The 230,686-nt window shown below is 66.4% G+C and carries 190 protein-coding genes, 6 tRNA genes, 7 pseudogenes and 1 riboswitch (2 of these 204 running past the window's edge); of the genes and pseudogenes, 112 read left to right on the top strand and 91 right to left on the bottom strand.

Annotated features, from left to right (window positions below; genetic code table 11):
* On the top strand, positions 1-656 hold the 3' portion of the coding sequence (locus QJR12_RS03390; RefSeq protein WP_300576201.1) for a hypothetical protein. Its footprint begins 247 nt before the window's first position; 656 of the gene's 903 nt are visible here — the last part of the coding sequence; its start codon lies off the left edge, out of view; the stop codon is at positions 654-656.
* Positions 657-699: 43 nt separating this feature from the next.
* Here the strand turns inward: QJR12_RS03390 and QJR12_RS03385 are convergent, their stop codons facing one another.
* The 6 genes from QJR12_RS03385 to nirB all read right to left on the bottom strand — a co-directional run bounded on the left by QJR12_RS03385 (position 700) and on the right by nirB (position 8,052).
* Positions 700-1,056 carry a DUF732 domain-containing protein gene (locus QJR12_RS03385; protein ID WP_300576198.1) on the bottom strand — a complete coding sequence of 119 codons (357 nt, stop codon included), beginning with the start codon at positions 1,054-1,056 and terminating at the stop codon, positions 700-702.
* A gap of 366 nt (positions 1,057-1,422) precedes the next feature.
* Positions 1,423-2,793 (bottom strand): PPE family protein, encoded by a 1,371-nt coding sequence (locus tag QJR12_RS03380; protein ID WP_300576196.1) that lies wholly within the window; start codon positions 2,791-2,793, stop codon positions 1,423-1,425.
* An 11-nt stretch (positions 2,794-2,804) separates the two neighbouring features.
* Positions 2,805-3,104, bottom strand: a complete 300-nt coding sequence (locus tag QJR12_RS03375; protein WP_300576193.1) for a PE family protein — start codon at positions 3,102-3,104, stop codon at positions 2,805-2,807.
* An 84-nt stretch (positions 3,105-3,188) separates the two neighbouring features.
* On the bottom strand, positions 3,189-4,445 hold the full coding sequence (locus QJR12_RS03370) for a PPE family protein (protein WP_300576191.1): 1,257 nt from the start codon (positions 4,443-4,445) through the stop codon (positions 3,189-3,191).
* Positions 4,446-5,051: 606 nt separating this feature from the next.
* Positions 5,052-5,405 carry a nitrite reductase small subunit NirD gene (nirD, locus tag QJR12_RS03365; RefSeq protein WP_300576565.1) on the bottom strand — a complete coding sequence of 118 codons (354 nt, stop codon included), beginning with the start codon at positions 5,403-5,405 and terminating at the stop codon, positions 5,052-5,054.
* A gap of 55 nt (positions 5,406-5,460) precedes the next feature.
* A complete protein-coding gene (gene nirB, locus QJR12_RS03360; RefSeq protein ID WP_300576188.1) occupies positions 5,461-8,052 on the bottom strand; it encodes a nitrite reductase large subunit NirB in 2,592 nt (863 codons plus the stop codon).
* A 385-nt stretch (positions 8,053-8,437) separates the two neighbouring features.
* Between nirB and QJR12_RS03355 the strand changes: the two genes are divergently transcribed.
* From QJR12_RS03355 to QJR12_RS03345, 3 genes are read left to right on the top strand one after another with little or no spacing between them, the layout of a single operon-like run.
* A complete protein-coding gene (locus QJR12_RS03355; RefSeq protein WP_300576185.1) occupies positions 8,438-9,259 on the top strand; it encodes a hypothetical protein in 822 nt (273 codons plus the stop codon).
* 43 nt (positions 9,260-9,302) lie between these two features.
* Entirely contained in the window at positions 9,303-11,228 is a 1,926-nt protein-coding gene (locus tag QJR12_RS03350; protein WP_300576183.1) for a fumarate reductase/succinate dehydrogenase flavoprotein subunit, read from the top strand.
* A complete protein-coding gene (locus tag QJR12_RS03345) occupies positions 11,229-11,975 on the top strand; it encodes a succinate dehydrogenase/fumarate reductase iron-sulfur subunit (RefSeq protein WP_300576180.1) in 747 nt (248 codons plus the stop codon). It begins immediately after the preceding gene.
* A gap of 15 nt (positions 11,976-11,990) precedes the next feature.
* Here the strand turns inward: QJR12_RS03345 and QJR12_RS03340 are convergent, their stop codons facing one another.
* The gene (locus QJR12_RS03340; RefSeq protein WP_300576177.1) at positions 11,991-12,479 is read right to left on the bottom strand and encodes a flavin reductase family protein; all 489 of its coding nucleotides are present in this window, start codon (positions 12,477-12,479) and stop codon (positions 11,991-11,993) included.
* Between the two features lie 431 nt (positions 12,480-12,910).
* Here QJR12_RS03340 and QJR12_RS03335 point away from each other — a divergent pair, with 431 nt between their 5' ends.
* Positions 12,911-14,746 carry an acyl-CoA dehydrogenase gene (locus tag QJR12_RS03335; protein WP_300576562.1) on the top strand — a complete coding sequence of 612 codons (1,836 nt, stop codon included), beginning with the start codon at positions 12,911-12,913 and terminating at the stop codon, positions 14,744-14,746.
* A gap of 79 nt (positions 14,747-14,825) precedes the next feature.
* On the opposite strand, the gene QJR12_RS03330 is transcribed toward QJR12_RS03335, so the two are convergent.
* Entirely contained in the window at positions 14,826-16,160 is a 1,335-nt protein-coding gene (locus tag QJR12_RS03330; RefSeq protein WP_300576559.1) for an acetyl-CoA C-acetyltransferase, read from the bottom strand.
* Positions 16,161-16,322: 162 nt separating this feature from the next.
* Here QJR12_RS03330 and QJR12_RS03325 point away from each other — a divergent pair, with 162 nt between their 5' ends.
* Positions 16,323-17,687, top strand: a complete 1,365-nt coding sequence (locus QJR12_RS03325) for a 3-oxoacyl-ACP reductase (protein WP_300576174.1) — start codon at positions 16,323-16,325, stop codon at positions 17,685-17,687.
* A gap of 72 nt (positions 17,688-17,759) precedes the next feature.
* Complete coding sequence (locus QJR12_RS03320) at positions 17,760-18,602, top strand: MaoC/PaaZ C-terminal domain-containing protein (protein ID WP_300576556.1); 843 nt, start codon at positions 17,760-17,762, stop codon at positions 18,600-18,602.
* A gap of 48 nt (positions 18,603-18,650) precedes the next feature.
* Here QJR12_RS03320 and QJR12_RS03315 read toward each other — a convergent pair whose 3' ends face one another.
* From QJR12_RS03315 to QJR12_RS03305, 3 genes are all read right to left on the bottom strand, one after another.
* The gene (locus tag QJR12_RS03315; RefSeq protein WP_300576553.1) at positions 18,651-19,901 is read right to left on the bottom strand and encodes a chloride channel protein; all 1,251 of its coding nucleotides are present in this window, start codon (positions 19,899-19,901) and stop codon (positions 18,651-18,653) included.
* Between the two features lie 43 nt (positions 19,902-19,944).
* Entirely contained in the window at positions 19,945-20,586 is a 642-nt protein-coding gene (locus tag QJR12_RS03310) for a TetR/AcrR family transcriptional regulator (protein ID WP_300576171.1), read from the bottom strand.
* 109 nt (positions 20,587-20,695) lie between these two features.
* Positions 20,696-21,832 (bottom strand): glycoside hydrolase family 3 N-terminal domain-containing protein, encoded by a 1,137-nt coding sequence (locus QJR12_RS03305; protein ID WP_300576168.1) that lies wholly within the window; start codon positions 21,830-21,832, stop codon positions 20,696-20,698.
* A gap of 191 nt (positions 21,833-22,023) precedes the next feature.
* On the opposite strand from QJR12_RS03305, the gene QJR12_RS03300 reads away from it, so the two are divergent.
* The 6 genes from QJR12_RS03300 (at position 22,024) to QJR12_RS03275 (ending at position 31,339) form a co-directional block, all read left to right on the top strand.
* Positions 22,024-22,197, top strand: a complete 174-nt coding sequence (locus tag QJR12_RS03300; RefSeq protein ID WP_300576165.1) for a DUF2613 domain-containing protein — start codon at positions 22,024-22,026, stop codon at positions 22,195-22,197.
* A 121-nt stretch (positions 22,198-22,318) separates the two neighbouring features.
* Complete coding sequence (locus QJR12_RS03295; RefSeq protein ID WP_300576550.1) at positions 22,319-26,668, top strand: alpha-(1->3)-arabinofuranosyltransferase; 4,350 nt, start codon at positions 22,319-22,321, stop codon at positions 26,666-26,668.
* A 91-nt stretch (positions 26,669-26,759) separates the two neighbouring features.
* On the top strand, positions 26,760-28,208 hold the full coding sequence (locus tag QJR12_RS03290; RefSeq protein WP_300576162.1) for a lipase maturation factor family protein: 1,449 nt from the start codon (positions 26,760-26,762) through the stop codon (positions 28,206-28,208).
* A gap of 225 nt (positions 28,209-28,433) precedes the next feature.
* Complete coding sequence (locus tag QJR12_RS03285) at positions 28,434-29,468, top strand: extracellular solute-binding protein (RefSeq protein ID WP_300576159.1); 1,035 nt, start codon at positions 28,434-28,436, stop codon at positions 29,466-29,468.
* Entirely contained in the window at positions 29,452-30,288 is an 837-nt protein-coding gene (locus tag QJR12_RS03280; RefSeq protein WP_300576156.1) for an ABC transporter permease subunit, read from the top strand. The genes QJR12_RS03285 and QJR12_RS03280 overlap by 17 nt, the downstream gene beginning before the upstream one ends.
* Positions 30,263-31,339, top strand: a complete 1,077-nt coding sequence (locus tag QJR12_RS03275) for an ABC transporter ATP-binding protein (RefSeq protein ID WP_300576153.1) — start codon at positions 30,263-30,265, stop codon at positions 31,337-31,339. The genes QJR12_RS03280 and QJR12_RS03275 overlap by 26 nt, the downstream gene beginning before the upstream one ends.
* On the opposite strand, the gene QJR12_RS03270 is transcribed toward QJR12_RS03275, so the two are convergent.
* A complete protein-coding gene (locus QJR12_RS03270) occupies positions 31,303-32,586 on the bottom strand; it encodes a divalent metal cation transporter (RefSeq protein WP_300576548.1) in 1,284 nt (427 codons plus the stop codon). The two genes, QJR12_RS03275 and QJR12_RS03270, sit on opposite strands and share 37 nt — an antisense overlap.
* A 130-nt stretch (positions 32,587-32,716) precedes the next feature.
* Positions 32,717-34,378 carry an acetolactate synthase large subunit gene (locus QJR12_RS03265; protein WP_300576149.1) on the bottom strand — a complete coding sequence of 554 codons (1,662 nt, stop codon included), beginning with the start codon at positions 34,376-34,378 and terminating at the stop codon, positions 32,717-32,719.
* Positions 34,379-34,491: 113 nt separating this feature from the next.
* Here QJR12_RS03265 and QJR12_RS03260 point away from each other — a divergent pair, with 113 nt between their 5' ends.
* Entirely contained in the window at positions 34,492-35,865 is a 1,374-nt protein-coding gene (locus tag QJR12_RS03260; protein WP_300576146.1) for an NADP-dependent succinic semialdehyde dehydrogenase, read from the top strand.
* A 26-nt stretch (positions 35,866-35,891) separates the two neighbouring features.
* Here QJR12_RS03260 and QJR12_RS03255 read toward each other — a convergent pair whose 3' ends face one another.
* Positions 35,892-36,833, bottom strand: coding sequence for a R2-like ligand-binding oxidase (locus tag QJR12_RS03255; RefSeq protein WP_300576144.1), 942 nt, complete (start codon positions 36,831-36,833; stop codon positions 35,892-35,894).
* A 10-nt stretch (positions 36,834-36,843) separates the two neighbouring features.
* Positions 36,844-37,509, bottom strand: coding sequence for a TetR/AcrR family transcriptional regulator (locus tag QJR12_RS03250; RefSeq protein WP_300576142.1), 666 nt, complete (start codon positions 37,507-37,509; stop codon positions 36,844-36,846).
* 294 nt (positions 37,510-37,803) lie between these two features.
* On the opposite strand from QJR12_RS03250, the gene QJR12_RS03245 reads away from it, so the two are divergent.
* The gene (locus QJR12_RS03245; protein ID WP_300576140.1) at positions 37,804-38,778 is read left to right on the top strand and encodes a phosphotriesterase-related protein; all 975 of its coding nucleotides are present in this window, start codon (positions 37,804-37,806) and stop codon (positions 38,776-38,778) included.
* Positions 38,779-38,808: 30 nt separating this feature from the next.
* Here QJR12_RS03245 and QJR12_RS03240 read toward each other — a convergent pair whose 3' ends face one another.
* Positions 38,809-39,927 carry an acyltransferase gene (locus tag QJR12_RS03240; protein WP_300576545.1) on the bottom strand — a complete coding sequence of 373 codons (1,119 nt, stop codon included), beginning with the start codon at positions 39,925-39,927 and terminating at the stop codon, positions 38,809-38,811.
* A 156-nt stretch (positions 39,928-40,083) separates the two neighbouring features.
* Here QJR12_RS03240 and QJR12_RS03235 point away from each other — a divergent pair, with 156 nt between their 5' ends.
* From QJR12_RS03235 to QJR12_RS03225, 3 genes are all read left to right on the top strand, one after another.
* Positions 40,084-41,895: a transposase gene (locus tag QJR12_RS03235; RefSeq protein WP_300576137.1), complete on the top strand. Its 1,812-nt coding sequence runs from the start codon at positions 40,084-40,086 to the stop codon at positions 41,893-41,895.
* A 382-nt stretch (positions 41,896-42,277) separates the two neighbouring features.
* Positions 42,278-43,504, top strand: a complete 1,227-nt coding sequence (locus tag QJR12_RS03230) for a DUF3068 domain-containing protein (protein WP_300576134.1) — start codon at positions 42,278-42,280, stop codon at positions 43,502-43,504.
* Positions 43,505-43,513: 9 nt separating this feature from the next.
* A complete protein-coding gene (locus QJR12_RS03225; protein WP_300576131.1) occupies positions 43,514-45,280 on the top strand; it encodes a hypothetical protein in 1,767 nt (588 codons plus the stop codon).
* Here QJR12_RS03225 and QJR12_RS03220 read toward each other — a convergent pair.
* Positions 45,264-46,463 carry a glycosyltransferase family 4 protein gene (locus QJR12_RS03220; RefSeq protein WP_300576128.1) on the bottom strand — a complete coding sequence of 400 codons (1,200 nt, stop codon included), beginning with the start codon at positions 46,461-46,463 and terminating at the stop codon, positions 45,264-45,266. The two genes, QJR12_RS03225 and QJR12_RS03220, sit on opposite strands and share 17 nt — an antisense overlap.
* 130 nt (positions 46,464-46,593) lie before the next feature.
* Here QJR12_RS03220 and QJR12_RS03215 point away from each other — a divergent pair, with 130 nt between their 5' ends.
* Positions 46,594-47,379 (top strand): class I SAM-dependent methyltransferase, encoded by a 786-nt coding sequence (locus tag QJR12_RS03215; protein WP_300576125.1) that lies wholly within the window; start codon positions 46,594-46,596, stop codon positions 47,377-47,379.
* 23 nt (positions 47,380-47,402) lie between these two features.
* Here the strand turns inward: QJR12_RS03215 and QJR12_RS03210 are convergent, their stop codons facing one another.
* The 5 genes and pseudogenes from QJR12_RS03210 to QJR12_RS03190 all read right to left on the bottom strand — a co-directional run bounded on the left by QJR12_RS03210 (position 47,403) and on the right by QJR12_RS03190 (position 51,277).
* Positions 47,403-47,606, bottom strand: a complete 204-nt coding sequence (locus tag QJR12_RS03210; protein WP_300576122.1) for an alkyl sulfatase C-terminal domain-containing protein — start codon at positions 47,604-47,606, stop codon at positions 47,403-47,405.
* 31 nt (positions 47,607-47,637) lie between these two features.
* A pseudogene (locus QJR12_RS03205) lies at positions 47,638-47,919 on the bottom strand (MBL fold metallo-hydrolase); the annotation flags it as partial.
* 49 nt (positions 47,920-47,968) lie between these two features.
* The gene (locus QJR12_RS03200) at positions 47,969-49,468 is read right to left on the bottom strand and encodes a HAMP domain-containing sensor histidine kinase (protein ID WP_300576119.1); all 1,500 of its coding nucleotides are present in this window, start codon (positions 49,466-49,468) and stop codon (positions 47,969-47,971) included.
* Complete coding sequence (locus QJR12_RS03195) at positions 49,446-50,150, bottom strand: response regulator transcription factor (protein ID WP_300576542.1); 705 nt, start codon at positions 50,148-50,150, stop codon at positions 49,446-49,448. The genes QJR12_RS03200 and QJR12_RS03195 overlap by 23 nt, the downstream gene beginning before the upstream one ends.
* 176 nt (positions 50,151-50,326) lie before the next feature.
* Complete coding sequence (locus QJR12_RS03190) at positions 50,327-51,277, bottom strand: class I SAM-dependent methyltransferase (protein ID WP_300576117.1); 951 nt, start codon at positions 51,275-51,277, stop codon at positions 50,327-50,329.
* A 242-nt stretch (positions 51,278-51,519) separates the two neighbouring features.
* Between QJR12_RS03190 and QJR12_RS03185 the strand changes: the two genes are divergently transcribed.
* Positions 51,520-52,518 carry a phosphotransferase family protein gene (locus QJR12_RS03185; RefSeq protein ID WP_300576539.1) on the top strand — a complete coding sequence of 333 codons (999 nt, stop codon included), beginning with the start codon at positions 51,520-51,522 and terminating at the stop codon, positions 52,516-52,518.
* 82 nt (positions 52,519-52,600) lie between these two features.
* Here QJR12_RS03185 and QJR12_RS03180 read toward each other — a convergent pair whose 3' ends face one another.
* The 3 genes from QJR12_RS03180 to QJR12_RS03170 all read right to left on the bottom strand — a co-directional run bounded on the left by QJR12_RS03180 (position 52,601) and on the right by QJR12_RS03170 (position 54,460).
* Positions 52,601-54,097: a DUF4185 domain-containing protein gene (locus tag QJR12_RS03180; protein ID WP_300576115.1), complete on the bottom strand. Its 1,497-nt coding sequence runs from the start codon at positions 54,095-54,097 to the stop codon at positions 52,601-52,603.
* 182 nt (positions 54,098-54,279) lie between these two features.
* Positions 54,280-54,352: transfer RNA gene (locus QJR12_RS03175), tRNA-Arg, on the bottom strand.
* Between the two features lie 19 nt (positions 54,353-54,371).
* A tRNA-Ser gene (locus tag QJR12_RS03170) sits at positions 54,372-54,460 on the bottom strand.
* A gap of 142 nt (positions 54,461-54,602) precedes the next feature.
* Between QJR12_RS03170 and hisC the strand changes: the two genes are divergently transcribed.
* Positions 54,603-55,700, top strand: a complete 1,098-nt coding sequence (gene hisC / locus QJR12_RS03165; protein ID WP_300576112.1) for a histidinol-phosphate transaminase — start codon at positions 54,603-54,605, stop codon at positions 55,698-55,700.
* On the opposite strand, the gene QJR12_RS03160 is transcribed toward hisC, so the two are convergent.
* Positions 55,675-56,259, bottom strand: a complete 585-nt coding sequence (locus QJR12_RS03160) for a TIGR03086 family metal-binding protein (protein WP_300576110.1) — start codon at positions 56,257-56,259, stop codon at positions 55,675-55,677. The genes hisC and QJR12_RS03160 overlap by 26 nt on opposite strands.
* Positions 56,260-56,286: 27 nt before the next feature.
* Here QJR12_RS03160 and QJR12_RS03155 point away from each other — a divergent pair, with 27 nt between their 5' ends.
* The gene (locus QJR12_RS03155; protein ID WP_300576107.1) at positions 56,287-57,111 is read left to right on the top strand and encodes a crotonase/enoyl-CoA hydratase family protein; all 825 of its coding nucleotides are present in this window, start codon (positions 56,287-56,289) and stop codon (positions 57,109-57,111) included.
* Between the two features lie 47 nt (positions 57,112-57,158).
* A complete protein-coding gene (gene lipE / locus QJR12_RS03150) occupies positions 57,159-58,415 on the top strand; it encodes a lipase LipE (RefSeq protein WP_300576104.1) in 1,257 nt (418 codons plus the stop codon).
* A 66-nt stretch (positions 58,416-58,481) separates the two neighbouring features.
* Here lipE and QJR12_RS03145 read toward each other — a convergent pair.
* Positions 58,482-58,571 (bottom strand) — tRNA-Ser (locus QJR12_RS03145).
* Positions 58,572-58,697: 126 nt separating this feature from the next.
* Here QJR12_RS03145 and QJR12_RS03140 point away from each other — a divergent pair.
* Positions 58,698-59,681 (top strand): NAD(P)H-quinone oxidoreductase, encoded by a 984-nt coding sequence (locus QJR12_RS03140; RefSeq protein WP_300576101.1) that lies wholly within the window; start codon positions 58,698-58,700, stop codon positions 59,679-59,681.
* A gap of 58 nt (positions 59,682-59,739) precedes the next feature.
* Here the strand turns inward: QJR12_RS03140 and QJR12_RS03135 are convergent, their stop codons facing one another.
* Positions 59,740-60,936 (bottom strand): cysteine desulfurase-like protein, encoded by a 1,197-nt coding sequence (locus QJR12_RS03135; RefSeq protein WP_300576098.1) that lies wholly within the window; start codon positions 60,934-60,936, stop codon positions 59,740-59,742.
* A gap of 109 nt (positions 60,937-61,045) precedes the next feature.
* Between QJR12_RS03135 and QJR12_RS03130 the strand changes: the two genes are divergently transcribed.
* The 7 genes from QJR12_RS03130 to QJR12_RS03100 all read left to right on the top strand — a co-directional run bounded on the left by QJR12_RS03130 (position 61,046) and on the right by QJR12_RS03100 (position 71,898).
* Positions 61,046-63,019 carry a DUF6541 family protein gene (locus QJR12_RS03130; protein ID WP_300576095.1) on the top strand — a complete coding sequence of 658 codons (1,974 nt, stop codon included), beginning with the start codon at positions 61,046-61,048 and terminating at the stop codon, positions 63,017-63,019.
* A gap of 14 nt (positions 63,020-63,033) precedes the next feature.
* Positions 63,034-63,549 (top strand): bacterial proteasome activator family protein, encoded by a 516-nt coding sequence (locus tag QJR12_RS03125; protein WP_300576092.1) that lies wholly within the window; start codon positions 63,034-63,036, stop codon positions 63,547-63,549.
* A 19-nt stretch (positions 63,550-63,568) separates the two neighbouring features.
* Positions 63,569-64,399, top strand: a complete 831-nt coding sequence (locus tag QJR12_RS03120) for an ABC transporter ATP-binding protein (RefSeq protein ID WP_300576089.1) — start codon at positions 63,569-63,571, stop codon at positions 64,397-64,399.
* Positions 64,392-65,345: a glycosyltransferase family 2 protein gene (locus QJR12_RS03115; protein ID WP_300576086.1), complete on the top strand. Its 954-nt coding sequence runs from the start codon at positions 64,392-64,394 to the stop codon at positions 65,343-65,345. Before QJR12_RS03120 ends, QJR12_RS03115 begins: the two co-directional genes overlap by 8 nt.
* Positions 65,342-66,178, top strand: coding sequence for an ABC transporter permease (locus tag QJR12_RS03110; protein WP_300576083.1), 837 nt, complete (start codon positions 65,342-65,344; stop codon positions 66,176-66,178). Before QJR12_RS03115 ends, QJR12_RS03110 begins: the two co-directional genes overlap by 4 nt.
* Before the next feature lie 116 nt (positions 66,179-66,294).
* The gene (locus tag QJR12_RS03105; RefSeq protein ID WP_300576081.1) at positions 66,295-66,948 is read left to right on the top strand and encodes a methyltransferase domain-containing protein; all 654 of its coding nucleotides are present in this window, start codon (positions 66,295-66,297) and stop codon (positions 66,946-66,948) included.
* Between the two features lie 120 nt (positions 66,949-67,068).
* Entirely contained in the window at positions 67,069-71,898 is a 4,830-nt protein-coding gene (locus QJR12_RS03100) for a cation-translocating P-type ATPase (RefSeq protein WP_300576078.1), read from the top strand.
* On the opposite strand, the pseudogene QJR12_RS03095 reads toward QJR12_RS03100, so the two are convergent.
* Positions 71,887-72,066: pseudogene (locus tag QJR12_RS03095) on the bottom strand (acyl-CoA synthetase); the annotation flags it as partial. The gene QJR12_RS03100 and the pseudogene QJR12_RS03095 overlap by 12 nt on opposite strands.
* 307 nt (positions 72,067-72,373) lie before the next feature.
* On the opposite strand from QJR12_RS03095, the gene QJR12_RS03090 reads away from it, so the two are divergent.
* The 3 genes from QJR12_RS03090 (at position 72,374) to QJR12_RS03080 (ending at position 74,700) form a co-directional block, all read left to right on the top strand.
* Complete coding sequence (locus QJR12_RS03090; protein ID WP_300576076.1) at positions 72,374-73,471, top strand: phenazine antibiotic biosynthesis protein; 1,098 nt, start codon at positions 72,374-72,376, stop codon at positions 73,469-73,471.
* Between the two features lie 160 nt (positions 73,472-73,631).
* A complete protein-coding gene (locus QJR12_RS03085) occupies positions 73,632-74,381 on the top strand; it encodes a methyltransferase domain-containing protein (RefSeq protein WP_300576073.1) in 750 nt (249 codons plus the stop codon).
* A gap of 73 nt (positions 74,382-74,454) precedes the next feature.
* Entirely contained in the window at positions 74,455-74,700 is a 246-nt protein-coding gene (locus QJR12_RS03080; protein WP_300576070.1) for a hypothetical protein, read from the top strand.
* Between the two features lie 51 nt (positions 74,701-74,751).
* Here the strand turns inward: QJR12_RS03080 and QJR12_RS03075 are convergent, their stop codons facing one another.
* From QJR12_RS03075 to QJR12_RS03060, 4 genes are all read right to left on the bottom strand, one after another.
* A complete protein-coding gene (locus QJR12_RS03075; protein WP_300576068.1) occupies positions 74,752-76,158 on the bottom strand; it encodes an aldehyde dehydrogenase family protein in 1,407 nt (468 codons plus the stop codon).
* A 49-nt stretch (positions 76,159-76,207) separates the two neighbouring features.
* A complete protein-coding gene (locus QJR12_RS03070) occupies positions 76,208-76,948 on the bottom strand; it encodes a ParA family protein (RefSeq protein ID WP_300576065.1) in 741 nt (246 codons plus the stop codon).
* Positions 76,945-78,447, bottom strand: a complete 1,503-nt coding sequence (locus QJR12_RS03065) for a CHAD domain-containing protein (RefSeq protein WP_300576063.1) — start codon at positions 78,445-78,447, stop codon at positions 76,945-76,947. Before QJR12_RS03065 ends, QJR12_RS03070 begins: the two co-directional genes overlap by 4 nt.
* Before the next feature lie 156 nt (positions 78,448-78,603).
* Entirely contained in the window at positions 78,604-79,377 is a 774-nt protein-coding gene (locus tag QJR12_RS03060) for a DUF2127 domain-containing protein (RefSeq protein WP_300576060.1), read from the bottom strand.
* Positions 79,378-79,738: 361 nt separating this feature from the next.
* Positions 79,739-79,799: riboswitch (Fluoride riboswitch) on the top strand.
* Positions 79,800-79,877: 78 nt separating this feature from the next.
* On the opposite strand from QJR12_RS03060, the gene QJR12_RS03055 reads away from it, so the two are divergent.
* From QJR12_RS03055 to QJR12_RS03040, 4 genes are read left to right on the top strand one after another with little or no spacing between them, the layout of a single operon-like run.
* The gene (locus tag QJR12_RS03055; RefSeq protein ID WP_300576057.1) at positions 79,878-80,588 is read left to right on the top strand and encodes a PPE family protein; all 711 of its coding nucleotides are present in this window, start codon (positions 79,878-79,880) and stop codon (positions 80,586-80,588) included.
* Positions 80,589-80,600: 12 nt separating this feature from the next.
* Positions 80,601-80,999, top strand: a complete 399-nt coding sequence (gene crcB, locus QJR12_RS03050; RefSeq protein ID WP_300576054.1) for a fluoride efflux transporter CrcB — start codon at positions 80,601-80,603, stop codon at positions 80,997-80,999.
* Entirely contained in the window at positions 80,999-81,376 is a 378-nt protein-coding gene (gene crcB, locus QJR12_RS03045; RefSeq protein ID WP_300576051.1) for a fluoride efflux transporter CrcB, read from the top strand. The genes crcB (QJR12_RS03050) and crcB (QJR12_RS03045) overlap by 1 nt, the downstream gene beginning before the upstream one ends.
* Complete coding sequence (locus tag QJR12_RS03040; protein ID WP_300576048.1) at positions 81,373-82,476, top strand: DUF190 domain-containing protein; 1,104 nt, start codon at positions 81,373-81,375, stop codon at positions 82,474-82,476. The genes crcB (QJR12_RS03045) and QJR12_RS03040 overlap by 4 nt, the downstream gene beginning before the upstream one ends.
* 118 nt (positions 82,477-82,594) lie before the next feature.
* Here the strand turns inward: QJR12_RS03040 and QJR12_RS03035 are convergent.
* The 9 genes and pseudogenes from QJR12_RS03035 to QJR12_RS02995 form a co-directional block, all read right to left on the bottom strand.
* Positions 82,595-83,089, bottom strand: a pseudogene (locus tag QJR12_RS03035) (potassium transporter TrkA); the annotation flags it as partial.
* Between the two features lie 295 nt (positions 83,090-83,384).
* A complete protein-coding gene (dnaB, locus tag QJR12_RS03030; RefSeq protein WP_300576045.1) occupies positions 83,385-85,982 on the bottom strand; it encodes a replicative DNA helicase in 2,598 nt (865 codons plus the stop codon).
* 523 nt (positions 85,983-86,505) lie between these two features.
* Complete coding sequence (gene rplI / locus QJR12_RS03025; RefSeq protein WP_300576042.1) at positions 86,506-86,964, bottom strand: 50S ribosomal protein L9; 459 nt, start codon at positions 86,962-86,964, stop codon at positions 86,506-86,508.
* A 24-nt stretch (positions 86,965-86,988) separates the two neighbouring features.
* Positions 86,989-87,240: a 30S ribosomal protein S18 gene (gene rpsR / locus QJR12_RS03020; protein ID WP_300576039.1), complete on the bottom strand. Its 252-nt coding sequence runs from the start codon at positions 87,238-87,240 to the stop codon at positions 86,989-86,991.
* Between the two features lie 47 nt (positions 87,241-87,287).
* Positions 87,288-87,788: a single-stranded DNA-binding protein gene (locus QJR12_RS03015; protein WP_300576036.1), complete on the bottom strand. Its 501-nt coding sequence runs from the start codon at positions 87,786-87,788 to the stop codon at positions 87,288-87,290.
* A 155-nt stretch (positions 87,789-87,943) separates the two neighbouring features.
* The gene (gene rpsF / locus QJR12_RS03010; protein WP_300576033.1) at positions 87,944-88,234 is read right to left on the bottom strand and encodes a 30S ribosomal protein S6; all 291 of its coding nucleotides are present in this window, start codon (positions 88,232-88,234) and stop codon (positions 87,944-87,946) included.
* Positions 88,235-88,500: 266 nt separating this feature from the next.
* Entirely contained in the window at positions 88,501-90,105 is a 1,605-nt protein-coding gene (locus tag QJR12_RS03005; RefSeq protein WP_300576031.1) for a glycosyltransferase family 87 protein, read from the bottom strand.
* Positions 90,102-92,447 (bottom strand): transglycosylase domain-containing protein, encoded by a 2,346-nt coding sequence (locus tag QJR12_RS03000; protein ID WP_366526282.1) that lies wholly within the window; start codon positions 92,445-92,447, stop codon positions 90,102-90,104. Before QJR12_RS03000 ends, QJR12_RS03005 begins: the two co-directional genes overlap by 4 nt.
* Positions 92,448-92,580: 133 nt before the next feature.
* On the bottom strand, positions 92,581-93,006 hold the full coding sequence (locus QJR12_RS02995; protein WP_300576027.1) for a DUF5318 domain-containing protein: 426 nt from the start codon (positions 93,004-93,006) through the stop codon (positions 92,581-92,583).
* Between the two features lie 279 nt (positions 93,007-93,285).
* On the opposite strand from QJR12_RS02995, the gene QJR12_RS02990 reads away from it, so the two are divergent.
* Complete coding sequence (locus tag QJR12_RS02990) at positions 93,286-93,822, top strand: PadR family transcriptional regulator (protein ID WP_300576025.1); 537 nt, start codon at positions 93,286-93,288, stop codon at positions 93,820-93,822.
* 79 nt (positions 93,823-93,901) lie between these two features.
* Positions 93,902-94,996, top strand: coding sequence for an inositol-3-phosphate synthase (locus QJR12_RS02985; RefSeq protein WP_300576023.1), 1,095 nt, complete (start codon positions 93,902-93,904; stop codon positions 94,994-94,996).
* 103 nt (positions 94,997-95,099) lie between these two features.
* Here QJR12_RS02985 and QJR12_RS02980 read toward each other — a convergent pair whose 3' ends face one another.
* On the bottom strand, positions 95,100-97,472 hold the full coding sequence (locus tag QJR12_RS02980; RefSeq protein WP_300576022.1) for a phosphoketolase: 2,373 nt from the start codon (positions 97,470-97,472) through the stop codon (positions 95,100-95,102).
* Positions 97,473-97,682: 210 nt separating this feature from the next.
* On the opposite strand from QJR12_RS02980, the gene QJR12_RS02975 reads away from it, so the two are divergent.
* The gene (locus QJR12_RS02975) at positions 97,683-98,495 is read left to right on the top strand and encodes an LLM class F420-dependent oxidoreductase (RefSeq protein ID WP_300576020.1); all 813 of its coding nucleotides are present in this window, start codon (positions 97,683-97,685) and stop codon (positions 98,493-98,495) included.
* A 305-nt stretch (positions 98,496-98,800) separates the two neighbouring features.
* Here QJR12_RS02975 and QJR12_RS02970 read toward each other — a convergent pair whose 3' ends face one another.
* A complete protein-coding gene (locus QJR12_RS02970; RefSeq protein ID WP_300575550.1) occupies positions 98,801-99,898 on the bottom strand; it encodes an IS110 family transposase in 1,098 nt (365 codons plus the stop codon).
* Positions 99,899-100,096: 198 nt separating this feature from the next.
* Here QJR12_RS02970 and QJR12_RS02965 point away from each other — a divergent pair, with 198 nt between their 5' ends.
* From QJR12_RS02965 to QJR12_RS02950, 4 genes are read left to right on the top strand one after another with little or no spacing between them, the layout of a single operon-like run.
* The gene (locus QJR12_RS02965; RefSeq protein ID WP_300576018.1) at positions 100,097-101,893 is read left to right on the top strand and encodes an ABC transporter substrate-binding protein/permease; all 1,797 of its coding nucleotides are present in this window, start codon (positions 100,097-100,099) and stop codon (positions 101,891-101,893) included.
* Positions 101,890-102,639 (top strand): amino acid ABC transporter ATP-binding protein, encoded by a 750-nt coding sequence (locus QJR12_RS02960; protein ID WP_300576016.1) that lies wholly within the window; start codon positions 101,890-101,892, stop codon positions 102,637-102,639. The genes QJR12_RS02965 and QJR12_RS02960 overlap by 4 nt, the downstream gene beginning before the upstream one ends.
* Before the next feature lie 54 nt (positions 102,640-102,693).
* Positions 102,694-103,200, top strand: coding sequence for a MarR family transcriptional regulator (locus tag QJR12_RS02955; RefSeq protein ID WP_300576015.1), 507 nt, complete (start codon positions 102,694-102,696; stop codon positions 103,198-103,200).
* A 17-nt stretch (positions 103,201-103,217) separates the two neighbouring features.
* Positions 103,218-103,889, top strand: coding sequence for an SDR family oxidoreductase (locus tag QJR12_RS02950; protein ID WP_300576013.1), 672 nt, complete (start codon positions 103,218-103,220; stop codon positions 103,887-103,889).
* On the opposite strand, the gene leuS is transcribed toward QJR12_RS02950, so the two are convergent.
* On the bottom strand, positions 103,886-106,789 hold the full coding sequence (gene leuS / locus QJR12_RS02945; protein WP_300576011.1) for a leucine--tRNA ligase: 2,904 nt from the start codon (positions 106,787-106,789) through the stop codon (positions 103,886-103,888). The genes QJR12_RS02950 and leuS overlap by 4 nt on opposite strands.
* Before the next feature lie 175 nt (positions 106,790-106,964).
* Between leuS and QJR12_RS02940 the strand changes: the two genes are divergently transcribed.
* Complete coding sequence (locus QJR12_RS02940) at positions 106,965-107,822, top strand: LpqN/LpqT family lipoprotein (protein WP_300576010.1); 858 nt, start codon at positions 106,965-106,967, stop codon at positions 107,820-107,822.
* A gap of 86 nt (positions 107,823-107,908) precedes the next feature.
* Here the strand turns inward: QJR12_RS02940 and QJR12_RS02935 are convergent, their stop codons facing one another.
* Complete coding sequence (locus tag QJR12_RS02935) at positions 107,909-108,514, bottom strand: YqgE/AlgH family protein (protein ID WP_300576008.1); 606 nt, start codon at positions 108,512-108,514, stop codon at positions 107,909-107,911.
* Positions 108,515-108,628: 114 nt separating this feature from the next.
* On the opposite strand from QJR12_RS02935, the gene QJR12_RS02930 reads away from it, so the two are divergent.
* Positions 108,629-109,402: a TIGR03084 family metal-binding protein gene (locus QJR12_RS02930; protein WP_300576007.1), complete on the top strand. Its 774-nt coding sequence runs from the start codon at positions 108,629-108,631 to the stop codon at positions 109,400-109,402.
* A gap of 46 nt (positions 109,403-109,448) precedes the next feature.
* Here QJR12_RS02930 and QJR12_RS02925 read toward each other — a convergent pair whose 3' ends face one another.
* Both QJR12_RS02925 and QJR12_RS02920 read right to left on the bottom strand, forming a co-directional pair.
* Positions 109,449-109,967: a pullulanase gene (locus tag QJR12_RS02925; protein ID WP_300576005.1), complete on the bottom strand. Its 519-nt coding sequence runs from the start codon at positions 109,965-109,967 to the stop codon at positions 109,449-109,451.
* A gap of 24 nt (positions 109,968-109,991) precedes the next feature.
* Positions 109,992-111,434, bottom strand: coding sequence for a CCA tRNA nucleotidyltransferase (locus QJR12_RS02920; RefSeq protein WP_300576003.1), 1,443 nt, complete (start codon positions 111,432-111,434; stop codon positions 109,992-109,994).
* Positions 111,435-111,600: 166 nt separating this feature from the next.
* Here QJR12_RS02920 and QJR12_RS02915 point away from each other — a divergent pair, with 166 nt between their 5' ends.
* From QJR12_RS02915 to QJR12_RS02880, 8 genes are all read left to right on the top strand, one after another.
* Positions 111,601-112,350: an NUDIX hydrolase gene (locus QJR12_RS02915; RefSeq protein ID WP_300576000.1), complete on the top strand. Its 750-nt coding sequence runs from the start codon at positions 111,601-111,603 to the stop codon at positions 112,348-112,350.
* Positions 112,347-114,752 carry a hypothetical protein gene (locus QJR12_RS02910; protein ID WP_300575997.1) on the top strand — a complete coding sequence of 802 codons (2,406 nt, stop codon included), beginning with the start codon at positions 112,347-112,349 and terminating at the stop codon, positions 114,750-114,752. Before QJR12_RS02915 ends, QJR12_RS02910 begins: the two co-directional genes overlap by 4 nt.
* On the top strand, positions 114,749-118,384 hold the full coding sequence (murJ, locus tag QJR12_RS02905) for a murein biosynthesis integral membrane protein MurJ (RefSeq protein ID WP_300575994.1): 3,636 nt from the start codon (positions 114,749-114,751) through the stop codon (positions 118,382-118,384). Before QJR12_RS02910 ends, murJ begins: the two co-directional genes overlap by 4 nt.
* A gap of 78 nt (positions 118,385-118,462) precedes the next feature.
* Positions 118,463-118,999 (top strand): RNA polymerase sigma factor SigM, encoded by a 537-nt coding sequence (sigM, locus tag QJR12_RS02900; protein ID WP_300575991.1) that lies wholly within the window; start codon positions 118,463-118,465, stop codon positions 118,997-118,999.
* A 111-nt stretch (positions 119,000-119,110) separates the two neighbouring features.
* Positions 119,111-119,665 (top strand): hypothetical protein, encoded by a 555-nt coding sequence (locus QJR12_RS02895; protein ID WP_300575989.1) that lies wholly within the window; start codon positions 119,111-119,113, stop codon positions 119,663-119,665.
* Positions 119,666-119,747: 82 nt separating this feature from the next.
* The gene (trxB, locus tag QJR12_RS02890; RefSeq protein ID WP_300575987.1) at positions 119,748-120,770 is read left to right on the top strand and encodes a thioredoxin-disulfide reductase; all 1,023 of its coding nucleotides are present in this window, start codon (positions 119,748-119,750) and stop codon (positions 120,768-120,770) included.
* Positions 120,767-121,108, top strand: a complete 342-nt coding sequence (gene trxA / locus QJR12_RS02885; protein WP_300575986.1) for a thioredoxin — start codon at positions 120,767-120,769, stop codon at positions 121,106-121,108. Before trxB ends, trxA begins: the two co-directional genes overlap by 4 nt.
* A gap of 118 nt (positions 121,109-121,226) precedes the next feature.
* Positions 121,227-122,474, top strand: coding sequence for an N-acetylmuramoyl-L-alanine amidase (locus QJR12_RS02880; RefSeq protein WP_300575983.1), 1,248 nt, complete (start codon positions 121,227-121,229; stop codon positions 122,472-122,474).
* On the opposite strand, the gene QJR12_RS02875 is transcribed toward QJR12_RS02880, so the two are convergent.
* From QJR12_RS02875 to rpmH, 9 genes are all read right to left on the bottom strand, one after another.
* Complete coding sequence (locus tag QJR12_RS02875) at positions 122,409-123,161, bottom strand: acetyltransferase (protein WP_300575981.1); 753 nt, start codon at positions 123,159-123,161, stop codon at positions 122,409-122,411. The genes QJR12_RS02880 and QJR12_RS02875 overlap by 66 nt on opposite strands.
* A 334-nt stretch (positions 123,162-123,495) precedes the next feature.
* A complete protein-coding gene (locus tag QJR12_RS02870) occupies positions 123,496-124,476 on the bottom strand; it encodes a ParB/RepB/Spo0J family partition protein (RefSeq protein WP_300575978.1) in 981 nt (326 codons plus the stop codon).
* Positions 124,473-125,414: a ParA family protein gene (locus tag QJR12_RS02865; protein ID WP_300576537.1), complete on the bottom strand. Its 942-nt coding sequence runs from the start codon at positions 125,412-125,414 to the stop codon at positions 124,473-124,475. Before QJR12_RS02865 ends, QJR12_RS02870 begins: the two co-directional genes overlap by 4 nt.
* Before the next feature lie 86 nt (positions 125,415-125,500).
* A complete protein-coding gene (gene rsmG / locus QJR12_RS02860) occupies positions 125,501-126,190 on the bottom strand; it encodes a 16S rRNA (guanine(527)-N(7))-methyltransferase RsmG (RefSeq protein ID WP_300575975.1) in 690 nt (229 codons plus the stop codon).
* Between the two features lie 27 nt (positions 126,191-126,217).
* Entirely contained in the window at positions 126,218-126,736 is a 519-nt protein-coding gene (locus tag QJR12_RS02855; protein WP_300576535.1) for a R3H domain-containing nucleic acid-binding protein, read from the bottom strand.
* Between the two features lie 197 nt (positions 126,737-126,933).
* On the bottom strand, positions 126,934-128,067 hold the full coding sequence (gene yidC, locus QJR12_RS02850; RefSeq protein ID WP_300575972.1) for a membrane protein insertase YidC: 1,134 nt from the start codon (positions 128,065-128,067) through the stop codon (positions 126,934-126,936).
* Positions 128,051-128,374 carry a membrane protein insertion efficiency factor YidD gene (gene yidD / locus QJR12_RS02845; protein ID WP_300575969.1) on the bottom strand — a complete coding sequence of 108 codons (324 nt, stop codon included), beginning with the start codon at positions 128,372-128,374 and terminating at the stop codon, positions 128,051-128,053. The genes yidC and yidD overlap by 17 nt, the downstream gene beginning before the upstream one ends.
* A 5-nt stretch (positions 128,375-128,379) precedes the next feature.
* Positions 128,380-128,742 carry a ribonuclease P protein component gene (rnpA, locus tag QJR12_RS02840; protein WP_300575966.1) on the bottom strand — a complete coding sequence of 121 codons (363 nt, stop codon included), beginning with the start codon at positions 128,740-128,742 and terminating at the stop codon, positions 128,380-128,382.
* 21 nt (positions 128,743-128,763) lie between these two features.
* Positions 128,764-128,907, bottom strand: coding sequence for a 50S ribosomal protein L34 (gene rpmH / locus QJR12_RS02835; RefSeq protein ID WP_300575963.1), 144 nt, complete (start codon positions 128,905-128,907; stop codon positions 128,764-128,766).
* A 569-nt stretch (positions 128,908-129,476) separates the two neighbouring features.
* Between rpmH and dnaA the strand changes: the two genes are divergently transcribed.
* The 9 genes from dnaA to QJR12_RS02790 all read left to right on the top strand — a co-directional run bounded on the left by dnaA (position 129,477) and on the right by QJR12_RS02790 (position 141,843).
* Entirely contained in the window at positions 129,477-130,991 is a 1,515-nt protein-coding gene (gene dnaA / locus QJR12_RS02830) for a chromosomal replication initiator protein DnaA (RefSeq protein WP_300575960.1), read from the top strand.
* A 533-nt stretch (positions 130,992-131,524) separates the two neighbouring features.
* Positions 131,525-132,724, top strand: coding sequence for a DNA polymerase III subunit beta (dnaN, locus tag QJR12_RS02825; RefSeq protein WP_300575957.1), 1,200 nt, complete (start codon positions 131,525-131,527; stop codon positions 132,722-132,724).
* A gap of 194 nt (positions 132,725-132,918) precedes the next feature.
* Positions 132,919-134,058: a DNA replication/repair protein RecF gene (gene recF / locus QJR12_RS02820; RefSeq protein WP_300575954.1), complete on the top strand. Its 1,140-nt coding sequence runs from the start codon at positions 132,919-132,921 to the stop codon at positions 134,056-134,058.
* Positions 134,055-134,612, top strand: a complete 558-nt coding sequence (locus QJR12_RS02815; protein ID WP_300575952.1) for a DUF721 family protein — start codon at positions 134,055-134,057, stop codon at positions 134,610-134,612. Before recF ends, QJR12_RS02815 begins: the two co-directional genes overlap by 4 nt.
* Positions 134,613-134,841: 229 nt before the next feature.
* A complete protein-coding gene (gyrB, locus tag QJR12_RS02810) occupies positions 134,842-136,863 on the top strand; it encodes a DNA topoisomerase (ATP-hydrolyzing) subunit B (protein ID WP_300576533.1) in 2,022 nt (673 codons plus the stop codon).
* A gap of 62 nt (positions 136,864-136,925) precedes the next feature.
* Positions 136,926-140,522, top strand: coding sequence for an intein-containing DNA gyrase subunit A (gene gyrA / locus QJR12_RS02805; RefSeq protein ID WP_300575950.1), 3,597 nt, complete (start codon positions 136,926-136,928; stop codon positions 140,520-140,522).
* Positions 140,523-140,603: 81 nt separating this feature from the next.
* A complete protein-coding gene (locus tag QJR12_RS02800; protein WP_300575947.1) occupies positions 140,604-141,470 on the top strand; it encodes a DUF3566 domain-containing protein in 867 nt (288 codons plus the stop codon).
* 90 nt (positions 141,471-141,560) lie between these two features.
* Positions 141,561-141,634, top strand: a tRNA-Ile gene (locus QJR12_RS02795).
* 136 nt (positions 141,635-141,770) lie between these two features.
* Positions 141,771-141,843 (top strand) — tRNA-Ala (locus QJR12_RS02790).
* A gap of 82 nt (positions 141,844-141,925) precedes the next feature.
* Here QJR12_RS02790 and cwsA read toward each other — a convergent pair.
* Positions 141,926-142,351: a cell wall synthesis protein CwsA gene (gene cwsA / locus QJR12_RS02785; RefSeq protein ID WP_300575945.1), complete on the bottom strand. Its 426-nt coding sequence runs from the start codon at positions 142,349-142,351 to the stop codon at positions 141,926-141,928.
* 114 nt (positions 142,352-142,465) lie between these two features.
* Here cwsA and QJR12_RS02780 point away from each other — a divergent pair, with 114 nt between their 5' ends.
* A complete protein-coding gene (locus tag QJR12_RS02780) occupies positions 142,466-143,014 on the top strand; it encodes a peptidylprolyl isomerase (RefSeq protein WP_300576530.1) in 549 nt (182 codons plus the stop codon).
* Here the strand turns inward: QJR12_RS02780 and QJR12_RS02775 are convergent.
* Both QJR12_RS02775 and crgA read right to left on the bottom strand, forming a co-directional pair.
* Positions 143,011-143,448 carry a PH domain-containing protein gene (locus tag QJR12_RS02775; RefSeq protein WP_300575943.1) on the bottom strand — a complete coding sequence of 146 codons (438 nt, stop codon included), beginning with the start codon at positions 143,446-143,448 and terminating at the stop codon, positions 143,011-143,013. The genes QJR12_RS02780 and QJR12_RS02775 overlap by 4 nt on opposite strands.
* A 153-nt stretch (positions 143,449-143,601) precedes the next feature.
* Positions 143,602-143,883 (bottom strand): cell division protein CrgA, encoded by a 282-nt coding sequence (gene crgA / locus QJR12_RS02770; protein ID WP_300575941.1) that lies wholly within the window; start codon positions 143,881-143,883, stop codon positions 143,602-143,604.
* A gap of 213 nt (positions 143,884-144,096) precedes the next feature.
* Here crgA and QJR12_RS02765 point away from each other — a divergent pair, with 213 nt between their 5' ends.
* Positions 144,097-144,828: an aminodeoxychorismate/anthranilate synthase component II gene (locus tag QJR12_RS02765; protein WP_300575939.1), complete on the top strand. Its 732-nt coding sequence runs from the start codon at positions 144,097-144,099 to the stop codon at positions 144,826-144,828.
* Here the strand turns inward: QJR12_RS02765 and pknB are convergent.
* The 7 genes and pseudogenes from pknB to QJR12_RS02730 form a co-directional block, all read right to left on the bottom strand.
* A complete protein-coding gene (gene pknB / locus QJR12_RS02760) occupies positions 144,806-146,692 on the bottom strand; it encodes a Stk1 family PASTA domain-containing Ser/Thr kinase (protein WP_300575936.1) in 1,887 nt (628 codons plus the stop codon). The genes QJR12_RS02765 and pknB overlap by 23 nt on opposite strands.
* Complete coding sequence (locus QJR12_RS02755; protein ID WP_300575933.1) at positions 146,689-148,059, bottom strand: serine/threonine-protein kinase; 1,371 nt, start codon at positions 148,057-148,059, stop codon at positions 146,689-146,691. The genes pknB and QJR12_RS02755 overlap by 4 nt, the downstream gene beginning before the upstream one ends.
* Positions 148,056-149,531, bottom strand: a complete 1,476-nt coding sequence (pbpA, locus tag QJR12_RS02750; RefSeq protein ID WP_300575930.1) for a D,D-transpeptidase PbpA — start codon at positions 149,529-149,531, stop codon at positions 148,056-148,058. Before pbpA ends, QJR12_RS02755 begins: the two co-directional genes overlap by 4 nt.
* Entirely contained in the window at positions 149,528-150,937 is a 1,410-nt protein-coding gene (locus tag QJR12_RS02745; protein WP_300575927.1) for an FtsW/RodA/SpoVE family cell cycle protein, read from the bottom strand. Before QJR12_RS02745 ends, pbpA begins: the two co-directional genes overlap by 4 nt.
* On the bottom strand, positions 150,934-152,295 hold the full coding sequence (locus QJR12_RS02740; RefSeq protein WP_300575924.1) for a PP2C family serine/threonine-protein phosphatase: 1,362 nt from the start codon (positions 152,293-152,295) through the stop codon (positions 150,934-150,936). The genes QJR12_RS02745 and QJR12_RS02740 overlap by 4 nt, the downstream gene beginning before the upstream one ends.
* The gene (locus QJR12_RS02735; RefSeq protein ID WP_300575921.1) at positions 152,292-152,759 is read right to left on the bottom strand and encodes an FHA domain-containing protein; all 468 of its coding nucleotides are present in this window, start codon (positions 152,757-152,759) and stop codon (positions 152,292-152,294) included. The genes QJR12_RS02740 and QJR12_RS02735 overlap by 4 nt, the downstream gene beginning before the upstream one ends.
* A 128-nt stretch (positions 152,760-152,887) precedes the next feature.
* Positions 152,888-154,368 (bottom strand): annotated as a pseudogene (locus QJR12_RS02730) (DUF3662 and FHA domain-containing protein).
* A gap of 255 nt (positions 154,369-154,623) precedes the next feature.
* Between QJR12_RS02730 and QJR12_RS02725 the strand changes: the two are divergent.
* Positions 154,624-154,706, top strand: a tRNA-Leu gene (locus QJR12_RS02725).
* 54 nt (positions 154,707-154,760) lie between these two features.
* On the opposite strand, the gene QJR12_RS02720 is transcribed toward QJR12_RS02725, so the two are convergent.
* Entirely contained in the window at positions 154,761-155,177 is a 417-nt protein-coding gene (locus QJR12_RS02720) for a WhiB family transcriptional regulator (protein ID WP_300575919.1), read from the bottom strand.
* Positions 155,178-155,323: 146 nt separating this feature from the next.
* Between QJR12_RS02720 and QJR12_RS02715 the strand changes: the two genes are divergently transcribed.
* The 6 genes from QJR12_RS02715 to QJR12_RS02690 all read left to right on the top strand — a co-directional run bounded on the left by QJR12_RS02715 (position 155,324) and on the right by QJR12_RS02690 (position 159,515).
* Positions 155,324-156,118, top strand: coding sequence for a helix-turn-helix transcriptional regulator (locus tag QJR12_RS02715; RefSeq protein WP_300575916.1), 795 nt, complete (start codon positions 155,324-155,326; stop codon positions 156,116-156,118).
* The gene (locus QJR12_RS02710; protein ID WP_300575913.1) at positions 156,115-156,954 is read left to right on the top strand and encodes a C40 family peptidase; all 840 of its coding nucleotides are present in this window, start codon (positions 156,115-156,117) and stop codon (positions 156,952-156,954) included. Before QJR12_RS02715 ends, QJR12_RS02710 begins: the two co-directional genes overlap by 4 nt.
* 43 nt (positions 156,955-156,997) lie before the next feature.
* Positions 156,998-157,363 (top strand): DUF4226 domain-containing protein, encoded by a 366-nt coding sequence (locus QJR12_RS02705; protein ID WP_300575910.1) that lies wholly within the window; start codon positions 156,998-157,000, stop codon positions 157,361-157,363.
* A gap of 239 nt (positions 157,364-157,602) precedes the next feature.
* Entirely contained in the window at positions 157,603-158,784 is a 1,182-nt protein-coding gene (locus QJR12_RS02700; RefSeq protein ID WP_300575909.1) for a DUF4226 domain-containing protein, read from the top strand.
* Positions 158,785-158,892: 108 nt separating this feature from the next.
* Positions 158,893-159,210 (top strand): ESX-1 secretion-associated protein, encoded by a 318-nt coding sequence (locus QJR12_RS02695; protein ID WP_300575906.1) that lies wholly within the window; start codon positions 158,893-158,895, stop codon positions 159,208-159,210.
* Positions 159,207-159,515, top strand: a complete 309-nt coding sequence (locus tag QJR12_RS02690) for a DUF2694 family protein (protein ID WP_300575904.1) — start codon at positions 159,207-159,209, stop codon at positions 159,513-159,515. The genes QJR12_RS02695 and QJR12_RS02690 overlap by 4 nt, the downstream gene beginning before the upstream one ends.
* A 3-nt stretch (positions 159,516-159,518) precedes the next feature.
* Here the strand turns inward: QJR12_RS02690 and QJR12_RS02685 are convergent, their stop codons facing one another.
* A complete protein-coding gene (locus QJR12_RS02685) occupies positions 159,519-159,662 on the bottom strand; it encodes a hypothetical protein (protein ID WP_300575902.1) in 144 nt (47 codons plus the stop codon).
* A gap of 167 nt (positions 159,663-159,829) precedes the next feature.
* Here QJR12_RS02685 and QJR12_RS02680 point away from each other — a divergent pair, with 167 nt between their 5' ends.
* From QJR12_RS02680 to QJR12_RS02600, 17 genes are all read left to right on the top strand, one after another.
* The gene (locus QJR12_RS02680; RefSeq protein ID WP_300575899.1) at positions 159,830-161,200 is read left to right on the top strand and encodes a DUF5631 domain-containing protein; all 1,371 of its coding nucleotides are present in this window, start codon (positions 159,830-159,832) and stop codon (positions 161,198-161,200) included.
* Between the two features lie 116 nt (positions 161,201-161,316).
* Complete coding sequence (locus QJR12_RS02675; protein WP_300576527.1) at positions 161,317-161,634, top strand: DUF2710 family protein; 318 nt, start codon at positions 161,317-161,319, stop codon at positions 161,632-161,634.
* 32 nt (positions 161,635-161,666) lie between these two features.
* Entirely contained in the window at positions 161,667-162,572 is a 906-nt protein-coding gene (locus tag QJR12_RS02670) for a transglycosylase SLT domain-containing protein (RefSeq protein ID WP_300575896.1), read from the top strand.
* A 2-nt stretch (positions 162,573-162,574) separates the two neighbouring features.
* Positions 162,575-164,068 carry a type VII secretion protein EccB gene (gene eccB, locus QJR12_RS02665; protein WP_300575894.1) on the top strand — a complete coding sequence of 498 codons (1,494 nt, stop codon included), beginning with the start codon at positions 162,575-162,577 and terminating at the stop codon, positions 164,066-164,068.
* A gap of 2 nt (positions 164,069-164,070) precedes the next feature.
* Positions 164,071-168,156 (top strand): type VII secretion protein EccCa, encoded by a 4,086-nt coding sequence (gene eccCa / locus QJR12_RS02660; RefSeq protein ID WP_300575891.1) that lies wholly within the window; start codon positions 164,071-164,073, stop codon positions 168,154-168,156.
* A 138-nt stretch (positions 168,157-168,294) separates the two neighbouring features.
* On the top strand, positions 168,295-168,606 hold the full coding sequence (locus QJR12_RS02655) for a PE family protein (RefSeq protein ID WP_300575889.1): 312 nt from the start codon (positions 168,295-168,297) through the stop codon (positions 168,604-168,606).
* A gap of 9 nt (positions 168,607-168,615) precedes the next feature.
* Positions 168,616-169,824 (top strand): PPE domain-containing protein, encoded by a 1,209-nt coding sequence (locus tag QJR12_RS02650; protein ID WP_300575887.1) that lies wholly within the window; start codon positions 168,616-168,618, stop codon positions 169,822-169,824.
* Between the two features lie 170 nt (positions 169,825-169,994).
* Entirely contained in the window at positions 169,995-170,324 is a 330-nt protein-coding gene (locus QJR12_RS02645) for a hypothetical protein (RefSeq protein ID WP_300575885.1), read from the top strand.
* A 55-nt stretch (positions 170,325-170,379) separates the two neighbouring features.
* Positions 170,380-170,670: a hypothetical protein gene (locus tag QJR12_RS02640; RefSeq protein WP_300575883.1), complete on the top strand. Its 291-nt coding sequence runs from the start codon at positions 170,380-170,382 to the stop codon at positions 170,668-170,670.
* Between the two features lie 65 nt (positions 170,671-170,735).
* Positions 170,736-171,572, top strand: a complete 837-nt coding sequence (locus QJR12_RS02635) for an ESX secretion-associated protein EspG (protein ID WP_300575882.1) — start codon at positions 170,736-170,738, stop codon at positions 171,570-171,572.
* A gap of 34 nt (positions 171,573-171,606) precedes the next feature.
* Positions 171,607-172,635: a MinD/ParA family protein gene (locus QJR12_RS02630; RefSeq protein WP_300575879.1), complete on the top strand. Its 1,029-nt coding sequence runs from the start codon at positions 171,607-171,609 to the stop codon at positions 172,633-172,635.
* Positions 172,636-174,117, top strand: a complete 1,482-nt coding sequence (gene eccD / locus QJR12_RS02625; protein WP_300575876.1) for a type VII secretion integral membrane protein EccD — start codon at positions 172,636-172,638, stop codon at positions 174,115-174,117. It begins immediately after the preceding gene.
* A 14-nt stretch (positions 174,118-174,131) separates the two neighbouring features.
* A complete protein-coding gene (gene mycP / locus QJR12_RS02620) occupies positions 174,132-175,769 on the top strand; it encodes a type VII secretion-associated serine protease mycosin (RefSeq protein WP_300576524.1) in 1,638 nt (545 codons plus the stop codon).
* Positions 175,766-177,301, top strand: coding sequence for a type VII secretion protein EccE (gene eccE / locus QJR12_RS02615; protein ID WP_300575874.1), 1,536 nt, complete (start codon positions 175,766-175,768; stop codon positions 177,299-177,301). Before mycP ends, eccE begins: the two co-directional genes overlap by 4 nt.
* Positions 177,302-177,355: 54 nt before the next feature.
* Positions 177,356-179,158 carry a type VII secretion AAA-ATPase EccA gene (gene eccA / locus QJR12_RS02610; RefSeq protein WP_300576521.1) on the top strand — a complete coding sequence of 601 codons (1,803 nt, stop codon included), beginning with the start codon at positions 177,356-177,358 and terminating at the stop codon, positions 179,156-179,158.
* A 48-nt stretch (positions 179,159-179,206) separates the two neighbouring features.
* Entirely contained in the window at positions 179,207-181,012 is a 1,806-nt protein-coding gene (locus QJR12_RS02605; RefSeq protein ID WP_300575872.1) for a serine/threonine-protein kinase PknH/PknJ, read from the top strand.
* A 254-nt stretch (positions 181,013-181,266) separates the two neighbouring features.
* Entirely contained in the window at positions 181,267-181,572 is a 306-nt protein-coding gene (locus tag QJR12_RS02600) for a hypothetical protein (RefSeq protein ID WP_300575869.1), read from the top strand.
* Between the two features lie 87 nt (positions 181,573-181,659).
* On the opposite strand, the gene QJR12_RS02595 is transcribed toward QJR12_RS02600, so the two are convergent.
* Positions 181,660-182,685: a MinD/ParA family protein gene (locus tag QJR12_RS02595; RefSeq protein ID WP_300575867.1), complete on the bottom strand. Its 1,026-nt coding sequence runs from the start codon at positions 182,683-182,685 to the stop codon at positions 181,660-181,662.
* 1,402 nt (positions 182,686-184,087) lie between these two features.
* Between QJR12_RS02595 and gltB the strand changes: the two genes are divergently transcribed.
* The 3 genes from gltB (at position 184,088) to QJR12_RS02580 (ending at position 190,428) form a co-directional block, all read left to right on the top strand.
* Positions 184,088-188,683, top strand: a complete 4,596-nt coding sequence (gene gltB, locus QJR12_RS02590) for a glutamate synthase large subunit (protein WP_300575864.1) — start codon at positions 184,088-184,090, stop codon at positions 188,681-188,683.
* Entirely contained in the window at positions 188,676-190,142 is a 1,467-nt protein-coding gene (locus QJR12_RS02585) for a glutamate synthase subunit beta (RefSeq protein WP_300575861.1), read from the top strand. The genes gltB and QJR12_RS02585 overlap by 8 nt, the downstream gene beginning before the upstream one ends.
* Positions 190,143-190,287: 145 nt before the next feature.
* Positions 190,288-190,428 carry a hypothetical protein gene (locus tag QJR12_RS02580; RefSeq protein ID WP_300575858.1) on the top strand — a complete coding sequence of 47 codons (141 nt, stop codon included), beginning with the start codon at positions 190,288-190,290 and terminating at the stop codon, positions 190,426-190,428.
* 108 nt (positions 190,429-190,536) lie between these two features.
* Here the strand turns inward: QJR12_RS02580 and QJR12_RS02575 are convergent.
* Positions 190,537-191,387 (bottom strand): annotated as a pseudogene (locus tag QJR12_RS02575) (LLM class F420-dependent oxidoreductase).
* Between the two features lie 118 nt (positions 191,388-191,505).
* The gene (locus QJR12_RS02570) at positions 191,506-192,162 is read right to left on the bottom strand and encodes a TetR/AcrR family transcriptional regulator (protein WP_300575855.1); all 657 of its coding nucleotides are present in this window, start codon (positions 192,160-192,162) and stop codon (positions 191,506-191,508) included.
* Positions 192,163-192,240: 78 nt separating this feature from the next.
* Between QJR12_RS02570 and QJR12_RS02565 the strand changes: the two genes are divergently transcribed.
* Positions 192,241-193,707: an NAD(P)/FAD-dependent oxidoreductase gene (locus QJR12_RS02565; protein WP_300575852.1), complete on the top strand. Its 1,467-nt coding sequence runs from the start codon at positions 192,241-192,243 to the stop codon at positions 193,705-193,707.
* A 65-nt stretch (positions 193,708-193,772) separates the two neighbouring features.
* On the opposite strand, the gene rraA is transcribed toward QJR12_RS02565, so the two are convergent.
* The 8 genes from rraA to QJR12_RS02525 all read right to left on the bottom strand — a co-directional run bounded on the left by rraA (position 193,773) and on the right by QJR12_RS02525 (position 198,935).
* Positions 193,773-194,267 (bottom strand): ribonuclease E activity regulator RraA, encoded by a 495-nt coding sequence (gene rraA, locus QJR12_RS02560; protein WP_300575850.1) that lies wholly within the window; start codon positions 194,265-194,267, stop codon positions 193,773-193,775.
* Positions 194,264-194,869: a hypothetical protein gene (locus tag QJR12_RS02555; RefSeq protein ID WP_300575847.1), complete on the bottom strand. Its 606-nt coding sequence runs from the start codon at positions 194,867-194,869 to the stop codon at positions 194,264-194,266. Before QJR12_RS02555 ends, rraA begins: the two co-directional genes overlap by 4 nt.
* Before the next feature lie 108 nt (positions 194,870-194,977).
* Positions 194,978-195,424, bottom strand: a complete 447-nt coding sequence (locus QJR12_RS02550; protein WP_300576518.1) for a copper resistance CopC family protein — start codon at positions 195,422-195,424, stop codon at positions 194,978-194,980.
* 119 nt (positions 195,425-195,543) lie between these two features.
* Positions 195,544-196,200 (bottom strand): DUF6474 family protein, encoded by a 657-nt coding sequence (locus QJR12_RS02545; RefSeq protein WP_300575844.1) that lies wholly within the window; start codon positions 196,198-196,200, stop codon positions 195,544-195,546.
* Positions 196,201-196,420: 220 nt separating this feature from the next.
* The gene (locus tag QJR12_RS02540) at positions 196,421-196,819 is read right to left on the bottom strand and encodes a helix-turn-helix transcriptional regulator (RefSeq protein ID WP_300575842.1); all 399 of its coding nucleotides are present in this window, start codon (positions 196,817-196,819) and stop codon (positions 196,421-196,423) included.
* A gap of 456 nt (positions 196,820-197,275) precedes the next feature.
* On the bottom strand, positions 197,276-197,809 hold the full coding sequence (locus tag QJR12_RS02535; RefSeq protein ID WP_300576516.1) for a peptidase: 534 nt from the start codon (positions 197,807-197,809) through the stop codon (positions 197,276-197,278).
* 184 nt (positions 197,810-197,993) lie between these two features.
* Positions 197,994-198,617 (bottom strand): superoxide dismutase, encoded by a 624-nt coding sequence (locus QJR12_RS02530; protein WP_300575839.1) that lies wholly within the window; start codon positions 198,615-198,617, stop codon positions 197,994-197,996.
* Positions 198,618-198,776: 159 nt separating this feature from the next.
* Positions 198,777-198,935: a hypothetical protein gene (locus QJR12_RS02525; RefSeq protein ID WP_300575836.1), complete on the bottom strand. Its 159-nt coding sequence runs from the start codon at positions 198,933-198,935 to the stop codon at positions 198,777-198,779.
* A 474-nt stretch (positions 198,936-199,409) separates the two neighbouring features.
* Here QJR12_RS02525 and QJR12_RS02520 point away from each other — a divergent pair, with 474 nt between their 5' ends.
* Together QJR12_RS02520 and QJR12_RS02515 are read left to right on the top strand one after the other, a co-directional pair.
* Positions 199,410-200,429, top strand: coding sequence for a DUF4328 domain-containing protein (locus QJR12_RS02520; RefSeq protein WP_366526281.1), 1,020 nt, complete (start codon positions 199,410-199,412; stop codon positions 200,427-200,429).
* 8 nt (positions 200,430-200,437) lie between these two features.
* Complete coding sequence (locus QJR12_RS02515; protein ID WP_300575831.1) at positions 200,438-201,265, top strand: glycerophosphodiester phosphodiesterase; 828 nt, start codon at positions 200,438-200,440, stop codon at positions 201,263-201,265.
* A 73-nt stretch (positions 201,266-201,338) separates the two neighbouring features.
* Here QJR12_RS02515 and QJR12_RS02510 read toward each other — a convergent pair whose 3' ends face one another.
* Both QJR12_RS02510 and QJR12_RS02505 read right to left on the bottom strand, forming a co-directional pair.
* Positions 201,339-202,076: a type II CAAX endopeptidase family protein gene (locus QJR12_RS02510; protein WP_300576513.1), complete on the bottom strand. Its 738-nt coding sequence runs from the start codon at positions 202,074-202,076 to the stop codon at positions 201,339-201,341.
* A gap of 59 nt (positions 202,077-202,135) precedes the next feature.
* Entirely contained in the window at positions 202,136-202,915 is a 780-nt protein-coding gene (locus QJR12_RS02505) for a DUF2470 domain-containing protein (protein WP_300575828.1), read from the bottom strand.
* Between the two features lie 79 nt (positions 202,916-202,994).
* Here QJR12_RS02505 and pheA point away from each other — a divergent pair, with 79 nt between their 5' ends.
* Together pheA and QJR12_RS02495 are read left to right on the top strand one after the other, a co-directional pair.
* On the top strand, positions 202,995-203,942 hold the full coding sequence (gene pheA, locus QJR12_RS02500) for a prephenate dehydratase (protein WP_300575825.1): 948 nt from the start codon (positions 202,995-202,997) through the stop codon (positions 203,940-203,942).
* A complete protein-coding gene (locus QJR12_RS02495) occupies positions 203,939-204,628 on the top strand; it encodes a histidine phosphatase family protein (RefSeq protein ID WP_300575822.1) in 690 nt (229 codons plus the stop codon). Before pheA ends, QJR12_RS02495 begins: the two co-directional genes overlap by 4 nt.
* Before the next feature lie 91 nt (positions 204,629-204,719).
* On the opposite strand, the gene QJR12_RS02490 is transcribed toward QJR12_RS02495, so the two are convergent.
* The 3 genes and pseudogenes from QJR12_RS02490 to QJR12_RS02480 all read right to left on the bottom strand — a co-directional run bounded on the left by QJR12_RS02490 (position 204,720) and on the right by QJR12_RS02480 (position 206,633).
* Positions 204,720-204,914, bottom strand: a complete 195-nt coding sequence (locus QJR12_RS02490; protein WP_300575820.1) for a hypothetical protein — start codon at positions 204,912-204,914, stop codon at positions 204,720-204,722.
* A pseudogene (locus QJR12_RS02485) lies at positions 204,914-205,319 on the bottom strand (metallopeptidase family protein); the annotation flags it as partial. The pseudogene QJR12_RS02485 and the gene QJR12_RS02490, both read right to left, overlap by 1 nt.
* A 3-nt stretch (positions 205,320-205,322) precedes the next feature.
* The gene (locus QJR12_RS02480; RefSeq protein ID WP_300575817.1) at positions 205,323-206,633 is read right to left on the bottom strand and encodes a septum formation family protein; all 1,311 of its coding nucleotides are present in this window, start codon (positions 206,631-206,633) and stop codon (positions 205,323-205,325) included.
* 326 nt (positions 206,634-206,959) lie between these two features.
* On the opposite strand from QJR12_RS02480, the gene serS reads away from it, so the two are divergent.
* On the top strand, positions 206,960-208,219 hold the full coding sequence (serS, locus tag QJR12_RS02475) for a serine--tRNA ligase (RefSeq protein ID WP_300575814.1): 1,260 nt from the start codon (positions 206,960-206,962) through the stop codon (positions 208,217-208,219).
* Positions 208,220-208,276: 57 nt separating this feature from the next.
* Here serS and QJR12_RS02470 read toward each other — a convergent pair whose 3' ends face one another.
* From QJR12_RS02470 to QJR12_RS02455, 4 genes are all read right to left on the bottom strand, one after another.
* Positions 208,277-209,839: an MBL fold metallo-hydrolase gene (locus QJR12_RS02470; protein ID WP_300575812.1), complete on the bottom strand. Its 1,563-nt coding sequence runs from the start codon at positions 209,837-209,839 to the stop codon at positions 208,277-208,279.
* Positions 209,840-209,981: 142 nt separating this feature from the next.
* Positions 209,982-210,590, bottom strand: coding sequence for a DUF5134 domain-containing protein (locus tag QJR12_RS02465; RefSeq protein WP_300575809.1), 609 nt, complete (start codon positions 210,588-210,590; stop codon positions 209,982-209,984).
* Positions 210,587-210,982, bottom strand: a complete 396-nt coding sequence (locus tag QJR12_RS02460; RefSeq protein ID WP_300575807.1) for a hypothetical protein — start codon at positions 210,980-210,982, stop codon at positions 210,587-210,589. The genes QJR12_RS02465 and QJR12_RS02460 overlap by 4 nt, the downstream gene beginning before the upstream one ends.
* On the bottom strand, positions 210,979-211,602 hold the full coding sequence (locus QJR12_RS02455) for a hypothetical protein (protein WP_300575804.1): 624 nt from the start codon (positions 211,600-211,602) through the stop codon (positions 210,979-210,981). The genes QJR12_RS02460 and QJR12_RS02455 overlap by 4 nt, the downstream gene beginning before the upstream one ends.
* Before the next feature lie 142 nt (positions 211,603-211,744).
* Here QJR12_RS02455 and QJR12_RS02450 point away from each other — a divergent pair, with 142 nt between their 5' ends.
* From QJR12_RS02450 to QJR12_RS02435, 4 genes are all read left to right on the top strand, one after another.
* Positions 211,745-212,521 carry a 1-acyl-sn-glycerol-3-phosphate acyltransferase gene (locus QJR12_RS02450; RefSeq protein WP_300575801.1) on the top strand — a complete coding sequence of 259 codons (777 nt, stop codon included), beginning with the start codon at positions 211,745-211,747 and terminating at the stop codon, positions 212,519-212,521.
* 388 nt (positions 212,522-212,909) lie between these two features.
* Entirely contained in the window at positions 212,910-213,812 is a 903-nt protein-coding gene (locus tag QJR12_RS02445) for a lysophospholipid acyltransferase family protein (RefSeq protein WP_300575798.1), read from the top strand.
* 185 nt (positions 213,813-213,997) lie between these two features.
* Positions 213,998-214,750 carry a lysophospholipid acyltransferase family protein gene (locus QJR12_RS02440; protein ID WP_300575795.1) on the top strand — a complete coding sequence of 251 codons (753 nt, stop codon included), beginning with the start codon at positions 213,998-214,000 and terminating at the stop codon, positions 214,748-214,750.
* 61 nt (positions 214,751-214,811) lie between these two features.
* Complete coding sequence (locus QJR12_RS02435) at positions 214,812-215,627, top strand: HAD family hydrolase (protein ID WP_300575792.1); 816 nt, start codon at positions 214,812-214,814, stop codon at positions 215,625-215,627.
* Between the two features lie 60 nt (positions 215,628-215,687).
* Here QJR12_RS02435 and QJR12_RS02430 read toward each other — a convergent pair whose 3' ends face one another.
* Together QJR12_RS02430 and QJR12_RS02425 are read right to left on the bottom strand one after the other, a co-directional pair.
* Positions 215,688-217,313, bottom strand: a complete 1,626-nt coding sequence (locus tag QJR12_RS02430) for an N-acetylmuramoyl-L-alanine amidase (RefSeq protein ID WP_300575789.1) — start codon at positions 217,311-217,313, stop codon at positions 215,688-215,690.
* 161 nt (positions 217,314-217,474) lie between these two features.
* On the bottom strand, positions 217,475-218,353 hold the full coding sequence (locus QJR12_RS02425) for a hypothetical protein (protein ID WP_300575786.1): 879 nt from the start codon (positions 218,351-218,353) through the stop codon (positions 217,475-217,477).
* 209 nt (positions 218,354-218,562) lie between these two features.
* On the opposite strand from QJR12_RS02425, the pseudogene glf reads away from it, so the two are divergent.
* The 9 genes and pseudogenes from glf to fadD32 all read left to right on the top strand — a co-directional run.
* Positions 218,563-219,726: pseudogene (glf, locus tag QJR12_RS02420) on the top strand (UDP-galactopyranose mutase); the annotation flags it as partial.
* A gap of 106 nt (positions 219,727-219,832) precedes the next feature.
* Positions 219,833-221,746, top strand: a complete 1,914-nt coding sequence (locus tag QJR12_RS02415; RefSeq protein WP_300575783.1) for a glycosyltransferase — start codon at positions 219,833-219,835, stop codon at positions 221,744-221,746.
* A complete protein-coding gene (locus tag QJR12_RS02410; RefSeq protein WP_300575780.1) occupies positions 221,739-222,299 on the top strand; it encodes a phosphatase PAP2 family protein in 561 nt (186 codons plus the stop codon). Before QJR12_RS02415 ends, QJR12_RS02410 begins: the two co-directional genes overlap by 8 nt.
* Before the next feature lie 18 nt (positions 222,300-222,317).
* A complete protein-coding gene (locus tag QJR12_RS02405; RefSeq protein WP_300575778.1) occupies positions 222,318-223,232 on the top strand; it encodes a decaprenyl-phosphate phosphoribosyltransferase in 915 nt (304 codons plus the stop codon).
* A gap of 64 nt (positions 223,233-223,296) precedes the next feature.
* The gene (gene zomB / locus QJR12_RS02400; RefSeq protein ID WP_300576510.1) at positions 223,297-225,204 is read left to right on the top strand and encodes a flagellar motor control protein ZomB; all 1,908 of its coding nucleotides are present in this window, start codon (positions 223,297-223,299) and stop codon (positions 225,202-225,204) included.
* A gap of 130 nt (positions 225,205-225,334) precedes the next feature.
* Entirely contained in the window at positions 225,335-226,333 is a 999-nt protein-coding gene (ag85A, locus tag QJR12_RS02395) for a diacylglycerol acyltransferase/mycolyltransferase Ag85A (RefSeq protein WP_300575775.1), read from the top strand.
* A 176-nt stretch (positions 226,334-226,509) separates the two neighbouring features.
* Complete coding sequence (locus QJR12_RS02390) at positions 226,510-227,409, top strand: alpha/beta hydrolase family protein (RefSeq protein ID WP_300576507.1); 900 nt, start codon at positions 226,510-226,512, stop codon at positions 227,407-227,409.
* Between the two features lie 197 nt (positions 227,410-227,606).
* Complete coding sequence (locus QJR12_RS02385) at positions 227,607-228,629, top strand: cutinase family protein (protein ID WP_300575772.1); 1,023 nt, start codon at positions 227,607-227,609, stop codon at positions 228,627-228,629.
* Between the two features lie 254 nt (positions 228,630-228,883).
* Positions 228,884-230,686, top strand: partial view of a long-chain-fatty-acid--AMP ligase FadD32 gene (gene fadD32 / locus QJR12_RS02380; protein ID WP_300575769.1) — the 5' portion only. The gene runs 90 nt beyond the window's last position; 1,803 of the gene's 1,893 nt are visible here — the first part of the coding sequence; the start codon lies at positions 228,884-228,886; the stop codon falls past the right edge of the window.

Genomic DNA, 230,686 nt, shown 5'->3' with positions numbered 1-230,686 from the left:
ACGCCAGCACCTGGATCACCGCCAACCCTCAGCAGACATTCGCGATGGGCGGCTACAGTCAGGGTGCCGAGGCGGCCTCCCGGGTGCTGGCCGCCATCATGGGCGGCCCGTTGCAGTGGGCGCGGCCGAACCTGATCGGCGGCTACACGTTCGGCAATCCGGCCCGCGGTCTGGGGCACACCTTCCCCGGCGGAACCGACCCGGGCGGGCGGGGCATCTCGTCGTTTAATCTCACCGCCACGCAGATTCCCAAAAACAGCAGCGGTGTTGACACCTGGTGGGATTTCGCCAATCCCGGCGACCTGTACACCACCACACCCAATGATCAGGCCGGGGCAGACCTTACCGCGGTCTATGACGCGGCCGTGCAATTGAGTATCCAACGCAACCTGATCCTCAACCTGATCGCCGGGCTCACCGAGCCGGGCGGGTTGCTGCAGCAAGCCGTCGGTCTGGTAACCAACCCGGTTGTCGGCGGGCCTGCCCTGGCCGAGGCGATCACGCTCGCCGTGAGGTTCTACGACACCAGCCCGCCCGGGCTGGCCCATCTCGACTACAACACCGTCGACGCTTTGCCGGGGCAGAGTTCCGTCGCGGTGGCGGTCAACCACGTGAACAACATCGCGGCATCGACACCGGCCCGCAGCGTCGCTTGACACGCTCGTGTGCTCGGTAACTCAGTAACGCCGGCATAGATCTCTACGTGTGCTGCAGATGTTGAGGACAGAACTCGTTCGCCGCGATCGCCGCGAACCTGGCAGCGCCGTCTAGCGAAAATGCTGGATTGGCCTTCTTCACGTCGTCGATGACTTCGATGCCCGACACCCCGTTGTCCATCAGCCCGCACACCGCCTCGCCGGCTGCGACGGCCTGGGACGGGTTGCGGTAGGTGATACCCGCATTGTTGAGTGCGGAAAGGAAACCCGTGTCGATGAAACCTGAGTCGGCAACGGCATCGTTGGGACTTGTTCCGGTGATGTCGGGACCCGACTCGGCGTGCGCCGGCACGGCGGGTGCGGTCCCGGAGGCTAGCAGGACTCCAGCGGCTATCGTCACGCACAAATACTTAACTCTCAAGGATTTTCCTTTACAGGTGTACTCCGCTGACTGGCTAATTTTCCCGCCGCGACATCGTCGTCGAACCGTGAACAGCACCCTGTCCAATCCGCGCGGCTCCCGAAGATCTGCCGAATTCCCCACCGCTGGGTCATGATCCGCACGACATTGGTGCCACTCACGGGTACGGCTCGCTTTGACGTTACTCCTCCTGCAGGTAAATATCTATTGTGGGACGCTGATTTTCGGTTACCTTCACGACCTTTTAATTTGGTGAACAACGTGTGCCATAGTTCGCACAGCCGCCCGGTTGTGGCCGTGCGGACCTGAGGCCGTGCGGTGCAACCTCTTCGGATTAGCACCAGATCACGGCTTCGATGCTGCGGGTTTGGCTGGGTTGGCCGAGGACAGGTGAACCGCGTGGATCCCCGGTTTTCGCGACAGGTCGGCGAGCAGGTTCTGCAGTCCGGCCGAGTCGGTGTGCCAGTGCTGCACCGCCGGGTTGTCGGGTTGCTTCGACAACTCGGTGACGAGCCGCTCAAGTTGCACCGGTTTGGGGCTGCCCTTGAGGGTCGCGGTGCCGACACGGGGGCCGGTGGCGCCGATGGCGCCACCGGCCAAACCCGCCACGCCCACTTGGCTATACAGGCTTCCCGCGTCGCCCGCCAGGACCGCCGGAGCGGCGGCCGGGCCGACTCCCGGCAACGCCGTGGCCAGCATTCGGATCGCCGGGGTGGCCGCCGCCCAGCTGGGCGGCACCGACAACATGCCCACCAATCCCGCGCGGCCCACACCCGCCGACACCGCTGAGGCGGCGGTACCCAGACGCGCCGCCCCGAGCCCTCCGGCCTCACCCAACCCGGCCCCGAGGTTCGGCAACAGATTACCCAGCGCCCCTCCTAACCCCAACGGGTGGAAGGACTTCTGGAACTCCACCATTCCCAGCAGGGTGCTGATCATGGCGTCGTTGGCCGGCAGGATGGCCTTCGCGCCGGAGCCGATCCCGAACAGGGATTGATAGATCGATGACGCCGACGATGATCCGGTGAGGCCGTTCAGCAGTCCGCCCATCGTCTTGTTCCACGACGTGCTGGCCGACGCCAGTTCTTGGAGAACCAGGGGGATCCCCGAGAGCACCGACTGCGCGCCGGTGCCACCCGAGGCACCGGCGGCCTGGCCCACCGCCGCGCCCTGGGCGAGCGGCCCGGCCGCATTGGTGGTCGGCGGCGGCGGGCTGAACGGCGTCACCCGGGTGGCGGCCGCCGCGGAGCCGGCGTAGCCGAACATCGCGGCGGCGTCTTGGGCCCACATCTCGGCGTATTGCGCCTCGAGGGCCGCGATTGCCGCGGTGTTCTGCCCGAAGATGTTGGTCGCCGCCAGCGACGCCAGCTGGCTGCGGTTCGCCGCGATCAGCGGCGGCGGCACCGTCGCGGCAAACGCCGTCTCATAGGCGGCCGCCGCCGCCCTGGCCTGCAGCGCCGCCTCTTTGGCCCGCTCCGCCGTGGTCGACATCCACGCCACGTACGGTGCGGCAGCGGCCGCCATCGACCCCGAGGATGGACCCCTCCACGGGCCGCTGGTCAGATCCGCGATCACCGAGCCGCAGCGGGCCGCGGAGGATTGCAATTCCCCGGCCAGCCCGTCCCAGGCCGTGGCGGCCGCCAGCATCGGGCCCGACCCCGGGCCGGCATACATCCGGCCGGAGTTGATCTCCGGTGGCAATGCTCCGAAATCCACTGCTAAGCCCGTTAACTCGTGGTGATCACGTTCGCGGCCTCGGTGGCCGCGTAGGACCCCGCGCTCGTCGCCAACGTGGTGACAAACATCTCGTGAATTGCCGCGGCCTGGGCGCTGACGGCCTGATACATCTGGGCGTGCGCGGCGAACTGCGCGGCGGTCAGCGCCGATACCTCGTCGGCGGCCGCTGGAATCACCCCCGTCGTGGGGGCTGCCGCAACCGCATTGGCGGTGGCTATCGCCGAGCCGATGCCGGCCAGGTCGCCCGCCGCACCGGCCAGCGCCTCCGGCTGGATGGTCACAAACGACATTGGGTTTCCTCCTTCTTTCCCGATATTTCCCTGTGTTTGGGTATGAACCCAAAATCCTTGAGCTGTGAGAACATAAGCTAATCGTTATGGGTTCGTTGGCGGTATCACGATGATGGTGACCGTGGCGTCGGCGTCCGCGGCAGCGCTCCCGATGACGCCGCCGGTGGCGCTACCGACGGAGCGGGTGGCGGTGCCGCCGATAGCGCGTCCGGCCAGACTCGACAGCGCCACGTCGCTGAACAGGCTTCCCCCGCTGTCCGCGGCGATCGGCGCGGCGGCGCCCGGGTCGGATCCGGGCAACACCTCGGCGACCGGCCTGATCGCTGGCGCCGCCGCCGCCCAGGTCTTCGGCACCGAGAGTCCCCCGACTATGCCCGCGTGACCCATACCCGCCGATACCGCCGCTGCACCGCTGCCCGCCGGGCTCAGCGCACCCACACCCGAAACCGGGGGCGGTAACAGCGACGCCGGCAACAACGACTTCATCGCCCCACCACCGAGCACAGTGGCAACACCCTCCGCGTTGTGGGGAATCAGCACGTTCTGTATGCCGAAAAGAAAAGGCGCTCCGGCCACGTCGGTAAGCGCAAAAGGTGAGTACGGGCCGGTGAGGTTGGTCACCAGGGTGCTCAGGCTCGACAGGCTGGAGGGCAGTGCCGACGTCGACGGCGTGGCTGCCGGGGCCGGCAACGCGAGGCTGTGCAGCGCCTGCGGCACCGCCGAAAGCAGCTGTGAGAACGCCGCCTGGGTGTTGACGCCGCCTGCCGCACCGGCGGATTGGGCTACCGCAGCAGCCTGACCGCTAAGACCGCCGGGGTCGGTGGTCTGCGGTGCGGCGGTGAACGGGACCATCCGCGTTGCGGCGGCCGAGGATCCGGCGTAGCCGTACATCGCGGCGGCGTCTTGGGCCCACATCTCGGCGTACTGGGCTTCGGTGGCCGCGATCGCCGGGGTGTTTTGACCCAGGAAATTCGTCGCGATCAGGGCCATCAACAGGCTGCGGTTGGCTGCGATCACCGGCGGGGGAACCGTCGCGGCGAACGCGGTCTCATAGGCTGCCACCGCCGCCCGCGCCTGAGCGGCCGTCTGCTCGGCCCGGGCGGCCGTGGCACTCATCCACTCCCCGTATGGGGCGGCGGCCGCGGCCATGCTCACCGATGACGGACCCGTCCAGGACGCACCGGCCAGATCCGTGATCCGCCTGCTGTACGAAGCTGCGGCGGTTTGCAACTCGGCCGATAGCGCATCCCAGGCGGCCGCGGCGGCCAGCATCGGCGCCGGCCCCGGGCCGGCATACATGCGGCCAGAGTTGATCTCCGGTGGTAACGCTCCGAAATCCATGCCTGAACTCCCCGGGGGCTTAGCAGGCTGCAACCAGATCGTGTCCGGCGGCACACCTGGTCGTGGTCCGGTTGCTGCGGGTCATAGCGGTTAAATGCAGTTGAACGACACCGTTTTTCGGTGATCCCGACCGTGGAACGATTCCGGCGGTGGTAGCCAACAGACCTGCACTCTCCCTTCTCATCATGCCGGGGCCGACCTTCGGTTCGGGTCAGTTGCCCGCCGCGGCGGACCTATTGGCTTTGTGCCCGCCCGGCTTGTGGCGGGCGTGAACATCGCACCCGGTACAGCGATCATGCTGCGGGGAACGTGTTGGTGTTGCGTTCCGGCCCGGTAATCGCGAGGTAAAAAGGAGATACCGGCGACCTCACACCGCAGGTGAGAACTTGCTTACGGCCGCAGACATACGACATCGCCGATTCACCGAAATGAGCTGCGGGCGCTTACCTTGGTCACGAAACCCCTTGGTACCGTGGTGTGTTGGTTGTGCTGTCTGCATTCGTCTCCGATCGCGGCAACCAAACGATGGCAATATTGCGATTCGCTACCCGCACGGCCGGCCGATCTGGGCACCTACCGATAACGGCGCCCTGCGGGACAATGACACTACGCGACGACCGGGCGGCCGATGCAGACATAGCCGTCAAGCGTGACGCGCACTGGATACACCGGTACCGTGACCGAGGGGTCGTCGAGGCAGTGCCCGTCGGCAAGGGCGAAAGCCTGCTTGCCGATGGGTGATTGGACCATGATGTGCCCGCCCCGGTCTCCGACGATGCCACGGGATATCACCGCGGCGTCGCTGAACGGATCGATGTTCCCAAGCGCGTGGAGGGATCCGTCGTCAAGCCGGAACAGCGCCGCCTGGGAGCCATCGTCGAGTAGCACGCCGACACCCCGGTTAGGGATCAGGTCGTCGTAGGCGCAGGCCAACGTCCAGGTTTCGCCATCGCGGGCCATCAGCTGGGCTCCGCCCTCAGCGGGAGCCGTGAGGTCTTCGATCATGCGTCGGGTCTCACGTTGGCACTCGCGGCATGCCGATGAGCACGGCATCGGGCCGGCGCTCGCCGGCAGGAACCGGCTTTTTGCGTCCGTTGACTTCGGTGAAGATCACGGTCGGGTCGGGGATGTCGGGAGCGTTCACAAATGACACGAAGCGCGCCAGCTTCTCCGGATCCTCCAGCACCGCTTTCCATTCGCACCGATAGTTGGCTACGTGACGCTGAACGGCGGCTTCGAATTCTTCGGCTAAGCCCAGCGAGTCGTCGCACACCACCTCGCGCACATGATCCAGTCCACCCTCCAGGGAGTCGATCCAGGCTGCCGTGCGCTGCAGCCGGTCCGCGGTGCGGATGTAGAACATCACAAACCGGTCGATGTAGCGGATCAGCGTCTCGTCGTCGAGGTCACCGGCCAGCAACCGCGCGTGCTTTGGCGAAAAACCACCGTTCCCACCAACATACAGGTTCCAGCCCCGTTCGGTCGCGATCACGCCGATATCCTTGGATCGCGCCTCAGCGCATTCTCGCGCGCACCCGGAGACACCCATCTTGATTTTGTGCGGTGCCCGCAGCCCCCGGTAGCGCAGCTCTAGGTCGATGGCCATCTGCACCGAATCCTGCTGTCCATATCGGCACCAATCGGTGCCCACGCAGCTTTTCACGGTGCGCACCGCCTTGCCGTAGGCATGGCCGGACTCCATGCCGCCGTCGACGAGCCGCTTCCAGATCGCCGGCAGCTGGTCGACCCTGGCGCCGAACAAATCGATGCGCTGCCCACCGGTGATCTTGGTGTAGAGGCCGAATTCCTTCGCGACCTGACCGATCAAAATCAGATGCTCGGGTTCGATGCTGCCACCGGGAACCCGCGGCACAACCGAGTAGCTGCCGTTGCGCTGAATGTTGGCGAGGAAATGGTCGTTGGAGTCCTGCAGCGACGCTTGCTCACCGTCGAGAATATGGTCGGATCCGGTGGATGCCAGGATGGAAGCGATCGCGGGTTTACAAATGTCGCAACCCTTTCCGCGACCAAAGCGGCTCAGCAGGCCGGAGAAGCTGCGGATTCCGGTGGCCATGATGATCTCGAAGAGCTCTTGGCGTGACTGGCTGAAGTGCTCGCACAGCGCCCTGGACTGTTGCACGCCCTCGGCTTGCAGCAACTGCTTGAGCATCGGAACGCATGATCCGCATGACGTGCCCGCCGCGGTGCATGCTTTGAGCGCGGGCACGTCGGTGCAGCCGTCGGCGATCGCCGCGGTGAGCTGCCCCTTGGTGACGTTGTTGCACGAGCAGATCAGCGCCGACGGCGCCAGCGCACCCACCCCCACGACCGCGCTGTCGCCGCGGGCCGGGGTGATCAGCGCCAGCGGGTCGCCGGGCAGCTCACTGCCGACCATTGGCCGCAGCACCCCGTAGTTGGAGGCATCTCCGACCAGGATGCCGCCGAGTAGCGTCTTCGCGTCATCGGACAACACCAGTTTGGCGTACCTTCGGTTCACCGCGTCGTTGACGACGACCTCGAGGCAGTTCGGGGTGGCGCCCATGGCGTCGCCGAAGCTGGCGACATCAACGCCCAGCAGTTTGAGCTTGGTGGACAGGTCGGCTTCGGGAAACTCCGCCGCGCCGCCTAGCAGTCGGTCCGCCACCACCTCGGCGCTGGTGTAGCCCGGGCCCACCAGTCCGTAGCAGCGGCCCTCGATCGCCGCCACTTCGCCGATCGCGTAAATGTCAGGATCGCTGGTCCGGCACGATAAATCGGTGAGCACACCACCCCGCTCGGCGATGGCCAGGCCGGCCGCGGCCGCCAACTCGTCGCGGGGCCGTATGCCGGCGGCGAAGATCACCACGCCGGCGTCGATCACCTGCCCATCGGACAAGCTCACCCGTACCGACTGTGAGCCATCATCACGCGAGACAGCCTCGAGCACCTCGGTTTTCACACCCAAGTGCACCGCGATGCCAAGGTCGGCAATTATCCGGGCCAACAGCGCACCACCGGCCTCGTCGACCTGCTGCGCCATCAGCCGCGGCATGATCTCCACGATGTGTGTCTGTAGTCCGAACTGGCGCAAGGCGTTAGCGGCTTCCAACCCCAGCAGTCCCCCGCCGATCACCACACCGGCGTCGGTGTGGCCGGCGTTCAGTGTGTGCTGCACGTCGACCCGGATGGCATCCAGGTCGTCGAGTGTGCGGTAGACGTGACAGCAGGGCAGGTCATGGCCGGGGACCGGCGGTACGTACGCGCGCGAACCCGTGGCCAGCACCAGTTTGTCGTACCGATGCCGTTGGCCGTCTGCGGTCAGTACCGATCTACCCGCCCGGTCGATCTCGGTGGCCCGCGTGCTCAGCAACAGCCGCACCCGCTCATCGCCGTGGTAGTCATTTCCCGGCAGCGCCAGTTGCCCGCGATCCCACGTCTCGGTGTAGGAGGTGAGCCCCACCCGGTCATAGGCCGCGTTGGCCTCTTCCGCCAACACCGTGATCCGACAGGTCCCGTCGGGGTCACGGGCACGCAGCGCCTCGACTAGCCGATGGCCCACCATGCCGTGCCCGACCACAACGATCGCGCGCCCGCTGCGGCCCTCGCGCCCGTCGACGACTTGAGCCATGACATGAGGTTAGAAATGCGATGTTTCCGTCATGTCGCATCATGTGACACCGCTGTGACGGAGTCCTGACAGCGTGGGGGGCCGGGGCCGAGAGGTTCGCGGCCAGCGACCCTCGGTGCAACGTGACGAGGTGACCGACGGATGCCCGGTCATCCCCAGGTGGGCACCGCGATGAGGACGCGGTGGGTAACGAGGGGCCTGCCCAGCGGGGACGGGTCTAAGCCGTGAGCCAGGTCACTGTCCGGTCGAGGTCGGCATGCGCTGACGCGACGGCGACGACGAGGGTATGGCGGTCCTATCACGACCGGATCCACCCCCCGCGATAGTGGGCGTATCCATCTGGGTACGCTCCGAGCAGGAAACGTGAAAAGGGAATCCATACCAGATGAGCGCACCCACGACCAACCGTCCTGCAGCCGGCGTCTTCTCACCCCGCCGCGCCCCGATAGCGCAACCGACACTGCGCACCGACCGCTGGTGGTTGGCGCCCCTGATGACCGACATCGGCCTGGCGGCCTTCTTGATCTACGGGTTCATTCGCAGCATGTGGGGAAGCGCGTATTGGGTTCCCGACTACCACTACCTGTCACCGTTTTACTCGCCATGCATCAGCGCTTCCTGCCAGCCGGGTGCCAGCCATCTCGGTGTCTGGCTGGGGCACTTCCCCTGGTGGATTCCGTTGGGAATGCTGGTGTTGCCGTTTCTGCTCGCATTCCGGATCACCTGCTATTACTATCGCAAGGCCTATTATCGCTCGGTATGGCAGTCGCCCACCAGCTGCGCGATTCCCGAGCCGCGCGTCCATTACACCGGTGAGACCCGCCTGCCGCTGATCATTCAGAACAGCCACCGATACTTCTTTTTCTTCGCATTGATCGTCTCGGTGATCAACACCTACGACGCAATCGTCGCGTTTCACTCCCCGTCGGGTTTCGGATTGGGCTTGGGCAGTGTCATTATCGTCGGCAACGTGATCCTGCTCTGGATCTACACCTTGTCGTGTCACTCCTGCCGTCACGTCATGGGCGGGAGGCTCAAGCACTTTTCCAGCCACCCTATCCGCTACTGGCTCTGGACGCAGATCAGCCGGATCAACACTCGCCACATGACGTGGGCGTGGATCACACTGGGCACTCTGGTGCTCACCGACTTCTACATCATGCTGGTGGCCAGCGGCACCATCCATGACTTGAGGTTTATTGGGTGACAAGCACATTCGGGATTTTTGGCAAGGATTGAGCGAGGGTTTCATGGTTGAGGTCGAACGGCACTCATACGACGTCGTCGTGATCGGTGCCGGCGGCGCCGGATTACGCGCCGTGATCGAAGCACGCGAACGCGGCCTGAGGGTGGCCGTGGTGTGTAAGTCATTGTTCGGCAAGGCACACACGGTGATGGCCGAGGGGGGCGCCGCGGCCGCGATGGGCAACGTCAACCCTAAAGACAACTGGCAAGTGCATTTCCGCGACACGATGCGTGGCGGCAAGTTTCTCAACAACTGGCGGATGGCCGAGCTGCACGCCAAGGAGGCGCCCGACCGGGTCTGGGAGCTAGAGACCTACGGTGCCCTGTTCGACCGCACCAAGGACGGCCGGATCAGCCAGCGTAACTTCGGTGGGCACACCTACCCGCGACTGGCCCACGTCGGCGACCGCACCGGTCTGGAACTGATCCGTACCATGCAACAAAAGGTCGTCGCACTTCAGCAAGAGGATTACGGCGAGTTCGGCGACTACGAAGCACGGATCAAGGTATTCGCGGAGTGCACGATCACCGAACTGATCAAGGATGGCGACCGCATCGCCGGTGCCTTCGGATATTGGCGTGAAAGCGGGCGATTTATCCTGTTCGAGGCGCCCGCGGTGGTGATGGCCACCGGCGGCATTGGCAAGTCGTTCAAGGTCACGTCGAATTCCTGGGAGTACACCGGAGATGGGCACGCGCTGGCGCTGCGGGCCGGCGCCACGCTGATCAACATGGAATTCGTCCAGTTCCACCCGACCGGCATGGTCTGGCCACCCAGCGTCAAGGGGATCCTGGTCACCGAAAGCGTTCGCGGCGACGGCGGGGTGCTCAAAAACGCCGACGGCAAGCGCTTCATGTTCGATTACATCCCGCCGGTGTTCAAAGGCCAGTACGCCGAGACCGAAGCGGAAGCCGACGCCTGGCTCTACGACAATGACAACAACCGGCGCACACCTGACCTGCTGCCCCGTGACGAGGTGGCGCGCGCGATCAACGCCGAAGTCAAAGCCGGCCGCGGCAGCCCACACGGTGGGGTCTACCTGGACATCGCATCCCGGCGGTCAGCCGAAGACATCCTCAAGCTGCTGCCGTCGATGTATCACCAATTCAAGGAGTTGGCGGGCGTCGACATCACCAAGGAGCCAATGGAAGTCGGGCCCACCTGCCACTACGTGATGGGCGGTATCGAAGTCGACCCGGATACCGGCGCCGCCAGGGTGCCGGGGTTGTTCGCAGCCGGCGAGTGCTCGGGCGGCATGCACGGCTCCAACCGGCTGGGCGGTAACTCGCTGTCCGACCTGATCGTGTTCGGTCGGCGTGCGGGACTGGGTGCCGCCGACTATGTGCGGGCCCTCTCGCACCGGCCGTCCCCGCCCGCCGAGGCGGTCGATGCCGCAGCCAAGATGGCGCTTGCGCCGTTTGATCCTCCGAAAGATATTGCGGCGGCTGAAAATCCGTACAAGCTGCACACCGACCTGCAGGACACCATGAACGACCTGGTCGGCATCATCCGCAGGGCTGACGAAATCACCCAGGCGATCTCGCGGCTGGAGGAGTTGAAGGCGCGCTACGCCAACATCGTGGTCGAAGGCCACCGGCAATACAATCCCGGCTGGCACCTGGCCATCGACCTGCGTAACATGCTGCTGGTCAGCGAATGCGTGGCAAAAGCGGCGCTGGAACGCACCGAAAGTCGCGGCGGTCACACCCGCGAGGACCATCCGTCGATGGATCCCGCCTGGCGTAAGATCCTGCTGGTATGCCGTGCCGGTGATGGACTCTCCGGCGACTCGGTTTTTCCCACGGTCAATATCACCCGCGAAGAGCAGGTACCGATGCGGCCCGACCTGCTGGAGCTCTTCGAGATCGATGAACTCGAAAAGTATTTCACCGACGAAGAGCTGGCCGATCACCCGGGACGGAGAAGCTAGATGAGCTACAACGCCAGCATGCGGCTATGGCGCGGCGACGAGCGTGGCGGCACGCTGCAGGACTTCACCGTTGAGGTCAACGAGGGCGAGGTGGTGCTCGACATCATCCACCGGCTGCAGGCCACCCAGATCCCGGATCTCGCGGTGCGCTGGAATTGCAAGGCCGGTAAGTGTGGCTCCTGCTCGGCTGAGATCAACGGCAAGCCCAAGCTGATGTGCATGACCCGGATGTCGACGTTCGGCCGGGACGAAGTCGTGACCGTGACCCCGCTGCGGACGTTTCCGGTGATCCGCGACCTGGTGACCGACGTCTCGTTTAACTACGAGAAGGCCCGCAAGATCCCGTCGTTCACTCCACCTAAGGAACTGCAGCCCGGCGAGTACCGGATGGCGCAGGTCGATGTGCAGCGCTCGCAGGAGTTCCGCAAGTGCATCGAATGCTTCCTGTGCCAGGACGTGTGCCATGTGATCCGTGATCACGAGGAGAACAAGAAGGCATTCGCCGGTCCGCGCTTCCTGATGCGGATCGCCGAGCTGGAAATGCATCCGCTGGATACCCTGGATCGGCGCACTCGGGCGCAGGAGGAGCACGGCCTGGGCTATTGCAACATCACCAAGTGCTGCACCGAAGTTTGCCCGGAAAGCATCAAAATCACCGACAACGCGCTGATCCCGATGAAAGAGCGGGTCGCCGACCGTAAATACGATCCGCTGGTGTGGCTGGGTAACAGGTTGTTCCGTCGCTGAACAGCCGACCGGCCCTCAGGCACCGAGCCGGCGGAAGGCACTCCGATGATAGACGATGGGCGCCACGTCACGGTGCACCTTGACGTCGCTGACCCGCAAAACCACTATGGTGTGATCCCCGGCCGGGATCAGTTGCTCGATCGCGCTTTCCAACCACACGCTGGTTCCCTTGATAAATACCGCGCCGCCGGCGGTGGACTCCGTCTGCAAACCGGCGAATCGGTCCCCGGTCTTGGCCGCCAGTGCGCGCACGGCCTCATCGTGATCCTCGCCGAACACACTTATCCCCAGTAACGGCACGGTTTTGAGTTTGGGCCACGTTGTCGACCGGTTCTGCACGCAGAATGACACCAGCGGCGGATCCAGTGATACGGGAACAAACGTGCTGGCCGCTAGCCCCTCTCGGACTCCGTTGACCTCGGCGGCGATGGCGACCACGCCCGACGGGAAATGACCGAACGCCTCACGCAGCGTGGACGAGGTCAGCTTGCTGTTCTCGCTCACCCGGGTTCCCTCGCCCCTTGACTCTAAGGACGGATGTCTTTCACCCGACCCTACCCGCAGCAGCCGCCTAACTCACCAAGTGTGCGCGTTCAAGCGCTGCGCCCAACGCGGACCGGACCGTCACCTCCTGGCCGGCCGCGGTCCGCCCACACCCCGCGATCCCCCGCAGCTGTCCGGGATCGTCGCGCACGCCGGCGGCGGCGCGCGGTGGCGACAAGGCCAGGTTCGCCCCCGTCGCCGCAGGTGAGGCGGGGCGCTGCGGTTTGACCGGTGAGGGGCTCGCCGGCTGGTTACCTCGGCGTACCCGGCCAACGAAATTTAGCTCACACCGTGTTGCGTTGAAGTTACCGGCGGGTATAGGTTAACGGTGTTACCGGTGGGTAACTTAGCTGTACCCAACCGTGAGTGGCGTTCTCATCGAGGAGGAGCACGTGGGCCACTACAAGAGCAACGTCCGAGACCAGGAGTTCAACCTGTTCGAGGTTTTCGGCGTGGACAAGGCATTTGGGGAAGACCCCTACAGCGACCTGGATGTGGACACCGCCCGGGAGATGCTGGCGGAACTGAGTCGACTGGCCGAGGGTCCGATCGCCGCGTCGTTCGCCGACGGCGACCGCAACCCACCCACCTTCGACCCTGAGACCCACTCGGTGAGCCTGCCTGAGTCGTTCAAGAAATCGGTGCGCACGGTCCTCGATGCTGGTTGGGACAAGATCGGCATCGAAGAGGCTCTCGGGGGCACCCCGATGCCCAAGGCGCTGGTGTGGGCGCTGCACGAGCACATCCTGGGCGCCAACCCCGCGGTGTGGATGTACGGCGGCGGCGCTGGTTTCGCCAACATCCTCTACCACCTCGGCACCGAGGAACAGAAGAAGTGGGCCGTGTTTGCCGCCGAGCGTCGCTGGGGCGCCACCATGGTATTGACCGAACCGGACGCCGGTTCGGATGTGGGGGCCGCCCGCACCAAGGCGGTCAGGCAGGACGACGGCTCCTGGCACATCGAGGGGGTCAAGCGGTTCATCACCTCCGCCGACTCCGGTGACCTGTTCGAGAACATCTTCCACCTGGTGCTGGCCCGCCCCGAGGGCGCCGGTCCCGGCACCAAGGGGCTGTCGCTGTTTTTTGTGCCGAAATTCTTGTTCGATCCCGAGACCGGTGAGCCGCGCGAGCGCAACGGGGTATTCGTCACCAACGTCGAACACAAGATGGGCCTCAAGGTCTCGGCGACCTGTGAGCTCGCGTTCGGCCAGCACGGCGTGCCGGCCAAGGGCTGGCTGGTCGGGGAGGTGCACAACGGCATCGCGCAGATGTTCGACGTAATCGAGCAGGCTCGGATGATGGTCGGCACCAAGGCGATTGCCACGCTATCCACCGGTTACCTGAACGCCCTGGAGTACGCCAAGTCCCGGGTCCAGGGTGCCGACATGACCCAGATGACCGACAAGACCGCGCCGCGGGTCACTATCACACACCACCCCGACGTGCGTCGCAGCCTGATGACCCAGAAGTCCTACGCCGAGGGTCTGCGCGCGCTCTACCTCTACACCGCGACCTACCAGGACGCTGCTGTAGCCCGGGCGGTACACGGTGTGGACGCCGAGTTGGCGGTCAGGGTCAACGACTTGATGCTGCCGGTGGTCAAGGGTGTCGGATCCGAACAGGCGTATGCCAAGCTCACCGAGAGCTTGCAAACCTTTGGCGGGTCGGGCTTCTTGCAGGACTACCCCATCGAGCAGTACATCCGCGACTCGAAGATCGACTCCCTCTACGAGGGCACCACGGCCATCCAGGCGCAGGACTTCTTTTTCCGCAAGATCATTCGCGACAAGGGTGTGGCGCTCGCCCATGTGGCAGGCCAGATCGAGGAATTCATCAAGAACGAGTCCGGCAACGGGCGGCTGAAAGCCGAGCGAACGTTGCTGGCGGCCGCGCTGGCCGACGTGCAGGCGATGGCGGCCGCGCTGACCGGTTACCTGATGGCCGCCCAGGAGGACAAGACCAGCGTCTACAAGGTGGGTTTGGGCTCGGTGCGCTTCCTGATGAGCGTCGGCGACTTGATGATCGGCTGGTTACTGCAGCGTCAGGCCGCGGTGGCGATCGAGGCTCTCGACGCCGGGGCCGCCGATACCGACCGCGCATTTTATGAAGGAAAGGTCGCGGTGGCCTCGTTTTTCGCGAAGAATTTCCTGCCGCTGCTGGCCGGCACTCGGCAGGTGATCGAGACCCTCGACAACGAGATCATGGAACTCGACGAAGCGGCCTTTTAAACCAAGGTGGTGCCGCCCCGCGCCGCGGGATTCCCCGGTATTCCAGCGGCAAAACCGCGGTGGCGGCCGGGCCGCGGTATCAGGCTTCCAGAATCGCCGCCACGCCCTGCCCACCGGCCGCGCAGATTGAGATCAGCCCGCGCACCGGCTGGGTATCGGAACCTTTCTGCTCGGCCTTCTTCTGCGCCAGCTGCTTTGCCAGCTGCGCAAGGATCCGTCCGCCGGTAGCCGCGAAGGGGTGGCCGGCCGCCAGGGACGAGCCGTTGACGTTGAGCTTGGACCGGTCGATGGCTCCCAGCGCGGCGTCCAGGCCCAGTCGTTGCTTGCAGTACTCCTCGGATTCCCATGCCTGCAGGTGGGCCAAGACCACCGAGGCGAACGCCTCATGGATTTCGTAGAAGTCGAAATCCTGCAACGCCAGCCCGTTGCGGGCCAGCAGCCGGGGCACGGCGTAGGTCGGCGCCATCAACAATCCGTCATCGCCGGTGACATAGTCGACCGCGGCGGTCTCGGCATCCGTGAAATAGGCCAGCGGAGCAAGCGAATGCTCGTCTGCCCAGTCTTCACTGGCCAGCAAGACAACCGAGGCGCCGTCGGTCAGGGCGGTGGAATTACCCGCCGTCATCGTCGCATCGCCGGCCTTCACCCCGAAAACCGGGCGCAGCGTCGCTAGTTTTTCGACGGTCGAGTCGGGTCGCAGGTTGTCGTCCCGGTAGAGCCCCAGAAACGGCGTGACCAGGTCGTCGAAGAAACCGCGATCGTAGGCGGCGGCCATGTTGCGGTGGCTGGCGACCGCCAGCTCGTCCTGGTCGACCCGCTTGATCCCCATCTGCTTGGCGGTGATGGCGGCGTGTTCTCCCATCGACAACCCGGTGCGGCGCTCGCAGTTCACCGGGATCTCCACGCCCAGTGTCGCCGGCAGCTTGCCGACCAGCTTCAGCCGTTCCACCGTGGACGCGGATCGGCGCAGCCTGAGCAACGTGCGACGCAACTCCTCGCCGAACCCGATCGGTGGGTCGGAGGCGGTGTCGACGCCGCCCGCGACCGCCACCTCATAGCGCCCGGACGCGATCCCGTCGGCTGCGGCGATCGCCGCCTGCAGACCGGTTCCGCACGCCTGCTGGATGTCGAACGCCGGCGTGTAGGGCGAGAGCGCCGAGCCTAACACGCATTCGCGCATCAGGTTGAAATCTCGACTGTGTTTGAGCACGGCGCCGCCGATGACCGCGCCGAGTCGCTCCCCGGCCAGACCGAAACGCTCCACCAGCCCGCCCAACGCGGCCGTGAACATGTCCTGGTTGGACGCCTCGGCGTAGGCGCCGTCGGCTCGTGCGAACGGGATCCGGTTGCCGCCCAGCACGGCAACGCGCCGCCTGGCCCGGCTCGTCTCCGACGATGCCCGGCTGCCGGGCATCGAATGTTCAGTGGCCACGTTTGTCTCCCGATTGTCTCCCGGTTGTCGGTTTGGGGTCCACCGCTTAGACCGCTATCTTACCGGTTTCCTTACTCTGGAGTAAGTTCATGATCGCCGATACGGTTGTCAGCAGCAGACACGTCCGACACGGAAGGCAGTTCAGTGGCTCCCAAGCTCGCATCCGATCTGTTCTCCCAGGTCGCCAGCTCCGCCCCGGCGGCGTTTTTGTCCAAGCAGCTCGGCATTCCACGACCCGAGCCGCTTCGTCGCTATCGCGTAGGAGATCCGCCGCTGCTCGGCTCGCTGTTGATCGGCGGTGACGGCAGGGTAGTCGAGCCGCTGCGGACCGCTCTGGCCGGCGACTACGAAGTGGTGAGCCACAACCTGGGCGGCCGATGGGCCGATTCGTTTGGGGGACTGGTGTTTGACGCCACCGGGATCACGGCACCCGCACGCCTGGGCAAGCTGCGTGACTTTTTCACTCCACTGCTGCGCAATCTGGGACGCTGCGCCCGTGTGGTGGTCGTGGGCACAACTCCCGAGGCGGTTGCCCGCACCGACGAGCGGATAGCGCAGCGGGCGTTGGAAGGTTTCACCCGCTCGCTGGGCAAAGAACTGCGTCGCGGCGCGACCGTTCAGCTGGTCTACTTGTCCCCGGATGCCAAGCCGGCCGCCACCGGCCTGGAGTCGACGATGCGGTTCATCTTGTCGGCAAAATCGGCGTATGTGGATGGTCAGGTGTTCTACGTGGGAGCCGCCGACTCCACCCCGCCGGGCGACTGGGATCGGCCGCTCGAGGGCAAGGTCGCCATCGTCACCGGCGCCGCCAGCGGCATCGGCGCAGCCATCGCTGAGGTGTTTGCCCGCGACGGCGCCCGTGTCGTGGGCATCGACGTTGATGCCGCCGCCGAAGCGCTGAACGAAACCGTCTCCCGGATTGGGGGCACGGCACTGATCCTCGATGTCACCGCGGACGACGCTGTCGAGCGCATCACCGACCACCTGAGCGGACACTACGACGGTCGAGCCGACATCTTGGTCAACAACGCCGGAATCACCCGCGACAAGCTGTTGGCCAACATGGATGACGCCCGCTGGGATGCCGTCATGGCCGTTAATTTGCTTGCGCCGTTGCGGCTTACCGAAGGGCTGGTCGCCAATGGCAGTATCGCTGAGGGGGGCCGAGTGATCGGGTTGTCGTCGGTGTCCGGTATCGCGGGCAACCGTGGGCAGACCAACTACGCCACCACCAAGGCCGGCATGATCGGGCTCACCCAGGCACTTGCGCCGGTGCTCGCCGCAAAGGGCATCACGGTCAACGCCGTCGCACCGGGATTCATCGAAACCAAGATGACCGCCGCCATCCCATGGGCCACCCGCGAGCTGGGGCGCCGGATGAACTCGCTGCTGCAGGGCGGGCAGCCCGTGGATGTCGCCGAAACCATCGCCTATTTTGCCAACCCCGCTTCCAACGCCGTGACCGGCAACGTCATACGTGTCTGCGGCCAGGCCATTATGGGGGCTTGAGGGCGACGATGCGCGCCGCGTAGCGGCCGTAGCTGCGAAAGGAGGCAGAGCATGGGGCATGAAATGACCACCATGGCGCAGCCGAGTGGGGTGGCAAGTCTGCTGCGGGCGGCACTCGGGGCACTACCGTTGGTACCCCGCAGCGACCAACTGCCCAGCCGCACGCTCACCGTCGAGGACCTGGCTATCGATCGCGCGAATGTCGCCGCTTATGCGGCTGTAACCGGGTTGCGTTACGGCGATACCGTTCCGCTGACCTACCCGTTCGTGTTGACGTTCCCGACGATGATGGCCCTGGTGACAGGGTTCGACTTCCCCTTCGCCGCAATCGGATTGATACACACCGAAAACCACATCACGCAATATCGACCGATCGCGGTGACCGATACGGTTGGGGTGAAGGTGCACGCCGAAAACCTGCGTGAGCATCGAAGGGGTCTGCTGGTCGACCTGGTCGCCGATGTCAACGTCGGCAATGATATTGCCTGGCATCAGGTGACGACCTTCCTGCACCAGCAGCGGACCAGTTTGTCCGACGAACCTAAACCGCCGCCGGAGAAGCAACCCAAACTTCCGCCGCCGAATGCGCTGCTGAGCGTCTCCCCCGGTCGCATCCGCCGCTACGCGGCCGTCGGTGGTGATCACAACCCGATCCACACCAACCCGATCGCCGCCAGACTGTTCGGCTTCCTTTCCGTTATTGCACATGGAATGTTCAGTGCCGCAGCCGTATTGGCGAATATCGAGGGCCGGATTCCGGACGCGGTGAGCTATTCGGTGCGCTTTGCCAAGCCGGTGGTGCTGCCGGCCCGGGCAGGACTCTATATCGATCAAGTCGACCGTGGCTGGGACTTGACGCTGCGTAACGTCGCCACCGGTTACCCACACCTGTTCGGAACGATCCGAGAGCTCTAGACCCAAAGCGTTCCCAGCGACCGCACGATGGCAACGTTTCGGTCAGAGTCAGCGTATCGCCACGAGGACGCGACGGCGTTCGCTTAGCACCTGTAGTCCGTGCGTGCCGACGGCGGCGGCAAGAAAAACCACAAACAGCCATAACGGGGGGTGAGAAAGCTCCCACACGAAAATCGCCGCCCACACCGGCGCGCGCTGAGTTACCGCCAGCACCGCGGCCGCACCGGCCAACGAGGCCGTGGGGACGTGAATGTCCATGCTGGCCGCGGCGTTGATCGCGAGCACGAGCAGCGATCCCGCTGCCGCGCCGGTGGCAAGTGACGGGGTGAGCATCCCGCCGGTGCCACCGGCTCGCAAGAACAGCGCGGTCAGCAGTGGTTTCAGAACCAGGATTACCGCCGCCGCGATCAGGGTCATCCCGCTGTTTAAGCTCACGGTCAAGATGCTTCTGCCGTTACCGGGCAATTCGGGCCACCAGTGCGAGCAAATCCCGGTCAGCAAACCTGCGGCGGCGATCGCCGGAACCAGCGTCCAGGACCGCTTCGGTGTCAACGGATAGGCCGCCGACGTAATCCGATTGAATCCCCAGCCGACGAGGAAGCAGAACGGCGCCACCGCCAGGGTGTAGCCGGTCAGCAAATAGGACACGTGTGCGCTAGGCCAATCTAGGATCGGGCGATCGGCCGTCGCGAACGAGCCGACCGCAACCGCCAGGCTGGAGGAGATCAACGCCGCGCCCAGTGCCCGCGGCTGCCATGTTTTCAGCACGATGCGCAGCGCGAAAAGCGCGCCACCCAGCGGAACGGCATAGACCGCGCCTAACCCGGCGCCGGCCGCGCACGCCAGCAGGATCTCGCGATCACGGGGTGACAGTCGCTGCAACCATCCGATGCCCAGATCGGCCAGGGCGGCAGCGAATTGACGGGGAGCCCCTTCCCGGCCTAGGGACGCGCCAGAACCCACCAGCAGCACCTGCAACGCCGCGTCAACGCTCCACGGCAGCCTCGGCACCCGATGATGGCCCGCGATGACCTTGGTCAGCGGCGGCACGTCGGCCCGGCCTCGCAGCAGCCACCAACCCAGGCCAGCCAGCGCGCCGCCGAGCATCGGCCCCGCCGCGCGGCGCACCGGACTGCTGCCGATGACTCCGCTGAGCAGCGAGCCGAAGGTGTAGTGGTAGGTAAGGTGCTCGACGAAACGCAGCAGCAGGGTCGCCGATAGCCCCGCGATCCCGGCCAGCAACCCGACGATGACCACCGCGCAGAAGAAATCGAGATTGCGGCGGGCCACCGCACGAATGTATGCCAACGAACCGGTGGCCGCGAACCTGAGTGGCCGTGAGCTAGCCTGAGCCGGTGACCACCCGGGGCTCGGTGTCGACCGCGTCGCGCTCGGACGGCGCGCCTTTAAGGCCACGCCAAAACAGATTGATCATCAACTCGGCCGCCTCATCGACGTCGGTGTCGCCGGTGCTGAGCCGGGCCGCCACGGCTTCACCCGCCCCCACGAGCGCCGCGGCCATCACCTCGAAGTTGGTGTTCGGATCTGGATGGCGGGTTCCCGCCCGCAGCAGCCCGGCCACCAGTTCGGTGATCCGCTCACGTCCTTCACGCACGGTGTGCGCGAACGCTTGCGAACTGGTGGCCTGGGTGTACATCACGATCCACGACGCCCGGTTGGCGTCGATATAGTGCAGAAACGACGCGATAGTGTTGCGCAGCAATTCCTTTGGATTTTGGTCCGGATCGATATCCGCTCTGATGGCGTCGATGAACCGGGTCAGCTCGCGGTTGAGACAGGCGCCGAACAACTCTTCCTTGGAGCCGTAATACAGGTAGAGCATTGGCTTGGAGATCTGCGCCGCCGCCGCTATGGAGTCCATCGAGGTCTCGTGGTAGCCGTTGACGGAGAACATCTGCACGGCGGCGTCGAGCATCTGCTGTTCGCGGACAGCACGAGGTAGCCGTTTGGTCCCGCCTGCCATGCCCTGCCCCTCTTACCGCTGTGACACCGGCCGGTTGGGCGGTTTCACCACCGCCGGCCGACTCCAGACTAAGCGCGGTGGCGGCTGGCACTCACATCTGGCACTCACATCAGCGCCCGCACTGCGTGTTCGATCCCTTCACCGCCGCCATGCGCGACACCGATGCGTTGATCGCCGGCATCGCCAACTGACCGGCGGCCAACGCCTTCTCCAGCCGATCCAGCACCGCTGGCACCTCCTCGGTGCTGACCCACAGCGCGGTGTCGACACCGGCCTGCAGGCTGCGCAACACCGCCTCGGGCACACCGTAGCGACTGTTGACCGCGACCATGCTGGACAGGTCGTCGCTGAACACCGGCCCATTGAAAGGCGGGGCCCCGTAGCCGGTGCCGCGGCGCAGCAACGCCACCGCTGCGGGGCTGAGACTGGCCGGTTCGTCGCCGGTCAGCCCGGGAACCTGCAGGTGACCCATCATCACCCCGACCGGGGCCTGTCCGACCAGGCTCCGGTAGGGCACCAGATCGCTGCGCAGCAGCTCGTCGAGTGGTGGTGTGGTGACCGCTCCGGTGTGCGAGTCGCCCGAGCCATGCCCGTGCCCGGGGAAATGCTTGAGCACGGGAAGCAGACCGGCGTCCCGCAGGCCGCGCGCATAGGCTCCGGCGTAGGCGGTGACGGTGGCGGGGTCGGAGCCGAACGACCGGTCGCCGATCACGGTGTCGGCCGGGGCGTCGGTGACGTCGACCACCGGCGCGAAGTCGACGGTGATACCGAGGCGGCGCATTTTGCGGCCCCGGTCCAACGCCACGGCGTAGACCTCGTCGGGGGTGTGGGTCTGCGCCAACATCCGCGGAGCGGGCGCCGCGCCGATCAGCGGTGACAACCTTGACACCCGCCCGCCTTCCTCGTCGACGCTGACCGCCAGCGCCAGCGGGCCCGCTCCACCGGCGATATCGCCCAATGAGCCGTCGGTCAGCATGGATAGGTCCGTCCAGCTGCCGATGAAGATTCCTCCCACATGGTGCTCGGCGACTACCGCCCTGGCGTCGGCGGCGTTGCGTACCCCCACCATCAGCAGCTGGGCCAGCTTGTCACGAACGGGAAGGGCCGTCACATCCGGGCAGCCCGGTGCCGCGCGGGTGGGCGCGGGGAGCGGTTTCACCGGGGCCGCGGGTCGTTCACCGTGCCCGCACGCTCCCGCCAGCACCGACGCCGCGGCCAGCACAGCGAGGATCCGTCCAGTCGCCACCGGCTCATGGTGTCATGACCCGGGCGGTCTGGCGGTGCCAACCCGTCCGGGGGCCGTGCGCGCTGAAGACGGCCCGCGAAAAAGTCGGGCAATGCGTGATGGGGTCATGCGGCCGATATCGGCGCGGATAGTGGCTACCGTGGGTCTGCTAGGTTGGCGACAACCACGACCGAGACCTCCAGGAGCCCTCGATGAACCGGTTCGTTGTGCCCGCCGTCGCCAGCATCGTGGTTGGCCTGTTGCTGGGTGCGGCCGCGATCTTCGGGATCACCCTGATGGTGGAGCAGAACACCAGGCCCCCGCTGCCCGGCGGTGATCCGGCGTCCTCGGTGCTCAACCGGGTCGAGTACGGCAACCGTAGCTAGCCGGTCGATGATGCGGACCGCGCTCGGCGGTCAGGTGTGGGGCTGCCGGCGGGATTCCGGGGTGAGCCCGCCAGTCGGATCGTTACCGAGTGCCCCGTCCCCCCACGCGGCGCCGTCTGCTGTGGTGCCGCTGTCGCGACACTGGGTGTGGCTGGCCGGGGCGGTCGCGCTGGCGCTGTGCTGCCTGCAGTCCCCCGGGCGGATCTCCCCTGACACCAAGCTGGATCTCACCGTCAACCCGCTGCGCTTTTTGGCCCGCGCAACCAACCTGTGGGCCAGCGACCTGCCGTTCGGGCAAACCCAAAACCAGGCCTACGGCTATCTGTTTCCACACGGCGCGTTCTTTGTGATGGGCCACCTGCTGGGAATACCCGGCTGGCTCACCCAGCGACTATGGTGGGCACTTCTGCTGACCGTCGGGTTTTGGGGACTGTTGCGGGTCGCCGAAGCGCTGGGCGTCGGCAGCCCGACATCGCGGGTGATCGCCGCCGCGGCGTTCGCGCTCTCACCGCGGGTGCTGAGCACTCTCGGGTCGATCTCGTCGGAGACCCTCCCGATGATGCTGGCGCCCTGGGTGCTGCTGCCCACCGTTGTGGCGTTGCGGGCCGAGTCGGGCAGGTCCGTGCGGGTGCTGGCCGCGCAGGCCGGGCTGGCGGTGGCGATGATGGGGGCGGTCAATGCCGTCGCCACCCTGGCGGCTTGCCTGCCCGCGGTGATCTGGTGGGCCTGCCACCGGCCCAACCGGTTGTGGTGGCGGTATACCGCCTGGTCGCTGCTGGCCCTGACGCTGGCCATGCTGTGGTGGCTGCTGGCGCTGGGCCTGATGCGCCGTGTCAGCCCACCGTTTTTGGACTTCATCGAATCGTCCGGTGTCACGACTCAGTGGATGTCGCTGACCGAGATGCTGCGCGGCACCGCAGGCTGGACACCGTTCGTGGCGCCGATGGCCACCGCCGGTGCGCCGCTGGTTACCGGCTCCGTGGCGATCCTGGGCACCTGCCTGGTCGCCGCCGCCGGGCTGGCCGGGCTGGCGATGCCCGACATGCCGGCCCGCGGACGGCTGATAACGATGCTGCTCATCGGGGTGGTTGTGCTGGCGGCCGGCTATGCCGGTGGCCTGGGCTCCCCGCTGGCGCATCAGGTGCAGGTGTTTTTAGACGCCGGGGGCGCACCGGTGCGCAACGTCCACAAGCTGGAGCCGGTGATCCGGCTCCCGCTGGTGCTGGGGTTGGCTCGGCTGCTGGGACGAATACCGTTGCCGGGCAGCGCACCGCTGCGGGAGTGGAGTCACGCGTTCGCCCACCCGGAACACGACAAGCGAGTCGCAGCCGGCATTGTCGTGCTCACGGCCCTGGCGGTCAGCACGTCGCCGGCGTGGACGGGCCGGCTCACCCCACCCGGCACGTTCCGCGCGATCCCGCAGTACTGGCACGACGCTGCGGACTGGCTCGCCGAGCACAACATTGGCACCCCGCACCCCGGGCGGGTGCTCGTGGTGCCCGGCGCGCCGTTTGCCATCCAGGGGTGGGGCACCAGCCATGACGAGCCACTGCAGGTGCTCGGCAGCGGCCCGTGGGGGGTGCGAGACTCCATCCCGTTGATCCCGCCGCAGGCCATCCGGGCCCTGGATTCGGTGCAGCGGCTGCTCGCTGCCGGCCAGCCGTCCGCCGGTCTGGCCGACACCCTGGCTCGCCAGGGCGTCTCGTATGTGGTGGTGCGCAACGACCTGGACCCCGAAACCTCACGGTCGGCCCGGCCGATTCTGGTGCACCGCGCCATTACCGGGTCGCCGCGGTTGCAGAAGGTGGCGCAGTTCGGCCCCCTGGTCGGACCCGGCGCCGTGTCGGGCTTCGTCAGCGACAGCGGGCTGCGGCCACGATATCCCGCCCTGGAGATTTACCGGGTGATTTACCGGGCCGGCGATGCCGGCGCCCCCGTTGCCCCATATTTCGCCGACATCGATCGGCTGGCCCGCGTCGACGGCGGTCCTGAAGTGTTGCTTCGTCTCGACGAGCACCGCCGGCAGCTGGACGAGCCCCCGCTGGGTCCGGTGTTGTTGACCGCGGATGCCCGGCGTGCCGGTCTGCCCGCGCCGGTGGTGACCGTCACCGACACCCCGCTGTCCCGGGAAACCGACTACGGCCGGGTCGACAACCACTCGTCGGCGATCCGAGCCGTCGGCGACCCCAGGCACACCTACAACCGGGTCCCCGACTACCCCGTTCCGGGAGCCGAGATGGTCTTCGGGAGCTGGAGCGGCGGGCGGCTCAGCGCATCCAGCTCGTCCTCGGATTCCACTTCGCTGCCCGACGTCGCTCCGGCAACCTCGCCAGCGGCCGCCATCGACGGCGACCCGACGACCGCCTGGGTGTCCAACGCGCTGCAATCCGCCGTCGGCCAATGGCTGCAAGTGGATTTCGACCACCCGGTGACAAACGCCGTCATCACGCTGACACCCAGCGCGACGGCCGTCGGAGCCCAGGTCCGCCGGGTCGAGATCGCCACCGTCAACGGAACCACCACGCTGCGGTTCGACGAAGCCGGTAAGCCGCTCACCGCGGCCCTGCCTTACGGCGAAACCCCCTGGGTGCGGATCACCGCGGTCGGCACCGAAGACGGGTCCGCCGGGGTGCAGTTCGGCATCACCGACCTGGCGGTCACCCAGTACGACGCGTCCGGCTTTGCCCACCCGGTCGAGCTTCGGCACACCGTGCTGGTTCCCGCCCCGCCGCAGAACGCCGCCGTCGCGCGATGGGATCTGGGAGTGGGGCTGCCGGGCCGACCCGGCTGTGCCGAGGGACCCGACAGTGTGCGCTGCGCACCATCGATGGCGCTCACCGCCGAAGAACCGGGGACTTTCAGCCGCACGCTGAGCGTGCCGCATCCGATCCCGGTGTCCCCGCTGGTGTGGGTGCGCGCGCGGCAGGGTCCCACGCTCGCCGACCTGATCGCCCAGCCGGGCACTACCCGGGCACACGGTGATTCCGACATGGTCGACGTCCTGGGCTCGGCATACGCCGCGACCGACGGCGATCCGGCCACCGCATGGACCGCCCCGCAACGCGTCGTGCAACACAAGACCCCGCCGACGCTCACCCTCACCCTTCCCCGGCCCACCGAGGTGACCGGGTTGCGGCTGACCCCTAGCGGGTCGACAGCGACGGCGCCGACTCCAGCGGTCCCGTCCGCTGATGATGCGGACCATCCAACGGCCCGGGGACCAGCCGGGCAAGCGAGTCGGGAAGAAGCAGCGGTTTCAGACACGGCGGCGCCCGCCCGCCCGACGGTGGTGGCCGTCAACCTGGGTGACGGACCGCAGGTCCACCACCTGAAATTCGGCGCCGGCGCGACCGGTGTACCACAGACCCTGCCGCTGAAACCCCGGGTCACCGACACCGTCACCGTCAGCCTGCTCGACTGGGATGACGTGATCGACCGCACCGCACTGGGTTTCGATCAGCTCAAGCCGCCGGGGCTGGCCGAGGTCGCGGTTCTCGGTCCCGGCGGGACACCGGTGGCGCCCGCCGATGCCGCCGGCAACCGGATGCGCCAGATCGCCGTCGACTGTGCTCACGGCCCCGTCGTTGCGGTCGCCGGGCGATTCGTGCATACCTCGGTCACGACCACGGTGGGCGCGCTGCTCGACGGCCAACCGGTTGCCGCCCAACTCTGTGATCACCGGCCGATCATGCTGCCGGCCGGTCAGCAGGAGCTGATGATCAGCCCAGGGGACGCATTCATGGTTGATAGCGTTCAGCTGTCCAACCCGTTGATCGGCGAGTTACCCACCGCCACAACGATTCCCGCTGACATTGTGGCATGGGGTGCCGCCCGCCGCGTGGTGCGGGCACCCGCGGCGGCGACCTCTCGGGTGCTGGTGGTGCCGGAAAGCATCAACCCCGGCTGGGTGGCCCGCGCCGGTGACGGCAGTCGGCTGACGCCGGTCGCCGTCAACGGGTGGCAGCAGGGCTGGGTACTGCCGGCGGGGATGTCCGGCGCGATCACCTTGACCTTCGCCTCCAATTCGCTGTATCGCACGGGGCTGGCCGCCGGGTTGGCCTTGCTGCCGCTGTTGGTCCTGCTGACATGGTGGCCGGCGCGGCGAGCTTGCGGCGGCGGTGAGCCCGCCACCCCCTGGGCGCCCGGGCGCACGGTGGTGGTTGCGATGTTGGCGGCCGGGGCGGTGATCGCCGGCGCGGCGGGGATCGCCGTTTTCGGCGCGGCGCTTGCGCTGCGGTACGCGCTGCGCAACCGGCAGCGGTTGCGTGACGCGACCACTGTCGGGTTGAGCGCCGCCGGGCTGATTCTGTCCGGGGCCGCGCTGTCCCGGCATCCCTGGCGCTCGGTCGACGGCTACGCCGGGCATTCGGCGGCCGTACAACTGCTGGCGCTGGTTTCGCTTGCCGCCCTTGCCGCGTCGGCGACGATGCGGGCCGGCCACCGGCCCGAGAAGGAGCCGCGCACTCCCTGATTGCTTCCTCGCCACGACCGTTTGCTGGCCGAGTGGGCCGGTTACGCGGGAAGATCGACTACGAACGTCCATCCTCTGAGGGGTTGCGGGCATGGGATGGTTTACGGCACCTGAATATTGGCTGGGCAGGCTGGTACTGGAGCGCGGGGTCGCGGCCATCTATCTGATCGCCTTCCTGGCGGCGGCGAGACAGTTTCGTCCCCTGATCGGGGAACACGGGATGCTGCCGGTGCCTCGGTATCTGCAACGACGCTCCTTCTGGGAGGCGCCGAGCATCTTCCATCTCCGTTACTCCGACCGGCTCTTCGCCGCCGTCTCCTGGCTCGGTGTGGCGGTCAGCGCGGCGATCGCCGCGGGTGCGGCCGACCTCTTGCCGCTGTGGGCAGCGATGCTGATGTGGCTGCTGTTGTGGATCTTGTACTTGTCCATCGTCAACGTCGGACAGACCTGGTATTCGTTCGGCTGGGAGTCCTTGCTGCTGGAGACCGGATTCCTGGCGATCTTCCTCGGCAACGACCGCACGGCGCCGCCGGTGCTGACGATGTGGTTGGCGCGGTTTTTGTTGTTCCGGCTCGAGTTCGGCGCGGGGCTGATCAAGCTGCGCGGCGATTCCTGTTGGCGCAACCTGACATGTCTGTACTACCACCATGAAACGCAACCCATGCCCGGGCCGCTGAGTTGGTTTTTTCACCACCTGCCCAAGCCGCTGCACCGTGTTGAGGCTGCCGGCAACCATTTCGCCCAGCTCGTCGTCCCCTTCGGGTTGTTTGCTCCGCAGCCGGTCGCCAGCGCGGCGGCGGCCGTCGTCATCATCACGCAGCTATGGCTGGTGGCATCCGGCAACTTCGCTTGGCTGAACTGGCTGACCATCATCTTGGCGTGCAGCGTGATCGACAACTCGTCGGCAGCAGCGGTGCTTCCAGTGCCCAAGCCCCCGGTGCTGCCCGGGACGCCAACGTGGTTCGCCGCATCGGTGATCGCCTTCACCGTGCTGGTGGTGATCCTGAGTTACTGGCCGGTGCGCAACCTGATGTCCAGCCAGCAACGGATGAATATGTCGTTTAACCCGTTTCATCTGGTCAATACCTACGGGGCTTTCGGGAGCGTCGGGCGTGTGCGCCGAGAGGTGGTAATCGAGGGCACCGACGAGGAGGAGATCACCGAACAGACGACGTGGAAGGAATACGAATTTAAAGGCAAGCCCGGTCCGCTGCGCCGGCTGCCCCCGCAGTGGGCGCCGTATCATCTGCGCCTGGACTGGCTGATGTGGTTCGCCGCCATCTCACCGCTCTACGCACATCAGTGGCTCACGCCATTCCTGGTGCGGCTGTTGCAAAATGACCCGCCGACGTTACGTTTGCTGCGGCACAATCCGTTCCCCGATGCTCCGCCACGATACGTACGTGCCCAGCTGTACCGATACCGGTTCACCACGTGGCGGGAACTGCTACGCGATCGGGCATGGTGGCATCGGACGCTAGAAGGTAGATATGTTCCGCCGGTCGCATTGGAGAAAGTGGGCTTACCGCACACCGACTGAAAGTTCCGCGGCAACAAGTTCTGCGGTCACACGTAGGCGTCGGCCGAGCCGGCTCACCCCAGGGCTGACGCTGACGCCAATCGGAACCCGATACGAATCTCCTTGTGTCACACAATCCCCCGTGTTGGTCGGTCACCGGGAGGCGGTGGCCGGTAAACCGGGGAGCGGGCGACGCACCGCCGCCCGCGCCCAGCGTCGGTCGGCCCACGTTAGGATCGGCCGGTGGTGAGTTCGCGGGCTAGCCGCGGTGGGCGGCCGCCGAACGGTGCGGTGCGAAAAGTGGTGGCCGCTGCGGCGGCTGTGCTGGCCGCGGTGGGCATCGCGGGATGCGGACGGCCCGCACCAGGTGCCGGCGGCAAAACCGGGCAGAAGGGGACCGCCAACGTCGCCTACGCGGGTTCGCTGGAGAACCTCAACGAAAAGACCGTCGGCCCGGCTTTCAGCAAAGCCACCGGCTACTCCTACCGCGGGCGGGGCGCCGGTTCCAACGCCCTCTCACAGGAGATCAGGTCCGGGGAGATCACGCCCGGGGTGTTCGAATCCATTGGCGCCGGCCCGATCGAAGCGCTCGAGCCGAAGTTCACCAGGTGGTATGTGCAGTTCGCGGCCAGCCCACTGGTGATCGCCTACAACCCGGCGAGCCGATACGCCGGCGAGTTCCGCGACTACGCGGCGGGGAAAAAGCCGTTGGGTGGGCTGTTTCGGCTGTTGGCCACGCCCGGGTTCAGGCTGGGCCGCACCGACCCGAACGTGGATCCGCAGGGGGCGGCGTTCATTGAGATGCTGATGCTCGCGCAGCAGCGGTACCACCTGCCGGGTGACATCGTGACCAGGATCCTCGGCGGCCAGCCGTCGTCGTCGAGGTCCGCGGAGATCTTCGACGAGACGGCGCTGGAGCCCCGGCTGCAGGCCGGGCAGCTCGACGCGGCCAGCGCGTTTTTATCCCAGGCGGTTCAGCTGCACCTGAACTACATCGCGCTGCCGAATGAGATCAACCTGGGTGATCCGGCGCAGGCCGCGCAGTACGCGGCCGCCAGCTTCACGTTGACGAACGGCACCGTCGAGCACGGAAAGCCGCTGGTGGTCGACATCACCACGATCGGCGAGCCGGGCCCGGCGGCGGCCGCGTTCGTCGCCTACGTGCTGTCTAAAGACGGGCTCGCACTGCACCGGGCGGGCGGGTACACGTTGCTCACCCCGACCGCGTTCGGTGATCGTGGGGCGATTCCCGCCGCGGTCCGCCATGAGCTGGGCGGCTAGCGCGCCGGGGGTGGGCGGCGGGCTGTCGCGGCGCTTTAGGGCCGTCTGGGGGGCGGTGTCGCTGTCCGGTGCCGGGGTCGTCTGGTTGCTGCTGCTCGGGCCGGTGCTCGAGCTTCTCGCCCACTCCTCGCCGGGTGTGCTGCGTCGCGCACTGACGGCTCCGGGGGCGCTGGATCCCCTGCTCACCTCGGTGGAGTCCGGGCTGGTCACCCTCGCGGTTTTGGTGCTGGGCGGCACCCCGCTGGGGTGGGCGCTGGCCCGCGGCAGTTTGCCGGCCCCCCGGCTGTGGGAAGCCGGCCTGCTGGCCAGCCTGCTGCTCCCGCCGCTGGTGATCGGGCTGCTGCTGGTGTTCCTGGTCGGACCGGTCACCCCCATCGGCAAGTTGTTGGACTTCATGCACGCGTCGGCGACCAACACGTTTTTGGCCCTGGTCATCGCCCAGGTGTATGAGTCGGCGCCGTACTACGTGCTCGGCGCGCAGGCCGCCTTCGCCGACGTGGACCCGCAGCTGGTGCAGCAGGCGGCGCTGCTGGGTGACCCGCCGCTGCGCGCGGCCCGGCGGGTCGTGCTGCCGCTGGCCGCACCCGGGCTGGCGATGGCGCTGGCGGTGGCGTGGGCGCGGGCGATGGGCGCGTTCGGAGCGGTGGTGATCGTCGCCTACCATCCCTACGGGCTGCCGCTGCAGATCTGGACCACGCTGCAAGAAACCGGGCTGGCCTCCGCGCTGCCATTCGCCCTGATCCTGCTGGTGGTGGCGCTGCCGTTGCCGCTGACCGCCTACCTGTGGAGCGCCCGTGCTCGAGGCCGACGTCGAGGTTGATCGCCGCGACTTCACGGTCGCCGCCGCGCTGGCGGTGGCCCCCGGTGAACGGCTGGCCGTGTTCGGCCCATCCGGGGCGGGGAAAACCACGATCCTGGAGGCGATCGCCGGGCTGCTCGCACCGCGGCGGGGCCGCGTGGTGCTTGGTGAGCGGGTGCTGACCCTGCGGCCCGGCCCGCGGGGCCGATCCCTGCTGGTGCCGCCGTGGCGGCGGGGAATCGGGCTGCTGCGGCAAAACCCCTGCCTGTTCCCGCACCTGCCGGTACGGGGCAACCTGGGCTACAGCGTGCCGGACCGCGCCGCGGCGAGCGCCAGCGGGAACGGTCGCGGCCATGACATTCAACGGGTGGCCAGTGCCCTGGGGATTGCCGGGCTACTGGATGAGATGCCCGCCCGATTGTCCGGCGGGCAGGCACACCGGGTGGCGCTCGGCCGGCTGCTGCTGGCCCGCTGCGGCGCGCTGCTGCTCGATGAGCCCTACACCGGTCTGGACGCCGGGCTGCGCCGCAGCCTCACCCGGTTGGTGAGCGAGGTGGCCGCCGAGCGCGGCCTGCCCGCGATTTTGGTCAGCCATGAACTCGCCGACGCGCAGGCCTTCGCGGGCCGGCTCGCGGTGGTCGATCGCGGCAGGCTGCTGCAAGTCGGGACGCCGGACGAGGTGGTGCTTCGGCCCGCCTCCCGCCGGGTCGCTGAACTGACCGGATACCTCGGGTTCGTCCCGGTGGCCGGCAACTGCCGACACTCCCGGGGCCCCGACGGGCCCGCCGGCGCGGTGGCGGGGATTCACCCCGACCGGACGGTTGCCGGGGCGCGACCGGACGCCGGCCTGGTGATCACCGGCGTGGTGGAAGCATCCCGGCCCGCCGGTGCCGGCTGGGAAGCCGACCTGCGCACCCCGGGCGGCGCGGCGCTGAGCTGTCGGTTGACCCAGCGACCGCCCGGGACCGGATCGCCGTTCACCGTCACCGCGTTGGACCCACCGCTTTTCACCCCCGACGGCACGGCCGCGGGCAGCTACTGCACCACTGTGAGTGTCGACGGGATCATGTAGAGCCCGAACGCGATCACCAGCAGACACAACGCCCAGCTGGTGTACCTGCGCGCTCCGCGCATGCGCCACTGCTCCGGCAGCGCCTTGGCCTCCAGGGCCAGAAGAAAGCCCAGCACGATCGGCAACAGCAACGCGTTCATCACCTCCACGCCCACCGCGAGCCCGACGAGGTTGAAACTGCTCAGCACCAGCACCGCGCCCAGGACGTGGACGAGCGCATAGGACAGGTAAAACCGGGCCGTTCGGCGGGAGGGCCGCTCGTTCAGGGTGTGCTTCCAGCCGAAGACCTCGCACAACCCCCAGGCCCCGGCCAGCGACGATACGATCGCCGCAACCAGGGCGGCGCCGAGCATGCCGAGGCCGAAAAAAACCTGCCCGCCGACGTGGCCGAGATACGGTGTGAGGGCGTCGGCGATCTGCCCCACGGTGTCCAGCGGGATGCCGGGCCGGTGCCGGCCGACCGTCGCGGCGACCGCGGCCACCACCGCGATCATGACGATCTGGGTGAGCACCGCGCCCACGGCGGTGTCCTGGCGGGCATGCCGGATCGTCGCCGTGGACAGCCCCTTCTGGATGACCGCGCCCTGCTGATAAAAGACCATCCACGGCATGATCACCGCGCCGACGTTGGCGGCCAACAGCATCAGGTAGGAGGCGCTGCCGAGCGGCAGGCTAGCAAATGCGCGCGCGACAGCATGCGGGGCCGGATGGCTCATGATCATCGAGACGAGGAAGGCCAGCTCGGCAAGGCCGAGAACGATGCCGACCCGCTCCACCCGGCGATAGCTGCCGGTGAACGCCAGGGCGAGCAGAAAGACGGTTGCCACCGGCACGGTGACCCACTTGGAGACACCGAACAGCTCGCCCACCCCGGCAACCCCCGCGAACTCGGTCAGCAAAGCACCGATCGCCGACAAAAACAGGGTGCCCGCCGACAGCACCGCCCACCTGGTGCCGAACCGCCGCCTGATCAGGGCGCCGTGCCCGTGACCGGTGACGATACCCAGGCGAACCGTCATCTCCTGCACGACGTAGAGGATCGGTATCAAAACGACTTGCGGGAGAATCATCCGGTACCCCCACTGCGCGCCGGACTGCGCGGCTGTGATCAGCGACCCCGCATCGGTGTCGGCGAGCATGACGACCAGGCCGGGCCCCCACGCGGCGAGGAACCCCGCCGGTAGCAACCAACGCCGTCGCGGCAAAGCCGCGACGGCTATGAGTTCCTCGGTAGTCACATCACCGATATCGTGCATCCGGGCTCCGTTCACCGGGGTTACCGCACCCCATCGTGGCATTAGGCCAGGCTAGCCTAACATCATGGCGAATGGATCGTTACCGCTGATGGTTAACTCGCCGGCCCGCGCTCGGAGCTACCTACAGCGTTTCATCGAGTTGGCCGAGCCGTTCGGTCAAACGGAGGTTTTCCGAGTAGTCCACCGGACAGCCGATCACCGACACGCCGTCCTCATCCAGCGCGGCCTTCAACGTCGGCAATAATTCCTCTGCCCTGGTGATGCGATATCCCTTGGCGCCGAAGCTTTGTGCGTAAGCCACCACGTCAGGGTTGGTGAACGAGACGTAATAGTGCTCGCCGAGCTCGAGATCCATTTTCCATTCGATCAGGCCATAGCCGCCGTCCTCCCAGATCAAGACCACTAGCGGAATCCGTTCCCGGACCGCCGTTTCGATCTCTTGGGAGTTCATCATGAACGCGCCGTCGCCCACCACCGCAAGCACCTTGGCCTCGGGTCGGGCCAGTTTGACACCGAGCGCGCCGGGTAAGGCGAATCCCATGGCGGACAACCCGTTTGAGACCAAACAGGTGTTTCGCTCATACGTCGGATACAGCCGTGCCATCCACATTTTGCTGGCACCGGTGTCCACCAGCACCACGTCGCTGCGACCCATAGCCGCGCGGATGTCCGCCACTATCCGCGCCGGCGCCATCGGAAATCGCGAATCGTGTTGCCCCCGAGCAAATTCTTCGGCGAGCAGGTCGCACCCGGGTGCGGCGGCTCCGCTGTCGAAGCGGTGCCCTGCCGGGGTGTCGGCGAGCGCGTCGGTGAGTGCGTTCAGGGAGGCGCTGATATCCCCGATGATCCCCACCGCGACCGGGTAGTGCATGTCTACTTCGGCCGGGAAGCGGTGGATGTGGATGATCTGCTTGTCGGTGTGCGGGTTGATCCGGACGGGATCGAATTCCTGCAGCTCGTATCCGACGGCGATGACGACGTCGGCGACGTCGAACCCAAAGTTGACGTAGTCATGCGTCATAAACCCGATCGTTCCGATGCTGTTGGGATGATCGTCGGGCATCACGCCTTTGCCGTGAAAGGTGTTGGCGACCGGGATTCCTAATTTTTCGGAGAAGCGGATCAGGGCCGCGCCGGCATCGTCACGGGCGGCGCCATGTCCCGCCAGCAGCACCGGGCGCCGGGCGGTGCGCAGGATGTTGACTGCGCGTGTCACCTGCGCTGCTGCCGGGGCCTGGGCGCGTACCACGTTGCGCGGCAGCGGGCTGAGGTCGGGGTAGTCCGCGATATCGGTATCGATGTGCTCGGGGATGGCCAGATAGACCGCGGCCGGACGTTCGGTCTCGGCGAGCTTGAACGCCTTGCGGAACATCTCCGGGATAGCGCGTGCGGTGGGCACGCTATCGGCCCACCGGGTGATGGGGGCGAACATCGACACCAGGTCGACGTATTGATGGGACTCCTTGTACTGCCGGTCCTGGCCCACCTGGGCGGAAAGGGCGACCATCGGCGTGCTGTTGGTGGTCGCATCGGCGACGCCGAGCTGCATGTTGATCGCTCCCGGACCCAGGGTGGTTGAAACCACCGCCGCCCGGCCGGTGACGCGGCCGTACATCTCCGCCATGAACGCCGCACCCTGCTCGTGCCGGGTGAGCACGTAGCGGATCTTCGATGCGGCCAAGGCCTGCATGAAGTGGATGTTTTCCTCGCCGGGCAGTCCGAAAACGACGGAAACACCCTCGTTTTCCAGGCACTTGACCATCAGCTCGGAGGCTGTGCTCATCCGGGACCTCCCGTGGCCACGAAAGTGGCAGGCTGGTTGACGAATGCCGCTTAGGTTAGCCCAAGGTTAGCCCAAGGTTAGCCCGCCGAATTGACGCACCGAAGGATGTCGTTATGCCGATCGCCACCATCAACCCGGCCACCGGGGAGACGGTCAAGACCTTCACCCCGGCCACCTCCCAAGAGGTCGACGCCGCGATAGCTCGTGCCTACGCCCGGTTCGCCGAGTACCGCCGCACCAGTTACCCGCAACGCGCCCGGTGGGCACGCGCCACCGCTGATCTGCTGGAGGCCGAAGCCGAGCGCACGGCTGCGATGATCAGCCTGGAGATGGGTAAGACGCTGGTATCGGCCAAAGCCGAGGTGCTCAAGTGCGCCAAAGGTTTTCGTTACTACGCCGACAACGCGGAAGCGTTGCTGGCCGACGAGCCGGCCGACCCCGCAGCGGTGGGCGCGTCCCGCGCGTTCGCCCGCTACCGACCCCTGGGGGTGGTGCTGGGCGTCATGCCGTGGAATTTTCCGCTGTGGCAGGCCGTCCGCTTTGCCGCCCCGACACTGATGGCCGGGAACGTCGGTCTGCTCAAGCACGCGTCGAACGTGCCGCAGTGTGCGCTGTATCTCGCCGACGTGATCGCCCGTGGCGGCTTTCCGCCGGGCTGCTTTCAAACACTGCTCGTCCCGTCCACTGCGGTGGAAGACATCCTGCGCGATCCCCGGGTTGCCGCGGCCACGCTCACCGGCAGCGAGCCGGCCGGAAGGTCGGTGGCCGCCATCGCCGGGGACGAGGTCAAGCCCACCGTGTTGGAGCTGGGCGGCAGCGACCCGTTCATTGTGATGCCGTCGGCGGACCTGGAGCGGGCGGTGAGCACCGCGGTCACCGCGCGAGTGCAAAACAACGGCCAATCCTGCATCGCCGCTAAACGCTTCATCGTCCACGCCGACATCTATGAGGAGTTCGTCGACAAGTTCGTGGCAGGAATGTCCGCGCTGCGCGTCGGCGACCCCACCGACCCGGACACCGACGTGGGTCCGCTGGCCACCGAACAGGGCCGCGCCGATGTGGAGAAGCTCGTCGATCAAGCCGTTGGCGCGGGCGCGGTGATCCGCTGTGGCGGCAAGCGACTCGACCGGCCCGGGTGGTTTTACCCGCCGACGGTGATCACCGACGTCACCAGGGACATGGCGATTTTCACCGAGGAGGTCTTCGGTCCGGTCGCCTCGGTCTACCGGGCGGCCGACATCGACGAGGCCATCGAGATCGCCAACGCGACCACCTTCGGGCTCGGATCCAACGTGTGGACCCGCGACCAGGCCGAGCAACACCGCTTCATCGAGGAGATCGAGGCCGGGCAGGTGTTCGTCAACGGCATGACGGTGTCGTATCCGGAGCTGCCGTTCGGGGGAGTCAAGCGCTCCGGCTACGGCCGCGAGCTCTCCGCCCACGGGATCCGTGCGTTCTGCAACGTCAAAACCGTGTGGATCGGATAGCGACAACGGCAGCGCCGGGATTGACGTTATGCCGAGGCTGCCAGAGCCTTCCCGTCCTCGTCGGCGAACGTGTCCTCCAGCTGCAGCGGTGAGGAGTCGACGTCGATCTCCTCGACCGGACGTCCCCGGGCGCTGCTGATTGTGCCGAACCGCCGCATCCCTTTGTCGCTGGAATACCGCATGAACTCATCGACCGACAGGCCGAAAGGCACGTCGTCGCCGTAGAGCGCAAAGCCCTCTTCGATGAGGCGCAGGGCCAGCGGGATGAGCTCGTTCATCCGGGTTTCGAACACCGCCCAATTGGCGTCGTCGGCGGCGACGTGGCGCCGGCAGGTGAAGGTGCCCCACGCCATGTGGCGTCGCTCATCATCGCCGATGCGGGCGACCAACTCCTGCATACCGGGCAGAATGCCGCGTTCCACACAGATCTTGTGCCAGGCGTAGTAGCCGGTCAGCGCCAGCATGCCCTCCACAACATGGTTGTACGTCACGGCCGCGCGTACCTGGGCTGCCGGGGAGGGATCGGTGTACAAGGCGCCCAGCGAGCCCGGAAGTTCGTCGTTGAATATCTGCCGGTAGGCGGGCAGTTCATCGAGGTAGCTGTGCAGGTCGTCGCTGATGCCCACGGCGTCGAGCCACAAGCGGAACACCTGGGTGTGTTTGGCCTCTTCGAAAGCGAACTGCGTCAAATACATCTCATCGCCCAGCCGGCCTTCGGCGCGCATAGCGGCCATGAACGGCTGGATGTCTTTCGTGACCGCTTCCTCGCCGGCGATGAACTCGGCGCACAGACGGGTGGCGTAGTCGCGTTCCCGCTCGGACAGCGCCTCCCAGTCCGCCCGGTCGCGGGACAAGTCGATGTCCGCGGGGTTCCAGAACTTCGCGTTGCCGCCGGCGAACAGCTTGAGCGGCAGGCTATCCCAATTGAGTCCCCCGGCCGCCAGCGAGCCGTACCGTGTCCGTGTCATGTGACCTCCTTCAGATCATTGCGGTGGGCTTGGGCAGCGCGGCAAAGGCGGCGGCCAATACGGCGACCAGCCTGCGCACGGCCAGCGCCGGCTGCTCCGGTGTGGGCTCGTCGAGGCCGAGGATCGGATCGATACCGCGCACGTAGGGCGCCAGCGCCAAATGCGGAAAGATCAGCAGCAACAGCGACAACAACGCGTCGGTGTCGCAATCGGCCCGTAGATCCCCGCGGGTGTGCGCGTCGCGCACGAGTGGCCGGAGCACTTCCAGGTAGTGGCGGTGAATGACGGTCCGCACACCGATGCGGGCATCGGTGTCGATCTCCAGGCTGGCCGCGGCATGAAGCGAGCGTTCCCGTGGATGGTCGGCGAAATAGCCGACCCAGGTGTCAAGCAGGTCGGTGAGGAATTCGAAAAACGGCCTGCTCGGGTCCAGTTCCCGGATGCGCTCCTCCATGTAGAACCGCACGCGCTGGCTGGCGACATCGGCGACGAACGCGTAGAGGTCACGCTTGTCCGCGAAGTACTGGAACAAGCTTCCCTTGGCGACCCCCGCGCGCCGGGCGATGACGTTCAAGCTGCCCCGGGAAAACCCGTGCGCTGCGAACTCGGCCTCCGCGGCTTCCACCACGGCTGCGCGGCGAACCGGATCGACACGCGCCCAGGTCACGGTCGGCATCTGGTCCTCCTAGTGCGATGACCAGTGGTCATACTAGTGTGATCCAGTTCACTCCCCAAGGCCGCTGCCTGCCCGCTCTGCGGTAGCCCACCGCGCCGGGAGGCGAGCGTTGTGCTCGGCTCGTAGCGAATACAGCGAAAAAACTCGCTCATAGGCGGGGCACGACGGCACATCCGGCTTCTTGGGGCGGGCGGGGATTCTGAAGCCGATTGGCTTGCCGGACGCGACCCGCACGGTCTGGCCGGCTTCTCAATTCCACCGATGACGGCGCGCCCGGGCCTTAGCATCGGCTGCGTGTCACAGGTAAGCACCGCACGAGGACCGATCGATACCGCCGATCTCGGCGTCACCTTGATGCACGAGCACGTGTTCATCATGACCACCGAGATCGCGCAGAACTATCCGGAAGAATTCGGTGATGAGGCCAAACGCGAGGCCGATGCCGTTAAACGCCTCAACGAGCTCAAGGCCTGCGGTGTGGACACCATCGTCGACCTCACCGTGATCGGGCTGGGCCGCTACATCCCGCGCATCGCCCGGATCGCGGCGGCCACCGAGCTGAACATTGTTGTCGCCGCAGGGATCTACACCTATAACGAGGTGCCGTTTCGGTTCCACTACCTCGGGCCGGGAACCCAGCTGGACGGACCCGAGATCATGACCGACATGTTCGTCCGCGATATCGAGCAGGGAATCGCGGACACCGGCATCAAAGCCGCGATCCTCAAGTGCGCCACCGACGAACCCGGCGTCACCCCCGGTGTCGAGCGGGTGCTGCGTGCCGTCGCCCAAGCACACAACCGCACCGGGGTGCCGATCTCAACGCACACCCACGCGCCCACCCGCCGTGGACTCGAACAACAACGCATCTTCGCCGAGGAAGGCGTCGACCTCTCCCGGGTGATCATCGGCCACTGCGGGGACACCACCGACATCGGCTACCTCGAAGAACTCATCACCAACGGTTCCTACATCGGGATGGACCGCTTCGGCATCGAGGCGATCCTGCCGTTCGAGGATCGGGTGAACACGGTGGCGCGGATGTGCGAGCGTGGCCACGCCGACAAAATGGTGCTCTCCCACGACGCCAACTGCTACTTCGACGCGCTGCCCGAGGAACTGCTGCCGCTCGCCGCCCCTAACTGGCACTACCTGCACATCCCCAACGACGTGATCCCCGCGCTCAAGGAGCGTGGCGTCACCGACGAGCAAATCCACGCCATGCTCGTCGACAACCCGCGGCGGATCTTCGAGCGCCGGGGCGGTTAGCGCTGACAGCCGTGTTCAACACCACCCGGGTTAGCGCACGATCGCGTCCGCCGCAGCCCGCCCGACCCGCATGTGCGACGCGAGTATCGGCTGTCTCCTGCGAGACTCCCAGCGGCGTAACGCTTCCCGGCATGGCGACTCAACAAGGGCGTAGCTGACCGCCGCGATCGCGATGGCGAAGATCAGCGTCAACACCAAAACAACCGGCATCCCGCCACTGAACGCAAACCGTCCGATCACCGGGAACACCATCGCCAGCGCTGCCAGGTGCCAGATGAACACGCCGTAGGACCAGCGACCCAGCGTCACCATGCCGGCGCTGGCCAACAACCGGTGCGGGGTGTCAGGGTGGTCCAGCACCACCGGCGCCACCAGCGTGAACGCCACCACGGCGCCCATCGTCGTCCGCAGCGCGAACTGGGCCGCGGTGCTCGGAACCAGCCCCGCGGGACCGGCCAGCGGGGAAGCCGCCACCAGGTAGGCCAGCACCGCGCCGATCGCCATCGGCACGCGGCGCCGCGCCAGGCGGTGCGGCAGCCCCACGGGGCTGTAGGCCCATTCCGCCAGCAGCATGCCCGCGGCGAACCAGGACAAAAACGCCGGGGGCCAGGTCAGCGGGTTGACCCCGGGCGTGGAGCCGAACGGGATCCAGCCCCAGCCCAGGCTGGCCACCGCCAGGCCGCCGATCGCCGGCACCCGCGCCCGCACCGGGATCCGGCGCGCCAGCAACGCCAGCATGGGCAGCGCGAGGTAGAAGCTGATCTCGACGGACAGGCTCCACATCTGGGTCAGGCCGGCGGTCAGTGTGAGCGGCACGTAGATCTGGGTGAGCGACAGGTTCGCCAGCCACACCGTCGGGCTGGCGTGATCGGCATCCGGCAGCAGGCTGAGGATCACGACGACGGCCACCACGTAGGCCGGCATGATGCGCACCGCCCGTGAGCGTAGATACCTGCCGGTGACCGGCCTGGGGCCCAGGTGGCGGTCGGCCGCGGCATGCCCGCGCCACAGCAGGAAGCCTGACAAGGCGAAAAAGACCGCCACCGCTAAATCGAAGCGTCCGAACAGCCGGCCCGGGATCCCGGTGGAGTACCCGGTCTGAAACGCGACATGGGTGATCACCACGCCGATGGCCGCGCAGCCACGCATCCCTTCCACTGCGGGCAGGAAGCTGCGAGTTCCCCCGACCTGGTGGCCATCCGTCACCACCCTAGTCTGCCCCGAGCCTAGGACGGCGCTGAATAACCCGTCCAGCGCTGGGCGTGTCTGACGACTGAGCCCGATGTGGTCTGTGATGATGTTGTGGTGCAAGGGGTTACGCGGTCGGATCGGGAGTTGTTGGACGCGCAGGCGCTGGTCGGGGAGCTGGTGCCGGCGGGCAGCATCTTCGCGTTTTTGGCCGAGCATCGTCATGAGTTGTTCCCGGATTCGTTCATCGCGGATTTGTTCGCCTCTTCGACCGGGCGGCCTTCGCTGCCGGCGGATCTGATCGGGTCGGTGCTGGTGCTCAAGGAACTCTATGACCTGTCGGATCCGCAGACCGCGGAGGCGCTGCGGTATGACATCCGCTGGAAGGTGGCCTGCGGGCGCTCGTTAACGCAGACCTCGTTCGACCCGTCGACGCTGGTGTATTGGCGCAAGCGGATCGCTGCCTCTGATCAACCTGACCGGGTGTTCGATGCGGTCGCGCGGGTCATCGCCGAGACCGGGCTTTTGCGGGGGCGGCGTAAACGGTGCGTGGATTCGACGGTGTTCGACGACGCGGTGGCCACCCAGGACACGGTGACCCAACTGGTGGCGGCGATGCGCAAGGTGGCCCGGCTGGTACCGGGCGCGCAATCGGTGATCGAGCGGGTCGCCAAGCTGGACTACTCCAAGGCGGGCAAGCCCGACATCGATTGGGATGACCCGGTGGCCAAGCAGGGGTTGGTGTCGGATCTGGTCAACGACGCGACCGCGGTGCTGGCCGAGCTGGCCGGGCCGGATGCGCCCGCGCGTACCGACGCTGCCGCGGATGCGTTGGGGTTGTTGGCGCTGGTCGCCGGCCAAGACGTGGAGCCCGCCGAGGGCTCTGATGGCACCGACGGGCGGTGGCGCATCGCGCGGCGGGTCGCGCCGGATCGTGTCATCTCCACCGTGGACACCGAGGCCCGCCACACCCGTAAGTCGAAGTCCCACCGTAAAGACGGGTTCCGTGGGCACCTGGTCGCCGAGCCCGAGACCGCCTTGATCACCGACGCCGAGTTGACCAAGGCGGCCGGAGAAGAGCACAGCGACGCCGTGGTCGGCCAGAAGTTGATCGCCCGCGACCGCTACCAACCCAGCGGCAACGACAGCGACGACGGGGCCGGGGCCGCGCGTGTGGACAGCCAACCCGGTGTCGCCGAGCCCGAGGCGGGGGCGCTCGGCGCTGATCATGGTTCGGCCCAACCGGATAGCGCTGTACCAGCGGAAATGGGCGAATCCCACCAGGTGGCCGCCGGCGTGGCCGCTGCGGTCGACGCGGTCACCTCGATGGTCGCCGCCGGGGCTATCGATGCTGGCCAACCCCACACCGCGCGGGGTGGCGGTCTTGAGGTGTATGGCGATTCGGCGTATGGCACCGGGGCCGCGCGTGCCGCCTACCAGCGCGCTGGGCACCACACCGTGATCAAGCCCAAGCCGCTGGTCCCCGCGGTGCCAGGTGGGTTCACCCTCGATGACTTCACCATCGACGAGCGGGCCGGGACCGTCACCTGCCCGGGCGGGCATACCCGCACCATGACCGCCAAGCGCGCGGTGAGCTTCGGCGCGGTCTGTGCCGAGTGCCCGCTGCGAGCCCGCTGCACCACGGCCAAAGACGGTCGCGCGATGAGCATCCACCCGCACGAGCAGCTGCTGCGCGACGCACGAGCACAAGCCCGCACGCCGGAGTTCAAGCAGGCCTACCCCACCCGTTCGACGGTCGAGCGGATCGTCGCCTGGACCGCCACCAACCGTGGACGGCGGATCAAACTGCGCTACCACGGCGTCGAGAAGAACCACGCCTGGCTGCGATTGCGTTGCGCCGCAATCAATCTGCGCACACTCATCAATAGCGGCCTGACCCGCACAGACGGGGCCTGGGCCCTGGCCTGACGGCCACGGCCCACCCCCTTGCCCATCTCGACGACCTCACCCAAACTGGAATCGGCGGGAAGAACGACCACGTTGTCGACCAGTCAGGTCTGACCTACTGCCGAAGAAACGGCCTTGTCGGCGTTCTTCCCGCCCCGCCAGGCTTCCTTGTTCAGAGGCCTCCTAGTCTGCCCCGAGCCTAGTCTGCCCCGAGCCTAGTCTGCCCCGAGGCGTTTCCCGGTCGACGGCGAATCCCCCGACCACCACCCCGAGCGGCGCCGGCCAGGCCCGACCACGGCTTTACATTTGCTTGTTAGGGTCAAACGGGTTTTGCCTCGCTGCCGCCTCGTGGGTCACGACGGAGGAACTGGGCGGTCTTGGACCAGAAGGAGGTCGCGGCACCGTGAACCGGGCAGTCGTGCTGCGGATCGCCGCATGCGGAATCATGGGATTCGGAGCCGCCCTGTTGATTGCCGCGCTGCTGCTGTGGACGTACACCACCAGCAAGATCACCAAGATTCCGCTCAACATCGACACCACGTTGGTCAGCGACGGCAACGGCACCGCACTCGATCCGGCGTCACTGTCCGGTGAGCACCTCGTCGTCAACAAGAACGTTCCGCTGGTCTCCCAACGGCAGATCACCGTCGAGTTACCGGCCAACGCCGACATTGTGACCCTGCAGGCCGGAACCACCGTCCGGCGTACCGATATGCAAAAGGACACCGGGCTGCTGCTGGCGATAGTCGACACCGTCACGCTCAACCGCAAGACCGCGATGGCCGTCTCCGACGAAACCCATCCCGGTGGCTCAGTTCAGAAGCCGCGCAGCATCGGTGACGACAACCCGCCCACCAACATCGCGCTGCCGCATGAGGGGCTGGATTACCGGTTCCCGTTTCACACCGAAAAAAAGACCTATCCCTATTTCGACCCCATTGCGCAGAAGGCCTACGACGTTAACTACGACGGCGAGGAAGACGTCAACGGCTTGAGGACCTACCGATTCACCCAAAACGTCGGCTATGACACCGACGGCAAGCTGGTCGAACCGGTCAAATACCCGTCGCTCTACGCCCACGACGAAGACAGCAAGGTCACCGCGTCGGCGGCGATGTGGGGCATACCCGGTGATAACCCTGACGAGAGCATCACCATGACTCGCTACTACGCCGCACAGCGAACCTTCTGGGTGGATCCGGTGTCGGGGACCATCGTCAAAGAAGAGGACCACGCCAATCACTACTTTGCCCGCGATCCGCTCAAGCCGGAGGTGACGGTGGCCGACTACAAGGTCACCTCCGATGAGGACACGATCGAGGCGCAGGTCAACGCCGCTCGCGACGAGCGTGACCGGTTGGCGCTGTGGTCTCGCGTGCTGCCCATCACCTTCACCGCGACCGGTCTGATCGCGCTGATCGGCGGCGTTCTGCTCGGCTCGTTCAGCCTGCGTGCCGAGGCGGCGCTGCTCACAGTCGGCCCGGATACCACCGATCGGGGCTATTTCGGCGGCCCCGCCGGCGAACCGGTGCCCGGCGCCGAGGCCCGGACCGAGAAGCTGCCGGAACTGCGCCCTAACCTGCACCCGGAGCCGGGCCCGCCCACCTCGCCCCCACCCGAGCGGACCTAACTCGCGCGCATGCGCCACCTGGATTGCGCCCGGCGCGTCGACGCGGTGGCCCTGCCGGGGTACGCACTGGCCCTGGCGCTGCTGGTGGTGGGTCCGCTGCTCGGTCGCGGATACCTGCTGCTGCGTGACGCGGTGTCCACACCGCGCTCATATCTCTCCGACGACGCACTCGGGTTGATGTCGGCACCGCGGGCAACCCCCCAAGATTTCGCGGTTGCCCTGGCCTCACATCTCCTCGATGGCGGTGTCGTGGTAAAGGCCCTGCTGGTGCTGGCGCTGTGGCTGGCGGGCTGGGGCGCGGCCCGGCTGGTCGCGACGGTCGTGCCCGACGCGGGAAGGGGAGGCCAACTGGTCGCGATCACGCTCGCGATCTGGAACCCGTATGTCGCCGAACGATTGCTGCAGGGGCATTGGAGCCTGTTGCTCGGCTACGGGTGCTTGCCCTGGGTGGCCACGACGATGCTGACGCTGCGGTCGACGACGGCCCGATGGCCGCGGTTTTGGGGGCTGGCGTTCTGGATCGCGGTGGCCGGACTCACCGCGACCGGGCTGATACTCGCCGCAACCGTGGCACTGGTCTGCGCCGCGGCCCTGGGTGCGGGTCGACCACGCCGGTGGTGCGCTGCCGTGGCGCTGGGCGCGGCGGCAGCGGCCGCACTTCCCTGGCTGACCGCATTGGCTCTGGGACCGTCGGTCCCGGCTCACAACTGGGCTGCCGGATCGGGTGTTGCCGCGTTTGCGGCCCGCGCCGAGCCCGGCCTGGGCACACTGGGCAGCCTCGCCAGTCTGGGCGGAATCTGGAATGCTGAGGCCGTACCCGGTTCGCGAACAACGCTTTTCGTCATCGTTGCGGCCATCGCATTACTGGGTGTGGTGGCAGCTGGGCTGCCCGGGGTGCTGCATCGCCCGGCGGCCATGCCGCTGCTGATGCTGGCGGTGCCGGCGGTGCTGGTGCCCGCGGCGCTGGCCACCGGCCCCGGCCTGGGCGTGCTACGCGCCGCGGTGACCGCCGTCCCGGGCCTCGGGGTGTTGCGCGATGGCCAGAAGTGGGTGGCGCTCGCAATGCCCGGGTACACGCTGGCCGCAGCGGGCACGGTGCTGACGGCGCGCCGCTGGCTGCCGTGCGCGGCGACCGCCGGGGCCTGCTGTATCGCGCTGATCGCCACGCTGCCCGACCTGGCCTGCGGTGAGTGGGGAAAGATTACGCCGGTGCGCTATCCGGTCGGGTGGACCGCCGTTGCGGCGACAATCAACAGGTCCCCCGGCCCGGTCGCGGTGCTGCCCGCCGGGACTATCCGCCGCTTTTCCTGGTCCGGCCCGGCACCGGTGCTCGATCCGCTGCCCCGATGGGTGCGCGCCGACGTGCTAATCACCGGCGACCTGATAATCTCCGGCAGGACCGTGCCCGGTGAGAACAGCCGCGCCCGGGCGGTGCAGGAATTGCTGTTGAGAGGATCCGATCCGCACACCCTAAGCCGCGCCGGCGTCGCGTGGTTGGTCGTCGAAACCGGCAGCGTCGGCGAAAAAGGGTTGGCGGAAAGGGTGCTCGACAAATTGCCGGTCGTCTACCGGGACGGCGATCTGGAGCTGTATTACATCGGCGGTCAGGCGACGGTGCCGTCCGGCCGGCGGGTCGCCGTGCTGATTGCACACCTGGCCTGGCTGGCATTGCTTACGGGTGGCTTACGGGTGGCGCTATCGGCATGGCGGTGTCGAAGGGACACTCAGCGCTGCGACGCGACCGGCGACCGGCTCCGGTTTAAATCACGCCGCTGACACAGCGGCCGGCGTGAATAGCCTCCAGCACGGTGCGCATCGCGGCAGCGCTTCGCCGCCACGAGAATTCCCCACTGCGGGTCTGCGCTTTGGCGCCCAGTTGATCACGAAGAACCGGGTCTGAGAGCAGTTGTTGAAGCCGACTCACCAGTTCGGCGTGATTGTCGACCAATACCCCGGTCACCCCGTCGATGATCGAGTCGCACAGTCCTCCGGAAGACCGATAACCGATCGTCGGTACCGCGTGCTGGGCCGCCTCCACAACCGCGAGCCCCCACCCCTCCTTGCGCGACGGCAGCACATGCACCCAAGATCGTTGCACCACTTGGTGTTTGGTCACGTCATCGACATGCCCGTGAAACGTCACCGCATCCGAGATACCGAGCCGCCGCGCGTGGTCGACCAGGCGCTGCCGCCACCACCCGCCGCCGACGATGTCCAGATGCAACCCCGGGATCCGCGGGCGCAGCACCGCGATCGCCTCCAGCGCGTGTTCGATCTGCTTGTGCGGCACCAGCCGCGACAATACAACCACACGCGGCGTGGGTGCCCGCGGACCGGAGAGCGACTGCACCGGCGCCTCGTCGAGACCGTTACGCACCACGGCGATCCGCTTGGTATCCACCCCAAGGTCGACCAGGTCGCGGGCCGAGGGCAGCGACACCGTCACATACTGGTTGCGCCGGTGCAGCCGCGGCGACAACCACGATTCGACGAACCAACCGATCCGCCCGGTTACCCGCCCGGCCACCGGCCACTGCTCCCGATGGCAGTGATGCACCAGCACCGCCACTCGCCGGCCGTAGAGCAACCGGGCTAAAAACGGCAGGCCGTTTTGGGTGTCGATCACCACGTCCGGTCGCACCCGCCGCAGCGGTCCCAGCCCAAGGCGCCCCGCGGCCATCGCCAGCAACGCCCACACGTATACCGAATAGCGTCCGCCGGCGCGGCTGATCTGCACCCCGTCGACCACGTCGCGGCGCGGCGCGTGGGGGTAGCGGGCGGTGCGCAACGTCACGGCGATCCCGGATGCAGCCAGTTGCGCGCCGATGCGCTGCAGGTAGGCTTCGCTGCCACCACCCTGCGGGTGACCGGTGTCGCGCCAGCACAGCAGCAATACCGCGCTCAACCCACGAGAGCCCCGGGATCGGTGGCCCGCGGGCTCAGGGTGCGCGGCAGACATCGGCCCCCAGCCTAACGGCAGCCGATCGACCCGCCGTTGCCAGGCTCACGCAGCAGTATTCCCCCGCATTCCCCCCGTCGTGGGGTGGGGCAGCCGCCGTGCGCCGGTCGGCAGCGGTAGCTTGGGTCCGATGACGGCCACCGACCTGTTTGCCCGGCGCGCGACGTTGGCCCGCTCGCTGCGACTGCTGTTCGAGTTCCGCTTCGAGCAGTCGGATCCGGCGCGGTTCTACAGCGCCCTGGCCGCCGACACCGTGGCCATGGTCGGCGACCTTTGGCGGTCCCTTTACGGCGAATCTGCTGCCGGCCGCACGCTGCTCGACGTCGGAGGTGGTCCGGGATACTTCGCGGCGGCGTTCGCCGACGCCGGAATCCGCTATATCGGCGTCGAGCCGGACCCACGCGAAATGCACGCGCCCGCGCCGGCTGACACGGCTGCATCGGTGCGGTTCGTCCGGGCATCGGGAATGGCATTACCCTTCGCGGATCGCAGCGTGGACATCTGCCTGTCCTCCAATGTCGCCGAGCATGTCCCGCGGCCCTGGCAATTGGGTGCCGAGATGCTGCGGGTGACCAGGCCGGGCGGCCTGACCGTGCTGTCCTACACCGTCTGGTTGGGACCGTTCGGTGGGCATGAGACCGGTGCGGCCCACTACCTTGGCGGGGCCCGTGCGGCGGCACGATATGTTCGCAAACACGGTCATCCGCCGAAGAACAACTACGGGTCGTCGCTGTTTGCGGTGTCGGCCGCCGACGGCCTGGACTGGGCGGCCGACACCGGCGCCATGATCGCCGCATTTCCCCGCTATCACCCCCGATGGGCATGGTGGCTGACATCGGTGCCGCTGCTTCGGGAGTTCTTGGTGAGCAATCTGGTGTTGGTGCTACGGCCGCAATCTCCCGACGGCGGCGCTTGACGGCACCCGGCCGAGAGCCGTCGCTATGGGGTGACGATGTTGAACGCCGTGTCCGGCCGGTCGAGGGTGTTCAGGAAAGCCGGCAACGTCGTCTCGTCACCGGAGACATCCAGGCCCGGTGAGCTGACATCGCCCATCACCACCGCGAGCAGGCGCACCTTATCAGCCAGTTTCACCGTCGCGTGCACACTTTTGGGATCGGCGGGAATCTTGCGGTGGACGAGCACGCCGTTGCGCAGTGTCAGCCGGAAGTTAGTGTCCGGGTTGGTAGAGGCCCTGCTTGGCGGCCAGGGTCGACTGCCGCCACAGGCTGGGATGTACCGACGCCGGCGCGTGTTGGGTGTCAGACGCGGCGAGGAATGCGTAAACGTCGTTGTCCCACACCATCCGGCCGTCCGCGGCCGTGATGACGCAGGGCGCCAGCGCGGCGATGAATCCACGGTTGGCGTCGTCGAAATCCGTTGTGTCGTAAAGCGGGAGGGAGCTCAGGTGTTCGCGGTGCGCCGACTCGATGAATGCGGCCGGGGGTTTTTGATCCACAGCCAAGATACTGCCAGCGAGGCAGATACCTCACAGGGAAATCACCCGATTACGCGCTTGCCATAAGCGGCAGGCGCACGGTGAATTCGGTATGGCCCGGGGCGCTGTGCAGCGTGATCGTGCCGTCGTGCGCCTTGATCACGGCCGAGACGATCGCCAAACCCAACCCGGTGCTCCCGCCCTTACGGGAGCGGGAGGTGTCGCCGCGGGCAAACCGCTCGAAGACTTCGGTTTGCAGCTGCGCCGGAATGCCGGGTCCGTTGTCGATCACTTGAAGAACCGTGTGGGTCGGCCCGGTACTCAGCCGGGTCGTCACGACGGTTCCGGGACCGGTGTGGATGCGGGCGTTGGCCAACAGGTTGCTCACCGCCTGGTGCAGCCGGGCCGCATCGCCGGCGACGACCACCGGCTCATCGGGCAGATCCAGCTCCCAGCGATGGTCCGGGCCGGCAACGTGCGCGTCGTTGACCGCATCGACCGCCATCCGCGACAGGTCCACCGGTTGACGTTCCAGGGGTCGCCCGGAGTCCAGGCGGGCCAAGAGCAATAGGTCCTCGACCAGGCGGGTCATCCGCTCGGTCTCGGACTGCACCCGGCTCAACGCATGCGCCACCGCCTCGGCGGACCCGTTGCTTAGGCGCATTCGTTGCGCGAGCTCGGTGTAGCCGCGGATCGCGGCCAGTGGCGTGCGCAACTCGTGGCTGGCGTCGGCGACGAACTGGCGCACCCGGGTCTCACTCGCCTGCCGTGTCGATAACGCGGCGGCGATGTGATCGAGCATCCGGTTTACCGCCGAGCCTAGTTGGCCCACCTCGGTGCGGGGGTCCGCGTCGGCTTGCGGGACCCGCACCGGCACCGCGACCTCACCGCGGTCCAGCGGCAGATCGACGACTTCGCCCGCGGTGTGCGCAACGCGCCGCAACGGCGCCAGCGCCCGCCGGACGATCACCATGCCGGCGGTCGTCGCGGCGGTCAGCGCGACCCCCGTGACCACCGTGAAGATGAGCAGCATCCGGATCATGGTGGCATCGATATCGGCCATCGACAGGCCGGTGACGATGACATCGCCGCCGCCGCGCCGGGTAGCGGTGGCGACCAGACGGTATCGGCCGAGGCCGTTGAGGTCGCGGGTCACCGGGCTGCGCTCGGCAGCGATCGACGCCAGCTGCGCTTTGGCGGTTTCGGTCAACGCCTCCCGGGAGCCGCTGCTGGACAGGTAACCGGCGTCGACGGTGACCCCATCGCTGATCACGGCCGCGACCATGCCGGCCGGCTGACCCGGAGCATCCAGAAAACGCGGCCCGGGGCCCGGTCGCAACGCGTCGTGTCGACGCAACGGGCGCGGTGGTTGCCGGTAGATCAGCGCCGAGCGGTGGGACGCACTGCGCAGCTGCCCGTCGATCTGCGCCAACAGGTGGTGATACAACGCCACCTCGGTCGCCGCGCCGATACCGACACACACCGCGGCCAGCACGACCACCTGCCCGGCCAACAGCCGCAGCCGCAGCGGCCAGGCCCACCTCTTCCTAACGGACCGGCTTGAGGACATAGCCGGCACCGCGCAAAGTGTGGATCATCGGTTCGCGACCGTTGTCGATCTTTTTACGCAGATAGGAGATATACAATTCGACGATGTTGGACCGGCCGCCAAAATCGTAGCTCCACACCCGATCGAGGATCTGCGCCTTGCTCAGCACCCTCCTGGGGTTACGCATCATGTACCGGAGCAGTTCAAACTCGGTGGAGGTCAATGTAATCGGATCCCCGCTGCGGGTCACCTCATGGCTGTCCTCATCAAGCACCAAGTCCCCCACCACGATCCGGGCGCCGCTGTCTGCCGTCGTCACACCGGTGCGCCGCAGCAGTGCCCGCAGCCGCAGCACCACTTCCTCGATGCTGAACGGTTTGGTGACGTAGTCGTCGCCGCCGGCGCTCAACCCCGCGATGCGGTCCTCCACCGCATCCTTGGCCGTCAGCAACAGCACCGGTAGCCGGGGATGCTGCTCACGCAGTTTGTGCAGCACCTCCAGCCCGCTCATATCCGGCAGCATTACGTCGAGGACCACGACATCGGGACGCTGGACGCGTGCGGCGGCGATCGCCGACGCCCCGTCGCCGGCGCTGGTGATGTTCCAACCCTCGTATCGCAGCGCCATCGACACCATCTCGGCGAGCACCGCCTCGTCGTCGACCACCAGCACATGGATCGGGTTGCCGTCGGCGCGACGCATCACGACACGTTCGGTCGGCGTGTTGGGTTGGGCCACGGCACCAAGTATCCGCGCAGGACTGGGCCGAAGCTGTGCCAATCCTGTGTGCGGCCTGTGAAACCGCTGGCTGGACCGCCGTCGTTTCGAGCGGCACCCGCCTCCCGGTGCCGCAGGCGGGCCAGCAACTATCCGGGTCGTCAGCGTAGGTGGTGGTCGGCGCTGCGCCGCGCCGAGACGAAAACGGTTGGCGGGATTACGTCTGCGTCTGGGATCCGGCGCCCATAGCGGCTCAGCATTTCTGCCAGGGTCACCGCCGATGCCTCCCAACCGTGACACCGCAACCAGTCGGCGACATCGGTGCGCTCCTCGGCATACCACAACTCCTCGAAGTCGGGCACCTCGGTGTTGAGCAGTCTGGCGGCCGCTGCGCGCAGGCGGCTCATCTCCTCGCGCTGGCGGGTGCGGTAATCCGGGTCGGGCAACCCCTTTCCGGGCGCATTGGCGGCAAACCGGGAGCCGGCTGCGCTTAATTCGTGAACGCGCTCGATCAACAGGTCTTGCGCCGCCGCCGACAGGTAGCGAAGCAGCCCCTCAGCCGACCACGCGGTTGGTTGCGATGCATCAAAACCGTTTTCCTGCAGCGCTTTCGGCCAATCCTGTCGAAGATCGACCGGGACGTTCACCAGATTTGCCTTCGGATCTGCACCGTGCTGCCGCATGGTGGTCGACTTGAACTCTAGCACCTTGGGCTGATCGAGCTCGTACACCGTGGTGCCGGCGGGCCACGCCAGCCGCCACGCACGTGCATCCAAACCGGCTGCCAGGATTACGATTTGGCGTACGCCGGCATCGGCGGCGCTGAGGAAGAACTCGTCGATAAACGCCGTGCGCACGGCCATGAAGTCGACCATCGCCTGCATCCGCACCAGCAGGCCCGGCTCGTCGGCAGACAGCCGGGCCGCCAGTGCGGGATCCGCCATGATGGTCCACAGGCCCGTTCCCGCCGCATCCACGAACACCCGGGCGAACGGGTCGCTGATGATGGGGTGCTCGCTTTCGGTTTCCGCGGCGCGCGCCGCGGCCACCCCCAGCGCAGTGGCTCCCACGCTCTCGGTGATATCCCAGGAATCGTTGTCGGTGCGCGCCATAGTCTTTCCTCGGTCGGGCGGACGGTGTGGGTAATCCAAGACTGCTCGCCGCAGCCGGCTTCGACGGCATCGTCGGCGACTATACCGGCGCACCGGTGGCAACCGCATCGGATGAGGTCATACGTGGTGGGCACGGTGTCTGCGGGACGCGCCTTCAAAGCCCCGGCCTCGCGGTGTCGCCGGCAACGCGGGCCACCCAGGGTAGGTTCTGGCACGTGAACCTGAAAGCGGTAGCGGAATGGATGTCCCGGCAGGGTCTGGGGGCGGGCCCGCTGGAAGATGTTCGCGAGCTCAGCGGCGGAACTCAGAACATCATGGTGCGGTTCGCCAGGTCCGGGCGAGAATACGTGCTGCGGCGCGGGCCGCGGCACCTGCGCCCGCGAAGCAACACGGTGATCCTGCGCGAGACCCGGGTGCTGGCCGCACTGGCCGGAACCGACGTGCCGCATCCGCATCTGATCGCGGTCTGCGACGACCCCGCGGTGCTCGGTGACGCGGTGTTTTACCTGATGGAGCCGGTCGACGGATTCAACGCCGGCGAAGAACTTCCACCGCTGCACGCCGGCGACGCGGCCGTGCGCCACCAAATGGGGCTGTCGATGGCCGACGCGTTGGCCAAGCTGGGCGCCGTCGACCACGTCGCCGTCGGACTCGCCGATTTCGGCAAACCCGAGGGGTTCCTGGAACGTCAAGTGCCCCGCTGGCTTTCGGAGTTGGAATCCTATCGCCAGTTCGAAGGTTATCCCGGACCGGATATCCCCGGTGTCGGAGACGTCGCGAAGTGGCTCGAGGGGCATCGGCCGTCATCCTGGTCCCCGGGCATTCTGCATGGTGACTATCACGCCGCCAACGTGCTGTTTTCCCGCACCGGTCCCGACGTGGTGGCCATCGTCGACTGGGAGATGTCGACCATCGGCGACCCGTTGCTGGATTTGGGCTGGCTGCTGGCCACTTGGCGACAACCCGACGGGTCCAGTGTCTTCGAGCACGCCCTCACCTCGTTTGATGGCCTGGCCAGCACCGACGAGCTCGTCGAGCGCTATGCCCGCAACACCACCCGAGACCTGTCACACATCACCTGGTACACCGTGCTGGCCTGTTTCAAGCTGGGCATCGTCATCGAGGGCACGCTGGCGCGGGCCTGCGCGGGTAAGGCCGAGCGGGAGGTCGGTGAACAACTGCACGCGGCCACGGTGCGCCTGTTCGAGCAGGCGCTAGAACTCATGGAAACACGCGCATGACCGAGTGGTCGGCATCGGCGCGGCCAACCACTCCCGGGCCGATTGCCTACCGGATGCCTCGAGCCGCTAAACCCGGGCTGAGCTATGGCAGCACGGTGTGCATCAGCATCACGTCGTATGCCGACCACAGCGACAGGTTGAAATACAGGTCTTTGCCCGATGACCAGGGATGGATCATCGGCGCGTAGATCCCGCCGGGCATCTGGAACGAGGAAACCAGCAATTGCTCCGGACTCCACGGCCCCTGCGGCGCCGGCGCGGTCCGTGCCACGACGTCGTTGGCGCCGTTGGTGTACAACACCAGGTACTGCTTGAGATAGTTGTTGTATTGCGCAGACATCTCACCCACCGGGCCCGGGATGACCGGAGTGGCCGCCGCCGGATTGTTCGGGACCCAGGCATTGCGGTCACCATTCCAGTACTGGTATTTGGTGAGGTCCGGCACGAAGTTCTGCGGGACGCGCGCCAGATACGCCGAACCGCCGCGCCCGGGCGGCGTTCCAAACGAGTAGACATAACCGTCACCCGGCCGCATGAACGCGCCCATCTGGAAATTCTCATTGCCGGGAACGTACCGCGCGCCCGGAACACTGCCCGGCGAAGACGCCCGGATGGTCCCGGGGTAGATCCCCCAGTTTTGGCCATTGTCGGGAGACACCGCGATTGCCGAATAGTTGGTCGTCCATTCGCCGTCGCGGCCCCATTGCTTGATGGACATGAAGTTGAGGTATTGGGTTCGCCCCACGGCGATGCCGGCGGTCGGGATCATGCCCTCCTGGGTCGGCGCCCACTTGATACCGGGAATGATCTGCTTGGAAAACCCCACTTGCCGCACCGGAGAGCCGGAGTATTTGTCGGCAGGCACACCGGGGGCCACGCTGATCCCGTCGGAAAGATCACGGTCCCCGCTGCGAAACAGCACGTTATACCGCCACTGCTGGCCGTGAACCCGGCAGTAGCCGAACGTGTCGCCGAAAGCCATGAGCACCTGACGATTGACGGGATCGCCGTTGTCCCAGAGGATTCCCAGGTCGGTTCCGGAAATACTGAACCGTTGCAGGGTTTTGTTCGGGCTGTTGGGCCCGGTCACCCACTCGACCAGCGAAGTCGGGGCGCCGGCGATTGAGGGGGGAGGTTCCGGTGACGGCTGGGCCGCGTTCGGGCTCAGCTGGGCGGCATCCGGGGGGGCTTGGTTGCCCGCCCCGGGAGGGGCAGGTGCCGGCGGGATGATCGCCGCCTGCTGCTGCACCGGCGCGGCGTATCGGGTGCCCGGATGCAGCAGGGCGGATATCAGCGGGCCCAGCCGGGGCAACGGTGCGTGCTCATTCGCTCCCCGCGGCCTGCGTCCGGTCGGCGGCCGCACCACCGGCGCAGGTGAGGGCGTCACCGGGGCGGCCGCTGGGGGGTCGACGTTCGCTTCCGGCGCGGTACAGGGCAGGGCGGATGCCGGTGGGGCCAGACCCAGCGCAACGATGAATCCGACAGCGGCCGCCGGTGCCACCGTGATCGATACGATTCGGGCAACCGGCGACACGTCACACCTTTCCGGACACCAGGACGTCGCGGCGACGTCAGCCATTCACCGATGTGACGATAGTTGTCTAAGTGACCTTTGTGGTCAGTGATCCACCGATGGGTATGCATCCGTGACTGCGCCGCAACCAATCGGTATCGTCACGACCCGTTGAGATCACGGCCGTGTTGTTGGACGTATGTCGGCAGCGGCCCGACCGCTGGTGTGTGAAGCCTGCGCTCAAAAAGCGCGCCCGAAGGGATTCGAACCCCCAACCTTCTGATCCGTAGTCAGATGCTCTATCCGTTGAGCTACGGGCGCACGTGTTCAGTTGTCACGGCGGAGGCGAGAGGATTTGAACCTCCGGTCCCCGGTAAAGAGGACAACTCATTAGCAGTGAGTCCCATTCGGCCGCTCTGGCACGCCTCCTCGGACGTTCTGAGAGTACCCGAACCCGTCGGGGTGATGACGCGGGCCGGGCGCCGGTCCCGCCGACGGCCCGCGCCGGAGCCGGTGAGACCCGGCCGCCGCCGGGGGCACGGCGCACACCGGCCGGACCTATGCTGTCGACGTGACCGTGCGCCTGCGCCCCGAGCTGGCCGGGCTGCCGGCTTACGTCCCGGGCAAGACGGTGCCCGGCGCGATCAAACTGGCCAGCAACGAGACGGTGTTCGGTCCGCTGCCCAGTGTCCGGGCGGCGATCGAACGGGCCACCGCCACCGTCAACCGCTACCCGGACCCCAGTTGCGCCGAGCTGAGGGCCGTGCTCGCCGAACGGTTGAACCGGGGAGGCGCCGGGGGTTTTACCCCCGAGCACATCGCGGTCGGCTGCGGTTCGGCCAGCCTGTGCCAACAGCTCGTCCAGATCACCGCCTCGGTGGGCGACCAGGTGCTCTTCGGATGGCGCAGCTTTGAGATCTATCCCTTGCAGGCCCGGGTCGCCGGTGCCACCGCGATCCGGGTGCCGCTAAACGAGCACACCTTCGACCTGGACGCCATGCTCGCCGCGATCACCGACCGCACCCGGCTGATTTTCGTCTGCAACCCGAACAACCCGACGTCCACGGTGGTCGAGCCGGGCGACCTGACCCGCTTCATCGAGACGGTGCCGGCTCATATCCTGATCGCCATCGATGAGGCCTATATCGAATACGTCCGTGACGGCATGGCTCCCGACAGTCTGGAACTGGCCCGCTCCCGTGACAACGTTGTCGTGCTGCGAACCTTTTCGAAGGCCTACGGGCTGGCCGGTTTGCGGGTGGGCTACGCGATCGCCCATCCCTCGGTGATCGCAGCGCTGGGCAAGGTCGACGTTCCGTTCAGCAAGACCAGCGTCTCGCAGGCGGCGGCGATCGCCTCCCTAAAGGCCGCCGACGAGTTGCTGGCCCGCACCGACGGCGTAGTCGCCGAGCGCTTGCGGGTCAGCGCCGGCTTGCGCGATGCCGGGTATCCGCTGCCGCCGTCGCAGGCCAATTTCGTCTGGTTGCCGCTGGGTGAGCGCACCGGGGAGTTCGTCGGACAAGCCGCCGACGCCGGCATCGTGGTGCGCGCGTTTCCCCCCGACGGCGTCCGGGTCACCATCGGCGCCCCGAAGGAGAACGACGCCTTTTTGCGGTTCGCCCGCGGCTGGATCGCGCGATCCGCTACCGTGCGGGGTTGCGGCCGGTGAACGCGAGCAACCGATCGATCGCGCCGGCGTCATCGGGGACGGCGACCGGTTCGGCGAAGCCCGCCGCCGCCCGGCCGTGCGGGGTGATGATCTTTCGGGCGATCCCGAGCACGTACTCGGCCAGTGGCTCCGGCACGTCGATGGCGCGTCCGGTCGCCACCGCGTAGTCCCAGGCGTGCACTAGGAATTCGATTGACAGGATGCCGACGGCCGCGGCGGCGGGCGCCTCGTTGGCGCCCAGCGCCACCATGCCCTCCAGCCCGTGGCGCTGCCAGGCGGTTATCGCCGGCTGGGCCGCGGAAAGCAGCTGCCGCTCGATCGAGACGCCCTGGTCGCGTGGCGGCAGCTTCTCGCCCACCGCGCCGCCGATCGTGGCGATCACGCTCAGCAGGTGGTCGGTCAAGCCCGCGACGTCGAACCCCGGGCACGGCGTCTGCTTGGACAGATCCCCGGGGGTGATCGAGTGCACGACCTGCTGTAACACGCGCAACGAGTCTTCGGCGCTCGCCAGGTCGTCGGTGGGTGCGGGATAGGAGCCGGGCTGCAGATCAGAAGTCATTCCGTCAGACTACGGTTGGATAGGCATATGGGCGACTCGTACGAATCCGTCACCGTCGAGACCACGGATCACGTTGCTCGGGTGACGTTGATCGGGCCGGGCAAGGGCAACGCTCTGGGGCCGGCGTTCTGGGCGGAGATGCCCGGGCTGTTCGCCGAACTGGATGCCGACCGCAAGGTGCGGGCGATCGTCATCACCGGGTCGGGAAGCAACTTCAGTTACGGCCTGGACCTGCCGGAGATGGCCCCGGTGCTGGGCCCGGTGCTGGCCGACGGCGCGTCGGCCCGATCGCGAGCCGACTTTCATGCCGAGGTGCTGCGCATGCAGAAGGCCATCACCGCCGTCGCCGACTGCCGCACCCCCACCATCGCGGCGGTGCACGGCTGGTGCGTCGGTGGCGGCGTCGACCTGATTTCCGCGACCGACATCCGCTACGCCAGCGCCGATGCCAGGTTCTCGGTGCGCGAGGTCAAACTCGCGATCGTCGCGGACATGGGTAGCCTGGCGCGGTTGCCGCTGATCCTCTCCGACGGGCACCTGCGGGAGCTCGCGCTCACCGGCAAGGACATCGACGCCGCCCGCGCCGAAAAGATCGGCTTGGTCAACGACGTGTTCGCCGACGCCGGGGCCACCCTGGCCGCCGCCCACGCCACCGCCGCCGAGATCGCCGCCAACCCGCCGCTGACGGTCCGGGGTATCAAGGATGTGCTTGATCAGCAACGTATTTCACGAGTTTCGGAAAACCTGCGCTACGTCGCGGCCTGGAACGCGGCCTTTTTGCCGTCCGCGGACCTCACCGAGGGGATCGCCGCGGCGATGAGCAAGCGCAGGCCGCGGTTCACCGGCGAGTAGACCCCGGGCACCGGCACGTCCACCGGCGCGCACGTACCCTGACGGACGTGACCGCCCCAGATGCCCTCCACGGCAGAATCCGCGTCCCCGCCGACCTGGACGCCGTCACCACGATCGGCGAGGAAGACCACTGCGGTCTCGGCACCGGGGCCGTCGAGCGGATCTGGCAGGCCGTGCGCCACTGGTACCGGGCCGGAATGCACCCGGCGATCCAGTTGTGCCTGCGGCACCACGGCCGGGTGGTGCTCAACCGGGCGATCGGTCACGCCTGGGGCAACGCCCCGAGCGACCCGCCGGACGCCGAACAGATCCTCGTGACGACGGATACGCCGTTTTGTGTGTACTCGGCGGCCAAGGCGATCACCGCGACCGTGATGCACATGCTGGCCGAGCGCGGATACTTCTCGCTCGACGATCGGGTCTGCGACTACCTGCCCAGCTACACCGGCCACGGCAAGGAGCGCACCACGATCCGCCACGTCATGACCCACAGCGCCGGGGTGCCGCTGGCGCCCCGGCGCAAGCCGAACATCACCCGCGTGGACGACAGTGAATACGCCCGCCGCAAGCTCGGCGAACTCAGGCCCCTCTACCCGCCCGGACTGATCCACATGTATCACGCGCTGACCTGGGGGCCGTTGACACGGGAGATCGTTTCGGCAGCGACCGGCAAGAACATTCGTGACATCCTCGCCGCCGAGATCCTCGACCCGCTGGGGTTTCGCTGGACGAACTACGGCGTTGCTCCCCAAGACGTCCCGTTGGTCGCACCGAGTCACGCCACCGGAAAGCCGTTGCCCGCCCCGATTGCGGCGGTTTTTCGCAAGGCCATCGGTGGCACCGTGCACCAGGTCATTCCCTACACCAACGAGCCGCTGTTTCTCACCAGCGTGATCCCGTCGTCAAACACCGTCTCCAACGCCGACGAACTGTCGCGGTTCGCCGAGATCTGGCGCCGCGGTGGCGAACTCGACGGTGTCCGGATCATGCGGGCGGAGACGCTGCGCAACGCGGTCAGGCAGTGCCGGCGGTTGCGGCCCGACGTTGCCACCGGGCTGATGCCGCTGCGTTGGGGTACCGGGTTCATGCTGGGATCGACTAGGTTCGGACCGTTCGGCCGTAACGCCCCCGCCGCGTTCGGCCATCTCGGCTTGGTGAACATCGCCGTGTGGGCCGACCCGGAGCGCGGGCTGGCGGCGGGTCTGATCAGCAGCGGCAAACCCGGCAGGGATCCTGCCGCCGATCGCTACACCGCCCTGATGAACACCATCACCGCCGTGATCCCGCGGGACACCGCCGGCTAAGCCCGGCCGGCGAGCACACCGAGCGAGCCTGGTGCAGACCCCGCGGATGGCGGTAACACCGGTGGGTGGCGGTGGCGGAGGGATTTGAACCCCCGGACGGTGTTAGCCGTCTCTCGCTTTCAAGGCGAGTGCATTAGGCCGCTCTGCCACGCCACCGCCGACAAGCGTAACGGGGCGGGCCGGCGACGCCGTGAACCACGGACACGGCGCCGGGCCGCCCGGGTAATTGGCCGGGGCAGCGCTACGGATAGCCAAAATCCGGCACCCACTAGGGTGTTCGCCATGCACGCCATCGTCATCGAACCCGCCGGACAACTGGTATGGCAGGAAGTGCCGGACGCGCAACCGGGCGCGGGCGAGGTGCTGATCGAAGTCAGTGCTGCGGGTGTTAACCGGGCGGATTTGCTGCAGGCCGCGGGCCACTATCCGCCGCCCCCGGGGGCCAGTGAAATCCTCGGGCTGGAGGTGTCCGGTGTCATCGCTGCGGTCGGCGCCGGTGTCAGCGAATGGTCCGTCGGCCAAGAAGTCTGCGCCCTGCTCGCCGGCGGGGGATACGCCGAGTACGTCGCCGTTCCCGCGGGCCAGGTGATGCCGATTCCCGGGGGCGTCGAGCTGGTGGATGCCGCCGGGCTCCCCGAGGTGGCTTGCACCGTCTGGTCCAATCTGGTGCTCACCGCCCACCTGAACCCCGGCCAGCTGGTCTTGATCCATGGCGGTGCCAGCGGCGTGGGCAGTCATGCCGTCCAGGTCGCCCGGGCGCTGGGAGCCCGGGTCGCGATCACCGCCGGGTCGCCCGCCAAACTTCAGCTGTGCCGCGAGCTGGGCGCCGAGATCGTCATCGCCTACCGCGACGAGGACTTCGTCACCCGGCTGCGGGAAGCGACCGACGGTGCGGGTGCCGACGTGATCCTGGACATCGTCGGCGCTGCCTACCTGGACCGCAACATCGACGCCCTGGCCGACGACGGCCAGCTGATCGTCATCGGCCTGCAGGGTGGGGTGCGAGCCGAGCTTAACCTGGGCAAGCTGATCAGCAAACGCGCGCGCGTCATCGGCACCGCCCTGCGGGGCCGGCCACCCACCGGCCCCAACGGCAAAGCCGTCATCGTCGACGCGGTGGTGCGATCGGTCTGGCCGATGATCGCCGACGGGCGGGTCCGTCCGGTCATCGGTGCGCGGATGCCCATCGAGCAGGCCACCGACGCGCATCGACTGCTGGCGTCGGGACGGGTGAGCGGCAAGGTGATTCTGACCGTGCGGCGTTAGCTTTCGGTCTCGGCTGACACTGGCCAGAGCACCGTGACCGGCCCGACGCGCGTTAACGTTAACCGAAGGACGCCAACGCCCGCACCAGCTGGTCCACCTCCGCAGTTGTCGTGTACTGGGCCAGCCCCACGGTGACCGCCCCACCGACGTCGTTGACTCCGATCACGTCAAGAACCCGGGACCTGGAGTTGGAGATCGCCAGAATCCCGTTGTCGGCCAACCGCGCTACCACACGCTCGGCCGGCACCTCGTGAACGGCGAAGCTGACCACCGGGATCCGCGTCTCCGGGCGGCCGATCACCATCACCAGCGGCAGTGATCGCAACGACACCATCAGGTAGTCGAAGACCCGGCTCATGTAGGACGCAGCGGACTGCATTGATATGGAAAGTCTTTCGCGTCTGCTTCCGCGGGCGGACTCGTCGAGTGCAGCCAGATACTCGATACTGGCGACAACGCCGGCGAGCAAGGCGAACTGATGCACACCCAGCTCCAGACGCGCCGGGCCGCGAGCGTTCGGATCGGTCGAGACCGACCCGAACGAGTCGATCAGCGCCGGATCACGAAACACCAGCGCCCCGATCGGCGGACCGCCCCACCCGACGGCGTTCAACGCCACCACGTCCGCATCGGCCTCGCGAATATCCATCAGCCGGTACGGCGCGGCCGCGGAATGGTCGACCACCACCAGGCCACCGATGTCGTGGACCAGCTTGGTCACCGCCCGCAGATCGGTGACCGTGCCCAGGGTGCCCGACGCCGAGGTGACGGCGACCAGTCGGGTTACCGGGGTGATCAGGCTCTCCCATTGCCAGCCGGGCAGCTCACCGGTTTCGACGTCGACCTCGGCCCATTTCACCCGGGCACCGTGGCGGTGGGCCGCCCGCAGCCAGGGGGCAATATTGGCTTCGTCGTCCAGACGGGTGACGATCACCTCGTAGCCCAGCCCGGCCCGGGCGGACGACGCATCGGCCAGCGATGTCAACAAAACCGCCCGATCGGCCCCCAGCACAACCCCGCGCGGGTCGGCATTGAGCAGGTCGGCGACCGCCTCGCGCGCCGCGGCGAGCATGGCCACGCTGCGCCGGGCCGCGGGGTGCGCGCTCCCGGTGCTCGGAACCGACCGACGAAACGCCGTCGACACGGTGGTCGCCACCGACTCCGGGATCAGCATCCCCGCCGGCGCATCGAAGTGCACCCACCCGTCGCCCAGCGAGGGATGCAGTCCGCGCACCCGGGCGACGTCGTAAGCCATGCCAGCCACCTTAGAGTTTCCGCTACTCCGCAAAGCCACCACGGTAGCGGGCACCCGGATACGTCCCCGCCGTCCCGAGCCAGGTCACCCGGCCAGCCATACTAGTCGCGTGGGCTTGGCGAGCGGAGTGCTGGTCGCATTGTTTTTGCTGATAGCACCCGGGGTGCTCGTCGCACGGAGCGCCCAGCTAACGTGGCCGGTCGCCGTCGCAGTTGGCCCACCACTGACCTACGGGACGGTTGCGCTGGCCGTTGTGCCGTTCGGTGCGCTTGGAATCCCGTGGAATGCTTGGACGGCATCGGCCACCCTGGCTGCAGTCACGGTGCTGGCCGCGGGTTTGCGGGTGCTGCTGGCCCGCTATCGCGACGCCGAGGGTGAATCCCGAGCCCTGAGCGGCCGGCCGGCGGCTACCGTGGCCGCCGGGGTGGTGCTCGGAGCGCTGCTGATCGGCTATGCGGCGCTTCGCGGCATCCCGGACTGGCAATCCATCCCCAGCACCTGGGACGCGGTCTGGCACGCCAACACCGTCCGCTTCATCCTCGACACCGGTCAGGCGTCGCCAACCCACATGGGTGAGCTACGCAACGTCGAAACCCACGCGCCGTTGTACTACCCGTCGACCTTTCACGCCCTGGTGGCGGTGCTGCCCCAGCTCACCGGCGCGGCGCCGACCACCGCGTACACCCTGAGCTCACTGGCGGCGGCGATCTGGCTGTTCCCGGTCAGCGCGGCCATCCTCACCTGGCGGATGCTGCGCTCTCCCGGTTCCCGCACGGCCTCTTTGGCCGCGGCTGCCGCCGCGGTGCTGGCGGCGTCGTTCACCGCCGTTCCCTACGTCGAGTTCGACACCGCCGCCATGCCCAACATGGTGGCCGACGGGATCGCCGCGCCGACCTTCGCCCTGATCACCTCCACGCTGCGGCATCGCGACCGCGTCCCGCTGGCGGTGCTGGCGCTGGTGGGTCTGTTCTCCGTGCACATCAGCGGTGGTGTCGTCGCCATCCTGCTGCTGACGGCATGGTGGCTGCTGGATGGCTTGCAGCACCCGGTGCGTGGCCGGGTCGCCGACGCGATGACGCTGCTCAGCGTGCTGGTGCCGACCGCGCTGGTGCTGTTGCCGCAATTCCGCAGCGTTAAACGCCAGGAAGACATTATCGCCGGGCACTCCTATCTGACGTATCTGAGCAAGAAACGGGGGTTGTTCGACGCTGTTTTTCAGCACTCCCGTCACCTCAACGATTTCCCGGTGCAGTACGCGCTGATCGCCCTGGCGGCTACCGGTGGGATGGTCCTGCTGCTCACCAAGATCTGGTGGCCGCTGGTGGTGTGGCTGCTGCTGATCGTGGTGAACGTCGACGCGGGAACACCGCTGGGCGGTCCGGTCGGCATGCTGGCCGGGGCGTTCGGTGAGTTCTTCTACAAAGATCCGCGCCGCTTGGCGGCAGCGACGACGTTGCTGCTGGCGCCGATGGCCGGTATCGGGTTGGTTGTGGTGGTCCTGGCCCTGCTCAGGATCGTGCGGCGGCTCGCTGATCGCCTGCCGACACGGCCGTTACCCGGCCCGGTGTGGGACGCCGGCGCCGCGCTGCTGCTGGTGACGGCGGTGCTGGCCAGCGCGTGGCACTACTTTCCTCGGCATCGGTTTTTGTTCGGCGACAAATACGACTCGGTGATCATTGACCGAAAAGACGTGGAAGCCATGGCTTACCTGGCCAGCCTGCCCTGCGCCCGGCACACGCTGATCGGCAACGCCAACACCGATGGCACCGCGTGGATGTATGCGGTGGCCGGCCTGCATCCATTGTGGACGCACTACGACTACCCGGTGCAGCAAGGCCCGGGTTACCACCGCTTCATCTTCTGGGCCTACGCCAACAAAGCCGACACCGATCCGCGAGTCCCCGAAGCGGTGCGGCTGCTGAACATCCGCTACGTGCTGATCAGCACGCCCACGGTCCGGGGGTTCGTGATACCCGACGGACTAGTGTCGCTAGAGAAATCGAAGTCGTGGGCCGAGATCTACGACAACGGTGAGGCCCGGATCTATGAATGGCGAGGACATAACGCCACCACGAAGTGCTAGAACATGCGTAAAGGATGGTGACTGCATTGAGTACCGGCGACGACAACATCGAGGTCATCGGGGTCGACCCACCCCTGGTGGCGGGCAAGGACGAGACCGACGACGAAGAGCAGTCGCTGACCGATCTGGTCGAACAGCCCGCCAAGGTGATGCGGATCGGCACCATGATCAAGCAGTTGCTCGAGGAGGTGCGGGCCGCCCCCCTGGATGAGGCCAGCCGTCACCGGCTCCGTGAGATCCACGCCACCAGCATCCGTGAACTCGAAGACGGGCTGGCGCCGGAACTGCGTGCGGAACTAGACCGGCTGACCCTGCCGTTCAGCGAGGACGCCGCCCCCTCCGACGCCGAATTACGCATCGCCCAGGCGCAGCTGGTCGGCTGGCTGGAAGGGCTGTTTCACGGAATCCAAACGGCGCTGTTCGCCCAGCAGATGGCCGCCCGCGCCCAACTGGAAAAGATGCGCCAGGGTGCGCTGCCGCCAGGGGTGAAACCCGGCCAGCCCGGCCACGGCACCGGCCAGTACCTGTAAGCCCTGTGAGCAGACAACGGTGCTATCCGGACCTCGCATCGAAACCCGCAACGCGTGGGTGGAGTTCCCGATCTTCGATGCCAAGTCCCGGTCGCTGAAGAAGACTGTCCTCGGTAAAGCCGGCAGCCCGATCGGACGCAACACTTCCAACGTCATGATCATCGAAGCGCTGCGAGATATCACCATGTCGCTGAGTTTGGGCGACCGCGTCGGGCTTGTCGGGCACAACGGGGCCGGGAAATCGACACTGCTGCGCCTGCTGTCGGGCATCTACGAGCCGACGCGCGGCTCCGCGACGGTGATCGGCCGGGTAGCGCCGATCTTCGACCTCGGGATCGGCATGGATCCGGAAATCTCCGGTTATGAGAACATCATCATCCGCGGTCTGTTCCTCGGGCAGACCCGCAAACAGATGCAGGCCAAGGTCGACGAGATCGCCGAGTTCACCGAGTTGGGCGATCACCTGTCGATGCCGCTGCGCACCTACTCCACCGGTATGCGGGTCCGCCTGGCGCTGGGTGTGGTCACCAGCATCGACCCAGAGATCCTGCTGCTCGACGAGGGTATCGGCGCCGTGGACGCCGACTTCATGAAAAAGGCCCGGCCCCGGCTGCAGCACTTGGTGGAACGTTCCGGCATCCTGGTGTTCGCCAGCCATTCCAACGAGTTCCTGGCCCGGTTGTGCAAGACCGCGATGTGGATCGACCACGGCAGGATCAGGCTCACCGGCGGCATCGAGGACGTGGTACGCGCTTACGAAGGCGAGGACGCCGCCCGGCACGTACGCGAGGTGATCGCCGAAACCACCGCCGGGGAGCCGCTGGTGCAAAAAGCTTCCGCGGATGACTGAGTCGGTGTGCGCCGTCGTGGTCACCTACCGGCGGCCGGACGAACTGGTGAAATCGCTGGGAGCGCTGACCACCCAGACCCGGCTCCCGGATCATCTGATCGTGGTCGATAACGCCCACGACGACCGGGTTCGCGATCTGGTAGCCGGCCAGCCGATTCCGACCACCTACCTGGGGTCACGGCGAAACCTCGGTGGCGCAGGAGGTTTCGCTCTGGGCATGTTGCATGCTTTAGCACATGGCGCCGATTGGGTGTGGCTGGCCGACGACGACGGCCGTCCGCAGGACACGGGTGTGCTGGCGAGGTTGCTGGCGTGTGCGGCAAAGCACGGCCTGGCCGAGGTGTCGCCGATGGTGTGCAACATCGACGATCCGGCCCGGCTTGCCTTCCCGTTGCGCCGCGGCCTGGCATGGCGCCGGCAGGTCAGCCAGCTGCGCACCACACCCGACCAGGATCTGCTGCCCCAGATCGCGTCACTGTTCAACGGTGCCCTGTTTCGGGCGTCGGCGATCGCGGCCGTGGGCGTCCCCGACTTCCGGCTTTTCGTTCGCGGCGATGAAGTGGAAATGCACCGTCGGCTGGTTCGCTCCGGCCTTCCGTTCGGAACCTGCCTGGATGCGGTTTACCTGCACCCCTGCGGGTCCGGCGAATTCAAGCCGATCCTGGCCGGCCGGATGCACGCCCAGTATCCGGAGGATCCCGCCAAGCGATACTTCACCTACCGTAACCGTGGTTACCTGCTGTCTCAGCCGGGATTGCGCAAGCTCCTGGTCCAGGAGTGGTTGCGGTTCGGCTGGTTCTTTCTGGTGTCGCGTCACGATCCCAACGGACTGCTGGAGTGGTTTCGGCTGCGACGCCTGGGGCGTCGGGAGAAATTCGGATGCCAGCAGATGACCCGCGCCGGCGACGAGGCGAAGCGCAGCGACGCGGAGGAGCCGCGCCAATGACCCGCGCCGGCGACGAGGCCGCCCCAAGGTCTAAGACGTTCGGCCGCGCCTGGCGCGACCTGGTCGACGGCTATGACCGCCACGAGTTGTGGCTGCACCTCGGCTGGCAGGACATTAAACAAAGATACCGCCGTTCGGTGCTGGGGCCGTTTTGGATCACCATCGCCACCGGCACCACCGCGGTGGCGATGGGCGGGCTTTACTCCAAGCTTTTCCACCTCGAATTGTCGGTGCACCTGCCCTACGTCACACTCGGCCTGATCGTCTGGAACCTGATCAACGCCGCCATCCTGGAAGGTGCCGAGGTGTTCGTCGCCAACGAGGGACTGATCAAACAATTACCGACACCGCTCTCCGTGCACGTTTACCGGCTGGTGTGGCGCCAGGCAATCTTGTTCGCCCACAACATCGTCATCTACCTCGTCATCGCGGTCATCTACCCCAAACCATGGTCGTGGGCCGACCTGTCGGTGATACCGGCTCTGGCACTCATCGTCCTCAACGCCGTTTGGGTGTCGCTGTGTTTCGGCATATTGGCAACCCGCTACCGCGACATCGGCCCGTTGCTGTTTTCGGTGGTGCAGTTGCTGTTTTTCATGACGCCGATCATCTGGAACGACGAGACGCTGCGTCAGCAAGGGGCGGGGCGGTGGTTGAAAATCGTCGAACTCAACCCGCTGCTGCACTACCTGGATATCGTGCGAGCCCCGCTGCTGGGCGCCCACCAGGAGCTGCGGCACTGGGTGGTGGTGGTGGTGCTGACCTTTCTCGGCTGGACGCTGGCGGCGTTCGCGATGCGCCAGTACCGCGCCCGGGTGCCGTACTGGGTGTGAGCTCCCGTCGGCCGCACCGGCCTTGCGGCGATCCCGCAGGGCAACGATTCTGGGTGGATGGCCCACATTCGTCACCGCACCTGCCCACTCACCGAGATATCACCCACCGAGAAATAATGGCGGCACCTCAACGGCGAAGTCTCAACAGCGCTGTCACGCGGCTCTGGAGTTTCGCGGCACCGGTCTATGACTTTTCCCTGCTGCAGCATTGGGTGTACCGTCCGGCGCACGACGAGGTTATCACCCAACTACGCGCCCACCGAGCAGGCAGGATCGCCGATGTAGGCTGTGGCACGGGAATCCTTGCCGATCGGATCGAGCGTGAACTCCATCCCGAGGAAATCTACGGGGTGGACCTTTCAGAGGGGATGCTCGCCGTGGCCCGCGCCAGATCCACCCGTGTGCAGTGGGTGCGTAGCCCCGCCGAGCGGCTGCCTTTCGCCGACGGGGCGCTCGATGCGATCGTGACAACCTCAGCGTTTCACTTTTTCCACCAGGAAGCGGCGTTACGGGAATTTTCTCGGGTGCTGGCTCCGGGTGGGTTGCTGGCGGTCGCGGCGTTAACCGCCCGCCGGCCTCTGCTCCCCGGGACCCTCGGGTGGAAACCCGCCCACCACGCCCCGGCCGCCGAAGTGCGGGCGCTGTTCGAGAGCGCCGGCTTTGTCGTCCGTGAGCAGCACCGGGTCCGGCGACCGGCCTGGACGCGGATCATCCCGGACGTGATCACCGTTGGCACCAAGCCTTCAATCGACGATCGGGACGATCGGTAAGTGGCAGCGGGTTTCGCGGGTCCACGGCCGTTAGGGGCACTGTCGGTGGCGGCCATCGGGCGACACCAAGCGAAGCTAGCAAGACACCCAAACCGAGTTGAAGGATGAGGCGATGACGGGATGACGGTACCGGGCATAGCCGCTGTGACCGGTGGAGCGGTGCAGGTGTTGCGCGCCGGGGCCACCGGAGCGGCCGCTGTGGCGGGAGCGGTGCAGGCGCTGGCCGGCCCGGTGCTGCAGTCAGCAGGTCAATCTCGCGGCCGGGAGCCACGGGCGGGCACCTCTTACAGCGGCTCGGCCAGGGCCGCTGCGCCACCGGTGCGTTGGCGCAGCGGCCGGCGAGTGCATTTCGACTTGGATCCGTTGCTGCCGTTTCCCCGCTGGCACGAGCATGCGGCCGTGGCGGAGGAGCCGGTTCGCACGATCCCGGGCGTGGCCACGGCCCATGTTGAGGGCGCGTTGGGCCGGCTGGTGGTCGAACTCGAGAAGGACGCGGACAGCGAGCGGGTCTTGAACTCGGTGCGTGACACGATAACCTCCGCCGCCGCCGACCTGGCCACGGCCGGGCCACAACCGGCGCCGCGAACCGCGCCGTTCGCCGACCCGGGCGACCCGCTGGCGATCGCGGTGCCCTGGGCCGCGGCGGCGATGGACCTGCTGGCCATCGGCGCCGCGGCCACCGGCTGGATCGGCCGACTGCCCGGCGCACCACGAACCGTCCGAGCCGCGTCTGCCATCCTCCATCAACCACGGGTGGTCTCCGTCCTCGAGTCCCGGCTGGGCCGCGTGGGCACCGATATCGCTCTCAGCGCTTCGACCGCAGTGGCCGCCGGGTTGACCCGCGCGGTGGGGGCACCGTTGGTGGATCTGGCCCAGCGAGGCCTTCAGATCGCCGAGGCGTCGGCCCATCGCGATCGGTGGCGGCGGCGCGAGCCGGAACTCGCCTCCCCCCATCGACCGCAGGCGCCCGTGGTCCCGGTCATCTCGTCGGCCGAAGCGGATTCGCAGACACCGTGGCACGGTTGGGCCCCGGCAGCGGCGGGTGAGGCGTCTCACGTGATGGTCGAAGCCGCAATCGACACCGCAATCGACACCGCCAAGGGGTCGATGGCCGGGCCGGTGGAGCAGTACGCCAATCAGGCGGCCAACGCTTCTTTGGTGGCTGCGGCGGGGGTGCTGCTGGCCGGCGGCGGAACCGAGGATGCGGCCGGCGCGGTACTGGCCGGGGTGCCGAAAGCCGCACCTTTGGGCCGCCAGGCGTTCGCCGCGGTCCTGGGCCGCGGACTGGCTGAAGCTGGGCATCTGGTTCTCGACCCGGGCGCGCTGCGGCGTTTTGATCGCGTGCAGGTGATCGTCATCGACGGCGCCGCGCTGCGCGGTGATGCGCGCGCCGTGCTGCGGGCGCGGGGCGCTGTCCCGGGCTGGGATGACGATCGGGTCTACGAGGTCGCCGATGCGCTGCTGCACGGTGAGCAAGCGCCCGAGCCCGACCCCGATGAGTTGCCGGCCACCGGGGCGCACCTGCGCTGGGTTCCGGTCCGGGGGCCCGCGTCGGCACCCGCCCAAGGCCGGGAACACGCCGATCTTGTGGTCGACGGTCAATGCGTGGGCAGCGTAGTGGTTGGCTGGGAGGTCGACCCGTTCGCGGTCCCGCTGCTGCAGACGGCCCGGCGCACCGGAGCCCGGGTCGTGCTGCGCCATGTTGCCGGCACCGAGGATCTGGCGGTCAGCGCCGCCGCGAGTTATCCCTCCGGGACGTCGCTGCTGGAGCTGGTGCGCGGGCTGCGGGCGGATCGCGGACCGGTGTTGCTGATCAGCGCCCTGCATCCGGACTTCGCGTCGACCGACACCTTGGCGGCATTGGCCGTCGCCGACGTCGGGGTGGCTCTTGACGATCCGCACGCGGCGACACCATGGACCGCGGACATCATCACCGGCACCGATCTGGCGGCCGCCGTGCGGATCCTCTCCGCGTTGCCGACGGCGCGACGGGTCAGCGAAACGTCGGTGCGCCTGGCCCAGGGTGGTGCCACCCTGGCGGGGTTGCTGCTGGTCAACGGCGCCCCACCCTCGGGTCACAGCGGACCCCTGGCCCTGCGACGCTGGCTTAATCCGGTCACCGCGGCCACGGCGGCCGCCATGGTGTCGGGAGCTTTATCCGCCGCCATGGTGCTCCGGCGGCCGGACCCGGCTCCCCAGCCGCTGACCGCCTGGCATGCCCTCGATCCGGAGATCGTCTATTCGCGACTGACCGGCCGGAGCCAACCCATGGGCGTCAAGACCGGTGTCGCGCCGTGGCGGCGCATCCTCGACGACCTGTCCTACAGCCCATTGGTGACGCCGCTGCGGGCACCGGTGCGTGGTCTGGGGCGACTGGTGGCCGCGACGCGGGCCGAGCTTGCCGATCCGCTGACCCCGATCCTCGCCGTGGGAGCCGCGGCGTCCGCGATTGTCGGCAGCAATGTAGACGCGCTGCTGGTGGCCGGGGTGACAACCGTCAACGCTATTACCGGCGGGGTGCAACGGTTGCGCGCCGAGGCCGCGGCCGCCGAGCTATTCGCCGAACAGGAGCGGTACGCCCGCCGGGTGGTGGTGCCCGCGGTAGCGACGACGCGGCGCCGGTTAGACGCGTCTCGACATGCCAAACGCACCGTCACGGTCACCGCACGGTCGCTGCGTCCCGGGGATGTCATCGACCTGGCCGCCCCCGACGTGGTGCCAGCGGATGCCCGGCTGCTGGTGGCCGAGGATCTCGAGGTCGACGAGTCCTTCCTCACCGGCGAGTCGCTGCCGGTCGACAAGCAGGTGGAGCCTGTCGCCCCGGGTGATACCGACCGGGCCAGCATGCTGTTCGGGGGCAGCACGATCGTCGCGGGCCATGCGCGGGCAATCGTCGTGGCCACCGGTGCCGGCACCGCCGCGCAGCGCGCGATTTCGGCTGTTGCCCATGTTGAGACGGCATCGGGAGTCCAAGCGCGGCTAAAGCAGCTGACCAGCAAAGTTCTTCCGTTGACGCTGGCCGGCGGGGCCGCGGTGACCGCCCTGGCGCTGCTGCGCCGCAGCCCGCTGCGCCAAGCCGTTGCCGACGGCGTCGCGATCGCGGTGGCCGCTGTCCCGGAGGGCCTGCCATTGGTGGCCACCCTCGCTCAGCTTGCCGCCGCCCGGCGGCTGTCGCGGCGCGGAGCGCTGGTCCGGGCTCCGCGAAGCATCGAGGCGCTGGGCCGGGTCGACACGGTGTGTTTCGATAAAACCGGAACGCTCACCGAAAACCGGCTGCACGTGGTTTGCGTCGTGCCGCGCGCGACCAGTCCCGACGGTCTTTTCCCCATCGTCGCCGGGCCGGAAGCCGCCGCGGTGCTGCGGGCCGCAGCCCGGGCGTGCACACCGCCCCGAGAAGGGCGGGGTCATGCTCACGCCACCGACGAGGCAATCCTCACTGCGGCGAATGAGCTTGCAAGCGAAAATGATTCCCAGTGGGCCGTGCTGGCCGAGGTGCCGTTTGAGTCCAGCCGTGGCTACGCTGCGGCGATCGGCACAGCGGACGCCGCCGGGCCGATGCTGATGCTCAAAGGAGCTCCCGAGACGGTTTTGTCGCGTTGCCGGTTCGATGATCCGGACACCGAGCGTAACCGGGCGCAGTCTCTGGTCCATGCTCTGGCCGAGCAGGGTTTGCGGGTGATAGCGGTCGCGCAGCGTCCCTGGGACCGAAAGATCGGCGACTCCGACACCGATGCCGACAGCGTCGACGCCGTCGCGCACGGCCTCGAGTTGCTCGGCTTCCTCGGGCTGGCGGACACCGCACGAGCATCGGCGCGGCCGCTGATCGAAGCGCTGCGCGATGTCGAACGCAATGTGGTGCTGATCACCGGCGATCATCCGGTGACCGCCCGGGCGATAGCCCGTCAGCTGGGCCTGCCGCCGGATGCGCGGGTGGTGACCGGGAGCGAACTTGCCGGCCTCGACGATGACGCGTTCGCCCGACTCGCTGCCGACGTGCAGGTCTTCGCCCGGGTCAGCCCGGAACAAAAGGTGCAAATCGTCGCGGCGCTCCAGCGCCGCGGACGGGTAACCGCGATGGTCGGGGACGGCGCCAACGACGCGGCCGCGATCCGGATGGCGGATGTGGGTATCGGGGTGAGCGGTCGCGGCTCTTCGGCCGCCCGTGGTTCCGCCGACATCGTGTTGACCGAGAATGACCTGGACGTGCTGATCGACGCATTGGTCGAGGGGCGCAGCATGTGGACCGTGGTGCGGGACGCGGTGGGCATTCTGGTCGGCGGCAACGTCGGTGAGGTGCTGTTCACCATCATCGGGACCGCGCTGGGCACCGGCCGGGCGCCGGTGGGCACCCGGCAACTGCTCTTGGTGAACCTGCTCACCGACATGTTCCCCGCGCTTGCGGTTGCCGTCAGCCCGCAGTTCGCCCGGCCCGAGGAGACCACGGACAGCGCCGATCAGGAGGTGAAGGAGCAGCTGCGCGCATACCGGCGCGCGGTCCTGAGCGGGCCGGCACCCTCTCTCGACACCCCGTTGATGCGGCAGATTCTCACCCGCGGCGCGGTCACCGCCGCCGGCGCCACCGCCGCGTGGGCGATCGGGCGGTGGACACCGGGCACCGCACGGCGGGCGTCGACAATGGGCCTGACCGCGCTGGTGATGACGGAGCTGGCGCAGACACTGCTAACTCGCCGCCACAGCCCGCTCGTGGTGGCGACCGCGCTGGGCAGTACCGCGGTGCTGGTCGGCGTCGTCCAAACCCCGGGTGTCAGCCACTTCTTCGGCTGCACGCCGCTGGGGCCGATCGCCTGGACCGGCGTGGCCGTCGCCACGGCGAGTGCCGCCGCGTTGTCGCTGCTGGCGCCCGACTGGCTGGCCACAACCGCGGGCGTCGGGGCCTCCGATGACCCGGGGACGTCGGCTGCCCCGACCACGGCGCGCTCACGTCGGTAGTTGGTGACGCAACACCTTGCCCGCGGGATTGCGGGGGATGCTGGTGACGATGCGGACGTCCCGGCGCTGCTCGAAGCGAGAGACCTTGTCCTTCAGGTACTCCCGCACGGCTGATTCGCCGATGCGGCTGCCGGGCCGGGGGACGACGAAAGCGGCCAGCCGGTGCCCGGAGATGATCCCCCACCGGTGTTGATCGATGCCACCAGATCGCCGAGCCGCTCCGCTGAAGCTCCCCGCCGGGTTGACCAGTCCGTCGATTGCCTTTGCCGCCATGCTCATCAGGCCACCTCCCCGGCGCGTTTCCCACCCCTGGCTTCCCGCCGAGCGGTCGGCTGCCGGCCCACCCGGCCGTCGGTCGGGAACGTGTCAGCCGTCATTATCGGCGCATCGCGCGCCGCCGGTCGCCCCCGCCGCTTTTTTCGTCGTCTTCACCACGAATTGCGGGGCCAACCCGGCGTGCGACAAGATCGGCGAGGTGGGTGCTATCGATTTTTCGTTGTTGGAGGTGCCGCGGTCTGCGCCGATTGAGGATCCCGAGGCTTATCTGCGTGCCGCGATCGCCTGGCACTTCGGCGGGGACACCGGATCCCCTTTTTGGCTCCGCGTGGCCGACACGCTGGAATTCAACCCACTGACCGACGTCAGGTCTTTCACGGACTTGCGGTTATTTCCCAACATGGTGAACCAGCTGCGGCGGGTGCCGGTCGAGGATCTGATTCCGCGCGGTTACGGACCACCGCCGCCGCTGCCCCGGATATTCGAGTCCGGTGGCACCACCGGTGCGCCCAAACGGACTGCGCAACTGCCGGATTGGGTTGAGCAAGTTGCTCAATGGCAAACCGAGGACTTCATCGCGGGTGGTTTCCTGCCGGGACGGGGATTCCTGTGCCTGATGCCCAGCGGCCCGCACGGTGTCGGCTACTTCTCCCGCCTGGTTGCCGAGCGGCTCAACTCGGTGTTCCACTCGATCGACCTGGATCCCCGCTGGGTCAGGAAGGCCGCGTCCCGCAACGCCGCCGCGCTGGTCGCCGATTACCTCGACCACGTCATCGAGCAGGCGGTGGCCATTCTGCAGACCCAGGATGTGGCAAACCTGCAGACCACGCCGCCGCTGCTGGCGGCCATCGCCGGCCACGACCGCGCCGTCGAGCTGATCAACCGGAAAATCCGCTACGTCTTGCTCAGCGGCGCGCACGTGGACGTCGACACGCTGGATCTGCTTCGCGGAATCTTTCCCGACACGACAATCACCATGGTGTTCGGCAGCACCATGATTCTTTCGCAGGCGACCACCCGCGCGGGCGCGGACCACGAGTCGTTCGTGTTCGACCCCCGCACACCGTATGTCGTCTTCTGGGTGGTGGATCCCGACACCGGCGAAGAGGTGCCCTTCGGCCAGCGCGGCCAGGTGGTGATGAACCACATCAGCAAGGGGATGTTTCTACCCAACAACGCCGAACGTGACAGCGCAATCCGGATACCGGGACCGGAGGGCCAAGTCGGTGACTCCCTCAGTGAGGTGCGCCCGCTCGCCACGTTTGAGGGCACCGCCGTCATCGAAGGTGTCTACTGACACCGTTTGCCTGACCGTCGTCAAATGCCCCGCCCGGTAAGCTTAGGCAAGAGCCGAAGGCCGGGACTACCCCAAACTCGGTGACCGAGGCCAGAACCCCGCGCCCCGGGCGCGTACTATCCCGGGTGAACCGGTGAAGTCCTCTTCAGGGAATGCCCCGATGGGTGATGCGGCCATGACGATGCCCCCCGCGCTGCAGCGAGCGCTGGAATTGCTGGCCGATCCTCCGGAGCACCCGGACGTCAGCAAGGGTTATCTCGACCTGCTGAGCGCCGGGCCGTCCGCGCAAGAGGCCGCGGCGCCGAAAAACACCGGTCCGCTGCAGGCGGTGTTCGCTTCGCGGCTCGGCTCGGCGGTATACGACCACGCTCAGGTCGCTATGCGCCGGCTATTTGCGGCGTGGCTGAACCCCACCCGCTGGTTGACCATTCCGGCCGGCGGGATCGCCTTGGACGTCGGCTGCGGCCCGGGCAGCATTACCGCGTCGCTGGCGGCAGCCGTGGGCTCCGGCGGGTTGGTGCTGGGTGTCGACATCTCCGAGTCGATGCTGGCGCGTGCGGTGCGAACCGATTTCGGACCGCAGGTCGCCTTCTTGCGGGCGGACGCGCAACGGCTTCCGCTGCGCGACGAGACGGTCGACGCCGTGGTGTGCATCGCCGTGCTGCAGCTGGTGCCGCAGCCCGCGGCGGCACTCGCGGAGATCACCCGGGTACTGCGACCGGGCGGACGACTGGCCTTGATGGTTCCTACCGCGGGGCCCGCCGCCCGCATCGGCCGGCTGCTGCCGGGCGGCTGGGCCTACGTGTTCGGCGAGGACGAACTCGGCGACCTGCTGGAAGACCGGGGCTTCGTCAGCGTGCGGGTCAAAACTTTCGGCACTTTTCAGTCGGTGCGTGCCCAACGAGGCTGACACCGCCGCATCGGCCGGCCGGGATCCGGCGAAAACGGCCCCTGGCGGGCCGGTTTGGCCTACCGTTGCCAGCGTGATCTCACCCCAAACATCCCAGCCGACATCGCACTTGGTGCCCGTCGAAGCATTGCACTCAGGTGACCCGATCACCGACGTTCACGGTGGCGGTCACCACTATCGGGTGCTGGAGTCCAAGCGCATCGGCGATAGTTGCGTGGTTCTCGAACTCGAGTCGAAAGCCGATCACCGGCTGCGTGTCATCGAGATGTCTTTCCCCACCGGCTACCTCGTTGACCGGGCGCCGCGGCAAATTTTGTGACGCCCGTGGGCCGCCCGGCTCTTTAGCGGCGATTTCAGGGCTGGGTTAGTGTTAGTCCCGGATGAATCCCTTGCTGCGCATGAGAAATTCGGCGAGATAGCCGTCATGGGGCAGTTGCGGTGCGCGCTGCGAGGTCGGGTGGTGATCGCGATAGAGATTGCTCACCGTCGGTTCGGCCAGCAGCCTGTCGACTAGCTGCTCATCGGAGGTGATTGCGGTGATCACCAGCGAATGCCGAAGCGGCGCCAGGCCGTCTGCGCGTGACCACGGGCTCACCCACACGCAGGGGAACGGCAATTCCACGTTGAGCTTATCGGTATCGGGTGCGGCGAGCAGGTGCACCGCCGGGCGCAGCGCCGCGTCGCCGTCCCCGAGATCGGCGACGATCTGATCGGCACCCAGCAGCGGTGTCGAGCCCGCCGCTTTGGCGGCCAGGTGGTCGGCCAACGCCCGCGCCCGCGTGATCGGCTGGGTCGGCAGCACGGCGCGTTCGTCGCTGGCCGGCAGCGCGGGAATGCGGGCCAGCCGCTCGGCGATGGCCCGCCCCAGCGGCGCAGCGTCACCTTCGTACAGCACCGCCGTGGTGTTCTGGCACGCCATCCCGCCCAGACTGCTGATCGAGTCCACGATGACGTCGAGGTAATCACGCCAGTTGCGGTCCGCGGTGATCAGGATTTTCGACCGGCCCGGGCCGTTGACGAAGACCGTCGAATCGGCGCCGTACTTGTCCACCACGTCCTGGCCGCCGAAGACCATGCTTAAATCCGCCGCGCGGATGATCTCATCGGCGCCGGTGTAATCGGTCGGCAGATACAACACATCCTCGGGGCGGAAGCCGGCGTCGCGCAGCGCGATAATGACGCGATGCCCGGTAAACGGCTCCCGCTGGGACGGGCGGATCACGACCCGGTATCCCAGCGCCAGCGCCTGCGGCCAGGCGCCGTGCACGCCGGGATGGTTGCCCGAGGCATGCACCGCGAAGACCTCGCCCCGGCGCACCCACACCCCGCTGCCACCACGGGTGCGCTCGTCGCGCCAGTCGAACACCGAACCCACCGGACGGGCCGGTCGCACCGCCTGCATCGCCCGGCCCAACTCCGCGGCGACGCCGAGCGCCGCGGCTCGGGTAACCGTGATCGGCAGGCCCGACACCCGGCTTGCCAGCCCGACGTAGCCCGCGAAATCCAGTCCGGCGATCCGGTCCTGGACAAAGAGCGTGGCGGCCCTCTCCAATGCGGCTGCGCGCTCGGCCCACGGCAGCGGGGCCACCCCGCGTTGCGCCGCGATACTGCGCGTGACAAACAGCGCCGGCACGATGCTCAGCTCACCCACGGCCACCCCCGCGGTGTCTGTGATGGTCTGCCGGTTGCGGGTGCGGTAGCTGCCGGCCGGGCCCAGCGCATCGAGCATCACGGGATCTCCTACCGCGTGGGATGGTCGGGTGAAACTCCTGCTCATCGGGCAGCGATGCTACCGAAGGGCCGTTGGCCCCGCGGGTTTGGCGCTATCACCGACCGCTATGAATCTCGCTCCACAACGCTTGATAACACAGCGCTGCCGGACTGTGCGGGGCGAACGCTGTCACCGGCGCTCGCCGTTCGGCCATCTGCTCGATGATCGACAGCGCGGGAATCGCCGTGGTCAGCACCCCCGGTCGCCGCGCCGCCAACTGCGCCATCACCTCCCGGTGCAGCCGTTTGCGCCGGTCCACCATCGAAAAGAACGCATCTACCCGCGGTCGATGCCCATCGAGGTCTCCGACGAAACTCACCAGTTGATCGAACGTGCGCACCGACAGCGTCGCCGGAATCACCGGCACTAGCAGCGTGTCCGCCGCGTACAGCACGTTCTCCGACAGCAGCGAAATGCTCGGCGGGCAGTCCAGAAAAACCACGTCGTATTCGTCGCCCAACGGCTGCAGCAGCTGGTGGATCCGTCGGGTGGGCCGCTTGGCGTCATCGAGCCGCAAATCCAGGTTGCGGTAGCTGAAATCGGCGGGCAGCAGATCAAGCCGGTCGAAATCGGTGGCCTTGATGGCGTCATCGATCGATCGGGTTCCCCGCACCAGCGCTTTGGCGCCACCTTTGACCTTGGGGCGCACCCGAAACAGATACGTCGCAGCGGCCTGGGGATCCAGATCCCACAGCAACGCGTGATGACCGTCGCGCGCCGCCAGATGAGCAAGGTTGACCGCGGCCGATGTCTTACCCACCCCGCCCTTGATGTTGTACGTCGCGTAGACCTTCACCGGCGCACCAGGGCCTTCACCCGGGCCTTCTCGGCTAAAAACGGCCGCAGCCTGCCCGCCAGCTCCGCCCGTGCCTTTAGCTGGCGCGCGTCGAGCTGAGCGGCCAGTTCGCCCATCGCCAGGACGGTTTCCGGCGGGGCGGCACCCTCCGCCATCATCGCCGCGGCGTATTCCCGAACCGCCTGGCGCTGCACCTCGCCGTCCTGGAACTCCCCGAGCGTGTCCTGCAGCGCCTTGAGTTCCTTGACCAGACGGCGGTGAGCGGTTTCCGCGCACAGTGGCCGGAACACTTCTAGCAGATAGCGCAGTTCCTTGCACCGCTTGCGCAGCGCGTGCACCTCTTCCCCGGGCGAGTCGGCGGTGATTCGCGTGCCGCGTTTGCCGACACGCCGAAACGCCCGCCGCAGCCGTTGGTCCGCCACTGCGACGATGGGCTGTCCCCCGCCGGCGCCGGCGGTCACCTCCGCCAGCTCCGATCGCCAGGCCTGCATCAGCTTGTCAAAACGACGTGACCGCAGCCCGCGCACCAGCCGACGACGTTCCGCAGCCCGCCGCCGCACCAAAAACGACCGGAACGGATCGAGGTCGACCGGAGCCGCCGATGTCAACGCGGATGCCATGTCGCCCACCTTGAGCAAAAACACGTCCAAATCCCGCAGCCGCGTCGTCAAATCACCCAGCCACGTGAATTCCGGTTCGTACCGTGCCGCCAGATCACCGGGCAGCACATCACCGGTGAGCTTGAGAATCGAGCGGGTGCGCCGCACCGCCACCCGCAGATCATGCAGGAACTCGGTGTCGATGTCGGCGATCGTGCCCTCGATGTTGGCGTCGATGCCCGCCGCGAAGTGCCGCAGCACGCTCGCGACGGCCACCGGTGCCGGGGTGTCCGGGCGCAACGGCACGGTCGGATTCTTGTCGTAGTCGCCGGGTTTGCGGCCCGCGTGGGCCAGTGCGTGATCATACGGTGTCGTTGCCACCGGGGTGAGTCCATCGAAGTCGGCGAGCCGCCGGGAGATCTGGTCGGCCTCGCCGGCGTACCCTCGCAGGGGTTGCACCAGCAACCGGGTCGCGCCGTCGTCGTCGCTTTCGACCACAAGCCGGGCGACGGTCTTGCCGTCGGCGTTGAGCACCCGGCTCTCCCGAACGGTGCAATGCACGGTGACAACCGGAACCAACGCCCGCGGAGTCACCACCGGTGCCAGCGCATCACGCAGCGGACCGGCCGGCAGATCGGCCAGCAGCACCGGCCAATGGCGCGCCGGCAGCGGGCACTGCCGCCGGCTCCCGTCGGGTAGGTGCATGGTCAGCGGCCCATCATCGGTGTATTCGAGGGAAATCCCGGCGTCGTGCAGTCGCCAATCGAAGGTGTCCAGCCAGGTCTTCGCGACCGTCCGCACCGGCCCGGGGCGCACACCGAACGTGGGCTGCAACGCCGCCGCCAGGGCGTCCGGCGCCACCGTGTCACGCGTGCTGAAAGTGCGCGAAGGCCTGGTCATCTGATGCCTCTCCGCAGGACTATCGGCCGCTTCGGCCGATATCTCGCGGATGATAGTCACCTTTTGTTCACTCTGCATTTACCTAGCGGCCACGAATGCCTCCTCTCCGCGGGTGTCGAGAGAGGGAGCGGACGGACCGGCCTGATAACACCGCAGTCACCCGGGTCCCGCGCCGGCGGCGGCGCGCTCGACGTCGATAAGCTGCTCACCCCGCCGTTCGGCGTCGTAGGCGCTACGCCCGCCCCGCAGACCGAAGAGCCGTTTCGAGATCACGAGATAGCCGATGGCGGCCACATTGATACCGAATGTCACGGACCGGGTAATGGTAAGGCCCTTCAGCAGGTCATGCACTTCCAACGGCAGGAAGATCGCGGTGGCCGTCACCGCGAAGTATTCGCCCCAGCGTGCCAGCAGCCATAGCCCGATACCTTCGACAATCTCCAGCATCGCGTAGGCCGTCAGCGAGGCGGCCAGCAGGCTCAACGTGGCGGGTTTAGCGGCTAAGGCCTTCTCCAGCTCGTGCACCGCGGCCATCTGGTCGACCTTGAATCCACTGGCGCGCAACAGCGGGAGATCGCGGTCGAGGCTCGCTTGGATGGATCCCTGCGCGCCGCGAAACTTCCACACCGCCCACGCCGCGAGCCCAAGCAGTGCCGCCCGGATCCAGCGCTCCACCCCCAGGGCGCGCACAATGATAGCTTGACGTAAAGCTTTGCCCCGCAAAACTATTGGTGCGTCTTCCGGGCGCCCGCGCCCGTTCGGGGCACCCAGGATGAACTCACCGCAGCGCAGGCACCGCCACACGTCACCCGCCCCGGTGGTGCCGCTGAGCCGGGCGGCGAGCAGCGGATCGTCCGGGGCGTAGGTGACATGCCCCCGGCGGGCGCAGGAGCGCAGCTCCCACCGGTTACCCACACGATGCCCAGGCATGTAAACGCACTCCTTCGCTGCCGCGACGAGCCGATCATTCATGCCGGCCGCCGATGAGACAAGCGACCGCCGCTACGGCAGAAAACGCCGGTGTATGTAGGTTCTCACGTTCGGCGGCACCTGATCGGATCGCTGACCTGGAGATTTTCAACTTGTCATCGACCTACCAGACCTGGTGATCGGCGATAGCTAGCCTCCCCGCCTTTATCGCCCAGCCCGGGCTAGGAGGGGCTAGGAGATGGCCGACGGCAGTCACAGTCGGGGCGAGACGTTGTGTCGCAGTCGTGTCGTAGGCGGTCAGTGTTGTCGGCCAACGACTGGACGCGACGCGTTGCGTTCGCAGCTATGCCACGGCTAACATCGCGTTTTAGGCGATGAGGTCCGCCTTTAACCGCCCCCCGGCTAATGGCTTCTACCACAAGGGTGCTCGGGGTAGAGGGTATGGCACGGTGATAGCGGAATTGACCGGTGGATCGTGGTTGGGTCGCTCGTCGACATCCATGACCGCGACGGGTGCCTACGAGGCGGCCTTCGCGATGACCGTGCCGCCGCCGCTGATCACAGCCAACCGCGGCCTTTTGATGACGTTGATCGCGACCAACATCGTCGGACAAAGTTCAGCGGCGATCGCGGCCGCCGAACCCGACTACGCCGAGATGTGGGCCCAAGACGCCGCCGCGATGTACGGCTACGCCGGTTCGTCGGCGGCAGCCTCGACGTTGACGCCCCTCACCTCACCGCCACCCACCACCAACCCGGCGGGTACAGCAGGCCGGGCCGCGGCGTCGGCGCAGTCGATCCTGTCCAACGGCCCACAGTTGGTATCGGCGGTCCTTCAAGTGCTTGGGGCGCTGGCAGCGGCTCCGTCGGCGAATCCGGCCCAGGCGCTGACGCGGGTGGCGACGCTCGCGACGTTGGTGACGATACCGTTGCTTGGCGCCGACACGGTCACGGCGAGTTTCGCTGCACCCGCTTCGACTTTCAGTGGGTCGGCATCGTCGACGTCGGAAGCGCTGACGTATCGAGTTTTCTTGATCAACTTGATCAACGCTGATCGCCGCTTCGCGGGGGTCTCGCCGGGGCGGCCGGGGGGCCGTCGGCAGCACTGCCTCGCTGAGACGCAGCGATTAGCGCTAACCGATTCCGGGCTAATGACCGCCGAGGAGACGAAATGTTCATCACCAATTCCAGACAGGCATCCGTCAATATGAGGGATGACAAACGTGGCAGGCTATGACTACCGGGCATTGGCCGCGGTCTTCGCCGGTGGCATGGTAGGCACGTTCGCCAGGAGTGCGCTGACCGCCAGCATGCCCGCCCCGGACCCCACCCGCTGGCCATGGTCGACATTCACTGCCAATATTGCCGGTGCTCTGTTGATCGGCTACTTCACCACCCGGTTGCTGGAACGGTTGCCCGTCTCGAGCTATCGACGGCCGTTCCTGGGCACCGGGGTATGCGGTGGCCTCACCACATTTTCGACCATGCAGATCGAAATCGTAGCAATGATCGAACATCAGAAGTACCTCTTGGCCGGCAGCTACAGCGTCGCCAATGTCGTACTAGGCTTGCTCGCGGTATACCTGGCCACCGGGGCCGTACGCCGTGCGCAGGTGCAGTAATGGCCATCTCGGTCGGCATCTTGATTTCAGGCGGGGTTGGCGGCGTGCTGCGATTCCTCGTGGACGCGGCGGTGGGTCGCCGAGTAAGGCGGTCGTTCCCGTTCGGCACGCTGACGGTAAACGTCAGCGCGGCAATGCTGATGGGTCTTGTTACCGGCTTCTCCTTCGGACTCAGCGACCACGCCCTTGCCGTCATCGGCGGATACAGCACGTTCTCCACATGGATGTTGGAAACCCAGCGGCTAGCAGAGGAGCGGCAATTTGGCTATGCCGTCGCAAATATCGTGGTCAGCATGGCCCTCGGCTTAGCCGCCGTGCTGCTCGGCCAATGGGTTGCAGCCACCGTGCTCGGGCATCCGATTGGTCAACGACTGTGATCGAATCAGCCTGGAAGCTCAGCGCATACTTCCCTGAGCGATTACGTACCATCACCGATGCCACAGGCGGCGTCCGGCCTGGGTTTCTGGCCGAGCACGTACTGAATCTATTCGAAGAACGCAAAGTAGCGACCAGCGTGATGCTTCGGGGCATCGCGAGCTTCGGACCGATAGGCGTGCTGCGGACCGACGAGTCGCTGAGCCTATCGGAAGATCCGCCGGCGGTGGTCTACGCGGTCGACACCGAGTCCACGATCAACGATCTGGTTGACGACGTTGCCTCTGTCACCGGTCGGGGGCTGATCACCCTAGAGCGGGCACAGCTAGCTCGCGCTGACGTGGTGTCTGCTTTGGCCGAATCCGCCACACGGGATGCGGTCAAACTCACCATCTACGTAGGCCGCACCGTACGCATCGGCGGCATACCAGCGTACCGCGCCGTGTGCGACATATTGTATCGCCAGGGATTCGCTTTTGCCGCTGCGCTTTTGGGAGTCGACGGCACTGTGCATGGCGTGCGCTACCGTGCCAGATTCTTCAGCCGCAACGTCAATGTTCCGATGATGATCGTCTCTGTGGGAACCCCGAAACAGGTCTCGGCCGCCGTCACCGAACTCACCGGTGCCATGCCGAATCCATTGCTCACGGTCGAGCGGATCCAATTATGCAAACACCAAGGAGAACTGCTGACTACACCGCGTGAATTGCCGACGACCGATGAACGCGGGCGACCGCTGTGGCAGAAGCTAATGGTGCATACCACCGAGGGCGACACGTGCAACGGCGCGCCGATTCACCGCGAGATCGTGCGACGGCTGCTCAAATCGCAAACCGCCCAGGGCGCCACGGCGGTACGCAGCGTCTGGGGATTCCAAGGAAGTAAAAAGCCACATGGCGACAGAATCATTCAGCTGGTAAGGAAAGTGCCCGTGGTTACCATCATAGTCGACACTCCCGCGTCGATCGCACGCAGCTTCAAAGTAGTCAACGAGCTGACGGCCAGCCACGGAGTGGTCACCTGCGAGATGGTCCCCGCCGCGCTGTCGATCCACGCACCGGGCCGGCGTGGCAATCTGAAACCAGCGCACTTTGACTACTGACAAGCGATCTTCTGAAGGCGCTATGTGAAGGCGCCAGAGCCAAGGGTTGCGCCGGAGACGATCGGCCTGACTCCTCGTTGTCGGCATCAACGGCCGGCTCTGCGCCATCGCCGCGCAGCTCAGTAGGAACCTGGCCTTTCCACAAGGTACTGAGCAACTCGCGGTAGGGTCCGATCAGGTAGACGGTGTCGTCCGCGTGCAGGCGAACGTCGCGTCGTGGGTGCAGCGTGACCGCTGCATCGGGGCGGGTAATGGCGACGACCCGCGTCTGGGTCGATAAGTCGAACATACGCGGGCCGCCGAGTTCGCTGCCGGCCGCTACCCGCATCGCGCCGACCACGAATGAGCGTTGTCCCACCGAGAACTATCCAACACCTGCAACCCGCTAGCGGCGCCGATGAACCACGGTGCGGCCACGTCGACAGTCAAACGTGCATTGAGAAAACCAAAGCGCCGCCCCAGCGCGAAACCCGGCGCCCGGTCAAGCACCCGCAACACCGATGGCACGTCGGGCCAATGATGCATCGGGGCCTCGGTGACCCAGCAGCTCGGCCAACACAAATCCCGTTTCGATGTCGGTCATGTCGTCCCGGGTCAACACCGCGACGGCACGGCGCGATCCACCCGAGCAGCAACTTACCGCGGCTAACAGCACCCCGGGCCAACAGCTGCCTCACCGTGCTGCCGGCAGGCGGCAACCCACTGCTTGCGAGAAAAACCGTCGCCTCGACGGTCGGTCCGCCAGCGGCCACGCCTCGGCCATCTCACCTTGTGAACACAATCCCCTGAAGCCGTGCGCGGCGTGTCTCAAACTCACTGCACAAATGCAGTCGTAGTGCAGTCGAACATGAGACAGTGCAGTCAAACGTGAGACCCTACATATGTAGGTTCTCAACATATGTAGGGTCTCACCGCGCCATGTTGGCAAAGCGCGACAGGTGCAGCTGGTGGGCGACGGTGACGGTCTTGGTTGGGCCGTTGCGGTGCTTCGCCAGAATCAAATCCGCTTCCCCACCACGCGGGTCGTCACGCTCGAAGGCGTCCGGGCGATGCAGCAAGATAACCAAATCCGAGTCCTGCTCTAAGCTGTTATGCGCGCAAATTCCGTTAGCTATGAAATTATGTGTGCCACTGACGGTTCCGTCGTAGACATCGAGCTCACCCAGGCTGGTGATTTCGACGATCCGGTCCCAGAACACGTCATTGGTGGTCAAGTCGTGACCTTCACGTTCGTGCCTCGATGGGCCGGGTTGGTGTCGTCGTTCCCGAGCGCCCGCGTGCTTGTGCACCGCTTTTGACGGCGCCGTGTCCAGGTGACCTTTCCGGACAATGCTTTCGGGTGCCGGCAGGAATCGCGACGCCAACCGCAGCTGCGGTATCCGGGTCCCCGCGCCGTCATCGACAACCACGGTTGCGCCGCGGCTGGGGGCAGGGTCCGCCATAGCCATCGGGCCGGCTTCGTCAGCGCGAGCGTTGCCCGCCGGTCGGTTCTTCACACATGACCCACCGCCGACGACGTGAGCCGGCAAGGCCGCCCAGCAACCGCATATCCGGTGAGCACCAATCGGTTCCGGCACCCGAGATGGTACCGCCAGCCGGTCACCGAGCCGGAGTCGCTCCAATGCCGTCCACCCGTGCTGGGTCATAAACGGGTGGTTGGCCGTGGCCTCGACTTCACGCCCCGAGGCCAGCCGGAGTCGGAACACCTCTTTGCGGCCGCTGGGGAACACATTCGTCATCGGCCGTGCGACCATCCGTAGTTGCTTGTTCAGCGACCACACCAGTGGGCGCTCACCGGTGCGCAGTAGCTCGCCCAGTGTCACCTCGGTATTGGTATCGGCGCGTAGAATCCGCGTCGCAGCGGTAAGACAGCCTGATTCCCGAAGATCGGCCAGCATCGGCTTTTTGTCGGTGCGCTGCTCCGGGCCACGGTTGAGCTGACTGATCGCCACCACGGGTACATCGAGTTCTTTAGCCAAAAGCTTTAAGTTTCTAGAGAACTCGGACACCTCTACTTGGCGTGACTCATATTTTTTCCCGGACGTCATCAGCTGGAGGTAGTCCACCACGATCAGCTTCAGACCGGCCTTCTGCCGCAGCCGCCGCGCCTTGGCGCGGATCTCCATCATGGTCAGGTTAGGCGAGTCGTCGATGTATAGCGGCGCCTCGCTGATTTCACTCATCCGCCGCGCCAGCCGGGTCCAGTCGTCATCACTCATCCGTCCCGAACGCATATCGGAGAGCTTGATTTTCGCTTCCGCTGACAGCAGCCGCATCACGATCTCGGACTTGCTCATCTCCAGCGAGAAGATCACGCTGGCCATCCGGTGCCTGATCGAACAGGACCGCAAAAAATCCAACCCGAGAGTGGAGTTATGCGTCGGCACCATCCCGCGCCCGGCCAGGTATAGCTGCGCGCCGTTGTCGACCTGCACACACCGCACCGGCACACTGTGGGTCCGCCGCACCGCATCCAGTTGCAGCACCGGGGCCATCAGGGTCGCGGTCGACCGTAGCCCGTCGTAGCGCCCGATCGACCCGGCCGCCGCGATACTGTCTAGCCCGCAACGCAGCTCCGCCGTGCGGCGAATGCCATAACCCGTGGGCCACTGGTGATCGGCATCGGCGACGATGACGGTGCCGTCGGAGAACTCGACCTCATAACAGGGCCGGCCGAGCATGATGTCGGTCGCGGCCACAACCCGCGTCGGGCGGCCATCGGCACCGAGCAACTCGTCTCCGACCGCGACGTCACCCATTGTCGTCCAGCCACCCGGTGTCGGCAGCGGGGTGTCCAGCGCGAGCGCCTTGCCCACACCGGGCCGCGCCGCGACGATGATCATCTGACCCGGATGCAGGCCGTTGGTCACCTCGTCGAGTTCGTGAAAACCGGTTGGGACGCCGCGCGCCAGGCCACCGCCGGAGGCGATCGCGTCGATCTCGTCCATCGTGGGTTGCAGCAGAGCCTCGAGCGGGACGAAGTCTTCGGAAAGCCGCCGATCGGTGACGTCGTAGATCTCGGCCTGCGCGCGATCGACCACCTCTGCCACATCGGAGCCTTCCGCCCCCGCGTAGCCGTACTGCACCACCCGGGTGCCGGCTTCTACCAGCCGGCGCAGCAGCGCTTTTTCCGCGACGATGCCCGCGTAGTAACCGGCGTTGGCGGCCGTGGGCACCGTCGATATCAGGGTGTGCAGATACGGCGCACCGCCGACACGGCGCAGCAATCCGCGACGGTCCAGTTCCGCGGCGACGGTCACCGCGTCGGCCGGTTCCCCGCGCCCGTAGAGGTCCAAAATGGCGTCGTAGATGTTCTGATGTGCCGGCCGGTAGAAGTCACCGGGCCGCAGTCGCTCCAGCACGTCGGCGATGGCGTCCTTGCTCAGCATCATCCCGCCCAGCACCGACTGCTCGGCCGCCAGATCCTGCGGTGGCTGGCGACCGACGTCTTCCCTGGGTGAGGCGGCGTCCATGCCGGAGTACCCCAGATCGTCTACGACCGCCACGGGCTGTCACCTCCTCCACGACGATGTTCGAACGAACATTCGAGCTATCCGAACCCTAGTTCCAGCCACCGACACCGCCTACCTTCGGCACACTTGGCTGTCTCCCGCCGGGGCGGTCGCTGCCCGGAGAACGTCGGCACCACCTCGCGACGCTCCAGGTTAAACGTTGCTGGAACGGACCCAAAGCGCCATTGTTCAGAAAGTTGTGCATCGGGTGTGCATAGCCGTTCGAGACGGTGTTGAGGCGGTTGTGGAAAAGCTGTTGATGAACATCCGGTTTTTCTGCAGCACCGCAGATAAGAGCACCACAACTCGTCGTCGTTGTTGTGGATGACAACCTCTTCGGCGTGTCGGCGCAGGTTGCCGTCTCGGGCGTGTTGGGTGACCGCCGGGCGGGCACGGTGTGAACGGGCCGTTAAGTTAGCTAACGGGTCTCCGGGGAGCCGTCGGTTCGCCGGATCCGGGGCACCTCACGACACCCCGCGGCCCGGGCGAGTCACCACCAGAGGCTATGAACGTCGGGTCAGCTCTCGGCGACGACGTGCAACGCGACGTCGACGTCGACGTCGGGGTGCAGATGCACCGACACTGAATGCATGCCCACCGCCTTGATGTGGGCTTTGGGCAGGTGCACGGTTCGCTTATCCAGGCTGGGCCCGCCCGCGGTCTTGATGGCCGCGACAACGTCGCCGGCGGTCACCGAGCCAAACAGCTTGCCGGTATCGGGTGCCGCCTTAACCGAGAGCGAGACCGCGCCCAGCGCCTCGATCGCAGCTTTGATTTCGTTGGCGTGCTGAAGATCGCGTACCTGTTTGCGTTCGCGGGCACGGCGAATCTCGTCGACCTGCTTCTGGGCGCCGCGGGACGCCACTATCGCTAATCCGCGCGGCAACAGGAAGTTGCGCCCGTACCCATCTTTGACTTCGACGGTGTCCCCGGCGGAACCGAGGTGGTCGACATCAGCGGTGAGGATCACTTTCATCGCGTCATGGGTTCCGTTCTGCGCTCAGCGGGCCGACGAGGTGAACGGCAGCAGCGCCATCTCCCGGGCGTTTTTGACCGCGATGGCGATGTCGCGCTGATGCTGCACACAGTTGCCGGTCACGCGGCGGGCCCGAATCTTGCCCCGCTCGCTGATATAGGTGCGCAACAGCGCGGTGTCCTTGTAGTCGATCACTTGATCCTTCTTGGCGCAGAACACACACTTGCGTGTTTTAACCGGCTTCTCGGGAGCCGGGCGTCGCTTGGATTTCGCCATGTCTTTTACTCTTTCATTCCTCGTGCTTGGAGATCAGTGCTTGGCGATCAGAATGGTGGCTCGTCGTCGCCGCCGGCGAACGACCCCGAGGCGGGGGCGCTTCCCCACGGGTCGTCGGTGACTCCTTCGTCTCCCGGAACCGAGGCGGCACGGGGGCCGGCGCCGAAACCACCACCCCCGCTGCGGTTCGCTTTGTTGACCTTGGCGGTGGCATACCGCAGTGAAGGACCGATCTCATCGACCTCAACCTCGACGACGGTGCGCTTTTCGCCTTCACGGGTTTCAAAGGAGCGCTGCTTAAGACGCCCGGTGACGATCACCCGCGCCCCCCGGGTGAGGCTTTCAGCCACGTTCTCGGCGGCCTCCCGCCAGATGTTGCAGCGCAAGAACAGCGCCTCACCGTCTTTCCATTCGCCGCTTTGGCGGTCATAGATCCGCGGTGTCGAGGCCACGGTGAAGTTCGCAACGGCCGCACCCGAGGGGGTGAACCGTAACTCGGGGTCGGCGGTCAGGTTTCCGACGACCGTGATAGTGGTATCACCGGCCACAACGTCCTCCTGGGATTAGCGGGTCACCAATCTAAGTCGATACTCTGCGGGACGCCGGCAAGCGTCTCACCGCAGAGCCTACGCAACGGGCCTGACGCTCGGCAGTCATCCGTCGACAGGGTTGTTCTGGTCGCACCGCCCGCTCCGCGGTCCACTCAGCGGGTGTCGATGCGCATCACTTTGGTGCGCAGCACCGACTCGTTTAACCTGAGTTGGCGGTCGAGTTCGGACACCGTCGCCGGGGCCGCCTTGACATTGATGACGGCGTAGATCCCTTCGGCGTGTTTCGCGATCTCGTAGGCCAGGCGGCGTCGACCCCACACGTCGACCTTCTCGACCGTTCCCCCGTCCCGGCGGACGACGTTGAGGAACGCCTCCAGGGACGGGGCGATGGTGCGCTCGTCGAGAGTGGGGTCGAGGATCACCATGATTTCATAGGGACGCACGGAAACCTCATCACCTCCTCTGGTCTCTGCGGCCACGGCACATCCGTGGCAGGAGGGTCGCCGGCGTCGGCAACCTTACCAGGCTACCGGGTACCGCCTTGGCCCGCGAAATCCGCGATCCGAGTGGGCAGTGGCGGCGCCGACTGTGCATGTCGGGCGGAACCCCCCAGAGAAATCCCGCCCTACCCGCACGCTCGACGCCAAGGATGCACGCTCGACGCCGTCCCGCCGACCGCCAACCGCCGATCGCATCTCGGGCCGCTGCCTCAGGCGGCCGCTCGCGCCGGCTGCGCCGGCCGCAGCCACCGCGGCAGCCAGCGAGGCGCGGCATCGCGGGCCCCGTCAAACACCCCGCCGGCGGGATCGTCGAGGCGCCCACCCCAGCGGACCAGGTCCTCGTCGGGCCGGTAGATCTGGCGCACTACCAGCGCGCACAAGCCCACTACCACGACGTCGCGGACCAGCACGGTAGCGGTGAACCACTGCTCTGGCAGCCCACGGTTGGAAACACCGTACAGGTAGTACATCCGGGGTACCCACACCGCCGCGTCGATCGTCATCCACGCCAAAAGGATGCGCCGATGCGGCAAAGCCAGTACCGCCAGCGGCACCAGCCACAGCGAAAACTGCGGGCTCCACACCTTGCCGGTCAAGAGAAAAGCCGCCACCACCAAAAACGCCAGCTGGGCTACCCGGGGTCGCCGGGGAGCGGTGAGGGCGAGGTAGGCAATCGCCGCGCAACACCCGACAAAGAGCCCACCGCTGACAGCGTTCAGCACCACCGGAGGTTGCCAAAAGCCCAGTGTCCGGTCGAAACCCTGCCATCCGGTGAAGGATTTGACGACGTTGTAGAGCGAGTCCATGTCATCGCCGCGTCGGGTGTTGAGCCGGAAAAACTCCGACCATCCTCGGGGAAAGAGCAGCATCACGGGCAGGTTCACCACCAGCCAGCTCGCCGCCGTGGCCGCGGCGGTACGCGCCAGCTCACCGAATCGCCCGGCGCGGAGCCCCAGCACCGCCAACGGGCCCAGCAACAACACCGGATAAAACTTCGCCGAAACCCCCAACCCGATCAGCACCCCGGCCAGCCCCGGCCTTCGGCGCGCCCACGCCAGCAGCCCTGCTGTCGCCAAAGCTGTTGCGAGTGCATCGAAGTTGGTGAAAATCTGAAAAATCACCAGGGGGGAGGCGGCCACCAGCGCGGCATCCCATATCCGTCGTCCAGCCAGGGCGGCACTGGCCCAGATGGTGGTCAGCCAGGCCAGTGCCAACCCGAACGCCGCGATATCGAAGAAGACAACCACCTCGGCCACCACCGGCAGCCCCAACAGCCTGCTCAGCGCGGTGTACGTCTTGGCCAGCGCCATTGACGCGTACTGGTAGACCCCGGTCAGCACCGGGTACTCCATGTAGCGCACCGCCGGCCGGCCGTCGTAGCGAAACTGCGGTTTACCGGCCGAATCAGTCTCGACCCAGCTCGACTTGTACGGGAACTTGCCCTGGCTCAACAACTCCGCACCGTACAGCGGGACCGTGTCGGAGTAGCACAACTGGTAGTAGGCGCGCTGATGCTCCCAGTTGGCCACCCGCTGATCGGCCGTCCCGGTGCCGGTGCTCTGCAGGCACGGTGCCTTCGTTGACCAGCCCAACGCCAAAAACACCAGCCCGATCAGAAGCATCGCTCGCAGCGGGGTCAAAAATCGCGCCCGGCCGATCACCGCGTGCCTGCCCACCGGTCCGCCGATCACGGCCGACAACGCCGAACCCAAAGCGTCGGTGCGACTAGGGCAGTCGCGGTCGGCGGCGGTGCGCAGGTCGGCGGCCAACGGCTGCGGGGAGATGACGGCGCGCTGGGTACCGGTGCCGGTCACGGCGGCGGGGCCGGAGCCTGGGGGCTATCCGGCGGGCCGACGGGGATGGTGGTAGGCGGGCCAATCGGGATGGTAATGCCCGGTGCCACTTCGAGAGTGGGCTGGATGACGGTCTGCGATGGCGGCGCCGGCGCTGCTGACGGCACAGGCGGCGGGGCCGGCGCGCCGGCGTAGCCGCCGATCTCGGTGGGCCTTGGGAACGCCTCGTTGGGCGTGCCCTGCAACGCGCCGTCCATGGTCGCCTTCCAGATGTCGGCCGGCAGACCCGAACCGTAGACCGGCGCACCCCACTTGTTGACCAGCGGCTTGTCGTCTTTGACGGTGCCCACCCACACCGCCGTCGACAGCGACGGGGTGTAACCGACCATCCAGGCATCCTTGTTAGCGCCGGTGTTGCCCAACTGCGTGGTACCGGTTTTGGCCGCCGACGGCCGGCCGCCGGCGAGGTTATGGCCCCGCGAATAACCGGCGATCGGCTGCATCGCCGAGGTGACGTTGTCGGCGACCGCCTTGGGGATGCGCTGTTCGCCCTGGTGGTCTTGGGCGGCAGCGTCGAAGAGCACTTGGCCGCTGGAGTTGACGACCCTTTGCACGAAATGTGGCTGACGGTACACACCGGACGCGGCCAGCGTGGCGTATGCCGAGGCCATGTCTAGCGGCCGGGTTTGGTACTGGCCCAGCACGATGCCGTTGTTGGGTGGTCCACCCTGGCCGTCTTCGGACAGTGTGTGCGCAACGCCGGGAAAACTGGTGGGAATGCCCGCTCGGTGGGCGGCATCGGCGACGTCCTGCGGGCCGTGTTGCAATTTCAGCATCAACCGGTAGTACGAGGTGTTCAACGAGCGTTTGAGCGCCTCGGCGATACTGCAGGTCCCGCAACTCTCACCCTCGACGTTGGTGATCGTAATGCCATCAACCGTCAGCGGTGAACTGTCCAGCTGGTAGCCCAGGCCGATACCCTGCTCAAGGGCCGCCACGAGGGCGAACACCTTAAACGACGACCCGGTCTGCAGCCCCGCTTGCGCAAAGTCGAAACCGTTGGCATCCGAGCCGCCGTAGTAGGCTTTCACGCCACCGTTGCGGGGGTCGATGGCGACCACCGCGGCCCGCATGTCGGGGTCTTGGCCCTCGAGGTATTTCGCCACCGCCCGCTCGGCGGCCCGCTGCGCCGTCGGCTCGATCGTGGTGGTGACCTGCAGGCCTTGGGTGTTGAGCGTCCGCTCGTCGATAGCGAACAACTCGAGCAGCTCTTTGATCACCTGCCGCTCGATCAGTCCGTTCGGTCCGGTGGTCTGGTTTTGCGTGCGGGCCTCATCCGGCGGGACCGTCGGCGGAAACACTTGTGCTGCACGATCCGCCGGCGACAGCGCGCCAGTTGCCACCATCCCGTCAAGCACCCAGCTCCAGCGCGCGGCAGCGCCCCTGAAATCGACCGCCGGGTCGAGTGTGGACGGTCGTTGGATCAGTGCCGCCAACAGTGCGCCTTCGGAAACGGTGAGCCGTTCAACCGGTTTGTCAAAGTACGCCTTGGCGGCCGCCGCGATCCCGTAGGCTCCGCGGCCGAAATAGATGATGTTCAGATAAGCCTGCAGCACATCGTTTTTCGACCACTCCCTGGACATCTTGGTGGCGATGACGAGTTCTTTGGCCTTGCGGGTCAACCCGGCCAGCCCGGAGCGGCGCGAACCAACCAGGGCGTTTTTGACGTACTGCTGGGTGATCGTCGAACCGCCCTGCAGGTCACCGCCGAAGATGTTGTTCTTCAACGCCCGTGCGAAGCCGGTGTATGAGAATCCGGGGTTCGAATAAAAGTTCCGGTCTTCGGCTGCAATCACCGCCTGGCGCACGTGCACCGGCACCTGATCGAGGTTGACGTCAACCCGATTGCCCTCGGGAGGAACAATTTTGGCGAGCTCTGAGCCGTCGCTGGCCAGAATCGTTGAGACCTGGTTGGTGCGGATGTCGCCCGGCTTAGGAATATCGACGATCAGATACGCCATCACGAATGTGATGATCGGCAGCACCAGCGTCACGGCCGCGATCAGGTAAAGCATGCGCGGCAGCCATCGCCAATTCGCCCCGGGAGCCCTTCGGCCCGGTTGTGGCGGTTGGCCCGCCGACGGTCCGGGCGAAAGCCCCCGCGGCGGGCGGGCTTCTTCAGTCGGCCGGCTCCGGCCACTCGGCCCGGGATGGAACTGCCGGGCATCCAGCACGGCCGCTGCCGACTCGACCGGATTCCGCCGGCCGGCTTTGGGACGGGTGGCATTCAATGCGGCCTTGACCGCTTCAATCGGCTCCGGTGCCCGCTTCGAGTCGCCCACCGGCGGGAGGACCGTCGTCAACCGGTCGTCCGGCGGGACCGGAGCGTGCCGGCCCCGCGCACCGGATCCCGCAGCACCGACGGAACGTCTGGGGGCACCGTCGGCCCCCGGGGCACTGGGAACGTCAACGGCCGACGGATCCTGCCGTCTCTTGTTATTCACTGGCGGTGCGGGTGCGGGTGCGCGCCGACCGCGTGCTCCGTGATCCCTCGGGCGGGCGGCCCAGTCCCAGGACATACGACTTGACCAAGTGATTCCAGCTGCAGGTCCGGCAGACCTCCACCACATGGACCGAGAAGTCGGCGTAGCGGGTGGCCATCACGGCCAACTCTTCGGTGGTTCGGGCGGAGCCAGACATCGCCCCCAGATGATCGCCGAACACCCATGACACCAGTGTGAGCTGCTCCTTTCGGCAGATCGGGCACATCACCGGGCTGGGTTTCCCGTGGAACTTCGCGGCGCGCAGCAGGTATGGGTTGGCGTCACATACCTCGGATACCCCGGTGCGCCCCGAGTACACCTCGGCCAGCAGTGAACGCCGCTGAAGCGCGTAATCCACCACCTGTCGCTGCGATCGCACGTTGACCAGAGTACGTCGTCTTCCCGCCGTGACGATGCCCACCGGTGTGGCGCCTCCCCGCCACCGCCGATGGTGCCGTCAGCGGGTGCATCCAGCTCCCGGTAAACCGCCGTCAACCTCCCCGCAGGCCGCCTCCTTTCCGGCTCAGCTGGGCGGGCGACTAAACGGGAGCCGAATGGCAGCCGAACGGGAGCCGGTGTAGCGACAAATATATCGAAACGATAGGATGACTCGACGCGTCGAACCGTTGTAGCCACTCGCGCAAAGGAGGTGATTCGATTGCTGGAACTCGCTATCCTCGGCCTCCTGCTCGAATCGCCCATGCATGGCTACGAGTTGCGCAAACGGCTCACTGGTTTACTCGGGGCATTCCGGGCGTTTTCCTACGGTTCACTGTATCCGGCGCTCCGGCGCATGCAGGCCGACGGGCTGATCGCCGAGGATGCCGCCCCCGCTGGGACGCCGGTGCGCCGCGCTCGGCGCGTCTACCAACTGACCGACGCCGGCCGGCGTCGCTTCGCCGAACTGGTGGCCGACACCGGTCCCCATAACTACACCGACGACGGTTTTGGAGTGCACCTGGCCTTCTTCAACCGGACTCCGGCCGAGGCCCGGATGCGGATCTTGGAAGGCCGCCGCCGTCAGGTGGAGGAGCGCCGTGAAGGCCTGCGTGAGGCCATCGCGCGGGCGAGCAGTTCCCTGGACCGCTACACCCGCCAGCTGCATCAACTGGGTCTGGAGTCCAGTGAACGTGAAGTCCGGTGGCTCAACGAATTGATTGCGGCAGAACGACTGGCGCAAGGCCGTGCCGAGTAGCCCTGAACGAATCCAACGGCACGTGAACACCCACGACAGAGGTCACGACAAAGGTAAACAAAGGTAAGGAGAACGCCCTATGAGTGAGCACATCGCGCCGGAGGCGTCGGCCGAGATTCGAGTCGCCATTGTCGGCGTCGGCAACTGCGCGTCCTCGCTGGTACAGGGCGTCCAGTATTACCGGGATGCCGACGAGACCTCGGTGGTGCCCGGCTTGATGCATGTGCGGTTCGGGCCGTATCACGTGCGCGATGTCAAATTCGTCGCGGCGTTCGACGTGGACGCCAAAAAGGTCGGCTTCGATCTCTCGGAGGCGATCTTCGCCTCCGAGAACAACACGATCAAGATCGCCGACGTGCCACCCACCAATGTGGTGGTGCAGCGCGGCCCGACCCTGGACGGCATCGGCAAGTACTATGCGGAGACCATCGAGCTCTCCGATGCCGAGGCGGTCGACGTGGTGAAAATCCTGCGTGAGGCCGCCGTCGACGTGCTGGTTTCCTACCTGCCGGTGGGCTCCGAAGAGGCCGACAAGTTTTACGCCCAGTGCGCCATCGACGCCGGGGTGGCGTTTGTGAACGCGCTACCGGTGTTCATCGCCTCCGACCCGGTGTGGGCCCGCAAGTTCGCCGACGCCGGGGTGCCGATCATCGGTGATGACATCAAAAGCCAGGTCGGTGCGACGATCACCCATCGGGTGATGGCCAAGCTGTTTGAAGACCGCGGGGTGCAACTCGACCGCACCATGCAGCTCAACGTGGGCGGCAACATGGATTTTCTCAACATGCTCGAGCGGGAGCGGCTGGAGTCGAAGAAGATCTCCAAGACCCGGGCCGTGACCTCCAACCTGCAGCGCGAGTTCAAGACCAGGGACGTGCACATCGGCCCGTCCGACCATGTCGGCTGGCTGGACGACCGCAAATGGGCGTACGTGCGCCTGGAGGGGCGGGCATTCGGCGACGTGCCGCTGAACCTCGAGTACAAGCTGGAAGTGTGGGATTCGCCCAATTCCGCGGGTGTCATCATCGACGCCATCCGGGCGGCGAAGATCGCCAAGGATCGCGGGATCGGCGGGCCGGTCATCCCGGCGTCGGCGTACCTGATGAAAAGCCCACCACAGCAGATGCCCGATGACGTCGCGCGCGCCCAACTGGAGGCGTTCATCGCCGGCTAGCGGTAGCTCGCGACAGTGCGACTGGCGACGGCCCTTCTCGGGAAACGTGTTGCTCGCGGCACTTTCGCGGCGGCTTGGCTATGCCGTGGTGGGTCACAACGGGTCAGTAGGGCCAGGACCAGTCGCGGACTTCGGGCAGATCCTCGCCGTGGCGGTGGGTCCAGAGCCGGTGGCGGGTGCGCAGGTCTTGCATCCGTTGGCGCAGCCGCGCGCTGCGGGGACCCAGACCGGGGACCCGGTCGAGCACGTCGATGACGAGTTGGAAGCGGTCCATGTCGTTCAGCACGAGCATGTCGAACGGTGTTGTGGTGGTGCCCTCTTCCTTGTAGCCGCGCACGTGGATGTTGTGGTGGTTGGTGCGCCGGTAGGTCAGTCGGTGGATCAGCCAGGGATAGCCGTGGTAGGCGAAAATGACCGGGCGGTCGGTGGTGAACAGGGCGTCGAACTCACGGTCGCTCATGCCGTGCGGGTGTTCGATCTCGGGCTGCAGCCGCATCAGGTCGACCACGTTGAGCACCCGGATCCGCAGGTCAGGCAGGTGTTCACGGAGGATCGACGTGGCGGCGAGGACCTCCAGGGTGGGAATGTCGCCGGCGCAGCCGAGCACCACATCGGGTTCGCCGTCGTCCTCGGTGCCCGCCCAGTCCCAGATCCCGGCGCCGCGGGTGCAGTGCAGCACGGCGTCGTCCATACCCAGCCAGTCGTGGGTGGGTTGCTTGCCGGCGACGATGACGTTGATGTAGTCGCGGCTGCGCAGGCAGTGGTCGGCAACCGACAGCAGGGTGTTGGTGTCCGGCGGCAGGTAGACGCGGATGATCTCGGCTTTCTTGTTCACCACATGGTCGATGAAACCGGGGTCTTGGTGGGAGAAGCCGTTGTGGTCCTGACGCCACACGTGCGAGGTCAACAGGTAGTTCAGGGACGCGATCGGGCGCCGCCACGCGAGCTGTTTGCTGACCTTGAGCCATTTGGCGTGCTGGTTGAACATCGAGTCGACGATGTGGATGAACGCCTCGTAGCAGGAGAACAGTCCGTGGCGTCCGGTGAGCAGATAGCCTTCCAGCCAGCCCTGGCACAGATGCTCCGACAACACCTCGGCCACTCGTCCCTCGGTGGCCAGGTGCTCATCGACGGGCAGAATCGTCGCCTCCCACTGCTTGTCGGTGACCTCGTAGACGGCGCTGAGCCGGTTGGACGCGGTCTCGTCGGGCCCGAACAGCCGGAAATTACGGGTGTTGGCGTTGGCTCGCAGCACTTCCCGCAGGAATCGGCCCAGTGTTCTGGTCGGTTCGGACAGGGTGGCGCCGTGCTGGGCGACGTCAACGGCGAAATCGGTGAAATCGGGCAGCCGCAGCGGCTGAAGCAACAGTCCGCCGTTGGCGTGCGGGTTCGCCCCCATCCTGCGGGTGCCGCTCGGTGTGGTGGCGAGCAGGTCCGGCAGCGGCCGTCCGGCGTCGTCGAACAACTCCTGCGGCCGGTAGGAGCGCATCCAGGCCTCCAGCATCGCCAGATGCTCAGGGTTTTCCCGCACGGCCGGAAGTGGGACCTGGTGGGCGCGCCAGGTGCCTTCGACCGGCTCGCCGTCGACCTCGACGGGCCCGGTCCAGCCTTTCGGTGAGCGCAGCACGATCATCGGCCACCGCGGGCGGCTACCGCCGCCGTCGGTGCGGGCACGCTGTTGGATGCGGTGAATCTCGGCGAGGGCGTCATCCAGGGCCGCCGCCATATCCCGGTGCATGCGGTGCGGATCGGAGCCGGTGACGTAGCGGGGGGCATAGCCGTATCCGCGCAGCAGCCAGTCCAGTTCCTCCTCGGGGATGCGGGCCAGCACGGTGGGGTTGGCGATCTTGTAGCCGTTGAGGTGCAGGATCGGCAGCACGGCGCCGTCGTGGACCGGGTCGAGGAACTTGTTGGCATGCCAGCTGGTGGCCAGCGGCCCGGTCTCGGCCTCACCGTCACCGACGACGCAGGCCACCAGCAGGTTCGGGTTGTCGAAGGCCGCGCCGTAGGCGTGGGCCAGGGAATAGCCCAATTCTCCGCCTTCGTGGATCGAGCCGGGCACCTCGGGGGCGACGTGGCTGGGCACCCCGCCGGGGAAAGAGAATTGGCGAAACAGCGTGCGCATGCCGTGTTCGTCGCGGGGCACATCGGGGTAGCACTCGGAGTAACTGCCCTCCAGCCAGGCGTTCGCCAGCAGCCCCGGGCCGCCATGGCCGGGTCCGATCACATACATCATGTCCAGGTCGTGGTGGCGGATGAGCCGGTTCAGATGGGTGTAGATGAAGTTCAGGCCGGGTGTGGTGCCCCAATGCCCGAGCAGTCGGGGTTTGATGTGCTCGGGCCGCAGCGGCTCCCGCAGCATGGGGTTGTCCAGCAGGTAGATCTGCCCGACGGACAGGTAGTTCGCTGCGCGCCAGTAGGCGTCCATGCGCCGCAGTTCGTCGAGTTCCAGCTCGGTGCCGGTAGCCACGGCCATTCCTTCTCCTTGGTCTTGTCTCCATGGTCTTGGCGACGCCTCCCGCCAAGCGCCTCCCGCCGGGTATGGCAACGCACGACGTCAGCCGAGGTTCGCGCCCCGTTGTGTACGGACGTCCCGCGGTGGTCGACCTCCCACGGACGCTGCACCGACAGCGGCGCCGGCCCGGCCGCGGTCGAACGCGTCTCCCCGGCACCTTACCGTGGGCATATGACGTCCACCGACCGTGATTCCGTGCGTATCGGCGTTCAACTGCAGCCCCAGCACGCCCCGCAATACCGGATCATCCGCGACGCGGTCCGCCGCTGTGAGGATATCGGCGTCGACGTCGTGTTTAACTGGGACCATTTCTTCCCGCTTTACGGTGACCCCGACGGTCCGCATTTCGAGTGCTGGACGATGCTCGGCGCATGGGCCGAACAGACCTCGCACATCGAAATCGGCGCCCTGGTTACCTGTAACTCCTACCGCAATCCGGACCTGCTGGCCGATATGGCCCGCACCGTCGACCGGATTGCCAACGGCCGGCTCATCCTGGGGATCGGCGCCGGATGGAAATACCGGGACTATCGGGAGTATGGCTACCACTTCGGCACCGCCGGCAGCCGCATCGATGACCTGGGAAGCGCGCTTCCCCGCATCAAGGCTCGGCTCGCCCGGCTCAATCCGCCACCGGCGCGCCAGATGCCCCTGCTGATCGGCGGTGAGGGTGAGCGCAAGACCCTGCGACTGGTCGCCGAGCATGCGGATATCTGGCACAGCTTCGCCACCGGGGACACCTACCCGCATAAGTCGGCCGTGCTGGCCGAGCACTGCACCGCCGTCGGGCGTGACCCGGCCAGCATCGAACGCGCGGCGGCGGTCGGCGGGGAAACCGGGGCGGGCCGGGCGCCCGCCGAACTCGTCGCCGAGGCGGAAGTGTTGGCCGGTCTCGGGGTGACGCTGCTGACCATCGGCTCCAGCGGCCCGGAGTACGACCTGACCGGCGCTGAAGCGCTGTGCCGCTGGCGGGACACGCTTTGATATGTAATTCGTTTTGTCAACCAGGCAGGGGGAAGCAGGCGCCGCGGCCGTCGCCGGGCGCCTGCTTCCGGTTGACCGAATCGTCCCGGTTGGCGAGCGTGTCGAGGTTGTCGACGCGGGTGTCAAGTCTGATATTCGCGGGTTGGTTACCGCAGGACGGACTGTTCTGCTGGAGTGGATCGCGGATCTAGAGGTCGAGCGTCATCATGTTGTCAGGCAACAGGATTGCTCATAAAGCGTTCGCGGGTCACTCCCAGGCGCTGCCGCCACCAGGCTCGATTCGGGCAGTTGTGGAGGGCGCGGGTTTAGCTGTCGAGGACCGCCAGTGACCAGCACCAGCCCGCCAGTTCGCGGGCGATCGCGGTGTTGGCGACCACCGGGCGCTTGTTACGGGCATCGAAGCGACACCAGCGCTCGTGCAGGCGCCGGTTGGCCTGTTGGCCGCGCGCCCGTGCTGCCGGGCTGGCCGCGTCCCAGCGGCGCCGCATCACCATTCCGGGTCGGTAGGGCTGGCGGTGATGCCAGGCCGCCTCGATGAGCAGTCGGCGGGCGTGGCCGTTGCCGGTCTTGGTGATCGCCCCCTGCGAGCGGGAAGCCCCCGAGCTGTACTCGCATGGCACCAGACCCAGGTAGGCGCCGATCGAGCGGCCGGTCAACCGGTGCCAGTCGCCGATCTCGACGGCCAGCCCAAACGCCGTCAGCGTCGAGACCCCGCGCAGACAACCCAGCCGGGTCACCACCGGGGTGTAGGCGCTGTCGGCGGCCAACTTGGCGATCGCCTCGTCGAGGCGGTTACGGCGATCCACGGTGGCCAGCATCGTGTCCAGTGCCGTGTCGTAGGTGAGCTGCAACGCCGGTGCGTCAAACCGCTGCCGCTGCAGCCACAGTTCGTGCTTGCCGGTCCAAGTTCCTCCACCGGAATAGATAACCCCCTGCCGCAACAGCAGTTTCGACAATCGATGCCGGGCACTCATCAGATCCCCGCGGCAGTCCTCTCGTGCCCGCACCAGATCTCGGGCCGCCTCCTGCTCGGCGCTGGGAACCGTGACCTCCACAATCTGACCCAAATGCAGCAACCGGGCCAGATGCGCCGCATCACGGGCATCGGTCTTGACCCGATCCCCGGTCGGGCGTTGCAGCTTCGACGGAGCGGCCACCAGACACATCACCCCAGCCGCCACCAGAAAGCGCGCCAGACCGAACCCCGTCGGGCCAGCCTCATAGGCCACCGCGACCCGGCCCGGCAACGATCGCAACCACTCCAAAATCTCCTGATAATCCGGGGTCAACCGACGTTCGAATACCTCACCGGTATCTCCGTCCAACGCGCACCCAACCACCGACCGCGCATGCACATCCAAACCAACACTCGTACGCTGAACCTTCACTGGGGCCTCCCACATCTTGTGGCTCTACCGGCCAGGACCCGTTTCCTGTCGGCAACCCACGTTCACATGTGAGCGAGACCCCAGCCCCCCATACCGTCTAGCTGCGGTGCTGACCGTGATAGCGACTCGACACCGCGTCGACGAGGGGCGCGGGATCGTCGCCCCGCGTGCCGGAGCGGCCGGACGGGCAGCTGTCCCGATACCTTGGCGGTTATGACCTGCAACGTCGCTGCGGCCCGCCAATTCGGCCAGCGGCTGCTGGCGGTGACCGCAGCGATCCTTCTGGTGTGCGCTCTGGGAGCTCCCGTGCCCGCAAAGGCCGATGCCGATCAGTGCTCGCCACCCGGGGCCGACGCTGCGATCGCGCTACCGAGGAAGCTGGCCACGGCCAATCGCCCCCATGAGGACAAGTACACGACCGCCGACGTCGAACCGCTGAACTCGGTGGACGTCGGCGCGTTGGGTCTGGCCACACCCGGGACCCTGACGGTCGCCACGGTGACACAGGCGCCGCCGACCGCCTGCGTCAACTCCGGCGGGCGGTTCAGCGGCTTCGACAATGAGCTGCTGCGAGCGATCGCCGCCAAGCTGGGTTTGCGGGTCACCTTCGTGGGCACCGACTTTTACGGCTTGCTGGCGCAGGTGGCAGCGCGGCGCTTCGACGTCGGCTCGGCGTCGATCACCGCCACCGACGCGCGCCGGCGCACGGTCGCCTTCACCAACGGCTATGACTTCGGCTACTTTTCGCTGGTCGTGCCCGCCGGCTCCGCGGTCACCGGCTTCGGCGATCTCACCCGGGGACAGCGGATCGGCGTGGTCCAGGGCACGGTGGAAGACGCCTACGTCGTCGAGACCCTACATCTGCAACCGGTGAAATTCCCCGACTTCATCACCGCCTACGCCAGCGTGAAAACCCGTCAACTCGACGCCTGGGTGGCGCCCGCGCTCGAGGCCTTGAACGCGGTGCGCCCCGGTGACCCGGCCGCGATCGTCGCGCACACCTTCAGCCTGGGCAACTACGTGGCGTACGCGGTCGCCAAGGAGAACCGCCGGCTGCTCGCGGCGTTGAATTCGGGGCTGGACGCGGTCATCGCCGACGGCACCTGGTCACAGCTGTACACCGACTGGGTTCCTCGCCCGCTGCCGCCCGGATGGCGGCCCGGGTCCAAGGCGGCGTTGACCCCCCACCTACCCGACTTCGCCGCGATCGCCGCCCGCCACCACCGGGCGGTGGACGAACCGGTCCCGCCCAAGTCCACGCTGGCGCAGTTACGGGACGCCTTTTTCGATTGGGATCTCTATCGGCGGGCGATCCCCGTCCTGCTCACCACCGGGCTGCCCAACACGCTGATCCTGACGATCAGCGCCACCGTCATCGGCCTGGTGTTCGGCATGGTGCTGGCGGTCGCCGGGATTTCGCGCAGACGCTGGCTGCGCTGGCCGGCTCGGATCTACACCGACATCTTCCGCGGTCTGCCCGAGGTGGTGATCATCCTGCTCATCGGGCTTGGTGTCGGACCGCTGGTGGGCGGGCTGACCGGTAACAACCCGTATCCGCTGGGGATAGCGGCGTTAGGGCTGACCGCCGCGGCGTATATCGGCGAGATTTTCCGCTCCGGCATCCAAAGCGTCGACCCCGGGCAACTCGAAGCCGCCCGCGCGCTGGGATTCAGTTACCCCGCCGCTATGCGTCTGGTGGTGATCCCCCAGGGCATCCGACGGGTGCTGCCCGCGCTGGTGAACCAATTCATCGCTTTGCTGAAAGGCTCCGCCTTGGTGTACTTCCTGGGCCTAGTCGCCGGGCAGCGCGAACTGTTCCAGGTTGGTCGCGACTTCAACGCGCAGACCGGCAGCCTGTCACCCCTGGTTGCGGCCGGCGCCTTTTACCTGATGCTGACGATTCCGCTGACCCACCTCGTCAACCTGATCGATGCCCGACTGCGCCGGGGCCGGGCCTCCACCGTTCCGGACACACCGGAACTGATCGGCTCCACGGCGGAGATGACGTGACAGGCGGGTTGACGCGGGTCCCATCGGTATCCCTGGCGGGCCGGGATATTCATCTGTCATTGGGCAAAAATGCGGTGCTGCGCGGCGTCGACATCGAGGTGCCCGCCGGCCGGACGGTTGCGGTGATCGGGCCGTCGGGCTCAGGCAAATCGACGTTGCTGCGCACGTTGAATCGCCTTTATGAGCCCGACCGGGGTGACATCCTGCTCGACGGCCGCTCGGTGCTGGGTGACGACCCCGACCGGCTGCGTCAGCGAATTGGCATGGTGTTCCAGCATTTCAACCTCTTCCCGCATCGCAGCGTGCTGGACAACGTCATGCTGGCTCCCCGCAGGCTGCGGCGGTTGCCGGCCGACGCCGCCCGGGAATTGGCGCTGGCTCAATTGGACCGCGTCGGCTTGAAACACCAGGCCAACGCCCGGCCCGGAACGCTATCCGGCGGTCAACAGCAGCGGGTCGCAATCGCCCGGGCCCTAGCGATGACGCCGCAGGTGATGTTTTTCGACGAGGCAACCTCGGCGCTCGATCCTGAACTGGTCAAAGGTATTTTGGCGCTGATCGCCGATCTCGGCGCCGACGGGATGACGATGCTGGTCGTCACCCACGAGATGGGCTTCGCCCGCTCGGCATCGGATGTTGTCGTTTTCATGGATCACGGCAAGGTGGTGGAAACCGGCTCACCCGAGCGAATATTTGAGGCGGCTCAGACGGAACGGCTGCAACGGTTTTTATCTCAAATACTTTGATTGTTTACACAATTTCGTAGTTCCCGCCGGCCGGTTACGTTAGACTGGCAAATCATGTCGGACAGGGGAACGACCGCGCCCGGGGTGACGCAGTTGGCGGAGGGGCTGCACCGCGCGCTGTCCAAACTGTTTTCCCTGCTGCGCCGTGGTGACCCCACCGGCGCCGCCGTCGCCGGTGAGCTGACTCTCGCGCAGCTGTCGATCCTAGTCACCCTGCTCGATCAGGGTCCGATGCGGATGACCGACCTGGCCGCGCACGAACGGGTCCGCACCCCCACCACCACGGTGGCGATCCGCCGGTTAGAGAAGCTCGGGCTGGTGAAACGGTCGCGGGATCCCGCCGATCTGCGTGCCGTACTGGTCGACATCACCCCGCGCGGGCGGGCGGTCCACAGCGAGGGGCTGGCCCGCCGCCGAGCCGTTCTGGCGGCGATGCTGAGCCAGCTCTCCGAGTCCGACCGGGAAATCTTGGCCAAGGCGCTGGGGCCGCTGGAGCGGCTGGCCTCCGGGGATCCGGTGGCTGGCGCAGCGGACGTTTCCCCCGAACCCCAGCGGGCGTGAGAACCCCCCATTGCCACATGCCAACAGCCCTTATCACCGGCGCGAGCCGAGGAATCGGCGCGGCGATCGCCACCGCCCTTGCGCCCACCCACACGCTGCTGTTGGCGGCGCGCCCCTCGGCCCGACTTGAGGCGGTCGCCGGTGGCCTTGGGGCCACCAGTTGGCCGCTCGATTTGACCGACACCGACGCGATCTCCGCCCGTGCCGGGGATCTGGCCGAGCTTGACGTGCTGGTGCACAACGCCGGGGTGTCGATCCCCGGACATGTCGGTGAGTCGAACATCACCGACTGGCGCGCCACCTTCGATGCAAATGTCTTCGGTGCGGTCGCGCTCACCCTGGCGCTGCTACCGGCATTGCGGCGCGCCCACGGCCACGTGGTGTTCATCAACTCCGGGTCGGGACTTAGGGTTTCGCCGGGCATGGCCTCGTATTCGGCCAGCAAGTTTGCGTTGCGTGCGTTCGCGGATTCGCTGCGCCAAGACGAGCCGGCGCTGCGGGTGACTACCGTGTACCCCGGCCGCACCGATACCGACATGCAGCGGGAATTGGTCGCTTTCGAGGGCGGGCACTACGACCCGGCCGACTTTTTGCGGCCGGACACCATCGCCGGGATTGTCGCCGAGGTGTTGAACACGCCCCCCGATGGCCATGTTCACGAGGTCGTGATCCGCCCCCGCGGACACTAGACAACCAGGTTGACCAGTCGGCCGGGCACCACGATCACCTTCTTGGGGGTAGCACCGCCCAGGAACGCCTGCACTTTCTCATCGGCTAGAGCCGCGGTTCGCATGGTCTCGGCGTCGGCGCCGGCGGCCACCGTGATGCGCCCGCGTACCTTGCCATTGACCTGCACCGGGTATTCAACGGTGTCTTCGACCAGGTAGGCGGGATCGGCGACCGGGAACGGACCGTGGGCCAGCGAGGTGCTGTGACCCAGCCGTTGCCACAGCTCCTCGGCCAGATGCGGGGCGAGCGGGGCCAGCATCAGCACCAGCGGCTCCACCGCTGCGCGGGGTACCGAGTCGCGATGCTCTTTGGTGAGATGGTTGGTGTATTCGATCAGCTTGGCTACCGCAGTGTTGTTGCGCAGCGCCGCGTAATCGTCGGAGACACCGGCGATGGTGCGGTGCAGCAGCCGCAGCGTGGCCTCATCTAACTCGGCGTGATCGACGACCCGGGTTTCCCCGGTGCACTCATCGACCACCAGCCGCCACACTCGTTGCAAAAAGCGGTATGCACCGACGACGTCTTTGGTGGCCCACGGCCTCGAGGCTTCCAACGGCCCCATGAACATCTCATAGACCCGCAGGGTGTCCGCGCCGTAGTTGTCGCAAATCTCGTCCGGGGACACCGAATTCTTCAGGCTTTTACCGATTTTGCCGAATTCTTGGAAGACTTCGATCTCGCCGTCCGGTCCGGGGTAGATGAACTTGCCGTCCCGCTCGATCACTTTTTCGGCCGGGACGTAGGAGCCGCGGGCGTCGGTGTAAGCGAAGGCCTGGATGTAGCCCTGGTTGACCAGCCGGCGGTAGGGCTCGCGGGAGCTGACATGGCCTAAGTCATACAGGACCTTGTGCCAGAACCTCGAATACAACAAGTGCAGCACGGCGTGTTCCACGCCACCGACGTACAGGTCGACGCCTCCGGGATCGTCCGGACCGTGCTCTGCCGGCCGTGGGCCCATCCAGTAGGCTTCGTTTTCCTTGGCACAGAACCGCTCCGAGTTGTGCGGATCGGTGTAACGAAGTTCATACCAAGAACTTCCCGCCCACTGCGGCATCACGTTGGTGTCACGGGTGTAGGGCTTCAACCCGTCGCCCAGGTCCAGCTCGACATGCACCCATTCGGTCGCCTTGGCCAGCGGTGGCGACGGCTCGCTGTCGGCGTCCTCCGGATCGAACAGGACCGGCTGGTAGTCCGTCACGTCCGGTAGCTCAACGGGCAGCGCCGACTCCGGCAGCGGGTGCGGACGTCCGTCACTGTCGTAGACGATCGGGAACGGCTCACCCCAATACCGTTGCCTGGCAAAAAGCCAGTCTCGCAACTTGTACTCAACACGGGCCCGGCCGCGGCCGTCGGCTTCCAAACGGGCGATGACGGCCTGTTTGGCCGCGGCCACGTCCATGCCGTCGAGGTAACCCGAGTTCACCAGCACGCCGTCACCGGTATACGCAGCTTGTGAAATGTCCCCGCCGGCAATGACTTCGATGACCGGTAGGCCGAACTCGCGGGCGAACTCCCAGTCACGCTGATCGTGACCGGGGACCGCCATGATCGCCCCGGTGCCGTAGCCCAGCAGCACATAGTCGGCAATGAAAATCGGCACCGGGGCGCCGTTGACCGGGTTGCTCGCGTAGCTGCCCAAAAAGACGCCGGTCTTCTCCTTGTATTCCTGGCGCTCCAAGTCTGATTTCGCGGCGATCGCGCGACGATAGGCCGCGACGGCCGCCGCGGGGGAGGGTGCGCCGAAGGTCCACCGCGGGTCAACCCCGTCCGGCCAGGACGTCGCCACCAGCCGGTCGACCAGATCATGCTCGGGGGCCAGCACCAAATAGGTGGCGCCGAACAGGGTGTCGGGGCGGGTGGTGAACACCTCGATGTCGACGGCCTCACCGTCAGCGGTAATCGCCGAGAACAGCGCCGACGCGCCGCTGGAGCGGCCGATCCAGTTGCGCTGCATGGTCTTGACCTTCTCCGGCCAGTCCAGCAGTTCGAGGTCGTCGAGCAGTCGATCGGCGTAAGCGGTGATGCGCATCATCCACTGCCGCAACCGTTTGCGGAACACCGGGAAGTTTCCGCGGTCGCTGCGCCCGTCAGCGGTGACCTCTTCGTTGGCCAGAACGGTGCCGAGGCCGGGGCACCAGTTCACCCACGCATCGGCCCGGTAGACCAGTCGGTATCCGTCGATCACATCTGCCCGCTCGCCGGCCGACAACGTGCCCCAGTCCCGGCCATCGTCCAGACGGCGTATGCCCGCGTCGAGTTCGGCGACAAGCTCGCTGATCGGCCGCGCCTTGTTGGTCGTGGTGTCAAACCAGGCATTGTAGATCTGCAGGAAGATCCACTGCGTCCACTTGTAGAACTCGACATCGGTGGTCGCGAAGCTGCGCCGGCTGTCGTGGCCGAAACCCAGCCGGCCCAGCTGGCGCCGGAAGTTAACGATGTTGGCTTCGGTCCTGGCGCGCGGGTGAGTGCCGGTCTGCACCGCGTATTGCTCGGCAGGCAACCCAAATGCATCAAATCCCAACGCGTGCAGGACGTTACGACCACGCATCCGGTGATACCGAGCATAGACGTCGGTGGCAATGTAGCCCAGGGGGTGCCCCACGTGAAGGCCCTCGCCGGACGGATACGGGAACATGTCCTGCACGAACAGCTTGTCCCGGGGCACCGGTGAGCCGTCCGCCGGAGCCAGTGAGCCAACCGGATTGGGCACGTTGAAGGTCCCTAACCGCGCCCAGGTGTCCTGCCAGGCCCGTTCGATACGGCCGGCCAACTCCGCGGTGTATCGATACCGCGGCACGCCGGAGTCCGCGTCGGGCGCCCCCGGGTGGTGTCCGGGCGCGGCGGTCCTGGATTCGGTCACGTCAACAGGGTATAAGGGCAGCGTCTCCTGACCCGCGGCGCACGCGTTGATCTCGGTTGCGTTGCGGACCGGTCAGAGCTTCGTCCCAGCTCGATACCAGGCCTGGCGGTCACCGCCCAGCGGTGGTTACAGTCAGCCTCTGACGACCAGGGCCGTCGGGGAAGGACCATCGCACATGGTTGAGCTTGCCCGCAGCCGGCGGGTAGCGGCAGCAGTATTGGCCGGGGGCCTCACTCTCGGGATAGCCGGTATCACCGCTGGCGCGGCCACCACGGCAGCCGCGGAGCCCACGCTGCCGTCGCCGTCGAACCCCACGCCGACGACGGTCACCCCGACCGCAGCGGCCAGTCCCGAAATGGTCGGCACCGGCAGGTCCGGCGCGATGCCCTCGGCGATGCCCCACCCGTTCTTGTCGCCGATACCCCCCGCACCGCCAGGGCCATCCGCTGGGACCGCGGCGCCACCGGTTCCCGCCGGCTCTGAGACGCTACGAGATTACCTGCAGGCCAAGGGGATCAAATTAGAACCCCAAACTCCCCAAACCCTCAAAGCTCTCGACATCACCGTGCCGATGCCCACTGGCTGGGCGCCGGTACCTGATCCAAATGTGCCCGACGCGTTCGTGGTGATCGCCAATCGACCCGGTCGGAGCCTCTACACGTCCAACGCCCAGGTGGTGGTGTACAAACTGGTCGGCGACTTCGACGCCCGCCAGGCCATCGCCCACGGCTACGTCGACAGCCAGCAGCTGCCCGCCTGGAAAACAACCCGTGCCTCAATGGCCGATTTCGGGGGTTTCCCGTCGTCGATCATCGAGGGCACCTATCGCCAAAATGACCTGACCCTGAACACCTCACGACGTCATGTGATCGCCAGCACCGGGCCGGAGCACTACCTGGTGTCGCTGGCGGTGTCCACCGACGTCGCCCAAGCCGTCGCCGAGGCGCCGGCCACCGACGCCATCGTTAACGGGTTTCGGGTCACCGTGTCGTCCCCCACGACTGCGCCACCGGTGTCACCGGCCGGCCGGTGATGCACTTTGCGCCGTCACGGGTTGACGCGTGCACCCATCGCACCGGCCGAAAACCGCCGTAGGCATCACGGCGGTTTTCGGTGTCATCAGTTCCGGCTGACATCAATCGGATGCGTGGCGAGCAACGACAAGGGCAACGGCTGGCGTCGCAGCGCCCGCCCCCATAAGTCGGCTCCGGGTCCGGCCAGAACGTCGGATGGCAACGCCGACAACACGATCCAATCGTCGCGCTCGATTTCGTTTTCGAGTTGACCGGTGGTCCAGCCGGAATAGCCAGCGAAGATGCGGATCCCTTCCACCAGCGGTGCGATCGTTTCCGGGTCGGCCTCCAGGTCGACCATCGCGATCCGTCCGGACACGTGCCGCAGGGCCGGGCTGGACTGCAGATCGGCGCCCACCCGCAATGTCGCCAGGCACAACGCCGCATCATTTTTGACGGGCCCCCCGATGAACACGGTTTTCGGTTTGGCCGCCAGGCGGGCCCACTTCGGCAGCACGTTGTAGACGGCGGTTTCGCTGGGCCGGTTCAGCACCACACCTAACGTGCCGCCCTCGTTGTGTTCAATGATGTAGATCACGGTGCGACGAAATGTCGGCTCCAGCAGGTCGGTGCTGGCCAGCAGCAGCGTCCCGGCTCGCACTCGATGCGCAGCGGGTGCGACGTAGTCTTCGGGATCTTCGGGCGGCACCACTCCACCATCATGACATCCCACAACACTCCGGTGGCGAGCACGCGCGGTCGCCGTGCACCGCCTATCCAACCGCCGCCGGCCAGGGGATCGGCGGGCCACGAGTAGGGTGCAGGTGTGGCCCATCTCGCTTCGATCGTGGCTGATCTACGGGCCGAGAGTGACGCGCTTGACGCACTGGTCGCACCATTAGCCGCCGGTCGCTGGTCCGAGCCCACGCCCGCACCGGGGTGGACGATCGCTCATCAGATCGGGCACCTGTTGTGGACCGATCGAGTCGTGCTCACCGCGCTCACCGACGAAGCTCGCTTCGCGGATCTGCGGGCAGCCGCATCGGCCAACCCCACCGGGTTCATCGACGCCGCCGCCGCCGAAGCCGCGGCAACACCCCCGGCCCGGCTGCTCACCGACTGGCGGCACACCCGGACACGGCTGCAGGAGGCACTTCTGATCGCACCCGAGGGTCGTAGGCTGCCGTGGTTCGGTCCCCCGATGGGTGTGGCTTCGATGGCCAGCGCGCGGCTCATGGAAACCTGGGCTCACGGTCTTGATGTGGCCGATGCCCTCGGCGTCACAAAGCCCGCTACCGTGCGGCTGCGCCCGATCGCGCATCTCGGCGTGCGCACCCGCGATTACGCGTTCGCCATTAACGGCCTGGCCCCACCGGCTGAGCCGTTTTTCGTGGAACTGCGTGCTCCCGATGGCGCTGTGTGGTCCTGGGGCCCGCCGGCGGCGGTCCAACGGGTGACCGGCTCCGCCGAGGACTTTTGCTATCTGGTCACCCAGCGCCGACCGCTGAACACACTCGATATCACCGCCGACGGTACCGATGCGCGACGCTGGGTGGGTATCGCTCAGGCCTTCGCCGGCCCACCCGGCCCCGGTCGATGAGCACCGTGCGCGAAGAGAGCCAGGGCACCCTTGGAGGCAGCGAAGGCTAGTTCAAAGCGGCGGCGCTGTCGGCGGTGCCGTCGCCGTCGCCGTCTTTGAGCTTGACGTCCCACCGTCCATCACCGTCGATATCCACATACGCGGTGTCGAAAACGCCGGCGTCATTGGCCAGCAGCACACGGTCGGCGGTGCCGTCGCCGTCGTTGTCGAGCAGGCGGTCATCGGCGCGCCCGTCGGCGTCGAAGTCGACCAGCGGCGCGCCGTTGTGCTCGACACCGTCGAGGCCGAACCAGCGCACCTGCCCACCCCGGTCCACCGCAACCTTCCACGTCCCGGACCCGTCGTCGGTGAAGTACGCCTCCGGGGTGCCGTCATTGTCGAGGTCGAGCACGGCGTGATCGGCGACTCCGTCGCCGTCTAAATCGGCCAGCGCATCGTCACGCGTGCCGTCGCCATCGAAATCCAGGCCAATCGCATCGAGCCGGCCGTCACCGTCGAGATCGAGGTCGGGTTGCCCCTCCCATATCCTCGCGGTTCCGCCGCCGTCACCCAGGCAGTACTCCATGACCGTTCTGACGCCGGGTGACCGCTACCGGTTCCCGCGCGAGCGCCACCAGGCCAGCAGCTCGGCGGTCGCCTCCTCGCGGCTGAGCGGCCCGCGGTCCAGACGCAACTCCTTGAGATAGCGCCATGCCTCGCCCACCTGAGGACCGGGCGGGATACCGAGGATCTCCATGATTTGGTTACCGTCCAGGTCGGGACGTATCCGCTCGAGGTCCTCGCGGGCGGCCAGGGCCGCGATGCGGGCTTCTAGCTCGTCGTAGCTGGCCTGCAGTCGCGCGGCCCGGCGCGCGTTGCGGGTAGTGCAATCCGCGCGCACCAGCTTGTGCAGCCGAGGCAGCAGCGGCCCCGCATCGGTGACATAGCGGCGTACCGCCGAGTCGGTCCACCTGCCCTCGCCATAACCGTGAAAACGCAGGTGCAGGTACACCAGTTGCGAGACGTCGTCGACCATTTGTTTGGAATACTTCAACGCCCGCAACCGTTTTCGCGCCATTTTGGCGCCAACCACTTCGTGATGGTGAAAGCTGACACCACCGTCGGGCTCCAGGCGGCGGGTGGCCGGCTTACCGATGTCGTGCAGCAACGCCGCCCACCGCAATACCAGATCGGGGCCCTCGTCCTCCAGGTCGATTGCCTGCCGCAGCACGGTCAGCGAATGCTGGTACACGTCTTTGTGCTGATGGTGTTCATCGATGGCCATCCGCATGCCCCCCACCTCCGGTAGCACCACCTCGCCCAGCCCGGTCTGCACCATCAGATCGATGCCCGCGACCGGGTCGGCGCCGAGCAGCAGCTTGTCCAGTTCGGCGGCCACCCGCTCGGGGCTGACCCGGGCCAGCTGCGGTGCCATCTCTTTGATCGCCGCCCGGACCCGCGGGGCGACGGTGAACCCGAGCTGCGAGACGAACCGCGCAGCCCGCAGCATGCGCAACGGGTCATCACCGAAGGACACCGCCGGCGCCGTCGGGGTGTCCAGCACACGGGCCCGCAAAGCGGCCAAACCGCCCAACGGGTCCAGGAATTCGCCTGGCCCCTTCGGCGTGATCCGCACCGCCATCGCATTCACGGTAAAGTCGCGACGCATCAGGTCGTCATCGAGTCGATCGCCGAAAAACACCTCCGGGTGACGCGATACCTGGTCGTAGCGATCCGCGCGGAACGTGGTGAATTCCAGCCGGTGATCCCCTTTGGCCACGCCGACCGTCCCGAACTCGATACCGGTGTCCCACAACGCATCCGCCCACGCCCTGACGATCTGCTGCACGTCTGCCGGGCGGGCGTCGGTGGCGAAGTCAAGGTCGGGGCTCAACCGGTCGAGCAATGCGTCTCGCACCGACCCGCCGATTAGGTAGAGCTCGTGTCCCGCGGCAGCGAATAACGTGCCCACTTCGCCCAGGAGTTTGACGTGCCGATTCAACGCAACCGCAGCGGTTGTCAGCAGGTCGGCATGCTGGGCGGTTTCGGACACGTCCGATCAGCGTAGTCGTGCGTCGATGTCCGCCGCCCACGGCCGGAAAAGAGGATCACCCGCCAATCCCGGTCGCTCGTGACCGGGCGCCTTGCCGGTGCGTTCGCGCCACGATTCCGGCGAGTGCGCCGATGACACCGCCCCGATGCCAGCTACTATCGCTTGGGTGTCGGACGGCGAAAAAGCCCAACCGCGTCGGCGCCGCAGTCGCCGTCGCCGTCGCCGCGCTGGCGATGCAACCGCCAGCCGGGTCGACAGCCAAACGGCCGGCGGTGTCACCGAGGTGACCGGCAAAGCGCAAAAACGTCGCGCCCGGAGATTCTCCCGTGGCCCTGAGCGGTTGCGCACGCTGCACGAAATCTCAGCCGGTGGGCTGGTGGTCGACGGCATCGACCGACCGCGTAAGGAGCAGCTCGCGGTCGTGATCGGCCGTGTCGACCGCCGGGGCCGGATGCTGTGGTCGCTGCCCAAGGGGCACATTGAAGTCGGTGAAACCGCTGAGCAAACGGCTATTCGCGAGGTGGCCGAGGAGACCGGGATCCGAGGCCGCGTGTTGGCCGCCTTGGGGCGCATCGATTATTGGTTCGTCACCAATGGGCGGCGGGTGCACAAGACCGTGCACCATTACCTGATGCAGTGCTCCGGCGGAGAGCTCTGCGAAGAGGACCTCGAGGTGGCCGAGGTGGCGTGGGTGCCGCTCGAGGAACTGCCTTCTCGACTGGCGTACGCCGACGAACGCCGACTGGCCGAAGTGGCCGATGAGCTGATCGACAAGTTGCAAACTTACGGCCCGGCCGCCTTGCCGCCGCTGCCGCCCAGCACACCGCGGCGACGCCCGCAGACGCATTCGCGCAGCCGCCAATACCTGGGGCTTACCGCACCGGGCCGAAAGAGTCGTCGCGGTCCCAGCCCGTGATTACCCAGCGGCTTCGGCGGGCAGCCGTCGTGCGCCTCGCCGTGGTGGCCGGCATCGGAGCCGGTTTGGGGGCCTTGCTCGCCCTTCCCGCGGCCGCTCCACCCGCCTTGGCGGGCGAACCCGGCACAACGCCGTTTGTTGTTGTCCGTGTCGACCATGTCTCTCCCGACGTGATCACCACCACCAGCGAGGCCGTCGTCACTCTCACCGGAACCGTGAGTAACGTCGGGGACCGCCCGGTCCGGGATGTGATGGTGCGTCTCGAACGTGCAGCGGCTGTCACCTCATCGGCGGGCCTGCACACCGTTCTCGACGGCGGCACCGATCAATACCAGCCGGTGACCGACTTCGTCACGGTGGCGGCCGACCTGCAACGTGGCCACGACGTCGCCTTCACCCTCGCTGCCCCGGTGCACTCGTTAACGACACCGGCATTGGGCATCGAGCAGCCCGGTATTTACCCACTGCTGGTAAACGTCAACGGCACACCCGACTACGGCGCACCGGCCCGCCTCGATGACGCCCGGCTGCTGCTGCCGGTAATCGGGGTGCCGCCTTACCCGGCGGACACGTCTGCCAACACGCTGGCCTCGGTGGTTGCCCCGGACACCTCGAAACCGGTGCAGATCACCATGCTGTGGCCGCTGGCCGACCGACCCCGGTTGTCTCCGGGCGTGCCCGGTGGCACCGTACCCGTCCGGCTGGTGGACGACGATCTGGCCACGTCACTGGCCCCGGGCGGTCGGCTGGACATCATGCTCTCCGCAGTCGAGTTCGCCACCAGCCGTGACGTCGATCCTGGCGGCGAGGTCAGCCGCGCGCTGTGCCTAGCCGTCGACCCAGACCTGCTGGTCACCGTCAATGCGATGACCGGCGGCTACGTCGTTTCCAACTCATCAGCCGGCAACGACCAACAACCGGGGACCCCGACACACCCGGGGAGTGGGCAGGCTACCGCGGTGCTCTGGCTGGACCGGTTACGTGCCCTGGCGCGCCGGGTGTGTGTGGTGGCGACCCCCTACGCGCAGGTCGACCTGGACGCCTTGCAACGCGTCGGCGACCCCGGGCTCAACGAGATCGCCACCCGGGGTGCCGGCGACATTGTCGACCAAATCCTTGGCGTCAGGTCTATCAGGGGCGCCACCTTGATCCCGGACAGCTCGCTAACCGCTCGTGCCGTCGAGCTGCTCGGCGCCAACGGCGACACGGTGGTTATCGCGCCCGCCGAGCTTATCGGGCGCGACTCGGAGGCCGGCGGGCCCGCCGTGGCCAATGTCCGGCCACGCCGGGTATCTGCGCAGATAGTTACCGCACCGTTTGACCCGGCGGTGGGTGCCGCACTGGCGGCGGTGGGTGCCGAGCCGGTGGTGCCCACCTACCGGGATGCCTCGTGGGCCGCTCGACTCAGGCACGATTCGGGCACCGCCCGCCGTCAGGATGCTTTGGGTTCCATGCTGTGGCGCAGCTTGCAGCCCGACGTCGCACCACGCACCCAGGTTCTGGTGCCGCCGGCGTGCTGGAGCCTGCACGCCGAAGACGCGCACGCCATCCTGACCACCCTGGCCACCGCCATTCACGCGGGCCTGGCGGTACCGCGGTCGCTGCCGGCGCTGATCGCCGACGCCGCTGCCGTCGCCGAGCCCCAGCCCCTAGACCCTCCCGCCGGCATTCGCGGCCGTTTCGATGACGACGTCGTCGCCCAGATCGCCGGTCAGGTAGGTCGGCTGTGGGGGCTCACCTCTGCGTTGAGCACCGACGCCCGCACCGGGTTGACCGGTATGCAGTACACCGCGCCACTGCGCGAGGACATGCTGCGGGCCCTAAGCCAGTCCGAGCGGCCCGCCACCCGCAACGGACTGGCTCACCAGCGGTTGCGGATCGTGGGCAACACCATCAACGACTTGTTCGCCGCGGTAACCATCGTCAATCCCGGCGGGTCATACACCCTGGCCACCGAACACAGCCCGCTCCCGCTGGCGTTGCATAACGGCTTGGCCGTTCCGATCCAGGTGCGGCTGCACGTCAACGCTCCGCCCGGTATGGTCGTCACCGACATTGGCACCGTCGAATTGCCCCCCGGTTATCTGCCACTGCGGGTGCCCGTCGAAGTCCACTTCACCCAGCGTTTCGCCGTCGACGCAGCACTGCGCACTCCAGACGGTTTACCCCTGGGAACACCGGTGCGGTTATCGGTGCACTCTAACGCCTACGGCAAGGTGTTGTTCGCGATCACCCTGACTGCGGCGGCGGTGCTGATAACCCTGGCCGGGCGCCGGCTTTGGCATTGGTTCCGCGGCCAACCCGACCCTGCCGATCTGGATCGGCCAGAACCCGTGTCGGCGAGGCACCCCGGCCCGCACAACGAGGGCGACCGCGGCGGCAACGAAGAGTACCGAGCATGAATCCCGCCAGGCGGTCCTTGCCGCCGGCCCAGCCCCCGCCCCGGCGAGGATCTCCACAATCGGGTCGCCGGCCGGAACTCACCGATGCCGCGCTGGTTTCGCGGTCCTGGGAAGTGGCATTCGCCACGTTGATCAGCCGGATCACCGGATTCATCCGGATCGTGTTGCTGGCCGCTATTCTGGGCGCGGCGCTCGCCAGCGCGTTCTCGGTGGCCAACCAGCTCCCGAACTTGATCGCCGCGCTGGTGCTCGAGGCGACGTTCACCGCGATCTTCGTGCCGGTGCTGGCTCGGGCCGAGCAGGACGACCCCGATCGGGGTGAATCGTTTGTCCGGCGCCTGGTCACGCTGGCTACCAGCCTGCTTGTGGTGACGACCGTGGTAGCGGTGCTGGCCGCTCCCCTGCTGGTGCGCCTCATGCTGGGGCACAATCCCCGGGTCAATGCCCCCTTGACCACCGCGTTCGCCTACTTGCTGCTGCCGCAGGTGATTTTCTACGGGCTTTCGTCGGTGTTCATGGCGATTCTCAACACGCGCAACGTGTTCGGGCCGCCGGCCTGGGCGCCGGTCGTCAACAACGTCGTCGCAATCGCCGCGCTGGGTGCGTACCTGGCGGTGCCCGGCGAGCTTTCGGTCGACCCGGTTCGGATGGGCAACGCGAAACTGCTGGTGCTGGGCGTCGGCACCACCCTCGGGGTGTGTGCCCAAACGGCGGCGCTGCTGGGGGCGATCCGCCGTGAACGCATTAGTCTGCGCCCGTTGTGGGGCATCGATCAACGGCTCAAACGGTTCGGCGCGATGGCGGCGGCGATGGTGCTCTATGTGCTGATCAGCCAGCTCGGCCTGGTTGTCGCGAACCAAATCGCCAGCGCGGCAGCGGCTTCCGGCCCCGCGATCTACAACTACACCTGGCTGGTGTTGATGCTTCCCTTCGGCATGATCGGGGTGACGGTATTGACGGTGGTGATGCCACGGTTGAGCCGTAACGCCGCCGCCGACGATATCCCGGCCGTCCTCGCCGACCTGTCGTTGGCCACCCGACTGACCATGCTCACCCTGATCCCGACCATAGCGGTAATGACCGTCGGCGGGCCGGCGATCGGCAGCGCACTATTCGCCTACGGCCGTTTCGGTGAAGTCGACGCCGGCTACTTGGGCGCGGCCATCTCGTTGTCCGCTTTCACGTTGATCCCGTACGCTCTGGTGCTGCTGGAGCTGCGGGTTTTCTACGCGCGCGAACAGCCCTGGACACCGATCGCGGTGATCGTCGTCATCACCACGGTCAAAGTCATCGCCTCGGTGCTGGCGCCGCACCTTACCGATGATCGCGAACTGGTTGCCGGGTATCTGGGGCTGGCTAACGGTCTCGGATTCCTGGCGGGCGCGATCGTCGGCTACTACCTGCTGCGGCGCACACTGCTGCCGGGAGGCGGCCACCTCGTCGGTGTCCGGGAGGTGCGCACGGTCCTGGTAACCGTGGCCGCATCGTTGCTTGCGGGTCTGATCGCCCGAGTGCTGGATTGGCTGCTTGGCTTACCCGCCTTGACCATCCACGCCGGGGGCATCGGGTCGCTGCTGCGGCTGCTGGTGTTCACGGTGGTCATGCTGCCCATCATGGCGGTGGTCATGCTGCGCGCCCGGATCCCCGAGGCTCGGGCTGCCCTGGACGCCCTCGGCCGGTGGTTTAGCGGCACGCTGGCGGGGAAACGCCGGACACTGCCACCCCACCGCTGGGTGAAACCCCCGCGCACACCACCAACCGCCGGAAACGCCGCAGCCCATGACGGCGCAAACGCGCCGTTTCGATCCTCCTGCCGCGACCCGGTCACGTACCCTGAACAGTGGAATTGTTTCACTCCGGGGGGATACGGATATTCGCTCCACGAGCCGATTCGGCGTCCGTCTCCCGGACAGGCAGCGGGGACAGGGAAAGGACCGGAGGTGAGCAACGGCCCAACCAACAGCGTCTCACCGAGCGCCACGCCGCAGATCGAACCGCCGCCCGACATTCCCGCGCCGCCCCCGCAGGCCGCCGCGGCGGCCCAGCCACGGTCCGATGGGCCCGACGGCCGATTCCCGGAAGAGGTGCTGCGTGAGCCGATCCCGGACAATCCGCCTCGCGACCAGAACACGCGATCGGCGCTGGCTCACGACGATCTTCACCTGATTCCCGGGGCCCACGTCGCCGGGGGCCGTTATCGGTTGCTGGTTTTTCACGGCGGCGCGCCGCCCCTTCAGTTCTGGCAAGCCCTGGATACCGCGCTGGACCGCCAAGTGGCGTTGACGTTCGTCGACCCGGACGGCGCCCTGCCGGGGGACGAGCTGCAGGGCATCTTGTCTCGTACGCTGCGGCTGAGCCGAATCACCAAACCGGGTATCGCCAGGGTGCTTGACGTTATCCGCCTCGGTGCCGGCGGCTTGGTGGTCGCGGAATGGATCCGGGGCGGTTCGCTTCAGGAGGTAGCCGACACTGCGCCCTCCCCGGTTGGTGCCGTCCGGGCGATGCAGTCGTTGGCCGCGGCCGCTGAGGCGGCCCACCGCATGGGCGTCGCGCTTTCGATCGACCACCCCAGCCGGTTGCGTGTCAGTGTCGCCGGCGAGGTCGCACTGGCCTACCCCGCGACCATGCCCGAGGCGCACCCTCGAGATGACATCCGCGGCATCGGGGCGGCGCTCTATGCGCTGCTGGTCAATCGGTGGCCACTGCCAGAATCCGGTGTGCGCAGCGGATTGGCTCCGGCCGAGCGCGACCGCAGCGGCCAGCCGGTCGAACCCAGCACCATCGACCCTGACATCCCGTTCCAAATTTCTGCGGTCGCCGTCCGGGCTGTTCAAGAGGACGGAGGAATACCCAGCGCCTCAACGCTTTTGAACCTGCTTCAGCAGGCGGCCGCGGTGGCCGACCGCACCGACGTGTTGGCGCCGATCGACGAACCCGCGCCAGCGGCTGCGGTTTTGTCGCCGGTGGCCGGGCCGGATGACGACGTGCTTGCCCGCCGCCGCCGCAACGTCATGGCCGGCATCGGGGCCGGCGTCGCTATCATCGCGGTGGGCCTGTTGGCGTTGGCGTCGGTGCTGAGCCGCATCTTCGGCGATGTCGGCGGTGGTCTCGACAAGGAGCAACTGGGCCTCAATGCGCCCACTACCACCTCGACGGCTGCTCCCCCTCCGGTGACGGTCGGTGGCGTCGTCAAACCCCTGCGGGTCACCGTCTTCTCCCCCGAGGGCGACCCCGACAACCCCGGCCAGGCGGGGCTGGCGATCGACGGTAACCCGGCGACCGCGTGGTCGACCGACATCTATAACGACGCGGTGCCGTTCCCCGGGTTCAAAAACGGTGTCGGGTTACTGCTCCAGCTGCCCAATCCCACCATGGTCGGCGCCGTTGACATCGATGTGTCCAGCACCGGCACCATGGTGCAGATCCGCTCATCACCGACACCCACACCGGCCAAACTTGAGGACACCACGGCATTGACCCCGCCGACCGCGCTGCAACCGGGTCACAACAGGATTGCGGTCAAAGCCTCGTCTCCGACGTCGAATCTGCTGGTGTGGATCTCCACTCTGGGCACCACAGACGGCAAGAGCCGCACCGCGATCTCTGATGTTGTGGTGCACGCGGCGTCCTGACCACCTGGAGTCGGGTCAGGCCGGCACACATCCACCGGGTGAAGTGCCGACGGACGACCGATTGGTTACCGTCCGGCCGTGGAGTTCGGGGGCGAGGTTCGCCGGCAGCGTAGCGATTCGGAATTGCTGGCCGCCCACGTCGCCGGCGACCGCTACGCCTTTCAGGAACTGTTCCACCGTCATCGCCGGCAGCTTCGCCGGCTGGCCCGGCTGACCAGTCGCAACCCTGAAGACGCGGAAGACGCCCTGCAGGACGCCATGCTCTCGGCCCACCGGTCCGCCGGCCACTTCCGCCACGACGCCGCGGTGAGCAGTTGGTTATACCGGATCGTGGTCAATGCCTGCCTGGACCGGCTGCGCCGCGCCAGGGCCCACCCGACGACCACCCTCGATGACGAATATCCGGTTGCCGACCGGACCGCCCAGGCGGACACCGCCATCATGGTTCAGCAGGCCCTGATGCGGCTGCCCAGCGAGCAACGCGCTGCGGTGGTGGCCGTCGACATGCAAGGTTATTCGATCGCTGACGCCGCCCGGATTCTCGGAGTCGCCGAGGGCACGGTCAAAAGCCGCTGCTCGCGGGCACGTGCCCGCCTCGGTGTGCTGTTGGGCTGACCCGCACACCGTCTCGGGGCCGCGGCGTCCTCCCCCGCCGAACCGGAGTCCTTAAAAGGAACTTCGCGGGTGTGGATAGCGGTGATTGTGGGGATCACCGACACTGGGAGCATGGGTGCAGCCGAGCATGATCCGGTCGTCGACGCGCGCATCGCGGCGGCAGCGCAGTCTGCGGACGGTGCCCCGGTCCGCTCCCCGCACCGCGCCGCCCACGCAGCCCGCCCGATCACCTGCCGGGCGAAGACGATTGCCGCCGCAGCGGGTGTGGGTGCCGTCGCCGCTGCGATCGGACTGGGCACAGTTGGCGTTGTCGACGCGCCGGTTACCGTGCCCACCGCCCCCGACACCGTGCAGCACCTCACCGTCTCCTCGCGGGCGTTCCCGATTCCGTTGTCCGACGGCCAGATTTTCGGGCTGCTCGATCACAGCCCTGACTACGGTCCGCTCACCGATGCACCGCGCCGGGTGTCCTGCCTGAACGGCCTCGGCTATTCTTCGTCGACCCGGGTGCTGGGCGCCCGGCCGATCCGGATCAACGGGCACCCCGGTGTGGTGCTGGTGCTGCCCGCGGACCGGCCCGATGAACTCGCCGTACTGGCGGTGGCGCCACGCTGCAGCGCGGCCGATACCGCCGTGTTGGCCAGCACCCTCGTCCGCCGCCCGTAGAGTTAACCGGGAACAAGCTATGCCCGCCCCGGCGTTCGTAGACGTTTGTAGACCCGCTGGACCAGCTTGACGAAAGGTTCGTATGACTGCCACCAGCCCCGTTCATGATGTGATCGTCATCGGTTCCGGTCCCGCCGGGTACACCGCGGCGCTCTACGCGGCCCGCGCACAGCTTGCGCCTTTGGTGTTCGAGGGGACGTCATTCGGTGGCGCGCTAATGACCACCACCGAGGTGGAGAACTATCCCGGCTTCCGTGACGGCATCACCGGACCGGAGCTGATGGACCAGATGCGCGAGCAAGCACTGCGGTTCGGCGCCGACCTGAGGACGGAGGACGTCGTAGCGGCAGCGCTTGACGGTCCGGTCAAATCGGTCACCACTGCCGGCGGACAAACCCACCGGGCGCGGGCCGTCATCCTGGCGATGGGCGCCGCCGCACGGTATCTGCATGTGCCCGGCGAACAGGAGTTGCTGGGCCGCGGCGTGAGTTCGTGCGCCACTTGCGACGGGTTCTTTTTTCGCGGCCAGGACATCGCCGTCATCGGCGGCGGTGACTCGGCGATGGAGGAAGCGGTTTTTCTCACCCGGTTCGCCCGCAGCGTCACGATCGTGCACCGCCGCGAAGAATTTCGGGCCTCGAAAATCATGCTCAACCGGGCACGCGGCAACGACAAGATCCGCTTTATCACCAACCACGTCGTCGTCGCCGTCGAAGGCGATACCACGGTGTCCGGACTGCGCATTCGCGACACCGTCACCGGCGCGGAGTCTACGTTGGCGGTGACCGGGGTCTTCATCGCGATCGGCCACGATCCGCGTTCCGAGTTGGTTCGCGGGATTGTCGACCTCGACCCGGACGGTTACGTGCTGGTAAAGGGACGCAGCACCGCCACTTCGGTGGATGGCGTGTTTGCCGCCGGCGATCTGGTGGACCGAACTTATCGGCAGGCCGTCACCGCCGCCGGCAGCGGCTGCGCCGCCGCAATCGACGCCGAGCGATGGCTGGCGGAACACGCGGGGTCGGACATCTCTCCGAAAACCGCGGCAAACGCGTCAACGGGAGACGCTGACAGTACCGACACCTTGATTGGAGCCCCACGATGACAAAGGCTGAACACCCCGGAGCCACGGTGGAAGTCTCCGACGCAACCTTTGCGTCGGAGGTATTAGGAAACAACCGACCTGTGCTCGTCGACTTTTGGGCAGCTTGGTGCGGGCCGTGCCGGATGGTGGCACCGGTATTGGAGGAGATTGCCGCCGAGAATGCCGACCGGCTTACGGTCGCTAAACTCGATGTGGATGCCAATCCGGAGACCGCGCGCAATTTTCAGGTGGTCTCCATTCCCACCCTCATCTTGTTCAAAGACGGGCAACCGGTGAAGCGGATCGTCGGCGCCAAAGGCAAGGCGGCGTTGCTGCGGGACCTGTCCGACGTCGTCTAGTTTCCGGCATCGTCGCTGTTGATCCGATGTTTAAAAGCGGCCGGCGTCTGAGACAATAACCCGGTAGCCGTGCTCACGGTGATCCATGCTGGCAGTTGGCTCCCGGAGGGTCCTTGTCATGTCGAGTTGCCGCCGCCACTACGTCGAGGCGTTGCGCTGTGGCGACCGCGGCACCGCGGTGGCCGAGATCCGACGCACTCTCGTTGAGTTGGGTCTACTGGATGACTCGGCTGACCACCCCCCCGCGGGAAATCAGGTGCCGTCCGATGTGTTCGACGCGAAGCTTGACCGGGCGGTACGCGCCTTCCAGCAGGATCGCGGGCTACTTGTCGACGGGATCGTCGGGGAGGCTACTTACCGGGCGCTGAAAGAGGCGTCCTACCGGCTGGGTGCTCGTCCGCTGTACCACCAGTTCGGCGCCCCGCTATACGGCGACGACGTCGCCGCCCTGCAGGCCCGCTTGCAGGAACTGGGTTTTTATACCGGCCTGGTCGACGGGTATTTCGGGTTGCAGACCCACAACGCCCTGATGGCTTACCAGCGTGAGTATGGTCTTTACGCCGACGGTATCTGCGGACCGGAAACGTTGCGCTCGTTGTATTTTCTCGGTTCACGGGTTACCGGCGGCTCGCCGCACGCCATCCGTGAGGAAGAGTTAGTCCGCAGCTCCGGCCCGAAACTCTCCGGTAAGCGCATCATCATCGACCCCGGCCGCGGCGGTACCGACCGGGGACTGATCACTCACGGACCGACGGGGCCCATTAGCGAAGCGGATGTGTTGTGGGACTTAGCAAGCCGACTCGAAGGCAGGATGACCGCTATCGGCATGGAAACGTTCCTGTCCCGGCCGATCAGCCGTAGCCCGTCGGATGCCGAGCGCGCCGCCACCGCCAACGCCGTCGGCGCCGACCTGATGATCAGCCTCCGCTGCGCGGCCCTACCTAGTCCGGCCGCCAACGGCGTGGCCTCGTTTTACTTCGGGAACTCCCACGGTTCGGTGTCCACCATCGGGCGCCATTTAGCGGACTTCGTCCAGCGGGAACTGGTGGCCCGTACCGGGCTATGCGACTGTCGCACCCACGGGCGGACGTGGGATTTGTTGAGATTGACCCGGATGCCGACAGTTCAGATCGACGTCGGATACATCACCAACCCCGACGACCGGGCGTTGTTGGTCAAGCCCGAAACCCGAGACGCGATCGCTGAGGGGATCCTGGCGGCGGTCAAACGACTTTACCTGCTCGGCAAAAACGACCGACCCACCGGTACCTTCACCTTTGCCGAGCTACTTGCCCACGAATTAGAGGTGGAACAAGCGGGAAGACTCCGCGATCCCCGGACAGCCGGCCGAAACCGGGCGCTGTAATCCTTCACTCTGCAGCAATCGCTCCAAAGCGGCCTCGACTTCGGCTTTCCACCCTAAGCCCCTGTCCAGCTCCAACCGCAGCCGCGGGAAGTACCGATGGGGCGCGACGACGACAAAGCCGACGTCGCGCAAAAACTCGGCATCGATGACGCACTGCTCGACCGAGCAGTCACCGAACGTCTCCACCACCGGCTGCATGAGCGGGTCGCTTGCCGGCACGTTGTGTAACTCCACGGTCGCCGGTGTGCGTCCGAAGGCCTCCAATGCTCGCACCCCCCGGCGGACCAGCTCCTCGACCACCCGGGCGATCAGGCTCTGCGACAGGTCCTCGGCGGCCCGTCCAGGTTCCACACCCATTGACGTCAGTAGGATGGCGTCGGCCGACACCGGCGCGGTGGGCATTCGACGCGCTCGCGGGACCGTACGTGGCGGCGCGTAGAGCACATACCCGAGGCATGGCGATTCGCTGTCGTCATCATCGGACGTCACGGCGGTAGCGATCTGACCGCAAGATCCCCACTCTAGCATCACCATCGACAGCCAGGCCTCCTTTTCGAACTCGGGATCGGCGAGGTGATGCTCTTTGCCGAGGGTTGCGGGGTCGACTTCCCAAAAGACGCAGCGCCGCGCATGCTTGGGCAATTGTTCAAAGGCTTCGAGCCGCAACGGTGTGATTCGGACAGACACTAGATTGCTGGCCTCCGTGCGTGCTAGTGCTGATGGCCCTGCTCCTTCGCGAGCCGGCTCGGTGCGTATGCCGAAGAGCTGGACTCTTGACCTGCACCCCTAGCAACCCTTTCAGGATAAGAGAGTTTGCCATCACCGAGCTAGTTGGTGCCCGATGACCCTGTCGCCCAGATCCCGGTCGGCGCAGAGCTCCGGTTAGTCGAGGTACAGCTCGGTCGGCGTGTTTCTCCGGGAAAACACCGACCGGGGCGGGGCTTGCGAGCCGATTCGTCCGGTTTGGGTGTGCTCGGCCCGCATCGGCGGGGCGGTGCTGCGGTTATCGGCCGGCGGGCGCTCAAGTCTTCGGCCCGGTCATCATAGCGATAATGCGCTGCAGGTCGTCCACCGAACCGAACTCGACGACGATCTTGCCCTTGCGTTTACCCAGGCTGACCGTGACACGAGTGTCCAACGCGTTGGAGAGCCGCTCCGCAACGTCCTGCAGGCCCGGCATCTGAACGGGTTTACGCTTCGGCGGTACCGATGTGGCCGTTCTTCCGCGGTTGATGAGGGTGACCGCTTCTTCGGTGGCCCGTACCGAAAGGCCTTCGGCCACAATGCGCGCCGCGAGCTCCTCCTGGGCCTCCGGACCGGCCTCCACGGCCAGCAGTGCTCGCGCGTGACCGGCCGACAGCACACCCGCGGCCACCCGCCGCTGTACCGCAATCGGTAGCCGCAGCAGCCGAATCATGTTCGTGATGACCGGGCGTGATCGGCCAATACGGGCGGCCAGCTCATCATGGGTGACACCGAACTCGTCCAATAGTTGCTGGTAGGCCGCCGCCTCTTCCAACGGATTTAACTGCACGCGGTGAATGTTCTCCAAAAGTGCGTCGCGCAGCAGGTTATCGTCCCCTGTTTGGCGCACAATCGCCGGAACCGCGGCCAGGCCGGCTTCACGGGCAGCACGCCAACGCCGCTCCCCCATCACGATCTGGTAACGGCTGTTCCCGTTCTGGGATCCGTTCACGGCGCGCACCACGATCGGCTGGAGCAAGCCGAACTCACGGATGGAATGGACGAGTTCGGCGTGGGCTTCCTCGTCGAACACTTGGCGGGGCTGGCGGGGATTAGGTTCGATGAGGGCGGGGTCGATCTCCTGGTAGATCGCGGCGGTGCCCGGGTGTTCCGAAACCGGTTTGCCCAATACGACGTCAGCTGCCGCGTCACCCATCCGTGGCCCCAGTGGCCGTGACTCGCCGTCGGCCGGGCCGGTGGGGATCAGCGAAGCCAGGCCTCGACCGAGGCCTCCTTTCCTGCGTAACGGCTGGGTCATGGTTGTCCCTTCGGGGGTAATGGTTGATCGCGCTCGGCAAGTTCGCGGCTGGCGTCGAGGTAGCTCATGGCTCCGCGCGACCCGGGATCGTAATCGATGATCGTCATGCTGTAGCCCGGCGCCTCTGAGAGTTTCACGCTGCGTGGAATCATTGTGCGTAGCACCTTTCCGCCGAAATACCGTCGCACTTCGTCGGCCACCTGGTCGGCAAGCTTCGTTCGTCCGTCGTACATGGTGAGAAGGACGGTGCTGACTTCAAGCCGCGGGTTGAGGTGCGCTCTCACCATCTCAATATTGCTCATCAGTTGGGACACACCTTCGAGGGCGTAGTACTCGCACTGGATCGGGATCAACACTTCAGGGGCGGCGACCAGTGCGTTGACGGTCAGCAACCCCAACGATGGCGGGCAATCGATGAAAACGTAGTCGAAGTCGAAGCTATCTAGCTCGCCGAGCGCGGTCCGCAGCCGATTTTCGCGCGCCACCATGCTCACCAGCTCGATCTCGGCGCCGGCGAGATCAATGGTGGCGGGCACACAGTACAGCCGCTCACTGTGGGGGCTGGGTCGTAACGCGGTGCGTAGCGGTGTCTCCCCGATGAGCACTTCGTAGGAGGATGGCGTCCCGGAATGGCGCTCGGTGATCCCCAGCGCGGTGCTCGCGTTACCCTGTGGATCCAGATCGATGACCAGCGTCTTGAGACCCTGAACGGCTAGAGCGGCGGCGAGGTTAACGGCGGTGGTAGTTTTCCCGACGCCGCCTTTTTGATTTGCGACGGTCAACAACCGGCGGTGGGCCGGTCGACGCAATCGACCGTGGACGGTATGCAGCACCCGCATAGCGCGTTCCGCAGCGTCGCCGATCGGGGTATCCACTTCGGATGTGGTTTCACGTGAAACATTCGCGGCGGGCGACCGGCCAGGGCTGGTGCTGGGCATCTCAGCCCGATCGGTCGAATCCGATACGGGCGCGCCGACCACCGGTGCGTGCTCGGGCGGCGTGGGTATGGGATCAGGCAATGGGCTCACGACACTCCTTGAACCCCCCGATACCGTGCTGTCGGCGTTCCGCGTCGCGCCACCACGACCGTGACGGGAGGAGACAAATATTTCGCGCCACACCGCTCTAGCCTGACATCAACCGCGCCCAGCGCGCTCATCACACGCCGGTGAACCCGCAGTTCGTCGGATGCGCGTTCTCCCTTGATCGCGATCATGCGCCCACCGGGACGTAGCAGGGGCAGGCTCCACTGTGTCAGCCGGTCCAGCCCCGCCACCGCCCGCGATACGGCGTCATCCATCCCGCCGATACTGCGGCGTACCGCCCACTCCTCGGCCCGCCCACGCACCACTTGCACCGAAAGCCCAAGTTCGGCTACCACAGCGTGAAGAAAATCCGTCCGGCGCACAAGGGGCTCGACAAGCACGATCCGAAGATCTGGGCGGGCGATCGCCAGCGGCAGCCCGGGTAGGCCGCCACCGCTGCCGATGTCGACCACACGCTCTCCGATCTCCAGCAACTCGGCAACCACCGCACTGTTGAGCAAGTGGCGATCCCAGATCCGCCGCGCTTCATGAGGCCCGATGACACCCCGTTTCACGCCATCGGTGACAAGAATTTCAGCGTATCTTTCCGCCTGACAGAGCCGCGCACCAAATACGGCCGCAGCCACGTCGGGTGCTCCAGCCACCGCGACATGTTTCACGTGAAACATTCCTCCCGTTCGCCGGGCGCGGCCAAATTACGTCTCTGTAAGTCGGTAATCGTGGTCCGGTAAAACAACGACATGCCGCAGTGGTTCGATGCCCTCGCTCTCGCTACGCACTCCAACCACTGCCGCTACGGCATCGTGAACAACCTTGCGTTCAAACGGAGTCATCGGGGCAAGGTCCTCCCGTTCGCCGGTCTCGAGGACGCGTTGCGCTGCAGCCGTACCCAATGCCGTTAGTTCTTCACGGCGGCGACGCCGCCACCCCCCGATATCAAGCATCAATCTGCTGCGCACACCCAACTTCTGATGTACCGCCAGCCGGGTCAGTTCCTGCAAGGCGTCGAGAACCTCCCCCTCACGCCCCACCAGCTTTTTCAGGTCATTGCCTCCATCAATACTGACCACCGCACGATCTCCCTCGACGTCGAGGTCGATGTCCCCGTCGAAGTCGAGCAGATCCAGCAACTCTTCCAAATAATCACCGGCGATCTCACCCTCGGTGACTAGCCGTTCTTCCAAATCGTCGGTCCCATATTCGTCATCAGCCATCTCTGATACCGCCCGGTCTTCAGCGGCATCGGCCCTCGGTCCGTTCAGACTGGACTCGCGTTCTGTCGTCTCAGCGTCTGTCATGCTCGTCTCTCCCTCACTGCGGGCTACGCTCTCGCATGCTCAACCGTCCGCCGTTACCCGCTTCCGGCCGCGTACCCTTCTCCACTCACGCCTAACCGAACTTAACCGGGTCGTTACCGTTTCCTTCTCTTCGGCCTGGCGCCCGGCCGCCGCGCACGGTTCCTCGCCCCTTTACTACGCGCACCTTCAGTTGGCTTATTTAAATCTTCTGAGGACATGCCGTTAACCGGCCAGCCTTCGCCGTCCGCTTCCGTCCGCGTTGACCCCGATGGCACTCCATCGGCAGCCATTGACGGTGCTTTCTCCCCGGACACCGCTGCAGATCTAGGTGAGCGCTTGGGTTTCACTCCAGGTGCCGGCGCGTTCGCTGCGCGCCGTTGGATTGCTTCGCGCTTTTTTGCCTCTTCTTCCCTCTCGATCATCGCGAACACATGGTGCTGCTGGAAAAAAGTCCAAATATTGTTTGACACCCAGTACACAATGATTGCCAGCGGCAGAAACGGTCCCCCGACGATCACACCCAATGGGAACACGTACAGCGCCATTTTATTCATCATGGCCGTCTGCGGATTCGCCGCGGCCTCCGGGCTTTGGCGGGACACCGAGGCACGGCTATTAAAATGCGTTGCTATCCCCGCCACGATCATCAATGGGACGCCAACCGCGATCACTGCCGGCCGACTAAATTCAGTGAACGCGTCCAAACCCGTGCGTTGTGTCATATACGCCCCGATCGGGGCTCCGAACAGGTTGGCATCCAGGAAGTGCCCTACGTCGGCCGGGCTGAAAACGTAGTTACCTGTGGCCCGGTTCTCGGCCACCGACAGATGTGGTTGACCGAATCCGCCGGTTGTCCGATTAAACGACCGCAAGACATGATATAACCCCAAAAAAACAGGGATTTGCGCCAGCATCGGCAAGCAGCCCAGAATGGGATTAAAGCCGTGTTCACGCTGGAGTTTCTGCATCTCCAGTGCCATCCGCTGACGATCTTTGCCGTATTTTTTCTGCAGGGCCTTAATTTGCGGCTGCAGTTCCTGCATCTGCCGGGTCGTGCGAATTTGCCGAACGAATGGGCGGTATAACAATGCCCGAAGAGTGAATACCAAAAACATGACCGACAGCGCCCAGGTGAAAAAGCTCGACGGTCCTAACACAAAACCGAACGTTTTGTACCAAAGCCACATGATCGCCGAGACCGGGTAGTAAACGATGTCCAGGCTGAACCAATCAAACAAAAGACCCACTCTCCCCTAGACTCGTCGGAGTGGCTGCGCCGTCACCGTCCGCATGCTCACGGTCCGGGATGGGGTCCCAGCCTCCCGGATGCCACGGCCCACATTTCGCCAGTCGCACCGCGGCTAACCAGCCTCCCCTGAGAAGACCAAATTCGGTAAGGGCTTCGACCGCGTACTGGCTACACGTCGGAATGAACCGGCAGGTCGGCAACCGCAACGGCGAAATCAGGTGCCGGTACAGCTGGATCGCAAAGATCACACCGCGCGCCGCCAGCCCCCCGGCGCCGCCCCCCAGCCACCCACGCCTTGAGCACATCGCACTCACCGCCGGGCTCCAGCCAACTCACGACAACGTTTCAACCCCGCGCGCAGTTCCTCCTCCAGCCGCGCCGATGTAGCATTGCGGCTGCCTGCAAGGGCACGAATCACCACGTCTTCAGATTGATCCAGCTCTTCTAGCACCGAGCGGACAATGTGCCGTAATCGGCGCGCGACCCGATGCCGTTCCACCGCCGAGCCAACCGACTTTCCGACAATGAAGCCGATCCGCGGACCACACGATTCCGAGTTTTCCCTCCTCAACCGCACATGGATCACGATGTCCGGTTGCGCCACCCGGATTCCGAACTTCATCGTCGCATCGAAGTCTCTCGACCGCCTCATGCGATTGCGCGCCGGAAGCACCGCGACGAACCCGTAGCCGAACTAAACAGTCAACGAGCGACGCCCCTTGCGCCGCCGGTTCGAAACTATCGCCCGCCCCGCTCGGGTACGCATTCGAACCCGGAAACCGTGTACCCGCGCCCGGCGCCGGTTATTCGGCTGGAAAGTCCGTTTGCCCTTGGCCACGGCATGCTCCTCGTCGCATCTGGCTGATATCTCGCCCAGCAATCCGGTCGTTCACACGCGACCGCCGACCAGAGACCCCTGGTTCGACAAAGTCTTCAGCAAACCTTCCCGGCTTGCTGTCTCGCCGCCGGTCACCGCAATTACCGGATCATCAACCCGGATTGCGACCGTATCGCCAACGTTGGGGCGACTGTTTGAGGGTACTGACCGTCGTTCCACCGGTCAAACTCCGCTCCCGCCACCGAGCCGACCCTTCGGTCGGGCCTCGATGCCGACATCCGCACCCACCGCCCACACGAACACTTCCCCAATCCTGGAGAATGGTTGGCGTCGCATGCCGAAAACTGTTAGCTTCAGGCAATGCCGTTTCAGCATGGAACGGCGCGCGACAACAAAGCGAGGACGGCGGATCCGGCTGTAACCGGAGGTCAATGTCGGTCCCGCAGGCTGTCGTGCGTAACTGGCGCGAGGACAAGGACCGGTCTGTCCACACCTGTGGATAAGTTATGTGGACAGTGCCGTGATAGCTGTGGTCTTCATAGTTCCAGACACATCAGGGGGATCTATCGTTGACCGATGACCCCAGTGCGACTTTCGCGGCGGTCTGGAACGCAGTCGTTTCCGAACTCAACGGCGGACCACTTCCCGATGAGCCGGGCCGGACACCCCTCACCAGCCCTTTGACACCTCAGCAAAGAGCATGGCTAAACCTCGTGCGGCCGATCACCATCGTTGAAGGGTTTGCCCTGCTCTCGGTGCCCAGCAGTTTCGTCCAAAACGAGATCGAACGTCATCTGCGCACCCCAATCACCGACGCATTAAGCCGACGCCTCGGACAACAAATTCAGCTCGGGGTCCGCATCGCGCCGGCTGACGGCGATCAAACCCCGGCTGCCGATGAACTCGACGACAATGTCGCCCACCACCCCGACGATGCCGACGTCATCGCCGACGAAGTCGACGACTGCGGTGACGCCCGCGACGGTCTCTCCCAGGGTTGGCCGACCTACTTCACCGAACGTCCCCACACCAACGACTCCGCCAGTGGCGCCGCGACCAGCCTCAACCGCCGCTACACCTTCGACACCTTCGTCATCGGTGCCTCGAACCGTTTCGCCCACGCGGCGGCGCTAGCGATTGCCGAAGCGCCGGCGCGTGCCTATAACCCACTGTTCATCTGGGGGGAGTCCGGACTCGGTAAAACTCACCTTCTCCATGCGGCGGGTAATTACGCTCAACGGCTGTTCCCCGGCATGCGGGTAAAGTATGTCTCCACCGAGGAATTTACAAACGACTTCATCAACTCCTTGCGCGACGACCGAAAAGTTGCTTTCAAACGCAGCTACCGCGACGTGGACATTCTCCTAGTCGACGACATTCAATTTATCGAAGGGAAAGAAGGAATCCAAGAGGAATTCTTTCACACCTTCAACACACTGCATAACGCCAACAAGCAAATCGTCATCACATCCGATCGACCTCCAAAACAACTCGCCACGCTCGAGGACCGCCTGCGTACCCGGTTCGAATGGGGGTTGATCACCGATGTTCAACCGCCGGAATTGGAAACCCGCATCGCCATCTTGCGTAAAAAAGCACAGATGGAGCGCCTCGCGGTGCCTGATGACGTGCTTGAACTGATCGCCAGCAGTATCGAGCGCAACATCCGCGAACTTGAAGGCGCACTCATCCGTGTCACCGCCTTCGCCTCCCTCAACAAAACACCTATCGATAAAGCGCTCGCTGAATTGGTGTTGCGAGACCTCATCGCCGACGCCACCACGATGCAAATCAGCGCAGCGACGATCATGGCGGTCACCGCAGAATACTTTGACACCACTGTCGAAGAACTTCGCGGTCCCGGCAAAACCCGGGCACTGGCGCAGTCGCGGCAGATCGCCATGTACTTGTGTCGCGAACTCACCGACCTGTCGCTTCCCAAGATCGGCCAGGCATTCGGCCGAGACCACACCACCGTGATGTACGCTCAGCGCAAAATCTTGTCCGAGATGGCCGAGCGTCGCGAAGTATTCGATCACGTCAAAGAACTCACGACCCGAATCCGCCAGCGCACGAAACGGTAACCTCCCGTTACCGCGGCCCGCAAACCGTCGCCGGCTGTTGTCGCCGGCTTCTCAGCAGTCACCGGCAAACCCTGGGGACATCGCTGTGGACGGCCTCCCCGAATCACCCGGTTCGGCTGTGAAGTCCGGCTGTCACCCCGGGTTTTGCCCACATGGCGCCGCCAAACCACCACGGCCCTGCCCCGGATTACTCACAGCCTCCCCCCAGCCCCAGCAGCCAAAAACCGGGTTGTCCCCACCATCCACAACCCCTATTACTGCTACTGAGTTACTTCTCTTGGCACATCGTTAAAACAGGTCTTGTGCATACCGTCGCCCTGGTCCGCTCCGGTCATCACTAATCACCGACCCCGGTCCCCAGGGTCCCAGTTTTCAACTTGACCGCGGACGCTCTACGGTTGCCGGTACGGCCGTCGTGGCGACAGTCGCCAATCAACCCGGTCACCGGCGTCACCCCGCTGGCGGGACCGGTTACCGAGGCGGTCGGCGCGCTTGTTGTCGTAAGGGTTGTCGTGAGGTGATGAAGGAACGGTATGGACGTGGCGATGACCAGAGTCGGCGTCACCGACTTGAAGTTTCGATTGCAGCGCGACGCTTTCGCCGATGCCGTCGCCTGGGTGGCCAAGACCCTGCCCACCAGGCCTACGGTTCCGGTGCTAGCCGGAGCGCTGTTAACCGGCTCGGATCAAGGCCTGACCATCTCCGGATTTGATTACGAGGTTTCTGCCGAGGCCGAAGTTCCCGCTGAAATAATTTCTCCCGGTCGGGTTTTGGTGTCGGGGCGGTTGTTGTTTGATATCATCCGCGCGCTGCCGAATCAACCCGTGGATTTCGACGTTGCAGGTTCCCTGGTATCGTTACGTTGCGCCAACACCCGGTTTTCGCTGCCGACGATGGCTATCGAGGATTATCCGGCGCTTCCGGCAATGCCTGCCGAGACAGGGACGGTGCGCGCGGATGTATTTGCCGAAGCGATCGGCCAGGTAGCAGTTGCCGCCGGCCGGGATGACACCCTGCCGATGCTGACCGGAATTCGAGTTGAGATCAACGGCGAAAAAGTCGTTTTGGCCGCTACCGACAGATTCCGATTGGCAGTGCGCGAGTTCACCTGGTCGGTAGTGTCACCCGAGTTCGAGACGGCGGTATTGGTACCCGCTAAAACGCTCGTTGAAGCCGCAAAAGCCGGCGCCGATATGTCCGATATCCATCTGGCATTGGGCGGCGAATCGGTGGCGGCCAGGGACGGGCTGCTGGGTATCAGCGGTGACGGAAAGCGCAGCACGACGCGACTCCTGGGTGCGGACTTTCCGAAGTTTCGGCAGTTGTTGCCCACGGAACACACCGCGGTGGCCACGATCGGTGTTGCCGAGCTGACCGAAGCGATTAAGCGAGTTGCGTTGGTTGCCGATCGGGGTGCACAAGTGCGGATGGAGTTCGGCGGTGAAGCGCTGCGGCTTTCCGCCGGCGCCGACGACCTGGGACGGGCGGAAGAAGTTTTGCCGGTCCACTTCGCCGGGGAACCCCTGACGATTGCGTTCAACCCCACATATCTGGCTGACGGTTTAGGAGCGGTGCGCGCCACGCACGTGTCCTTCGGTTTTGCCGCGCCCAGCAAACCAGCCGTGTTGCGGCCGGCGAACCCCGACGATGCGCGGCGGCAGGGGCCCGGTCCGTTCCCAGCAGTGCACACCGACTACGTCTACCTGCTGATGCCGGTCCGGTTGCCGGGCTAGTCGGCGGTGTGAGATGGGAGCGGATTTAACGCGATGGTTTCAATCCTGCAATAGCTGCCTGATTACACGTTGCTGTCGTTCGATAACCCGGCAAACGGAAGAGAGATGACAGAGAACCGGGGATTTTCCCGCCAAGCGCCCGTCCGACTACCGGTTGTCGGCGTGTGCTAACCGTCCGGCAAAGCGTTTAACAGGTGTACGTCCGAAGTTTGGCACTGTGCGACTTCCGGTCCTGGGCACATGCCAGCCTGGAATTACTACCGGGCCGAACGGCATTCGTCGGCCCGAACGGTTACGGCAAGACGAATCTCATTGAAGCCCTCTGGTATCTGTCGACCTTGAGCTCACATCGGGTGGCATCAGATGTGCCGTTGGTTCGCCGCGGAACGTCACGGGCGATCGTGTCGGCAATTATTGTGCGCGACGGCCGGGAATGTGCGATTGATCTCGAGGTTTCGCCGGGCCGCGCGAACAAGGCGCGGTTAAACCGTTCACCGGTGCGCAGCACGCATCAGGTGCTCGGGGTGTTGCGTGCGGTGTTGTTTGCCCCGGAAGATCTAGCCCTCGTCCGGGGCGATCCGGCGGAGCGCCGTCGCTACCTCGACGAGCTGGTGATCACGCGGCGTCCTGCGATGGCGGCGGTACGAGCGGATTACCAAAAGGTGCTCCGCCAGCGCACCGCCCTGCTGAAAACGCTTGCAACGCGCCGGCGGCGCGACCCGGCCATGCTGGACACTCTCGAGGTTTGGGACGCGCGCCTGGCCGCTGTTGGTGCCAGGGTGATCGCCTCGCGGATGAGTTTGGTCAATCATCTGGCTGTCGAAGTAGCGAAGACGTACCGGTTGTTGGCAGCCGGTACGGCCTCGATGTCCTTGCGGTATCGCGCCAGCGTGGATCACGGTATCGGTGACGGCACCGATGTGGAATCCATCGAAGCTGATTTGCTCGCTGCGCTCAGGGAGCGCCGTAGCGCGGAGATCGAACGAGGGATCTGTCTGGCCGGTCCGCATCGTGACGACCTAGAATTACGGCTCGACGATCGACCCGCTAAAGGTTACGCCAGTCATGGCGAATCGTGGTCGATAGCATTGGCTTTGCGGTTGGCCGCCTATGAGTTGCTGCGGGCCGATGGGGATGATCCGGTGTTGCTGCTTGACGACGTGTTTGCGGAACTCGACGCCGCCCGGAGGCACGCATTGGTCACCGCGGTGGCGGCGGCCGAACAGGTGCTGGTGACCGCGGTGGCCGCTGACGACCTTCCACCAGGCTGGGAGGCGCGGCAGGTCGTCATCGATCGCGGCCCCGACGGCATCGGGTCGGTGGTTTGCCCGTGATCGCTGGCGAGGGTGAACCCGAAGTTGTCTCCGGCTCCGACCAGCCCGGAATGGACCTGGTCAGGCGAGCGCTCGACGAGGCCCGCCGGGCCGCGCGCATGCCTCGCCGGGAGCCTGATGGCCAAAGGGCACCAATGTCGTCGGGTCCGGTCGCCGGCCGCGGGGGCCGGCGAAGTTGGTCGGGCCCGGGTCCGGACCCGCGGGATCCGCAGCCATTGGGCACCGCGGCGCGCAAACTCACCCGCAATCGGGGGTGGTCGACGCGACTCGCCGCGGGCGCCGTAGTCGGTCAGTGGCCCGCGATCGTCGGCCAGCAGATCGCTGACCACGCGGTTCCGACCTCGCTGCGCGACGGGACCTTACATATCACGGCCGAATCCACGGCGTGGGCGACACAGTTGAGGTTGATGCAGGCTCAACTGTTGGCCAAGATCGCCACCGCCGTGGGCGAGGGCGCGGTGATATCACTGAAAATTACCGGTCCGGCTGCCCCGTCGTGGCGTAAAGGTCCGCTGCATATCAGCGGCAGGGGGCCTCGCGACACCTATGGTTAAGCCGTGATGAGCCTGCTGGGTGCGGCCTGAGAGCCGTCGGAACCACCACTTGACCCCATGCCAGGCTCCACATCCGCGGTGACCCTCGACGTGCGTCACACGCGCCGATCAGCCGGGCGGAAACACTCTTCAAAAATCGGTCCCGACCGCCCCTACCGGTAAACTGGTGGATGCGACTGCTGCGGTGACCGGACCGCTCGCATGCAACCCCAAGGAGAGCTTCCCGACCGTGGCTGCCCAGAAGAAAAACGGCCAAGAGGAATACGGCGCCGAGTCGATCACGATACTCGAGGGACTCGAAGCCGTTCGCAAACGCCCGAGCATGTACATCGGCTCTACCGGCGAGCGCGGCCTGCACCATCTCATCTGGGAAGTGGTCGATAACGCGGTTGACGAGGCAATGGCCGGCTACGCCACCAGGATCGACGTTCGCCTGCTCGCCGACGGTGGCGTCGAGGTGGCCGACAACGGACGGGGAATTCCGGTGGCCACTCACGCGACCGGTGTGCCGACCGTCGACGTGGTGATGACCCAACTGCACGCCGGTGGCAAGTTCGACGGGCAAGCGTATGCCGTGTCCGGTGGCCTGCACGGTGTCGGCGTCTCGGTGGTCAACGCGTTGTCGACGCGGATGGAAGTCGAGATTTGCCGCGACGGTTACGAGTGGTTCCAGTCCTACGATCATTCCGCGCCCGGAACACTGAAGCAAGGCGATCCCACCACGAAAACCGGTACCGTGGTGCGATTCTGGGCGGACCCCACCATTTTCGAGACCACCGAGTATGACTTCGAGACGGTGGCACGCCGGTTGCAGGAAATGGCCTTTTTGAACAAGGGTTTAACAATTACCCTCACCGATGAGCGGGTAACCGCCGAGGAGGTCGTTGACGAAGTCGTCAGTGATACCGCTGACGCTCCGAAGTCTGCCGAGGAGAAAGCCACGGCGTCGCAGCAGAAAGTGCGCCACCGTAGCTTCCATTACCCCGGAGGCCTTGTCGATTTCGTCAAACACATCAACCGTACCAAGCAGCCGATCCACAACAGCATTGTCGAGTTCTCCGGCAAGGGTCCCGGCCATGAGGTCGAGGTCGCGATGCAGTGGAACGCCGGCTACTCCGAATCGGTGCATACCTTCGCCAACACGATCAACACGCATGAGGGCGGCACCCACGAAGAGGGCTTTCGAGCGGCGTTGACCAGCGTGGTCAATAAATACGCGAAAGACCGCAAGCTGCTGAAGGACAAAGACCCCAACCTCACCGGTGACGATATCCGCGAAGGGCTTGCCGCGGTGATTTCGGTGAAAGTTGCCGAACCGCAGTTTGAGGGTCAGACCAAAACGAAACTCGGTAACACCGAAGTGAAATCTTTCGTGCAGCGTGTCTGCAACGAACAGCTCACGCATTGGTTTGAATCCAATCCCGCAGACGCGAAGGTTGTTATCAACAAAGCGGTATCATCAGCACAGGCGCGGATAGCGGCCCGTAAAGCACGGGAGCTGGTGCGCCGCAAGACCGCAACCGATATCGGCGGACTTCCCGGGAAGCTGGCGGACTGCCGTTCGAGTGATCCCCGCAAATCTGAATTGTATGTGGTGGAGGGTGATTCGGCGGGCGGTTCGGCTAAAAGTGGCCGTGACTCGATGTTTCAAGCGATACTTCCATTGCGCGGCAAAATTATCAACGTTGAAAAGGCCCGGATTGACCGGGTCCTTAAGAACACCGAAGTGCAGTCGATCATCACTGCGTTGGGTACCGGAATTCACGACGAGTTCGATATTTCCAAACTACGCTACCATAAGATCATCTTGATGGCTGATGCCGACGTCGACGGCCAGCACATCTCGACCTTGTTGCTGACTTTGCTGTTCCGGTTCATGAAGCCGTTGATTGAAAACGGGCATGTGTTTTTGGCGCAACCTCCGTTGTACAAATTGAAGTGGCAGCGCAGCGATCCGGAGTTCGCCTATTCCGACCGTGAGCGTGACGGATTGCTGGAGGCCGGACTGAAGGCCGGCAAGAAGATTGACAAGGACGACGGTATCCAGCGCTACAAGGGCCTGGGTGAGATGAATGCGAAGGAACTGTGGGAAACCACGATGGACCCTGCGGCGCGGGTATTGCGCCGGGTTACTCTTGATGACGCCGCCGCGGCAGACGAGCTGTTCTCGATCTTGATGGGTGAAGATGTGGACGCTCGCCGCAGCTTTATCACCCGTAACGCCAAGGACGTCCGTTTCCTTGACATCTGAGTGGATCTTTCGGGGCAGAGCTGAGGGTCTGCTCTTTTTATTGACCGGCTGACGAGGAATACATGACAGATACGACGTTGCCGCCGGGTGACGGTTCCCTTGAACGGGTGGAACCGGTTGACATCCAGCAGGAAATGCAGCGCAGCTACATCGATTACGCAATGAGCGTCATCGTGGGCCGGGCGCTGCCCGACGTGCGTGACGGCCTAAAACCGGTCCATCGCCGGGTTTTATACGCGATGTTTGACTCCGGGTTCCGCCCGGATCGCGGTCATGTCAAGTCAGCGCGTTCGGTTGCCGAGACGATGGGCAACTATCACCCTCATGGCGACGCGTCGATCTACGACACCTTGGTACGTATGGCGCAGCCATGGTCAATGCGCTACCCGCTGGTCGACGGACAGGGAAATTTCGGGTCTCCCGGTAACGATCCGCCGGCGGCGATGAGATATTGCCTGACCAAGGACGCATTGGTGCGGTTGCCGTGTGGGCAGTCGGTGCGCATCGGCGACATCGTTTCGGCGGCCCAGCCCAACTCGGAGACCGCTATCGATATGAAGGTGCTTGACCGGAACGGAAACCCGGTCATCGCCGACCGGTTATTCCATTCCGGAGAACATCAGACCTACACCGTCCATACCACCGAGGGTTATGAAATCACCGGGACCGTCAATCATCCGTTGCTGTGCCTGGTTGATGTCGCCGGCGTGCCAACCTTGCTGTGGAAATTGATCGGGGAAATCCGCCCAGGGGACCACGTTGTGCTGCAACGGACACCGCCGGAGGAATTCGCCACACCGGGACCGAATGAAGCAATACAGTCGCACGCGCTCGGGATCGGCGATTGCACGTTCGACGCACCGCGGATGGTCTCGCGTGGCGCGCCGCCAACACAGCGACCCGCCGCGGACGCGGTACCCGAAGAGTTGTGGCAGGCACCCGCGAGGGTCAAGCGGGCCTTCCTGCAAGCCCTTTTTGAGAGCGACGGATCGTGTTGGACTCCCACGCCCCGGGCCGTTGAAATTCGCTACTCGACACCAAGCGCACGATTAGCCGCCGATGTCCAGCAGATGTTGCTCGAGTTCGGGGTGGTGTCGCGGCGGTACCGGCACGGCGCTGAGGAACACCGTGTTGTCATCACTAACCGCGCGCACGTCGAACTTTTTGCGCATCGGGTCGGCTTTGGCGGCGCTGCGCAGAAAAATCTGCTGACGATCTTGGCGCTGGCACCCGGCGACGCCGGGGTCGACGGTGACCGTGTTCCCGGGTTGGCCCGCTTTATCCGCCGGTATGCCGGTGGTACCCGCAGCGATCGCGATTGGCTGGCAGGGCATGACCTCGATCGCATACAACGCTGGCGGACCGATTCCGGGCAGATCCTCAAGCGGATCGCCGATCCGGATGTTCGCGCACTCGCCGCGGAGCTGACCGACGGGCGGTTTTACTACGCACGGGTGGCGAAGGTGACCGATGCCGGAGTGCAACCGGTGTTTAGCCTGCGCGTCGACACCGGCGACCATGCGTTCATCGCCAACGGGTTCGTCAGCCACAACACCGAAGCCCGGCTGACCCCCTTGGCGATGGAGATGTTGCGCGAAATCGACGAAGAGACCGTCGATTTCATACCCAACTACGACGGCAGGGTACAAGAGCCGACGGTGCTGCCGAGCCGATTTCCCAACTTGCTGGCCAACGGCTCGGGGGGCATCGCGGTCGGCATGGCAACCAACATTCCACCGCACAATTTACGCGAGCTGGCCGAGGCCGTCTTTTGGTGCCTGGACAACTTCGATGCCGACGAAGAAACGACGTTGGCGGCCGTCATGCAGCGCGTCAAGGGTCCCGACTTCCCCACCGCCGGGTTGATCGTCGGCTCGCACGGCATCACCGAGACCTACCAAACGGGCCGGGGTTCGATCCGGATGCGCGGCGTGGTCGAGGTGGAGGAGGATTCCAGGGGCCGGACTTCATTGGTGATCACCGAACTGCCCTATCAGGTCAACCATGACAACTTCATCACCTCGATCGCCGAACAGGTTCGCGACGGCAAGCTTGCCGGCATCGCCAACATCGAAGACCAGAGCAGTGATCGGGTCGGGCTGCGCATCGTCATCGAGTTGAAACGCGACGCCGTCGCGAAAGTGGTGCTGAACAACCTCTACAAGCACACCCAACTGCAGACCAGCTTCGGCGCCAACATGCTCGCGATCGTCGACGGGGTGCCCCGCACGCTGCGGCTGGATCAGCTGATCCGGCACTACGTCAACCACCAACTTGACGTGATCGTGCGCCGCACCAACTACCGGTTGCGCAAGGCCAACGAGCGCGCCCACATTCTGCGCGGATTGGTCAAAGCGCTCGACGCGCTCGACGAGGTCATCGCGTTGATCCGGGCTTCGCAGACCGTCGACGTCGCCCGGGCCGGGTTAATCGAGCTACTCGACATCGATGAAATCCAGGCGCAGGCAATCCTGGATATGCAGCTGCGCCGGCTGGCCGCGTTGGAACGCCAGCGCATCATCGACGACCTGGCCAAAATCGAGGCCGAGATCGCCGATCTGGAAGATATTCTGGCCAAACCCGAGCGCCAGCGGGCGATCGTGCGTGACGAATTAGCCGAAATCGCCGACAAACACGGCGACGATCGTCGTAGCCGCATTATCGCGGCAGACGGCGAAGTCAGCGACGAGGATTTGATCGCCCGCGAGGACGTCGTGGTCACGATCACCGAAACCGGCTACGCCAAACGCACCAAAACCGGCCTATACCGCAGCCAAAAGCGTGGCGGAAAGGGCGTGCAGGGCGCCGGACTCAAGCAGGACGATATTGTCGCGCACTTCTTCGTGTGCTCGACACATGACTGGATATTGTTTTTCACCAGCCGTGGCCGGGTGTACCGGGCCAAGGCCTATGAGCTGCCGGAGGCGTCTCGGACTGCACGGGGTCAGCATGTCGCTAACCTGCTGGCGTTTCAGCCCGACGAGCGCATCGCCCAGGTGATCCAGATCCACAGCTACGCCGACGCACCCTATCTGGTGCTGGCGACGCGCAACGGTCTGGTCAAGAAAACCCGGCTTACCGAGTTCGACTCCAACCGCTCGGGTGGGATCGTGGCGATCAACCTGCGCGACGACGACGAACTGGTCGGTGCCGTGCTCTGCTCGGCCGACGACGACCTGCTGTTGGTCTCGGCCAACGGCCAGTCCATCAGGTTCTCGGCCACCGACGAAGCGTTACGCCCGATGGGCCGCGCCACCTCGGGGGTACAAGGCATGCGGTTTAACGCCGACGACCGGCTGCTGTCGCTGAACGTGGTTCGGGAAGGCACGTATCTGCTGGTCGCGACGTCGGGAGGGTACGCCAAGCGCACCGCGATCGAGGAATACCCGGTGCAAAACCGGGGCGGCAAGGGGGTGCTGACAATCCAATACGATCGACGCCGTGGCCGGCTGGTCGGAGCGCTGGTGGTCGACGACGACAGTGAGCTCTATGCGATCACATCGGCGGGTGGTGTCATCCGAACGGCGGCGCGGCAAATTCGCAAGGCCGGGCGGCAGACCAAGGGGGTGCGGTTGATGAACCTGGCCGAGGGCGACACACTGTTAGCGATTGCCCGCAATGCCGAGGAGCCCGACGGCGCGCAGGAGTCGCCGAACTAAACTCGAGAACTCAAGCCGCCGCGAGACGACGAGACCGTTACTGCCCGGGCGGCCGGGTACCCAGCGAGGTAAGGAGCCGGGGTGACGCCACCGAACGAGCCGGGATACCCCAGGCCGGGCGATAGCCCGAACGGAAACACCCCGATCGACCCGGAGGGTTCCCGGCGCCCGCCGCCGGGGCCGGCCGCCGGACGCGTCTCGGACGCCGCGGACGTGCCGCCGGGGCAGCGAGGCGCCCGGAAACCGCCACCGGCGCACCGTCCGCTACCGGAACCACCGGGACGCAGCGGCAGCGGCTTGCCCGGCCAACCGGCGGAGGCGGGTCCTCGCCCGGCCTACTTCGTCTCGGAGGTACCCGTGCCCGGCATGCGGTCCGGTCCCCACCCCCGAGAGCCCGAACCCGCCGCGGAACACCGCGACCGCACCCGCAGCGAGGCCTATACCAGCGAGTTGCCCGACCTATCCGACCCGCTGCCACGCTCGGCGCAGCGCAGAACACCGCCGGAGCGTGCGCCGGGGGCCACGCCCGGGACCGACCGGCCGGTGGTTGCGGATCCCAGGGTGCAGGTAGCACGGCGACCACGCGGGCCAGTGCGGGCGAGCATGCAGATCCGACGCATCGATCCGTGGAGCACCTTGAAGGTGTCCTTGATTTTGTCTGTGGCGCTGTTCTTCGTCTGGATGATCGCGGTGGCGTTCCTGTATTTGGTGCTCGGCGGTATGGGCGTGTGGAACAAACTCAACAGCAACGTCGGCGACCTGCTGAACAGCAACACCGGCGGTGGCGGAGAACTCGTTTCCAGCGGCACCATTTTCGGTGGTGCGCTGCTGATCGGGTTGGTCAACATCGTTTTGCTCACCGCCATGGCCACCGCCGGTGCGCTGATCTACAACTTGACGACGGATCTCATCGGCGGGATCGAAGTGACCCTCGCCGACCGAGATTAGACACCGGCCCCGTGGTTGTCCGGTAGCGGCAGCGACGTGGTGGAATTGGGAGTCGACGATGAGTGCGGTAGTCTCGTCGCTCGCGAGTAGGGGCCTATAGCTCAGGCGGTTAGAGCGCTTCGCTGATAACGAAGAGGTCGGAGGTTCGAGTCCTCCTAGGCCCACGGCCATGTGTTGCCCGAGGCGCCTGGTGAAACTCGCGCTGCCGCTGGCGGCGATCGCGGTGGTGGTGGCGGCGCGATCACGACACCACGTCGAGGTGTGGCACCTGGCCGCCGGCCACCATGGGGGCCGGAATGAGGGGCCTTAGCTCAGCCGGTAGAGCGCTGCCTTTGCAAGGCAGAAGTCAGGGGTTCAAATCCCCTAGGCTCCACAAACAACGACCGCATCGCGCCTGCCGCTGGTAACCAACCCAATGCCCGGCGAGGAGCTACCGACATCGCCCGTCAAGCGGTTTACGGCGTCGGTTGCACGTCGACGCTGGGCGGCCGCGGTGACGGTTCCGGACGTGCCGAACGGCGAACCCCTATAACCGCAACAGCGCCGCCGGCGAGGAGCATCCCCGCGACGGCCACGATCGCCCACCGATGTCGGCCACGGCGCCGGAAGCGCCCCGGTTGCGGTAACAGCCGCGGCAGCCCGATCACCGCACCCCGTGCGGCGGCCGGCTCCGACGGGGTCGGTTCCTGGGTGGCGGCACGCTCACGGGCCAGCCTGGCCTGCCGGTAACGGCGCCAGACCGTGGCTGCCCCCGCCCGCGTGGAACGGACGCCGAGCCCGACGACACCACGGGTCACATCCACCGGCCCGACCGCCGTGTAGGTTAAGCCTCGCGTCAATCGCTGCCGAGGGGTCATCCGCGGTACCGCCTTCGCGCCCATGGCACGCCTTCCTGTCGAGCAGTTGATTCGGGTCTCCTCAGACTGCCATGCCCCGCCAGCGGTGGGCCGGAAACCGTCGGTGTGGACACCCGTGGCGGCGATGCCGACCGGTCGATGGCAGACTGTCACGGCGTGACCAACAACCCAATTCCGACCGCCACCGCTACCTTGCACACCAACCGCGGCGACATCAAGATCGCACTCTTCGGCAACCACGCCCCCAAAACCGTTGCCAACTTCGTGGGGCTGGCGCAGGGCACCAAAGACTATGCCACCCCAAACGCCTCCGGCGGCACCTCCGGCCCGTTTTACGACGGGGCGATCTTTCACCGGGTCATCCGGGGATTCATGATTCAAGGTGGCGATCCGACCGGGACCGGCCGCGGCGGGCCTGGCTATAAGTTCGCTGACGAGTTCCACCCTGAACTGCGGTTCGATAGGCCCTACTTGCTGGCCATGGCTAATGCCGGCCCGGGCACCAACGGATCGCAGTTTTTCATCACCGTCGACAAAACCCCGCATTTGAATCGGCGGCACAGCATTTTCGGTGAGGTTGTCGATCCCGAGTCGCGCCGGGTTGTCGACACCATCGCCGCTTCGCCCACCGACGGCCACGATCGGCCGACCGAACCGGTGGTCATCGAATCGATCACGATTTCTTAAAGCCGCCCCTGGTGAAAAGCGCCGCCGGCATAACCGGCGGCGATCAGCGCGTCGAGCACATTCACCGGGTCCATGCCGAGGTTCCAGCGAGAGAAGATCAGCAGGTGGCCGTCGACCCCTTCGATCTCGAGCAACCGCACCCGGCGACCGATGTGCCGGAACCCGGTGATCCGGATGCTTTTGATGTCTGCCCGGGGGACCATCTGGGTCCGAAACCAGCCCCGGACCAGCAGACCATCGGCGGTGATTGCCAGTTTTGGGCGGGCATGCCCGGAAGCGCCCGCAAACAAGATCAGGCCCACCGCGGCAACACCTGTCAAAAACCGGCCAGGCAGGTCTGTGACCAAGATCACACAAGCGATTGCCAGCAGGACACCTGCTGCGCCGCAGCCAGCGATTTCCGCCTTCCGAGGCGCCCATTCCGTTTGCTGCACAGCACTCCTGGTCGTGGTGAACAGCGCCGATCGAGTTATCCACAAGCGCTATCAACAATGGGGATAATCACATCTATGTGATTGAGTGACCACAAGATTGCTGCCGCGATAACGGTGGGTGTCTCAACGGTATCATTCACCGCCGAAGATACGTTACCGCCAGCGCATCGTCAGCAACAGACCGCTGATCATGAAAGCAAACGCGATGGCATAATTCCACGGACCGAGGTTGGCCATCCATTGCAGCACCGCGGGGGTATCGCTGCCGGCCGCCGCCAACTGGAACACCATCAACCAGATCAGCCCGGTGAGCATCAGCCCGAGGAACAACGCAACGAACCAAACGCTCGACGGCCCCGCCTTCACCTTCACCGGGGTGCGGCTTACCACTCTGGTGGCGAAGTCGTTCTTTTTACGGACCTTGGACTTAGGCATGGCCACCTCGAAGCGCTCGAGCGGACGCAACGATTACGCTGCACGCGTTGTTCAGCCAACAGATTAACTCACCGAAGACTAGCGAACGGAGAGCCGACGGCTCGCCCGATAACCCGGTCGGTGGGCCGGCCGGGCGCCCGGCTTGTCCGGTGGTGGCGGTGGGCCCGCCGAGCTACTGAGGCGGCCGACCAGACCGGGCGGTAGCCTGACACGGTGCGGATCCTGGTTGTCGACAACTACGACAGTTTCGTGTTCAACCTGGTGCAATACCTTGGGCAACTCGGGGTGCAGGCGCAGGTGTGGCGCAACGACGACACCAGGTTGTCCGACGAGGTCGCGGCCGCCACACGGTTCGACGGCGTGCTGCTCAGCCCGGGTCCGGGGACCCCGGACCGCGCCGGTGCGTCGATCGGGTTGGTGCGTGCCTGCGCCACGACACGCACCCCGCTGCTGGGGGTGTGCCTGGGACACCAGGCGATCGGGGTGGCGTTCGGCGCCACCGTGGATCGAGCACCAGAGCTGCTGCACGGTAAGACCAGCACCGTGTTTCACACGAATGTTGGTGTCCTAGAAGGACTTCCGGATCCGTTCACCGCGACCCGCTATCACTCGCTGACCATCGTGCCGCAAACCGTGCCGGCCGCGCTGGAGGTCACCGCCCGTACTCGTAGCGGGGTCATCATGGCGGTCCGCCACACCGAGTTGCCGATTCACGGGGTGCAGTTCCATCCGGAGTCCATCCTGACCGAGGGGGGCCACCGGATTTTGGCCAACTGGCTGGCTTATTGCGGGCAACCCCGAGACGAGGCGCTGATACGCCGGTTGGAGACTGAGGTGGTAGCCGCCGTGTTGCGCCCGCACACCCCTGAACATTCGCTGACCGCCGTGGGCTGCCCAACGCTGCCCGGGCAGCCGGAGGCCGCTACTGGCCGAACTTCAGCGTGATAGGAGCGTCCTTGTTGACGCCCTGGCCGGGTGCCGGGTTTTGATAGACCACGCGGTTGTGGTTGGCTCCGCCGGCGTCGACATCGGCTCCCTTGATCAGCACGCCGGTCCACCCCAGCGCACGCAACTGTGGTTCCGCCTCGGTCCAAAATAGCCCGGCGAGGTCGGGCATCACGAACTGGTTGCCCTTGGACACTTTCAGCTCGATCACCGAGTCAACCGGAACGGTAACGCCCGCAGGGGGATTGGTGCCGATCACGTCGCCAGCCGGACGGGGACTGTCCACCGCGGCTTGACTGAATCGGCTGAAACCGTAGACGGTGAGGTTTTTTTCCGCCAGTTCAACCGTCTGGCCGGCGACGTCGGGAATCTGCTTGGTGGCCGGGCCGGAACCGATGATGATGGTGATCTCGTTAGTGATCGCCGAGGTCTGGTTGGCCGGCGGGTTGGTGCCGATGACACGGCCTTCCATTTCCGGCGTCGACGGGGAGTTGGCTCGCTTGAACCGGCTGAACCCGGCGGCTTTGAGTTTCTTCACCGCCTCGCCGTAGCTCAGCGAGGAGACGTCGGGCAGTTCACGCTGCTCGGGTCCGGTAGACACGTCGACGGTGATCTCGTCCCCCGCCGCCACCGAGGAGTTGGCGGCGGGATCGGTACCGATAACGTGGTCGGGCGGTACCGAGGAGTCCGGCCTTTGCAAGGTGCGCGTCTTAAAACCATGGTTTTGCAGCGTGGCGATCGCGTCGGCGGACGCTTGGCCGCGCACGTCGGGAACTTTAACCTCCCGGGAATCGCCGCCGAACGCGTTGATCAGAACGCTGACAACCACGGTCAGCACCGCCAGTACCGCAACCGCGACCAACCAGCGACCCACCGACCCGCCGGTGTGGTCATGGGCAAAGTCGAGGCGACGCGACGGCGAGCCGGTGCGCGCCGCCGCGCGATTCGCGTGGTTAGTGCCGTGGCCGGACGCCAGCAGCCGGGTCCGCTCAGCCTCGGTGAGCACCTTAGGAGCTTGCGGGGGCTCACCGCTGTGCACCCGGATCAGGTCGGCCCGCATCTCCGCAGCCGTTTGATAGCGGTTCTCCGGGTTTTTAGCGAGCGCCTTGAGGACCACGGCATCGAGGTCGGCCGAGATACCTTCACGTCGTTGCGACGGCGGCACCGGATCTTCGCGGACATGCTGATAGGCGACGGAAACCGGCGAATCACCGGTAAAAGGCGGCTCGCCGGTAAGGATTTCGTAGAGAACACAGCCCAACGAGTAGACGTCGGAGCGTGCGTCGACGGTGTCGCCGCGGGCCTGTTCGGGCGAGAGGTACTGCGCGGTCCCGATGACCGCCGCAGTCTGGGTGACCCTGTTGCCGCTGTCCGCGATGGCCCGCGCGATGCCGAAGTCCATAACCTTCACCGCATTGGTCGAGGTGATCATGATATTTGCCGGCTTGACGTCGCGGTGGATGATGCCGTTCTGATGCGAAAAGTTCAGCGCTTGACAAACATCGGCGATGACCTCGATGGCCCGTTGCGGTGGCATCGGCCCTTCGGTGTGCAGGATGTCGCGCAGGGTCACACCGTCGACGTACTCCATGACGATGTAGGGCAGCGGACCGGCCGGTGTCTGGGCTTCCCCGGTGTCATATACCGCGACGATCGCCGGATGATTCAACGCCGCCGCGTTTTGCGCCTCCCGCCGGAAGCGGAGGTAGAAGCTGGGGTCGCGGGCCAGGTCGGCGCGCAGCACTTTGATCGCCACGTCGCGGTGCAGCCGTACATCGCGAGCGAGGTGCACCTCGGACATGCCACCGAAGCCGAGGATTTCACCGAGTTCGTAGCGGTCGGACAGATGTTGTGGGGTAGTCATCGCGGTATCTCACGTCGGGCCGGCGACTCGTGCCGCAGCGGCCGCAGCGGGACAACCGAGCCGGCTGCGAACACCCGCCGCTCCCCCGCAAGCGAGCCGGATCCGCCCGGTGGGGGGAGTTGCGGCTGCGGGTGCCGCCCTCCAGGATTATTCGTTCCCCGGCGGTCCGTCCACTTGGACGGCCGTACCGTCGGCGACCCGGCGGACGTTGTGCTGCTCGACGGAGTCCCGGTGTCGGTCACCGTGGGGGTGGCGGGCTGTTGCTGGCCGTTTTGATTGTGAGCATTGATGACAATGAGCACCGCGATGATGATCGCCAGCGCTCCCAGCACGCCGGCCGCCCAGAGCAGCGCACGCTGACCCGACGAAAACGTGCTCCGCGGGGGCGGACGGTGACCACCCGTCGTGGGTCGGGAGCGGTGCGCTGCCGCGGACCGGCCGGTGGGATTGACCGCCGCCCGCGCCGGTGAGCCAGACGGGATAGCGGCCGGAGCCGCCCGTCCGACGGGCATTTGGCTGGGGCGTGGCGGTCGACGGCCGGCGCGAACCGCGGCTACGGCGTCAGCGAACGGCCCGCCGCTTTTGTAGCGCAGCTGAGGGTTTTTGGCGAGGGTGATCTCGATGAGTTCACGCACGTTGGGCGGAATGTCGGTGGGCAGCGGCGGCGGCGCTTCTTTGATGTGTTTCATCGCCACCGTCAAGGCACCGTCACCGGTGAACGGTCGTTTACCCGAAACCGCCTCGTACCCGACAACTCCCAACGAATACACGTCACTGGCCGGCGTCGCCTCATGGCCAAGGGCCTGCTCCGGAGCGATGTATTGGGCGGTGCCCATCACCATGCCGGTCTGGGTGACCGGCGCAGCGTCAACAGCCTTGGCGATACCGAAGTCGGTGATCTTCACTTGGCCGGTGGGGGTGATCAGGATGTTGCCGGGTTTGACGTCCCGGTGCACCAGGCCGGCCGCATGCGCGACCTGCAGGGCGCGTCCGGTCTGCTCGAGCATGTCGAGGGCATGGCGCAGTGACAGCCGGCCGACTCGCTTGAGCACCGAGTTCAGCGGCTCACCGTTGACCAACTCCATCACCAGATAGGCGGTACGGCCCTCACCGTCCATGGTGGTCTCGCCGTAATCATGGACGCTGGCGATCCCCGGGTGATTGAGCATCGCGGTGGTGCGCGCCTCCGCCCGGAACCGTTCGATGAACTCCGGGTCGGAGGAGAACTCGCTCTTGAGTACTTTAACCGCGACTCGCCGGCCCAGCCGGTTGTCCACGGCCTCCCATACCTGTCCCATGCCGCCGGTGGCGATGAGGCGCTGCAGGCGGTACCGGCCCGACAGCGTCACACCCACTCGCGGGGTCATGGTCCCCCCTGCAGCGCGGCCTCGATCACCGCCCGCCCGATCGGTGCGGCGAGTGCACCGCCGGTCGCGGCACGTCGATCGGCGCCATTCTCCACCAGCACCGCGACCGCCACCTTTGGGCGTTGTGCGGGCGCAAAGGCGATATACCACGCGTGCGGAGGGGTGGTGCGGGGGTCGGTGCCATGCTCTGCGGTACCGGTCTTGGAGGCGATCTGCACGCCGGGGATGGCCCCTTTCTGCTCTGTGACGTTCTCGGCGCCGACCATCAATTCTGTCAGCTTAGCGGCGACCTGCGGCGAGACCGCGCGGCGCTGCACGTGCGGGGTGGTGGCGCGGATGGTAGCCAGGTCCGGCCCGGTGAGGCTATCGACCAGGTAGGGTTGCATGGTCACACCGCCGTTGGCGATTGTGGCGGCCACCACCGCGTTCTGAAGCGGTGTCAGGGCGACATCTTTCTGCCCGATCGCCGACATCCCCAGTGCGGCGGTGTCCGAGATGGGACCGATGGTGGATTCGCCGACTTGCAGGGGAATGGGCGCGGGTGGGTCGTCTATCCCGAACGCCTGTGCGGTGCTGCGCAGGGCGTTGGCACCGGTGAGAATACCCAGTTGGACGAAGGCGGTGTTGCAGGATAGCGCGAAGGCTTCACGCAGGGATACCGTCGGCTCGCCGCCGCAGGGTGCGCCGCCATAGTTCTCCAGCACGGCGGAGCTGCCCGGCAGCGGGATCTTGGGGTCCGCCGTCAACTGCTCGTCATCGGTGGCCCCGGCTTGCAGCGCCGCCGCGGTGGTGATCACCTTGAAGGTGGAACCGGGCGGATACGTTTCGGAGATGGCGCGATTGATCATCGGGGAATCGGGGTCATCGCGCAACCGCTGCCAGGCCGCCGCCTGCTCTTGGGGGTGGTGCGACGCCAGCAGGTTGGGGTCATACGACGGCGATGACACCAGCGCCAGGATTTTGCCGGTGGCGGGCTCAACCGCGACGATCGCACCCTTGCACGGCCCGTCGCAGCCCTGCTGCAGCGCATCCCAGCCGGCCTGCTGGACGCGGGGGCTGATCGTGGTGTTGACATTGCCGCCGCGGGGGTCACGGCCGGTGAAAAAGTCGGCGAGCCGCCGGCCGAACAGCCGCTGGTCGGAGCCGTTAAGGAGGGCGTCTTCGGCGCGTTCGAGGCCCGTGCTGGAATAGCGCAGCGAGTAAAAGCCGGTAATCGGTGCGTACATCGCAGGTTTGGGGTAGACCCGCAGAAAATGAAACCGGTCGTCGGTGGCTACCGAGTACGCGAGCAACTGCCCGTGGGCGGTGATCTGGCCCCGCTGACGCGAATATTCGTCGAGTAGCACCCGCTGATTGCGCGGGTCGGCGCGCAGTCCGTCGGCGGTGAACACCTGCGTCAGGGTGGCGTTGAGCAGCAACAGCACGACCAAGGCCATCACGGTCACCGAGATGCGGCGCAGCGAGGCGTTCATGCGCGCCTGATCACCTCGGTGTCGGTGACCGCGAGCGGCACCGTATCACGGGCCCGGGTGCCGAGCGGACGCCGGGCCGCGTGCGAGATCCGCACCAGAATGGCCAGCAGGAGATAGTTAGCCAGCAAAGACGACCCGCCGTAGGACAGCCACGGCGTGGTCAATCCGGTTAATGGGACGAGTTTGGTCACGCCGCCGACCACGATGAACAGCTGAATGGCCAGCGTCGACGCCAGGCCCCCGGCCAGCAGTTTGCCGAAGCTATCGCGGATGGCGATCGCGGCACGCAGTCCGCGGACGATGAGGATGGTGTAGAGCATCAACAGACCGGACAAACCGACCAGGCCGAGTTCTTCGCCGAACGCCGCGATGATGAAATCGGTGGATGCCGCGGGCACGGTGTCGGGCTGTCCGTTACCCAGCCCGGTGCCGAAGATGCCGCCAGTAGCAAAGCTGAACAGTGACTGGACGATTTGGTAGGAGCTGCCCTCGGGGTCGGCGAATGGATGCAGCCAGGTCTGCACGCGGACCCGGACGTGCCCGAAAATGTGATACGCCACAACACTTCCCGCAGCGAATAACGCCAGCCCGATGACGATCCAGCTCAGCCGCTGAGTGGCCAGGTACACCACCACAAGAAAGGAGGCGTACAGCAGCAGCGAAGTACCCAAGTCCTTTTCGAAGACCATCACACCCACCGCGAGCACCCAGGCCGCCAACAGCGGAGCCAGATCCCGCGGACGGGGTACGGTTATGCCCATGACATGTATTCCGGCGCTGGTGAATAGGCCGCGTTTGGCCACCAGGACCGCGGAAAAAAAGATGAGCAGCAGGATTTTGGAAAATTCCGCAGGCTGGATTGAAAATCCCGGAAACCGGATCCAGATTTTGGCACCGTTATGTTCGGAGAATGACGCCGGCAGCAGCGCCGGGACGGCTAGGATCACCAGGCCGGCGAGCCCGCAAGTGTAGCCGTAGCGCGCGAGTCGTCGATGGTCTTTGAGCAAGGCCACCGTCACAGCGAATGCGGCCACACCGATCAGGGTCCACAGCATCTGCTGGTGCGCGCTGGAATGGGTACCGACACCGGCCGCACCGTCGGCGATATCCAGCCGATGAATCATCACCAGGCCTAAACCGTTGAGCAGCGCCGCGACCGGCAACAGCAGCGGATCCGCACAGGGGGCGAAGCGCCTGACGGCCAGGTGCGCGCCGCCGAAAAGCGCCAGGAAGGCGAGCCCGTAGCCACTCAGATCCCAGCGCAGGCCCCGGCCTTGGCTGGCCTGCACGATGAGCAAAGCCGCGACGATGATCACCGCAGCGAAGCACAACAGCACCAGTTCAGCGTTGCGCCGAGTCGGCAGTGCAGGGGTCACCGCGACCGGCGGCTGGGGCTGAGTCGTCATGCCGCCGTCCGGCAGTCGATGCCCGGCTGAGGTGGCGGCGGAATCGTCCTCGGTGGGGGCGACGGGGTCGCCGGCGTGCTGCCCGGCGGTGGGCAGGGCGGCAGCAGCGAGCCACTGCCCGCCAGATCGCGCAGCTGCTTGATCGCCTCATCGAGGCTGCCCGGCCGCAGGCCGGACGCGACCTGTTGGCGCGTCGACGGACGCAGGTCCGAGAGCTTCAGCAGGTGGCAGTCACGGCGGTCCGTTGCCGGGGCGTAGCTTATTTGTGACAGTTGGCCCCGACTGTTGAGGCAGCCCTGCTGATAGGGCGTCTGCAACGGCACACCCAGCATCGATCCCTGGATCCCCCGCATGATGGTTACGGTGCCGCCATATCCGGTCACGTAGTAGTAGCTGCGGATGACGTTCCAGCCGATGGCCAGGCCGGTCAGGAGCAGCAGCACCCCAAGCGCGATGCCGATCGCTATTCGCCGCCGTGACTTCTGCGGTGGCGCGACCGTGCTGGGTTGCGGCACAGTGGGTTTGGCAACATCTTTGGAAGCGCTCACGGCGGAGGCCCGGCCGGCGGCGGTGTTGGGCAGCGTCAGCTGGTCGTCATCACCGGACACCGCGCCCGCCAGGATCGGCTGGGTTTGTCCGTAGTCCTCATCGCAGACGTCGGCGACAATGACGGTGACGTTGTCGGGGCCGCCGCCACGCAGCGCCAGTTCGATAAGCCGGTCGGCGCTTTCCTCCACGTCGGGGATTTGCAGTGCCTCGAGGATGGTCTCGTCGCTGACCGGGTCGGACAGTCCGTCCGAGCACAACAGATACCGGTCCCCCGCACGGGCTTCCCGCATGATCAGTGTGGGTTCGACTTCATGGCCGGTGAGGGCCCGCATGATCAGCGACCGCTGCGGATGGCTGTGCGCCTCTTCGGAGGTGATCCGGCCCTCGTCGACCAGGGTTTGCACGAAGGTGTCGTCCTTGGTGATCTGGGTCAGCTGGCCGTCGCGCAGCAGGTAGGCGCGCGAGTCGCCGATGTGCGCCAGTCCGAGACGGTTGTCTTCGAACAGGATCGCGGTCAGGGTGGTACCCATCCCCTCGAGATCGGGATCCATCTCGACCTGCGCGGCGATCGCGGAGTTGCCCGCGCGAACTGCGGCGTCCAGTTTGCCGAGCAGGTCTCCCCCGGGTTCGTCATCGTCGAGGTGAGCTAATGCCGCGATGACGAGCTGCGAGGCCACCTCTCCGGCCGCGTGGCCGCCCATGCCGTCGGCGAGGGCCAGTAATCGCCCGCCGGCATACACCGAGTCCTCGTTGTTGGTACGAACCAGGCCGCGATCGCTGCGAGCCGCGTAACGAAGGACCAGTGTCACGGGCGCAACTCGATTACCGTTTTGCCGATTCGGACCGGCGTCCCAATCGGAACTCGTACCGCCGTCGTCACCTTCGCCCTGTCAAGGTAAGTACCGTTGGTCGATCCTAGATCCTCGACATACCATTCTGATCCGCGCTGCGACAACCGCGCATGCCGCGTCGACGCGTAGTCATCGGTCAGCACCAGCGTCGAGTCGTCGGCGCGCCCGATCAGCACCGGCTGGCCGGTGAGGGCGATACGGGCCCCCGCCAGCGACCCCTCGGTGACCACGAGATAGCGCGCCGATCGCCGCCGCCCACGCGAAGGCAGCAGCGGACCCCGCAACGCCAAGCCCCGCCGCACCATGACGGCACCGGTCGGCGAGTAGATGTCCGTGCGCAGGACCCGCAGCACCGACCAGATGAACAGCCACAGCAGCGCCAGGAACCCGGCACGCGTCAGTTGCAGCACCAATCCCTGCATCTGACGCCCCTTCCGTTCTGACGACGCAGGTCTCGCGCCCGCGAATCCGAGCCCATATCAGCAACGTCACGATACTTGGACGGTGGCCAACGTGGGGTGAAGCCGGCGAACGGGTCGATTGGGTCAGCTCATTGGATGTGGACGATGATCTCGGAGTGTCCTAGACGGATCACGTCGCCGTCGGCCAACTGCCACTCCTGCACCGGAGCGTTGTTCACCATGGTGCCGTTGGTGGAGTTGAGGTCGGACAGCAGGGCAACCTGGCCGTCCCAGCGGATCTCCAGGTGCCGTCGCGACACCCCGGTGTCCGGCAACCGGAACTGGGCGTCTTGTCCGCGGCCGATGATGTTGGAACCCTCGCGCAACTGGTAGGTGCGCCCGCTGCCATCGTCGAGCTGCAGGGTAACGGTATGTCCGGCCGGGGCGTAGCCGGACTGCCCATAACCGCCGTAGCCGCCGGCTTGGCCGTAGTCACCGGCTTGGCCGTAGTCACCGGGAGCGGCCGACTGTCCATAGTCATAGTCCCTGCCGGGGGGTTCGGCGTATCCGCCGCCGGGCGGTGCGTACACCCCGGCCGCGGAAGCATCGCGGTACTGCGGGTAATCGGGTCGACTGTAATCCTGCCCGCCGTACCCCGGACCGCCCGGGTAGGCCTGATCGTAACCGCGCGCCGGCTCGGGATAGGGCGGCCGTTGTTCCGGTGGGCCGTAGGGTCCATGGCCGTAGTCGCTGTAGCCGCCGTAACCCTGCTGGCCGCCGGGGGGGCCGTATCCACCGCCTTGGCGATAGCCCGCATCATAGCCTTGAGCAGGGCCCGGGCCAGGGCCGTAACCGCCGGGGGGGCGTTGTTCGTAGGGGGGCGGATAACCACCGGGCGACTGCCCAGGGTACCCATGGTCGGGGTAGCCGCCACCCCGACCGGGGTAACTGGGCGGAGGATACCCGGGCTGCGGTGGATAGCCGCCCGAGTCCGGTGAATAGCCGCCCGAGTCCGGTGGATAGCCCGGCGCCTCCTGGCCGCCACGGGCGTCCCCGCCACTGCGGGGCTCGTCGTGCTGATATCCCTCCTCGTAATACTCGTCGCCGGGCCGCCCCTGCCCCGGACCGCCGCGATAGCTGGAATTCTCGGTCATTGGTGGTACTCCTGGTTCTGCGTTAAACGCCTGATCAGATTGTGCCGGGGCGAAATTTCCGGTTGCCGGGTGGGAGCGGGCATCGGGGTTGACAACACCACGGGCGCGGAACTGGCCGGGATGCAAGTTCGTCGACCGGTCAAATCCGACGACCACCTCACCATACGTTTGCCATCCCTGTCCCCTGATATATCCCGCCAAGTGTTGAGCAAAAACAGCCGCCGTGAAATCCGGGTCGGCACTCGCCGTCTCGTAGTGGTTCCCACCGAGAGTAATGATGTATTCGTTCGGTGCCAAAGGCCGGCCAAAGGCCGATTGCCACGTAGCGGCCGAACACCAGCGGCGGCTTCGCGCTGCAACACGGTTTCCAGCTCTTGCGGGACGATCGATCCCCCGAACACCCGGGCAAACACATCACCCGCGGCGGCCTCGAGTTTGCGCTCGACGCGCTGAACTAGCCTCTTCCGGCCGTTCATTTCCAGCGCTCGCCTCACTCGTCCTGAAAGTACCCCTACCCTAGGGCCGACAACCCTCCCGCGTGCCATATCATCGGTTTCCCTTTCCAGTATGCTATCGGGATCCGGCGCGGTGCCCCGCCACGGCGTTCGCGAACAGCCCCTCGGGCCAGTTCAACAGCCAGTTGCGGGTTGTCCAGGTGATGCGAGCCGACGCCTTCTGCGCTTGGAAGCAGCGGGAATGCCTGGCTATAGTGGTAGCCTCGACAGGCCGTCGGGCGAGTGGCGGAATGGCAGACGCGCTGGCTTCAGGTGCCAGTGTCCTTCGGGACGTGGGGGTTCAAGTCCCCCTTCGCCCACCGTATTCGGCCCATGTTTACCGTATTTACTCGGCCTTCGGACACCGTGGCGGGCTACGCCGCCGGACTCGGGCCGACCCGGACGATAGGGAGCTGAAACACCTTCGTCGCTACCGGAGTGGAATCATGTTCGCGCCGGGCGAGGAGGGCTTCGTTCTCGGGTAACTGCCGGGAGTTGATTTCGCCGACGGCGATGCGGCGCAGGAGGTCATGGGCGCGAGCCAGTTGTTCGCGCTTGCGGTATTGCCCACCGGGAAGCTTGACGCCGGCCCAGACGCCGTATTCCTCGCGGTGGTCGATGGCGTGCCGGGCGCATCTGCGCTGCTGGGCCAGCGGGCAACGGCGCAGGCACAGCAACCGCGCCTCGGTGGCCGATTGTTCATAGACCCGCGCCTTGGCGGCACCGTCGCCGCCGTCATCATCGGCGTAACCGAACCAAAGTTCCGGGTTGACCGAGCAGGGGTATCCCATCGTGTCCTCGCTCCCGATAGACTGAAACGTAGGGAAAAGCGTATATGACTTGACCCGCCGTCGCAAGGAAACGCCGACTAAATCATATATACACATATATATGTTGAGGTCCGGGTACTATTCGGGATTATGGCCGGAGCGCTACGATGAGCCGCGAATCGGCGGGGGCGGTCATCCGATCGCTCCGCGAGTCACGCGACTGGTCGCTGGCCGATTTTGCGGCCGTCACGGGGGTCAGCACCATGGGGTTGAGCTACTTGGAGCGCGGCATCCGCAAACCCCACAAAAGCACGATTCAGAAGGTCGAAAACGGCTTGGGTCTGCCACCTGGCACTTACTCCAGGCTCGTGGTCGCGGCTGACCCCCATGCGGAGCTCGACCGATTACTGGCAGCAAAGCCGCCGACTTCGGGTTCACCGCGACCGAGGCACGCGGTCGTCGTCGACCGGCATCCCGACACCACAGTGCTCGAGGGGTACGCGGAGGCGCAACTTGACGCCCTGAATTCGGTCATCGACAGGCTGCCGTCGACGACATCAAATGAATACGAGACGTATATTCTGTCTGTGATCACGCAGTGCGTGAAGGCCGAGATGCTGGCCGCTAACTCCTGGCGGGTGGCGGTGAACGTGGACGTCGATTCGGCTGCTCGGCTGATGGACCATCTGCACTCCCTTGAAGCCACCCGCAGAGCTTTGTTGGCCCGCATGCCCGCCAGTTTGGGTACCCGACTCGAGCAAGCGTGTGCGCGTTCGTTGCTGCCGGAAACGGTGATCGCGGCGCTGCTGGGTGTCACCGTCGACGAGATGTGGGAGATCCGCAATCGGGGTTTGATTCCTCCCGGAACACTGCCGCGGGTGCAGGCCTTCGTCGACGCCATCAACTCCCCGGGCCGCAATTTCGCCGATCGGGCCGGTGCTGAGCCCGGGAGCTCATCGTGATACCAGGCGAACTCGAGGTTTTAAGCCGCGCCCATGAGTTGTTCACCGGCGGCACACCCGCTGTGAAGCTGGACCCGGGCGCCGTGCACTACGGGGACTTACCGGATCGGGCCGCGAGCATCACCGCCGGTGGGGCGCGGCAACAATACCAACTTGCGGTGCAGGGCACCCGCGAAGCCCTGCAGTCGGCCGCTCGGACAGATGCCATGTTCGCCGACGTCATTGCCCGCGCTCGGCGCGATCACGCTCGGGCCCGCCAACTGACAAAGAGTGTTCTCGCCGAGGCCCGTGCCGACGCCGCCGCGGTATCTGACAGCCCGATGGCCCAGCGCGAGGCGATCCGCCGCGGGGTGGCGCGGCTACGCGCCCAACGAGGTCATGTCTTGTCGGCGCGCCGGAGGGTGGAGCTGCATCACGCGGCGCTGCGGACCCTTCGTTACCGGATGTGGCGCCGGCACAATCGCGGGCCGAGTGGTGTGCGGCCGCCGGCATCGATGAGCCGCGCCGCCATCGCGGTGCGGGCGGCGCTGTCGCGACTGGGTCGCCCCTATGCCTGGGGCGCGGCCGGACCCGATCGGTTCGACTGTTCGGGGCTGGTGCAGTGGTGCTACGCGCAAGCCGGCATCCACCTGGACCGCACCACCTACCAACAGATCCACGACGGGATCCCGGTGTCGCGTTCCCAGCTGCGGCCCGGTGATCTGGTCTTCCCCCACCCGGGCCACGTGCAGATCGCCATCGGCAACAACCTGGTCGTCGAAGCGCCTCATGCCGGCGCCCCGGTGCGAATCAGCCCCCTGGGGCGTAACGTCCAAATTCGGCGGCCGGTCCTATAGCCGGGTTCAGCCGAGATGCGGAGCCGAGCAGGAGGTTCATCGCATGACAGCACAACCGGGCCGGCTGGCAGCCGCTCTGCAAGCCGGGCAGGCGGCCTTAGCCCGCCGCGGCGGGGTTGCGGCGGAGGCCGACCGGGTGCTGGCCGACGTGCTGGCCGCAGCGCATGCCACGGTTGTGGAAGGCGCCGCCCGGCTGAATGAGATCGCCGCCGAGATCGACGACGCTGTGCGCAACCAGGCTGCGCTCGCCGTCAACACCCCGATGGGTGCGCGTGAGTTCCAGCGGTTCCTGATCGCCAAACACCGCGAGATCATCGCCGTGGTGTCGCATGCGCACGAGATCGACAAGCAAAAACACACCGCATTGCGGGCTTTGCGGCCCAAGTACGGCATACCCGCGGACAGCTGAGGTGCAGGCCATACTGTTGGTGCCGATCGAGGTGAATTGTTGCCGGCAACGTGGCTGGGTACTGTCCCGGCATGCAAGGACCGCGACACCGTTGGTCTTCGGGCACCCGGGCATCTGGCTAACTGATGGCCACGCTAACCGGTGGCTCGATGATCCACCCAGCGACGATAGCTGGTGCGCCGTCAGCCATATCGCCAACGGGTACGCCTACCCCTGATCGGCAAGAAGGCCAGGCCGCCGTGGTGATAAGGGATGCGGAAGCCGCGCTGGCGCACCAGAACTCGGTGACCGCTCAACTCGACCTGCAGGTGATCACGGCGATCCTGAATGCCCATCTAAAAACCGTCGCGGGAGGAGCGGCGCTGAGCAATCTGCAGCACGACATCGAAACGGCGGTGCGAACCCGAACCGACCTGGACACTCCCGGCGGAGCGAGGGATTTTCAGCGGTTCTTGCTCGGCAAGCTCCGCGATATGCGTGCCGTGGTGGCGAGCGCCGACCTCGACGACACGTCCGAGTCTGCATTGATGGCCGCGTGGACGTCGCTGTACAACGCTTCGAGGACACACCAGGGAATCGCGCCCGAGGCGCCGGCGGCGCAGGCGGCCCCAGCGTCATCACCGCGCAGCACCGGACTCCCGACAGTGTCCGACGCCGGGTTAGCACCCGAAGCCGACGTGTTGCCCACCGATGACCCCGGTTGGGCGCTGCCCGACCCGCAGCCGCCGCTCCCGTCTTCGCCGGCACCGCTGGCGCCGGCGATGCCGAGCATCCCCGGATTCGGCGGAGGGATGATGCCGGGTGGGGCGACGCTGCCGAGTTCGATGCCGGCTTGGGGCATGCCGGGCGGAGTTCCGGTTACCGGGCCGTTGACCACCGGTGACGACCGTCGGCTGCAGGACTCCGGCGACACCCCGGGGGCTGAGGATCCGGTGGACGGGGTGTTGCCCGACGGACCCGACGACAACCCGCCGGACGGGGATGCCGGTGCGGAATCGCGCGGAGCGCCGGAGCCGCCGACCCCAGGGCCGACGACTGTGACACTGCCCGATGGTGACACCGTCACCGCCGCCAGCCCGCAACTCGCCGCGGCGATCAAGGCCGCGACGAGCGGCACCCCGATCTCTGACGCATTCCATCGGCAGGGGATCGCCATCCCGCCCCCGGGAACCCCGGTCGCCGAGCCAATCGATCCCTTAAAGCTCACCCCCGGCGACATCGGTATCTACACCGATCGCCACGCGCTGGCCCTCGGAAATAACAAAGTCCTGCTCAACGGCCAGATTCAAGACATCGCCACCGTTGGGGGGCCGGCCTTTCTAGGCTGGGAACATCCACCGCCACCAACAGCGGTACCAGCGACCGGAGCCGACGCGCCGACACCTACCCGCCCGGCGAGTACGAGCGTCGTATCGGTTTAGGAACAGGATTTGAGGAACACGCCGACTCACCCCGGCCCACAGGGAATAAATAGGCACCTAAACACGCAGAGAAGCAAAATCAAAATAAGGACAAAAAGGAGACGCATGATGACCGATGGCGTCCACGTTGTGCTCTCGAACCTGCGGGAAGCCGCCCGCCATCATCGAGAGGTGTCGGACTATCTACGGACCGTCCCGGCGACACATGCGGCGATCCAAAACAGTTTGGACTCGCTGGGGCCGATCTTCGCCGGGTTGCGAGACGCCGGGCGAGAACTGCTCGAGCAAAGACGGCAGTGCTACGAGCTGCAAGCCGACGCCCATGCGGCAATGGCTGACAACCTGGAGGCCTCAGCAGACCTGTGGGAACAGCACGAGGCAGAGGCGGCGGGCAGGCTCGAACGTCTTCGCGACGATGGTCGATGACGGATCCCAATCCCGCGTTCGACACGGTTCACCCCAGCGGACATATCCTGGTGCGCTCCTGCCGCGGCGGCTATATCCACAGCGTCGCCCTGAGCGAGGCGGCGATGGACACCGCAGCGGACACGCTCGCACGGGCGATCCTGCTGACCGCCGATGTGTCGTATCTCAAGGCGTTGATGGAAGTGCGGGGTGAAATAGTCGCCGCCGGACACACTCCGTCGGCGGAGGTGCCGACGCCCCGCGACCTGGAGGTGGCAATCGAGAAGCTGTTGGCGCACAAGCTGCATCGCCGTGGGGACGAGTAGAGCCTAACGCACCCAGGTTTTGACGACCCGCTGATCCGGTGCAATATCGGCCGGTGGTTCGACGGGATTCGGCCCGAACAATTGTTGCGCACGAACCAGCAGAGCGCGCAATTCATCTAATTGCCGCTGCAGCCCAGCCTCAGCCATGGCCATACGCTACCCAAGCCGCTTCGTGCCCACAATTCACCACCGGCAACACCGTAATCAGCTGCCGATGGGCCCGGGTGCTGGCCGATGGCGAGAGCGCCAGCAGCAGGGTTTGGGGTGGGAAACACGTGAGCCGATCGGTCACACGGCGACGGTACCCTTATCTGGTGGCGATCTTCGGCCGAAAAACGGCGCGCCAGCGCCTCCGCAAGGCTACCCGGGAATCACTGCGCACACCGGCATTCAGCGCCTCCGCTGACTGCACGCCCTGGGTGATCGGCGGACTTTGGCCCACCGAATTGTCCACGGTCACTACCGAAACAGCTCCGCTCGCAGCCTATCTCAAGGCAGACCTGCAGCGGATAGCGAATTCGGCCAATCAAGAACTCCACGCCCTCAGACGGGCGGCGATGACCGAGCCGGCCAGGCAGGCAGCAGAGGCTCGGGTGATCCGGATTGCTCGCGACTATGCGGTTCGGCGAGTCGAGTCGACGGTTCGTCAGCTCCGCACAGCGGTGCGAGAAGCACCCGACAGGCACCCGAACCTCGCCGAAGATCTTGCCCCAGGCGTGAAGACAGCACAGCTGCCTGTAACGGTTGTCATGCCGCCGGGCGATCTCGAGACGTCGAGCGCCTCCCCGGAGCCGCGGCAGGACGACGGCGAGCTTCGAGCACTGCGGATTATCGAGACGAGTGGGACGGCGATGGTCAACTCGGCGATCATGGATGCGACCGGCGACCTTGGGGTCGTGTCGGGCGTGTCGGTCGGCCGGCACGCCGAGGATCGGGAGGCCGGCGCGGTGGCGGGAGACGCCGTCACGAATGGCCGGCATACCGAGGCTGCCTCCGAGAGAACGGTGGTGACCCCACATGCTCAGGGCCCGGCGGCCGGTCCGGAATCCGCGCGCCAGCGGCTCGGGAGGCTTCTCGAATTCGTCGCCCGCCAGGAGCCGGGGTTGCGCTGGGCGGTCGGGGATCGCCAAGACGGCACGACGATCCTGCTCACCGACGTGGCCCACGGGTGGGTGCCTCCGGGCATCGCACTGCCCGCCGGCGTGCAGTTGCTGACGCCGGGCTGGCGCGGCGGTAACGTAACCGCCTTACTCGGCCCGACCACGCTGTCCGCGACCTACACCCCGGGCGACTCGTTGGGTCGGCCGGTCGAGCCTGACGCCACCGAAGCCTCGCCGCAGCCCCGGGAACTCCCGGTCGTCGAGGATCTGGGCTGGCTGCTCGGTGAGGCCACCCGGTGGCGCGACGGCCTGCCGCGACTTGCCCACACCCTGGCAAAGGCCGGTGCGGCGGGAACCGGTGTGGCCGACGTGGAAATCGACGTGCTGCGGGTGCACCTGGAGATCGCACGGTACACCCTTTTGGCCCGGTATCCGGATATCGACACCGCCCAACTATTGAACTGCCTGCTGCTGGCCGCCACCGAAGGGATTGCGACCGGTGACAGGGTGTCGGCGAACTACCACTTCTCCTGGTTCCAGGCGCTCAGCAATCCGCCGGTCAGTTCGTGGGGCACGCACCAATGACGATGGCGGATGCGCCGATAACCCGGTTCTACGCAACGCCGATATCCCCGGTGGGAGAGCCGGGTATGACCCGGGTATGAATTGACGCTGGTGGGAGGGATCGACATACTGTGACGGTGCCGGGGCCGGGCAGCCGCGCGGGGTCAAGCGACAAGGATCTCGTCGAGTCGGTGCTGCGTGAGCTGCGCGAGGCCGCCGATAAGTGGGAGGCCATCGTCGCAGAGGCCAAGACCATCATGTACAGCGTCGACCTGGGGGATATCCACGCGGTCGCGAACTCCGACGGCCGGCTGGTCGAGTTGACGTTGCACCCGAGCGTCATGACCGGCTATACCCACCGGGAGCTGGCCGACCGAGTGAACCAGGCCCTTGCCGCACTGCGCGCCGAGGCGCAAGCCGATAACCTGTCACGTTACGGCGGAGAACTGCAGTGAGGCCGGATTTCCTGAGGCGTCACGCTCTGAGGTTGCTGATTCGCGGGCACAACCTCTACGGCGACGGTGGCCTGGACGGGCCTCTGGTCGATGCGGCGCAGGTGCGCCGTCAGGCCGACCGACTCATCCGGGTAACCACTCGCGAGGGGATCGGCGCGGCGGCACCGGCGATTTCGCGCGCGGCGGTGCAACTGCGGCATGCCGCCGATGCCGACTTCGAACTGGCCGCGGCATTGTCGAAGGCACACGCAGACCACACACTTGGGCGCGTCGCCACGAGAGCGGTTCTCGACGACGCTTACGCGGACACCATGCCCGCGACAGACACGCCGCTCGGCTGGCGGGAAGCAGTGCGCCGCATGGCCGCTCGCCTGCGGGCCCAGCACCGGCAGATTCGGCGATCACAGCGACGCTCCCAGCTGCTTGCCCGACGGTTAGCAGGGCTTGCCTACCCGCACCGCCGGGTTTCCCGGGCACGGCACGCACCGGCCGCGCGGGCCATCCCGCTGGATAGCGTGCGATACCAGAAATCATCCGTGCCCGGCTCGGTCAGCAAGCACATCGCCGTGGCACTCGACCGCCTGGGAATTCTCGATCCCCGGGCACGGCGCAACTGGCTGCGGGGGTATGAGACACTGATCGCGCGGGAATCGGGTGGCCGGCCGTTCGCGGTCGGGTCCGCGCCGGCCACCACGCCCGGACCAATCCAGTACGACGGCCATGGTGTCGGCTACGCGCGGGGTCTGACGCAGACCATTCCCGCCACATTCGCGCGTTACCACCAACCTGGCACCTCGACCAATATCTACGATCCGGTCGCCAATATCTGCGCGTCGATCAACTATGTGATGCATCGCTACGGCGTCAGTCGTGACGGCGAGAACCTTGTTGCGCTGGTGCAACAGGCGGATCCGCGTCGACCACCGAAAGGATACTGACTGTGCCGCTGAATCTTTCCAACAGAGATCAGAATTCGGGGCACCTGTTCTACAACCGCCGTCTGCGGGCCGCCATCACGCGCTTTTCGGTCCGGATGAAACACGATGACCGCAAACAGCAAGCCGCGGTGGCGCTTTCGGTGGTGTTCGTGCTCATCGGTGTCGGCTGGATGGCATTGCTGCACATCTGGAAACCCGCCGGTTTGGTAGGCCAGTCGGCGATCATCGGCAACCGCGACACCGGCGCGATTTACGCCAAGATCAACGGGCGGCTCTACCCCGCGCTGAACCTGACGTCCGCGCGGCTGGCGGTGGGCAGCGCCGCCGCCCCCACCTGGGTCAAGGCGAGCGAGATCGCCAAATATCCGACCGGTCCGATGATCGGCATTCCCGGTGTGCCGGACAACCTCACGGTCACACCGAATGTGGTCTCGGCATGGTCGGTGTGCGACACGGCGGCGGGCAGACGCAGCCCGGCAGCACCGGTGGTGACCTCCATTGCCGGTGCGCTGTCGCCGTTCGGCCGGGCCGTGCCGCTGGGGCCACGGCAGGCGATCCTGGCGACCCATCAAGGCGCGACGTTTGTGATCTGGGGTGGGCAGCGGTCCCGCATCGACCCCACCGACCGATCGATCACCTTCAATCTGGGGCTTGATCCCGGCGTCACCTACCCGATCGAAATTTCCAATGCTCTTTACGACGCCATGCCGTCTACCGAACCCCTTGTGGTTCCTGCGATTCCGGAGGCGGGAACACCGTCGCAGTGGCTGCCCGGCGCCACCGTGGGCAGCGTTCTGGAAACCCGCGACGCCGCCGGCGCCGTCACCGGTTTTTATGTGCTCTTGCCGGGGGGTGTGCAGAAGATCACCAGCTTCGTCGCAGATGTGCTGCGCACCGCGAACTCACAGGGTTCTGCGGCACCCACGCTGGTGACTCCGGACAAACTGATTCACATCCCGGTAGTCGATATGCTAAACGTCGACTTCTATCCGTCAGGAAAGTTCGATTTCGTTGATACATCCGCTAATCCGGTGACATGTGTGGCCTGGCAGAAGCAGGCCGGCGATCCCCAGGCAACGCTCACCATCTTAAGTGGCCGAAGCCTGCCGATCCCGATCAGCATGGATTCTCATCTGGTACACCTAGTTCGCGACGATCGCGATCCGAATTCTGTTGAGGCCGATCAGACGTTGCTGCTACCAGGCGCGGCGAACTTCGTTGCGACGACAAGCGGTGCCGTCACGTCGGATAGTCGCGAAAGCCTGTATTGGGTTTCACCGCAAGGAGTTCGATACGGGATTCAAGCGGATCCGCAGACTTTACGATCACTTGGACTCGACCCACACGCAGCGGTGCAGGCACCGTGGCCGATTGTGCGTACGTTTGCGGCCGGACCCGCGATCAGCAGTGAGAGTGCGCTGTTGGCTCGCGACACGATCGTCGGGAACGGCGCGGTGGCGCCCATTCCCGAAGCCAATCGGCAGGCAGGAGGTTAGGCATGTCCAAACGGGGTTTCGTCCGGGGCGCGCGTAAACCACCGCCGGCGGTCCCGCCGGTGCGAGTCGCGGTCGCCCCACCGCTGGCGCTGCCGGAACGCGAGCCCCGCAACATCCTGATGATGATCGCGGTCCCTGCCCTGCTGGTGGGGATCGTCGGGACCCTGGTGGTGATGTATACCTCCGGGGTGCGTTCCCTGCAGTCGGGATTTTTTCCGATGATGGGCTTATTCGGCTTCGGTGCGCTGATGTTCAGCGGACGCTTCGGCCGGGGGCGCCGAATCAGTTGGGGTGAGCAGGAAAAGCAGCGTCGTGCCTATCTGCGGAAACTCGACGAGGATCGTGAAGAGGTGCAGCGCGCCGCGCGGGAGCAGTGGCGCAGCCAGCTGTTCGTGCACGCCGATCCACAGCGGCTGGATACCGTGATCGGTGGGCCACGGATGTGGGAGCGCCGCCCCGGCGACCCCGATTTCTTAGACGTTCGCCTGGGAATCGGCGTACAGGAAACCAGTGATACCGCGATTTCGCTGCAGTGGCCGGAGGTTCCCATCGGTGAGGAGCTGGAGCCGGTCACCGGCGGCGCGCTCAGGGATTTTATTCTTGAACAGAGCAAGATCCGCGGAATGGGCAAAGTTTTGAGCCTGCGCTCCAAACCCGGATTCAGCTTCATCGGGCAGGACACTCACGAACTGCGCAGCTTTGCACGGGCCATCCTGTGCTCGCTGGCGGTCCATCACAGCCCGAGCGACCTGAAGCTCATGGTGGTAACCCGCCACCCCGAGCAATGGGCGTGGCTGGTGTGGCTACCGCACAACCAGCACGACGAGATGTTCGACGCCTGCGGACTGCGCCGGCTGGTATTCGCCTCCCCCACTGAACTGGAGGAAGCCCTCGACCCCGAACTGCACCGCAGGGGTCGCGGCCCGTGGACACCACCGGTTGGCACCAGCCCGACGTCGATGCCGTCAACGATGGAGTCAGTGGGTCTTTCGTTGGGCCCACACTGGGTGATCGTCGACGACAACGTGGGCACTCCCGAGCAGTGGGAAGGCGTCACCGGCCAAAAGGGGATGGCGGGAATCACCGTGCTGCGACTGGCAACCCGGCCCGGTGTCGGTGTCGGGTTTACCGACGAGGACGAACGGTTCCAGCTTCGTGAAGGCCGGCTCTATCATCGCGACGCGTTTTACGCGGTCGCCGACATGCTCGCCGAAAGCACTGCAAACCGGTATGCCCGGGCGCTGGCACGATGGCATCCGATGAGCGCCGGCGAGCTGTCCGAGACCGACAGTCAGGCCGGTGAATTGCTACGGGCGCTGGGCATCAGCGACCCGCGTCAGCTCGATGTCGACCGGTTGTGGGCCGAAAGCCGCGGGCGCGGTGACCCGAAATGGGCGATGGTTCCGGTGGGAGTGAAGCCGAACGGCGAACTGCAATACATCATCTTCCGGGCAAAGGATTTCGGTGGCTACGGTTTCCACTCGGTGGTGATAGGCACCTCAGGCTCCGGGAAGTCGGAGTTCTTCTTGTCGATGTGCAACGGCATCGCGCTGACGCACTCACCGGAAACGTTTATCGTCATCTTCGTCGATATGAAATTCGAATCCGCTGCCCAGGATCTAGAGGGTTTGCCACATGTGGCGGGTTCGCTATCCAACCTGGGCAAAGACGACCGGCATCTTGCCGAGCGGATGCGCAAAGCCATCAACGGTGAAATTGCAAGGCGCTACCGGCTTTTCAAAGAGGCCGGTGCGCGAGATGCCAACGAGTACGAAGAGATGCGCCTGGCCGGCCGGGATCTGGAACCCGTCCCGATCCTTTTGGTCATCATTGATGAGTACCTGGAGTTGTTTCATCATCACCCCGAGTGGGTTCAGCTGGTCATCCATATCGGACAGGAAGGTCGCGGCTGCAACGTCTTCTTCACGCTCGGCGGCCAGCGCCTCGACCTATCGTCGCTGAGCAAGGTCAAAAGCAACATCGCGTTTCGGGTCGCGCTGCGTGCGGAGACGGCCGAGGATTCCCGTGATGTGATCGGCAGCGACGCCGCGCTGCATCTCCCGTCGAAGGAGAACGGGTATGCATTACTGAAGGTTGGCCCGCGCGATCTCGAGCCGTTCCGTTGCTTTTATCTCTCGGCGCCGTTCGTGTTGCCGAAGAAGAGCGCGAACGTCGACAAGACCGTCGATGTGAGCTTCTCGCAGCCACGGCCGCTCACCTGGGAGTATCAGCCGCTCAGCCCCGAGGACACCGCGGCGCTGGCGGTGGCCGACGAACCCGAGGAACCCGACGAATTCCTATTTCATCCCGACGGCTTCAAAAAGAAGAAGATCCTCGACGTCATCCGCGAGTCCCTCGTTGCGAACCCGGCTCGGCTGCCACACCAAATCTGGCTTCCCCCACTGGAAGTCAGCGAACCCGTTGATGCCCTGGTGGCGTACTGGCGTGGCAAGCCCTGGCACGTCGACTACGGACAGAACCCGGGCCTGATCTTTCCGGTCGGGATAGTAGACATTCCCGAAGAACACGCTCAGCGCGTGCACGTTATCGACGCCGAAATGGACAACGTCATGGTGGTTGCCACCGCACAGCGCGGCAAGTCCACCACCTTGATGACGTTGATGGCTTCCGCTGCGCTGATGTATCGTCCGGAGCGGGTGACGTTCTTCTGTATCGGGGCGTCGCTGTATCCGATTGAGGGCCTCCCCCATGTCGCCGGCGTGGTCAGCCTGAACGACGCCGAAGGGGTATCGCGGACAATCGCCACTATCGAGGGCCTGATCCGCTCCCGGGAAGCATCGTTTAAGCACTATCAGATCGACATCACCGAGTTTCGGGAACGACGCTTCGGGGCGATCGGGGGTGGCGGAACCGATCCCGCCGACAAGTTCGGCGATGTCTTCCTGGTGATCGACAATTATGGCGATCTTTACGAAAAGGATCCCGGCATGGGTGACCGGGCGATCGCCATCGCCCGCCAGGGACTGTCCTACGGGGTGCATGTCATGACCAGCGCCAACGCCTGGTTCACCGGTCAGAAGCAGGGCATGGTCACGGTATCTAACGCCCGAATCCAATTGCGGCTGAGCAACCCCGACGAGTCGCAGATGGGCACCTCGCCGGAGTTGCGCAAAGCTGCACGCAACACCTTGGACCGTCCGGGTTTCGGGCTCACCCGGGACGGATACGAGCTGCTGGTGGCCGTGCCCGAGATCACCGGGGCCGCAGGTGAGCGAATCGGAACACGCCGTGCCGGTGCCCTCATCTCCGAGGTGACTGGAACCGGAAAGGTGGAGCGCCTGTCACGACTGCCCGAGCGGGTGGCCTTGAGTCAGGTCGTCGAGGCATTCGAGGGCGCCGCCGAGGCAGGGGACCCATTGAACATCCCGTTCGCGATCGGGGAAAGCGCATTGCAACCGGTCACGCTGGCGCTGCGGAAAACACCAAACCTACTGGTGATGGGCCGTCAGCTGTGCGGCAAGACGACGACACTGGCAGCCTTTGGCCAAGCGATCACCGGGCGTTTCAGCCCCGAGCAGGCGCAGATCACCATCATCGACCCGAAGACCACGCTCATCGGCCGGATACGGGGTCCGCACGTGCGGGCCTACGCCTACACCGCCGACGACATCGACGCGGTGATCGCCGAACTCGCCGCTTTGTTACAGGAGCGTCTCCCGCCGTCGGGCTTAAGTCAGGAGGAACTGTTGAACCGGAAACCCTGGCAAGGCCCGCGCCATTTTGTCCTGATCGACGACGAACACGAGTTGCGCCCGCACAACCAGGTGATGAAGCCCGCGGCGACGGCTCCCCTGTGGGGATTCATCGAACGCAGCCGCGAAGTCGGCCTGCACGTGATCGCTACCCGGCTGCCCGGCAACTGGGCGTCGCAGGTGGTGATGAACCCCTTCATCCAGAAGCTGACGGGATCGCGCTCACCGATGTTGTTTATGGACAATGACCCGGCGAACATCAAGGTCTACGGCAGAATCAGTGCCCAGCAGCTGCCACCCGGGCGTGGATTGTTGGTAACCACCGACGGGGACATCGAGGGGGTGCTCGTGGGCACGCCCGACCGGTATGATTAGCCGAATTGCGCGGCGGCCCCGATCACCGCAGAATTCATGGCAACGGGGCTCGCGGATACGCCTTAGACTCGGTCGGAAGAGCCCGCTGCGGCCGGCGACACAACATCACTAGACAATCACACGGCAGAGGAGTTAAGGGTGACGAGTTTTCTCAGCGTGGTTCCGGAGGCTGTCAACCTTTCATCGGTCACGGAGATGGTGATCAGCGGCGACATGGCCGCTAACAATGCCGCCGGGGCTGCCGCTCTCACGGGGACGGTGCCCATGGTGCCCACCTCTGATGACGCGGCGTTCTCCGCTGCCCTGAACGGGGCGGGCACCGCCTACCTCGGCGCGGTTGCCGAGCATGTCGGGCAGCGGACCGCCTACGCCGGGGCGCAAGGACTCTCCTCGATCAGCTATCTGGTGAACGAGTTGCTCGGCGCCGTCAACCTATCGTCGATCGTTTAACGAGGCGTTATGCCCGATCCACTGTGGTTCGGTCCACCCGAGAGCGTTGCTGCGCTTCTAGAGGCCAGCGACCCCTCCACGGTGATCGCCCACATCGCGGCCTGGCTCAGCGAGGCGGTCAGCCACGAGTTATCCATGGGGATGTCGATGGCCAATATCGCGGCGACCATGTCGCAGTGGATCGGCCTCGGCGGTGTCGCCTCCGCATTGAAGGGCAGCGAACTCAACTTCGCCGGGCTGGCGCCGATGGTGGCGCATTGCTTGAAACACGTCACCATCGGGCAGGCCGCGGTGGAAGCGAACACGATCGCCCGGTCATCGGTTATCCCGGCGGCGGTGTGTCAGGCCAACCGCGACGAAACCGCTGCGTTGCACGCCACTAACTTCTGCGGTTGCAACACCCCGGCGATCATCGCAAACGATACGCAATATTTCGGGAACTTCTGGCCACAGAACATGAGCGCCGGGCTGATGTACGCGGGCACGCTGAACACGCTGATGGGAGCGATAGCCTCGACACCCCCGCCGATCACACCGCTGGGGGCATCGCCGGCAGCTGCGGCCGCGCCGGCTGAATCTGTCGTCGAATCGGCGGCGGGCAACGCGGGAGGGCTGCCGTCATTGCCGGCTGAGGCGGCCCAGACCGCCGGGTCGACCGCGTCGCCGATGGACGCGATGAGCCAGTTGCTGCAGCCGGTGCAGCAGGCGGTGTCGAGTGTGCCCCAGCTGGCGAGTTCCGTCGGCCAGGGTCCCACGCAACTGATTCAAGGCGCCTCCCAGAGTCTGTCCAGCCCGATGCAAAGCCTGATGGGCATGTTCCCGGGGCTGATGTCACAATCGGGGGCTTCCACAGTCGTTGAACCGGTGGCCGCAGCGGCCGAGCCGATAGCGGGGAGTGGCGCCGGTGCGGTTGGCCTGGGTTCGGGCGCGGCCGGCGGCGCCGGGGGTGTCGCTTATCCCGGCGCGGGATTGACCAGCTTCACCCGCCCCGCCAGCACGTTCGAACCAGAGGGCGGACGGCCCATCGGGCTGAGGCCGGGCGGCATGCTGAACGCCGCCGATCTGCGCGGGCCGACCACCACTTCGGCGGGTGGGGCGGCGATGCCGGTTTCACCGGCAGCCGCCGGCATGCTGGGCCGGGAAAACTCCGAGACGGACAAGGATAAGGTGACCCACGCCCGCATCGTCGTCGACCACGGCCGAAAAGACTCCCCCTGATGCTGATGCGGCAAGGATCGCGAGGACGGATCGGTGCTATACCGGCCGTCTGGTTCACGGAGCCAGGTGGTGATGCCCGGGTCGATGAAAAACTGAAGTGACAACCGTCAGCAAGACCATACAATTCTGTGCAACGGCCCGGATTTCCGGTCAACGAGAGGACACCGTAAATGCCACAAAATATGCAGGTTGGAATCGAAGCCGTTGAGGCGATGATCCAGAAGGCCGACACCCTCCTGGCAGAAGCGCAAGCACTCGGCGGGCAGTACCTCGCCCATTCTGAAAACATCATCAACGCCGGATGGTCCGGGCAGGCGTGCGTCACGTCGCACGCCACAGCGATTCAAGTGAAACACGATCTTGATCAGGCCCTTGCGGCAAATCTGGAACTGCATGAGCAACTGAACCACGCCAAGGCGCAATACCTTGCTCAGCAAGCCGATTCGAGCCACGAACTTGCTGCCGTTCACCACAGCGTCAGCCCGGCGCAGCAGATGTAGCCCGCGGCAATCGATTGAGATAAAACCCCAAGACCTACCCAATTCAGGAGAACCGATGGAAATCTCATACAACTACGCCGCCGGAGCGGACTTATCACAGGCCATGGCCTCGCAGGCCGCGATGCTCAGTCAACATGCCCACGACCTCATGCAAGCCGGCACCGCGTTGGTGTCCGAAAATCTCGTGGGCCAAGGAGGCGACGCTTATTTAGACAGCCTGAGGCGTCTCACCAGTGCGGTGTCGGACATCGGTGAGACCATTATGCGGCACAGCAGCGCTGTCAACGCCTCATTCGGCAGTGCCCACGACACCGATGCCGCGGCCGCACAGAGCTTGAGCATATAGGTCTTGGAGGTGGCCGGCGTGGGGCGCGCATTCGCGCGCCCCACGCCGCGGTTCGGAGAACAAGCGTGTTGACCACCACCGTTGATGGATTGTGGGTGCTGCAGGTCCTCACCGGCATCGAGGTGCTGGCCCCGGAGTTGGCGCTGCGTCCGATATTGCCCAGCGTCGAGACACCGCAGCTGGCGCTGGCGCATCCGATTGCCGCCGAACTGCAAGCCGTGGGTGTGATCGACGGATCGGGGACCGTCGACGCAATGGTTGTGGAGTGGCTGACCGTGCTGGCGCGCCGTGACGTCGCGCTGCTGGTCTACGTGCCGAGCCCAGAAGGCGGGGAGCAGCCGGCGAGGGCGTTGCTCGCGCGGTTCGCGCAGTGGTGGGTCGTGATGGAGCGATCGGAAAACCTGGTCCGCATCGGCGGGGCGGGCACGTCGGCCACGGAATCCGCGGCGAACGATGTCGTGATCCGGCAGATCGAGCGGCTGTGCGGAACGCGGGAACCGGCGCCGTTGCAACCGGTAACCGTGGATGTCGACCGGGTGATGGCGGGGGTAGCGAGCCGGGAGACGCTGCATCAGCAGTTGCTGCGCCAGCGGTTGGACGGTGATCAGCTGCAGATCCTCATGATGGCCGCCGACATGCGTCGAACGGCGCGGGCCTTCATCGTGGCTATCCAATCCGGGGTCGACACCGGCCGGCCTACCCGCACCCACATCGAGCAGAGTGTGGTGGCCATCGCTGACACACCCGAGGGGCGGCTGGTCGGCGAACATTTCTCCTCGGCCGGCAAGAGATGGATGATCATCGCACCCGGCACCACCAGCAGCATCGCCGAAGCGGTCAACCGGCTGCTGCGGCGCCTTCCCGCGAATCAAGAATGGTATTCCTACCGAAAGGTTGTGTAAGTAAGGGGATCTCACACATGTTAGCATCGTTATCGTGACAAATCCGTGGCACGCGCCGTCAAATTCGACGGAGCAGGCCAGACAGCCGCGCAGAGAACCCGCCCCTCCGGCGCGCCAGCAACAAGAGTCGGTATCCGGAACCCTGCGGATATCCGATATGGTTGCGCCACGCAAAATTCCGCCCGGCTCGGGATGGCGAAAGTTCATATACAGCGCGTCGTTTCACACTATCAATTTGGGTGAATCACCGGCGGAACGGCATTACCGCGAATTACAGGAGCGGATCCGGCGCCACATCCGCAAGCAGTACGTCATCGGGGTGGTCTCCGGCAAGGGCGGGGTCGGCAAGACCACCATGACCGCATGCATCGGCGCGGTGTTCCGGGAATGCCGGCCCGAGAACGTGGTGGCCATCGATGCCGCGCCCGGCTTCGGAACGCTGGCCGGCCGGATCGACGAAAACCCGCCCGGCGACTACACGGCCGTGCTGAACGATACCGATGTGCAGGGGTACGCCGACATCCGCGAACATTTGGGGCAAAACAGTGTCGGATTGGATGTGCTGGCCGGAAACCGGGCGTCCGATCAGCCCCGGCCACTGGTACCCGCGATGTTCACCGGGGTGCTCTCGCGGCTGCGCCGCACCCACACCGTCATCGTGGTGGACACCTCCGATGACCTCGAGCATCCGGTGATGAAGGCGGTGTTCGATGCCTGCGACACTCTGGTTTTCGTGTCCGGACTGACCGCCGACACCTCACTGCCGGTGACCCGCGCGATTGACCTGCTGCGGTCAATGGGCTATCACGAACTGGTGTCGCGCAGTATGGTCATTCTGAATGATAGTCGCAACGGATATGACCCGGATGCGCGAGCGTACCTCACCGAACGTTTTGGAAAGTCGGGAGCGACCGTCGAGTTTATGCCATACGATCCGCATCTTGCTAAAGGTGGGATAATCGATACGCAGCATGAACTGAAAAAAAAGACGCGGCTGCGGTTGTTTGAAATAACTGCGGCATTGGCAGATAAGTATATTCCGGACGCCGATAGGCCCCGTTAAATGCCGAAGGTTGCATTTCCGGCGCGGTGCGCGGTCGCGGTGGTGTGCGGAGAGCACCTGGTGTCGCAGGTCTACCCCGCGTCCGTGCCGGTGGAGATGTTTATCGACAACGTCGTCGAACTGCTCAACGAAGAGCTCAAACGCCGGGGCCTAGCCGGACTGGAGGCGGGGATCGGCTACGAATTGCAGAAGGCCAACGGGGTGCGGTTGGATGTCACCAAAACGCTCGATGAGCTCGGCGTTGAGGACGGCGCCACCCTGGTGCTGGTTCCCGCTGTGGAAGGCGATTCGTTTGAGCCGCAATATGAATCACTATCTACCGGATTAGCCCGGGTAGGCAAGAAACTGTTTGAACCCGTGTCGGCCGACACCGCGGCGCACACCGCGCTGGCGATCTTGGCGGCGGTATCAGCGGTAGTGCTGGGGCTCGCGGTGCGCAACCGGATCGAAACCGACTCGTCGGTTGCGGGCATCGTCACGGGTGTGCTCGGTTTGCTGACGGCCGGTGCAGCCGGCGTGGTGTGGCGGTGGTGGCCGAACCGCAGCGACATGATTGACGGATTCGTTTGGCTGACAGTTCCATTGCTCGCGGTCGCCATGGCCGCGAGCGCCCCGGGGCGCCTTGGATCGGCGCACCTGTTCATTGGCGCCTTAACCGTCGGGGTGCTGACCTACGGGATAGCGGCGACCACCCGACGTCATGTCAACGTGGCGTCGGCGGTGGCGACACTGTGCGCGCTGGGCGGGTCGGTCGCCGCAGCCCGCATGTGGCGGCCGATTCCCGCCCAGTGGCTTGGCATGTGCACGTTAGTCGCCCTGCTCTTTATGCTGACCTTGGCGCCAACGCTCGCATTGTGGGCGGCGCGGATTCGGCCACCGTACTTCGGATCGATCACCGGTCGGGACCTGTTTCAGCGCAAGGCCGGTCTGCCGGCAGACGCCGTGTCTCCGGTGGAGGAGGGCACCGAAGATGAGATAACGCCGGATACCACCCCACGCGGAGCGCAAATCGCTGCCGCTGCGATCCGCGCCAACAATGTGCTGACGGGGATCTGCGTGGGCGCGGGGTTGACGCTGCCCGCGGCGGTATGGGCGACGCTGACGCCGGGCCGGGGTAAGAGCATCGCGGCCCTGGTGCTGTCCGGGCTCTTCGCGCTGATCTTCATCAGTCGCGGACGCGCGTTCGCCGACAAGCGGCAGGCGATCGCGCTGGTCTGCGGGGCGGTGGCCGCGGTCTGCGTCGGCGTTGTCAAATACGCGCTGCACGAGCCGGCGCGGTCCGGTGAAACGGTGCTGTGGGCGGCGATTGTGCTGACCGGTTTTGCGGGCGCCGGCCTGGCGGCCGCGCTGCTGGTACCGATCACGAGGTTCACGCCGCTGGTGCGGATGATCGCGGAGTGGTTGGAGATCGTGGCGATCATCGCGGCCCTGCCGCTCGCGGCGTGGATCGGTGGTCTATTCACCTGGGTGCGGATGCGATGAGCCGGAGAGCCTCGATGCCCTGGACGCGACGGATCACGTCAACGGCGCTGGCGGCCGTGCTCGTTAGCGCACCGGCCAGCCTACCTGCGGCGCAAGCGATTCCACCGCCTACTATCGATCCGGGCCGGGTGCCCGCGGATGGCAAACCGGGCCCGGATCAGCCGATGCGCCAGAGCAACGTCTGCGCCCGGACGATCACCGTCGCCGATCCGAACGTGGGTGTCACCGCTCCGGGATTCACGCTGCTCAACATCGCCAAGGCCTGGCAGTATTCGACGGGTAACGGAGTGCCGGTGGCAATCATCGACACCGGCGTCAACCCCAGTCAGCGGCTGCCCGTGGTGCCCGGCGGCGACTACATCATGGGCGGCGACGGGCTGATGGACTGTGACGCGCATGGCACCATCGTGGCCTCGGTCGTCGGTGCAGCGCCCCAGGGCACCCCCGTGCCCGCCCCGATGCCGCCGGTTCCGGCGTTCGGGCCGCCGGCCGGCCCACCGGCCACCGATTCGGCACCGCCCCCTCCGGGCGCGCCTCCTCCGCCGCCGGCTCCACCGCCGCCTCCGTCGCCGGTAACCGTCACCGAAGTCAAACCGGTCCCACCACCGCCACCGCCGCCGTCCGACGAGCCGTCGAACGCACCGGGGGACCCCGCACCGGACCAAGCCGACGACCCCGAGGTACCGCCACCGCCACCGGGCGCACCCGACGGGGTGGTCGGGGTGGCGCCGCACGCGACGATCATCTCGATCCGGCAATCCTCACGCGCCTACGAGCCGGTCAACCCCGGGGGCGGTGACGTGGAGGCCCGTAAGAAGGCCGGCACGGTTGCCACCCTGGCCAGCGCCATCGTGCACGCGGCCAACATGGGCGCCAAGGTGATCAACGTCAGTGTGACCTCATGCGTGCCGGCGGCTGACCCGCTCGATCAGGGGGCGATCGGTGCCGCCGTATGGTACGCGGCAACCGTGAAGGATGCGGTGATCGTCGCGGCGGCCGGTAACGAAGGGGAAGACGAATGTGCCCAGAACCCGATCTTCGATCCGCTGGATCCGTCTGATCCGCGGGACTGGCATCAGGTCAAAACGGTGTCGTCACCGTCCTGGTTCTCCGATTATGTGCTGTCGGTGGGTGCGGTGGATGACAGTGGCGCTCCGATCAGCAAGAGTCTCGCCGGGCCGTGGGTGGCGGCCGCGGCACCCGGGGTCGGGATCATGGGGTTGTCTCCGCAGACGGGCGGACCGGTCAACGCTTACCCGCCGCTGCGTCCGGGCGAGAAAAACATGCCGTTTTGGGGCACCAGCTTCGCAGCGGCTTATGTGAGCGGAGTGGCCGCGCTGGTGCGGGCGAAATATCCCCAGCTGTCGGCTCATCAGGTGATCAACCGGATACTGCAGACGGCGCACAATCCGCCGCGGGGGGTCGACAACCAGGTGGGCTACGGGGTGGTGGACCCGGTGGCCGCGTTGACCTTTAACGTGCCTCCCGGAGACCGGCTTGCGCCCGGTGCCCAGAGTCGGGTGGTCAGGCCCGCGCCACCACCGCCACCACCGGATCACCGCGCCCGCGACGTGGCTCTGGTGTTCACGGGCATGGTTGTGGCGGCGGTGATGATCGGGTGGCTTATCGCGCGCGCGCGGCAGGCGCGATGAGCGCCACGACGAAGCTCGCGGTGATCGTCGGCGTGCTGACCGCCGGCCTGGCCGGATGGATCGTCGGCGGCTATCCCGGGGCCGCAGCGGGCCTGGTCCTCGGCGTGGCCGGTGGCGTGATCCGCTGGCGGGGACACCCGCTGTGGTACTGGCTGATCTTGTGGCGCCGCCGTGGCCGGCCTACCGTGTGGCGTGGTCCCATCACGGTGGCCAACGATCGGTCCGGGGGCGGGATCCGCTACCAGGACGGTGTCGCCGCGGTCGCCGTGCAGCTACTCGGCAAGGCGCACACCCCAACCCTATTCACCGGGTCGACCGCAACGTACACCGAAAACACCGTCGACATCGCGGATCTGCTACCCCTGCTGCATCAAAGCCTGGGTTTGACCATCGATTCGCTGAGCGTGGTCAGCGCCGGCGCCCGCCGGCGCAGCACCGGCGATTATCCGCGGGTGTATGACACGTTGATCGGCACCCCGCCCTATGCCGGGCAGCGGGAAACCTGGCTGATCGCACGGATTGCCGCCGTCCCCAACGCCGAGGCGCTGCAATGGCGGGCCTCGATCGGAACCGCGACGCTTGCGGCCGGCCAACGGATCAGCGCCGCGATGCGCCAACAAGGCATTCGGGCGAAGGTCGCGACGGCCACCGACGTCGTCGAGCTAGAGCGCCGACTGGGAAAGACCGCGCTGAGCTCTCAGCACCAGCGTTGGCGCACCGCCCGCGGTGATGGCGGATGGTTGACCACCTACGCCTATCGCCCGACCGACATCAGCACCGAGAACCTGGCTCTCGCCTGGTCGCTGCGCGTCGACGGAATCATCCAGAACGTCACGTTGTTCGGCGACGACACCGCTATGGCCACGGTGACGGTGCGCAGTGCGCAGCCGCCGACGGCACCGCCCAGCGTGATGTTGCGAACACTGCCGGGGGAACAGGCCCAAGGCATCGCCGCCAACCTGTGCGGTCCGATGCCGGCACTGCGGGGTGTTCGTCGCGGCGTCCTGCCACGGTCGCTGGTCCTGCCCGTCGGGCCGTCGGGTGTGCTGCTCGGCCGGGTGGGTACCGGTAACCGGCTGATGCTGCCCCTTGACGATCCCGGCGAATTCAGTCGGGTGCACATCGCTGCGGAGGATGCCCTGGCCAAGCGAATAGTGGTTCGCCTGGCGGGAGCCGGCGAGCGGATCACGGTGCATACCCGGGATCTGCAGCGTTGGGCCAGTGTTCGCATGCCGGACGTCGTGGTGAACAACCGGGTACGGCCCGCGTCCGGCACCACGGTCAGCGTCGTGGACGGCACCATCGTTCCTGCGCCACGCCCGAACACGCTGATCTCCGTCGGCAAACCGGGAGAGCCTTACCGGGGCTCGGTCGACGTGTTGATCACCCAGACCGGACCGGCGACCGTGGAGGTGATGACCGCCTCGGGGCACGTGCACACCGTGGAGGTCGAGTTGTTCCGCGCCGAGAACCGCTACGTCTCCGCGGAGCCCACGACACTGCGAAGCTCTGAACTCGAATCGGTGGACTAGACGATGACCAGCAGCACGACGACGGTCGCCGCACGTAAGCGTTTCGATCAGGCGATGGGGTTGCTCTTTTCGGACACCACCGCCGCGCAGGGGTTGTTTCGGGAGGCGACGGAGATCGACCCGTCGATGGCCGACGCCTGGCTGGGCCGGATCGCCGCCGGTGATGACGCCCTGTCGACGCTACAGCAGCTCTACGCCTACGGCGCCCGCCTGCATCGCGAGACCAACCGGCTCGGCACACACCTGTCGGCGGCTATTAAAGCGGGTCCCTATCTGTCTATCTCGGTGACCGAGGCCTCGCACGCCGGCCTGGCGCTGGCAAGCGCCCTCGTCGATGAGCGTCAGTACGAGAAAGCCGAAGCGCTGCTCAACGACCCGTCGCTGCTCGACAGCTGGGAGAATCACCAGTGGCAGCAGTACATTCGGGCATACCTGATGTTTGCTACACAGCGCTGGCCGGACGTGATCTCGATTGCCGCGACGAGCCTGCCGCCGCAAGCCATCATCATGGCAGCGGTGACAGCCGGCACCAATGCCCTGGCCGCCCACGCCGCGGCGCACCTCGGGCAGGCCCGTGTCGCCCTTGACTGGGCGGATCGGGTCGAACTACGGATAGGGCACACCGGGCCGGCCGAATCGCGTCGGCACCAGCTGACCGACATCGCGGTCACCGCGATCGACCCCAGCGAGTTTCCATTGATCGCCGCCGACCTGGCCTACATCCGGGGAATGGCGCACCGCCAGCTCGGCGAGGAGGACAAGGCGCAGATCTGGTTGTCGAAAGCAACGATCAACGGCGCGCTGATCGAACCGGCCAAGCAGGCCCTCAGCGACCCCACGCTGCAGTTGGTGGTCACCGACGAGGAAACCATTAACAGCCGCACCAACAAATGGGACGTCACCACGGAACGCTCCGAAGACCAGCGCCGGGAGGAAGAAAACAAAGAGCGGCGCAAAGAGCTTCTCGCAGAGGGACGTGCGCTTCTCAATAACCAGGTGGGATTAACTGAAGTCAAACGGGCCGTCGCCGAACTCGAAGACCAGATCGAGGTGCGGGCATTGCGGTTGGCGGCCGGGCTGCCGGTGACCAACCAAACGAACCACATGCTGCTCGTGGGACCGCCCGGCACCGGTAAGACAACCACGGCGGAGGCACTGGGAAAGATCTTCGCCGGATTGGGAATTGTCCGCCACCCGGAGATCATCGAGGTGAAGAGGTCCGACTTCTGTGGTGAGCACATCGGCGCATCAGGCCCGAAAACCAATGAGTTGATCAATCGTTCGCTGGGCCGCATCCTCTTCATGGATGAGTTCTATTCGCTGGTGGAACGCCACCAAGACGGCCGGCCGGACATGATCGGCATGGAGGCGGTCAACCAACTCATGATCGCCCTCGAGGTGCATCGGTTCGACTTCTGTTTCATCGGCGCAGGATACGAGAGGGAAGTCGACGAATTCCTCACTGTCAACCCAGGTTTAGCGGGCCGATTCAACCGCAAGCTGCGGTTTGAATCCTATACTCCCGACGAGCTGGTGGAGATCGCGGTCCGCTACGGCGAGCCGCGCGCGACCGTGATCGAGCCAGCCGCCCGCGAGGCGCTGAATGTTGCGTGCACGATGTTGCGAGCCTATACGGCTCCCGATGGGCGACATGGGATCGACATCATGCAGAACGGGCGCTTTGCCCGCAATGTAGTTGAGCGTGCTGAGCGGCTTCGGGATTCCAGGGTGGCCGCCCAGCACCGCACCAACCAGGGCTCGGTGACGGTGGACGATCTGCAGACCGTCCGCGCGCAGGACGTTATCGACGCAGTTGTCGACGCGTGTGCGGAAAAGCATGTGCCGATGGTTCTTTGACGACGGGTCAGGGTTTTGGCCGTGCTGCGCAGGGGGTGAGCCAGGCCCTTGCTGAGCGCTGGATCGGTGGTTGCCGGCTACCGCATCGAACGGGTGCTGGGCACCGGCGGAATGGGTACGGTCTACCTTGCGGTCAACCCGACGCTGCCGCGCCGTGACGCGTTAAAAGTGCTGTCGGCCGAGTTCTCCCACGATCTCGACTTTCGTGCCCGTTTTATCCGCGAGGCCGATGTGGCCGCGGCGCTGGACCACCCCAACATCGTTTCGGTCTATAACCGGGGTCAGACCGAACGCGGCGAGCTATGGATCGCCATGCAGTTTGTCGATGGCACCAACGCCGACGACGCCCTGCGCGCCGGGCGAATGACCCCGCAACGTGCGGTACATATCGTCGCCGAGGTTGCCAAGGCGCTCGATTACGCACACGCGCACAATGTGGTCCATCGTGATGTCAAGCCGGCGAATTTTCTGCTTTCGGGGCCAGCCGGTCCCGATGAACGAGTCTTGTTGGGTGACTTTGGGATTGCGCGCGCACTCGATGACGTCGGTCTGACGGTCACCGGTTCTGTGATGGCGACGGTTGCGTATGCTGCCCCAGAGGTCCTTGCCAGCCTGCCATTCGACGGCCGATCCGACCTTTATTCACTGGGCTGTGCCCTATTTCGGCTATTGACCGGGAAAACCCCGTTTTCAGGCGCCAACGGCATGGCGGCGGTGATGATGGCGCATCTGCAGCAGCCCCCGCCACGGGTCACCGACTCGGTGCCATCGTTGCCGGCTGCACTGGATCAGGTGATCGCGATCGCGATGGCCAAAGACCCCGCCGCGCGATTTGCTTCCGCGGGCGCTCTCGCCGAAGCCGCCGGCATCGCGCTTCGTGACGGGACATCGCCGGCAACCGTGTTGCGGCAGCCGGTGTCCAGCCGTGACGTCAGCTCTTATTCGCGCCCCGACAGCGCGTCGCCATGGTGGCAGCAAAGCGGCCCGCGGACCGCCTCGGCCCTGCCGGGTCAGCGAGCGCGACTCGGTGCCCCACCTGCGGGATGGCCGCCGCCACCGCGGCACCGGCGAGCCTCGATCATCGCGGCACTGGCCGCGGTAGTGGTGCTGGTGGCCGGCATAGTGACGGTGCTGGCCTGGCCGCACGGCGAACCCGTGCCGCCCACCGCCGCCCCGCCGGTAACCGGCACCGGGCTGCCGCCGAATTCGGCCTCCACACCGGCGCCTGCGGCCACCGCTGTACCGGCCGCGGCGCTCCGGTCGATCCTGCTGACGGCCTCTCAGATCGCGGCCGAAACCGGGGGAGAGCCATTAGTGCTCGAGGAGGATCGTCACGATTTGTTCGACGATCCGGTGGGCATCGACGTTCCGGAATGCCTAGGAGCGTGGGTACCCGCCCAGCAGCAGGTGTACGCCCGGCAGCCCCAGTACGCGGGCGGCGGCTCAACAAGCGCGGCGGCACAGGTACTGCGCGCCCTGAACAAGAAAATCTGGCAGGGCGGTGTCATCCAGGCCGTGGTTACCTTCACCTCGCGGAATCCCCGGTTGTCGTCACAAGACGACGCGGGAGTGTTTCTGCAGGATCAACACCGCCAGTGGGACGCGTGCGCGGGCAGGACAGTCACGGTGACGTCCCCAGGACAGCCCGCCCAGGCGTGGGAGTTCGGCCATCCCGGCACGACCGCCGGGGTTGTCACCCTCGATGCCACGCTGCGCGGTGGAGACGGGTCGTGCCAGCGGGGCATGATGGTGGCCGGCAACGTGGTGATCGATATCCGGCAATGCCGACTGCGCGGCGGCAACGACGTCTCGGCACTTGTCAACGCAACGGCCGACAAGGTGCCCCGACAGTGAATACCCAAACCGCGACGTAATTGCTACGCTGACTGCGCCGAGCTGCCCGCTCGGTAGTGCCAGGAGGTTAGGCGATCCTGTTCACGCGAATGTTGGCCGGCGCTGGCGGCCTGCTCGCCATCGCGGCCTTGGTGGTCGCCTGCACAACGGCTGGAACACCGATCAGGCAGCAAACGCCGTCTTCGCCTGTGGCGAGGACCGGATCGACACCAGCCAACCTCGCACCGGCACCTTCCCGATCCGACGAGGACCAGGTGCGCGAGACCGTGGTGGCCTTCCAAGACGCCTATAACACCCGGAACTGGGACGCCTACCTGCAACTGATGTGCCCCTCGATGAGGGAGAAATTCGCCGGACCGGTCCTCGACATGGTTAAGAAAACCCGTGCCGATCAGGGACTGTCCCGAGCGAACGTCACCGCGGTGACGATCCAGGGTGACACTGCGACCGCGACCATCGATGGCCAGAACGAGGTGCTGGGCTCCAGAACGGTGCACCTGCCGCTGGTGCGCGCGGACGGATGGAAGATCTGCGTGCCCGACAGCGGAGTCACCGGGTGAGTTTGACCCGCCAGCGCCCTATCAGCACGGGTGCGGGTATCGTCACCGGGCGCGTGACCCTCGAGCCGGAGCCGATGGCCCCGGTCCTCAGCGGGTTGTTTCGGGATGCATCGTCGGCGGCCGTGACACGAAAGACCTCGCGACCGCAGCGGCGACCTCCAGGAACTTGTATCGTGTCGCCGGTGCCATCTCACGCTGGACGTCAATGACTCCGCCGGGCCGCAGATGCGGATCGAAGGGCACTTCGACCACCGTCCGTCCCCGGTCGAGGAACTGACGCGCCAGCAGCGACCGGGTGCGTTTGTCCGCGTGCCCGTCAGAGTCATTGATCACCACCACGGTGCGCTGCAGCAGGTCGATGCGTCCATGCTCGGCAAGCCACTCCAAGGTCTTTGCAGCGGCCGACGCGCCATCTGCCCAGGGCGAGGACACCACGATCAGGGCGTCCAGGTCGCGCAGTACTTCCCGGGTGACCGGTGCGTCCATCGAAGAACCGCAGTCGATGATGGAGATGGCGAAATAGCGATCCAACCGCCGCGCGGCCTCCCGGTAGATCGCAGGGTCGAGCACCCGGCGCGGGCCGACCAGCGGCTCGCCGGGGAGCACATACAGCCCAATCGAATTGCTGCCGACACGTGCGCGCACATCGGCGAAAGACTGCAGGTTTTTATCGGCGGTGAGATCCCAACACGATCCGCTGGCCCGGGGATCAATTCTGCTGGCCAGCCGCCCGAAAGCGGTGTCGGCGTCGATCGCCACTACCCGGTCTTGGCGGCGTATCTCCGCGAAAATCGATCCGACACTGGCGGCTACGGACGTTTTTCCGACACCGCCCTTACCGACCACACCGACCTTGTAGTTGCCCCGCAGGACGGTTCTAATGACCGCTTCGCAGTCAGCCACGCGTCGCTCCTGAAGCGAGGGGCCGACGTTAACGAGGCCGAAAGTGGCCAGCCGGAGAAGGCGGCGCCAGCCGCTGCCGGAGCGACCGGCGGGAGGAAGGGGTGACCGCGTGCCGCTGTCGGTCCAGCGACGCCGCGCGGCCGGGACCGACGAGAGCGGCGATACCGGTGGGGGCGGCGGGTGGGAACCCGCAGGCGACCGCGGCGACACCGTGGCGGACCGCGGTGGCCCTGCCCAGCGACCGTTTGGCTGCGCCGAAAAGGAGTCGACAGGCTGCGGACCCGCCAACCGGTCCCGCAGAAAGTCGTCGCGCGGGCCGGCACCGCTGCCAGCACCTTCTCCGGGAGGGGTGTCAGACGATGGGAGGCGCCCGCTTCGGCCCGCGTCGTGAAACGCTCGCATCGCCAGCCGCGTTAGGGAACCGAACCCGCGGCCGGATCGACCCACCTGGCCGGGACCCCCGGCGGGCTGATGCAGTTGGTCGGCCCGGCTTTCCACTCGGCCAAGCGCCCCCGCTCCTGCCTTAGGCGACCTTGTGCTGACCGCGGGTCATTCACGAAAATTCCTCCTCTCCGCAACCACCCACGATGCCGTGGCGTCGGCGGCCACGTCCCAATAGTTTCAGAGCCGATGACTATTGACCGCGCGGGCGGACGAGTCACCAGTACAACACCCAAGTCATCCTCGCTCAAATCATGCTAAAGCGCCCCGAAAAGCGCCACCCGCCCCTGTGTGTCCCGGTTTTCAGCATCTCTATGCTCCGTGCTTCCGACCGCACCGATGGCGGCACCACCAGATGCACACCGGCGACCACTACGCCGCCGCATCCGGGCGGGCGGCCCGCCCACCGGGGTGGCCGGCGCGCCCGCAACCGGGACCCGGGGCACCCGCGTCGGCCGCCGCGGACAAACAGCAACGCCACACTGCGGCAGCTGTTTCCAATATCTGATCGGGTGTCGACGGCGCTCCCGGAGCGGGCCGGCGGCCGCGGGCCGGCCGCGAAGCACCAGCCCCGCCGTCTCTAAGAATCTGAATAGTTTTGCCGCAAATTCCGGGGAAATCAACCGGCGGTGCCGCCGGGCGGCTGCGCCATGGCGGGAGTGTGCTCCTGGGACGCCTCGACACGACCTCTGCCACGATCGATAGCTGAATCACACCAATGCCATTTCGGAGCCTGATGGCGTGGCCGTGGTGACAGCGGCCCGACGGGTGGCCATCACAGCAAATCGGCCAAGGCGTTGCCGCGCGGGCCGGCCCCGGGCCTCCGGTCCGGGACGGAAGCGCTGTCGAAGCTAAACACCCAGGCGCCCAATAAGACCCGGCAAACCCGTCGGAGGGCCGGGCCGGCGGGCACGGCGCACCCCGGGCCGGTGAGTTAGGATAACTAAGTTGGCATGTCGGACGGTTTTTGGCATATCGTTTTACGACTTGTCGAAACGGGTACAGGGCCACCGTTCAACGGCGCGCGGGCGAATCCCCTGACCGGATCACCGCCACGCGGCGAGCCGATGTCGACAAGACCGGTGGGGCCGAGCCCGCAACCCCCAGGGCGCGGCGCCGGCGGAGCCGTTACATATGCCACACAGAACATCTGGTGAAGGGTCAGGTGAGGATGGCGCCCAACCGCGTCGGACTATACAACCCCGCGTTCGAGCATGACTCGTGCGGGGTTGCCATGGTTGTCGACATGCACGGCCGGCGCAGCCGCGACATCGTCGACAAGGCGATCACCGCACTGCTCAATCTCGAGCATCGCGGTGCCCAGGGCGCCGAGCCGAACAGCGGTGACGGCGCCGGCATCCTGATTCAGGTTCCCGACGAATTCCTGCGCCGCGTGGTCGACTTCGAGCTCCCGGAGCGGGGCAGCTACGCCACCGGCATCGCGTTCTTGCCGCAGTCGTCCAAAGACGCCGCAGCGGCCTGCGCGGCGGTGGAAAAGATCGTCGAAGCCGAGGGGCTGCAGGTGCTCGGCTGGCGTGAGGTGCCCGTCGACGACTCGTCGCTGGGGGCGCTGTCCCGCGACGCCATGCCCACCTTCCGCCAGTTGTTCATCGCCGGCGCCTCGGGCATGCACCTGGAGCGGCGGGCCTATGTGATCCGCAAGCGCGCCGAGCACGAACTCGGCACAAAAGGCCCCGGGCAGGACGGACCCGGTCGCGAAACCGTCTATTTTCCAAGCCTTTCCGGCCAGACGTTGGTCTACAAGGGGATGCTGACCACCCCGCAGCTGAAGGCGTTCTACCTGGATCTGCAAGACGAGCGGCTGATCAGCGCGCTGGCGCTGGTGCACTCCCGGTTCTCGACGAACACCTTCCCGTCGTGGCCGTTGGCCCACCCGTACCGGCGGATCGCCCACAACGGCGAGATCAACACCGTCACCGGCAACGAGAACTGGATGCGGGCCCGCGAAGCGTTGATCAAGACCGATATCTTCGGCTCCCACGACGACGTGCACAAGCTGTTTCCGATCTGCACCCGTGGCGGCTCGGACACGGCGCGCTTCGACGAAGTGGTGGAGTTCCTGCATCTGGGCGGGCGCAGCCTGGCCCACGCGGTGCTGATGATGATTCCGGAGGCCTGGGAACGCCACGAGTCGATGGATCCGGCACGGCGCGCCTTCTACCAGTACCACGCGTCGCTGATGGAACCCTGGGACGGACCGGCGTCGATGACGTTCACCGACGGCACCGTGGTGGGCGCGGTGCTCGACCGCAACGGCCTGCGTCCGTCGCGGATCTGGGTCACCGACGACGGTCTGGTGGTGATGGCCTCCGAAGCCGGAGTGCTCGACAGCGACCCGGCCTTTCATCCTTCCAAGGTGATTCGCCGGATGCGGCTGCAGCCGGGCCGGATGTTTTTGGTCGACACCGCTCAGGGCCGCATCGTCTCCGACGAGGAGATCAAGGCCGACCTGGCGGCCCAGCACCCCTACCAGGAGTGGCTGGACAACGGCTTGATCCCGCTGGAAGATTTGCCGCAGGGTAACTATGTGCGGATGCCACACCACCGAGTTGTGTTGCGGCAGATGGTTTTCGGTTACACCTACGAGGAGCTGAACCTGTTGGTGGCGCCGATGGCCCGCAGCGGCGCCGAGCCGATCGGGTCGATGGGCACCGACACCCCGGTCGCGGTGCTCTCGCGGCGTCCCCGGATGCTCTACGACTACTTCCACCAGCTGTTCGCCCAGGTGACCAACCCGCCGCTGGACGCCATCCGCGAAGAGGTGGTGACCAGCCTGCAGGGCACCGTCGGCCCCGAGGGCGACCTGCTTAACCCCGACGAGAACTCCTGCCGCCAGATCGTGCTGAAACAGCCGATCCTGCGGAACCACGAGCTGGCCAAACTGGTCAATCTTGACCCGGAGGCGCAAGTCAACGGCCGCCGGCACGGCTTGCGGTCCACGGTGATCCGGTGCCTGTACCCGGTGGCCCGCGGCGGTGCGGGGCTGCGCGCCGCGCTGGATGCGGTGCGCGCGCAGGCGTCCGCGGCGATCGCCGACGGGGCGCAGATCATCATCCTCTCCGACCGCGAGTCCGATGAGCGGCTGGCGCCGATCCCGTCGCTGCTGGCCGTCTCCGCGGTGCACCACCACCTGGTGCGGGAGCGGCTGCGTACCCAAGTCGGGCTGGTGGTCGAGTCGGGCGACGCGCGCGAGGTTCACCATATGGCGATGCTGTGCGGTTTCGGCGCGGCGGCGATCAACCCGTACATGGCGTTTGAGTCGATCGAGGACATGCTCGACCGCGGTGTCATCGAGGGCATAGACCGCGAGCGCGCGCTGCAGAACTACATCAAGGCCGCCGGCAAGGGTGTGCTGAAAGTCATGTCCAAGATGGGCATCTCGACGCTGGCGTCCTACACCGGCGCACAACTGTTCCAGGCCGTCGGCATCTCTCAGGAGGTGCTCGACGAATACTTCACCGGCCTTAGCTGCCCCACCGGGGGGATCACGCTGGACGACATCGCCGCCGACGTTGCCGCCCGGCATGCGCTGGCGTTCACCGACCGGCCCACTGAGCGCGCGCACCGCGAACTGGAGGTCGGTGGGGAATACCAGTGGCGCCGCGAGGGCGAGTACCACCTGTTCAACCCGGAAACCGTGTTCAAGCTTCAGCACTCCACCCGCACCGGGCAGTATCGGATCTTCAAGGAATACACCCGCTTGGTCGACGAGCAGAGCGAGCGGATGGCGTGCCTGCGTGGCCTGCTGAAATTCAAGCACGGCGTGCGCCCGCCGGTTCCGTTGGACGAGGTGGAGCCGGCCAGCGAGATCGTCAAACGCTTCGCGACGGGAGCGATGAGCTACGGTTCGATCTCCGCCGAGGCGCACGAGACGCTGGCCATCGCGATGAACCGGCTGGGCGCCCGGTCGAACTGCGGCGAGGGCGGTGAGCACGCCAGCCGCTACGAGCGCGACCCGAACGGCGACTGGCGCCGCAGCGCGATAAAGCAGGTGGCCTCCGCACGGTTCGGCGTCACCTCGCATTACCTGACCAACTGCACGGATCTGCAGATCAAGATGGCTCAGGGTGCCAAACCCGGTGAGGGCGGCCAGCTTCCGGGTGAAAAGGTCTACCCGTGGATCGCCGAAGTACGCCACTCCACACCCGGTGTCGGGCTGATCTCCCCGCCGCCGCACCACGACATCTACTCCATCGAGGATTTGGCGCAGCTGATCTACGATCTGAAAAACGCCAACCCGGCGGCCCGGATCCACGTCAAACTGGTCTCCGAGATCGGCGTGGGCACCGTGGCCGCGGGGGTGTCCAAGGCGCACGCCGACGTGGTGCTGATCTCCGGACATGACGGCGGCACCGGTGCCACCCCGTTGACGTCGATGAAGCACGCCGGGGCGCCGTGGGAGCTGGGCCTGGCCGAAACCCAGCAGACACTGTTGCTCAACGGGTTACGGGACCGCATCGTGGTTCAGGTGGACGGCCAGCTGAAGACCGGCCGCGACGTGATGATCGCCGCGCTGCTGGGGGCCGAGGAGTTCGGGTTCGCGACCGCGCCGCTGGTGGTCTCCGGGTGCGTCATGATGCGGGTCTGCCATCTGGACACCTGCCCGGTCGGGGTCGCCACCCAGAACCCGGTGCTGCGCCAGCGGTTCACCGGCAAGCCCGAATTCGTGGAGAACTTCTTCATGTTCATCGCCGAGGAAGTTCGGGAATACATGGCGCAGCTGGGGTTCCGCACGCTCAACGAGGCTGTGGGGCAGGTCGGCTCGCTGGACATCAGTGCGGCACAGGAGCACTGGAAGGCACACAAGCTGGACCTCAGACCGATCCTGCACGAGCCGGAGTCGGCGTTTATGAACCAGGATCTCTACTGCAGCTCCAGTCAGGACCACGTCCTGGACAAGGCGCTCGACCAGCAGCTGATCGCCATGAGCCGCGAGGCCCTGGATTCCGGCACCCCGGTCCGTTTCGCCACCACCATCTCCAACGTCAACCGCGCGGTGGGCACCATGCTCGGTCACGAGGTGACGAAAGCCTATGGTGGGGAGGGCCTGCCGGATGGCACCATCGACATCACCTTTGACGGGTCCGCGGGCAACAGCTTCGGCGCATTCGTGCCGAGGGGGATCACGTTGCGGGTCTACGGAGACGCCAACGACTATGTCGGCAAGGGCTTATCGGGGGGGCGGATCGTGGTGCGCCCGCCCGACACCGTCCCGGAGGGCTACGTCGCCGAGGACAACATCATCGGCGGCAACGTGATCCTCTTCGGCGCCACCAGCGGCGAGGCCTTCCTGCGTGGTGTGGTCGGCGAACGGTTCGCGGTGCGCAACTCCGGTGCGCACGCGGTGGTCGAGGGCGTGGGCGATCACGGCTGCGAGTACATGACCGGCGGCCGGGTGGTCATTCTCGGCCGCACCGGCCGGAACTTCGCGGCCGGGATGTCCGGCGGCGTGGCCTACGTCTACGACCCCGACGGGGTGTTCCCGGCGAACCTCAACACCGAGATGGTCGATCTCGAAAGCCTCGACGCCGAGGACCTGGCGTGGCTGCGCGGCATGATCCAGGCGCACGTCGATGCCACCGATTCCGCGGTGGGGCAGCGTATCCTGAACGATTGGCCGCACCAGCAGCGGCATTTCGTGAAGGTGATGCCGCGCGACTACAAGCGGGTGCTCCAGGCCATCGCCGAGGCCGAGCGCACCGGCGCCGACGTCGACCAGGCGGTGATGGCGGCGGCACATGGCTGACCCGAAGGGCTTTCTGAAGTACCCGCAGCGGCAGCTGCCGAAGCGCCGCCCGGTCGAGTTACGCCTGCGTGACTGGAAAGAAGTGTATGAAGACTTCGACCGCGACGTGCTGCAACAGCAGGCAACCCGCTGCATGGACTGTGGTATTCCGTTCTGCCACAACGGATGCCCACTAGGAAACCTGATCCCGGAGTGGAACGACCTGGTGCGCCGGGGCCGGTGGCGTGACGCGATCGAACGGCTGCACGCGACCAACAACTTCCCCGACTTCACCGGCCGGCTCTGCCCGGCACCGTGCGAGCCCGCGTGCGTGCTCGGGATCAACCAGGATCCGGTGACCATCAAGCAGATCGAGCTGGAGATCATCGACAAGGCCTTCGAGGAAGGCTGGGTGCGGCCGCTGCCACCGGACCGCTTGACCGGCAAGAGCGTGGCGATCGTCGGCTCGGGTCCGGCCGGGCTGGCCGCCGCCCAGCAACTCACCCGCGCGGGACACAGCGTGACCGTCTTCGAGCGCGCGGACCGCATCGGCGGCCTGCTGCGCTACGGCATCCCCGAGTTCAAGATGGAAAAACGCCACCTCGAGAGGCGCCTGGAGCAGATGCGGGCCGAGGGCACCCGGTTTTGCGTCAACGTCAACGTCGGGGTGGACATCACCGCCGAGCAGCTGCGCGCCGATTTCGACGCGGTGCTGCTGGCCGGCGGCGCCACCGCCTGGCGTGAGCTGCCCATCCCGGGGCGCGAGCTGGACGGCATCCACCAGGCGATGGAGTACCTGCCGTGGGCCAACCGGGTGCAGCAGGGTGACGACGTGCTGGGGCCCGACGGCGAGCCGCCGATCACCGCCAAGGGCAAAAAGGTCGTCATCATCGGCGGCGGCGACACCGGGGCCGACTGCCTGGGAACCGCGCATCGGCAGGGCGCCATCAGCGTGCACCAGTTCGAGATCCTGCCGCGCCCGCCGGACAGCCGGGCGGAATCCACCCCGTGGCCGACGTATCCGCTGATCTACCGGGTGTCGCCGGCGCACGAGGAGGGCGGCGAGCGGGTGTTCTCGGTGAGCACCGAGGAATTCGTCGGCCGCGACGGGCACGTCAGCGCACTCAGGGCGCACCACGTGCGGCTGGAAAACGGCTCGTTCGTCAAGGTCGACGGCTCCGAGTTCGAGCTCGAGGCCGACCTGGTGTTGCTGGCGATGGGTTTCGTCGGCCCGGAAAAGCAGGGCCTGCTCACCGACCTGGGCGTGCGGTTCACCGACCGCGGCAACGTCGCCCGCGACGACGACTTCGCCACCTCGGTGCCGGGCGTGTTCGTCGCCGGTGACATGGGCCGGGGTCAATCGCTGATCGTCTGGGCGATCGCCGAGGGCCGAGCCGCCGCGGCCAGTGTGGATCGCTACCTGATGGGCAGTACCGTCCTGCCGGCGCCGATCACCCCGACCACGGTGGCGCTGCGCTGATCGCCACGACCCTTGCAAGCACCACGGACCCCGCGGTCCGGCGGGTCGCTTAGCTGTTTGCCGGCGGCAGGGGTGTCTAATACCCGGGGGTAGGCCTGCGATAATGTCAATGACGGTTTAGTGGACGACTGCAGGAGTGGTGAACATGCGTTTCAACCCGATACCCCGGTCGCGGGTGGGGCGAATCGCCTGGTCATGGTTGTGGCACCCGGTGAAAAGCCACGGGTTCCCCGCCAAGCACGAACGGCTGGTCACCGCCGAAGAACTGCTCCGCTTCGGTATGTGACGCCCGCGGCCGGGGCGGATCGTGTGTTGCTGAATGTGATCGTTTCGTGACGTTCGGGTCCGGGCCGGCCCCGGCCGGCGGATCCCGGGCAGGGCCGGTCCTTTAGCTTTAGCCCCCACAGAGCCCCGAGGCGGCGATCACCTCGGCCAGCGGTTCGAGCACGGCCGGGTCGTGTGGCGGCGCGATGTAGACGATGCCCAGATCCAGCCCCTCGGCCGCCAGGGCGGCCGCGGTGTCGATGAGCTGGCCGTAGTTGCGCTCCGGCCCGAGGAACAGGTGAGCCGACAACGTGATCTCCTTCGGGTCGCGTCCGATGTCGGCGCAATGGGAGGCCAGGACGTCGCGCTTGCGGGCGAACTCTTCGGGTGGCCCGCCGGCGAAGTTCCAGTGCTGGGCATAACGCGCGGTGATCCGCAGGGTGCGTTTCTCGCCGCTGCCGCCGATGCAGATCGGCGGGTGCGGGCGCTGCGGGCCCTTAGGCTCGTTGCGGGCGGCTTTGAGCCGGTAGTAGCGGCCGTCAAGTCCGTCGTCTCCCGGCTGAGCAGGCTGATCAACACCTGACACGCCTCCTCGAAGCGGTCCAGGCGTTCTTTGACGCTGCCCAGCTCGATACCGTAGGCGCCGGACTCCTCCTCGTTCCAGCCGGCGCCGATCCCCAGTTCCAGTCGGCCGCCGGAAATGATGTCCAGCGCGGCGGCCATGTTGGCCAGCACCGCGGGGTGGCGGTAGTGGATGCCGGTGACCAGGCATCCCAGCCGCAGCCGGCTGGTGGCCTGCGCGAGCGCGGTCAGCGTGGTCCAGCCTTCCAGGCAGGGACCGGTGGGGTCGGAAAAGATCGGGTAGAAGTGATCGAAGGTCCATCCGGACTCGAAGAGTTCGATGTCGTCGGCCCGCTTCCAGACGGCCAGCATGTCGGCCCAGGTGGTGTTCTGCGGAGACGTTTTGAAGGCAAACCTCATGAGGGGACGGTACCGCGAGCGCACCGCCGGGCCGCCGACCGGGAGGTCGTCATCGTCGCTCTGGGCCGCGCCGATCGTGTGCCGGTGCACCCGAGGGGCCGGTGCGGCGCGGGCGTCCTCAGTGCCCGGTGCCGTAGATGCTGGTGACCCAGATGTGCACCAGCGTGTCGAGCACCCGAGGCTCCGGTACGCAGGGCCGTTCGCGGGCGAACGCCGCAAACAACACCCGTTCGTTCATCAGGTTCAACGCGGTGGCCAGCTCTTCGGCCGCCACGGTGTGCGGTGCCGCGCCGCGCGCCCGCTCGGCTTGGATGACCGCCGCGGTGTGCGCGATCCATTTCTGCATGAATGTCGACCACAGCCGCCGGACCTCCGCGCTGGTCTCCCGGGCCGCCCATCCCGCCCGGGTGACGCCTTTGTGCGAGCCGAACGTCTGGAAAAAGACGTTGATGCCGGTGCGCCAGATGGTGTCGCGAGCGTCGGCGGGGTCCCCGGCCGGATTCGCGATCAAGCGTTCCAGCGCCGCGTCGGCCTCGGTGACCACCCGATCCAGCAACGTCAGCAGCACCGCCTCTTTGGACGGGAAATAGAAGTAAAACGTCGGCCGGGAAATGCCGGCGCCTCTAGCCAGGTCGTCGACCGAGATGTCGGTCAGCGGACGGTCCTCGAGCAGGCGTTCGGCGGTGGCGAGAATCGCCAACTCCCGGTCGTCCCCCGACGGGCGGGCGCCACGGCGCCCGCGGCCAGGGCGCGCCGGGGTGAGAGGGGTGGCCACGGGAGCAAGCGTACCCAGTGTTGACCGTGACGACATCACGTTGACTTACTCGACACTACGTTGATAACTTGGGGCGTTATGACCGAACACCGGGACATCGTCATCGTGGGAGCCGGCATATCCGGTGTCAGCGCGGCCTGGCATCTCCAGCAGCGCTGCCCCGCCAAGAGCTACACCATCCTGGAGAAACGGGCGAGCATGGGCGGCACCTGGGACCTTTTCCGCTACCCGGGTATCCGCTCGGACTCGGATATGTACACCCTGGGATTCCGCTTCCGGCCCTGGACCGGCCGGCAGTCCATAGCCGAGGGAAAGCCGATCCTCGACTACGTCAAAAGCACCGCCGCCAGGTATGGCATCGACACGAACATCCGCCTGCACCACAAGGTGACCCACGCGGACTGGTCCAGCGCGGCGAACCGTTGGACGGTGCACGTCGACGCCGACGGCAGCGAACGCCGATTCAGCTGTTCCTTTCTTTTCCTGTGCAGCGGCTACTACAACTACGAGGAGGGCTACACGCCCGAGTTCGCCGGGTCGGAGGACTTCGCCGGCCCGATCATCCACCCCCAGCATTGGCCCGAGGATCTCGACTATGCCGGCAAGGAGATCGTGGTGATCGGCAGCGGCGCCACCGCCGTCACCTTGGTGCCCGCGTTGGCGGACTCGGGCGCCGGGCGCGTCACGATGCTGCAGCGCTCGCCGACCTATATCGTCTCCCAGCCGGACCGGGAGCCCTGGGCGGCCACCCTCGACTGGCTGCCCGAGACCTGGGCGTACACCGCGATCCGATGGAAGAACATCCTTCGTCAATTGTTGCTGTACCAGGCCTGCCGCAAGCTGCCGCAACGGATGCGCACGATCCTGGTGGATCTGGTCAAGCGCCAGCTGCCCCCCGGTTATGACGTGGAGAAGCACTTCGGCCCGCGCTACCACCCGTGGGATCAGCGACTGTGCCTGGTGCCCAACGGGGATCTGTTCCGCGCTATCCGGCGCGGGCAGGTCGAGGTGGTCACCGACACCATCGAACGGTTCACCACTTCCGGCGTTCAACTCGCCTCGGGCCGTGAGTTGCCCGCCGACATCATCATCACCGCGACCGGATTGAATCTTCAGCTCTTTGGCGGGGCGAAGGTGACGGTCGACGGGCAAGCCGTGGATTTGACCCGGACAATGGCCTACAAGGGCATGATGCTTTCCGGGCTGCCCAACATGGCCTACACCGTCGGCTACACCAACGCGTCATGGACGCTGAAGGCGGATCTGGTGTCAGAGTTCGTCTGTCGTCTACTGAATTATATGGACGCCAACGGGTTTGACACCGTGGTGCCCGAGCGCCCGGGCCCGGGCGTCGATGAGCGGCCGTTTATGGAGTTCACCCCCGGGTATGTGCTGCGCTCGCTTGACCAGCTGCCCAAGCAGGGTTCGCGAGCCCCGTGGCGGTTGAATCAGAACTACCTGCTCGACCTGCGGTTGATCCGGCGCGGCAAGGTTGCCGACGAGGGCCTGAGGTTCACGAAACAACCTGTGGCAGCGCTGATTTAACGCGATCCAACCTCGGCAAGCAGGCTCACCCGGCGGCGGATCGCGGCACAGCGGCGTAGCACAAGTCAGCCACCGGCAGCGGCGACGATAACGATGCCGTCGTCGTCGCTGTGGGCGATATCGCCCGGCGTGAACGTCACACCACCGAAACTGACCGCGGCGTCCCGCTCGCCGGTGCCGGTTTTGGTGCTCTTGCGGGGATTGGTGCCCAGCGCCTTGATGCCGATGTCGATGCCACGCAGCGTGGCGGCATCGCGCACCGCGCCGTGCACAATCAGCCCGGCCCAGCCGTTGGCCCGCGCCGACTCGGCCAGCACGTCGCCGATCAATGCGGTGTGCAGGGAACCGGCGCCGTCGATCACCAGCACCCGTCCCCAGCCGGGTTCGGACAGCGCCGATTTCACCAGCGCATTGTCCTGGAAGCAGCGCACCGTGCTGATCGGTCCGGCGAATTGCCTACGGCCCCCGAACTGGTGGAACTGCAGGTCGCAGCTGTAGACCCCGGGACCGATACTATCGGCCAGATCGGCGGTAGGCCGGAAGACCGTCGGTTCCGTCACCGGGGTCCCTCACCGGGCTCCGTTGCCGGCCGGGTGAAGCGCCGGCACCGGCGGCGGGCCACCAGCACCACCAGCAGGCTGATGCCGACGGCCACCGCGAGTGCAACGGGGAAGCGGTTGGCCGAGCGCAGCGCCGTGCCGGGGGAGACCGGGCTGCCGACCGCGGCCGCCGGTGACTTCGGGGGCGGCGTTGCCCCCGCCGCCTCGGCGGTGAGCTCGCCGTACGTCGCGGACCGGGCCGGTTGCCGGGGGGATTCGGCGTCGCGCCCGGAAGCCTTGCCGGGTGGTGCCAGGTGAGCCGGCTTTTTTGCCGGCGCCTTCTTCGCCGCCGCATTCGGGGTCTTTTTCGCCGGTGTTTGCTGACCCTTCTTGGCGGCTTTGGCGGATTTGGCGGCTTTGGCGGATTTGGCGGCTTTGGCGGGTTTCGGGGTCTTGGCGACCGTGGCGGCCCTTTCGGCGGGTGTGGCCGCCGTGGCCGGTTTTTTCGCCGGCGGCTTCGGTACCGGTTGTGGCGGCGCCTCATCCGGTGTCGACGCCCGGTCCGGCCGCGCCGGCGGTGCGGCGTCGGGTGTGCTCTCGGGTGGTTCCTGCGGGTCTGCCATGCGAGCTGCTCCTTTGCAGTGTCGTGTCACGCACCCGGGCGCGAACACCGGCGATCGGCACCCATCATGCCAGCACCGCCCGTCGCGCCCGCGGTTGCCGTCAGGGGCCTACCGGCGCCGCGCCGCCCACACCGCGGCCGCGCCGACGGCCACCAGGGCGCCGGCCATGACCAGCCAGAGCGGCAAGGGAGCCCGGGTGTCGGTACCCACGGCCGAGGGCCCGGGCCGACCGGCGCCGGGCACGGCGAGCCGGAATGACCACGACCCCGACACCACGTGCCCGTCGGCCGAGGTCACCCGGTAGTTCACGGTGTAGCTGCCGGCCGGACCGAGCGGCCGCACGCCGACGCTGACCGTGGCGCCCTGCACCCGCGGCTGCCCGGTGGACCACAGGTTTCCGTCGGGTCCGACGACCGTCATGGCCGCGAATGTGGTGTGTAAGTCCTCGTTGAACGTCGCGCTGACCCGCGTCGGGCCGACCGTCAGCGTGGCGTTCTCGGGAGGATCGGTGGCCACCCGGGCGGCGTGGGCGAAGGCGACCGCGCCGCCCGCCATCGCCAGGGCGATCACCACAGCGCCGAGCGCCGCCAGCCGCGCCACGCTTTCCCGCCATCGCACCGCCCTGCGGCCAGGAGGGTGCGCCGCGCTTTCCGGGGGGCGACGTCTCACGGCTCTTAGGTCACCCCGAGCCGGGCCATCAGGTCGGCGTCGATGCCGTCGAGTTGTCGGGAAATCGCGGAGTGCGCGGCTCGCCGGCGGGTCGCAGGCATGCTCTCCGCGGCGGCGATAGCCGCCGAGAGGTCGGCGAGCCGTTCGCGGATCGCGGCGACGAACCGTGCGGTCTCGGCGTCGTCGGGCTTCTTGTCGTGCACCGTGCGCAGCGCCCGCTCGGCACCGGCCACCCGAGCCGACAACCGGGCGCCATGCCCGGAGAACCGACCGATCTGGGATAACGGAACACCGAGCCGGTCGGCGCGCCGCTGGTCGATGAGCCCGCGGGCCGCCATGGCAACCCGGTACACCACCGGGACCAGCACCGGCGCGAGCAGTCGAGACACCGTCAATGCCCGGCGGATACGTGTCGGTGACAGCAGCTTGCCCTCGCGCGCCGCCTTGAGCTCAGCCTCGGCGGCCCGCAGCGCGGCCCGATCGCTGTCACGCTGGGCTTTCAGCTGGGCCTTGAGGGCTTTGGCCTGTGCTCGCCGGTCGGACTTGATACGGCGCCGCTCGTTTTTAGCTGCCAGCCTCGCCTCGAGCTTGGCCCGCGCTTGGAGCGCCCGGGCTTCGGCGCGACGCGTGGCGCGGCTCTTTCGGGTGCGAAACAGGCCCATGCCCGGTGGCCTCCCGGTCTCTCGTGACGGCCGCGGACGGTGTGCGCGACCCGAAGCCCACCCTAATCGGCACGCACCGGCAGCCCCGGCTCAGGTCGAGGGGGTGGGTCGCCGGCCGTCCGGCCCATGCCCGTCGGGGTCCGCCGCCGTTTCGCGGTTGCGGGGAGTTGGGGAGGTGGGCGTGCCCGGCTTTTCCCACGCCGGTTCGGCGGGGTGCTGGCTAACCGTCCAGATGCTCCTTGCGGCGTAACTCTTCGACCCTGTCCACGATGTCTTGCTGAGCCTCGGGGGACAAGCCGACGATCCGCGACGCAATGCGGCGCACACCCTCATCACGCATCATGGCCAGCCACGACAACTCTTTGTCGAGCTTTTCGTAGTACTCGTCGTCGGTGAAATACGCCGGCTTGATCCGGAAGAAGTTTGCTAGGGCGGCCATCGTGGCCGCCGACGGGTTGGTGCGGTTACCGGAGCGCAGCTGCGAGAGGTAGGGAGCCGACATCGTGATACCCTCCGCCTTGAGCGCGGCGATCACCTCGGCGGAGGTGTGCGGCCCCCGTCCGGGCGGATAGACCGTGTCGAACAGGCGGTTCAGGCGGGCGGCGAACGTCGTGCTCATCGATACGACCTCCACAGGTGAGAAGAGCGGATAGCTGCCTGCGCACATTTGCTGATCATGGTAGCGACAGTTGTCTGGACAACCAAGTGCAAACCTGAAGAAATCGCTCCCGGTCGCCACGCTTCGGTGACAACGCCGTCCCCAGGTATCGAACAGACTCGGTAACGCGCCCGCGAAGTGGGTGGATTCAGGGTCAAATAGCCAAGATGCAACCGGGTAAACAGCAGCGCCGTTCCTGCTCACCAGGTGGCTTGACACCAGCCAGCTGCCGGCCTCAGCCGCAGGCGGAACGCGTCGGGCAACGACCAGACATGCGCAACCGGTCCGGAAAACGATTTGCTGCGGATTCCGGGTTCGGGTCGTCGTAACGGTCATGGGGAGGGTGGCCGGCGGTCCACCATGGCGCCGACCGACCTGTGGGGAACACCGCCGCGGCGGCAGGACGCCGGGCCATGATCAGGCCGCGAGCAGCATCGCCAGGATCGCGGTATCGGGATGGCTGATCGGGTCGACCCCCACCCGACTCACCATGGAGGTAACGGTGCCGTCCGCTTCCGCCTCAACCCATGCAGCACGGTGCTCCAGCCCCAGATGCGGAAGTCCCGGCAGCAGCACACAACCCGAGGCCGCCCCGGCGCATTCCGGAAGCGACGGCGTGGTTTCCGAGGGTGGGTGCAGCATCAGCAGCGCCGGCGGCTGGTGATCTGCGAAATAGCCTGGCGGAATAGCGGACTCACCAACTACCGGGCCTTCGGCAAGCACCAAGCCCACCGTCCCCGGCTCGGGCTCGTCCGGCAACTCTTCACGAGCGCCGAACACTGTTGTGGTGGAGAGCAATCCCGGAAGCGATGCAACCCAGACGGCGACCCTCAGAAGCTGGGCCCACTCCTTCGTGGTGTCGGGCCAACGCCCTGAGATCACGAACCCCTTCAAAGTGCCGTGGGAATGGAATGGGGTGACTTCAACAGCCCGGCCGGACCCGGTTTCCATTTCTTCGCGCTCCCGCATACCTCGATTCGGAATCACACGCCGGTGTGTTTATCAGATTAGACCAGCATGCGCGCCCCTCAGGGGTGGTGCAAGCCGGCACGGCATCGGTGGGTGCTTCCCAACGAGTGCGGGCGCCACGCGTGCCGCGCGTGACGCCCCCAGCCGGGGTGTCAGCTCCGGGTTTTCAGCCGGCGATCAGCCCCTTGGTCTTCGCGGTGGCAGCCGCGTAGCGAGCCTGTACGTCAGCCCAGTTCACGACGTTCCAAAACGCCTTGGCGAAGTCGGCCTTGACGTTCTTGTACTGCAGGTAGAAGGCGTGCTCCCACATGTCGAGCAGCAGCAGCGGCACGATACCCAGCGGGAAGTTGGACTGGTGGTCGTAGACCTGGAACACCAGCAGCTTGCCGGCGAGGCTGTCATAGCCCAGCGCCGCCCAGCCCGACCCCTGAACGGTGGTCGCGGCCGCAGTGAACTGGGCGCGGAACTTGTCGAACGATCCGAACGCCTCGTCGATGGCGGCGGCGAGCTCGCCGGTGGGCTTATCACCGCCGTCCGGGGACAGGTTTTTCCACCAAAGGGTGTGGTTGACGTGCCCTCCCAGGTTGAACGCCAGGCTTTTCTCGTTCTGCAGGATCGCGGAGTGGTCGTCGTTGGCGCGGGCCTCCTCCAGTTTGTCGAGGGCGTCGTTGGCGCCCTTGACATAGCCGGCGTGGTGTTTGGTGTGGTGAAGCTCGTTGATCTGGCCCGAGATATGCGGCTCCAGTGCTCCGTAGTCCCAGTCGAGATCGGGCAACGTGTATACAGCCACGGGATTCCTTCCTTAGATCGTTGGGGCTCTGTGTTTTACGCTGTTTTACGCTCTAGTCGAAAGGCCGGTTCCGCGCCTGGACTTTACCCCACAACACTGCTCCATGACCGCGCACACCGCAATAACGAGCGCTGCGGGCGCAGGCCGTTACGGGCGGGCTCAGAACAAAACGATGACGGCCAGGATCCCCAGCAGCACCAAGGCGATCAGCCCGGCGCGCAAACCGGCGAGCAGGTAGGCACGGTTGTCGGGCGGCGGGCCAGAATACCAATACGGCGATGACACCGGCGATCGCGGTCCAATGGGTTGGGTGGCCATCAGACGACCTCGACCTGCACGTTCAACTGTGTCCCCCAGTGAAAAGAATCACAACCAACACCTGGTGGACGCGATCATAGCGCCTTATGTACCGCTTGCAAACCGGGGTCGACAGCGGCATGCAGCCGCGCATTGGCGGTGGTCGCCGAGGAGGTGGGCGATCCCGCCGCGGCAAGCCGACTCGCCGCCCCCGGCTCGACGGAGTGGTTAGCGGACCAAGGGAATTCGCTCGGCGGCGGACGAATTGTGTCGATGCCGCGCTACCACACCGGCGAGTTGTCCACAACATGCGTTGGATGAGGCCTATCGAGGCTTATTGAACGGTGTCCAAGAACGCCGAACCCGGATGCTTCTTGTGGATAAACCTGTGGAAATTGTGGATACCTGCGGGTAGCTTCAGGTAGCCAGGATGGGCGCCCGGTCCGACTGCGATAGGTCCCGCCCGGGCGGGCAGGTGGCGGTTACGCTGGTCGCGTGGTGCAGGTGTGCTCCCAGTGCGGCACGCGGTGGAATGTGCACGAGCGGCCGCGCGTCTGGTGTCCCCGCTGCCGCGGTGCCTTGCTAGCGCCGCTGCCAGCGGCAGGCCCCCGATGGGCCACACCGGCGGGTACGCAGCCACCGGCGCCCCCGCTCCGCGATCCCGCGCCGCGGCTGCCGCCGGGTTATCGATGGATAGCGGTGCGGCCCGGCCCACCGCCACCGTCCCGCCCGCGCCGGCGACCCCGCGGACCCACCCCGCGTTACACCGTCATGCCGCGCTGGGGTCTGGCCGACCGCGTCAACCAGCCGGTGGGGGAGCACACACCGCCGGTGCCCCGGGCGCCGGCGGCGGCGACGGTGCGCACCACGCTGTTCGCCACCGTATTGGTGCTCGCCGTCGCGGCCCTGGTGTATCTGGTGCGCTACGTGTTGTTGATCATCAACCGCAACACCCTGCTGAATCCGCTGGTCGCCGGGACTGCCGTCTGGCTGGGTGTGGTTGCCAGCCTGGCGGCGGCGGTGGCGGTGATCGCCTGCGCCGTGGTGCTCACCCGATGGTTGATCGCCCGGCGCGCGACGGCGTTCGCCCATTACGGTCTCCCGGAACCGCGTTCCCACTGGGCGCTGTGGGTCGGTTGCGTGGTGCCCCTGGTGAATCTGCTGTGGGCTCCGGTGTACGTCATCGAGCTGGCGACCCTGGAAGGTCACTACTCGCGGTTGCGAAAGCCGATCCTGTTGTGGTGGCTGGTGTGGGTCGCCAGCGCGGCGGTATCGATCGTTGCGACCGCCACCAGCCCGACTCGAAACGCTCAGGGCATCGGGAACAATACCGTGACGACCGCGCTCGCCTATCTGCTGGCCGCCGCCGTCGTGGCCGCGGTCGGCAGGGTGTTCGAGGGGTTCGAGCGCAAACCGGTTGAGCGGCCCGCGCATCGCTGGGTCGTGGTCCCCGCGGACCTGGTGCCGAGACCGGCCGCACCGGGTGGGCCGGCGGGCCAGGAGCCGGCAGCATAATAGTGGTTATGGAGGCGGCCGGGAGGGTGTTGGCCGAGCATCCTTTTGTGGTCGCTCATCGCGGGGCCTCTGCCGATCGGCCGGAACACACGCTTGCGGCGTATGACCTCGCCCTGAAAGAAGGCGCCGACGGCGTGGAATGTGACGTGCGGCTGACCCGCGACGGCCACCTGGTGTGCGTGCATGACCGGCGTCTGGACCGCACCTCATCCGGGGCGGGGTTGGTCAGCACCATGACGCTGGCCCAGTTGCGCGAACTGGAGTACGGGGCCTGGCATGCCAGCTGGCGTCCCGACGGCACCCATGGCGACACCGGCCTTTTGACGCTGGATGCTTTGGTGTCACTCGTTCTGGATTGGCGGCGGCCGGTGAAAGTCTTTATCGAAACCAAGCATCCGGTCCGGTACGGGGCGCTGGTGGAAAGCAAGGTGCTGGCCCTGCTGCACCGCTTCGGTATCGCCGCTCCGCCCTCGGCCGACCATTCGCGGGCCGTGGTGATGTCGTTTTCGGCGGCGGCGGTATGGCGGGTGCGCCGCGCCGCGCCGCTGCTGCCCACGGTGCTGCTCGGCAGGGTGGCCCGCTACCTGGTCAGCGGGGCGGCCAGCGCGGTCGGCGCCACCGCGGTGGGCTTGCCGGTCACGGCACTGCGCGAGTACCCGAACCTTGCGGATCGGGTAGCCGCCCAGGGACGGGCACTGTACTGCTGGAACGTCGATGAGTTCGACGACGTCACCTTGTGCCGCGACGCCGGCGTGGCCTGGCTGGCCACGCATCACCCTCGCCGCACCAAGGCTTGGTTACAGCAAGGTTTGACCGGCACCGGCGGCGGGGGCTGACCGCCAACACCGGCCCCGGGCATTCCGAAACCGGGTTTCCTGAAATGCCGGTTGACGGTCCGCCGGCGAGCGGTCAGCGCAGCCCAGCCAGATGCCCGCCCAGCAGCACATAACCGACAAACGCCACGGTGTCGATGACCCCGTGCGCGATCACCAACGGCCACAGCCGACCGGTGCGGCGCCAGACATAGCCGAACACCAGACCCATGGCGATATTGCCCAGGCAGGCGCCGAAGCCCTGGTAGGCGTGGTAGCTGCCGCGCAGCAGGCTGGAGCAGCCCAGCGCGGTGGCGGGGCCGGCACCCAGCTGTCGCAGGCGGGTGAGCAGGTAGCCCACTACGATGATCTCTTCAGCCCAGCCGTTGGCGAACGCGGTGGCAACCAACACCGGCACCCGCCACCAGGTATCCTCCGGACCGGCCGGGATGACGCTGGCGTTGACCCCCAGCATCCGCGCCGCATGATAAAGCCCCAGCCCGGGCAGGCCGATCGCCGCGGCCAGCCCGATGCCGCCGACCAGATCCGGGCGCCAGCGAAACCGCCCCAGGCCGATGCGCGCGGGGCCTATTCCGCTGCGCCACAACAGGTACAGACCGAGCCCACCCCATGCGGTCAGGCGCGCGACGAACGCCAGGTTGAGTCCCAAGTCGATCAGGCTGAAATACGACAGCCGGGGGTTAAGCGGGATCCGTTGCGCGCTTAGGTTACGCAAGACCGCGTCGATCAACTGCAACACCGCGGTGACGGCGTTGACGCCGAACGTGACGCCTAACACCACCGCGATCTCGATGCCCAGCACGCGCTTCGGCATCAAATCGGGGCCGGGTGGTGCGGTCACCCCGACACGGTAACCGCACCGTAGCCGGCTGGTCAGCACCGGCGGGCACGGAGTCCGTTCGCGAACGCGCACCCCAGCAGCATCCGGATAGCCTGGCCCAGCCCTGTGACGTCGTCGACCGGATGACGGAAAGGCAGCCGCACATCGCGGTCGCCGCCGTCACCCTCGACGCGTAATCCCAACCCGTAGCGGTCGAGAGCCAGTGGCCGCACCCGTCCGCGCCGGAGCGGCGCGGGCAGCGTGGCGGCGAGCCGCGCGATCACCTCTGGATGGGCGGTGTCCAGATGGCGAAGCAAGCACGCTTCCAGCCGGCAGAACGGGTCGGGTCGGGCCGCCAGCAGGTCGGTGACGGCGAGCGACTCGGCCCCCGAGGCATCGGTCACCACCAAAGACTCGACCGTCAACCCCAGCAGGGTATGGCTGGCGTCACGGTCACCAGCGGGCGTTTCACCGCGCAGCGGCGCCGGGTCGGGGTCTTCGGCGGCGATCAGTTCGAGGATGGCGGGCACCGCGGGCAAGGGGATTCGGCGAAGATGGCCGCGGACCCACACCAGCGAGCGCACCGGCTCACGCAGGGGTAGCGGCGCGTAGTCGACCACCTCCAGCACCGCCTGCGTTCCGGCGGTTCCGATACTCGCCGCCGTCGCGCGGTCAGCCGGGATGACGACGGCGAAGGATCCGTCGCTTAGCAACTGCGGTCGGGGTGTGCTGAGCGGATCGGCGCGCTGGATGCCGAGCAGCGCGCCGTCGGCCCGTGCGCAAATGCTCCGAACCCGCTCGCCGGCCGTCGGCGCGGGGGCGCAAGCAGACATGGTACCTCCTTTAGGTAAGGCTAACTTAATATAGCTGACGGGACGGCACGCGGTCGGTGGCCCGGTTAGTGTTTAGGGCGTGGCCCGCGTCACGTATCTCGGTCCCGCAGGGACATTTACCGAAGCGGCGCTGCTGCGGATGGCGACCACCGGCCTGATTCCCGAAGTGAGCCCGGAGGCCCTGCGGCCGTTGCCGATCGACAGCACCCCGGCCGCCCTGGATGCAGTCCGCAACGGCAGCGCCGATTTCGCCTGCGTGCCGATCGAGAACTCGATCGACGGGTCGGTGGCACCCACGTTGGACAGCTTGGCCATCGGATCGCCGCTGCAGGTCTTCGCCGAGATCACGCTCGACGTCGCGTTTAGCATCGTCGTCAAACCCGGCCGCAGCGTTGCCGAGGTACGCACCGTGGCGGCATTCCCGGTGGCGGCGGCGCAGGTGCGGCAGTGGCTGGCCACGCACCTGCCTGCCGTCGAGCTGCGCCCGGCCTCCTCCAACGGCGACGCCGCACAGCAAGTCGCCGACGGGCGGGTCGACGCCGCGGTGAGCTCGAAGCTGGCCGCCGACAGGTTCGGGCTGGCGTCGCTTGCCGACGGTGTGGTCGATGAACCCAACGCCCGAACCCGGTTCGTCCTGGTCGGCCGGCCGGGTCCGCCGCCGGTCCGGACCGGAGCCGACCGGACGTCGGTGGTGTTGCGTATCGACAACGTGCCCGGGGCCCTGCTGGCCGCGCTCACCGAGTTCGGCATGCGAGGCATCGACCTGACCCGGATCGAGTCCCGGCCCACCCGCACCGAGCTGGGCAGCTACATGTTCTTCCTGGACTGTGTCGGCCACATCGACGACGACGCCGTCGCCGAGGCGCTCAAGGCGCTGTACCGCCGCTGCGAAGACGTGCGGTATCTGGGCTCCTGGCCGACGGGAGTGCCAGCCGGCGCGGGGCCGCCGCCCTCGGAGCAGGCATCACGCTGGCTGGCCGGGCTACGGCGGGGAAAGCCCGACCCGCCTCGAGGGTCGAAGCGATGAGCGGCCGGTTGGTGTTGCTGCGGCACGCCCAGTCCTACGGCAACGTCGAGCGGAGATTGGACACCGTCCCGCCCGGGGCGGAATTGACGCCGTTGGGTCATGAGCAAGCCCGGACGTTTGCCCGCGCGCATTCCCGAAGGACCGCGCTGGTGGCCCATTCGGTGGCCGTCCGGGCCGCGCAGACGGCGGCGGTGATCAGCGCGGAGCTCGACGTCCCGGCCCGGGAGATCGTCGGCATTCATGAAGTGCAGGTCGGGGAGCTGGAAAATCGCAACGACGAGGAGGCGGTCGCCGAGTTCAACGCTATCTACCGCCGCTGGCATCATGGTGAACTCGATGTGCCGCTGCCCGGGGGAGAAACCGGAGCCCAGGTGCTCAACCGCTATTTGCCGGTGCTCACCGACCTGCGCCGGTGCCACCTGGAGAACCCCGACTTTACCGGCGATCTCGTCGTGATCAGCCATGGCGCGGCGATCCGGCTGGCGGCCGCGGCGTTGGCCGGCATGGACGGGCGTTTCGTGCTGGACCACCATCTCGGTAATGCCCAGGCCGTGGTGCTGGCCCCGAGCACCGATGGACGCTGGAATTGCCTGCGATGGGGCGAGTTGACGCCGCCGTTTCCTTCTCGGCCCGAGGCCACCCCGGTGCTGGGGGTCGCGCGGTGCGATGCCCATCGGGTTGACTGAGGCGGGTTGAGCCCGGCGACGGCGGGGCCGGGCAGCCGCCCAGGGTGCAGCCGGACCGGTCGAGGAGGAGTCGAGGAGGAGTCGAGGAGGTTCAGCCCCAGACCGCGGGCGTCGTGTCGGCGCAGCCGCAGCCGACCGCCTCACAGTCGATACTGAAGGTGTGCGGGGTCAGCCGGGGGTTGGCGCAGCCATCGTCGGTGCACTCCGGGCCGCGTAGAAGATGGCGGATGAGTGTGCCGTGGCAGTGATCCACACCGGCCCGGCAGTCGCGGCAGCTGTTGCCCATGGGCCGTTCTTAGCATCCGACGCGGACAACTCGGGGATGCCGCGCCGGCCGGGGTTAGGCCCAGCCCAATTCCCGCAACCGGGCATCGTCGATGCCGAAGTGGTGGGCGACTTCGTGGATCACCGTGACCGCCACCTCCTCGACCAACTCGTCCTCAGAGTCGCAGGTTTCCAGCAACGCCTCACGGTAGATGGTGATGGTATCCGGCAGGGTCCCGGCGTAGGTGCAGCCGCGTTCGGTGAGCGCGACGCCTTCGTAGAGTCCGAGCAGGCCGGGCTCCTCGGGGTGGCGGTCGGCGACCAGAACGACGACGTTGTCCATGACGACCGCCAGCTCGTGTGGGATGAGGTCGAGGGCGTCGGAAACCAGCTCGTCGAATCGTTGCCGGTCCATCCGCACGGCCACGGGCTACGCCCCCGGTGGCGGCGCGATGGGCTCGGGGGGCGGCGCCGGAGGTTCCGGAGGCGGTGGGGGTGCTTCCGCGCCCGGCGGGGCCGGCGGCTCGGCACCGAGTGGAGGTGCCCCGGGAGCGGGCGGCGACGGTACCGGCGCCGCGGGCTGCTGACGAAGGTGCTGATTACCCGGGCGTTGGCCGGTCGACGACGCGGTGTTGCCCTGGTTGACGGGCAGGGGAATCGGTGGTGGATTCAGCCGCTCCGCGGGGATCTCCGGCGGCGGGACGGGTGGCTGACCGTTGATCAGCAGCGGACCCTTTGCGCTGTTGACCAGCGTGGCCCACCCGCCGTTGCCGAGCGTCGCCCCGATGCTGCAGGTGACTTCGCGGCTGCCCGCCGACCAGCTGGGCGGCGTGATGGTGTTGTAAATCAGCGTCAGCGTGGTGCTGCGCAATTGCACCGGTGCCAGGTAGGCGTCGGTCAGCCGGGTGCAGGCCTCTTTGATGACAGCGTCTTGATCGGGTTCGGGGGGTGCGCCGTTGGGAAATTTCCCGGCGAGGTTCACACTGCCGGTGACTTCCATGGCGTGTGGTCCCGCGCAGTCGGTCGGGACGTCGGTCGGTTGGTTGGTGGCCGGGTCGATGCCCAGGCAGGTGCCGGCCGGCCAGACCTTGGACTGGTCGAGTTCGGCGACCTTGCCCTTGAAGGCGAGCTGTTGGTTGTTGGGGCCGGCTAACTGCAGGCCGCAGAGCACCCGGCGATCTCCCGACTGACGCCAGGCCCGGTCTCCGGACCATAGCATGCTGATGCTGAACTTGCTGTTGGGGTCGTATCGGGAGCCGAGGTAGTGGCGCACGGCCGCCTCGCACTGCTCCTGGCTGAGCTGTTGGATCCGAGCGGCAGACGGTGGGGCGGCGTCGGGCCCGTATTCCGAGCCCGGGAAGGTGCGCATGTCGATTGATTCGGCAACCTCGAAGCGGTGCTCGTCGCGGCAGTTCACGATGCCGGCCGACTCCGGCATGTTCTGCGGCCACATCAGGCAGTCACCGGCGGTGGCGCGGTTGAAGGCGGCGTTACTGTTCGTGCCGGTGCTGGGTACCGGATCGGGGACAAGGTAGCCGACCAGCCGCCCGGGACCCCGCTCGCCGACCGGAATCACGGTAACGACGCCGGCGATGAGCAGGCCGCCCAGCGCGGTCAGCAGCAGCGTGCGCCTGATCGCCACCGGCCGCGGGGTGCGCAACCACCGGAAACCCGCCGGCGGCTCCGGTGCCTCGCCGACGGGTGACGGATCCTGCTCGGGTGAGTTCGACATCCGCTCCATTCTGACAGGCTTCACGAGCAATCGGAAAACCTCGCCGGGCGCCATGAGCCGGGGAGAGTCGCGAGCGCGGCCGCCGGCTCGGCCGATGCGCACCACGCCGGTGACTCCCCGGCCGCTACCGTGCCGCACACAATGTTGGTTAGTGGGTTGGTCAGCGGTTGGTCAGCGGCGAGCGCCGGCGACGGTGCGGGCAATCCGTGGCAATGCGCGCTGCCATCCGGGGTTGACTTCTTCGGACGTTGTCGCGAGGTTTGGGTGAGGTATCTCGGTGCCGCCCGCTGACCACCGAGACGTTCGTCCCGGTGGGCGACAGTAGGGTTCTGGTCGTGATCGACCTCAAGCTGCTCCGTGAAGACCCCGAGGCGGTGCGCCGTTCGCAGATCAGCCGGGGCGAGGACCCGCAGCTGGTGGACGAGTTGCTGGCGGCCGACGCCGCGCGCCGGGCCGCGATTTCGGCGGTCGATTCGCTGCGCGCCGAGCAGAAGGCCGCCAGCAAGAAGGTGGGTGCCGCATCCGACCGCGAGCGCCCGGAACTGCTGCGACGGGCCAGGGAACTCGCGGAGCAGGTCCGGGCTGCCGAGGCCAAGCTGGCCGACGCCGAAACGGCCTTCACGGCCGCGCACCTGGCGATCTCCAACGTCATCCTCAACGGGGTGCCCGCCGGAGGGGAAGACGACTACCGGGTTCTCGACATCGTCGGGACACCGGGCGAGTTCGACAACCCTCGCGACCATGTGGAGCTCGGGGAGAGCCTGGGTCTGATCGACATGCAGCGCGGGGCCAAGGTGTCCGGCTCGCGGTTTTACTTCCTAACCGGCCGGGGAGCGTTGTTGCAGCTGGGCTTGCTGCAGCTGGCCATGCGGCTGGCCGTCGACAACGGCTTCATCCCGATGATCCCGCCGGTGCTGGTGCGCCCGGAGGTGATGTCGGGCACCGGGTTTCTGGGCGCACACGCCGAGGAGGTGTATCGCGTGGAAGCCGACGACCTTTACCTGGTGGGCACCTCCGAGGTGCCGCTGGCCGGTTACCACGCCGACGAGATCCTCGACCTTTCCGGCGGGCCGTTGCGCTACGTGGGCTGGTCATCGTGTTTTCGCCGGGAGGCCGGCAGCTACGGCAAAGACACCCGCGGGATAATCCGGGTGCACCAGTTCGACAAGGTGGAGGCGTTCGTGTACTGCACACCCGAGGTCGCCGAAGCCGAGCACGAGCGGTTGCTGGGCTGGCAGCAGCAGATGCTGGCCCGCATCGAGGTGCCGTATCGGGTAATCGACGTGGCCGCGGGCGACCTGGGTTCGGCGGCGGCACGCAAGCTGGACTGCGAGGCATGGCTGCCATCGCAGGGCACCTATCGGGAGCTGACGTCGACGTCGAATTGCACCACGTTTCAGGCACGACGGCTGGCCACCCGCTACCGCGACGCCGGCGGAAAGCCGCAGATCGCTGCGACACTGAACGGCACCCTGGCCACCACCCGCTGGCTGGTCGCGATCCTGGAGAACCATCAGCGTCCCGACGGCAGTGTGCGCGTCCCCGACGCGCTGGTTCCGTTCGTCGGGGTCGAGCTGCTGGAACCGGTGCGCTAACGCTAACTTCGGGCTAACTCGGCTCAGGGCGGCGCTGGGGTGAACACCGGGCTGCCTTCAGCGCCGTGAGCACCGCAGCTGATGACCGCGCGCCGTGAGACAGTGACCGGTGTCCAGATTCCACTGCCACCCATGCAGGTTACAGGTCAATGTGTTGCCTTCCACCACACCGAATTTCGACAGGTCTGCTTTCAGATGAGGGCAGCGGCGCGGTATTTGCCAACCGCCCAGTGTGATCGACGCGGTGTCATCATGGGCTTCAGCGAACCAGCCATCGGCGTAGGCGATCCGTTCGTCGGTCAGGCATTTGAAAAAGGTGTACAGGTATTCGTTGTAGCCGCCGATCCGCCAGGCTCTAAACCGGGTGGACAGGAAGATGGTGTTGACCCAGTCGGGTTCGTGGTCCCGCAGCACGGTGCGCACCAACTCCGCTGGTATGGCAAAGCCGTAACGGAATTTCTCGTTGGGGATCGGTTCGCGCACAACACGTTTAGAGAAGTCCAACACAACGGTCTCTTGATGGCCTCCGGCGTCGAGCACCAGTTCGACGGGATAGCCGACACCATCGCAGATTTCGTCGCTTTGCGCCATGAGAGGTTCGAACAGCGCGCGCAGCGGCTCCAGCAGCGAATCCCCACCCGCGGGTGCCCAGCCGGCCTTTTCGGCTGCCAGCACGGGCGCCATCCGGGCCGCGTAGTCGGCGATATAGGCCGCTTTGCCACCGGTGAAGATGGCTTGGATGGCGTCGTCGGCAAGCGGGTGGCTCAGCGAGTTCAACTGCGAGCCGGTGAACTCTGCGGTCGAGCCGGGGATCATCAGCAGCCCATGGTGATGCCCGTGTGCCCGCAGCTGCTCCAGGAAGACCATCTGGTCGGGGAAAATGTTGCTGGGATCGCCGTGGTCGTCGTTGAGGTCACGCAGCTCGGGATCCAAAAAGCACGGCGGTCCGGCGGAGGGCACCACCCAGCTGGCGTCCACCTGCGTGATGTACTGTCGGGCCCGGTCCATCTGGCGCTGGCGTTTCTGGATGCCGAACGCCTGCTTGGCGCGTGCCGGCATGTCGTAGACCATCGGATACCAGATCGCCCCGGAATACTGCAGCATGTGCACGTCGACATGCCCGAACTGCGAGCCCAGCACCTCGAGGTCCACCGGCCGGGAGTCGTTCATGTTGAACACGACGGTCTCGCCGTCGGAGACCGCCAGCGCCGAGTCGCCGATCGGGCCGTCGGCGGGTGCCCGCAGCGCGATGATCATCACGTCGAGGTCGCCGTTGGGCCCGCTGACCCGGTGTTTGACCGAATCGGTGGTCTCGAAGAAACGCCGAAACCCCAACCCCTCCAGTTCACGGCGCAGGTCGGGCAGCGGATAGTCCGGCAGCAGCACCACCGCGTCCTTGTTGACGTGCTCGCTTAAGAGCTTGGCGTCGAAATGGTCCCGGTGCAGATGCGAGATGTACAGATAATCGCAGTGCCCGAGGGTGTCCCAGTCCAGTGTGCTGTTGTCGGGGAACGGGAACCATGACCCGAAGTAGGCCGGGTTCACCCAGGGGTCACACAGGATAGTGCCGGCGTGGGTCTCGATCCGGAAGCCGGCGTGACCGATGCTGGTGATCCGCACTGGTGCCCTTCCCCAACCGCTGAGGTGTCGCTCCGAGCTTAGCGGCCCGACGCTGCTGCGTGACCGCCGCCGGCGCCACCACCCACAGGATCCGGGGGCGATAGGGACGCATCGTTGTGTTGTGTTGTTGACGTACGTGAATTCAGCTCATGGTGACCAGGGCGCAGCCCATGGCGATGCTCATCGCGATCATCTGCAGGTCGGCGCTGCGCGGCGCCGGCAACGGCGCAGCACTTCGCGGGGCCGGCGGCGAGCCGAGCCGGTCGGCGAGGAACACGATGTAACCGGCCAGAAACACCACCAGCAGGACCGCGAACAGCGGCAGTTGTGCGACACCCCCGGTGCCCATGGCGCCCGGCATGCCCGGCATGCCCGGCATGCCCGGCATGGCCGGCATAGCCCGGGTGGCGAAACCCATATAGACCATCGCCCCGGCCTGCACCGAGTGCGGCGGGTAGTGGCCGGCAACGTGCACCGACAGGCCGTAGCGGGCATACTCGCGCACACTTCGGGCAAAAAACCACACCATCGCGGCGGCGAACACCAGGGCCCAGGTCGTGTTGGGAAGGATGGCGAGTGAAGGCAGGAACATGTCGGCCATCGCGATGCCCATCAGCAGATCCGCCAGATCCACGTCGCAGTGCACGGCGTGGCGGCGCAGCGCCGCGGTGGCCAGCCGCCCGGCGGCAAATAGCGACGTCGCCAGCATGAGCGCGGCGACCGCGGCGTCGTACCAGAAGGGCGCGCTCATCGCTGATGCGCCGTCGGCCGCCGGCCGCTGCCGGGACCGGGGGCCCCGGCCGCCGGCGAGAGTTCATCGGCCGGGGGGGCGCAGGTGCGAAACGGCCAGTAAACGGCGACCAGCAATGCCAGCAACGGGCCGGAGTTCGGGTCGGTGCCCTGGCCCGTCAGCACACCGCCGAAACCTTCTCCCACGACCCAGATCACACCGGTCACGAGCATGGCGGTGGCCAGCACCACGCGGGTCGGCGGTGCCGGCAGGAACACGGCCACGGCGATGCCCGCGAAGACGATCGCCAGGAGCACCGCGGCGGGGCCGCCGTGACCGGCGAGGACCCGGCCGGCAGCCTGCTGCAGGCGCGCCAGCCAGGACGGTTGACCGGCGGCCATGGAGGTGATCACGTCATGCAACCCCTGGGCGCTGCGGTTGGCCGGCTGCAGCGCCAAATACGCCGCGGAGCCCCACAGCAGCGTCCAGAGCGCTCGCGCCGCCGCCGGCCCGACGGACCGGGAGGCCAAAAACGACCAAGATCTTCCGGAAGGTTGCGCATCGTTCGAGGTTGGCCAGAGAGCACGGCCAGCACCGCATAGAGGATCACCGCCCCGGGCGCGCCGGAAACAGGAGTGGCCGATCCGGTGAACACCCCGCCGAAACCCTCACCCAGCCACCAGACCGCCGCCGACCAGACGATCGACGCGGCCAAAGCCGGTTTGACGGTGCTCCGATACGCGATACCCAGCCCGAGCGCGAGCTGAACCATCGCGAACAGGGCGTTGGTGACGCCGGGATGACCGGCGACGATGCCCGCGGCCCAGGTGATGGGGTCGGCGATCACGCGGGGGTTGCCCTGGGCGGCACCGGCAAGGGCCTGCTTTCCGAACGCCGGCGTGAACATGTACGGCTGGCACTGCAAAAACCCGTCGAGCACCCAGAAGGCGGCCAAGACCAGTCGCGCCCGGCGGGCAGCATCCTGAAGCGTTTGCGGTGTCGCGGCAACGGCGGCCGCCGACACACTACTCACACCCGTCACACCCGCTCACAGCCCGGCGCCTCACGGCGTTTATGCCTAGCAGATGAGCGCAACACCGGTCGAGACCCTACGCGGGTACGGTTGGGGCGCCTGAAGGGCTCAGCCGGGCACCTCTCGCACTACGCTGAACACCGTGGAACCGGTGTACGGGACTGTCATCCGGCTGGCACGCTTGGTGTGGCGAATGCAGGGTCTGACGTTCACGATCACCGGGGTGGAGAACCTGCCGACCGACGGCGGAGCGGTCGTCGCGATCAATCACACCAGCTACTTCGACTTCACCTTCGCCGGATTGCCCGCCTACCGGCAGGGCCTCGGACGCAAGGTGCGGTTCATGGCCAAACAAGACGTGTTCGACCATAAGATCACCGGGCCGCTGATGCGCGCAATGGGCCACATCCCGGTGGATCGGGGTCACGGCGCGGCGGCGTTCGAGAAGGCCGTTGAGCTGCTCAAGGCCGGGGAACTGGTGGGCGTCTATCCGGAGGCGACGATCAGCCGCAGCTTCGAGATCAAAGAACTCAAATCCGGTGCCGCCCGGATGGCGCTCGCGGCCGGGGTTCCGATCGTGCCGCACATCGTGTGGGGCGCTCAGCGGATCTGGACCAAAGACCACCCGAAGAACCTGGTTCGCCCGAAGGTGCCGATCGCGGTCGCGGTGGGGGAGCCGATCGAACCGACGCTGCCGGCGCCGGAGCTCACCACGCTTTTACATTCCCGGATGCAGCATTTGCTGGAGCGGGTGCAGGAAGCCTACGGGCCGCATCCTGCCGGTGAGTTCTGGGTGCCGCGCCGGCTTTCCGGCGGCGCCCCGTCGCCGGCTGAGGCCGCACGCCTGGATGCCCAGGAGGCGGCCGCACGGGCGGCCCGCCGCGCCGCACGGGCGGCCCCTCCCGGCGCACCGGCATAAACCCCACCGGCATAAACCGGGAGGCGGCCGGTGTTGCGCGTCTCGAAATCATGGCCGAGGGGCTGTCAGCGGCGCCGGCGACCTCCAGGTAACAGGATGCCGGTCACCGTTGCGGCGGGCGCCTCATTGCCCGTGCGCGGTAACATTGACCAGGTCACTGTCGATTTGCGCGCAAAGATGACGACGTTGCTGGACCGGGTGCGGGAGCGGTGTCCCACCGTCGAGGGTGGGGACCGGGTGCGGCGCCGACGGGCTGGCGGTGCGCCGGCGTCAAGTGCGACTGTAAGCGCGGTGGCACGGATGGATGCCGAGGAGTTGGCAGCGAGGGTGACCCCCACGTGGCCCGACAGGCCGGCTCCGGGTGGGTGAGACGAAGGGGGTAGTGGGCATGGCTGAACCCGTCTTTCGTGTGCTGGAATTCCTCGGCAAAGCCGCCGTCGCGGTCACCGGAACCCGGATCACCTTCATCGGCGAGGAGCACATTCCGGAGCGTGGCGGGGCGGTGGTCGCCATGAACCACACCAGCTATGTGGACTGGCTGCCGGCGGCCTACGCAGCGGTCAATCGCGGCCGCCGGCTGCGGTTTCTGATCAAGGCCGAACTGCAGCAGGTGCCGCTCGTCAACTTTGTGATAAAACATGCCGGGCTGATCCCGGTGGATCGCAGCGCCGGAGCTGATGCCTACGTGCTTGCGGTACAACGCCTGCGGGAGGGCGAACTGATCGGCGTGCATCCGGAGTCGACAATCAGCCGCAGTTTCGAACTGCGGGAGTTCAAAAGCGGCGCGGCCCGAATGGCCCACGACGCCGATGTGCCCATTATCCCGCTGATTGTCTGGGGAACTCAGCGAATTTGGACAAAAGATCATCCAAAAGCATTGGGGAGAAATAAAATTCCAGTAATCGTAAACATCGGCGAGCCGATACCTGCCGCCGACACCGTCGAGCACACGCACAGCGCGCTACGCCAGGCGATGACCGTGCTGTTGCACGAGACGCAGGAGAGCTACCCGCATCCCAAGGGGGCATATTGGGTGCCGCGCCGGCTGGGCGGCAGTGCCCCGACCCTCGAGGAGGCGGCGGCACTGGAAGCCGCCGAGCGCGCCGAGCGGGCGCGCCACCCGGCCGGACCCAGTAAGACCGCACGCAAGTGGGTGGAACAACACGGTAAGCGGAAGGAGTTGTTTTCCCGGCCCCGGCCGGTGGTGAACGCCAAACACGACGACGCCGGCGCCGAGCGGCGCGCGCTTACCCGCTCTCACCCCGCAGATCGGTCGAAGTGGATCGCCTGAAAACGCTGGCCGGCGGCACGGGCCGCTCACCGGGGCAGCGGTGGCGTCCGATGCGCAGCCGGACAAGGAGCCCAAAACCCGCGAGAACTCACGGGTCGCTCGAAGCCGCGGGCCACCTGGCGATCATCCGGCGGCCATCCAGCGGCTAGGACACCGGGAACAGCACAACAGCAGGAGCAGTGAACATGGCGGAGCCCTTTTTTCGCATGATGGAGATCATCGTCCCGCCGATAGTCGCGGCCAATGGAATCAAGATCAACTTCGAGGGCCTGGAGAATATCCCCGAGCGGGGCGGCGCCGTGATCGCGCTCAACCATACCAGCTATGTGGATTGGCTCCCGGCGTCTCTGGCCGCGTACCGACGGCGACGGCGGCTCCGGTTTCTGATCAAGGCGGAGATGCAAGAGGTGCGTCCGGTCAATTACGTGATCAAGCACATCAAGCTCATTCCGGTGGACCGCAACGCCGGGGGCGCGGCGTATGCGGCCGCGGTGCAGCGGCTGAAGCAAGGCGAGCTGGTCGGACTGCACCCGGAGGCCACCATCAGCCGCAGCTTCGAACTCCGGCCGTTTAAGACCGGGGCGGCGCGGATGGCGCTGGACGCTCAGGTTCCCATTGTTCCGTTGATTGTGTGGGGGGCACAGCGGATCTGGGGCAAAGACCACCCGAAGAACCTGTTCCGCGCCAACGTTCCGATCAGCGTCGTGGCCGGCAGGCCGCTGCCGCCCACGGGTGATCCCGAGCAACTCAACGCAACGCTGCGTCAACGGATGAATTCGTTGCTGTACCGGGTCCAGGAGGAGTATCCGCATCCCCCGGGGGCGCACTGGGTGCCGCGACGACTGGGCGGCAGCGCACCGACCCCGGATGAGTCCAAGGCGCTGCGCGCGGCGGAATTGCTCGAGCGCGCGCACAACCGGGGCAAGGCCGGCCGGTGATGCCGGTGCCGATACGGCTCGTCGTGACGACCCCGGCTGGCGGCGCGTCCGGGAACAGTCGATGACGCTGCCCGCACTCATCGCCTGTGACGTGGACGGCACTTTGCTCAACGACGATGAGAGCATCACTCCGCGCACCCATCACGCCATCCACGCCGCCGTCGCCGCCGGTGCGCGGTTCGTCCTTGCCACCGGGCGGCCACCGCGATGGGTGCGTCCGGTCATCGACGCGCTGGGGTTCACGCCGATGGCGGTGTGCGCCAACGGGGCAGTCATCTACGATCCCGCGCTCGACCGGGTGGTGTCGGTGCGGACGCTGGACGTGGACACCCTGGCCGAGTTGGCGGAGGTCGCTACCCGGGTGATCCCGGGGGCGGGGCTTGCGGTCGAGCGAGTCGGCGGCAGCGCGCACGACACCGCCACGCCGCAGTTCGTCAGCTCACCGGGCTACGAACACGCGTGGCTGAACCCCGATAACACCGAGGTGTCGATGGCGGACCTGCTCAGCGCACCCGCGGTCAAGTTGCTGATCCGCAAGGCCGGTGCCCGCAGCGCGGAGATGGCCGCGGAACTGGCCAAGCACATCGGTATCGAGGGCGATATCACCTTTTCCACCGACAACGGGCTGGTGGAGATCGTGCCGCTGGGCGTCAGCAAGGCGACCGGTGTCGCGGAGATCGCCCGGCCGCTGGGGATCACCGACGACGACGTGGTGGCGTTCGGCGATATGCCCAACGACGTGCCGCTGTTGCTGCAGGCCGGCCACGGCGTGGCCATGGGCAACGCGCATCCCGACGCGATCGCCGCGGCCGACGAGGTCACCGCCCCCAACACCGACGACGGGGTGGCTCGGGTGCTGGAACGCTGGTGGCTGTGAGGTCTCCCCTGCCGATGGTGCGTGCCGGATGGCCGGGGCAAAGCGGTCGGTGGGTAGTGGTCAGCCGATCGGGGGTGAGAACCGTTCGAGCTGCACCGGCGGACCGCTCGGCGACGGCGGTGGCAATTCCTGTGCGACTCCGTCCATGACGCGCGTCACCGTGCCGTCGAGCCGGTTGAAGTTCAAGGTGCCGTGCTGGAAGTTCTGCTTTACCCACTGGGGCTCTTGGATCTCCCCACTGGTCGGCAACCCGAGCGCACCACGCTCATAACCCAGCAAGGCCCAGGCGCTGTAGATCGCGCCGGTGACCGGCTGGGCACCGGTCTCGGGCGACCAGTACATCGCGCCCTTGTCGAAGGTGACGTAGCGCGCCGAGCCGGCAGCCACAGACTCCGGGGACGTCGGCGAGCCCAGCACGCTGTTCGGGCCTCCCATCGCCTGCCATCGCTGGTAAATGGCGCCCCCCTGCAGTGCGGCAGCCAGCTCCTCGGCACCGAGTGGATAATGGAAATGCGCTGCAATATCACGGATTTCATCCATGAGCGAGTAGGCGGCGTTGCCTGGGCAGTCGGTATTGCCGACGTCACGATGACTGAAAACAACGGGCAGGGTGATCGTCGCTCCGGCCGATACTTTGGTGAAGGAGCCACCGGCGGAGGTCAGCGTCACGCTGCCCTTGGGGTCGACGCCGTCAATCCCCAGCCGCCAGCCGAGCAGCCGGCCGACGGTGCGAAGCTGGATCGGTGTCGGGGGAGCGTCGTCGAAATCGCCGATCATGGCCACGCCCCAGGTGTCACGGTTGAATCCACCGGTGTGCGATCCTTCGACAGCCTTGGTGATCCCGCCGGCCCGTCCCTCGAACACCTGACCGTATTTGTCGACCAAGGCGTTATACGCGATGTCGCACCAGCCCAGGGTCTTGGTGTGGTAGGCGTAGATGGACTGCACGATCGCCGCCGATTCCTGTGGGGAGTAGTCATTTCCGCCGGCGGTGTGGTGGATTACGGCAGCTCGAATAGTGTTGCTGTACTGTGGATTTGCGCATCGTATCGATTCGTCGGCACCCCATTGCGCGCGGCTGATGACCGGCGGGGGCTGGCCCGGCGCCACAACCGCCGTCGGTGGCGTCCATTGGGTGTCGACCGGGGCCCGCGGCGGGGAGATGAGGACCGCGGAGATGTTCTGCGCGAAGGGCTCTTCGGCCGTTGCGGGGCGGTATCCCAGGTCAAAGTCGGCCACCGCCCCCGGTATCGGCTCGTGGGTGGCTGGCTGTGTCACCGACGCACCCTGCGGACGGCTGACGGCGATCTGCACGGTAGTGGTGGTACCGACGAATACCGGATCGGTGCCGTGCGGAACGCCTGTCGTTCCGTCGTGCCCCGCGGCTGACGTTTCGGCTTTATACCAGGGACCCCAGGAGCCGTCGGCGCGTTTGGCACGCACCCGCGCAGACGTGCCGGTGAGGTCTGAGCCGGTCAACGCGACCATGGAAAACGGCGTGCGCTGGGTTATTTCTCGAACCGTGACCCCACCGGCCAGGCCGATTAAGGGCTGCTGGCTGAGCCGGGTGGCCGGGGCCGGCTGATTACGGGTCGCAGGTGTCGGACCGGTCGCCCAGATCACCACGATGAAAGTCGCCACAACGGCGGTAAGCACAGTCGTCGGCACAGCGCGGCGTGACGGCACGAGGCGATGGTACGTATGTGATCATTGTTATAACAGTTATGACACGGTTTTTATGTGAAGAAAGTAAATACAATGACCGACGTATGTCGACGGCACCGCAGGGCCTCATACCGAGGGATCGGGTCGACTCTGCGGTGCCGTCAGGGTGAACGTTTCTCCGCTCAGCTGGCCGGGGCCGGCGCCGCGGCCGATGCCGCCGCAGCCGGGCCGGCATTGTGGACGGCTTGCATGATCGACGGCATCACCACGCCCTTGATCAGGTCGATGGCCTGACTGGCGCCCAATTGGTTGGCGGTGTTCATAAAGTCGCTGATGATCCCGCCCGACTGGGCCGGTGCCGGCGCAGCGCCCAACGATGGGTCACCGAGAATCGGGTAGGTACCCCCGGCTCCCGGGTCCAATCCGACCGGCGTGCTGATCGGTACCTCGTTGGGGCTGGTGAGCCCGGGCGCGATCGCGCCAGGACCGGTTAGCGACGGATCCACACCCGCCGGATTGGTGAGCCCGGGTGCCAGGGATGGGGCGGTCAGGCCGGGGGTCGTCGCGCCGGGGTTGGTCAGGCCGGGGGTCGTCGCTCCGGGGGCGGTCAGGCCGGGGGTCGTCGCGCCGGGGTTGGTCAGCGCCGGGTTGGTCAGCGACGGATCCGTCACCGGGCCGACCGTCGAGGGCCCCGTGGTGCCGGGTGTGGTCAGGCCCGGACTGGTCAGGCCCGGAGTGAGTCCGGGGCTCGTCAGTCCGGGGGTGGTCAGGCCCGGGGTGCCTACGGGTGTCACACCCGTCGGCGACAGCCCCGAGTTTGTACCCGTGAGGCTCGGAACGGGCGGCAGGTTGATCCCGAACTGGGACAAACCCTGCGATAATGCAGTCATCAACTCATTGGGCAGGTCGCTCGCCACCGCGGCCGGCACGAACTCATGGTGCTCACGCTGCGTGCCCGCCAATGATTCGTAAACAAGGAAGTAGGCACAAGGACTCGCGATGGCCAGCGCGGCAGCCGCGCTCAGGGCTGTTGAGAGCTTGCGTCGGCGTCGGTTCGGCACGGAAGTCTCCTCAATCTGGACTTGGTGTTAACGCGGGCCGTCCTGCCGGTGCGGCAGGACCTGACCCTACGAAGTCGATGGTACTGGCGTGACTAATGAGACTGATGATGCTATACAGAATTGTGAGGCAATTGCGACCTTTGGTCGACGGGTGCTGGGTGCGCCGTCAACCAGGCTGAGCGCGCCGGGTCGGATACCCTAGGCAACCGATGACCGCTCGCTTCGACCTGTTCGTCGTCGGCGCCGGATTTTTTGGCCTGACGATCGCCGAGCGTGTTGCCACACAGCTGGATAAACGTGTCCTGATCATCGAGAAGCGCCCCCACATCGGCGGCAACGCCTACTCGGAGATTGAGCCGCAGACCGGCATCGAAGTCCACAAATACGGTGCGCACCTCTTTCACACCTCCAATCGCCGGGTGTGGGATTACGTGCGGCAGTTCACCGATTTCACCGGCTACCAGCACCGGGTGTACGCGATGCACAACGGGCAGGCCTACCAGTTTCCGATGGGTTTGGGGCTGGTATGCCAGTTTTTCGGCAAGTATTTCAGTCCCGCCGAGGCACGCCGGCTGATCGCCGAGCAGGCCGCGGAGATCAACACCGCCGAGGCGCGAAACCTCGAGGAGAAGGCGATCTCACTGATCGGCCGACCGCTGTATGAGGCGTTCGTCAAGGGCTACACCGCGAAGCAGTGGCAGACGGACCCCAAAGAGCTGCCGGCATCCAACATCACCCGGCTGCCGGTGCGCTACACCTTCGATAACCGCTACTTCAACGACACCTATGAGGGTCTGCCGGTCCACGGCTACACCGCGTGGTGCCAGAGCATGGTCGCCGACGAGCGCATCGAGGTCTGGCTCAACACCGATTGGTTCGATGTCCGTGAGGAACTACGTGCGGCCAATCCCGCAGCCCCCGTCGTCTATACCGGCCCGCTGGACCGCTACTTCAACTATGCCGAGGGCCGCCTGGGCTGGCGCACCCTGGACTTCGAAGTTGAGGTGCTGCCGATCGAGGACTTCCAGGGCACTCCGGTGATGAACTACAGCGACTTGGACGTGCCGTACACACGCATCCACGAGTTTCGCCACTTCCATCCCGAACGCGACTATCCGAGGGACAAGACGGTGATCATGAAGGAATACTCGCGGTTCGCGGGTGACGATGATGAGCCGTACTATCCGATCAACACCGAGGCGGATCGCGCGTTGTTGGCCGCTTACCGGGCCCGCGCGAGATCCGAGACCGCGTCATCGGGGGTTTTGTTCGGCGGACGGCTGGGCAGCTATCAATATCTGGACATGCACATGGCCATCGCCAGCGCGCTCAATATGTTCGAGAACGTCCTCGCGCCGCACCTGCGCGATGGCGCGGCCCTCGAGGAGCGGCCGGTTCTCCCCCGCGAGCGGGAGGTGCCCCCACCTCAGGCCGCTGCGCGCCCGGCAGCGTCACCGCGGCTCAACAACGGGGCTGTCGATGGGTAGTGCGGCCGTGAGTTTGCTGGCGCGGGTGATCCTGCCGCGTCCCGGCGAACCGCTCGACGTGCGCAAACTGTACCTGGAGGAGTCGCTTACCAATCCCCGGCGCGCGCGTGCGGTAAGCCGTACGATGCTGCAGATCGCCGCCGAGTCCGAGGTGTCGTTCGCGACGTATTTCAACGCCTTCCCGGCCAGCTATTGGCGACGCTGGACGACGTTGACCTCGGTGGTGCTGCACGCCGAGTTGATCGGTTCCGGGCGAATCGATGTCTATCGGAGCAAGGCGACCGGCGCGCGCATCTTTGTCGAGGGCCGCGGATTCGCCGGCACGCCAACTCAGCCGGTGACGGTGGAGTTCGAGGTGGGACTGGAGCCGTTCGAGGACGGCGGCTGGATCTGGTTCGACATCACCACCGACAGCGAGGTGACGCTGTGCAGTGCCGGATGGTACGCCACCACACCGGCCCCGGGGACAGCCAACATCGCCGTCGGCATCCCGACGTTCAACCGGCCCGCCGACTGCGTCAATGCGTTGCGGGAGCTCACTTTAGATCCATTGGTGGACAAGGTTATTGGTGCAGTTATTGTACCAGATCAGGGTACCGCCAAGGTTCGTGATCACCCGGATTTCCCAGCGGCCGCGGCACCACTGGGCGATCGGCTGTCCATCCACGACCAGCCCAACTTAGGCGGTTCCGGCGGCTACAGCCGGGTGATGTACGAGGCGTTGAAAAATACTGATTGTCAACAGATCCTGTTCATGGACGACGACATCAGGATAGAGCCCGACTCGATTCTGCGGGTGCTGGCGATGCACCGCTTCGCCAAAACTCCGATTCTGGTGGGCGGGCAGATGCTCAATCTGCAGGAGCCGTCGCACCTGCACATCATGGGTGAGGTCGTGAACCGGGCGAACTTCATGTGGACCGCCGCGCCGCACACCGAATACGACCATGATTTCGCCAAGTATCCGTTGAATGACAACAACATTCGTAGTGCGCTACTGCACCGGCGCATCGACGTCGATTACAACGGGTGGTGGACATGCCTGATCCCGCGGCAGGTCGCCGAGGAACTGGGACAACCGTTGCCGTTGTTCATCAAATGGGACGACGCCGACTATGGCCTGCGCGCCGGCGAGCATGGCTACCCGACGGTCACCCTGCCCGGAGCCGCGATCTGGCACATGGCCTGGAGCGACAAGGACGACGCCATCGACTGGCAAGCCTATTTCCACCTGCGCAACCGGTTGGTGGTGGCCGCCATGCACTGGGACCGGCCGGTCACCGGCCTGATTCGCAGCCACCTGAAGGCAACGCTGAAACACCTTGCCTGCTTGGAGTATTCGACGGTGGCGATTCAGAACAAGGCCATCGATGATTTTCTGGCCGGGCCGGAGCACATCTTCTCGATCCTGAAGACGGCACTGCCGGAGGTGCACCGCATCCGCAAGGACTATCCGGACGCGATCGTGCTGCCCGCCGCCAGCGAGCTACCGCCGCCGTCGCAAAAAAACAAGCCGGTGAAACCTCCGGTGCACCCGTTGGCGGTCGGCTACCGGCTGGCTCGGGGGGCGCTGCACAACCTCACCAAGGCCGACCCGGCCCACCATCGGCGCCCCCAGCTCAACGTGCCCACCCAGGACGCTCGCTGGTTCAAGTTATGCACGCTCGACGGCGCGACCGTGACCACCGCGGACGGGCGCGGGGTGGTCTACCGTCAGCGTGACCGGGCCAGGATGTTCTCGCTGCTGTGGCAATCGCTGCGGCGGCAGCGCCAGCTGGCGTGCCGGTTCAACGAGATGCGCCGGAAGTACCGCGAGGCGTTGCCGGTGCTGTCCAGCCAGCAAAAATGGGAAACGGTGCTGCTGGCCGCGGACACTCAAGCAGACAACGAGCCAGACCATGGCTGAGCCGTTACGCGGCGAAGTCGCCGCATTGGTCGCCCTGCAGTCGGTGCTGGCCGGCCGTCCCGCGGTGCTGACCGCGGCGCGCGGGTTGTCGCACTTCGGCGAGCACAGCCTCGGCTGGTTGGCGGTGTCGCTGCTGGGTGCGCTGAGCCGGCCGCAACGGGCGCGCGTCTGGTTGGTTGCCGGTGCCGGCGCCCTCACCGCGCACGCTGCCGCCGTGCTGATCAAGCGCCTGGTGCGCCGCCAGCGGCCGCGGCATCCGGCGCTCGCGGTCAATGTCGACACGCCGAGTAGGCTGAGTTTCCCGTCGGCGCACGCCACCTCGACCACGGCCGCGGCCATGCTGCTGGCCCGCGCCACCGGAATACCGCTGCCCGTCGTGCTGGTGCCCCCGATGGCGTTGTCCCGGATGCTGTTGGGGGTGCACTATCCCAGCGACGTCGCCGGGGGTGTTGCGGTGGGCGCCGCGGTGGCGGCCCTCACGGCCCGGGTTGACGGGCGAGAGGGCGGCCGCGCGGCGCGCCGGTGCTCCGGCCTGCGGGGGAGCGCCGGGTGACAACGGACGGGGTGCCCCATGAGTGAGGACGTCGTGCCGGTGACCGGACCGCCGGCGAACCTGATCGTCGGGGTGGTCAAAGCGGTCCGGCCGCGGCAGTGGATCAAGAACGTCCTGGTGTTGGCCGCGCCGCTGGCGGCGTGGAGCGCCGACGTCCACTACGACTACGTCGCGGTGCTGGCCGACGTGTGTGTCGCGTTCGCGGCGTTCTGCCTGGCGGCCTCCTCGGTGTACCTCATCAATGACGTTCGCGACGTCGAGGCCGACCGCGAGCATCCCGCCAAGCGGTTCCGGCCGATCGCCGCCGGCGTGGTGCCCGAGTGGCTGGCCTACACGCTGGCCGCGGTGCTCGGGGTGGCATCCGTGGTGATCTCCTGGTGGCTGACCCCGAACCTGGCGCTGGTGATGGCCGTCTACCTGGGAATGCAGCTGGCCTACAGCTACGGCCTGAAACACCAGGCGGTGATCGACATCTGCATCGTCTCGTCGGCGTATTTGCTGCGCGCGATCGCCGGGGGCGCGGCCACCGACATCCACTTATCGCAGTGGTTTTTGCTGATGGCGGCGTTCGGATCGCTGTTTATGGTGGCCGGGAAGCGCTACGCCGAACTACAACTGGCCGAGCGCACGGGCGCCAAGATCCGTAAATCGCTGGAAAGCTACACCAGTACCTATCTGCGGTTCGTCTGGACCATGTCGGCGACCGCGGTGGTGGTGTGTTATGGGCTCTGGGCGTTTGAGCGTGACCGCTACTCTGGCTCTTGGTTCGTCGTGTCAATGGTTCCGTTCACCATCGCGATCTTGCGGTACGCGGTGGACGTCGACGGCGGCCTGGCCGGGGAGCCCGAGGACATCGCGTTACGAGACCGGGTGCTGCAACTGTTGGCGCTGATCTGGATAGGAGCGGTTGGTGCTGCTGTTGCGTTCGGCTGACCCGAATCCCCGGACCGCCGTGTTATCCCGCCGGCCCAGGGCCGGGCGGCGGAGCCGGCCGTGGATTGCCTACGAGCTCCCGGCGCGGGTGAGCCTCTGGGCGGGCGTGGCCGCGGTCGCCGTGTTGTTCGGGTGGGGGGCTTGGCAACGGCGCTGGATTGCCGATGACGGACTGATCGTCTTACGCACGGTGCGCAACCTGCTGGCCGGAAACGGGCCGGTGTTCAACGAAGGCGAGCGCGTGGAGGCCAACACCTCCACGGTGTGGACCTTTTTGCTGTATGCGGGCGGCTGGGTCGGCGGACCGATGCGTCTGGAGTATGTGGCGCTGGCGCTGGCCCTGCTGCTGTCGGTGCTGGGCGTGGTGCTGGTCATGCTGGGTGCGGCCCGGCTGTACGCTCCCGGCCTGCGGGGCCGCCGGGCGATGCTGCTGCCAGCGGGGGCGCTGGTCTACGTCGCGATACCACCGGCGCGTGATTTCGCCACCTCGGGCCTGGAGGGCGGGCTGGTGATGGCCTATCTGGGCGTGCTGTGGTGGATGATGGTCTGCTGGTCGCAGGCCCCGCGGACGGGCGCGGAGAGCCGGGCCTTCGTCGCCGGCCTGGCCTTCCTTGCGGGGTTGAGCGTGCTGATCCGTCCCGAACTGGCGCTGATCGGCGGGCTGGCGCTGATCATGTTGCTGGCCGTCGCCGACGGCTGGCGCCGGCGCGCGCTGATCGTGGTTTCCGGGGGGCTGCTTCCGGTGACATACGAGGTCTTCCGGATGGGCTACTACGGGCTGCTGGTGCCGGGCACCGCGCTGGCCAAGGACGCGGCCGGCGACAAATGGACGCAGGGCATGATCTATTTATCCAATTTCAACCAGCCGTATGCGCTGTGGGTGCCGGCGGTGCTGTTGTCGGCCCTGGGCGTGTTGCTGCTGGCCCGGGCCCGGCGCTCCGGCGACCGGGGCAACGGGTCGCGCCACGGCAGGCGGTTAGCGCGGGTGCTGCACAACCCGGCCGCCGTCGTGGTGTTCATCGAAGTCAGCGGATTGCTGCAGGCGCTGTACTGGATCCGCCAAGGCGGCGACTTTATGCACGGCCGGGTTTTGCTGACCCCGGTCTTTTGTCTGCTGGCTCCGGTGGCGGTCATTCCGCTGGTGTTCCCCGAGGCAAAGAAAACCCGGGAGAGCGATTATTGGCTGACCGGCATCGCGAGCGCGCTGTGGCTGGCGGTCGCGGGCTGGTCGCTGTGGGCGGCGAACTCGCCGGGAATGGGCGATGACGCCACCCGCGTTACCTACTCCGGCATTGTCGACGAGCGCCGGTTTTACGCGCAGGCTACCGGGCACGCGCACCCGCTGACGGCCGCAGATTACCTGGACTACCCCCGGATGCGGGCAATCCTGGTGACCCTCAACAACACCCCGGCGGGGGCGTTGCTCCTGCCGTCGGGCAACTACACCCAGTGGGATGTGGTCCCGGCCGTGGTGGCGTCGCCACCCCGCCCGGGAACCCCAGCCGGCCGGAATTCAACCGGAAAAGGGCCTCATACCGTGTTTTTCACCAACATTGGCATGGTGGGCATGAACGTCGGCCTGGACGTTCGGGTCATCGACCAGATCGGTTTGGCTAACCCCTTGGCCGCGCATACCGGGCGGCTGCAGCACGCCAGGATAGGGCACGACAAAAACCTCTTCCCGGATTGGGCCATCGCCGAAGGCCCGTTCGTCGGGGTGCCGCCTTATCTGGATCCGGCGTGGGTGGAACAGGCCAGGGCCGCGCTGCGATGCCCGGCGACCGCAGCCGTGCTGAACTCGGTTCGCGCCCCGTTAACGCCGCGGCGGTTTGTCTCAAACCTGTTGCACTCCTACCAATTCACGACGTACCGGATCGATCGCGTGCCGCGCTACGAGCTCATCAGGTGTGGGTTGGAGTTCCCAGAGCCGGGCGCTACCCGCTACACGGGTCTGGCCGCGACCGGCCCCTGATGCCGCTCATCCGGGCGCCCCGGGTGCACTCGGGGAGAACCTCGGCGCGACGGTGTGGTTGACTACACGGGCACTGCCGCGTCAAGGGCGTGCAGTCTGGCCTACGGAGATTGGGGTGAAGGAAGCAAGGATGGAATTTGTTGGCTGGTTACGCGGCGCGGTATCGGGGATACCGCGCCGACTCATGGCCGGGGCGCTCGGTGCGGTCCTGCTGCCGGGACTGATCGGCATCTTCGGGGCCTCGGCGACCGCCGGGGCGTTCTCCCGGCCGGGCCTGCCCGTCGAGTACCTGATGGTGCCCTCGCCGTCGATGGGCCGCGACATCAAGGTTCAGTTCCAAAGCGGCGGGCCCAACTCGCCGGCGGTGTACATGCTCGACGGCCTGCGCGCCCAGGATGACTACAACGGCTGGGACATCAACACCCCGGCGTTCGAGTGGTACTACCAGTCCGGTCTGTCGATGGTCATGCCGGTGGGCGGCCAGTCCAGCTGGTACACCGACTGGTATCAGCCGGCCTGCGGTAAGGCCGGCTGCCAGACCTACAAGTGGGAGACCTTCTTGACCAGCGAACTGCCCCAGTGGTTGCAGGCCAACAGGCAAGTCAAACCCACCGGCAGTGCCGCGGTCGGCCTGTCGATGGCGGCGGCATCGGCGATGAACCTGGCGACCTACCACCCCCAGCAGTTCATCTATGCCGGCGCGATGTCCGGCCTGCTGGATCCCTCCCAGGGGATGGGCCCATCGTTGATCAACCTGGCGATGGGGGACGCCGGCGGCTACAAGGCCGCCGACATGTGGGGCCCCAAGGACGACCCGGCGTGGAAACGCAACGACCCGTTGCTGAACGTGGGCACGCTCGCCGCCAACAACACCCGCCTCTGGGTTTACTGCGGCAACGGGAAACCGTCGGATCTGGGGGGCGATAACCTGCCCGCGAAGTTCTTGGAGGGCTTTGTGCGGACCAGCAACCTGAAGTTCCAGGACGCCTACAACGCCGCCGGTGGTCACAACGCGGTGTTCAACTTCCCGGACACCGGCACGCACAGCTGGGAATACTGGGGGGCTCAGCTGCAGGCCATGAAGCCCGATCTCCAGCGGACCCTGGGAGCGACGCCCACCACCGCCTAGCGCACCGTTACCAGCACTTCGGGGAGACGGGACTCCCGCGGGCCACCGGCAACGGCGGCGACCCCCTGGGTTGCCGCCGTTACCCATTTCTGCTATCTGGTCGCGGGGACTATGGTTCACTACCCTTCGGGGCAGGGTGTGCGCCGGGTTGGTGGACCGAGATGAGTGAGGTGGACATGAGGGGTCTGTCGATGCTCCTGCGGGTGCTCTCAGCGGTGCTGCTGGCGGTGGGGTTGGGCGGTGTCGCCGTGACCCGCATCGGCTCGGCTCATGCCGCGAGTGTGGAGCAGCTGATGGTGCCGTCGGCGGCGATGGGCCGCGACATCCCGGTGAGCTTCATGGCCGGTGGGCCGCACGCGGTGTATCTCCTGGACGCGTTTGACGCCGGGCCGGATGTCAGCAATTGGGTCACCGCGGGTCATGCCATGAACACGCTTGCCGGAAAAGGTATTTCGGTGGTAGCCCCGGCGGGGGGCGCCTACAGCATGTACACCAACTGGGAGCAGGACGGCAGCAAGCAGTGGGAAACGTTTCTGTCCAGCGAATTGCCCGACTGGCTGGCCGCCAACAAGGGGTTGGCTCCCGGCGGTCATGCCGTGGTAGGGGCCTCGCAGGGCGGGTACGGCGCGATGGCGCTGGCCACCTTCCATCCCGACCGTTTCGGTTTCGCTGGATCGCTGTCGGGTTTCCTGTACCCCTCGAACACCACCACAAACGGTTCGATCACCGCCGGCATGGCGCAGTTCGGCGGGGTCGACAGCTATGGCATGTGGGGGGCCCCGCAGCTGGGCCGATGGAAGTGGCACGACCCGTATGTGCACGCGGCGCTGCTGGCGCAGAACAACACCCGGGTGTGGGTCTGGAGCCCGACCAGCATGGATGCCAGTGATCCCGCCGCCATGATCGGCCAAGCCGGCGAGGCGATGGGAAACAGCCGGATGTTCTACCAGCAGTACCGCAACGTCGGCGGGCACAACGGCCACTTCGACTTCCCCGCCGCCGGCGACAACGGCTGGGGCTCGTGGGCGCCGCAACTGGCGGCCATGTCCGGGGATATCGTCGGCGCCATCCGCTAGCCACACTGGGGCTGGTCGGCCGGGGCCAGCCCCGGCCGGGCGTTCCCTGCCGGGTGGCACCGGGTGGGCCGGGCGTCGAGCCGGTACCGTGAAGGGGGTGTGTCGCACCGGCCGCGACGGCGCCCGTGCGCGGGCAACCGGACGCCAGCACCCGCGGCCGCCGCGTTGAGATCGATCGAGCCTGTTAGCAGGAGATGATGGGCAGCAAACCCCGACGCAATTCCCGGCGCCGGCGCCATCGGATCCTGGCCGTGATCGCGACCGGTTCGGTGGCGGTCGCGGTGGCACTTGCCATTGCGGTCGTGGGCCGTTTCGCACGTCACCCGGAGTCTCCGCCCGGCGCGGCGCCGTCGCAGATCGCGCCGCCGACCGGTGTCGCTCCGCACCCGAAGAAGCCCCGCCCGGCGTTTCAGGACGCCAGCTGCCCCGACGTCGAGCTGATCGCGGTCCCGGGAACCTGGGAGTCGTCGACAACGGACAACCCGCTGCACCCGGCACAGTTCCCGAAGGCATTGCTGCTCAACGTCACCCGACCGATCTCCAGGCAGTTCCCGCAGAGCCGCGTCGAGGTGTACACCGTGCCCTACACCGCGCAGTTCCACAACCCGCTGAGTGCCGACAACCAGATGACCTACAACGACAGCCGGGCGGAAGGCACCCGTGCCACCGTCACAGCGATGACGGACATGGCCGCCAAATGCCCGCTGACCAGCTATGTGTTGATTGGTTTTTCGCAGGGCGCGGTGATCGCCGGCGACGTCGCCGGCGATATCGGCAACGGCCGGGGTCCGGTTGACGAGGACTTGGTGCTGGGTGTGACGCTGATCGCCGACGGCCGCCGGCAGCAAGGAGTGGGCACCGACATCGGCCCCGACCCGCCGGGCCAGGGCGCCGAGATCACCCTGCACGAAGTTCCCGTGCTGTCCGACCTGGGGTTGACCATGACCGGCACCCGGCCCGGTGGCTTCGGAGCGCTGAATAACCGAACCAATGAGATCTGCGCACCCGGAGACCTCATCTGCGCCGCCCCGCAGGAAGCGTTCAACATCGTCAACTTGCCCACGACGCTGGACACCCTGGCGGGCGGGGCCGGGCAGCCCGTGCACGCGCTGTACGCCACCACCCAGTTTTGGAGCCTGGACGGGGAGTCGGCCACCCAGTGGACGCTGAACTGGGCCCGCGATCTGATCGAACACGCGCCGCACCCGAAACACGGCTGAGACCGGGGCTGTGGCAGCGATAACAGTTCGGTGACGTGGTGCCTTCGGATTTGGCGCCCACCGCATCGCCCCTTACCATGGCTGGACATTAAGAGAAACGTAAGAACCATCGTGGCGTGATCCGGTCCAGGCGGTACCGGGGACCGGGGGCGCGCCGGTACCATCTGTGGGGTTTGGCGGTGGCGCCGGGCGGCCCCCGGGGGAGCGCGCGGCCCGCCGGCCCGGCCGTTGAACCGTTCTGACAGGAGAGTGGCATGGCGTACCACAACCCGTTCATCGTGAACGGGCATATCAGGTTTCCGGATAACATCAACCTGGTTCGGCACGTCGAGCGGTGGGCGGCGGTGCGCGGGGACCGGCTGGCCTACCGGTTTCTGGACTTTTCCACCGAACGTGACGGGGTGGCGCGCGACATCTGCTGGGCGGACTTCGCCGCCCGCAACCGTGCGGTGGGCGCCCGGCTGCAGCAGGTCACCCGCCCGGGAGACCGCATCGCCATCCTCTGCCCGCAGAACCTGGACTACCTGGTGTCCTTTTTCGCCATCCTGTACGCCGGGCGGATCGCGGTGCCGCTGTTCGACCCGGCGGAACCGGGGCATGTGGGGCGGCTGCACGCGGTGCTCGACGACTGCACTCCCGCGGCGATCCTGACCACCAGCGACTCCGCCGAGGGCGTCACCAAATTCTTCCGCAGCCGTCCCGCCCGGCAGCGGCCCCGCGTCATCGCCGTCGACGCGGTTCCGGGCGAGGTGGCCGCCACCTGGGAGCCGCCCGACCCGTCGGTCGACGCGATCGCCTACCTGCAGTACACCTCCGGGTCCACCCGGGTGCCCACGGGTGTGCAGATCACCCACTTGAACCTGGCCACCAACGTGGTCCAGGTGCTCAACAGCTTTGACGGCAACGATGGCGACCGGGGGGTCACCTGGCTGCCGTTCTTCCACGACATGGGTTTGATCGCCATCATGCTCTCCCCGGTGCTCGGCCAGCACAACACCTTCATGACGCCCGCGGCGTTTGTGCGCCGCCCGATCCGCTGGATGCGCGCGCTGGCGGGTGTCAACGGCGACGCCGGGCCGACCTACTCCGTGGCCCCCAACTTCGCGTTCGAGCACGCCGCAATGCGCGGCGTGCCCAAAGACGGCGAGCCGCCACTGGATTTGAGCAACGTCAAGGGAATCCTCAACGGTAGCGAACCGATCTCGGTGGCCTCGATGCGCAAGTTCCACGACGCGTTCCGCCCGTACGGCTTGAAAGACACCGCGATCAAACCCGCGTATGGCCTGGCGGAGGCGACGCTGTACGTGTCGAGCACCCCGATGTCAGAACGGCCCACCGTCGTCTACGTCGACCGTGAGGCGCTGAACAACCACCGGTTCGTCGAGGTGTCCCCGGAAGCGCCGAACGCGGTCGCCCAGGTCAGCACCGGCAAGGTCGGCGTCGACGAGTGGGCGGTCATCGTCGACACCGAGACGGCCAGCGAATTGCCGGACGGGCACATCGGCGAGATCTGGCTGCACGGCAACAACATGGGTGTGGGCTACTGGAACCGCGAGGAGGAGACCCGGGAGGTCTTTAAGAACATCCTCAAATCCCGGACCACCCCGTCGCACGCCGAGGGTGTTCCCGACGACGGGTTGTGGGTGCGCACCGGCGACTACGGCACCTACTACAACGGCGGACTCTACATCACCGGCCGGATCAAAGATCTCGTCATCATCGACGGCCGCAACCACTACCCGCAGGATCTCGAATATTCGGCGCAGGAGGCCAGCCGGGCGCTGCGCCCCGGCTTCGTCGCGGCTTTCTCGGTGCCGGCCAACCAACTGCCCGCGGAGGTGTTCGACAACCCGCACTGCGGGCTCACCTACGACCCGGATGACACCTCCGAGCAGCTGGTGATCGTCGCCGAACGCGCACCCGGCGCGCATAAGCTCGATCCCCGGCCGATTACCGACGACATCCGCGCGGCCATCGCCGTGCGCCACGGCGTCACCGTACGCGACGTGCTGCTGGTCCAGGCCGGAACCGTGCCGCGGACCTCCAGCGGCAAGATC

The organism is Mycobacterium sp. (assembly GCF_029961025.1).
In the GTDB taxonomy this organism is placed as follows: domain Bacteria; phylum Actinomycetota; class Actinomycetes; order Mycobacteriales; family Mycobacteriaceae; genus Mycobacterium.
The sequence above is the reverse complement of the archived record's forward strand: the minus strand, read 5'-3'. Positions and strand labels throughout refer to the sequence as shown.

What these genes read in the sequence shown, in the direction of transcription:
- QJR12_RS02715 (WP_300575916.1), top strand. Translation starts at nt 155,324, where the DNA reads ATGAGCCGCGAATCGGCGGGGGCGGTCATCCGATCGCTCCGCGAGTCA.
- gltB (WP_300575864.1), top strand. Translation starts at nt 184,088, where the DNA reads ATGGCGCCCAACCGCGTCGGACTATACAACCCCGCGTTCGAGCATGAC.
- trxB (WP_300575987.1), top strand. Translation starts at nt 119,748, where the DNA reads ATGACTGCCACCAGCCCCGTTCATGATGTGATCGTCATCGGTTCCGGT.
- QJR12_RS02645 (WP_300575885.1), top strand. Translation starts at nt 169,995, where the DNA reads ATGCCACAAAATATGCAGGTTGGAATCGAAGCCGTTGAGGCGATGATC.
- QJR12_RS03195 (WP_300576542.1), bottom strand. Translation starts at nt 50,150, where the DNA reads ATGCGTCGCGCCGACGGCAACCCGATCCATGTGCTGGTGGTCGACGAC.
- QJR12_RS02490 (WP_300575820.1), bottom strand. Translation starts at nt 204,914, where the DNA reads ATGGGCAACAGCTGCCGCGACTGCCGGGCCGGTGTGGATCACTGCCAC.
- QJR12_RS02410 (WP_300575780.1), top strand. Translation starts at nt 221,739, where the DNA reads ATGGCTGAGCCGTTACGCGGCGAAGTCGCCGCATTGGTCGCCCTGCAG.
- QJR12_RS02535 (WP_300576516.1), bottom strand. Translation starts at nt 197,809, where the DNA reads ATGGAAACCGGGTCCGGCCGGGCTGTTGAAGTCACCCCATTCCATTCC.
- QJR12_RS02495 (WP_300575822.1), top strand. Translation starts at nt 203,939, where the DNA reads ATGAGCGGCCGGTTGGTGTTGCTGCGGCACGCCCAGTCCTACGGCAAC.
- QJR12_RS02955 (WP_300576015.1), top strand. Translation starts at nt 102,694, where the DNA reads ATGTCGGACAGGGGAACGACCGCGCCCGGGGTGACGCAGTTGGCGGAG.
- trxA (WP_300575986.1), top strand. Translation starts at nt 120,767, where the DNA reads ATGACAAAGGCTGAACACCCCGGAGCCACGGTGGAAGTCTCCGACGCA.
- QJR12_RS02780 (WP_300576530.1), top strand. Translation starts at nt 142,466, where the DNA reads ATGGCAGACTGTCACGGCGTGACCAACAACCCAATTCCGACCGCCACC.
- QJR12_RS02540 (WP_300575842.1), bottom strand. Translation starts at nt 196,819, where the DNA reads ATGAGCACGACGTTCGCCGCCCGCCTGAACCGCCTGTTCGACACGGTC.
- QJR12_RS03250 (WP_300576142.1), bottom strand. Translation starts at nt 37,509, where the DNA reads ATGCCGACCGTGACCTGGGCGCGTGTCGATCCGGTTCGCCGCGCAGCC.
- QJR12_RS02525 (WP_300575836.1), bottom strand. Translation starts at nt 198,935, where the DNA reads ATGGCCACCCAACCCATTGGACCGCGATCGCCGGTGTCATCGCCGTAT.
- crgA (WP_300575941.1), bottom strand. Translation starts at nt 143,883, where the DNA reads ATGCCTAAGTCCAAGGTCCGTAAAAAGAACGACTTCGCCACCAGAGTG.
- QJR12_RS03310 (WP_300576171.1), bottom strand. Translation starts at nt 20,586, where the DNA reads ATGGCAGGCGGGACCAAACGGCTACCTCGTGCTGTCCGCGAACAGCAG.
- QJR12_RS03350 (WP_300576183.1), top strand. Translation starts at nt 9,303, where the DNA reads ATGGTTGAGGTCGAACGGCACTCATACGACGTCGTCGTGATCGGTGCC.
- QJR12_RS02390 (WP_300576507.1), top strand. Translation starts at nt 226,510, where the DNA reads ATGAGGGGTCTGTCGATGCTCCTGCGGGTGCTCTCAGCGGTGCTGCTG.
- QJR12_RS02755 (WP_300575933.1), bottom strand. Translation starts at nt 148,059, where the DNA reads ATGACCCCGCGAGTGGGTGTGACGCTGTCGGGCCGGTACCGCCTGCAG.
- QJR12_RS03155 (WP_300576107.1), top strand. Translation starts at nt 56,287, where the DNA reads ATGGGCGACTCGTACGAATCCGTCACCGTCGAGACCACGGATCACGTT.
- pknB (WP_300575936.1), bottom strand. Translation starts at nt 146,692, where the DNA reads ATGACTACCCCACAACATCTGTCCGACCGCTACGAACTCGGTGAAATC.
- QJR12_RS02975 (WP_300576020.1), top strand. Translation starts at nt 97,683, where the DNA reads ATGACGTCCACCGACCGTGATTCCGTGCGTATCGGCGTTCAACTGCAG.
- QJR12_RS03100 (WP_300576078.1), top strand. Translation starts at nt 67,069, where the DNA reads ATGACGGTACCGGGCATAGCCGCTGTGACCGGTGGAGCGGTGCAGGTG.
- QJR12_RS02440 (WP_300575795.1), top strand. Translation starts at nt 213,998, where the DNA reads ATGGCGGAGCCCTTTTTTCGCATGATGGAGATCATCGTCCCGCCGATA.
- QJR12_RS02650 (WP_300575887.1), top strand. Translation starts at nt 168,616, where the DNA reads ATGCCCGATCCACTGTGGTTCGGTCCACCCGAGAGCGTTGCTGCGCTT.
- QJR12_RS03085 (WP_300576073.1), top strand. Translation starts at nt 73,632, where the DNA reads ATGGGTGATGCGGCCATGACGATGCCCCCCGCGCTGCAGCGAGCGCTG.
- QJR12_RS02695 (WP_300575906.1), top strand. Translation starts at nt 158,893, where the DNA reads ATGACCGATGGCGTCCACGTTGTGCTCTCGAACCTGCGGGAAGCCGCC.
- QJR12_RS02415 (WP_300575783.1), top strand. Translation starts at nt 219,833, where the DNA reads ATGGGTAGTGCGGCCGTGAGTTTGCTGGCGCGGGTGATCCTGCCGCGT.
- QJR12_RS02515 (WP_300575831.1), top strand. Translation starts at nt 200,438, where the DNA reads ATGGAGGCGGCCGGGAGGGTGTTGGCCGAGCATCCTTTTGTGGTCGCT.
- QJR12_RS02550 (WP_300576518.1), bottom strand. Translation starts at nt 195,424, where the DNA reads ATGGCGGGCGGCGCGGTCGCCTTCGCCCACGCCGCCCGGGTGGCCACC.
- rsmG (WP_300575975.1), bottom strand. Translation starts at nt 126,190, where the DNA reads ATGTTTCACGTGAAACATGTCGCGGTGGCTGGAGCACCCGACGTGGCT.
- QJR12_RS02925 (WP_300576005.1), bottom strand. Translation starts at nt 109,967, where the DNA reads ATGGAGTACTGCCTGGGTGACGGCGGCGGAACCGCGAGGATATGGGAG.
- QJR12_RS02950 (WP_300576013.1), top strand. Translation starts at nt 103,218, where the DNA reads ATGCCAACAGCCCTTATCACCGGCGCGAGCCGAGGAATCGGCGCGGCG.
- mycP (WP_300576524.1), top strand. Translation starts at nt 174,132, where the DNA reads ATGCCCTGGACGCGACGGATCACGTCAACGGCGCTGGCGGCCGTGCTC.
- QJR12_RS03370 (WP_300576191.1), bottom strand. Translation starts at nt 4,445, where the DNA reads ATGGATTTCGGAGCGTTACCACCGGAGATCAACTCTGGCCGCATGTAT.
- nirD (WP_300576565.1), bottom strand. Translation starts at nt 5,405, where the DNA reads ATGGCCCGCGATGGCGAAACCTGGACGTTGGCCTGCGCCTACGACGAC.
- QJR12_RS02545 (WP_300575844.1), bottom strand. Translation starts at nt 196,200, where the DNA reads ATGGGCCTGTTTCGCACCCGAAAGAGCCGCGCCACGCGTCGCGCCGAA.
- QJR12_RS03110 (WP_300576083.1), top strand. Translation starts at nt 65,342, where the DNA reads ATGACCCGCGCCGGCGACGAGGCCGCCCCAAGGTCTAAGACGTTCGGC.
- QJR12_RS03215 (WP_300576125.1), top strand. Translation starts at nt 46,594, where the DNA reads ATGACGGCCACCGACCTGTTTGCCCGGCGCGCGACGTTGGCCCGCTCG.
- QJR12_RS02445 (WP_300575798.1), top strand. Translation starts at nt 212,910, where the DNA reads ATGGCTGAACCCGTCTTTCGTGTGCTGGAATTCCTCGGCAAAGCCGCC.
- QJR12_RS03200 (WP_300576119.1), bottom strand. Translation starts at nt 49,468, where the DNA reads ATGTCCTCAAGCCGGTCCGTTAGGAAGAGGTGGGCCTGGCCGCTGCGG.
- QJR12_RS02640 (WP_300575883.1), top strand. Translation starts at nt 170,380, where the DNA reads ATGGAAATCTCATACAACTACGCCGCCGGAGCGGACTTATCACAGGCC.
- QJR12_RS03105 (WP_300576081.1), top strand. Translation starts at nt 66,295, where the DNA reads ATGGCGGCACCTCAACGGCGAAGTCTCAACAGCGCTGTCACGCGGCTC.
- QJR12_RS03265 (WP_300576149.1), bottom strand. Translation starts at nt 34,378, where the DNA reads ATGAGCACAGCCTCCGAGCTGATGGTCAAGTGCCTGGAAAACGAGGGT.
- QJR12_RS02855 (WP_300576535.1), bottom strand. Translation starts at nt 126,736, where the DNA reads ATGGCTGATGACGAATATGGGACCGACGATTTGGAAGAACGGCTAGTC.
- dnaN (WP_300575957.1), top strand. Translation starts at nt 131,525, where the DNA reads ATGGACGTGGCGATGACCAGAGTCGGCGTCACCGACTTGAAGTTTCGA.
- QJR12_RS03355 (WP_300576185.1), top strand. Translation starts at nt 8,438, where the DNA reads ATGAGCGCACCCACGACCAACCGTCCTGCAGCCGGCGTCTTCTCACCC.
- QJR12_RS02555 (WP_300575847.1), bottom strand. Translation starts at nt 194,869, where the DNA reads ATGGCAGACCCGCAGGAACCACCCGAGAGCACACCCGACGCCGCACCG.
- QJR12_RS02880 (WP_300575983.1), top strand. Translation starts at nt 121,227, where the DNA reads ATGTCGAGTTGCCGCCGCCACTACGTCGAGGCGTTGCGCTGTGGCGAC.
- QJR12_RS03345 (WP_300576180.1), top strand. Translation starts at nt 11,229, where the DNA reads ATGAGCTACAACGCCAGCATGCGGCTATGGCGCGGCGACGAGCGTGGC.
- eccA (WP_300576521.1), top strand. Translation starts at nt 177,356, where the DNA reads ATGGGGTTGCTCTTTTCGGACACCACCGCCGCGCAGGGGTTGTTTCGG.
- QJR12_RS02970 (WP_300575550.1), bottom strand. Translation starts at nt 99,898, where the DNA reads ATGTGGGAGGCCCCAGTGAAGGTTCAGCGTACGAGTGTTGGTTTGGAT.
- QJR12_RS03300 (WP_300576165.1), top strand. Translation starts at nt 22,024, where the DNA reads ATGAACCGGTTCGTTGTGCCCGCCGTCGCCAGCATCGTGGTTGGCCTG.
- yidD (WP_300575969.1), bottom strand. Translation starts at nt 128,374, where the DNA reads ATGTGCTCAAGGCGTGGGTGGCTGGGGGGCGGCGCCGGGGGGCTGGCG.
- QJR12_RS03260 (WP_300576146.1), top strand. Translation starts at nt 34,492, where the DNA reads ATGCCGATCGCCACCATCAACCCGGCCACCGGGGAGACGGTCAAGACC.
- QJR12_RS03125 (WP_300576092.1), top strand. Translation starts at nt 63,034, where the DNA reads ATGGTGACTGCATTGAGTACCGGCGACGACAACATCGAGGTCATCGGG.
- QJR12_RS03065 (WP_300576063.1), bottom strand. Translation starts at nt 78,447, where the DNA reads ATGACCAGGCCTTCGCGCACTTTCAGCACGCGTGACACGGTGGCGCCG.
- QJR12_RS03075 (WP_300576068.1), bottom strand. Translation starts at nt 76,158, where the DNA reads ATGAGCAGGAGTTTCACCCGACCATCCCACGCGGTAGGAGATCCCGTG.
- QJR12_RS02510 (WP_300576513.1), bottom strand. Translation starts at nt 202,076, where the DNA reads ATGCCGAAGCGCGTGCTGGGCATCGAGATCGCGGTGGTGTTAGGCGTC.
- QJR12_RS03220 (WP_300576128.1), bottom strand. Translation starts at nt 46,463, where the DNA reads ATGTCTGCCGCGCACCCTGAGCCCGCGGGCCACCGATCCCGGGGCTCT.
- QJR12_RS02895 (WP_300575989.1), top strand. Translation starts at nt 119,111, where the DNA reads ATGGGTGCAGCCGAGCATGATCCGGTCGTCGACGCGCGCATCGCGGCG.
- QJR12_RS03190 (WP_300576117.1), bottom strand. Translation starts at nt 51,277, where the DNA reads ATGGCGCGCACCGACAACGATTCCTGGGATATCACCGAGAGCGTGGGA.
- QJR12_RS03115 (WP_300576086.1), top strand. Translation starts at nt 64,392, where the DNA reads ATGACTGAGTCGGTGTGCGCCGTCGTGGTCACCTACCGGCGGCCGGAC.
- QJR12_RS02480 (WP_300575817.1), bottom strand. Translation starts at nt 206,633, where the DNA reads ATGGAGCGGATGTCGAACTCACCCGAGCAGGATCCGTCACCCGTCGGC.
- QJR12_RS02735 (WP_300575921.1), bottom strand. Translation starts at nt 152,759, where the DNA reads ATGCAGGGATTGGTGCTGCAACTGACGCGTGCCGGGTTCCTGGCGCTG.
- QJR12_RS02690 (WP_300575904.1), top strand. Translation starts at nt 159,207, where the DNA reads ATGACGGATCCCAATCCCGCGTTCGACACGGTTCACCCCAGCGGACAT.
- QJR12_RS03180 (WP_300576115.1), bottom strand. Translation starts at nt 54,097, where the DNA reads ATGGCTGACGTCGCCGCGACGTCCTGGTGTCCGGAAAGGTGTGACGTG.
- QJR12_RS03240 (WP_300576545.1), bottom strand. Translation starts at nt 39,927, where the DNA reads ATGCGTGGCTGCGCGGCCATCGGCGTGGTGATCACCCATGTCGCGTTT.
- QJR12_RS03140 (WP_300576101.1), top strand. Translation starts at nt 58,698, where the DNA reads ATGCACGCCATCGTCATCGAACCCGCCGGACAACTGGTATGGCAGGAA.
- QJR12_RS02385 (WP_300575772.1), top strand. Translation starts at nt 227,607, where the DNA reads ATGGGCAGCAAACCCCGACGCAATTCCCGGCGCCGGCGCCATCGGATC.
- QJR12_RS02865 (WP_300576537.1), bottom strand. Translation starts at nt 125,414, where the DNA reads ATGCCCAGCACCAGCCCTGGCCGGTCGCCCGCCGCGAATGTTTCACGT.
- QJR12_RS02940 (WP_300576010.1), top strand. Translation starts at nt 106,965, where the DNA reads ATGGTTGAGCTTGCCCGCAGCCGGCGGGTAGCGGCAGCAGTATTGGCC.
- cwsA (WP_300575945.1), bottom strand. Translation starts at nt 142,351, where the DNA reads ATGGGCGCGAAGGCGGTACCGCGGATGACCCCTCGGCAGCGATTGACG.
- murJ (WP_300575994.1), top strand. Translation starts at nt 114,749, where the DNA reads ATGAATCCCGCCAGGCGGTCCTTGCCGCCGGCCCAGCCCCCGCCCCGG.
- QJR12_RS03330 (WP_300576559.1), bottom strand. Translation starts at nt 16,160, where the DNA reads ATGCCCGGCAGCCGGGCATCGTCGGAGACGAGCCGGGCCAGGCGGCGC.
- QJR12_RS02685 (WP_300575902.1), bottom strand. Translation starts at nt 159,662, where the DNA reads ATGGCTGAGGCTGGGCTGCAGCGGCAATTAGATGAATTGCGCGCTCTG.
- QJR12_RS02585 (WP_300575861.1), top strand. Translation starts at nt 188,676, where the DNA reads ATGGCTGACCCGAAGGGCTTTCTGAAGTACCCGCAGCGGCAGCTGCCG.
- rpsR (WP_300576039.1), bottom strand. Translation starts at nt 87,240, where the DNA reads ATGGCGAAATCCAAGCGACGCCCGGCTCCCGAGAAGCCGGTTAAAACA.
- QJR12_RS02745 (WP_300575927.1), bottom strand. Translation starts at nt 150,937, where the DNA reads ATGACGACTCAGCCCCAGCCGCCGGTCGCGGTGACCCCTGCACTGCCG.
- QJR12_RS03280 (WP_300576156.1), top strand. Translation starts at nt 29,452, where the DNA reads ATGAGCTGGGCGGCTAGCGCGCCGGGGGTGGGCGGCGGGCTGTCGCGG.
- QJR12_RS02435 (WP_300575792.1), top strand. Translation starts at nt 214,812, where the DNA reads ATGACGCTGCCCGCACTCATCGCCTGTGACGTGGACGGCACTTTGCTC.
- QJR12_RS03320 (WP_300576556.1), top strand. Translation starts at nt 17,760, where the DNA reads ATGGCGCAGCCGAGTGGGGTGGCAAGTCTGCTGCGGGCGGCACTCGGG.
- eccD (WP_300575876.1), top strand. Translation starts at nt 172,636, where the DNA reads ATGCCGAAGGTTGCATTTCCGGCGCGGTGCGCGGTCGCGGTGGTGTGC.
- QJR12_RS03160 (WP_300576110.1), bottom strand. Translation starts at nt 56,259, where the DNA reads ATGACTTCTGATCTGCAGCCCGGCTCCTATCCCGCACCCACCGACGAC.
- QJR12_RS02565 (WP_300575852.1), top strand. Translation starts at nt 192,241, where the DNA reads ATGACCGAACACCGGGACATCGTCATCGTGGGAGCCGGCATATCCGGT.
- QJR12_RS02720 (WP_300575919.1), bottom strand. Translation starts at nt 155,177, where the DNA reads ATGGGATACCCCTGCTCGGTCAACCCGGAACTTTGGTTCGGTTACGCC.
- QJR12_RS03055 (WP_300576057.1), top strand. Translation starts at nt 79,878, where the DNA reads ATGACCGCGACGGGTGCCTACGAGGCGGCCTTCGCGATGACCGTGCCG.
- eccE (WP_300575874.1), top strand. Translation starts at nt 175,766, where the DNA reads ATGAGCGCCACGACGAAGCTCGCGGTGATCGTCGGCGTGCTGACCGCC.
- QJR12_RS03375 (WP_300576193.1), bottom strand. Translation starts at nt 3,104, where the DNA reads ATGTCGTTTGTGACCATCCAGCCGGAGGCGCTGGCCGGTGCGGCGGGC.
- QJR12_RS03290 (WP_300576162.1), top strand. Translation starts at nt 26,760, where the DNA reads ATGGGATGGTTTACGGCACCTGAATATTGGCTGGGCAGGCTGGTACTG.
- QJR12_RS03135 (WP_300576098.1), bottom strand. Translation starts at nt 60,936, where the DNA reads ATGGCTTACGACGTCGCCCGGGTGCGCGGACTGCATCCCTCGCTGGGC.
- QJR12_RS02580 (WP_300575858.1), top strand. Translation starts at nt 190,288, where the DNA reads ATGCGTTTCAACCCGATACCCCGGTCGCGGGTGGGGCGAATCGCCTGG.
- QJR12_RS02465 (WP_300575809.1), bottom strand. Translation starts at nt 210,590, where the DNA reads ATGAGCGCGCCCTTCTGGTACGACGCCGCGGTCGCCGCGCTCATGCTG.
- ag85A (WP_300575775.1), top strand. Translation starts at nt 225,335, where the DNA reads ATGGAATTTGTTGGCTGGTTACGCGGCGCGGTATCGGGGATACCGCGC.
- crcB (WP_300576051.1), top strand. Translation starts at nt 80,999, where the DNA reads ATGGCCATCTCGGTCGGCATCTTGATTTCAGGCGGGGTTGGCGGCGTG.
- QJR12_RS02870 (WP_300575978.1), bottom strand. Translation starts at nt 124,476, where the DNA reads ATGACCCAGCCGTTACGCAGGAAAGGAGGCCTCGGTCGAGGCCTGGCT.
- pbpA (WP_300575930.1), bottom strand. Translation starts at nt 149,531, where the DNA reads ATGAACGCCTCGCTGCGCCGCATCTCGGTGACCGTGATGGCCTTGGTC.
- QJR12_RS03255 (WP_300576144.1), bottom strand. Translation starts at nt 36,833, where the DNA reads ATGACACGGACACGGTACGGCTCGCTGGCGGCCGGGGGACTCAATTGG.
- rplI (WP_300576042.1), bottom strand. Translation starts at nt 86,964, where the DNA reads ATGAAAGTGATCCTCACCGCTGATGTCGACCACCTCGGTTCCGCCGGG.
- QJR12_RS02965 (WP_300576018.1), top strand. Translation starts at nt 100,097, where the DNA reads ATGACCTGCAACGTCGCTGCGGCCCGCCAATTCGGCCAGCGGCTGCTG.
- gyrA (WP_300575950.1), top strand. Translation starts at nt 136,926, where the DNA reads ATGACAGATACGACGTTGCCGCCGGGTGACGGTTCCCTTGAACGGGTG.
- QJR12_RS02705 (WP_300575910.1), top strand. Translation starts at nt 156,998, where the DNA reads ATGACAGCACAACCGGGCCGGCTGGCAGCCGCTCTGCAAGCCGGGCAG.
- QJR12_RS03185 (WP_300576539.1), top strand. Translation starts at nt 51,520, where the DNA reads ATGTCCCGGCAGGGTCTGGGGGCGGGCCCGCTGGAAGATGTTCGCGAG.
- QJR12_RS03060 (WP_300576060.1), bottom strand. Translation starts at nt 79,377, where the DNA reads ATGCCTGGGCATCGTGTGGGTAACCGGTGGGAGCTGCGCTCCTGCGCC.
- nirB (WP_300576188.1), bottom strand. Translation starts at nt 8,052, where the DNA reads ATGGCTCAAGTCGTCGACGGGCGCGAGGGCCGCAGCGGGCGCGCGATC.
- QJR12_RS02980 (WP_300576022.1), bottom strand. Translation starts at nt 97,472, where the DNA reads ATGGCCGTGGCTACCGGCACCGAGCTGGAACTCGACGAACTGCGGCGC.
- QJR12_RS02405 (WP_300575778.1), top strand. Translation starts at nt 222,318, where the DNA reads ATGAGTGAGGACGTCGTGCCGGTGACCGGACCGCCGGCGAACCTGATC.
- QJR12_RS02505 (WP_300575828.1), bottom strand. Translation starts at nt 202,915, where the DNA reads ATGTCTGCTTGCGCCCCCGCGCCGACGGCCGGCGAGCGGGTTCGGAGC.
- QJR12_RS02985 (WP_300576023.1), top strand. Translation starts at nt 93,902, where the DNA reads ATGAGTGAGCACATCGCGCCGGAGGCGTCGGCCGAGATTCGAGTCGCC.
- eccCa (WP_300575891.1), top strand. Translation starts at nt 164,071, where the DNA reads ATGTCCAAACGGGGTTTCGTCCGGGGCGCGCGTAAACCACCGCCGGCG.
- QJR12_RS03225 (WP_300576131.1), top strand. Translation starts at nt 43,514, where the DNA reads ATGCGCCACCTGGATTGCGCCCGGCGCGTCGACGCGGTGGCCCTGCCG.